Consider the following 210,251-nt stretch of genomic DNA (forward strand, 5'->3'; position numbering starts at 1 on the left):
ATCCCCTTCAAATCGTCCGCTACGCGCGCCGCCGATCTCAACCGATGGCTCGCGTGGTATAACGACCGCAGGCCGCATTCGGCCATCAACCGACGACCGCCCGCTCAGGCGCTCCTCGGAACAACCTGATCAGAAGTGACATCTAGCCCCTCAATGCTACTGGGGACAGATTGCGTCAGTAATTGTCTTCGATAAAGGGTTTGTAACGAAACATGTAGACAGGGGGCGCCCAAGGGACTGCCCCCCATCGGGGAGGAATGACGATTACGCCCCCGTACGGAAGTTGGTATCGCGCCGGCGGAACTAGAACCGTAGGATTGAACTGGAATTGAGCCTGAGTGTTAGCTGCGGGCGATACCCAAAGCGCCAGGATCAACGCGAGAAGTTTCGGGGATTGCATTTCCGCCTCCCATTACTGGGGACCGCCGTTGCATTTGCGATCGGGGATGGCGCGTTATTATGGGGTTGGTCTCTCAAATAAACAGGGATGAGAGGTTCTGTGTCCGACTGCTTAGGTCCGACAAACCAGCGCGGCTTATCGGTGCTCTGACACACGACGAAGCGGTGGGACTTTGACGCCGCTTTGCTCGCAGTCGGAAAGAAAGTGGCGCTGGTCGCCATCCAATAAGGCTTCCGATACCTCAGCAGAAGATCGCTCCCAGCATTGATGGAGCCCTTGGCGCCAGGTAGCCACAGCAGCCTCCCGGCCGGCAGCCTGTCTAATGCGGCAAAATGCGCGATTGCCAAGCTTTACAGTTACTTTATCCTGCGCAAGTCGACCGCAAAAGCGAAACGACACCTCACCCTGAAGGAGGAAAACCAAAAAGGAAGGGGAAAGCCATGAGAACGCAGGACTTTGTCGTCACTGATCAGGCGTGCGTATGGTTGTTCGAGCCCCTTACTGAAGCTGCCCAACGTTTCGTCCGGGAGAAGCTGAACTTCGACGAGTGGCTGTGGCTAGACCGACGCTTTGCCGTGGACTACCTCGCAGCAGGGGCGCTCACTGAAGACCTTCAAGACCAGGGCTTTTTTATCGTGACGAAACACTGAGTCGTTTCGGCTATCGTCGGTAGTGGGCTGCCGACAATGCGAATGCGCCCCACGCCGGGTGAAGGCGCGGGGCGTTTGTGTTTCGGAACCCTGTTGTTCGACCGTTATGGCCGAAAAGGCCTGTCGGTGATGGGATCAATGTCACGGCTCCAGGATGACGGTCGCCCCTATGCTCACCCGATCGAACAGGTCGGAGACGTCCTCGTTGCGCTCCGGATGCAGCCATAAGAGGCGGCCTTCCCAATCGAGGCGCGCATTTCGTTGGTTGTGCCATGAATTGCGACCTGATCGCCGTCAAGCAGCATTGCTCGGGTTCCCATCGGATTGCTAGGCTCGCCGCCGGGAATCATATCAGGCAACTCGGGGTGATCAGCGCGGACCTCGGCCGGGGGCGTCCAGTCGGGATTGATGAACATCTCGCTGATCGAGGTGATGCCGAACCACTCCTTTCCGTGCTTCGGCACAGCGACCGGGTAACTGATCGTGGCGCCGTCAGTCTGTACGAGGAAAAGGCGGCGCTGGGAGACGCTGGCAACGATCGTGCCGGGAGCGACGTTCTCGAAGAGAACCATGCGGTGTGGCTTGGTGTGCTCCGAGGAGATGGCGGCAGAGGCGGGCGTCGTAGAAGCGGCCGCTAGGAGACCCAGGATTACGGCAGCAGCTGCGCCGGTCACGATATTGCGAATGCTCATTGCTCTCTCCCAGGAACCGTGTGTTCGATGAGAGGAAGGTAGCCGGAATCTATCCGGACCGACGTGCGTCGCCGCACGCAGCGGCGACTCATCTCAGAGCGGCGGCGCAACGCTGCACTCCAAACAAGAGCCGCCCCGTCAAGTAGAGCGGCGATCACCGACAGGCGCAGGCTGCCGTCGGGCCCCTTTGACTGCGAAATGCTCAGCTTGCATTTGCGCAAACATGCGACAGTTCAACTGCGACGCGGCCTCAGCTACGGAGAAAAGCGATGAAAGAACTGTTAACGCGCGTCTGCGATGCTACGGGATTGGACGAGACAGCCGCCCTGCCGGCAATCGGACATGTGCTCCAGTTTATACGTGACCACGCGCCCGCAAGCTACGTTGCAGAGCTCACTGACAAAATACCTGACGCCAATCAAGCCATCGCGGCCGCCGCCGCTGCATCCGACGCTGGCGTGACTGCGGCGATTGGGATGGTGAAGGGCTTATTTGGATTCGGCCAGACGGATATGAACATACTCAGCGGAAAATTGGGCAACCTTGGTCTCAGCGAGAAACAAGCGCAAGCGCTTTTGAAGGAAGTTTTTGCTTACGCAGAATCTTTGGTTGGTAAGGAAGGCGTCGCGAAGATGACGGCCGCGATGCCTTACCTGTCGGGGTTCATAGCGAAAATATCAAGCCCCGAGGCGCCCGGCCGCGGGGTCTGAACGTTAAGTCGAGACGTAGCCCGCCGCCGCCTGCGGCCATTCAGAGAATGCAGGAGTTTGCCCCTTATGCCGCCCGGCGGCGTAAGGGGTGTTTTGTTAGCTGATCGGAACTCATTCCTCATTGAGTGACGCGCTGTTTTCGGTCCTCGAAACGCAACTTCTCTGGATCGAGGACTATCAGCGCGCCATCGCCAATCACTGAGATGTCAAACTTGGTCCACTTCCGCTTTGGCGACATTTGGCGCTTTCGGTCGCAGTCACCCCAGATAGCGGCAGCTTTCCTTTTCGGCAACCGGATCGCGAAGCTTTAAGCCCTTCCCGCCCAAAAGCAGTTCTTGAAGCGCTCCAGCGCCGCGTTTAAGGCCACGTTCGCGTCGCTGCCCTCTTTGCAGATGACGAGGGCTTGTCTTCAGCGAGGTGGTCTGTCCCACCCCAATGTGCAGCCATGCGAGCGATGGCTTTGGCGCAAAGGCAAGCAGCGAAGTCGTGCCGCGCTTCCGCTGATCAAGCAGGCTTTTCCGACTTGTTAGGTTCGCCTTGGCAGCATAGGTGTCCATCATCGGCAGCCGGATTGCACGAACCGATAAAAGTTTAAGTGCCGCCTCAATGTTTGCTTGAAACACTCTCGGTAATTTTCGAGATGCCTGCTGATGAGAGGGGTTCCATGATCACAGAGTCGTTAGAACAGGGTCGTTCGCTTGAAAAAGCAGACCTGGGAACCCGTTCAGAGATTCATCCGCCGTCGATCATTATAATTGAAGCAAGAGCGCTAATCCGCGAATGTTTGGCGATTAGCCTGCAACGAAGGCTAACTTATCCAGTCCTTATTTATCCAAATCTGGAGAGTTGGAAAAACGACCGAGCCGAGTCGGTCGGCGGCGTCATCATTCTCGGCAAGCAAAATGTGCGGAATAACAACGATCTGTCCAGGATAGTAAAAGAAACGTGCGAGAACGCCGGAGAAATTCCGGTAATCGTCTTTTCGGATGAGCAGGACGCTGCTCAGATCCTCAATGTTCTGAGCTACGGCGCGAAGGGATATCTCCCGAGCGCTACGCCGCTTGAGCTAGCGACAGAGGCTATCAAGCTTGTTATGGCCGGAGCCTCCTTTATTCCGGCAAATGTCGTCATGACCGAAGCGCGAGATGACGTCGTCTCAGTGACTGACTGCGGCTACGCAGCCACCAAATTCACCGGGCGCGAAGACGACGTCGTGCAAGCGTTGCTGAAGGGCAAATCTAACAAATCAATAGCTCAGGAGCTCAACATTAGCGAAGACTCTGTGAAGGTGCATATCCGCAGTGTCATGCGAAAGCTGGGGGTTCGAAACCGAACCGAGGCAGTGTCCAAGATTTCCGGAATTATTCGAGAGTCGCTATCGTCATGACCCGGGCCCTAACTCTATCAGGGCTGCAAAAACTGCCTGAAACTTCGCATGGGGGACAGGCAAGGACACAGAAGCGCGCCTCGGCGCAAGGCCCCAAAACGGCTAGCTCGTAGAAAAAGGACATAACCTTTCTGGCAACTGTGCTTCCTTCGGTGAAGTATTGATAATAGCCAGGCTTATTTCGGTTTGGAGCGCGTCGGAGCCGACGCAATGAAGCTTCATAGCATAGTCTGTCAAATCAGCGCTGAAAAGGATCGGCGCGAGATTGACCGCCAATGGCGCGCAGCCAAGTGCGCCATTTTAGCTTATTACGTGGGATGCTGGCGCAAGGGGGAGGCGCCCTTGGACGCCCTCGCCCGGGCTTTGAACGTCGCCACCGAGGAAGCTTTGCTTGGTCCAGCCAGTCACGCAGCAAAGCAAGCCGAGCTTGCCCTGCTATTCAAATGCTTGCGCATAGACTGGCAAGAACGACCCGGGCTTGACATCGAGGATAGCGTCGACCTTGTGATTCGGCTCCTGAATGAAAAACTGGCCGTCGTTCCGTCTGAGGTTCGGGCTTTCTTCGGCTCGCCGGTCAAGCTCAAATCAGAGCTGCTAAGCAGCTACTCGCTTCGTGATATTCCAGACGTCGAAACAAAGCATTGATGCGTTCCTCTTGGGCAAGGTTCCACAAGGTCAGAGCAGTTTGACTGCACTCCGAGCGGCCCCTCAATCCCCGAACAAAGCAGAAAACGGATCCAGATATCGTTCGCGCCGGGGCGTGTAGCTCGTATGAAAGAGGTATTTACTGCTCGCGTAGTGACCTGTATGTCCCGGCCTCGAGCCGGTGATCGAAATGCTGGCGCCCTCGGCCTGAACCATGTGGTAGAGCGTCGCCGCATTTCCCGGTGCGAGCCTCACGCAGCCGTGCGAGGCCGGTCGCCCGAGCGATCCGGTCGCGTAAGATCCGTGGATTGCGTATCCGCCATGGAAGAAGATCGAATGCGGCATTGGCGACATGTCGTATTTGCGCGAGTAATGCATCCGCTGCAGCCCCGTCGCGGAGAAATTGCCGCGCGGCGTCACATACCCCGCCCGGGCCGTCGAGACGGGCCAGGTGTAGCTCCCTTCCGCAGACGAGACATACATGGTCTGGGTTGCAAGATCGACGTGGATGTGAACGCGGGCACTGGCGGGCTGGTTCAGCCCGAATGCCGCGAGCAGAATCGCCGGGAAGCTTCTGGTTATATTCATGGTCGCCTCCTACTGCCGCGGCGCGCGGTTTACGACAACAAGCAGGGGGCCGCGTGTGCGGCTCATTCCTACACGCTTGATAATGCGTTAAGGCGCATAGTGTTCCAAGGCGCCACCAGGGAAAACGCGGCGCTGAAACAACATCGACGGCATTTTTGCCTGGCAAGGTTGAGGGCAACGACCGCAAACCTGAGTGGATTTTCTCGCTTCAACGGTCGCTGACGAGCATTCCATCTGACGCTCGTCAACAGGCTACTCCGGAGCTACACGTGCGTCATTCGCCACATCTCGCGCCAGTGTAGGTCTGCCCGGATTAGCCTGTCGAAGCTCACCTCCTCATCCATATACTTATGCTGAACGCTTCCACATGTTCGAATTGCGGCTTCGAATGCGGAGGTCGCAATGTCTCTTAGTATCCCTCGGAAGGTGAGAGCCGACACGTTTATGCGGCTTGACATGAGGCAGCTCTATAAGTGCGGCGCGCTTCGTCCAGAGGCGTTAACGAAGTCAACATGGTTAGGCCGAACTGTCTACTGTTATGCCGACAAGTCAGATAGCCGGGCCGTTGCGGATTCCCTCTGGCTCGTTTTCGACCCGCAGGAGTTCGACGCAGCAGCCAGGTCGGTGAAGATGACGCAAACGTTCCTATCATTCTACGTCACTTCAACTTTGGCGGCTGGTCGCCCTTTTGGGAGTGCCAAGGCTGCAACAAACGCCGATGGGTGCTCTATGGGCCGCTGGACAATTCGTTTCGGTGCTCGAGCTGTCAACCGCTGAGCTACGTCAGCGGCCTAATCTCAAAGCCTAGGCAAGCGGAACGGCGAGTTTCGACGAGGGATCTTACCAATCGGATTTAAACTCCTTCCCAGGTTTCTTCGATGCAAATGGATGGCCTCTTTTTGGCGCCTACGATCCTTACTCTCTAACACATCCAATCACGGCGAAAGCTGGCACATTTCCCCGAGAATGCCAAGATCGGATGAAAGTAGCTGGGATTACGAGTGCTGGTTCGACCTAGGGTCATCTGTGGACGCCCCCCGGAGAAGCAAGGAACGTGCGGCTTCGGGCAGGCGTCGCCACTTTGCCTTGTGTGTGCGGCTGGCATGGGGCAATAGCGGTCCAGCAGCTTAGACAAGGTCGCGAAGAAGCTGCCGTTCAGTTCACACCGATCGTCTTTTATTTGCATATCCGATAGGCAGATCTTTGCCTTCAGCCATCGTCGACGGGAGCGTGCTCGGGCATCTGATCGCTGACGTGACTGGTCTGTTGTGCTCCTGGTCGCCACTGTGCTTCAGCTTGCTCTTCTTGTGTTGGCTCCGCCGCAAGAGTAGAGGCTCGCGCGGCGACCCTATGCGACTTTGCATTTTGACGGCGTCTGCCAAGCGGAGAGCAACCGAATTGCCATCAGGGGGCTTGTCGAAGCTCCATATTGGATCAAGTTTACATCCGAAGCGCTCGCTATCTGGCGGGTGTTCGGCTGGCACCTAATTTCAAGATATCGCGCGACAGCGCCGGATCGATGTTAGCCAACTCAATTTCAGGAAAAAGGCAGTGGAGGGTTGAGATGCTTGTCAAAAATCCACCGGTCATTTTGGCGCTGGGATTGGTCTTGGCCGCGTCGCTTGGCGCGAAGGCCGATATATGCTTTCAGTACAAGACCGGCGGCGCGCCTCTCGTCGCAAAAGGGGCGAAGCTCCCCGCGCCTAACACATGTGTGCCGTTGGCGATCTTCGAGGCTCAGGAGCCCCCGGGGCAACCCCAAGGTCGCCTTGGCGCTGCAAACGCGATGCTCTGCAAAGATAAAGATATCACTCTTCTTTTTCACTACGACTACGATGCCTGTATCGGGCCTGGCAGCTACTCCGAGTCCGCTACCTGCCGTCTCTCGACGCAACTTGGCGACCTCCCGTCCACGGCCAGCACGTGCAATGGACAGTATTTCGTACTGATGCCGAACCAGTCGGGCCCGGCAAAACAGTTCACGGACTTCACCCTGAATGCTTGGTATTGCGACGGGAAGGACGTGCCAATCGATAGTGCGGCGAATTGCCGAGGTGGACTTGGATGGAAGCCGTTTTCGCATCCCGAACTCGGCGAGGGCATGTCGCACGAGGGATCTGAGCCACGAGGTAAAGGGCAATAATAATCGGTCGCCTTTTTTGGCGTTCTTAGGGAGCAGCGGGGCGCCGGCTTCGCTTTTCCTCATGACCAGGTCGAGGCGGTCAAGCCCTTCTGGACTTGTCTTTTCCCTCCACGCGCTTCCGAATGGGACGACCTTAGCTTTGGGCGCGATGGCGCGCCGCGATGCGGCGGCGACCCGTTCCGGTCAGAAAGTAACTGCCCAGATAATCGTTCCAGCGCATCAGATCCGCGAGGAGCGCCCGGTGACGCAGCACCATGGTCATCGGATCCTGCACCTCGGCCGGCGCGATGTCGCCAAGGTCGTCGACCTTGACCAGGGCGTCGACGAGCATCTGTTCCTGTCGATCCATCATCCCGTTCCCCTTCCGGCTGTCGCCCAGGTCTTGCTCTGAGTTCAGCGCTCAAGTGATGGGGCGAGTCGTAGAGATGAGGTTTTCTTGTTTTGCGCCGGTTGAGCGCGTTCCAAGAGGAAAGGAAACCCGTGGCCCGAGGAACTGCATAACCAAAAAGGCCATGTAACCACCGGCGTAACCCTTGTGGGTCTGTCGGTGCATCTGGGGCAGGAGATTCCACGGCACTTCAGGTCGATCGTGATGAACGCCATGCAAATTCCCGTTCAGGACGTAGAGACTGAGCCAATGAGAGGCCCATAAATTATGCGCAGCCGCGCCAGTTTCTCCGGGCGTGCCGTAATGTGCGACGTTGTCCAGCAGCGACGTAATGAGCGCGCGCACGACGATCCCCGTGAGGAGGATAGGCCAGCATGCGCCGTAAAGATAAAACGCTCCGCCGTAGAGCAAGGCGGCAAGCGCCAGATCCAGCCGGCATCTCTGAAGGCTTCGGTCGAGGCTTTGACGTATCGCGCTGACGAGGACCCTGAGGGTGTCGTCAGTCCTCAATGCGCGGTCGGTTAAAAGTTCAATTGCTCTGCGGGGAAGCAGGACTATCGACCCCGCCAGGATCTCACGCACATAGAACCATCCGAGGAGCCCGCAGTAATAATGAAGGCAGGCCACGATGCGCTTCTCGCCGACAGCGATGATATCGGCGCGATCAAAGGCATGTCTGGGAAAGCGGTGATGCGCCGAATGCCCAAAGCGCATCACATCAAAAGCGATGCCGTAGATGATGGCGAGCGCGCGGCCGAGGCGATCGTTCCAGAAGCTCGAGCGTGCGAGGCGGCGATGGATCGCCTCATGGAGGAGCGCACGGCTCATCGGGGCTCCGAAAGAAAGCATTACGACCACAAGGGTCGCGAGCCCAGGCGCCTGCGGCAGAAAGAAGATCGGAACAACGATGATCTGAAAGAATGCTCCTGTCAGTGCTAACGCTGTTAGCCAAACATTGGCGCGATAAGGCGCTTCCTGTCGATTCAGCGCTGCAAGTCCCGGAGCGACCGGGTCAATTTCAACATCAATCCGCACAGCTCGACCTTTAGGTTTCGGAAACATCGCCTCCTTTCATATTGCTTCGTTCCGGGCTCGAAGGACAGTCTCCCGGCGACGAAGTTGAGATGCATTCAGCCGTATGCCCTTCCGGGCTTGTAACCACGCAGCCCCGCTCGCGCTTCATGCTTCGCGCGAATAGCCGCGCCTACGCCTCCCGGTTGCACACCGGTGCATGCCAATGCGCGTCAATATATCGGAAGTTGTGGGAAAAAATGGTACCGCCACCCCGGCTCGAACGGGGGACCCCCAGATCCACAATCTGGTGCTCTAACCAACTGAGCTATGGCGGCCCGACGCGGCGCGAAACTATTCGCAAGCGCTCAGGAATGCAAGCGTCCTGATCAGCCTAGCCGCGCGGCGCGCACAGGCGAAGCGCAGAGGCGTCAGCGGCGCGCCAGCGCCCTTTCGCCGAGCCGGATCAGCGCCGCCCGCAGCGCCGCGTCCTCCACGCCGTCCGTCGCGGATTGCGCCCGCGCCCGGGCGGCGGGATCGGTGGGCGCGCGGCGTGGCGGGCTGGGTCCGGGGGCGGCCGCCAACGCCTGCTGACGCAGCGTCAGACGGGCCACGCAGCGCCAGCCGAGATGCGCGTTCACCCGCTCGAGGATCGCCGGCGCCATGTGCTGAACCTCGAGTCCGAAGCCCGGCTCCACGCGCAAGATGAGCGTCGCGGGCTCCCGGGCGCGGTCCGGCGGGGCGTTTCTGGCGCGGGCCGGCCATTGCAGTCGCTCCGGCGCGCAGACGCCCGCGACGCGCGCGCCGACGATCTCGGGCCATCGCAGCAGCAGCGACGCCTCGCCGAACCCCTGCCGGGCGACCAGCGGGTCGAGCTGCTTCAGCACGATCTCGGCGAGCGGGCGGCCGATGCGTCCTTTTCCACGCGGCGCGACGCTCATGCTCCCCTCTCCCTTGCGCAAGCGCCCGCGCGCCCCCTAATCCTGCCGGGATGATAAAGCCTCCCCGCTCCCCGCGAAAGCGCGCCGCCGCGCTTCTCGCCTGGTACGACGCGAACCGCCGCGACCTTCCCTGGCGCGCGCGGCCGGGAGAGCGGGCCGACCCTTACGCCGTCTGGCTCTCGGAAATCATGCTGCAACAGACGACCGTCGCCGCCGTCAAGGACCGTTTCACGCAGTTCCTCGCCCGTTGGCCGACGGTCGAGGCGCTTGCCGGCGCGCCGTCGACGAGGCGCTCGCCGCCTGGGCCGGGCTCGGCTATTACGCCCGCGCGCGCAATCTGCACGCCTGCGCGGTGCGGGTCGCGGGCGATCACGACGGGCGTTTTCCCGACAGCGAAGAGGCGCTGTTGCGGCTGCCGGGCGTCGGACCCTATACGGCCGCCGCCGTCGCGGCGATCGCCTTCAACCGTCCCTGCGCCGCCGTGGACGGCAATGTCGAGCGCGTGATGACCCGCCTCCACGCCATCGCCGCGCCAGTGCGCGCGGCGAAGCCGCTCATTCGCCGGAAGACCGAGGAGATGCTCCCCGCCGACCGGGCCGGAGATTACGCGCAGGCGCTGATGGATCTCGGCGCGACCGTCTGCACGCCGCGCGCGCCCGCCTGCGGCGCCTGCCCCCTGGCGCAAGACTGCGCCGCCCGCGCCGCGGACGCCGCCGGAGCCTATCCGGTCAAGGAGAAGAAGGCCGCGAAGCCGAAACGCCGCGGCGCCATTTTCATCCTGCGGCGCGGCGAGGCGGCGATGGTGACGCGCCGCCCGCAGAAAGGTCTGTTCGGCGGCATGACGGCCTTTCCGGCGACTCCCCTGACCCGCGACACGGCGCCAGAGGACTGGCTCGATTTCGCGCCCTGCGCGGCCGGCTGGCGCGCCCTGCCCGAACCTGTCGTTCATGTCTTCACCCATTTCGCGCTTCAGGCGACGGTCTTCGTGGCGCGGACCCGGCGGACCGAGCCGACCGGCCCCGATTGCCGCTGGGCGGCGCGCGGCAATCTCGATAAGGAAGGGCTGCCCACGCTTATGCGCAAGGCGGCGGCGCGGGCGGGGCTGATCGAAGGGGATTGAGCGATGGCGCGGCCGAAATTCAAGGTGGAGATGACGGAGGGCGCGATCCGTGTGCGCCACGACGGCCGCACGCTGACCATCCACGCCGAGGCGCCGGACGGCGACTCGGACGAGACCACGGATTTCGTCGTGCGGCTCGACAACCTCGATCACTGGGACGCGCCCGATCAGGACAGGGAAATCGGCATAGACGAGTTGCAGGGCATTCTCGACGCCGTCGAAAAGGAGATGGCGAAGCACGGGCTTTCGGTGGATTTCGACTGAGGGACGCCGCCCGTCCCGCTGCTCAGACGGCCCAGCCGAGCGATTTCCCGACCGCCTTCTCCCATGATGCGATGAGTCTGGCCCGTTCGCGCGCGTCCATGTGGGGCGCGAAGCGGCGCGCCGCGCGCCAATGGGCGGCGATCTCCTCCACGCCCGCAAAGAAACCGACGCCGAGCCCCGCCGCATAGGCGGCGCCGAGCGCCGTCGTTTCGAGATGGCGCGGCCGCACCACCGGCGCGTCGAGAAGATCGGCCTGAAACTGCATCAGCAGATCGTTGGCGGCCATGCCGCCGTCGACCTTCAGCTCGCCGGGGACGGCGCCGCTGTCGGCGGCCATGGCGGCGATGACGTCCCGCGTCTGATAGGCCGCCGCCTCCAGCGCCGCGCGGGCGATATGGCCCTTGTTGGAAAAGCGCGTGAGCCCGGCGATGATCCCGCGTGCGTCGCCCCGCCAGCGCGGCGCGTAAAGGCCCGAGAAGGCCGGAACGAAATAGACGTCGCCATTGTCGGGAACGCTCTGCGCCAGGGCCTCGATGTCGCGGCTCTCCTGGATGATCCCGAGATTGTCCCGCAGCCATTGCACCAGCGCCCCGGCGATGGCGATGGAGCCTTCGAGCGCATAGACCGGCCTTGCGGTCCCGAGCTTGTAGCCCAGCGTCGTCAGCAGGCCGGCGTTCGAGACATGCGGCGTCTCGCCGGTGTTCATCAGCAGGAAGCATCCGGTGCCGTAAGTGTTCTTGACATCGCCCTCGCGCAGGCAGGCCTGGCCGAGCAGCGCCGCATGCTGATCCCCGAGCGCGCCGGCGAGCGGAACCCCGGCGAGCGGATCGACGCAGCGTCCGTACACCTCGCTCGACGAGACGATCTCCGGCAGGCAGGCGCGGGGAACGCCGAAGAGGGCCAGAAGCGCGGGGTCCCAATCGAGCATCCGCAAATTCATGAGCTGGGTCCGGGACGCGTTGGTTGCGTCGGTGACGTGACGCCCGCCGGCGGGACCGCCGGTCAGATTCCAGATCAGCCAGCTATCCATCGTCCCGGCGAGGGCCTCGCCGCGCTCGGCCCTGGCGCGCGCGCCGGGGACGGCGTCGAGCAGCCAGGCGATCTTCAGCGCCGAGAAATAGGCGGCGGGCGGCAGGCCGGTGCGCGCCCGCAGCTCGTCGCCGCGCCCTTCCGCCGCGAGCCGATCGGCTTCCGCCTGGGTGCGCATATCCATCCAGACGATCGCATTGTGGAGCGGCGCGCCGGTGCCGCGGTCCCACAGGACAATGGTTTCGCGCTGATTCGTGACCCCGACGGCCGCGAGATCGGCGGGGGCGAGGCCGGCGCCATGCAGAGCCGCTCCGATCGCGGCGCGCGCATGTCCGAGAATCTCGGCCGCGTCATGCTCCACCCAGCCGGGGCGCGGATAGATCTGCGCGTGCTCTTTCTGTCCGATCGCGTGAATCTCGCCCGCTTCGTCGACGACAATGAAGCGCGTGCTCGTCGTTCCCTGATCGATGGCGCCGATGAATCGCGGCATGACGGCCTTTCCTAGACAGGAGATGAACAACCGCTTCAGGCTCCGTTCAAGGCGGCCGTGTCACTCTCATGATCGCCGGAAAGACGGAGCCCTTCCGGCGAACGGAGAATGCGCCATGAAATCCTCGACCGTCAAAACGCTTGCCGCCCTCATCGCCGCCGGCGGGGCGGTCCTTGCGTTGACCCCGGCCCGCGCCCTGCCCGGCCTCGACCGCCCGGTCGCGGCGAAACAGGCGCAAGCGATTGAAAAGGCCGGCTGCGGCCCCTGGGGCTGCGCCCCCGGCTGGGGCGGCGGCTATGGCGGTTACGGCGGCTATGGCGGCTATGGCGGCTATGGCGGCGGTTATGGCTACGGCTACCGTCCCTATGCGCCGCGTGGCTATGGCTATGGTTATGGCTGGCGCCGGCCCTGGGGCCATCGCCACTCCTGGGGCGGCTGGGGGTCTGGCTGGTGATCAGCGCGGCCGCCGCGGCGCGTTTCGCGTCGCGGCGCTTTTTTGCCCCCGACCAGATTGCCCTGCGTGGAAGAGTTCCAAAATTTCAATCGTCGGCACGCGCCTTGCGTCGAGCTTGTCGGCGCCCGCGCCAGTGTCGGAAAACCGACAGGAGCGGGTTGCAAAAACGAGGAAAGTTTGTAACCTACTGATGTAAAAGGTAGTTTGCAATCTTTCCAAACTAGGCGAAGCGATGATCGTCTGTTCGTGTAACGTCCTCTCCGACCGCGATGTGCGTGAAACGCTCGGCTCGCGGCCCGATCGCCCCTCGGTGGCTTCCGTTTTCCGCAGCATGGGCTGCGAGGCGAAATGCGGCCGCTGCGTGCGCAGCATCGTGGCCATCGTCGATCAGCATCAGGCCCCAAGACTGGACGAATGCGGAGGAACAGGCGAATGTGACAGCTGCCGTTCCGACGGGCTGGCGGCATGATCTCGACGATGGAAAGGAATTGCACATGCGCGGCGACGCGAAAGTCATTGAATATCTCAATCGCGGGCTGCGCGCCGAACTGACGGCGGTCAACCAGTACTGGTTGCATTATCGCATTTTCGACAACTGGGGCTTTCTCGAACTCGCCGAGAAATGGCGCAAGGAATCCATCGAGGAAATGATCCATGCGGATCATTTCACCAAGCGCATCCTTTTCCTCGAAGGCTTCCCCAACATGCAGGTGCTCGATCCGCTGCGCATCGGCCAGACGGTCGAGGAGATCATCGCCTGCGACCTCTCCACCGAGATCGACGCCCGCAACATGTATATCGAGGCGGCGGTCTATTGCGACTCGGTCAACGACCGCGTGTCGATGGAGCTCTTCGAAAGCATCATCAAGAGCGAGGAAGGCCATATCGACTTCCTCGAGACTCAGCAGGAGCTGATCAAGCAGCTTGGCGTGCAGCTCTACGCCCAGAAGCACATGGGCGGGCTGTCCTGAGCCTCGCATAGGCGCAAGCCCGGCACTCAGGCTCCGGTTTTCGCGGCGCGGCTCCCCTCGAGGGGAGCCCGCCAGCCTACTCCATCACCGCCGCCTTGAGCATGCAGATCATCGTCGCCTGCGCCTGCGCCTTGCCGCAATTGCGGATCGTGTGCGGCCGGTCGCAGCGATAGCGCAGCGTCTCGCCGGCCTTCACCGTCTCCTTGACGCCCGCGACCTCCACCTCCAGCTCCCCCTCGCGCACCGACAGGCTCTCGACCGAGCCGCGCTGATGCGCTTCCGACTCCAGAACGCCCCCGGGATCGGCCGAGAGCTCATAGGCCTGAAGCCATTCCACGGTCTTGATCCAGCCGATGATGGCGAGCCGGCATTTGCCGTCGTCCGACAGAAGAATCGGCGTGTCGGCCTTGCTCGTCTTCTCCAGGAACGACTCGTCCTCGGTCGTCTGCAACACGCGCTCGATGGAGACGTCGAGCGCCTGAGCGAGGCGCCAGATGGTGGCGAGCGTCGGATTGGTCTCGTTGCGCTCGATCTGGCTGATGATCGACTTGGCGACGCCCGATTGCAGCGAGAGTTCCGAGAGCGACAGATTATAGGCCTTGCGCAACCGCTGGATGGTCGCGCCGAGCTGCCCCGACAGCGCAAGCGCGCCGGCCTCCAGAATCTTGTGCTTTTCCTTGCCCTCGACGCCCATTCAGCCCGCGCCCGAACCGGCGCCCTTCCCTGTCGTTTCGAAAGATTCGGGCGGAACACTATCCGATTTCGTTCGAAATATCGAACGTCCAGAATGGGCGCCCGTCGCTGTCATGCGTCTGTGACCTGCGTCTGGTGAAACAGGCCGGACACAGAGAGACGCACAGGGCGAGAGGCGATGAGGGTCATGGCCGAAGAGAAGCTTGCCAATTTCCACAGCCCCCTGGCTCCGGAGCCGGAGCCGCGACGCTACCGCACGCTGTTCCTGTCCGATCTTCATCTCGGGGCCAAGGCGGCGCAGGCGCATCTCCTCCTTGATTTCCTCCGGCACAATGACGCGGACACGATCTATCTCGTCGGCGACATCGTCGATGGCTGGAAGCTGCGCAAGGGCTGGCACTGGCCGCAGGCGCACAATGACGTCGTGCAGAAGCTTCTGCGCAAGGCCCGCAAGGGCGCGCGCGTGATCTACGTGCCCGGCAACCACGACGAATTCGCCCGCGACTATACGGACCTGACCTTCGGCGGCATCGAAGTCGTCGAACACGCGGTGCATGAGACCGCCGACGGCAGGAAAATGCTGGTCATCCACGGCGACCAGTTCGACATTGTGGTGCGCAACGCGCGCTGGCTCGCCCATCTCGGCGACTGGGCCTATGACGTCGCCATCGCCGCCAACACCCTGGTCAATCGGGTGCGCCGCCTGTTCGGCGTGGGCTATTGGTCGCTGTCGGCCTGGGCCAAATACAAGGTCAAGAACGCGGTGAACTTCATCGGCGATTTCGAGACGACTCTCGCCGCCGAGGCGCAGCGGCGCGGCGTCGACGGCGTCGTCTGCGGCCACATCCACCACGCCACGATCCGCACCATCGACGGCGTGCTGTACGTCAACACCGGCGATTTCGTCGAAAGCTGCACGGCGGTCGTCGAGCATGAGGACGGCGCTTTTGAAGTTCTGCACTGGCGCACCACCGCGGCCGAGCGCGAGGCCATGGGCGCCGAGGTGAAGGCGCTGCCCGCGCCGAGAGCCGCGGCCGCCTGAACATGCGCATTCTCGTCGCGACGGACGCATGGCGTCCGCAGGTCAATGGCGTCGTGCGCTCGCTCGAGTCGGTGGCGCAGGCCGCGCGTCCGCTCGGCGCGGACATTGATTTCCTCACGCCCAAGGACTTCTGCTGTTTCCCGATGCCCACCTATCGGGAAATCTCGCTCGCGCTCGCCACCCCGCGCGCCGTGCGCCGCCGGCTGGCGCAGGGCTACGACCATGTGCACATCGCCACGGAAGGCCCCATCGGCCTCGCTGCGCGCGCGGTCTGCCTGCGCGCCGGCCGCGCCTTCACCACGAGCTTTCACACGCGCTTTCCCGAATATATCCACGCGCGCACAGGGCTGCCGGTGGATTGGTCCTACGCCGCGCTGCGCCGCTTCCACAATGCCGGCGCCGGGGTGATGGTGGCGACGCCCAGCCTCGCCCGCGAGCTTGACGCCCGCGGCTTCCGCCGCCTGCTGCGCTGGTCGCGCGGCGTCGACCACGACGTTTTCTCGCCGGCCGCCAGAATCGACCTCGATTTTCCCCGGCCGATCTTCCTTTACGCCGGACGGCTCGCCGTCGAGAAGAACATCGAGGCCTTTCTCGCCCTCGATCTTCCCGGAACCAAGCTGGTCGCGGGCGACGGCCCCGCGCGCGCGGCGCTGGAGGCGCGTTTTCCGCAAGCGCGCTTTCTGGGCTACAAGACGCCGGCGCAACTCGCCGCGATTTACGCCGCCTCGGACGTGTTCGTCTTTCCCAGCCGCACCGACACCTTCGGCGTTGTCCTGCTGGAGGCCCTCGCCTGCGGTCTGCCCGTGGCGGCCTATCCGGTGACCGGGCCGCTCGACGTCATCGGATCGAGCGGCGCCGGGGCCTTGAGCGAGGATCTGCGCGCGGCCGCGCTGATGGCGCTAGACATCCCGCGTGAGGCGGCGCGCGCCCACGCCCTGACCTTCACCTGGGAGAATTGCGCGCGTCAGTTTCTCGACAACATCGCTTATGCGCGCGGCGCGGCGTCGCTCGGCGGCGTCGGCGTCGCGGCGCTGCGCGCGTCAGGCGAAAATCGCGAGTCGATCGGCAAGGGGCAGATCATCCAGCCATGACAGCGCCGCGAGGCGCGGATCGTCCGGCGGGAGAGGCTCCTCGTCGGGCGACACGCCCGCCTCCGCCGGATCGACGGGCGCCCATTCGAGCGCGCGCGCCAGCCCCTCGATTCGCTCGCAGAGACCCTCCGCCCCGCGCCCGCGCTCGCGCAACGCCCAGGACAGATCGAGGAGACGCGCCGCGACGGCGGCGGCCTCCTCCGCGATCGAGGGACGCGCGGGGACGCGGCTACCGGACAGGCGCTCGATGTCCGCCAGAATGCGGGCGCGCTCGGCGCAGAGCGTGCGCCGCGCGCATTCGGCGAGAAACTGGCGTCCGCGCGCCGTCTCCGTCAGCGCCGCTTCGATGCGGTCGAATTCGTCCGGCTGGAGGCCGGACGGCGCAGCCGCTATGGTCATCTGAACAAGCCGCCTTCTGATCGGTCAACGACGACAGAATGGTCAAGCTTACGGCCAAAGCAAGCGCCGCATGCGCAGTGGAGACGCCATGAGCCTCTCGCCCGAGGAGATCGAACGCTACGCCCGCCATCTCGTGCTGCGCGAGATCGGCGGACCGGGACAGCAAAAACTCAAGGCGGCGCGCGTGCTTGTGATCGGAGCCGGCGGGCTCGGCGCGCCGCTCCTGCACTATCTGGCGGCCGCCGGCGTCGGCGCGCTCGGCATTGTGGATAACGACGCCGTGTCGCTGTCGAACCTCCAGCGTCAGGTGATTCACGGGAGCGGGGACGTTGGACGGCTCAAGGTCGAGAGCGCCGGCGACGCCATCGGCCGACTCAATCCCCATGTGCAGGTGGAGCCGCATGCGCTGCGGTTGACGGCGGAGAACGCGGCCGAACTCGTCGCGGGCTATCACGTCGTGGCGGACGGCTCGGACAATTTCGCGACGCGTTATCTGGTCTCCGACGCCTGCTTTCATGCCGGCAAGCCGCTCGTGACCGCGGCGGTTGGCGGTTTCGACGCCTCGCTGACGACGCTGCGGCCGTTCGAGACCGGTCCCGACGGACAGCCGAATCCCACCTACCGCTGCCTCTTCCCCGAGCCCCCGCCGCCCGGAACCGTGCCGAGCTGCGAGGAGGCGGGCGTTCTGGGAGCGCTGACGGGGATCGCCGGCGCGATGATGGCGCTGGAAGTGATCCGCGAGATTGTCGGGTTCGGCGAGGGCCTCGTCGGCCGTCTGCTGCTCGTCGACACGCTGACGATGCGCTTCGAGACGCTCCGCTACGCCTGGGACCCCGACAATCCGCTCAATGGCGCTACTTCGCGGCGATGACCGCGATTTCGACCTTGTAGTCCGGCGTGACGAGTTTCGCCTCGACCGTGGCGCGGGCGGGGGGATTGGCCTTGTCGACCCACACGTCCCAGACGCTGTTCATCTCGGCGAAGGTCGCGATGTCGGAAAGATAGATCGTGGCCGAGAGAATCTTGGCCTTCTCCGTGCCGGCCTCCGCCAGCAGCTCGTCGATGAGGCCGAGAATTTCGCGCGTCTGGTCGGCGACCGAGCCGCCCTTGGTCGTCTCGGCGACCTGGCCGGCCGTATAGACGGCGTTGCCGCGCACGACGGCCTTGCTCATGCGCGGACCCGCGCCAATTCGCCTGATATCGCTCATTTCGCCTCCGTTTTCCGGAGGAGGGTTTAGGCGAAGCGGCCCCTCGCGACAAGGGCGCGAAAAATATGACGAGACGGCTGGACAAGAGGCCGAGGCCTTTCTATAAGCCCCTCCACGCGCTGCGCGCGGGCCCAGGTAGCTCAGTTGGTAGAGCATGCGACTGAAAATCGCAGTGTCGGTGGTTCGATTCCGCCCCTGGGCACCATAAAGCCAGCCAAATCCATCCATCGCGAACGCTCCTGCGATCTGGTCGCTGACGTTTTCCAGGCTGCCGGAAAACGGCGCTTCCGGACGACTGAAAATCCGCGCCACGAGAGAGCGAAAACACACGCTTGCCTTGGTCGTCGAGCGCGGCGCTGGGAGAAGAGCCGTCCGAACGCCGCTGCTTGCGGGCCGCGCGCGTCGGGAAGCGGCAATTCGTCTCCCGGCGGGAATTTGCGTGCGAAGGATCGTCGTTCGAGCCGGTTGTCAGCCGGGCGCTCCTCTCGCGCGGAAGTGACGGCGCCGAGCGTCAGAACAGTCGGAAACCGCGCCTGACCGCGCTGGCGCGCGCGTTCCGATGAGGCGGCGACGAACCAATGCCCCCATTCTCAACAAGCGCGGGATGCCTCTCCACGTCGCGGAGGTGGCGAAGGTGGCGATCGCCTCCATTTTTCCGCTCGTCCAACTTTTCCGCTCGTCGAACGCAGGGAGCATGTCGCTCGCTGGCGGCATGAGACGTGGACCGCGGCGAGACCCGCTCTCCCTGTGTTTGGCGCAGGCTCCCGTCTGCGCGGCCGCCCCAGCGCAGACGATCTGGCTTTGAGGCGCGCTGCGCGAGCGCCGTGCGGGACGCTGATGCGAGCACTCCCTCACCTGCGACTGTGACAGCGCAGTTGGGTTGTCGAGCGGAGGATGAGCGCGATGCCGTCCTGTCGCGGCGTCACAGGGCGACGTGCGCGCTCTGTATGCGCGAGCCCACGCGGACGCAAAACAGGTCGCAAGGACTCTGCTGAAATGACCAAAAAGGTAGGGACGATAATGGAGGGAGCCAAAATGACGGCGACGCCCGCGAGCTGGTCGGAGAAGACCATTCTTGCCGGGCGTCGCCGCATGTTTCTAAAAGGGAGCGCCGTTACGCCGATGCAGCGAAACAGCGCCCCGCGTTCGGATCAGTGACCGAGCTTGTTGCCGTTGGCCGTGACGGCCAGGGCGCCCGACTCGTCGAACGCAACGGCGTTGCCGTTGAAGGAGTCGTTGATCTTGGTCACGTCGACGTTGGTGAAGGAGAGCGAATTGTGCGAATCCTTGACCAGCGTGCCGCCCGCAACGCCGCCCTTGTCGGCGACATTGACGGTCGAGCCGATCTCGATCTTGGAGACCGAGGTGTTGTCGATGCGGGTGTTGTTCGAGCCGATCGTGACGATGAACGCCGCGCCATTGCCGCCATTGGCGTCGATGCGGTTGCCGACGCCGTCCTGAACGGCGCCCGCGCCGGTGAAGGACTTCTGCGAGGCGAGGTTCGCCTGCACCGCGCCGACCTTCGCGCCAGCCTCGGCCTCGTTGCGGCCGACGCCCACGCCGACGTTGACCGGGATCAGGTTGACGTCCGCGTCCTGGGCGGCGACGCCCTGACCGGCAAGCGCCACCGGAATGGCGGCGGCGACGGCGAGGCCGCGCTGGTCGACGTCATTGCGGGACAGAGCCACGGCCGCGTTCACGGCGATCACGTGAACGTCGCCGCCATTGCCGCCGTTGCCGGAGCCCACGAGGCTGCCGATGGTGAAGGCGCCCGGATCGATGTCGACGCGCGCATGCTCCTGATTGATGGCTTCGTGGTCGAGGTGGACGACGCCGCCGTTAACGAAGCCGGCGTTCTGCACGACCGCGCCGAGGTTGTTCACGCCGATGTTGGTGACGCTGCCGACGTTCACGCCGTTGGCGGACGAAACGCTCGGGCCAATCTGGACGCCGACGTCGCCGGCGAAGGCCGGGGAAGCGAGGACGGTGACAATCGCAACAAGAGAGAGCTTTTTCATGACAGGATCCCTTAGAGACCTTATTTCGCTGGAGCGAGCGATGGCCATTTGCGCCGACCATCTGCTTCAATTAGAACGACCGCCCGACGCCGGGTCTAGCTACAAAAGGTTTCGATAACGATATTCGGTAAAACATGTGGCAGATTTGTCACGACTATTGTTACACTTAGCGCGGCCCCCGCCCGGCTTCTTTCGTTTCACAGCGGAATGTTTTCATAGGCTTGTCTCGCTCATCGCGCGGCGGGCGCCGATTGCAGCCAAGCGCGACCACGGAGTCGCTGTGAGGTCGTGGAGTCTGGCTTCAAGCGCCCCGCGAAGGGAGCTGACCCAGCTCGTTGCCCCCGAATCGCAACGCTGTCTTTGCGCCGCACCCCGGCCGGCGGAACGACAAGGAAAAATTGTAACGACTTCGCGGCCGCATGGCGGGCGCGGCGGCGAGATCGATCGACCGATCGAAGGCCTTGCTCTCGGCCCATTCGGACGCAGGTCGCCGGAAAAACAAAGACCCACCTCCTGCGCCGGGAGGCGGGTCTTTGAGGCCGTCCAAGCTGACGCACGAACGGACCGTGGAGGGAGCGGCGAGGGGAGCGCCTGCGGGCGCAGAGGAAGAAGCCCAACCGGCGCCGCCGTTCCGATCAATAGATTACATTATCAGTAGAGTATGTCAACATTGATCGTTGGCTCCCCCCGGTCAGAGCCGCTTGATCGTGGCGCGCCGATACGTTACATGTTGTTCCGCATCGGATTCCCTGAGAAGTTTCTGTGCTCGCGGGTGGGGTCGTCTTGCCGATCGCTCCACCCGCTTCCCGGATTGATCCGCAGATCACTCTTCCCTCGCACTGTTGCGACAGATCGCTTGATGTCTGTTGCACGTTGTTACAGACCCAAGGTCGTGACAATTCGCGGATCGGGGATCTCAGCCAAAACGCGGCGTCTCCATCTGCTCGCCGGCAGCGCCAGCCAAGGGCGGCGCGGCGCTCCTAGGGCTGCATGATCACGGTGGTCCCGACGCCCACGCGCTCATAGAGATCGGCGACGTCCTCGTTCAGCATGCGAATGCATCCATAAGAGGCGGCGCTGCCGATCGAGGCGCGCATTCGGGCGGTCGTGCCGTGGATCGCGACCTGATCTCCGTCGAGCAGCATGGCGCGCGACCCCATCGGGTTGCGCGGAGAGCCGCCCGGAATCACATCCGGCAGGTCGGGGTGGTCCGCCCTGACGTCGGCCGGCGGAGTCCAGTCGGGATTTTCATACTTCGCCTGAATGGACTTCACGCCCGACCATTCCTTCCCGTGCTTCGGCACGGCGACCGGATAGCTGATCGCCCTGCCCTCGCCGACGACATAGAAGAGACGGCGCTGGCTGGCGCTAATGACGATCGTGCCGGGCTGCGCGTCCGATGCGAAGTCGATGACCCCGCGGCCGACGGCGACGCGCTGCGCGGCTGAAACATGCGCCGCCGCAGGCGCCGCGGTGACAAGCGCGCCAAGAGCCATCGAGAGAGCCGTCGCGGCGATCCTGCCTGAACCGATCATTGTCTCCTCCACGAAACCGTTCGTTCGTTGAGGATAAATGATCCGAAAATGCGCCATCCGCCTGTGCGCGCTCGCACGCGCCGGCGCTTCGCGCGTTCCTGTCAGCCGCGACGGGGAAGATCGCAGCCGCGCGGCGTCAGGGCGACCCGAAAACCGGCTCGGCGCGCCGCGTGTGGCGGGACCGGGTCTTCTCCGAGAAACCCGGGCGCGTCCGCGCCGGCAGGCCGGCCTTGGCCGCGCCGGCCGCGTCGAGCCGCGGCGCGAGGCTCATGATGAATTCCTTGATCGGGTCCCGGTTATGCTGAGACTTTCTCATCGTCCATCTCCTGCAGCCTTCCCTCAGGGAGAAGACGCATCCAACTTGACGATAAGGGTCGTTCCGTCCCTGTCCCAAATCAAGAGATCAGATATGCATCCAAGTCTATTTTTTGGCCATGTTGCTTAATTACAGCACTATATTTGTTGCATTGCCGTCATTTACTTCGCGCTTGCGAAGAGCCGGCGTCGCCCGACCGGGCGGCCAACTTCCTCTCGCAGGCAAGGCGCTCTATCTTGTCGAAGACGCGCCTCTTCGCGGACCGGTTCGGGACAAGCAGCCATGAGCGACGCCTGGAAACACCAGCTTCGACTTTATCTCGACTCGGACGACGCCGAGATCGCGCGCGAGCATCCCGACAGCGAGCGCCTGGCGCCGCTCAACGACATTCTCACAAAGCATCGCGCGACGCTGAGCAATCAGTTGCAGGCCTTCGAAGACTATGTGGCCGAAGCGGAGAAGACGGGCGTGGAGTCCTTTCCGCTCTACAAATGGACAAGGATGACCATCGAGGACCCGGAGAAGCGCGCGAAGCATCTCAAGGCCTTCGCCATTCAGCTTTCGGGAGAAATCGTCTACGACAAGGCCGCCGCCGACGCGCTCGAGGCCGATCTCGCGCCGCTGGTGGGAAAGGGCCTGGTGACGCGGCTCTCCCGGCACGACACCAATCCCGCAAACAACATCCGCCCGCCGGCCGATCTCGTCTGATCAAGGCGAGGTTTGATGAAGCAGCCTGCGCACGCGGCGTTGCTGAGCCGCCGCCCGTGGCCTATTCTTGATATCGGACGAAAACCGTCCAGGCCATAACAGAAACATTGTTCCAAAGAGATTGCCGGATGTCCTTTCTCGCCAGCAGCCGCAGCGGCGTGTCCGCGCCCCGAATTCCCGCGCCGGAGCGCGGCGCGATGGCAAAGATTCCCGGCTCGAATGGCTGGCCGATCGTGGGCAATACACTCGAGATTCTCGCCGATCCGAAAGGCGTGACGGAACGTTCGGCCCGCCAGTACGGCCGCGTTTATCGCGCCTATACGCTCGGCGCCCACACGGTCACGCTGTTGGGGCCGGAGGCGAATGAATTCGTGTTTCTGGACGAAGCGAAAGTGTTCTCGTCGGCGCTCGGCTGGGGGATCATTCTGGAGCGTCTTTTCCCCGGCGGCCTGATGCTGCTCGACTTCGACGAACATCGCCTGCATCGCAAGGCGCTGTCGGTCGCCTTCAAGGCCGGACCGATGAAAGCCTATCTCGCCAGCCTCAACGCAGGCGTCGCCGGGAACGTCGTGAAGCTGCGCGCGACGAGAGGCTTGCGCTTTTACCCGACGATCAAGGCGATGACGCTCGATCTCGCGGCGACGTCCTTCCTCGGCGCCGAGATCGGCCCCGATCTGGATCGCATCAAGCAGGCCTATATCGAGATGGTCGCCGCGACGGTCAGCGTTGTGCGGCGTCCGATCCCCGGCACGCAGATGTATCGCGGCGTGAAGGCGCGCGCCGCCATGGTCGCGTATTTTCAAAAGGAGATCGGACGGCGCCGCGCGAGTGCGGGAACCGATCTCTTCACCGAATTGTGCAAGGCGACGATGGAGGACGGCGCGCTGCTCTCGGCGCAGGAAGTCGCCGATCACATGAATTTCCTGATGATGGCGGCGCACGACACGCTGGCGTCGTCGCTCACCTCCTTCGTCTATTTCCTCGCCGTGAACACACAATGGCAGGAGCGGCTGCGCGACGAAATTCTCGGGCTGGGTCTCGCCAGGGGAGAGCCGCTTCCTTACGAGCGCCTGCGCGATCTGCCGCTTGTCGAAATGGCGTTCAATGAATGCCTGCGCCTCATTCCGCCGGCGCCGTCGGTCTTGCGCTGCGCGCTGCGCGACGTGGAGTTCGGCGGACATTGCATTCCCGCCGGCGCCTGCGTCGCCGTCAGTCCGCTCTATACGCACCACATGCCGGAGCACTGGCCGCAGCCCGAGACATTCGACCCGCTCCGCTTCACGCCGGAAGCTTCGCGCGACCGGCACAAATATGCGTTCACGCCGTTCGGCGGCGGCGCGCATATGTGTCTCGGCCTGCATTTCGCCTATATGCAGGCGAAATGTTTCGCTTATCACCTGCTCTCGACGACGCGTCTGGTCGTCCCGCCAGATTACCGGCCGGGCTGGAAATTCTGGCCGATCCCGCAGCCGCGCGACGGCCTGCGCGTGTCGCTGGAGCCGCTCTAGAGCATTTCCCGGTCTGATTGAATCAGACCGGGGCTCTGGTTTGTTGTTTTGTCGCGCTTTCTTTCGCCGAACCGGTTTCCACTTCGGCGGAAAGCGCTCTAACCGGCGCGCGCGCGAAAGGCCGCGCCCAGCGCATCGGCGGCGAATATCGCGTCCATGACCGTCTCGGCGGTGACCACGAAGGGCTCGTTATGCGCGCTCTCGCCGGGCGCGACCGCGCGTTCCGCGATGGCGCGCGCCATTTGCGGAGTCAGACTTGCGAGACCAAGCTCGGCGAGCGTGAGCGGCAGGCCGACGGCGGCGCAAAAGCCCATCACCTCATCGATGAGCGCGCGCGGGCGCCCTTCGAGAACGAGCTGCGTGAGCGTGCCGAAGGCGACTTTCTCGCCGTGCAGGAACGCGTGCGTCTCGGACGCCGCCGTCAATCCATTGTGCACGGAATGCGCGACCGCGAGGCCCGCCGATTCGAAGCCGAGGCCAGAGAGCAGCGTATTGGCTTCGATGATGCGTTCGAGCGCCGGCGTCACCGCTTTCGCCCGCGTCGCCGCGATCGCCGCGACGCCATCTTCGAGCAGCGTGTGGTAACATAATTTCGCGATGGCCGCGGCGGCGAGCGTCGCCGCTCCGCCGACGACATTCTGACGATGCGCGCCAATGGCCGCTTCCGCCTCGAAACAGGTGGCGAGCGCATCGCCCATGCCGGCGACCAGAAGCCGGACGGGCGCATGCGCGATCACCGTGCTGTCGACGAGCACCAGATCGGGGTTGCGCTTGTAGAACTGAATTTTTTCAAACACCCCCTCCTGCGTGTAAATGACGGACAGCGCGCTGCAGGGGGCGTCGCTCGACGCCGTCGTCGGGCAGCAGGCGACGGGAAGATCGAGTTCGCTCGCCACGGCGCGCGCCATGTCCAGCGCCTTGCCGCCGCCGACGCCGATGACGACGTCAGCCGACAGCCGCTGCGCCGCCGCCTTGCCGCGCGCGATCTCGGCAAGCGAGCATTCTCCGCCGAAATCGAACATCTCCAGGCTGAATCCGGCGGCGGGGAAGGTTTCGCGCCAGATGTCGCTCAGGAGCGCGCGCGGCGTGCGGCTGGAGATGACGAGCGCCTTGCCGGACAGGCCGAGCCGTTTCAACTCCGCGGCAAGCGCGCGCGTCGCGTCGCGGCCCTGAACATAACGCGCGGGAGCGCAGAAAACATTGAGCATCGTGGTCCTCTCGCGGATGTGCGACATGCAGGCTTCAGGGTGGAGGAGAAAGTCATTTGCGAGCTTGGCGGTTGCGCTGTCCCATCATATGGTTGTTCCTGACGTAACCTGGGACCGCTCATGTCAGACACCGATCTCGCCGCCCTATGGGACGAACATTGCCGCTATGAATTCGAGACGCGCGACGTCGACGCCACAATGGCGACGATGGTGGCGTCTCCCTATGTGAATCATATTCCCACCATGACCGGCGGCGTCGGGCATGATCAGTTGAAGCGATTTTACAAATATCATTTCATCGGCGCCAATCCGCCGGACACGACACTCGCCACTGTCAGCCGCACCGTCGGCAAGGACAGTGTGGTCGATGAAATGCTGTTCAGCTTCACGCACACGCATGAGATCGACTGGATGTTGCCGGGCGTAGCGCCGACGGGGCGCAAGGTCGAAATTCCGCTCGTCGCCATCGCGCAGTTTCGCGACGGCAAGCTCGCGCATGAGCACATCTACTGGGATCAGGCCTCGGTGCTGGTGCAGATCGGCCTGCTTGAGCCGGGCGATCTGCCGGTGACCGGCGTCGCCCAGGCGCGCAAGCTCACCGACAACAGTCTGCCCAGCAACGACCTCATGACGAATTGGCCGACGAGCGCGAACAAGCCGATCTGACCGCGAGGTCCGGAAGGCGGCGGCCTACGCCGCCTTGTCGATGCCCCGGCGCGTGAACAGGAGTTCAGGCAGTTCGCCGATCTCCAGCGCGATGCGCCGGAAGGCGAGATAGGGAACCAGCACCAGAAACATCAGGATCGCCATGGCGAACACCTGCGACAGCGATCCGCCGGCGAGTCCGGCCAGCGCCTCCTTCGGATGGTGACCGTGGAAATATCCCACGACGACTTCCTCGATCACCGACATCACGATCAACGCCACCGTGAAAAGAAGCGCGCGGGTCACGATCTGCACGATGAGGAGGGCGTTGCGGCCGTGTCTCTCGCCGAGCCGCACGGTTTCCAGGACGATGATGAACTTCGCCAGGATCAGCGATTTGATCACGGCGGCGACGCCGAACGGCGCCAGATCCACGCCGACGCCTTTCAGCACGGTCGACTTGTAGAACAGCACCGCCGAGAACCAGACCATCAGATAGGCGGAGATGGCCGCATAGGCGATCAGCTCGTGACGGGCGCGCTGCAACAGCGACTTGCGTGCGGGAGCGGGCGCTGATTTCTCGTTGACGACGACGCTCTCGGCCGGCCCGAAACGCAGCGCGAACGGCTCCGCGGGCGTCCCGATGGGCGCAAACTGCGACAATGTCCGGCCGTCGACCCAATCGGGCATTCCCGGCGACCAGACGAGCTGCGCCTGATCCCCCGCGCGGGCGACCACCCGCGCCACGACATCGGCCGCAACCGGCCCGACGCTCTCGCCGTCTTCGGCGTAATACCATTCGTCCATCTGAAAGCCCTACCGGTTGCAACGCCTATGTAACGCAAATACGCGCAAATCGGTTTCTCGTATAGCCCTGGCCGGGGACGGTCCGGCTCACAGCGCGGCGGCCGCCCTAATCCGCGCCCCCAGAGCCCGCGGCCGGCGGCGGGAAATCAAGAATGTCGCTCGTGTAACGTTCATGCACTTCGGAAAAGGGCTTCTGGCCGGCGTCATAGAGAATGGCCTTGTGCTCGAAGATTTCGTGGGGGACCGCGAGCGCGCCGGATGCGCCCGGCGGCTGCGCAAGCGACAGCTCCCAGCCCTCCGGCAGCGGCGACCAGCGCATGGTCATCTCGATGGTCCGGCGGAACGGCTGGAGCGGCGCGACCGCCTTTCCGAAGGGCGTGTCGGTCGTGTCCAGCGCGCGATTCATCTCCTCCGTCAGACGCCCCGGCACATACCAGTTGTCGGCTTCCGACAGGACGCGCCCGCCGCAGGTCAGCGCCACCCGCCGGTATCGCACCGCCTCGCCGGGCTCGACGCCCAGACGCTTGCGGGTTTCCGCGCTCGGGGCCTGCTCGGGGCCTTGGACCCGCCGCGCGACGATCTTCGGCTCCGCCGCCATTTTGTGATCGGCGCACCACTTCTCGAGCGTGGCCGTGGCGCTGCGGCTGGCCAGCAGCGAGGCGTTGAGCGTCTGGATCAGCGCGAGAATCTCGACGCGGGACAGGAACGTCGGCGGCCAGGGATGAGGCTCCGCCCGCGCGCCCGCCGCCGCTGTCAGCGCCGCCATTGAAAAGGCGACGCCGTGAAAGACCGCCCGAGTCATCCGTCCTGCCTCCGTCGCGGGCCTTGCCGCCGCGTCAGCGGGACTCTAGCGCCGAACTCCGGCAGTTTGTATCGGCGCGGCGGGCGGATGCGGGCTTATCCGCAGAAGTTACATCGTCATCCACGAATTATAGGAAGCGACGTGATGCATGGCGCTCAGCGTCATGACGACGCTCATGATTTCCGTGAGCACGGCGATGGCGACTGCTCCGAAGAGACCTGTGGCGACGACGGCTTTCATCTGCTCTCTCCTTCCCGTTAACCCTTTGTTAACGAGTCGGCCGGCGGTGCGATGTGCGCGAGCGCACCCGCGCGGATGGGACAGCTATTTGCGGCGCGCAGAAACGCGGGCAAGCGAAGCGGCGCGCCTTCAGACCGTGGGCGCTGGCGCCCCGAGCGCGTCGGCGATTTCGTGCAGCGTCGCCTTTTCCTTCTCGCTCATGCGAATGCCGCCGAAGCCGAGAAACGTGTCTTCGAGACCCGCGTCGGCGACCTTGCGCGCGAGTTCGAGCAGCCACGCCTTGAAGGGGCCCGCATGCTCCTTGGCCCTGGCGTCGAGAATGGCGGCGGTCTCTCTCAGCCCGTCGAGAGCGCGTTGCTTGATCTCGTCGAGGCCGGCGCCCTGGATGATGCTGCGCACGCCCTCGCGCGCGTCGGCGCGCCCGCCGGAGGCGCAGAGGGCTTCGGAAACGCTCCTGATCAGCTCGTCGCCGGCCTGCTTGCGGGCCTCGGCGACGGCGCGCGCCGCGGCGAATCCTTCCTGCAACAGGCCGATGAATCCGCTCGGATCGGCGGCGCTCACGGCGTAGCCCGCGAGCAGGGGAGACTGGATCACCTTGCGCCATTCGACAGGCGTAAAATCAGGCTTGCTGGTCATCGGACTTGCTCCGCCCCACGCCTCCTCCAGATAGAACGCCATATCAGCCGCGGAAAGGCCGGCGACGAGCGCGGGCGTCCACACCGACCCGCAGCGCAACGCGCCCCCGACGCCGCTGGCCTCGAAAGGAGGCAATCATGCGCAAGCTTGCAATCGCGATTCTCGTCCTCCCGCTGCTCGCGGGACCGTCGATGGCCGATCAGGGCGATCTCGGAGACATCCAGCGCTATGGCGGGCACTGGCGTTATCAGCACCGCGACTGGAGCTGGCTCCACGGCCACCCGACGCCGGGCGTCTGCTGGACGTGGGATGACGAGAGAGCGGCGTGGATCTGGACCTGCTGAGCTACTCGCTGCGCGCCTGCCAGATGATTCGCGCGCGCAGGTCGCAGCTTTGAACAGCGGCGGCCACGTGGCGCAGCGCCGGCCCGCCCACAGCCAGGAGCGTCGCCCCGCCCGCGAGCGACGCGAACAGGATCGACACGAGAACGGCGTTGGCGATCTGGGGGCGGATCATGCCGCAGACTCGGGCGCCGCGACGCGATATTCAATCCACCACTTTGCCGCACCCGCGAAAAAGGCCCACGACCATGCTCTCCACCGTCCTGATCGTTTTGCTCATCCTGCTCCTGATCGGCTCGCTGCCGACATGGCCCTACAGCACCGAATGGGGCTATGGGCCCGGCGGCGCCGTCGGCGCCATTCTGGCGATCGTGCTCGTCCTCGCCTTGCTCGGCCGACTCTGAGGGCGTCCCAATCCGGCTGGCGCCACCATCCCTGACGCCTGTGGTCCTTTCCCGAGCCGCCGCCAAGCCCGGACAATGCGCCGCGTCTGGCACAAAATACGCAAGGGCGTCAGCGAGTAGCCACGGCGACCGGGAGGAGCGATGATCAACGACCGCAGGACGGAGAAGGCCCTCGCGACGCCCCGCAATCCGCAGCTGGATGCGGGCGCCGCTCGCAACCTTCGGGAAACGAAGCCCTTTGTGGTTTCCGCCTATGGGCTGGAGCGGCGCGCCGGCTGGGCCGTGCGACGCGGCGCGGGACGCCCCATCGATCTGGAGCGCCGCGCCCGTTTCGCCCGCTTCGACGGCGTCTGACCGCGCGAGGGCGGCGCGCGTCCAAAGAGCAGGCGGATCCGCCTATTTTTCGAAATAACGCCAGGTCCCGTCCCAGCCCTCGCGGGCCGGGGCCGCCTCCAATTCATCGAGACGGCGCAGGAAGACGCGCGTCGGCCCGTCGTCGGGCGCCGCCGCGAGGGCGGTGGAAAAGGCCGAGCGCGCCGCGGTCCAGTCCCCCGCCCTGTAGAAGGCGAGCCCTTCCCCAAAGGCTTCGCAGAGCGCCCGCCGCGCGCCGGAGAGTTCGCCTTTGCGGCCCATGATCTCGAAGACGCGCTCCGTTCGTTCCTGTCCCGCCAGCGCGACGATGTCGATCTCCCGCGTCTCCACCACATCCGCCGCGCCGCGCGCCGTCGCTTCCGAGATCAGCGCGCGCACGCCATAATGTTTGCAGGCGCCTTCGAGTCGTGACGCGAAATTCACCGTTTCGCCGATCACCGTGTAATTCATCATCTGCTCGGAGCCGATGCTGCCCACCAGCGCTTCGCCGGTCGCAATTCCGACGCGCAGGTCGAAGGAGATGGGCGCGGCGCGCACGCCGATCAGCTCCGGAAAGCTCGCGCGCAGATCGTCGAGACGCTCCAGCATGGCGACCGCCGTGAGACAGGCGAGCCGCGTCTGCTCCGCCGCGTCGTTGAAGGGCGGGCCCCAATAGGCCATGATCGCGTCGCCGATATATTTGTCGATGATCCCGTCATTCTCGCGAATTGGCGCCGACATGGTGGAAAAATAGCTGTTGAGGATTTTCACCAGTCCCTGCGGCGTCATGCGCTCGCTTGCGCCGGTAAATCCCGCCACGTCGCAGAACAGGATGGTCATGACGCGGCGCTGACCGTCGACGGCGAGCGACGGCTTGTCGATCAGCCCTTGCACGACGCGCGGGTCCACGTAATGGCCGAAGGTGTCGAGGATGCGCTCCTTCAGGCGCAACTGCTCGACCATGCGGTTGAAGGCTTGCGTCAGATGGCCGATCTCGTCCTGCGTCGTCACCGCGATCTCGTGATCGAGCCGTCCCGCCTCGACCGCCCGCGCCCCTTCGAGCAGGCGGCGCACCGGGCTGGTCACGCCGTCGCTCACGAGCGTGGAGAAGACGACGCCGAGCGCCGCCGCCAGCAAAGTGAGAATCACGGCGATCGCCATCACATGCTGCTGCGTCTCCATCGTCGCCACGCTGTCGGCGCGCAGCAGCGCGAGCATGTCGGCGCGAATGGCCTCGAACTGGTCATTGATCTCGTCCCGCAAACGGTCCACGCGCGGCAAAGCCGACGCGACGCCGGCGGGGTTTTTCGCATCCAGCGCCGCGAGCAACAGGGTGACTTCTTCATTGTAAAAGCGGCGCGGACCCGTCATGAGCGCTTCGAGACGGCTGTCGAGTCGCACGAACGCCTTCTGGTCCTCGAAACGGTTGGCGCCGCCGATCAGGCCGGCCATGGCCGCGCGCGACGCCGCGACTTCGCTCTCGACCTCACGCCCCTTGGCGACGAAGCGGTTTTTCATCTCCTCGTATTTCGCGCCTTCGAAACCGGGCCTGAGCGCCTCGATGATCATGCGGCGCAGCGCCAGCGCGCGTTCGAGCGAGCGGATATGCGCGCGCCCCAGACTGCCATAGGCGGGGACATGATTGGCCGCCAGCTCGTCGAAGCGTTCGCCCACCTGCCGCACCATGACGAGGGAGAGAACGGAGGTGACGGCCATCAGGACGATCAGGGCCAGGGCGATGCCCATGATCTTGCGTTTGATCGAATTCGAAAACATGCTTTGCTTCCCGGTCTGCTGTTGAGCTTAAACCGGGCTGGCCATTTCGCGAAACCGGGAAGGTTGACGGCTGTCCTAAAGATCGAGGTCTCGGTAGACGGCGATTTCCCGCTCGCGGGCGACGCGCGCGTCCTCGCCCGCACGCACGCCGCGCCAGACGTCGAAGATCATCACCAGCGTCGTGAACAGCCCCGTCACCTTCGCCATGATGAAGCCGAGGGGAAAGATGATCCGCTCCGGCGCAAGGATGAACTGGGCGCCAATGAAGATCGACGCCGCGTCCAGAAAATAGGCCGGCCGGTAGAGCGACTTTTCCTTCCAGGCGCTGCGGGCGTAGTGGCGCGAACTCTTCTTCACCGCGCGATTATAGTCCGGGTTGGGCAACATGCCGAAGAAGCGCCGCTTGGGCGGCAGGGCGTTGGGACCGGCGATGAGCGCCCGCACCAGGGCGCGCATCTCGAAATGCGCGACGACGGCGAGCAGCAGATTGATCGCGACCAGCCCAAGCTTGAGCTGAGGCGCCGACACATAGAACTGCGCCGCCATGTCCACGAAGAAAAGCTGCGTCGCCGCGTTGAGCGCAAAGGCGGAGCGGTGGAAGGCGGCGCGGTTGACGCTCTGAATCTTCTCATCGAAAAACGCGAGGCCGGGCTTGCCGCGCACCAGAATGTGCAGCGTGAGCCGCTCGTCCTCGTCGAGCCCCCATCGTCTCGCCACGTCGTCGACGGTCTCGCCGGGGGTCGCGCCCTTGGGGATCTTGAAGGTGACGCGGGCCAGGAAGGCCGACAGACGCGACAAGAACCCCCGCGCCGCCGTATAATGCGAGGTCACCGCGCCAAGAAGCTTTTCGGGTTCGGCCATGTCGCCCCTTCCAGCGCCGCCGCGCCGGCCTTCCGGCCGGCGCGCGACTCGCTGGAAATTATGCGGCTTTGCGCGCTCTTCGCAAGTGCGGCAAAAGCCTCAATGCCCTCCGGAGTCGGCGGCGCGCGCGGCCTCGAACAGGAACCAGGTGCGTTTCTCCGTCTCGTCGAGATATTGCTCGATCAGGCTCGCCGTGGCGACGTCGTCCCAATCGTCGCAAATCCCGTGCGCCTCGCGCATGGATTTGGCGATGGCGACATTGTCGTTCATCAGCTCCACGAGCATGTCGTAGGGCGAGACGAACTCCTGCTCGTTCTCGCGCAGCGCGGCGAGCCTGAGGATTTCGGCCAGCGAATGCAGCGTCGGCTGGCCGAGCTTGCGCGCACGCTCGGCGAGCGGGTCGATCGACTCGAGGATCTGCTGGCTCTGGTCGTCCAGCATCTCGTGGAAGTCACGGAAGTTCGGGCCGCTCACGTGCCAGTGAAAATTCTTCGTCTTGAGGTAGAGAACATAGGCGTCGGCCACGAGACGATTGATGCGCTCGGCCACCAGCGCCGTCGCTTCGTCGGACAGATCGCTCGGCGTGTTGAGCGACGCGCGCTCCGTATCGCGGCTTTCGGAAACATTGAGGGCCATCTTCGCCTCCTTCGGCCTCCAGCGTTACGCGACAACGCGCATTCGCCCGGGTTGTTCCGGATGGCGGCGGCCGGACGGCGCGTTGGCGCCGTCCCGCTCAGTTCAGGCGACGCGCGACGCCTTGCGTTCGAAGAACAGCGCCTGCGAAATCGTCGCCTTCACAGTGTCCACCTTGTAGGGCTTGCTGATCAGGAAGGCCGGCTCCGGCCGTTCGCCGGTCAGGAGCCGCTCCGGGAAGGCGGTGATGAAGATCACCGGGCAGTCGAAGCTCTGCAACAGTTCGTTGACGGCGTTGAGGCCGGAACTGCCGTCCGCGAGCTGGATGTCGGCGAGGATGAGTCCCGGATGGCGGCCGCTGGCGAGCTCGACGGCCTCCTTGTGGGTGCGGGCGATGCCGATGACATTGTGGCCGAGATCACGGGCGATGAACTCGATGTCCTGGGCGATGAGCGCCTCGTCCTCGATGATGAGCACGTCGGTCGCCACCCGCTCCGCGATCTCGCGGCCGGCCTGCGCGATGAGCGACTCCACCTCCTGCGGCGAGACGGAGAGAATCGCGGCCACGTCCTCGACCGAGAACCCTTCGACCGTGCGCAGCAGAAAGGCCTGGCGCGAGCGGGGCGTCAACAGGCTGACGTTGCGCTGCGCGGGCGAGGAGTCGTCGTCGTCCTCCGGCCGCTCGTCGACATTGAGCGTGATCGACGACCAGCTTCGCATGAACAAATGGTAAAGCCCAACCTTCGCCGACATGTTGGGCGGAAAGGCGTCTATATCCGCGATCAGCGCCTCGAGCGTGGCGACGACATAGGCGTCGCCGCTCTTTTGCGAGCCGCACAGGGCGCGCGCGAAGCGGCGGAGATAGGGGAGATGCGGAGCGATCTCGCGTGAGATGTTCATGACGACACCCTGCGGTCTTGTGGAAGGCGGCCGACGCGGTTGAGCATACTGCGTCGTCGGGTTAGAAATCCAATTTTTCCGACTGGAACGATTGAGCCTTCCCCGGGTTGCCTATTCAGGCGACTGGAGCGAGGGCGCTCTGATAGGACATCTCCCGGACGGGCGAGCGTTCTCGAGGTTGTATATGACGCAGGGAAACGAGCACGAACAGGAAAAGGCGCCGCCGCCGCGGGACAATGGCGACATGCGGCCGGACGACGGCCACGCCGACGCGATCGACGGCGCCGATGGGGTGTTTCTGGAGCCGCATATCCAGGAACAGTTGGGGCGTGTGCTGCGATCATTCTGCGACGACCTTGTTCAACAGCCGATACCGGACAAATTCGTCGTGCTGCTCGCCCAGCTCGAAGCCAAACAGCGCGAGAAGAAATGACTGACGCTTCCTTCGGAGAGCAGATGGTGGCGCAGATTCCCTATTTGCGCGCCTTCGCGATCTCCCTCTCGGGCTCATATAGCGTGGCGGACGACCTCGTCCAAGACACGCTGGTGAAGGCCTGGTCGCACGCTGACAGCTTCGAGCCCGGCACCAATTTCCGCGCCTGGCTGGTCACCATCCTGCGCAACACCTATTTCTCCCAGTATCGCAAGCGCTCGCGCGAGGTGCAGGACAGCGACAATGTTCTGGCCGAACAGATCCCGGTGAAGGGCGGACAGGAGTCCAACGTCACCATGCAGGATGTGCAGAAGGCTTTGAACAAGCTCGCGCCCGAGCATCGCGAAATCCTGCTCATGATCGGCATCACCGAACTCTCTTATGAAGAAGCCGCGCAGGTCTGCAACATCGCGGTCGGCACCGTGAAAAGCCGCCTCAACCGCGCCCGCGCCAAGCTCGCCGAACATCTTGGCCTGAGCGGCGCCCATGAGATCGACTACGATCCGACCATCACCGGCCTCGCCGCCCGCAAGAGCACCAAGGCGCTCTAAACCCGGTTCAAAATCTTTTTCTTTCGCGCCGCAACGCGCGGGAACTCTGTGAAGGCCTCGCTGGTTCAGCGAGACAGGGGCGCTCTGCCCAAACAGGATGCGGAGGTCGATTGGCCGGGCGGCGCGCGCGTGGCCAGGCGGACCCATGCGCGGAGTCGGCTGGTGGCGGGACCGAGGCGGACCTTGGAATTTCTGGTTTCAGGCATCATGGTCCTGTCGTTCGGCGTGGCCTGCGCGGCGGCCGCGACGCCGGAGCCCGCTGCGGGGTTTGCGGACGTCGCGGCGATCTCGCTGGCCATGGCGCTGGGCGCGACGGTCCTATCCCTCTTCCGTCTGGACGCGGCGCGACGCCAGAACGCGGCGGCCGCCCACAAGCTCGCCGAACTCGCGCATCGGCTGAAGGCCGGCGAGCCCCCGGACTGGACGGCGACCGGGGTCGCCGACATCGACGACATCGCCCATACTCTGGAAGAGTTCGGCCAGCGTCTGCGGCGCAAGCGCGCCCTGCTCACGCGCCTCAACGAAGAGCTCATCCGCAGCAGCGGCGCGGCCGGCGGCTCGAATGGCTTCAACAATCAGTTGCGCGCCATCATCGACGCGCTGCCGGTCGGCGTGCTGGTCGCGGAAGCGCCGAGCGGCCGCGTTCTCGAAGGCAACAAGGCGCTCGAAAGCATCTTGCGCGGGCCGATCATCTATTCGGAAAACCTCGAAAACTACAGTCACTGGACCGCCGTGCACGAAAGCGGCGAGCCGGTCGCCCCGCAGGAATATCCGCTCGCCCGGGCGCTCGCCGGCGAGGAGCGGCCGACGCTGGAGTGCCGCTATCAGCGCGCGGACGGCGTCTGGGGCTGGATCAGCATCGTTGGTTCGCCCATTCGCAATGAAAGAGGCGACATCATCGCCGCCATCATCGCCGTGACCGACATCGACGAACTCAAGACCGCCGAGGAGCACCGGCGCATGATGAACATGGAGCTGCATCATCGCGTGAATAACTCGCTGGCGATGATTCAGGGCATCGCCAACATCACCGCGCGCACGGCGACGGATTTCGCGGGCTTCAGAAGCAGCTTCTCCGACCGCATTCAGTGCCTCAGCCGCCTCTCGACCCTGCTCGTGAAGAAATCATGGACCGAGACGCCCATGAACGAGCTCGTCGCCACAGCGCTCGCGACCGACAGCGTCGCCCTGCGCGACCGCATCGTCATCTCGGGCGAGGACGTGGAGCTGCGCTCGGAAGTGGCGTTGGCGCTCGGCATGGCGCTGCATGAGCTGCTGTCGAACGCCGAACGCCATGGCGCGCTCTCGACCGAGGACGGACGCGTCGCCGTCGATTGGCGCGTGGCGGACAGCGAGGGACGCCGCCTTCAGATCGACTGGAAGGAGCATGGCGGTCCGCCGGTCCAGACGCCAAGCCGCACCGGGGTCGGGCAATATCTCATGAAAAGCGTGCTGACCCGCCAGTTCGGCGGCGACATCGACATTGTCTACGACCCCGACGGCGTGCGCGCGACGCTGACGGCGGAAATCTAAAGACGCGCCGCTCACCCCGCCGCGACATCCTGCGGCGTGACGCGCAGCGCTGTGACGCGGTTGCGGATCTTGCGCATCACCTCGAAGCGGAAGCCGTGATAGGTGAACACCTGCCCCGCTTCCGGGATGGCGCCGGCCTCGTGAATAACGAGGCCCGCGATGGTCGTCGCCTCCTCGTCCGGCAGGCTCCAGGCCATGACGCGGTTGAGGTCGCGCACCGGCACCGCGCCGTCGACGAGGACCGAGCCGTCGGGCTGCGGCCGCACGCCCTGCACCGCGAGGTCGTGTTCGTCGCGAATGTCGCCGACGATCTCCTCCAGAATATCCTCGAGCGTGACGAGACCCATCACCTCGCCATATTCGTCGACGACCAGCGCGAAATGCGTCTTGCGCTTGAGAAAGGCTTCGAGCTGATCCTCGAGCGTCGTCGCCTCGGGCACGAACCAGGGCGGCAGCATCACGTCGTCGATGCTGATCTTGGCGGCGTCGCCCCCGGCGGCGTCCAGCGCGCGCAACAGATCCTTGGAATGCAGCACGCCGACGAAATTGTCGGGCCGCGCGCGCCACAGCGGCATGCGCGTGAAGGGCGAGGAGAGAACCTCGCGCACGATCTGCTGCGGCGGCAGATCGGCGTCGATGGTGCGCATCTTGGTGCGATGGATCATCACATCCGCGACATGCATCACCTGGAGGTCGAGCACGCCGCCGAACATGTCGCGCGCGGCGCGCTCGACATTGCCTTCCTCATGCAGAATGTCGACCGCGCCCTTCAGCTCCTCATAGGGCGAGAGCATGGTGCGTCCATGGCCCAGCTCGACGCCCACGAGGCCGAGCACCGAGCGCACGATCCATTCCACCGCCGCCAGCAGAGGGCCGAACACCAGCACGAAGGGCGTGATGAAGCGCACGACGCGCAGCGACATGGCGTCGGGGTAATTGATGGCGAGCGTCTTGGGCAGCACCTCGGCGAAGACGAGGAGCAGGACGGTCATCAGGATGGTGGCGTAGACCGCGCCATTCTCTCCGGCGACGGTGGTCAACACGCTGGTCGTGAAGGCGGAGCCGCCGATATTCACGAGCGTGCTGCCGAGCAGCAGCGCCGCGATCATGCGATTGCGCTGCCGCAACAGCCGGTTCACCGCGCCGGCGCGGCGGTCGCCTTCCTTTTCGAGCGTATGCATGCGCGCATGGGACGCGGCGGTCAGCGCCGTCTCGGACCCCGAGAAGAAGGCCGACAGCAGCACGCAGAGAAAGACGATGAGCACATCCGCCCATTCGAATTGCGCGCCGCCGGCGCCCCCAAGCCCATGCATGTCGTTACGCCCGCCCGCGTTCGTCGTTGAGGAAGGCCAGAACCTCGACCGGCTCGACGGATTTCGCGATGAAGGCTTCGCCGACGCCGCGCATCAGGATGAAGGTGAGCGCCCCGCCCTCGACCTTCTTGTCCTGATACATGGCGGTGAGGATCGCCTGGGCGTCAGCGTCGAATCCGGGGATCTGGTGGATTTCCGTGGGCAGGCCGACGCTGGCGAGATGTTTCGCGACGCGCTCGGCGTCCTGCGCCGAACACAGACCGAGCCGCGCCGAAAAGCGCGCGGCGCAGGCCATGCCGATGGCGACGCCCTCCCCATGCACCAGCCGGTCGCTGTCGTAACTTGTCAGAAGCTCGAATGCGTGTCCGAAGGTGTGTCCGAGATTGAGCAGCGCGCGATCGCCCTGTTCGGTCTCGTCGCGCGCGACGATGGTCGCCTTGGTTTCGCAGCTCACGGCGACCGCGCAAATCTGTTCGGCCCGGCTGTGAAACACAGCCTCGGCGTCCGCCTCCAGCCACTCGAAGAACCGCCTGTCGCCGATCAGCCCATATTTCACGACCTCGGCGTAGCCGGCGCGGAACTCGCGCAACGACAGCGTGCGCAACACGTCGACGTCCGCGAGCACGAGCGACGGCTGATGAAAGGCGCCGATGAGATTCTTGCCATATGCGGAATTGATCCCGGTCTTGCCGCCGACGGAGCTGTCGACCTGGGACAGCAGCGTCGTCGGGATCTGCACGAAGCGCGAGCCGCGTCGCACGCTGGCGGCGACATAACCGGCGAGATCCCCCACGACCCCGCCCCCGAAGGCGACAATGAGATCGCGCCGCTCGATCCGGGCGGCGAGAACCTCGTCGCAGACGCGCCCGAAGGTCGCCAGCGATTTCGAGCCCTCGCCGGGCGAGACGACGATCGTCGTGTAGCGAATCCCTGCGTCCGTCAGGCTCTTTTCCAGCGTGGCGAGATGAAGCCGGGCGACATTCTCGTCGGTGACGATGGCGCAGGCGGCGCCCGGCGCGATGCGGCCGATATGGGCGCCCGCCTCCTCGACGAGACCCGCGCCAATGAGGATGTCATAGGAGCGTCCGCCGAGCGCGACGTGGATCGTCTCCCGATGCGCCGCGCCCTGATCGGTTTGAACGCGCTCCAGATGCAGATGGGTCATGGCCTTGGCGAAGTCCTTCTTTTGCGCCTTTCGTGCGGCGTCGATGCGCGGCAGTTGCGCGACCAGCGCGGCGAGCGTTTCCTCCACCATGACGTCCTGCGGTTCGTCACGGGATTCGACGCGAATGTCGGCCAGCTCATACAGCGGCCGGCGCGCCTCGAGCAGGCGGCGCAACGTTTCCTCGGGGTCGTCCGTATGCAGCAGCGGCCGGTCGTTCTTGCGCCGCACGCGCTTCATCAATGTCTTGAGATCGGCGTCGAGCCAGATCGAGACGCCGCGCTCGCTGACGCGTTCGCGCGTGCGCGGGTCCATGAAGGCGCCGCCGCCCGTGGCGAGCACCATCTCGCCGCCGTTCAGCAGACGCATGATCACCCGGCGCTCGCCGTCGCGGAAATAACGCTCGCCATATTTGGCGAAAATCTCGGGGATGGTCATGCCCGCGGCGGCCGCGACGATCTCGGCGTCGGCGTCGACGAAGGGGAGGCCCAGGCGGGCCGCGAGGCGCTGGCCGATGGCGCTCTTTCCCGAGCCCATCATGCCGACGAAGACGAGGGCGCGGCCGGCGAGCGCCGCGCGGATCGCGGCGGCGCGTTCGTCCACGGCGCCGGGCGGAGGCGCCGGCGTCGCGCCAAGGGTTTGCGGTCGTATCATGGCCGGCAATCTATACCGGGCGCGCCAGAAATTCAGCCCGTCTCGACGACGCGGGCGAGAAAGGCGGTCATGAAGGCGGGCAGGCGCGGGTCCTCGTGGCGGCCGGCCGCCATCATGTGCACGTCGCTGAGCTCCGGGGCCGCCTCGGCCTCCAGATGGCGTCGCACCCTCGCGCGAATCGCCTCGGCCGGCTCCGGCCAGTCGATGCGCTTGATGCAGGCGACGCGCTGGCGGTCGAAAATGACCGTCCAGTCGGCGGCGGCGGCGCCCTCGGCGGCGGCCAGTCCGGTCTCCTCGCCGAGTTCGCGCGCGAGACTGCCGGCGAGGTCGACGACGCCGTCGTCAAGAACGTCGTCGGGGTCCGGCGTGCCGCCCGGGAAAAAACGCTGGCCGGCGGCGGAATGCTGCGACCCCATCTCGCCGACGAGCCAGGCGCCGTCGCTGGAGCGCACGGCGGGCATGGCGAAGCAATTGAAGACGCTTTGATCCGGCCAGCCGAAGTCGCGCCAGGCCAGAAAGCGCGAGAAGCGCGTTTCGAAGGCTTCGAGCCGCAGCACGCGCAGGCCGCCGTCGGTCTCGATCGCGGCGCGGCGGGCGAGCAGCACCGGCCCGTCGTACATCTCCGGCGTGCGGGCGAGGCGCTCCGCCCAGTGGCGGTCGATCCGCGCCGCCTCGGCCTCGGCGAAGTCCCAGCGGTGCGCGACGAGACGGCAATCGAGCCGGTCGACCCGGTCGAAACGGGGTTCCATGGTCTAGATCCTCAGCCTTCCCTCGCCGACGCGCACGGCCTGTCCGCCGATCGCGACGCCGGCCAGAGCGCCCTCGGCGATCCACAGGCGCAGGGTGATCCGCGACGGCCGGCCCATGGCGTGCCCCTGCTCGATGAAGAGCTCATGTTCGCCCTCCTCGGGTCTCTCGAACGCCTGCGCCACGGCGGCGAAGGCCACGGCCGCCGCGCCCGTGGCGGGATCTTCCTCGAATCCGAGGCCATGCGCAAACATGCGGGCATGGATGGCGGCGGCGGGATCGATCGTCTCCGGCGTATAGAGATAGGCTCCCGGGAGCGCGCCGAGGACGGCGCCGAACGCTCCCGCGACCGGGCGCGCCCGATCGAGAGCGGCGCGCGAGGCGACGGGAACGAACACGAAGGCTGGCCCCGCCGCGTAAACGCTGGGGACATGGGCGCCGCAATCGGCCTCGAAGCCAATATCCGCCGGCGCAAGCGTCAAGGCCGCCGCGAGCGCCTCTCGCGAGGGCGTGGGACCCAGCGGTCGCGGCGTCCCGGGGAACCGAAGCTCGGCGTAGGTCACGCCGCTGCGTCCGCGCAGGGCGTCGCAGCGCAAGGCGCCGACGTCGCTCTCCAGCGCGACGACCAGGCCGTTTCGCGTCAGAGCGTCGAGACCGCGGGTCTCGGCGAGAAGCGCGGCCGCGCCAATCGTCGGATGGCCGGCGAAGGGCAGCTCTTGCGTGGGCGTGAAAATGCGGATGCGGGCCGTCATCACGGGGTCGCGCGGCGCGAGCAGAAAAACAGTCTCGCTGAGATTGAACTCGCGGGCCACGGCCTGAAGCGTCGACGCGTCGACGCCGTCGGCGTCCTCGACCACGGCGAGCGGATTGCCGCTGAAGCGCCGGTCGGTGAAGACATCCAGCAGGTGATAGGCAAGGCTGCGGCTCACGGCCCTGGATCAGCCCTGCATCTGCAACAGCGCGACATTGTCGCGGAATTCGACCAGCTCGACGATCAACCCCTTCTCGAAGCGCACGAAATCGGCGAGCTCCACGATGCCGGCGCGGCTCGTCCCGCGATGGCGCCACTCGACCGTGCGCCGGGCGGCGACCCCGCCGCCGTCGATGACCATCTGCGGGGTCGTGCTGCCCACCTGCTCGAAGTCGATGTTGATCGCGCCGATGATATTGACCAGAGCGTCAATGCCGCCGTGGCGACCGGCGTAGAAGAGCGCGGCGCGGTCGCCCACGAATTCGCTGACGACGTCGGGGGCGCAATAGCGTTTGAAAAGGCCGATGTCCGGCCCGGAACGCGAGAAACTGCCGAGCTCCGTGACGCGCCGCGCCATTTCGTCGCGGGAGAGTCCCGGCCCCGGCGGGTCCGTCATGTCCTCCAACGCTTTCGGCGGCGCAACGGCCGCGCGGGAGACGGCATGGTCGTCGACGAATTCGTCGAGGCTCGCGATCCGGTCCTGTCGCCAGCGGATGAAATGCGCGACGTCCATGACATGGACGCGCCCATTGGCGCGGCGGCGGAAGCTCGCCGTCCAGCGCACCGCCGTGCGGTCGCCCTCCGCGAAGACATCCTTCACCTCGGCCTCGAGCGGCTCGTAATCAATGTCCGCGCGCCGCAGATAATCGCGCAACGCCTGACGGCCCTGCCAGCCCCCGGCAGGAAAAAAGCCAAGCCTCGAGCCAGTGTAACGAAGCTCCACGTCCTCCGTGAAGGAGTCGAGCAGCGCGTCGACGTCCCCGGCCATTCGCAAGCGAATCAGCTCATGGACTCGGCGACGCGTCACGCTCTCGGCGACCCATGCGGATCGTCCGCCCAATCCCTGCATTTCGCTCAAATCGCCCGCTGGCGATCCCCCGTGCGCAATTGTGATGCTACAGCTGTGAAGATGAACAATTACTGTCCATTATGCTTGGATCGCGCCGGTTGTCGACACTCTGTTCAAGGGACAGGAACAGCCAGGCGCCGGCGGGGCTCAGTCCTGCATGCGCAGCAGCGAAACCGTGTCGCGGAATTCGATGAGCTCCGTGATCAAACCATTGTCGAACCGGACAAACTCGGCAAGTTCCGAAACGCCGGAGCGGCCGGTTCCACGGTGGCGCCATTCGACATGGCGCCAGCAGGCCGCGCGCTCGTCCTCGACGAGAATGTCGGAGATCGCCAGCGGGCGCTGCTCGAATTCCACATGAATGGCGCGGATGATTCCCAGCAGCGTTTCAAGTCCGGCGTGACGCCCGGCGTAAGGGGTGCGGAGGCGGTCGCCGGTGAATTCGCAGATCACGTCCGGCGAGAACCATTTGTGCAGCAAGGCCGCATCCGGCCCTCCGGCCTCGAAATCGAGCAGCAGCCGCGCCCGGCGCCGCATTTCGTCCGCCGAGACGCCAGCGGGCCGGGGGGTGAGGATGGCCTCGAAGCCCGGCGTGCAGGCGCAATTGGGAGTCGAGGGGCAATGGGCGTCGAAGAATTCATGCAGCTCGACGACGCGGCCATTTTCCCAGCGCAGGAAATGGGCGGCGTCATTGGTGTAGACGCGCCCGGTCCCGTGACGCCGCCAGTCGCCGCGCCAGCGCACCGCCGCGCTGTCCCCGTCGACGATGACGTCGAGAATCTCATGCTCGCAGGGCAGGTAATTCTCGTCCGTGCGGATGAAAAGCGTGCGCAAGGCCTCGGCGCCGGACCAGACGCTCGGGCCCAGCACCCCTTCCCGCCAGCTATGACAATGCAGAACGACCGCCGGGTCCACCAGGGACAAAAAGCGATCGTATTGCCGCCGCATGCGGCTTTCGAGCAGCTCCGCGACGATGAAACGGATGTCCGGGGCGCCGAGGCTGATGGCGCGGCTCTTCTCGTCCGGCATCATGCTCCCCCGAGCTCAAGCCAGCGATATGGCTGGCGCGCGCGGACCCTACCCCTCCACGCGCGCCAGAAGTCCTGTCTTAGTTCCGATCCTTGTCGACCAGCTTGTTCTTGCCGATCCAGGGCATCATGGCGCGAAGACGCGCGCCGACCTCTTCGATCGGATGCGCGGCGTTGCGCGCGCGCGTCGCCTTGAAGGAGGTCTGGCTGACCTTGTTCTCCAGCATCCAGTCGCGCGTGAACTTGCCGGACTGGATGTCCTCGAGGACGCGCTTCATCTCGGCCTTGGTGGCCGGGGTAACGATGCGCGGACCGGTGACATATTCGCCGTATTCCGCCGTGTTGGAGACGGAATAGTTCATGTTGGCGATGCCGCCCTCATAGATGAGGTCGACAATGAGCTTCACTTCGTGGAGGCACTCGAAATAGGCCATTTCCGGCGCGTAGCCCGCTTCCACCAGCGTCTCGAAGCCGTTGCGGATGAGCTCGACCAGACCGCCGCAGAGCACGACCTGCTCGCCGAAGAGATCGGTTTCGCATTCCTCGCGGAAGGTCGTCTCGATGATGCCGGCCTTGCCGCCGCCGATCGCCGAGGCGTAGGAGAGCGCGATGTCCTTGGCGTTGCCCGAGGCGTCCTGATGGACCGCGACGAGGCAGGGCACGCCGCCGCCCTTGAGATATTCGCCGCGCACCGTGTGGCCGGGACCCTTGGGCGCGATCATCATCACATCGAGGTCCTTGCGCGGCTCGATGAGATTGAAGTGGATGTTGAGGCCATGCGCGAAGAGGAGCGCCGCGCCCTGCTTGAGATTGGGGGCGAGTTCATTGGCGTAGATCTCGCCCTGCAGCTCGTCCGGCGTCAGCATCATGACGACGTCGGCCCATTTGGCGGCCTCCGGCACGGGCATGACCTTGAGGCCGGCGCCCTCGGCCTTGGCGGCGGAGGAGGAGCCGGGACGCAGGCCGATCGCGATCTCCGGAACGCCGCTTTCCTTGAGATTGAGGGCGTGGGCGAAGCCCTGGCTGCCGTAGCCGATGATGGCGACCTTCTTGCCCTTGATCAGATTGATGTCGGCGTCCCGATCGTAATAAACGCGCATGTCCTGTCGTTCCTCTAGGTCTCTGGTGTCTGGCGGATGACGGGACCGCCCTGGCTCGCGTCATGAATTTCGCGCGCCCTTTTACGCGGCGACGCCCTGAAGGTCAAAGGCCGCGCGCGGCGTCCCGCCAACAAACTTGGGCGCGAGCTGACGTCCCGCCCCTCCGGCAAGGGGCCGGTTGACAGGGGCCGGCGGTTTCACGCTAAATTCCGCCCCGGCGATGGAGTTCGCCTTGTAACCGCCCTCGGGGCCGATGACTCCTGCATGCGACCGCTCGCCGGGAGTTTACGTCTTGTTCCCATCCGTCCGCCCGGCGCCCCGAACGTCGCCAACGACCCGAACGGCGCCAATGAGGAGGCGCGCCTGATGCCGTCCGCCGAAGACAGACTGACCGGCTGGCGATTCCTGCTGTTCACCGCGGCGCTGGCCGTCGGCAATGTGGTCGCCCTCTCCAACGTGCCGGGCTACACGGTGCTCGCGCCCTATGCCGCGGGCAGCCTGCAGGGGGTGAACCCGAGTTTCGGCACCTGGGCGACGACCGACCACATGATGGGCATCGTGCTCGGCCTGCCGCTGGCGCGCTGGCTCTCCGGGCGCTACGGCGACGCCCGTGTCTACGCCTCGGCTTTTGTGGCCTATGCGCTGTTCTCGCTCGCCTGCGCCATGAGCGAAACCATCTGGTTCTTCGTGCCGATGCGATTCCTGCTCGGGCTCGCGGGCGGCGTCCTTTTGCCGCTGGGGCAGGCGCTCGCGCTCAACGAGATCCCGGAGAACCGCCGCGTCTTTGGCGTCGCCTGGTGGGGCGTGCTGAGCATGGCGCCCTTCACGCTCGGCGTTTTCATGGGCGGTTTCTGGGCGGAATATGTCAATTGGCGGATGCTGTTCTATTCCAACATCATCCTCGGCCTGCCGATCGCCGGCCTCGTCGTCGCGCTGCTCTACGGGCGCCCGCACCGGCGCCGGATCGTGCGGTTTGACGCAATCGGATTCCTGCTCATTTGCGTCACCCTCGTCGGCGTGCAGACCATTCTCAATCAGGGCAACGACTTCGACTGGTTCGGCGCGCCGATCCTCGCGGCCCTTCTGGTCGCCGTGATCATCGCCTTGCCGGCCTTTGTCGTCTGGGAGCTTGGCGAGCGCACGCCCGCGCTCGACCTGAGGCTTTTCCGCCATCGCAATTACGCCGTCGGCGTCTTCTGCTCGGTTGCGGGCTTTCTGGTCATCCAGGGCACGCTGTCGGTGTTCGTGGGCCAGTTGCAAACGCTGCTCGGCTATCCGTCCTCGCTCGCGGGCGTTGTCTACCTCTCCATGGCGATCTGCGCCGCGCCGCTGGTCTCGATCATGCATCTCATCGTGCGCCGCGTCGACCTGCGCTATTTCGCGAGCCTGAATTTCATCGGCTTCGCCGTGACGCTCACCTGGCTCGGCGAATATGACAAGGTCGCCTCCTTCGATCAGATCACGACGCCGATGATCTTCTTCGGCCTTTTTCTCGCGACCTTCTTCGCGCCGCCGGCGGCGATCGCCGTGCAGGGCCTCTCGGGCCAGAAGCTCATCCGCGCGGCGGAGGAGCTCGCCATGTTGCGCACGGCCTTCGGCGCCTATGGCATCACCTCGCAGGCCGTGGTGCAGTTCCGCCGCGCGCCGGTTCATCAGCTCGGCATGGCCGATCATCTGGGTGGACGCGAATATCCCTCTCTCGACGCGCTCGGCGCGCTGACGAGGAAGCTCCAGGACCTCGGTCTGAGCGAAGCCGTGACCAATGTGCAGATTTCCCGGCTGATGCGCCAGCAGGCGCTGCTGCTCGGCCTCGACGACGCCTTTTATTTCGGCGCGATGGTGTTCCTGTGTCTGGCCGCGATTATCTGGCTTGCGCGCCCGGCCCCCGCCGCGAAGCCCGAGCCGAAGCCGTCGCTGGCGGATTTCGAGGCGGAAGAGTTGATGGAGTAGGGCGCGCCCTTGCCGCCCCCTCCCCACAACCCCTCGCCGGAGGGACAGGCGAGAGGGCGCCGCGGTTACGCTGAACCCGGCTTCACGACCTCACATCCGACGTCTCCAAAGCCTTCTCCACCCGGGCTTCCCGCTCTTCTTCCGCCTCGTCGCGCGGCAGCAGATGGCGCGGCAGATAGGAGCGGTTGGCGATCAGCGTCGGAATCACCGCCGTGCCGATGATCGCCGCGACCAGCGTCGAATATTGCGCCTGATCGATGATCTTGTTGGAGAGCCCGAACAGCGCCGAGATCGTGCCGAAAGTCAGCCCAGAGGCCATCAGCAGCGTCGTATACATGGCGTCCTTGTGCGGGGCGCCGAAGCGGCGGGCCACCGGATAGACGCTTCCAACCTTGCTGGCCATTTCGATCGCCAGAAAGACCACGACGCCGAGCGGCGCGGCCAGCACCGCCGGCAATGAGACGAAGTAGCCGGCGCGGATGAAGTAGAAGGGCGTCAGCAGGCCGATAGTGATGGTGCGCAGCCGCCGGATCAGCGCGGCGTCGCGGCCGACGCTTCCCGCGAGCGCCATGCCGATGAGATAGGCGGGCAGAACCGCTTCGCTCCCCGCCCATGTGGCGAGCCCCCCGAGCCCCATCAGCGTGAACAGCAGGAATTTGGCCTCGAACTCCGACGGCCGGCCGCCAAACAGCGCGAAGGCGCGCGGCGTGATCTTCGGCAGATAGATGAAGGCCGAGATCAGCGCGGCGGCGAACAGCAGCGTCTTCCAGGTGAAGGGCGCGAAGACGAGGCCGAGCGTCACCACCGTGCCGAGATCGGTGATGAAACAGGCGGCGAGAATGGTCTTGCCATATTCGGTGCGGTTGAAGCCATATTCCATCATCACCGTATAGACGACGGCGACGGAAGTCGCGGCGAGCGCGATGCCGGCGAGCAGCGCGGGGGAGCTTTCCCACCCGAGCAGGTAATACGCGCCGGCCCAGCAGGCGATCGACGGAACGAGGAAGCTCGCCGCGCCAATGGCGGCGGCCTCCTTCCATTGGCGCTTGAACACGTCGGGATCGAGTTCGGCGCCGGCGAGAAAGGTCAGGAGGATCGCGCCGATTCCCGCCAGGGTTTTGACCCAGGGCTCCTGGACGGCGAAAATCCATTCATAGCCGACGAGACCCAGCGCCGCCTGCGCGGCGAGCCCGACCAGAATCTCGACCAGCGCCGTCGAGAGGCGGAAACGGCTGGCGATCAGACCCGCGATCAGCGCCAGACCAAAAACCAGCGCCGCCTGCGCCCAGATTGGCGTCATGCCCTTCCCCTCCCTCACGCCTCGTGATCATCGCGAGCAGGCGAAGCCCGCCGAACGCCGTCGAGAGACGGGCTCGGGCTTCGCTCCGCGCGCCTTACTTCACGCCGAGCAGTTCGACATCGAAGATGAGCCAGGAATTGGCCGGAATGGCGTTGCCCATGGCGCGGGCGCCATAGCCGAGCTCCGGCGGGATGATCAGCGTGCGCTTGCCGCCGACCTTCATCGTCTCGACGCCTTCGTCCCAGCCCTTGATCACCTGGCCCATGCCGAGGGGAAATTCGAAGGGCTCGCCGCGATCGCGCGAGCTGTCGAACTTCTTGCCCTTGCCGCCATTGACGTACAGCCAGCCCGTATAATGCACGGTGACCGTCTGGCCGACCTTCGGCGAGGCGCCCGCGCCCGGCTTCACGTCGATATATTTGAGACCGTCCGCCGTGAGCGTGGTCTCGGGCTCGGCGCGCAGCGCCGTGGGCGCGATGGCGAGGGCCGCCGTGGCGAGAAGGGCGGCGGCGAGCGTCTTTTTCACGATGCGCATGGTTTTGCTCCGTTTTGAATCAGACTGTTTGAATCAGACGGGAAGCCCGTTGTCGCGGGCGAGTTGCAGCAGGTCCTTCTGCGGCCGGGCGCCGACATGCGAGATGATTTCAGCGGCCGCCAGCGCGCCCAGAGCCGCGCTCGTTTCATGCGGCAGACCCTTGGCGTAACCCGCGAGGAAACCCGCCGCGAAGAGATCGCCGGCGCCGGTCGTGTCGACGACCTGATCGACCGGGAAGGCGGGCGCGGCGACGAGGCTCTCGCCGCTCGCGACGACGCAGCCCTTCTCCGAGCGCGTCACCACGCCGAGAAGACCGTCTTCGGCGCGCAGCGCGGCGACCGCCGTGTCGAAATCGGCGGTCTCGTAGAGCGCATGCAATTCGCTCTCATTGGCGAACAGAATGTCGACCACGCGGTCGCGAATGAGCGACAGGAATTCCTCCCGGTAGCGGACGACGCAGAAGCTGTCGGAGAGCGTCAGCGCCACCTTGCGGCCATTCGCCCGCGAGATTTTGGCCGCGCGCAAAAAGGCCTCCTTGGCGCCCGGCGGGTCCCACAGATAGCCTTCCATGTACAGGATTTTCGCCGAGGCGACGGCGGCCTCGTCGATATCCGCCGGCCCCAGCGCCTGACAGGCGCCCAGAAAAGTGTTCATGGTGCGCTGGCCGTCCGGCGTCACGAAGATCAGGCAGCGGGCGGTGGCGGCGCCATCGGTCGCGGCGGGCGTGTCGAACGCGACGCCGGCCTTGCGAATGTCGTGGGTGAACTCCTTGCCGGCGGCGTCCGCCTTCACCTTGCCGACGAAGCCGGCCCTGGCGCCGAGGCTGGCGACGCCCGCCATGGTGTTGGCCGCCGAGCCGCCGGAGATGACCGTCGTCGGCCCCATCAGCTCGTAGAGCTGATCGGCGCGGGCTTCGTCGACCAGCGCCATCGACCCCTTGACTAGGCCGGCGGCGACGAGAACGTCGTCCTCGGCGCGGGAAAGGGTGTCGACGATGGCGTTGCCAATGCCGAGGACATCCAGGGAAGCTGACATTTCGAATCTACCCGCGCTGAAGGGCCGCGCCCGAGCGTCGCGGCCAGAAGATGAAGCGCGGGCTTCCTAGCACCCTGGCTGGCAAATAGACAGGGGCGCCCCTTTCGGCGTCGGCGGATCTGCCGGTCTAATTCGTGGTCACGCGGACGCCGACCCTGACCTCGTGCGAGGTGATGTCCTTGGAGACCGGAGCGACGGAGGAACCCCAGGAGGCGAGGCCCGTGTATTTGCCCGCGTTGAGGAACCGGTAGCCGAGGTCCACCTTCAGATTTTCGGCGACATCATAGCTCACGCCCGCCATGACGTTCCAGGCGAAGCGCCAGGCGGATCGCGTCTGCCAGGTGCTCCAGTTGGTGGGGCCGAAGGGAATCTGAACCGGATAGGTCGCGCCGTTCACATAAATCCACTGGGGAACCTGTCCGCTCGGCAGGGTGAGGTCCGGCCCCCACAGGGCGCCGTCCGAATTGCGGAAATAGGAGATGCTCGACGAGGAGGAATTATAGGTCATGCCGACGCCGGCCCCGACATAGGGCGTGAACCCCCAGAAATGGCCGAGGTCGACATAGGCGTTGGCGAGAAGGCTCGTGCGCACCAGCGTGGCGGTGGCGGCGCGCGAGCAGGTGTCGTTCGGATTGGCGAACACGCCGACCGGAACGGAGGCGCCGGTTGCGTCGGTACGGTAGAGACCGACCGCCTGATAGGGGCACCAGATCTGGCCGATGGTCCCGCTGCGGCGGAAGACGCTGCGGTCCACGGTGACGTCCGCGCGCACCCAGTCATTGAATTGATAGCCGGCGCCGAGCCCGCCCGAGGCGATGTCCGCCGTGTTCAGCATCGACGCGAAATCGCCGCTGAAGGCCGGGGCGTCGACATGTTGCCAGCCGATGTCGCCGCGCAGATACCAGTTCGAGCCCCACTCCACCGGCTCCTCCGGAAGAGCCGGCGCGTCCGGCAGGCCGAACAGATCGGCGGCCTGCGCCGCCGACCCGAGGCCCAGGCCGAGCAGCGCGGAGAGGATCGTCGCGCGGGCGCGCAAAAACGGGCGGGGCATCGCTGTCTTCCTTGACTGGGCGCCGGCGGCGCGATGGCGCGCCCCGGATGTCAAAGGAAGGGTGAGGGAATATGCTTAATTTGATGTTAAGGCACTGAAAAGCTTTGGATTCAGACGCTGACGCCCACCCCCTGGGCGCCAGCTAAGCTCAAGTCAGCTCTTGTAAAATTGGAGCGTCAGAATTTGATCGCCGCGAGGAAGACGTCGATCAGCAGCACATAGAGCGCGGCCGTCACGAAGGCGGGAATCGGCCGCAGCGACACATGACGCAGCAGGAATGCGTACATGAAGGCGGTCCAGACGATGATGGGGAACAGAAGGAAGCGGGCGAGACGCTCGGTCGGCAGCGGCGGCGGCAGCGCGACGCCGACGATGAGGTGCAGGATGATATAGGCGAGCGCGGCGACCGCGCCCATGACCGCCATCGCCGTCAGCGTCTTGACGAATTTCTGCTCCTGATTGAGGTAGCGGAGCAGCGAGCGGGTCGCCGCGAACAGCACGACGCCGCTGGAGACGCCGTAGAACAGGCTGACGACCAGGCTGTGGGAGAAGAGTTGCGCGCCGGCCTGCAGGACGACATAGGCGGCGAGCGCCCCCTTCATCAGATCCTGCGATTCGGGAAGGGAGAGCTGCGACGCCTCCAGATTGAGCATCTTCAGGAAAGTCCGGGGCGTTGCATCGTTCAGAAGCGGGATGTTGAGCGCCATGTGAATATGTCCCCTGAGGCGGCGCGCGCGGCGTCCGCAAAACAAGCGAAAAGCCGCGCGGAAGCCCAGAAGGCGAAGGGCGCGCGCGACCGATTGTCGCCTCTCTAACACGCTTTGGCCCGGTTGCGAAACAAGGCGCCGCGGCTTTGGTCAGTCGAGGCGGGTCAGCCAGTCTTCCCGCGCGATGAGGTCGACGATGCGGCGGGCGGCGTCCGCCCAGGCGACGTTGAGCGCCTGTCGCGGATCGCTGGTCAGCTTGCCGGCAAGGACATCCTCGATCGCCCCGGCGAGCGCCGCCGGGTCGTTGACCGGGACATAGACGGCCCCCTCGCGGCCGACCTCGCGGAAAACCGGAATGTCGCTGCAGATCACGATGCGTCCGCGCCGCGCCGCCTCCACGATGGGAAGCCCGAAGCCTTCGGCGTAGGAAGGCAGGATCAGGGCGCGCGCGCGTTCGTAGAGAAACGCCAGCTCGCTGTCGTCGGCGTCGCTGAACCAGAACAGCCGCCGCCCCTTCTCCCCGTGGCGCTCGATCGAGGCGACGAGCGCCTCCTCCAGCCAGCCGCGCCGGCCGACGATCACCAGCCGCGCGTCGACGCCCCTGGCCCAGAGCGCCTCGAAGGCGTCGAGCGCCACGCGATGGCCCTTGCGGGGCTCGATGGTCCCGACCATCAGGAAGGCTGGCGCATCCCCCGAGACGGCGGCGGCGATCGCCTCGCGCGGGTGGATGGCCGGCGGCGTCGCGAGGTCGGCCCCGAGATGGAACCAGCCGATCTTGAGTCCGGGCCGGTGCGGCAGCCGTTTCGCGGCGACATGGTCGGCGAGCTCCTCCGCGACCGTGCGGGAGATCGCCAGAAAGGCGTCGCTTTCGACGAGCGCCCGGCGCAGCCAGGCGCGATAGCGCGGCGGCGTCGATTCATGGCAGGCGTAAGGGTGAAGCTCCGGGATCAGATCGAAGACGCAGGTGACGATCTCTCCGCCCCCGGCGCGAACGCGATCGAAGACGGGGGCGAGCTCGTCGAAGGCGTTCCAACTGTCCGCGAGGGTGAGAAACCTGTCGCCCGGCGCAATGGCGATCTCGGCGTCATCGGCGGCCGGCGCGCCCGTCAGCCGCGCGACAAAGGCGTTCGCGGCGAAGACGCGGCCGCCGTCGCAGCGCGCCGCAACGACGGGAATATCAAAGTCGTGGCCGTCGTGGCAGGCTCGCGCCACCTCTTTCACGACGCGCTGAATGCCGGTGCCGGCGTCCATCCTGGCCGTGGCGGTGACGTCGATCAGCAGACGGCGCGCCGGGACCGGGGCGACAGCCGGCGCGGCGGCGGCGGCGGCGGCGGGAGGCGAGGGCGCGGCCGGCGCGGGCGCCGTGCGAAACCGGGCGAGCAAGGCGGCCCCGGCGTCGGCGATACGGCGTTCGATCGGACGCAGAAAATCGTAGAGGCGCCCCGACGCCGAATAGATCAGCCGGTAGCGCTCATGGGTGAGATGCAGGGTTTCGCGCCGCAGATGTTCGAGCTGGGCCTCGAGCAGCCGGATGCGGGCGCGCCGCGCCGCCTCTTCCGCGTCTCGGGCCGGGCGGTCGCCGGTCACGGCGACCCTCCCGCATATTCCGCCCGCCACTGATCGAGCAGCGCGCCAAGCATGTCGGTCATGGTGAAGCGCGGCCGCCAGCCGGTCGCGGCGCGCAGCCGGGAGGCGTCGCAACGGACGCAGGCGATGTCGGTCCCGGCGGGCCGCAGCCGCTCCGGGTCGACGACGACGTCGAAGTCGCGCCGCGCCAGTCCGCGCAGAAGATCGAGCAGTTCGGCGATGCTGTGCGCCTCTCCCGAGCCGATGTTGAAGACGCCGCGCGCCGGCAGCGCGTCCGCCTGCGCGATCAGCCGCATATAGGCGTCCACCACGTCACGCACGTCGAGGAAGTCGCGGAGCCTGGAGAGATCGCCGACCTCGAGGCGCGGCGGGGCCTGTCCGGCCTCGATCGCCGCGATCTGCGCCGCGAAGGACGCCAGGACGAAATTGCGGCTGCGCTGGCCGGGACCCGAATGATTGACCGGGCGGGCGACGATGAGCCGCGCGCGCGGGCCGAGAACATCCGACAGGGCGGCCTCCGCCGCGACCTTGGAGCGGCTGTAGACGTCGAGCGGCCGCAAGGGCGTGTCCTCGTTCGCCGCCCCGTTGAGGAAACTCGCGCCATAGGCGGCGGCGGTCGAGGAAAACAACACGACCGCCTCCGGCGCGTGTCGGCCCAGCGCCGCGCCAAGCCCGAAGGCGCCGTGGAAATTGGCCCGCCAGGTCGCCTCCGGCGCGCCGGCCGATTGCCCGACGGAGGCCTGTCCGGCGAGGTGGACGACGAGATCCGGGACGAGATCGGCGACGAGCCGGTCGATCGCCGCCTCGTCGAGAAGGTCCACGGCCGTGGCGGAGAAGGCGGGATGCGCGCCCTTCTCCTCCGGCCGCATCAACATGACGCGGAAGGCGTCGGGATAGGCCTCGCTCAAGGCGCCCGCGACATGGGAGCCGACGAAGCCGCCGCCCCCCGTCAGGAGAATTCGCTGATAGGCCGGCATGTCCGCGCCCTTCCGTCCGGTCAGGCTTCGCGCTTCAGCCTCTCGAGATCCGCGTCGACCATTTCGCGGATCATCTGGTCGAGGGTGATTTCGGGCTTCCAGCCCAGCGTCTTGCGCGCCTTGCTCGAATCGCCGAGCAGCACGTCGACCTCCGCCGGGCGGAAAAAGGCCGGGTCGATCACCAGATGCCTGTCCATGTCGAGCCCGGCGTGATCGAAGGCGATGCGGCACATGTCGCGCACTGTGGTGGTCACGCCGGTCGCCACGACATAGTCGTCGGGCGTCTCCTGCTGCAGCATCATCCACATGGCGCGGACATAATCGCGCGCATGGCCCCAGTCGCGCTTGGCGTCGATATTGCCGAGCCGCAATTCGCTGGCGCGGCCGAGCTTGATCTGCGCCACGCCCTGCGTGACCTTGCGCGTCACGAACTCCACGCCGCGCAACGGGCTCTCGTGATTGAAGAGGATTCCCGAGGAGGCGTGCAGGCCGAAGCTCTCGCGGTAGTTGACCGTGATCCAGTGCCCGTAGAGCTTGGCCACGGCGTAGGGCGAGCGCGGATAGAAGGGGGTCTTCTCGCTCTGCATGGGCTCCTGGATGAGCCCGTACATCTCCGAGGAGGAAGCCTGGTAGAAGCGCGCGCCCGGCGCGGCCAGCCGCATGGCCTCGAGCACATTGGTCACGCCGACGGCGGTCACATTGGCCGTCAGCACCGGCTGGCGCCAGGAGGAGGCGACATAGGACTGCGCCGCGAGATTGTAGATCTCGTCCGGCCGGACGTCCTGCACCGTCCTCACGAGACTCGACAGATCGATGAGGTCGGCGTCATGCAGATGCACCTTGCCGCTGATCCCGAGCCAGCGCAGCCGGTGATCCTCGACGCCCCGATGCGACGAGCGGCGCACGACGCCATGCACTTCATAGCCCTTCTCGAGCAGAAACTGCGAGAGATAGGCGCCATCCTGGCCGGTAACGCCTGTCACGAGCGCGCGTTTTGTCATCAAAGATCCTTGTCGAACGGTTTGGTTGAAGCCTCTACTGAATTGGTCCCGCCGAGGCAAGCCGGCGCGTCCGGCCGCCGCCGCGAAGGCGCGACCCCAAATGCGAAAACCGCCGGAGACGATCCGGCGGCTCGAGAAGTTCTAAAGCAAATGCGGGATTTCGCCTATTTCTTTTCCTCGGGCAGCTTGCCCTGGGGGGTCGCCTTGTCGATCGCGACCGGGAGATATTCCGCGAGCAGGTCGCGCGCCTTGTTGACGTCCACGCCGGCCGACTCGGCCAGTTTTTTCAACTTTTCGATGCCGACGGCCTGGCCGACCTCGATGCCGCTGATCGCCTCATTGGCGCCGGTGGACACCCAGGAGTCGACCTTTTTCTTGAAGCCGCCGGTCTGGAAGTCCTTCACCACGGCGTCGAGGCCGCCCTGCTTCTCGATATAGTCCTTGATCAGGGTGAGCGCTTCCGCGCCGATCGCGCCGCCGACGATTGCCTTGAGCCAGCTCATGTCCAACACTCCTCGTCAAATAGGCCGCGGTGTGCCGCGACCTATCCCAGATAGGGGCGAGGGCTTGACCTTCCAATAAGCCCCACAAGAGTTTTTTGCCGCCGGCCGCCGTTCAGAAGAGCGGGTCGCCGGCCTTTTCCCGCCAGCGGAGAATGCCCTCCCAGATGTCGCGGGCGGTCTCGGCGTACCAGAAAAGCGCGCGGTCCTCCGGGGCGATCACGCCCTCCTCGACCAGAAAATCCGGGTCGAAGACGCGCCGCCAATAGGCCTCGCCGACGAGCACGATCGGCAGGGGCTTCAGCACGCGGGTCTGGGCGAGGGTGAGGGTCTCGAACAGTTCGTCGAGCGTGCCGTAGCCGCCGGGAAAGGCGACGAGCGCCCGCGCCCGCAGCACGAAATGCAGCTTGCGAATGGCGAAGTAATGGAAGCGGAAGCAGAGCTCCGGCGTGAGATAGGGGTTTGGGTACTGCTCGTGCGGCAGGGAAATATTGAGGCCCACGGTTTCGGCGCCGGCGTCGAAGGCCCCGCGGTTGGCGGCCTCCATGACGCCCGGCCCGCCGCCGGTGACGATGGCCAGGCGGCGCCCGCCCGGCAATGGGCCGGCGGCGCCGACGATGCGGCCGAATTCGCGCGCGATCTCGTAGAAACGCGCCTTGTCGGCGATGCGCCCGGCGACGCGGGCGCGGCGGGCGGCTTCGGCGTCCCCGGGATGGGCGGCGGCGAGCGCCCGCGCCTGCGCCAGCCGGGCCTGCGCGGTCGCCGGCTCGACGATGCGGGTGGACCCGAAGACGACGATGGCGTCGGTGACGCCGTGCTGGCGCAGCAGCAGCTCGGCCTTCAGATAGTCGAGTTCGAGGCGCGGTCCGCGCGCTTCGGCGCCGTTGAGGAAGTCGGTGTCCGAATTCGCCTCGCGATAGGCCGGGCTCGCCAGGAGGGCGGCGACGCGCTGCGCCGCGCCCGAATCTTCCCACAGGGGTTTGGGGCGTTCGTCGGGAAGCGGCTCGTGGCGGCGCGGCGGCGGCGGCGGTTCTTCGCCGGGCGGCGGCGGCTCTTCGGGGCTCATCATGCGCCTTTCTTTATTTCCGTGGCGGCGGAGGGTATAGACGGCGCGAGCGCCGACGGGCGAATTTCAGAAGGACCAAAAGGGCAAGCGACGATGGCGGGGCACAGTCAGTTCAAGAACATCATGCACAAGAAGGGCAAGCAGGACGCGATCCGCTCCAAGCTCTTCTCCAAGCTTGCCCGCGAAATCACCGTCGCCGCCAAGGCCGGCCTGCCCGATCCGAACATGAACGCGCGCCTTCGCGCGGCGGTTCTCGCCGCAAAGGCCGAGAACATGCCCAAGGACAATATCGAGCGGGCCATCAAGAAGGCCTCGGGCGCCGACGCGGAGAATTACGACGAGGTGCGCTACGAGGGCTATGCGCCGGGCGGCGTCGCCGTGATCATCGAGGCGCTGACCGACAACCGCAACCGCACGGCGGGCGAGGTGCGCTCCTATTTCACCAAGGCAGGCGGCGCGCTGGCCGAAACCGGCGCCGTCTCCTTCATGTTCGACCGCGTCGGGCTGGTCGCCTTCGACAGCAAGGTCGCCTCCGAGGACGCCATGATGGAGGCCGCGATCGAGGCCGGCGCCGACGACGTGTCCTCCTCCGAGGAAGGCCATGAGGTGATCACCTCGGTCGAAAGCCTCCGCGACGTGGCCAAGACGCTGGAAGAAAAATTCGGCGACTCGAAGAAGGCGGCGCTGATCTGGCGGCCGCAGAACACCATCAAGGTCGATGACGAGGCCGGCGAGAAGATCCTGAAGCTCGTCGGCACGCTGGAAGACAATGACGACGTTCAGAACGTCTACGCCAACTTCGAGATTTCCGACGCGCTGATGGCGAAGCTGGCGGGGTGAGTCGGGGGGACCCCCACCCCAACCCTCCCCCTTAAGGGGCGGGAGCGATGGCGCCGCCGATTCCCTCCCCCTGCAAGGGGGAGGGTCAGGGAGGGGGTCCCGCCCATCCTGCAAAGGGTCAGGGCGAACGGATGCACGTCAAGCGCGGCTATCATCACGGTTCGCTGAAACAGGCGCTGGTCGAGGCGGGAATCGAGCTTCTGGCCGAGGGCGGCCCTTCCGCTCTCACGCTGACGGAAGCCGCGCGCCGCGCCGGCGTCACGCCCGCGGCCCCCTATCGTCACTTCTCCGGACGCGACGCGCTGCTCGCGGAGATCGCCCGGCAGGGCTTCGAGACCTTCGGCGCGCGGATCGAAGCCGCCTGGGACGAGGGCCGGCCCGACGCGCAATCGGCCATGCGCGCCATGTGCGCCGCCTATCTGACGTTCGCCCGCGAGGAGACCGGGCTTTACGCCGCCATGTTCGGGCAGGCGGCCACGCTCGCCGATCCGCAGGCCGGCGGCGCGGCCGATCATGCGCTGGAGATTTTGTGGCGGGCGGTCGTGGCCTGGCTTCAGGCGGCCGGCGCGCCCGCGCAGGGCGCGCGCCATGTGGCGCTGCAAGTCTGGGCCATCGCCCATGGCGTCGCCATGCTGACGATTTCGGGCCATTTCGACGCGGCGAAGACCGCCGATCCGGCGGCGGTGCTCGACGGGGCGGTCGCCGGCGTGATGGCGGCGGCGGTGGAGAAAGACAAGGGGTGACGGACCGGTCCCGCCCTATGTGGCATGGGACTTACGCCAATGAGGGAGCCCCGCCATGCTCACGCTCTATTACCATCCCGGCGCCTGCTCGCTCGCCGCCCATATCGCCCTCGAATGGATCGGCGCGCCCTACAAGGCGATCGAAGTCGAATTCGGCGACAAGGACTATCTCAAGATCAACCCGGCGGGGGCGGTGCCGGCGCTCGACGACGGCGCCGGCTGGATTCTCACCCAGGACGCGGCCATTCTCCGCCATCTCGCCCGGCGCCATCCGGAGGCCGGGCTCGCCGTCGACGGCGACGAGAAGACGCAGGCGGAGGCCGACCGCTGGAGCTTCTTCATCACCGGCGATCTGCACCCCGCCTTTTTCCCGCTCTTCGTGCCCAACCGCTACACACGGGCGCGGGAGAAGGAGGCCTTCGACGACATCCGGGCCGCCGCCAAGGCGCTGGCGCACAAGAAGTTCGCTCTCGTCGACGCCCATCTGACCGGCCGTCGATTCTTCCTCGGAGAGGCGCGCAGCTATCTCGACGCCTATGTCTTCCCCATGGAGCGCTGGGCGCAGACCCTTCTCGACGACGGCCTCTCCCAATTCCCCGCGGTGCGCGCCCATCACGACATGATGGCGGCGGACCCGGCGGTGCGGAACGTGCTGGCGGCGGAAGGGGCGTGACCCCCGCCCGCCCATTCGTGGCGAGACGATGACGATCGGCGCTTGATTCTGCGCCCCGGCTCCCGTAACGTTGACGCATCAAGGATAAGCGGGGGCGCAATGCGCGGTCTTCTCGTCGTAGATGGGGCGCCGGAGACGGAGCGGGGCTAGGCCCCGATGGCCGCCGACGGCGCTTGACGCAAGGCCCCGAGCGGGCCTTTTTTGTTGCCCGGAAATCCTCAGAGGGTTTCGCCCAGCCGCGAGAGTTGAAACGGAAAAACACCATGTCGAAGGAAATGACCGGCGCAGAAATGGTTGTCGAAGCCCTGAAGGATCAGGGCGTCGAGATTCTTTTCGGCTATCCGGGCGGCGCGGTCCTTCCGATCTATGACGTGCTCTTCCATCAGGAGCATGTGAAGCACATTCTCGTGCGCCACGAGCAGGGCGCGGCCCATGCCGCCGAGGGCTATGCGCGCTCCTCCGGGAAGGTGGGCGTGCTGCTGGTCACCTCCGGCCCCGGCGCCACCAACACGATCACCGGCCTCACCGACGCGCTGATGGATTCGATTCCGCTCGTCTGCATCACCGGACAGGTGCCGACGCATCTCATCGGCTCCGACGCCTTTCAGGAATGCGACACGGTCGGCATCACGCGCCACTGCACGAAGCACAATTATCTCGTCAAGAACATCGCCGATCTGCCGCGCGTGCTGCACGAGGCGTTTTATGTCGCGACCTCCGGCCGGCCCGGCCCGGTGGTCATCGACATCCCCAAGGACGTGCAATTCGCGCGCGGGGTCTATACGCCGCCGCGCGGGGCGCCGCACAAGACCTATCAGCCCAGGCTCGACGCCGACATGGAGCAGATCCGCGAGGCGGTGAAGCTGATGGCGGCGGCGAAGCGCCCGATCTTCTACACCGGCGGCGGCGTGATCAATTCCGGCCCCGCCGCGTCGGCGCTGCTGCGCGAGCTCGTGAGCCTCACCGGCTTTCCCATCACCTCGACGCTGATGGGGCTCGGCGCCTATCCGGGCTCCGGCCCCAACTGGCTGGGCATGCTCGGCATGCACGGCACCTATGAGGCCAACAACGCGATGCACGACTGCGATCTGATGATCGCCGTCGGCGCGCGGTTCGACGACCGCATCACGGGGCGCCTCGACGCCTTCTCGCCGGGCTCGAAGAAGATTCACATCGACATCGACCGCTCCTCGATCAACAAGAACGTCAAGGTCGATCTCCCCATCGTCGGCGACTGCGGCCATGTGCTGGAGGCGCTGGTGCGCACCTGGCGCGCCGAGGCCATGCACGCCGAAAAGCAGCCGCTCGACAAATGGTGGGCGCAGATCGACGAATGGCGCGCGAAGAAGTCGCTCGCCTACCGGACCTCCGAAACCACCATCAAGCCGCAATACGCCGTGCAGCGCCTCTATGCGCTGACCAAGGATCGCGACGTCTACATCACCACCGAGGTCGGCCAGCATCAGATGTGGGCTGCGCAGCATTACCACTTCGAGGAGCCCAACCGCTGGATGACCTCGGGCGGGCTCGGCACCATGGGCTACGGCCTGCCCGCCGCGATCGGGGCGCAGCTCGCCCATCCGGGCGCGCTCGTCGTCGACATCGCCGGCGAGGCGTCGATCCTCATGAACATCCAGGAGATGTCGACGGCCATCCAGTATCTGCTGCCGGTGAAAGTCTTCATCCTCAACAATGAATACATGGGCATGGTGCGCCAGTGGCAGGAACTGCTGCACGGCGGGCGCTATTCGCACAGCTATTCCGAGGCGCTGCCGGATTTCGTGAAGCTCGCGGAAGCCTTCGGCGGCAAGGGCATTCGCTGCTCCGACCCCAGGCTGCTCGACGCCGCCATTCAGGAGATGATCGACTATGACGGTCCGGTGATCTTCGACTGCGTCGTCGACAAGGTCGAGAACTGCTTCCCGATGATCCCCTCCGGCAAGGCCCACAACGACATGCTGCTGGCCGATCTCTCGGACGACGCGGGCGTCGACATTGGCGCGGTCATCGACGAAAAAGGCAAGATGCTGGTTTAGTCCCCGCTCCCCGCTCGCGGGGATGAGGAGAGACGAAGTCCCGAGAGAGAAGACGTCCCGAAGGAACAGAATGAACGCTCCAGCTTCTCCGCCGTCGCCCTATTCCGCGTCGACGAGCAATTCGAAAGTCGAATCGCATACGCTCTCCGTGCTCGTCGACAACGAGCCCGGCGTGCTCGCGCGCGTCGTCGGGCTCTTTTCCGGCCGCGGTTACAATATCGAGAGCCTCACCGTCGCCGAAGTGACTCATGCCGAGCACCGCTCGCGCATCACCATCGTCACCTCCGGCGCGCCGGAGACGATCGAGCAGATTCATCACCAGCTCGAGCGCATCGTGCCGGTGCGGCAGGTGACCGACCTGACCGTCTCCAAGCGCTCGCTCGAACGCGAACTGGCCATGGTCAAGGTGCGCAGCCGCGGCGACGACCGCAATGACGCCTTGCAGCTCGCCAGCGCCTTCCGCGCCCGCATCGTCGACGCGACGACCGAGAGCTTCATCTTCGAACTCACCGGAAAGCCGGAAAAGATCGACGAATTCGTCGATCTGCTGCGCCCGATCGGCCTCGTCGAGGTGTCGCGCACGGGCGTCGCCGCGATTTCGCGCGGCCCCGAGCCGATCTGACGCCGGGAGGGGCGCCAGCGGCCGCTCCGGCCGCCTGTTCGCCGGTGCGACAGTCTCTCTCGCAGCAAGACCTTTCCGGATGACGGAGAAGGGTCCATCATTGCTGTTGCGACGACTTCTCCCGATCATCGGCTTTGCATGACAAGACCCAGTTGGCGCGCCCATCCCGAAGACATTGCGGCGATCCTCGCGGCCCGTCACCCGGATCCATTCGGCCTGCTCGGCCTGCATGAGACGGAGGCGGGCGTCGTGATCCGGGCCGTCGTCCCCGGCGCCGCGACGCTGGCGGCCGAGACGCCGGAGGGCGTCGAGATCGGCGTTCTCGAGCGCGTCCATGCGGACGGTTTCTTCGAAGGGCTGACCGCGCTCCCGGCGCGCGCGCCCTACCGCCTCGCGGCGGCGAATGGCGAGAACGCCTGGCGCTTCGACGACCCCTACGGCTTCCCCCCCTACCTCGGCCCGCTCGACGATCATCTGCTGGTCGAAGGCGCGCATCGCAGGCTCTACGAGCGCCTCGGCGCGCAGCGCGTGACGCATGAAGGCGTCGAGGGAACCAATTTCGCCGTCTGGGCGCCCAACGCCCGGCGCGTGTCCGTCGTCGGCGACTTCAACCAGTGGGACGGCCGCCGGGCGCAAATGCGCAAGCGCGTGGACAGCGGCGTCTGGGAAATCTTCCTGCCGGGCGTGGGCGCGGGCGCCGTCTACAAATATGAAATCCTCGGGCGGGACGGCGACCTGCTGCCGCTGAAGGCCGATCCGCTCGGCTTCGCGGCGGAGCTGCGGCCCTCCACGGCCTCGGTCGTCATCGAGAACGCGCCGTGCCAATGGGGCGACGCCATCCATATGGCGGAGCGCGTCAGACACGACCCGCGCCGCGCGCCCATGTCGATCTATGAGGTTCACCTGCCCTCCTGGCGCAGGGGCGCGGACGGGCGCTTTCTGACCTGGGACGAGATCGCCGACGCGCTCGTGCCCTATGTCGTCGACATGGGCTTCACCCATATCGAGTTGCTGCCGATCAACGAACATCCGCTCGACGCCTCCTGGGGCTATCAGCCGATCGGCCTCTTCGCGCCGACGCGGCGGCATGGCGATCCGGAGGGTTTCCGCCGCCTCGTCGACCGCGCCCATCAGGCGGGGCTTTCCGTCATTCTCGACTGGGTTCCGGCGCATTTCCCGACGGATGAACATGGGCTCGCGCGTTTCGACGGCGGGGCGCTCTACGAACATCCCGACCCGCGTCGCGGCTTTCATCCCGACTGGAGCACGGCGATCTATGATTTCGGGCGCCGCGAAGTGGCAAATTTTCTTCTCGCCAACGCGCTCTACTGGCTCGACCGCTTCCATATCGACGGACTGCGCGTCGACGCCGTCGCCTCCATGCTCTACCTCGATTATTCGCGCAAGGCCGGAGAATGGGCGCCCAATCCCGATGGCTCCAACGACAATCGCGACGCCGTCGCCTTTCTCCAAACGTTCAACGAGCTGGTCTACGGACTCTTTCCGGGCGTCGTGACCCTCGCCGAGGAGTCGACCGCCTGGGCCGGCGTGACAAAGCCCACATTCGCAGGCGGGCTCGGCTTCGGCTTCAAGTGGAACATGGGCTGGATGAACGACACGCTGCGCTACATGTCCTGCGATCCGGTCTATCGAAAATGGCGCCACAACGAGCTGACCTTCGGCCTGCTCTACGCCTTCGAGGAGAATTTCGTGCTGCCGCTCTCGCATGACGAGGTCGTTCACGGCAAGGGCTCGATCGTCGCAAAAATGCCCGGCGACGACTGGCGCCGCTTCGCCGGAACGCGCGCCTATTATGGCTTCATGTGGGGGCATCCGGGCAAGAAGCTTCTGTTCATGGGGCAGGAGTTCGGGCAGACGGGCGAGTGGAATTTCGCGGCAGGGCTCGACTGGGGCCTGCTCGACTTTGCGCCGCACAGCGGCCTGAAGGACTTCGTGCGCGATCTCAACCGCCTTTATCGCGGCCGCGCGGCGCTGCATGCGCGCGATTGCGAAAGCGACGGCTTTGAATGGGTGGTGGTCGACGACGCGGAAAGTTCCGTCTTCGCCTTCCTGCGTTACGGCCCCGACCGCAGCCGGCCGGTCCTCGTCGTTGCGAATTTCACGCCCGTGCCGCGTCACGCCTATCGGCTCGGCCTGCCGCGCGCGGGGCTCTGGCGCGAGATCCTCAATTCGGACGCGACGCTCTACGGCGGCTCCGGCGTCGGCAATCTCGGCGCCGTCGAGGCGCGCGCGGAGGGCTTCGCGGGCTTCCCCGCCTGCGCCGACATCGAAATCCCGCCGCTCGCCACATTGTACTTCGAACCGGCTGACGTTGGGCTAGAATGACAGCCGAATCGCGACAGGATGTGACCGATGGCCAGTTTCGACAATGCGCCGCTCGCGCGTCACGCCATGGCCTATGTTCTCGCCGGCGGCCGTGGCTCGCGGCTGATGGAGCTGACCGACCGGCGCGCCAAGCCCGCCGTCTATTTCGGCGGCAAGTCGCGCATCATCGACTTCGCCCTGTCCAACGCGCTCAATTCCGGCATTCGCCGCATCGCCGTCGCCACGCAATACAAGGCGCACAGTCTCATCCGCCATTTGCAGCGCGGCTGGAGCTTCTTTCGCACCGAGCGCAATGAAAGCTTCGACATTCTGCCGGCGAGCCAGCGCGTCTCGGAGGACCACTGGTATCTCGGCACGGCCGACGCGGTTTACCAGAACATCGACATCGTCGAGAGCTACGACCCGCGATACATCGTGCTGCTCGCGGGCGATCACGTCTACAAGATGGATTACGAGCACATGCTCCAACAGCATGTGGAGCAGGGTGCGGACGTCACCGTCGGCTGTCTGGACGTGCCTCGATCCGAGGCGTCGGGCTTCGGCGTGATGCATGTCGACCATGCGGACCGCATCGTCGCCTTCTACGAAAAGCCCGCCGATCCGCCGGCCATGCCCGGTCACCCCGAGCGCTCGCTCGTGAGCATGGGCATCTATGTCTTCGAGGCCAAGTTCCTTTACGACCAGTTGCGCCGCGACGCGGAGGACCCCAATTCGTCGCATGATTTCGGCAAGGACATCATTCCGCACATCGTAAAGCACGGCAAGGCGGTGGCGCATCACTTCTCGCGCTCCTGCGTGCGCGCGGCGAGCGAGCGGCACGCCTATTGGCGCGACGTCGGCACGGTGGACGCCTATTGGGCCGCCAACATCGATCTGACCGATTTCGTCCCGCAGCTCGATCTCTACGACCGCAACTGGCCGATCTGGACCTATGCGGAGATCACGCCGCCGGCGAAATTCGTTCACGATCAGGTGGGGCGGCGCGGACAGGCGCTGTCCTCTCTCGTGTCCGGCGGCTGCATCGTCTCGGGCTCGACGCTGCGGCGTTCGCTGCTGTTTACGGGCGTTCGCGTCAATTCCTACGCCACGGTGGAAAACGCGGTCATCCTCCCTTATGTCGACGTCGGCCGCTCGTCGCGGCTGACGAATGTCGTCGTCGATCGCGGCGTGCGCATTCCGCAGGGGCTCGTGGTCGGCGAAGACCCGGATTTCGACGCCGCGCGCTTCCGCCGCACCGAACAGGGCGTTTGCCTCATCACCCAGCCGATGATCGACAGGCTTGCGACATGACGCTGCGCGTTCTCGCCGTCGCCTCGGAGATGAGCCCACTGGTGAAGACCGGCGGGCTCGCCGATGTCGTCGGCGCCCTGCCCGCGGCGCTCGCGCCCGAAGGCGTCGAGACGCGGACGCTGCTTCCCGGCTACCCGGCCGTGATGGCGGCGCTGGGCCACGGCGAGACCGTTCTCACCGACGACGATCTCTTCGGCGGCCCCGCCTGGGTGCAGCACAGCCGCGTCGGCGACGCCAGCGTTTACGCGCTCGTCGCGCCGCATCTTTATGCGCGCGAGGGCGGACTTTACACCGACGCCGATGGCGTCGATTATCAGGACAACGCCTTTCGCTTCGGCGCGCTCGCCTGGGTCGGCGCGCGGATCGCGCAGGGCGCGCTCGATGATTTCGCGCCCGACGCGCTGCACGCGCATGACTGGCAGGCCGCGCTCGCGCCCGCCTATCTGCATTACAGCGACCGAGCGCGTCCCGCGACCATCGTGACGGTGCACAACATCGCCTTTCAGGGGCAGTTCGCGCGCGACCTGCTCGCGTCCCTGCGCCTGCCGCCCGAGTCCTTCCACATGGACGGCGTCGAATATTACGGCGCCATCGGCTTTCTGAAAGCCGGCCTGCAACTCAGCGACCGCATCACCACCGTCTCGCCGAGCTACGCGCTGGAAATCGAAACCAGCGACTTCGGCATGGGACTGGACGGCCTGTTGCGCGCGCGCGCCGCCGTCGTGAGCGGCATTCTCAACGGCGTCGATGAAAGCGTGTGGAGCCCCGCGACGGACGCCCTGATCGAGGCGCGCTACGACGCCTCGACGCTCGATGCGCGCGCGCAGAACCGGCTGGCGCTGCAAAGGCGCCTGCGTCTCGATGGCGATCCTGAAGCGTTTCTGCTTGGCGTCGTCAGCCGCCTGTCCTGGCAGAAAGGCCATGACATGCTGCTCGCCAATCTGCCGGCGCTGATGGCGCGCAACATCCAGCTCGCCGTTCTCGGCGCGGGCGAGAAACATCTGGAGGAGAGCTTTCTCGCCGCGCAGGACGCCTATCCCGGCCGCGTCGGCGTGAAGATCGGCTACAGCGAGGAACTCGCCCATCTCATTCAGGCGGGCGTCGACGCCTTTCTGGTTCCGTCGCGATTCGAACCCTGCGGCCTGACGCAGCTCTACGCCTTGCGCTACGGCGCCACGCCCATCGTCGCGCGCGTCGGAGGTCTGAAGGACACGATCATCGACGCCAATGAAATGGCGGTGCAGGCGGGCGTGGCGACCGGCGTGCAGTTCTCGCCGCCGACGGCGGAAGCGTTCGCGCTGGCGCTGCGGCATGCGGAGACGCTTTTCAGGGACAAGGCGACATGGCGCAGCTTGCAGGCGAACGGCATGCGGACGGATGTCTCCTGGCGTCATCCCGCGCGACATTACGCGGCGCTCTATCGCGAGGCCGTCGCGGCGCGCGGATGATTGCGCCGTCCCCTCTCCCGCGCAAGACGTTTGGGGAGGGGGCATGAACCGCGTCACGACAGGCCACGCCGAACCGCTCGGCGTCACGCTCGACGAGACCGGCGCCAATGTCGCGGTCTTCTCGGCGCATGCGGATGAAATCCACCTCTGCCTCTTCGACGAAAGCGATCGCGAAACGGACAGAATATGTCTTGCGCGGGATGGCGACGTCTTTCACGCTCATGTCGAAGGATTGACCGAAGGCGCCCGCTACGGCTTTCGCGCCTGGGGTCCCGACGCGCCAGGCCATCGCTTCAACGGCGCGAAACTTCTCGTCGACCCTTATGCGCTGGCGCTGGACCGGCCGCTCCGCCTGCATCCCAGTCAATTCGCCCATGGCGAAACCGCCGGCGCGGACAGCGCGCCCTTTGTCGCCAAATCGGTGATGACGCGCCCGGCGACGGCGGCGTCCCGCCGCCCGCGCATCCCCTGGGCCGACACGGTTATCTATGAACTTCACGTGAAGGGGTTCACCGCGACGCATCCGGATGCGCCGCCGCAGGCGCGCGGAACATTCCGGGGCCTCGCGCATGAAGCGCCCCTCGCGCATCTGAAACGGCTCGGCGTGACCACGATCGAGCTTCTGCCCTGCGCCGCCTGGATCGACGAGCGCCATCTGCCGCCGCTGGGTCTCACCAATTACTGGGGCTACAACCCGATCGCGCCGATGGCGCCCGATCCGCGTCTGGCGCCGGGCGGCTGGCGGGAGGTGCGCGACGCCGTCGCCGCGCTGCACGACGCCGGGCTCGAAGTCATTCTCGACGTCGTCTTCAACCACACTGGCGAGAGCGACGAATTCGGACCGACGCTTTCGCTGCGCGGCCTCGACAACGCGAGCTATTACCGTCTTGCGGACGACCCCGCGCGCTATGTGAACGACGCGGGCTGCGGCAATACGCTTGCGCTCGACCGCGCCCCCGCCCTGCGGCTCGCGACCGACGCGCTGCGCGCCTGGGCGCTTTACGGCGGCGTCGACGGCTTTCGCTTCGATCTGGCGACGACGCTGGCGCGCCGCTCCCGCGGCTTCGATCCCGACGCGCCGTTCCTCGCGGCGCTGCGGCAGGACCCCGTGCTGCGTGACTTGAAACTCATCGCCGAGCCTTGGGACCTCGGCCCCGGCGGCTATCAGCTCGGCCGATTTCCTTCGCCCTTCGCCGAATGGAACGACCGCTATCGCGACAGCGTCCGTCGCTTCTGGCGCGGCGACGCGGCGGGCGTTTCGGAGCTGGCGACGCGCGTCGCCGGCTCACAGGATGTCTTCGCCCGGCGCGCGCCGTCAAAAAGCGTCAATTTCGTCGTCGCGCATGACGGCTTCACCCTGCGCGATCTCGTCTCCTGCGAACGCAAACACAATGAGGCGAATGGCGAGGACAATCGCGACGGGACGAGCGACAATCTGTCCTGGAACAACGGCGTCGAAGGCGAGACCGATAATCCGACGGTCCGCGCCGCCCGCGCGCGCGACCAGCGCAATCTCCTCGCCACGCTGTTCTTCTCGCGCGGCACGCCCATGCTGGCGATGGGCGCCGAACTCGGCCACACGCAGAAGGGCAACAACAACGCCTATGCGCAGGACAATGAAACGGGCTGGCTCGACTGGGCCAGCGCCGACCTCTCGCTGATCGAGACCTGCGCGCAAGCGATCGCGCTGCGCCGCGCGCATGGCGCCTTGCGGGACGACCGTTTTCTCGACGGCGAGGCGCATGACGACGCGCTCATCCCCGACGTGCAATGGCTGCGTCCCGATGGCGCGCCGATGCGGGAAGAGGAGTGGCGCCAGGGCGGCGCGACGACGCTGATCGCGGCGCTTCATGCGCAGGGGGAGCGCGTTCTCCTCATCCTGCATCGTGGAGAGAACCCGCAACTGGTCGCGCCGCCCGCGCGTGAGGGGTTTGCATGGCGCCTCGCCTTCGACGCTTCGCAGGGAGAGGCGCGGCGTGACGGCGCATGGATCGTCGTTCCGCCGAGAAGCGTGTTGCTCCTCGTCGAAGAGACGCGCGCCGGTTCCTCTGCGTCGCCCGCCGTCGACGACGCGCTGCTCGCGCAACTGGCGGAGGGCGCCGGCGTCGCGACCCAGTGGCGCGATGTGGACGGCGCGGACCATCAGGTTCCGCGCGACACGCTGATCGGCCTTCTCACGGGGCTTGGCCTTGCGGCGCAGACGCGCGCGGACGCCCGCGACAGTCTCGCCGCGCTCGTGGCGGCCCGCGACCACCGGGCGCTCCCGCAATACGTCGTCACGGCGGAGCATGAGGCGGCGACACTGCGTCTCCCTGCGAAGGACGGGCGCGCCCCGACGCGCCTGTTTCTGACCGATGAAGCGGGGCGCGAGAGCGTGATCGCCCTGGGCTTGCAGCCCTGCGGCTGGCGCGGCGTAGATGGGCGCGTCGCTCGCGGCTGGCGCGCGCAACTGCCGCCGCTTGCAAGCGGACGCTACCGCCTGCGGGCGGAGACCGGCGAAACCGGCGCGCTCGTCGTCGCCCCACGGCGATGTTGGGACGCCGGCCAGGGCAGGGCCTTCGGTCTCGCCGCGCAACTCTATGCGCTGCGCCGCGACGGCGATCAGGGGATCGGCGACTTCACCACCCTCGCGCGGCTCGCGCGCCAGAGCGCGGAGGCCGGCGCGGCGCTTCTCGCCATCAATCCGCTGCATGCGCTTTTCCCGCAGGATCGCACGCGGGCGAGCCCCTATTATCCCTCCGACCGGCGCTTTCTCGACCCGCTCTATCTCGACCTCTCGGACCTCCCCGGCGCGCCCGTCGACGAAGCGGCGGCGCGTATGCTGCGTGAGGCCCCGGCGGTCGATTACCCGGCCGTGCAGGCGCTGAAGGGAGTGGCCTTCGAAACGGCTTTCGCAGCTTTCGACGATCTCGCCCGGCGCCAGCCGGACGCGACGCCGGTCGTCGCCTTCGAGGATTTTTGCGAAAGCGGCGGCGAGGCGCTGCACCGCTTCGCGCTGTTCGAGACGATCAGCGAAAAACGGCGCGGCGCGCGCTGGCGCGACTGGCCGCCAGCCCTGCGCGACGCCGAGCCCGGGGCGCTCGCCTGTTTCGCCCGCGCCCATGAGACGCGGCTGCGCTTCCATCAGTTCCTGCAATGGCAGGCGGAGCGGCAGCTCCACGCGGCCGCGACGGCGGGATGCGCCATCTGCCGCGATCTCGCCGTGGGCGCCGCGCCCGACGGCGCCGAGAGCTGGCGCATGGCGGGGGATCTGATCGGCGGCTTCTCCATCGGCGCGCCGCCCGACGCCTTCAGCCGCGACGGGCAGAACTGGGGCCTGCCCGCCCCCAATCCGCTGGCGGTCGAAGCCGACGGCGGCGGCGGCTTCGCGGAGCTCCTGCGCGCGAACATGCGCCACGCCGGCGCCTTGCGCATCGATCACGTGATGGGGCTCGCGCGGCTCTTCCTCGTCCCGCAGGGCGAGCCGGCCTCGGCCGGCGCTTATGTCTCCTATCCGCTCGACCTCATGCTCGCCAATCTGACGCTCGAAAGCGCGCGCGCCGGCTGCATGGTCGTGGGCGAGGATCTCGGCACCCTGCCCTGGGGCTTTCGCGACCGGCTCGCCGCCGCCAATGTGCTCAGCTATCGGGTGCTGTGGTTCGAGCGCGCGGGCCAGGGCTTCGTCCGCCCCGACGATTATCCGTCCGGCGCCATGGCCTGCGTCTCCACTCATGATCTCCCCACGCTCGCCGGCTGGTGGGAGGCGGCGGACGTCGCCGAAAAGGTGGCGCTCGGCCTTCTCACGCCCGAAAGCGGCGCCGTCGAGCGCGTGGCGCGCGAGGCCGACAAGCGGGCTCTGCTGGACGCGCTGCGTCGCGAAGGGCTGATCGGCGCGGCGGAGCCGGCCGACCCCTTCGACGACGCGCTGGCGCTGGCGCTGCACGCCTTCGTGGCGCGAACGCCCTCCGCCCTCGCCATGGCGCAGCTCGACGACCTCGCCGGAGAGACGGCGGCGGTCAATCTCCCCGGCACCGACCGCGAGCGCGACAACTGGCGCCGCAAGCTCGCCGTCCCGGTCGAGACCCTGTTCGAGGCGCCCCGCGCGCGGGCGATCCTCGCTGGCCTTCGCCGCATTCTGGACGAGATTCAGGCGGCATATTTCAAGCTCGCGCAGAAGGACAAAGGCTTCGGATGAGAGCGGCGGCGGAGCGTTTCCGGGCAAGCGACGGGCGAAAACGCGCCATTGGCTGGCTCGCCGTCGCGTCGACGCTCGCCGCGGCGTCGGTGACGCGGGCCGAGGAAAAGCCGGCGACCCCGCCCGAGCCGAACGATCTGTCGATCAAGCGGCTGGAATTGCGCGGCGTCGAGGACGTCATCGGCGAGACGGCGGCCCGCCGGCGACGGCTCGAAAACGAGATGGCCAATCACGCCGCCATCCGCGAGACTCTCAACCGGACGCTGATCGACGCGACCGGCCGGCTGCAGGACACGGAAGCGCGCACGGCCGCCATCGAGGCCCGGCTGGCGACGCTCACGGCGGACGAGAAGAAAATCACCGATTCCCTGGAGAGCCGACGCGCGCTGATCGTCGAGGTGCTGATGGTTCTCCAGCGCATGGGCCGCCGTCCGCCGCCGGCGCTCCTGGCTCGGCCGCAGGATATTCTCGAGGCCCTGCGCGCCTCGCTGGCGCTTGGCGACCTGCTCCCGCAGATGCGGGTCGAAGTGCAGACGCTGCAACGCGATCTCGCCGAACTCGTGCGGCTCCGGGAGGGCGCGCGCGACGAGCAGGCGCGGCTGGTCAAGGAAAAAGCCGCGCTCGCCGAGCAGCGCGACCGGCTGGGTGAGCTCATCGCCTCCCGCCAGCAGGCCCTCGCCGAGGCGCAGAGCGCCTTGCAGGCGGAAACGGAACACGCCGAAAGACTCGCCCGCCAGGCGACGAGCCTGAAGGAGCTGGTCTCACGCATGGAGGCGGAGAGCGAAGCGGCCAGCAAGGCCGCCGCCGCCGCCCGCAAGGCCGACGAGGACCGCGTCGCGGCGCAGGCCAGGCTGGACGAGGCCGATCGTCAGAAGGCGCTGGCCGCCCCCTTCCGGGACGCCGCCCGCCTCGCGCCGGCCGTCTCCTTCGCCGATCTCAAGGGCAAGCTGAATTTTCCGGTGGCGGGCGAGGTGCTCAGGCGCTACGGCGCGCCGGATGGCTTCGGCGGCGCCGAAAAGGCCTATTTCATCGGCGCGCGCGACAAGGGCGTCGTGGTCGCGCCCTGCGACGGATGGATCGCCTTTTCAGGACCTTACAGAAGCTTCGGACAACTCTTGATCATTAACGCGGGCGGCGGTTATTATGTGGTCCTGGCCGGCATGAACCGCTCCAATGTGAACGTCGGACAATTCGTCCTGGCGGGAGAGCCGGTGGCCAGCATGGGAGACGGGCCCGCGCAAACGGCGGCGGCCATCGCGATCGGCGCGAAGCAACCCATTTTATATGTCGAGTTCCGCAAGGACGGAGCCTCGATCGACTCGGGCCCATGGTGGGCAAGGTCAGACAGTCGGAAGGTCGGCGGATGATTCGCAAAACTGCACTACTCGCTACCGGCATCGCCATCGGAGCCGGTTGCGCGACGCTTGGCCAGCAGGCGCGCGCCCTGATCGGCACGCCCGCGGCCGCGGCCACCGCCGACACCTACAAGTTCCTCAGCCTGTTCGGCGACGTCTTCGACAAGGTCCGCGCCGACTATGTCGAGAAGCCGGACGAGCAGAAGCTCGTCGAAAACGCCATCAACGGCATGCTGACCTCGCTGGACCCGCATTCCAGCTACCTCGACGCCAAGGGCTTCAAGGACATGCGGACCCAGACCGAGGGCAAGTTCGGCGGGCTGGGCATCGAGGTCACGCAGGAAGACGGCCTCGTGAAGGTCGTCACCCCCATCGACGACACGCCCGCCTCGCGCGCCGGCGTCATGTCGGGCGATCTCATCGGCGCGATCGACGACGAGAGCGTGCAGGGCATGACGCTCAATCAGGCCGTCGACAAGATGCGCGGCGCCATCAACACGCCGGTCAAGCTGACCATCTATCGCGGCAAGGACAAGGACAAGATCGAGGTCAAGCTGACCCGCGCCGAGATCCACATCAAGTCGGTGCGCTCGCGCAAGCAGGACGACGACATCGCCTATGTCCGCATCTCCCAGTTCAACGAGGAGACGGCGGACGGCCTGCGCAACGCGATGGCGAAGCTCACCCAGGAAATCCCGGCCGACAAGTTCAAGGGCTACATCATCGACCTGCGCAACAATCCGGGCGGCCTGCTCGACCAGTCGATCCAGGTGGTCAACGCCTTCGTCGACAAGGGCGAGATCGTGTCGACGCGCGGCCGCAACGCGGACGAGACGCAGCGCTACAACGCCCGTCCGGGCGATCTCTCGAAGGGCAAGCCGGTCGTCGTGCTGATCAATGGCGGCTCGGCCTCGGCCTCCGAGATCGTCGCCGGCGCGCTGCAGGACCACAAGCGCGCGACGCTCATCGGCACGCGCTCCTTCGGCAAGGGCTCGGTGCAGACCATCATTCCGCTCGGCGGCGCCAGCGGCGCGCTGCGCCTCACCACCGCGCGCTACTACACCCCCTCGGGCCGCTCGATTCAGGCCAAGGGCATCGACCCCGACATGATCATCCTTCAGGACGTTCCGGACGAGCTGAAGGGCAAGGACGACACCAAGGGCGAGGCCTCGCTGAAGGGTCACCTCAAGAACGGCGAGGACGAGAAGAGCGGTTCGCAGGCTTACGTGCCGCCGGACGAGAAGAAGGACAAGCAGCTCATCGCCGCCGTCGACCTTCTCCACGGCAAGCCGAAGGCCCAGATCATCGCCGAGCAGTCCAAGGACGTCGCCAAGGACGCGACGAAGCCCGCGACCAAGGCCAACTGAGAACGCCGATCGTGAGCTCATCCCTCCCCTTTACGGGGAGGGTGGCCCCGCCTGAAGGGCGGGGTCGGGTGGGGTAGAGCCGCAAAGACGCTATAGCGGCGCGGACCCCCACCCGGCGGTCTTCGACCGCCGGCTTCCCTGCACAAGGGGGAGGGTTGAGCGGCTCGCGCCAATGGCGCAAATGGCTTTCACGGGCGCCGCTTTCAGCGGCGTCCGTTTTCGTTTATCAGGTCCAAGATGCCGAATATCCTCGACTACGCCAATCCGACGCGCTTTCTCACCTTCGCGCGCATCGTCCTGCCCTGGCTTTCGGGACTGACGCTCGCGCTGCTGGCGGTTGGGCTCTATGGCGCCTTCACCGCGCCGCCCGACTATCAGCAGGGCGAGACGGTGCGGATCATGTACATCCATGTGCCCTCGGCCTGGCTCGCCATCTTCGCCTATGTGGCGATGACCTCCGCGTCGCTCGGCGTGCTGGTGTGGAAACATCCGCTGGCCGACGCGGCGCAGAAGACCGCCGCCTCGCTCGGCGCCGCCTTCACCTTCGTCTGTCTCGTCACCGGCTCGCTATGGGGCAAGCCGATGTGGGGAACCTATTGGGTCTGGGACGCGCGCCTCACCTCCATGCTGGTGCTGTTCCTGCTCTATCTCGGCCTCATCGCCGTGCGGCAGACGATGGACGACACGCCGCGCGGCGCGCGCGTCGCCTCGATCATGACCCTCGTGGGCGCGATCGACATTCCGATCATCAAATATTCGGTCGACTGGTGGAACACGCTGCATCAGCCGGCCTCGGTGTTCCGCATCGGCGGCCCGACGATTTCGGGCTCCATGCTGTGGCCGCTGCTGGTCATGGCGCTGGCGGCGACGCTGCTGTTCCTGACCCTGCATATCATGGCCATCCGCAATGAAATCCTGCGCCGCCGCCTGGCGCGCCTGACGCTTCAGGCGCTTCACGACGACGCGCGGGACAAAGGCCCCTCGCCCTCCAGCTTCGAGGCCGCGCAATGACGTCCCACGCCAGCTTCGTCGCGCTCGCCTACGCCATCGCCTTTCTCACCATCGGCGGCGTCGCGGCGCGCATCCTTCTCGATTACCGCCGCCTGCGGGCGGAACTGGCGCGCTTCGGCGGCAAGGGCCAGGATGGCGGAGGCGCCGCGTGAGCGAAGTGTCCGAGCCGCGGCGCTCGCCGCTGCGTTTTCTGCCGCTCGTCGTCTTCGGCCTGCTCGCGGCGGTGTTTCTGGCGCGCCTCTTCGGCGGCGACGCCTCGCGCATCCCCTCGGCGCTCATTGGCAAGCCGGCGCCGGACTTCGACCTGCCGCCGCTCGCCGGGCTCGGGGCGCAGGGGATGTCGACCGCCGATCTGCGCAAGGGCCATGTCAGCGTGATCAATATTTTCGCGAGCTGGTGCGCCCCCTGCCGGCAGGAGCATCCGGTGCTGATGTCGCTTGCGAAGGACGAGGCGCTGAAAGGGCTCGGCGTGGAGCTCTATGGCCTCTCCTACAAGGACGAGGCGGCCAATGCGCTCAATTTCCTGCAAGGGGAGGGCAACCCCTTCCAGCGCGTCGGCGTCGATCCGGCCGGCCAAACCGCCATCGACTTCGGCGTCTATGGCGTGCCCGAGACCTTCGTGGTGAAGGGCGACGGGACCATCGCCTATAAATTCATCGGTCCGCTCACGCCCTCGGCCGCGGCGACGACGCTCGTCCCCGAGATCAGGAAGGCGATGGGCCGGTAAGTGCGAGACAGGCGCGGGCCAGTCTCCGCGTCATCCGGCCTTCAAAAACAGCCCGACCGTCAGCGCCGAGCCGACGGCGATGATGAAGAGGCGCAGCAGCTTCTCGTCGATGACGTGAATGAGACGCGCGCCGATCACGCCGCCCAGGGTCGCCCCGGCGCCCGAGACCAGCGCCTGCGGCCAATGCAGATCCGGCGAAAACAGGAAGATCGCCACGGCGGAGGCGTTCATCACCCCGGCCAGCAGGTTTTTGGTGTTGCTGGCGACGCGCACCGCCTGACCCGCCATGGTGAGCGCGGCGACCATGAGAAAGCCCGCGCCGCCGCCGAAATAGCCGCCATAGACAGCAATGCCGAACTGAGTGGCGCCGACGCCCCTCGGGCTCAGATGGCCGTGCGTCCCGCCCGGTTTGCGGAAAAAGCTCCCCCAGGCGAACAGGCCGGTGGCGAACAGCACCAGCCAGGGCACGAGATGCGCGAAGAGTCCGCGCGGCGTGGCGAGCAGGATCACCGCGCCGATGGCGCCGCCGATGACGCTGATGACGAACAGCCAGCGCAGCGTCACCCCGCCCACGCCCGCCGCATGCCGCCGGCCGGTCCAGCCGGTCGCGATCTGGGCGGGAAACAGCGCCACGCAGGAGGTCACATTGGCGGCGAGGGCGTCCATGCCGGTGACCATCAGGGTGGGCAGGGTGAGAAACGAGCCGCCGCCGGCGAGCGCGTTCTGGACGCCGGCCCACAGGGAGACGGCGAATAGCAGAAGGTAAGCCATGCGCGCCTATCTCAGGTCGCGCCGGGATTGGCAAGCGCCGGCGTCAGTGCGCCGCCGCCCGCGTCTCCTTTTCGAGCCCCGCCGCAATCAGCCGCACCAGCGTGTCGAGTTCGGCGTCGAGCGTCTCGGGCGGCGTCGCGGCGATCTTCTGCTCCAGGCCGAGAGCGACGACGCCATGCACCGCCGAGAACAGCGTGCGGGCCAGCCGCGCCCGGGCCGCGGCGTCACGATCGGGCATGAGGCTCCCGAGCGGCCCCTCGAGGCGGGAGAAAAGCTGGTTGCGCGCGTCGGCGTACCATTCCGGCACAGGCGCGCCGCCGGAGAGGCGATGCTCGAACAGCGCCCGCCAGCTCGGCTCGTCCCGCCGTGCGAAATTCAGATAGGCGCGGGCGAGCGCCTGCAGCGCCTGCGCCGGCGGCGCGGCGGTGACCGCCGTGTCCAGCGCGTCCCCGAGCCTTTGCAAGGTCGAGAGATTGACCCGCAGGATCAGCTCGTCGAGGTCGTCGAAGGCCGTGTAGATCGCCCCAAGGGCGCATCCCGCTTCCGAGGCCAGATCGCGCGCCTTCAGACCCGACAGGCCCCGGGCGGCGATCGAGTGGCGCGCGACGTCGAGCAGACGCTCACGCAGTTTCGTCCGGCGTTGCGCGCCGGCCTCCGTCCTGGTCTCGCTCACCGCATCATCCTCAAAGACGCGCGCGAGGACGCCGGGGCGCCCATCGCGGGTCGTGACGTCCGTTCATCCGACAAACCGCTCAGGAGCCGCGACGGTTCCCGTTTCCGCCCGGCGGTAAAGCATGGACTAGAACGCTGTTCAAGTTCCATGTTGAACTTTGTTCAAAATGGGCCTAGAGACAGAAGCGTGCTGAACATTGTTCAGAGACTTGCACGCGGGAGGAGCCAATGCTGAAAACCATCGTCACGCTCGTTCGGGGGCGGGTCTTCGAGGCGCAGGAGCGCCTCGTCGACCAGAGCGCCCTGACCCTTCTCGATCAACAGATGCGGGACTCGGCGGTCGCCGTGGCGCGGGCCAAGAAGGCGCTCGCGCGCGCCTTCGCGCAGGATCAGGCGGAAGGGCGCAAGCTGTCCGCCGCCCGCGCCGAAATCGCCGCGCTCGAAGGGCGCGCGGTCGAGGCGCTCAGGGCGGGCCGGGCCGATCTCGCCGAAAGGGCCGCCGAAACCATCGCCGCCCACGAAGCGGAGGCGCTGTCCGAAGCCGAGGCGACGCTCGCGCGGCTGCGCGAAAAACAGGTGGAAGCCTGCGCGGCGGAAGCGGCCCTCGACGCCCTTGACGCCGAGACCGCGCCGGAGAGCCTCAACGACATGCTCGCGGCGGCCGGCTTCGGCCCGCCGCTCAAGCCGCGCGCCGCCGACGTGCTGGCGCGGCTGAAGGAAAAGGCCGGCGCGCCGGCCTGATCACGGCCTCTCCTCCCAAACCTCGAAAGGAACCGACACATGTCCGCTCAGCCGATCAAGCATTCGCCTGCATTCGTGACCTTCTCCTATGTCTCCTTCGGGATTGCGGCCACGATGGTGGCGGGGGGCGTCTTCGTCATGCCCATCGATTTCTGGATGAAGGGTTTCCTGCTCATGGGCATGGTCATGCTGATCCAGTCCTGCATCATCCTGACCAAGACCATCCGCGACAATGTCGAAGCCGAAAAGCTTCTGAACCGGATCGAGGACGCCCGCGCCGAGCGGCTTCTGATGGACGTCGCGAAATCCGGCGCCTGAGTCCATTCCTTGCCACGGGCCGGCGTTTTGACCCATCCTTAATCAACTCTGGCCGACTCTCGCCGGCCCGCCCGATTCGGAAAACACCCGTCATGTCGCAGTCGCTTCTGACCACGCGCCGTTTCGCGCCCCTGTTCTGGCGCCAGTTCTTCGCGGCCTTCAACGACAATTTCCTCAAGAACGCGCTAGTGTTGCTGATCCTCGCGCGGATCGGCGGCGCCGAGGGCGCCTCGCTGGTCACGCTCGCGGGCGCCATCTTCATCGCGCCCTTCTTCCTGCTTTCGGGACTGGCGGGCGAGATGGCCGACAAATTCGACAAGGCGGCGGTCGCCCGCGGGCTGAGCGTCGCGGAAATCGGCGTCGCCGGCCTCTCGGCCGCGGGCTTCTATTTTGAAAATATCCCGACCCTCTTCGCGGCGCTGGCCTTGTTCGGCGTGACGGGCGCGCTGTTCGGCCCCGTCAAATACGGCATTCTGCCGGATCATCTGACGCGCGAGGAGCTTCCTGCCGGCAACGCTCTTGTCGAAAGCGCGACCTTCTTCGCCATTCTCTCCGGCACCATCGCCGGCGGTTTCGCCATGCAGACGCATGACCTGACGCTGGGCGCCCTCGCCTTCGTCGGCGGGATCATGACGGTGGCGCTCGCAAGCTGCGCCGCCGCCTGGCTGATTCCCGCGACGCCCCGCGCCGCGCCCGATCTGCGCGTCGACCCCAACATCCTGCGCTCGACCTTCAAGCTGCTGAAGGCGCTGCGCGCGGCGCCGGCGCTGCGGCGGCTCACTGCTGTGACGAGCCTGTTCTGGCTCTACGGCTCCATCGCCATGTCGCTGATGCCGCCGCTCGTCACCCACTCCCTGCATGGCGCGGAAAGCGTCGTCACGCTGCATCTGGCGATCTTCGCCGTCGCCATCGGCGCGGGCTCGGGTCTGGCCGCCTTTCTGCTGAAAGGCCGCATCGTCCTGCTGCCGGCGGCCGTCGGCGCCCTGCTCGTCGCCGCCGCCGCCGTGGACCTCGGCCTTGCGGAGCTGTGGCGCCCGGCGGGGGAGAGCGCCGGCCATCTCGACATCGCCGCCTATTTCGCCGAGCCCGGCGCGCTGCGCGCCGCGATCGACCTCGCGATCCTCGCGCTGGCGGGCGGACTGATGATCGTGCCCTCTTTCGCCGCCATTCAGGCGCAAAGCCCCGCCGATCAGCGCGCCCGCACCGTGGCGGCGGTCAATGTGCACAATTCCGCCTTCATGGCGCTCGGCGGCGCCGGCGTCGCCTTCCTGCAGAGCAAGGGCGTGACGCTCGCCGAGCTTTTCCTCGGCATGGGCGCGGTCGCCTTTCTGTCGGCGATCTGGATTCGCGCCGCCGTGGTGACCAATCCGCTGCTCGACCTCCTCTCCATCTTCTTTCGCGCCTTTTACCGGCTCGACGTGAAGGGCCTCGAAAACTTCGAGCGCGCGGGCCCGAACCCCATCGTCGCGCTCAACCATGTCAGCTTCCTCGACGCCGCGCTCATCCTGTCGGTCCTGCCGAGGGAGCCGGTCTTCGCCATCGATTCGGGGATTTCCAAACGGTGGTGGGTGAAGCCTTTCCTGCGCTTCACCCGCGCCATCCCGCTCGATCCGACGAAGCCCATGGGCACGCGCACGCTGGTCAACGCCGTGAAGGCGGGCGACCCGCTGGTGATCTTCCCCGAGGGGCGCCTCACCGTCACCGGAAGCCTGATGAAGGTCTATGACGGCGCCGGGTTGATCGCGGAGAAATCCGGCGCGCTCGTCGTTCCGGTCAAGATCGACGGCCCCGAGTCGACCATGTTCTCGCGCCTCACCCGCGACCAGGCGCGCCGCCGCTGGTTTCCCAAATTCACGCTCACGATTCAGGAGCCGACGCGCCTCGTGGTCGACGACGCGCTGAAAGGCAAGGCGCGGCGCATGGCGGCGGGCGCGGCGCTCTATCAGATCATGTCCGATCTCATCTTCCGCACCACGCCGACGGACGAGACCATCTTCGAGGCGGTCGTGCGCGCCGCCGAGAAGCACGGGCTGTCGCGGGTCGCGCTCGAAGATCCGCTTTCGGGGCCCCTCGCCTATCGCCGCCTCCTTATCGGCGCCCGCGCGCTGGCCGAAAAGATCGCGAAAACGGGCGCGCCGGGCGAGATCGTCGGCGTGATGCTGCCCAACGCCAATGTCGCCGGCGTGACCTTCCTCGCCGCCATCTCGGCCGGGCGCGTGCCCGCGATGATCAATTTCACCGCCGGCGCCACGAATATTCTCTCGGGCTGCGAGGCCGCGCGCATCACGACGATCCTGACCTCGAGAAGCTTCATCGAGAAAGGCAAGCTCGACAAGCTCGCCGCCGCCCTGGGCGAGCGGACGACCCTCGTCTATCTCGAAGACATGCGCGCCAGCGTCGGCTTTTTCGACAGGCTGCGCGCCGCGCGCGCCTTCAGGAGAGCCGTCGCGCCCCGCAAGCCGGACGACATGGCGGCCATCCTGTTCACCTCCGGCTCGGAAGGCGCGCCCAAGGGCGTCGCGCTGTCGCACCGGAACATGCTCGCCAACGCCGCCCAGGCGGCGGCGCGCATCGACTTCGGCCGCGCCGACAAGGTTTTCAACGTGCTGCCGGTGTTCCACAGCTTCGGGCTGACCATCGGCTTCATGCTGCCGCTGATCTCCGGCGTGCCGGTCTATTTCTATCCCTCGCCGCTGCATTACCGGATCGTGCCGGAGCTCATCTACGGGACGAACGCCACCATCTTCTTCGGCACCGACACATTTCTGGCGGGCTATGCGCGCAGCGCCCACGCCTACGACTTCCGCTCGATCCGCTATGTCGTGGCGGGCGCGGAGCCGGTGAAACAGGCGACCCGCGAAATCTGGTGCGAGAAGTTCGGCGTTCGCGTTCTCGAAGGCTATGGCGTCACCGAGACGGCGCCGGTGCTGGCGCTCAACACGCCCATGTTCAACAAGTTCGGCACGGTCGGCCGGCTCATGCCGGGCGTCGAGCACAAGCTCGAACACGTTCCGGGCGTCGAGGAGGGCGGCCGGCTTCTGGTGCGGGGGCCGAATGTGATGATGGGCTATCTCAAGGCCGATCGCCCCGGCGAGCTTCAGCCGCCGCCGGACGGTTGGTACGACACCGGCGACATCGTCACGATCGACGCCGAAGGCTTCGTCACCATCAAGGGCCGCGCCAAGCGCTTCGCCAAGGTCGGCGGCGAGATGGTCTCGCTCGCGGCGGTGGAGCAGCTCGCGGCAGAGCTCTGGCCGAACGCCCTGTCGGCCGCCGCGACGGAAGTCGATCCGCGCAAGGGCGAGCGGATCGTGCTCGTCACGCAGCAGAAGAACGCAACGCGCGCGGAGTTCATGGCCTATGCGAAATCGAAGGGCGCCTCCGATCTGTCGATTCCGGCGGAAGTGCTCTACGTCGAACGCGTGCCGCTGCTGGGCTCGGGCAAAATCGACTTCGGCGCGGTGACGAGACTGGTGCGGGAGCGCAACCGCTATCTCGGCGGCGGGCCCCGCCTGCCGAACGGCGTGCTGGGGCGGATCGACGGGAGCGCGACGCCGATTTCGGGATGAGCCGCTTCCGCGGCTGTGGCAAACCTTGGCGACGCAGCAAGTATCCGGACCGTGGATTGCGACAGGCGCGGATCAGCGGGGGGAGACGCTGATCGAGCTCGTCTGATCGCCTATTTCCAGAACGGCTTCAGCTTCTTCAGCCTTTTCTCGCTCTTTCGCGCATGGTCGATCGCGTCCTGCGCCGCATGCGCGAACCAGCCGCGCACGAAGCCCGAGGCGCGCAGGGTTGCGCCGCCATCGCCGTCAATCTCGTCGAGCAGGCGCTGCGCCGTCGCCATGTCGTTGAAGGCGCCGAGGCCGTCCTGCATCCGCGCGAGCGTCGCCGTGTAATCGGCGGCGTCGTCCGCATCGAAAAGGGTCTCGAAGAACTCCGCGCCATAGCGGGCTTTCTTGAGGGCGATGCGCGCCTGATGGCGCTCCTCCGGCGTGCGCTCGGCGAGGTTCTTCGATTTTCTCCGCACGCGCTTGCGCAAGCGGCCCAACGCCGCGCGGGCGAAGTCCATCGCCGCGCCTTCGTCGGCCGCGCCCGGCGCGGGCTCCCAGTCGCGCCCGGCGATGGCCTTGCGGAACTCGGCCAGAAAGACGTCCGTCTCCTCGCCCTCCAGCGCCGCCCGCGCCGCGTGATAGGCGCCGGCCCGGCGGCCGTCGAGGTCCCGGAGCAGCGCATGGAAGCTCGGGTCGTCTCCAAGCGCGGCGCCGGGGCCCTCGTCCAGCATCTCGCGAAACACGTCCCAGTTTCGGGCGGCGCCGAGCGTCGCGCCGAGGCGTTTCGCTCGCGCCTTCGCCGCGTCGAGCCTTTCGCCTTCGAGCGCCTTGCCGAACAGCCCCATCGCGGCGCGCAGCCGCCGCAGCGCCACCCGCATCTGATGCACGCTTTCGACGGACTGCCCGGCGAGGAAACACGCGATATTCGCCTCGAAATGGTCGAGAGCGGCCGAAAAGACGCAGACCGCGGCGTCCTCGACCGAATCGCTCTCCAGAAGCTTGACCGGCTTCGCCTTTTGCGCGGCCGCCACAGCGGAGGGCTCCGGCCGCGCGGCCAGGTCGCCATCCTTCGAACGATTCATGGCCGTCTCCCTGCTTGCAGCGGATTCTGGCGGCCGCCCCGCCCGGGTCAAGCGCGGCGGCCCAGAACGTTGCGGACTTGATTAAGACGCCCGCCCCTGCTTTATCGCGGCGCAACAATCCCGAAAACTCGCAGGAGACCCGCGCCCATGTCCGTCTGGCCCGTCTATGGCAAAATCACCGGCCCGATCGTTCTGATCGGCTTCGGCTCCATCGGGCGCGGCATCCTGCCCCTGATCGAGCGCCATTTCGAGTTCGACAAATCCCAGTTCACCGTCATCGACCCGGTTGACGCGCATCGCCGGCTGCTCGACGAGCGCGGGATCGCCTTTCTGCAGGAAAAGCTGACGCCGCAGAATTACCGCGAGATTCTCACCCCCCTGCTCACGAAGGGCGGCGGACAGGGGTTCGTCGTCAATCTCTCGGTGGACGTCTCCTCGCTCGCCATCATGCAGCTCGCCCGCGAGCTGAAGGCGCTCTACGTCGATACGGTCGTGGAGCCCTGGCCGGGCTTCTATTTCGACAAGAGCAAGGGCAACGAGGCCCGCACCAACTACGCCCTGCGCGAGACGATCCTCGACGAGCGCCGCAAAAATCCGGGCGGAACGACGGCCGTCTCCTGCGTCGGCGCCAATCCGGGCATGGTGTCGTGGTTCGTCAAGCAGGCGCTGGTGAACATCGCCAAAGACACCGGCGTTTTCGACCGGGAGCCCGCGACGCGCGCCGAATGGGGCGCGCTGGCGCAGAAGCTGGGCGTCAAGGGCGTCCATATCGCCGAGCGCGACACCCAGCGCGCCCGCGACCCCAAGCCGCTCAATGTCTTCGTCAACACCTGGTCGGTCGAGGGCTTCGTCTCCGAAGGCATGCAGCCGGCGGAGCTCGGCTGGGGCACGCATGAGAAGGCCCTGCCCGACATCGGCCGCGCCCATTCGACGGGCTGCGGCGCGGCGGTCTATCTGCTCTCGCCCGGCGCCAATACGCGCGTGCGGAGCTGGTGCCCGACGCCCGGCGCGCAATACGGCTTCCTCGTCACCCACAATGAGTCGATCTCGATCGCCGATTATTTCACCGTGCGGGACGCTTCGGGCAAGGCGGTCTACCGGCCGACCTGCCATTACGCCTATCACCCGGCCAATGACGCCGTGCTGAGCCTGCACGAGATCTTCGGCGCCGCCGGCCGCATGCAGCCGGAATGGAAGATCCTCGACGAGCACGAAATCATCGACGGAATCGACGAACTCGGCGTCCTGCTCTACGGCCACGCCAAGAACGCCTATTGGTACGGCTCGCAGCTCTCCATCGAGGAGACGCGCGACCTCGCCCCCTACCAGAACGCCACCGGCCTTCAGGTGTCTTCGGCGGCGCTCGCGGGCATGGTCTGGGCGCTGGAGAATCCCGAGGCCGGCATCGTCGAGGCCGATGAGGTCGACTACAAGCGCTGCCTCGAGGTGCAGCTTCCCTATCTCGGGCCGGTGAAGGGCTATTACACCGACTGGACGCCGCTGGAGGGCCGCCCGGGGCTCTTCCCCGAGGACATCGACGAGAGCGATCCCTGGCAGTTCAGGAACATTCTCGTGCGCTGACGCAAGCGCCGTTCAACGTCTCGTCTCGACCCCCCGCGCCCCGCGCGGGGGGTTGATTTTTGCCCGGCGCTCTCTTTCTCGCGCCTGCCGTTTGCAAGAAACCAACCTGCGCGAAACCAACTTGCGCGGAACCGATTTGTTCTTTATATGTTCCTTATTCGCGTTATGTTCCGTCGCGGCGGGTCGAGCCGGGGCGGGGCATGAAGTCCCCAAAGTCGCGATGACGGGAGGTCGGCGCTCCGCCGGCCTCCCGTCGAAGACGTCAGGTGAGCTCATGGGTCGGCCCGCGCCAATTTCACCGGAACCACAGACCGCCGGCGTCGAAACCGCCGGCGTCCTGGTCGACGCCGAGCGCCGGCGCGGTCGCGGGGCGCTGACGAAACGCAGCGGCCGTTACGAAACCGAACGACGCGAGGAGACCGACGACGGCTGGGGGTCGCTCGAAAGCCTCGAGGCGCTGAAGACGACCATTCACGTCGAAAAGCCGCGCTCGATCATCACCCGAAACGACTCGCCGGACATTTCCTTCGACCGCTCGATCAATCCCTACCGCGGCTGCGAACATGGCTGCGTCTATTGTTTCGCGCGGCCCACGCACGCCTATATGGGCTTTTCGCCGGGGCTCGATTTCGAGACCGAGATTTTCGTCAAGGAAGGCGCCGCCCAGCTTCTCGAGCGCGAGCTCTCGGCGCAAAATTACACGCCGAAAGTCATTGCGATCGGCACGAACACCGATCCCTATCAGCCCTCCGAGAAGCGCCATCGGGTGATGCGATCGGTGCTCGAAACGCTGGCGCGGGCGAAACATCCGGTGGCGATCGTGACGAAATCCGCGCTCGTCCTGCGCGATCTCGATCTTCTCTCCGACATGGCCCGGCAGGGCCTCGCCAAGGTGGCCTTTTCGGTGACGACGCTCGATCCGAGGCTCGCCCGCATCATGGAGCCGCGCGCGGCGACGCCGGCGCGCCGCCTCGACGCGATGGAGGCGCTCGCCGCCGCCGGCGTGCCGGTCGCCGTGATGGCGGCGCCGATCATTCCGACGATCAATGACGATGAGATCGAGGCGATTCTCGCCCGCGCCCATGCGGCGGGCGCGCGCGAGGCGGGCTACATCCTGCTGCGCCTGCCGCTCGAGGTGCGCGATCTCTTCAGCGAATGGCTCGTTCAGCATTTCCCGGACAAGGCGCGCCACGCGCTGTCGCTCGTGCGCTCGACGCGCGGCGGCAAAACCTATGACGCGACCTTCGGCAAGCGCATGACGGGCGAGGGACCCTACGCCTGGATGATCGGCCGCCGGTTCGAGGTGGCGGCGAAGCGCCTCGGCTTTTCCCAGACCACGGCGAAACTGCGCACCGATCTCTTCGAGCCCCCGCGTCGCGGGCCGCAGCAGCTCGCGCTCTTCTAGATGGCTTTCCGCCCGGTTCGGCTGAAGTCGCACGCGGCGGGTCGCAGGAATGAAAAGCTGAGACCGCAAGGAGAGGTTCCGCGCCGTCCATGAAATCGGACGCACGGAAAGCAGCCTCGCGCAATCTCCACGGGCGCTCCGTAATGTATTTCAACTTTTAATAAGGTATTGGCTTACTAAAAACTCCATCACTGATTGTATTTAACGCCGATGTTTATATTTGAGTCGCCCGATCAACCCAGCCGTGTTTAAGTAAAACGGTAGGTTTTCGCCGTCTGGGAGACGGAACACGAGGCGCCGATGCAAAATGTGGATGAGGCTGTTGATGCTCTCGCGCGGAAGAGCAACCTGCCGACGCTCAAGCTCAACGACGCCGGAGTCGCCGAAGTCGTCGTCGGGGAAAATCTTTCGGTTCTCCTGATCAAGAGGGGTCAAACCGAACTCGAATTCGCGACCTATCTCGAGGCGCGGCAGGACCGGAATGAGTCGGTCCTGGCCAGGCTGCTGCAGGCGAACCATCTGGGCGACGCTGTCGGGGCCGGTCGGATCGCGCTCGATCCGGACACGGACAGGCTCCTTCTCTGCGAGCGTGTCGACGCCGCGATGGTCGACGAACACAGTCTCGAACGGCGGCTGCTGGAGTTCATCAAATACGCCGCCTTCTGGCAGTCGGAGGAGGCGCAGGCGCTTCTTGGAGATGAAACCAGCGTTTCCCCCGGCCTGTCCGAGGGGATGTTCCGCATTTAGCATTTAGCGTCCCCAGAGGGAGCCTTGATCATGTCGCACATCGAAGGCCGCCGCGGAACAACCGCCCTGCTGCTCACCGAAACCGTTCAGACTCAGGCCGGCGCGATCGGGGGCGCCCATGTGGCCGTTGGTCCCGCCGTCCATCGGCCGCCGTTGCACACGCGCGCCTTCAGGTCCGTCCAGTCATTCGGTCGATCCGCTGGGGGCGTGATCGCCAGCGGCTATCGCTCCCTGCGCGACGCGGTCGGCGCCCGCGTCGGCGGGCATCATGCCAACAATCACATCTATATCGAGACCCCGGTCGTTCCCGAAATCTTGCGGACTCCTGCCGAAGTCCGCGCCGCGCTGTCCGCACAACTGCCCCCAACCGTCACTGTCAGCGAGACCGGCGAAATCTCCGGGAAGTGGGAAACAAACGGCCTCGCCAAGGGGTCCCCGCTGGCGCAAGAGAAATCGAAAAGCTTTGCCGAAGTGCTGCTCGCAAACCCGCCGAAGAACGAAAAAGCTTATGGGGACATCAAGATTTCGGGCCAGGCGCAGTCTGATTTTTACCGAATGAATTACACAATTCGTAATGGTGAGAAGACCTTCAACTCCATCCGCGACCTAGAGGGAAAAACCGATCAGGCCGAGAGAAACGAGTCTGTCGCAAACCACCTGCATGGGTTGACCCAGAATCGCGAGGCGACATTCGTCCTGTCGAACATCCTGACTCAGCAACTTGGTTCATTTATAAGTTATGGCTATGAGGACAATAATAAAAATGCAGTCAATTTCTCGCCTTTAGGGCAAGGGCAAGGGAAAACAGGCATCGATCTTTTCTTTCGCCAACCCGGCGGCGAAGAAATCGCTGTCGCCCCAAAGGCCATGGGCGGCATGGAATTTAATATTTTCAAGGAAGGAGATGATTTCAAGGTCGACGTCGACTGGGAATATTTCGCCTCGAAAGCGGGCATGGAGGATCTCGAGGGAATGGACGGCTCCCTCTTGAAGATAAACGCGCATATGACCATGACAATTGACGGACTGAGCGCGAACCAAGGCGTCCTTGCCTTCAAGGAAGAGCCAAGAGCGACGATGGATTTCCACGGCCAGATGGCGACGCAATACTCCAGCTAGACCCACGAGAGCCGATCGTGAAGCCGCGCCACCGTTGCGCGGAAAGTGCGCCGCCGCGTTTTGGCGTCCGCGCAGTTTTCTGTTGCCAGAAGCGCGCGCCGGCGCTTTCTTCCCGACATGCGCGCCGCCAAAACCGACAGGGCTCCGACCCGCTCTCCCACGGTCCCCTCATGAGCGCCGGACCCGATTTCCGTCTGGAAGGCCGGCTGTTCCGGCAGGGCGTCTGGCCTGTCGCGGGCGTCGATGAGGTGGGACGCGGGCCGCTCGCCGGCCCGGTCGCCGCGGCGGCGGTCATCCTTGATCCCAAACGCCTGCCGCGCGGCCTCGACGACTCCAAGGCGCTCACACAGAAGGCGCGCGAGGACGCCTTCGAGCGGATCATGGCCCAAGCGCTGGCGGTCAGCGTCGCCTTCGTCACCCCAGCCGAGATCGACGCGATGAATATCCGGCAGGCCTCGCTCGCCGCAATGGCGCGCGCCGTGGCCGGTCTCTCCCGCGCGCCCGCCTATGTGCTGGTCGACGGATCGGATCCGCCTGCACTCGGCTGTCCCTGCCGCGCCATCGTCAAGGGAGACGCCTCGACGCTGTCCATCTCCGCCGCGTCGATTGTCGCCAAGGTCGCGCGCGACGCCATGATGCGGCGACTTGCCGCGCGGTTTCCCCATTATGGTTTCGAGACCAATGTCGGCTACGCCGCCCGGCGCCATCTGGAGGCCCTGCGCGATCACGGCCCAACGCCCGCGCACCGTTTGAGTTTTTCGCCCCTCCGCGAGGACCGTTAATTTTCCCCTTATTGCTAAGCTTGTTATTCCATTAACAAAATCGTCCGAAAAAGGGACGGCTCCGCTTCCGTTCGCTATACGCGGCCTTTACCTCGTTCCGGCATCATCCTGCGTGTTGGTAGCGTATGTGGTGTTGCGTAGATGAGTAGCGCGCGCGTCGGGGCGGCCCGCCTCACAACCCGGATCAAGGTATCGCGTACCGGGGGTTCCAGGGGAGGGCCGCGCCGCGCCGCGCCGGCGCCGCGCAATGTCATCTTGCAGGGCGACTGCGCCTCGCTCATGGGCGGACTCGAGGCGGAAAGCGTCGATCTCGTCTTCGCCGACCCGCCCTATAATCTCCAGCTCGCAAACAAGCTGACGCGGCCCGACCAGAGCCTCGTCGACGCCGTCGACGACGACTGGGACAAATTCGCCGATTTCGCGACCTATGACGCCTTCACCCGCGAATGGCTTGCCGCCGCGCGGCGCGTGATGAAGCCGACGGGGACGATCTTCGTCATCGGCTCCTATCACAACATCTTCCGCGTCGGCGCCATCATGCAGGATCTCGGATTCTGGATCCTCAACGACATCGTCTGGCGCAAGAACAATCCGATGCCGAATTTCCGCGGGCGCCGGTTCACCAATGCGCATGAAACGATGATCTGGGCCTCGCGCGACGCCTCGGCGAAGAACTACACCTTCAATTACGAGGCGCTTAAGGCCGGCAATGAAGATTGCCAGATGCGCTCGGACTGGCTCCTGCCGATCTGCACCGGCGCTGAGCGCCTGAAGGACGCGCAGGGCCGCAAGACCCATCCGACGCAAAAACCCGAAACGCTTCTGGCGCGCGTCATTCTTTCGGCGTCCAACGCCGGCGACGTCGTGCTCGATCCCTTCTTCGGCTCCGGCACCACCGGGGCGGTCGCCAAACGCTTGCGCCGGGATTTCATCGGCATCGAGCGCGACCCCGTCTACGCCGAGGCCGCCGCCGCGCGCATTCTCGCGGTGGAGCCCCTCCCGGCCGAGGCGGTGGCCATCGCGCCGTCGAAACGCAGCGAGCCGCGCGTGGCCTTTTCGAGCCTCGTCGAAGCGGGCCTGCTGGCGCCGGGCGCGGTTCTGACGGACGCCAAGAGGCGTCACACCGCCATCGTGCGCGCGGATGGCGCGGTAGCGCTCTCGGGTTTCATCGGCTCGATCCACAAGACCGGCGCGCTGGCGCAGGGGCTCCCGGCCTGCAACGGCTGGACCTTCTGGCATTATGAAGAGAACGGCCGCCTCGCGCCCATCGACGCCCTGCGCGCGCAAATCCGCGAAAGCCTGCGGGCGGCGGAATAGAAAAAGCGGGTCTGCTCAAAAGGGCGCTAGCCCACCGCGCCCCGCCTGGCAGGGCCGCGCTCCCGCGAAGGGAGCGACCGCGCCGGCAATTGAGAGACTGTTCCGCTGAGAGACTGTTCCGCGCGCCGCCTCCCGCGAGGCGCGCAACACGCGCACCCCTCGGGGCGGCGCCTGAAACGCGCCTCAGCTCAACATGCCCGCGTAAAAGCCGACCAGCAGCACGAAGCCGATGAAGCCACGGTAGGCGACGAAGGGCCAGGCCGAGAAACGCTCGAGGATGCGCAACAGGCCCCAGATCGCGACAAAGGCCGAGAGCGAGGCGACGATCAGACCGACGGACAGAACCGACCAGCCGTGCAGATCGAGATGCGCCTTGTGCAGCTCCCAAAGCTCCTTGAGTCCGGCGAGGGCGATCGCCGGCAGCCCGAGCAGGAAGGAGAAGCGCGCCGCTTCCTCCCGCTTGAGATCGAGAAACAGCGCCGCCGTCAGCGTCGAGCCGGACCGCGAGACGCCGGGGATGAGCGCGCCAACCTGGGCGAGGCCGACGATCATCGCATCCTTCAGGCTCACATGATCGAGCGTGCGCTGATGGTTGCAGTACATCTCGGCGATGGCGAGCAGCGCCGCCATGACGATGCAGGACACGCCGATGACGGGAAGGGTGCGCAGCGGCGAGCCGCAGACGTTGAGCGTATGCGACAGCAGAAGACCCGCCAGACCGATGGGAATGGTGGCGAAACCGATCCACATCACGAAGCGGAAGCTCCAGTCGTTGAAGTCGCGCCGGCGCAGGGCGGCGACCGAGCCGACCGCCAGCGTGCGGATGTCGTCCCAGAAATAGCTCACGACCGCGGCGAGCGCCGCGAGCTGCATGGCGGCGGAAAAGGCTGAGCCGGGGTCCTTCCAGCCGAGCAGCGCCGGGACGATGCGCATATGGGCGGTGGAGGAAATCGGCAGAAGCTCGGTGATCCCCTGCACGACGCCGAGCGCCGCCACTTTCATATAGCCGAGGTCCACGAAACCCGTGTCGAGACCATTGGTGCACGCCGTCGCCATTTTCTCTCCCGCTGGAAGCGGCGCATCCCAAACACGCCGGGGCTTACGGAAATTCGACTGTGCCCATATTTGGTTAATGGAGAGAAAACATGGCGGGCGCAGGCTTTTTTCGCCCGCGCTGGAGGTTGAGGGCGCCGCTCCTCAGTGGAACAGCGCCAGCGCCTTCAGCACAGTCATCGACACGCCCCAGGCGAGCGGAATCCCGACCGCCGCCCAGGCCAGCAGCAACACCGGCGAAATCGCGCCGTTGCCGCGCGACCGGATCGCCGCGACGGGCTCCGTCGGCGGCTCCAGTTCGTCCTCAATATAATCCTCGAAGTCGGCGTGCGGCTCTTTCTCTTCCTCGCGCACGGCCGCGACGCTCGTCTTCTTGGCGGCGGCGACCTCCTCGTCCGTCATATAGTATTTCTCATTCACGGGACGGACCAGCAGATTGCAGACGAGGCCGAGAAGCAGCAGGCCCGCCAGCACATACATGGTCTGATTATAGGCCGCCTCGCGGGGCACGCCGATCGAGAGCTGATATTCGCGAATGTAATTGACCAGCACCGGCCCGAGCACGCCCGCCGTCGACCAGGCGGTGAGCAGCCGCCCGTGGATGGCGCCGACATAATGGGTGCCGAAAATATCCGCCAGATAGGCGGGAATGGTCGCGAAGCCGCCGCCATACATGGTGATGATCACCGCGAAGAGCAGCACGAACAGGAAGACGACGCCGCCCTTCGCCGCGAAGGGCACGGCTCCGTAGAGCAGGAGCCCGGCGACGAAGAAGATGGCGTAGGTCCCCTTGCGCCCGAAGGCGTCCGAGGCCGAGGCCCAGCCGATGCGCCCGCCGATGTTGCACAGGCTCAAAAGGCCCGTGAAGCCCGCCGCAATGGCGGCGATCTGCTTCTTCTGGTCGGGCGAGAGCTGGTCGAAGCCGACGTCGAGGCCGATCAGCCGGCCGCCGAACACCTCCTGCAACATGGGCGAGGCCATGCCGAGCACGCCAATGCCGGCCGAGACATTGAGGCAGAGCACGCCCCACAGCAGCCAGAATTGCGGGGTCTTCCAGGCGACGTCGAGATGCACATGGCGATGGGTGACGAGCGCATTGGCGGCCGGCGCGGGCGGAGTCCAGCCCTTGGGAGCCCAGCCCTCCGGCGGCACGCGATAGCCCAGCGCGCCCGACACCATGAAGACGAAATAGATGGCGGCGAGCGCCACGAAGGTCTGCCAGACGCCGGGCGACGTCGGAGTCGCGAAAACGCCCATCAGCTTGTCGGCGAGCGGCGCGCCGATCATCGCGCCGCCGCCGAAGCCCATGATGGCGAGACCGGTGGCGAGGCCGCGACGATCGGGAAACCATTTGATCAGCGTCGAGACGGGCGAGATATAGCCGAGACCGAGGCCGATCCCGCCGATGACGCCGGAGCCGAACCAGAGCATCCAGATCTGGTGCAGGGAGACGCCGAGCGCCGAAATCAGCAGGCCGCCGCACCAGCAGAAGGCGGCGGCGAGGCCCGCCTTGCGCGGCCCGGCGGTCTCCAGCCAGTGGCCGAAGATCGCCGCCGAGGAGCCGAGCAGCACGAAGAACAGCGTGAAGGTCCAGCCGAGCCAACTGATCTTCCAGTCGCAGTCTGTCGCGACGATGGTTGAAAGGAAGCTCATGTCGGCCGGGCAGTCCTTAGGCGCCGCGCCGCCCACGACGCGCGACAGCGGCAGCCAGAAGACCGAGAATCCATAGGCCATGCCGATGCACAGATGGATAGCCAGCGCCGCCGGCGGCACGAGCCAGCGATTGAAGGCAGGTGAGGCGACGGTCCGTTCGCGGGACAGAAAACTCGGTGGCGGCGCAACGGCGACGCCCATCACAAACCCTTTCCGGCGCGTGAAAAGCGCGCCGATCTGACGCTGATGTAAAAAGCGGAACGCTTCAACCTCATGAATATCGCGCTGCGGGAGATTGAGCAATAAATGGCGGCGCTTTGCCCCCTCCCTGTCCCTCCCCCGCTTCGCGGGAGAGGGGACACTCACGATCAGCGCTCTCAGTGAAGCCCGGCTCTGCTCCCGCTCCCGCCATAGCCCCGTCTCTCAAGACGCGCTATGGCGGGGGAGGGGGCGATGCAGCCCGCCCAACCCGCTCAGTTCACGCTTTTCTCAATGATCTGCGCGAGATCCGTCATGATGACGTTGAGGTCGTAGTTCTTCGGCGTATAGACCGCCGCGACGCCCGCATCGAGCAACAGCTTCTCATCCACCGGCGGGATGATGCCGCCGACGACGAGCGGGGCGGAGACGCCCTCCTCCTTCATCAGCCGCATGACCTCGTGCGCCAGCGTGACATGCGAGCCGGAGAGGATGGAGAGGCCGATGCAATGCGCGCCCTCCTTCTTCGCGGTCTCGACCAGTTCGGCCGGGGTGGAGCGGATGCCGGCGTAGATCACGTCGAAACCCGCGTCTCGCGCGCGCACGGCGATCTGCTCGGCGCCGTTGGAATGGCCGTCGAGGCCCGGCTTGCCGACGAGGAATTTGGCGCGCCGGCCGATCTTTTGCGAGACGCGCTCCACCTCGCCGCGCACCTTGTCGAGCTGGCCGCCGACCTGACGCGCTGTCGAGGAGACGCCCGTCGGCGCGCGATATTCGCCGAAGATGCCGCGCAGCACCGCACCCCATTCGCCGGTGGTGACGCCCGCCCTGGCGGCGGCGATCGACGGCTCGACCATGTTGCGTCCCTCACGGGCGGCGCGGGCGAGCTCATCGATGGCGGCCTGCGCGGCCTTCTGGTCGCGGCTCTCGCGCCAGACTTTCAGCCGCGCGATCTGATCAGCCTCGACGCCTTCCGGCACGACCATGATGGCGTCCTCGCCCGAGGCGAGCGGCGAGGGCTCGCTGGAGGTGAACTGATTGACGCCGACGACGACCTGCTCGCCGGCCTCGATCGCTTCGAGGCGCGCGGTGTTGGATTCGACGAGCTTCGACTTCATGTAGCCGAGCTCCACCGCCTTGGCCGCTCCGCCCATTTCGTCGATCTTCCTGAGCTCGGCCTTCGCCTCTTCCTTCAGTTCGGCGACCTTGCGGGCGATCACCGGATTGCCGTCGAAGATGTCGCCATATTCGAGCAGATCGGTCTCATAGGCCATGATCTGCTGCATGCGCAGCGACCACTGCTGATCGAAGGGACGCGGCAGGCCCAGCGCCTCGTTCCAGGCCGGAAGCTGCACGGCGCGGGCGCGGGCGTTCCTGGAGAGCACCACCGCCAGCATTTCAATGAGAATGCGATAGACGTTGTTTTCCGGCTGCTGCTCGGTCAGGCCAAGCGAATTGACCTGCACGCCATAGCGGAAGCGGCGCAGTTTCTCGTCCTTCACGCCATAGCGGTCGCGGGTGATCTCGTCCCACAGCTCCGTGAAGGCGCGCATCTTGGAGAGCTCGGTGACGAAGCGCATGCCGGCGTTGACGAAGAAGGAGATGCGCCCGACGACCTGGGCGAAATCCGCCTCCGACATGCCGGCGGCCTTGACGCCGTCGAGGATCGCGACCGCCGTGGCGAGGGCATAGGCGAGTTCCTGCGCCGGCGTCGCGCCCGCTTCCTGCAAGTGATAGGAGCAAACGTTCATCGGGTTGAACTTGGGGCATTCCTTCGTGGTGAAGAGAATGAGATCCTGCGTGAGGCGCAGCGACTGCGCCGGCGGAAACACATAGGAGCCCCGCGACAGATATTCCTTGATGATGTCGTTCTGCGTCGTGCCCTGAAGCTTTGCACGGGGGGCGCCTTGCTCTTCCGCGGCGGCGATATAGAGCGCCATCAGCCACACGGCGGTGGCGTTGATGGTCATGGAGGTGTTCATCTCGGCGAGCGGAATGCCGTCGAAGAGCGTGCGCATGTCGCCCAGATGCGACACCGGCACGCCGACCTTGCCGACCTCGCCGCGCGAGAGGATGTGATCGCTGTCGTAGCCGGTCTGGGTCGGCAGATCGAAGGCGATGGAGAGACCCGTCTGGCCCTTGGCGAGATTGGAGCGATAGAGCCGGTTGGACGCCTCGGCGGTCGAGTGACCGGCGTAGGTGCGGAACATCCAGGGCTTGTCGCGGCGCGGGGCGGTCGTGTCGGTCATCTCGGTCCTCCTCGCCGCTGCGATAGCATGGGCGAGACGCAGGCGGAAGCGGGCGCGACGCCGCGTTTGTGCGAGTGATGAGCAACCCCCACCCCACCCCTCCCCCGCTTCGCGGGAGAGGGAGCACATCCGGGCCTTCATCAAGAAAGTCGATCGTGAGGGTCCCCTCTCCTGCGAAGCGGGGGAGGGACAGGGAGGGGGCCTGGCGGCATGAATAGACTAAATCGTTTCACTCCCCCGCCCGCGCCTGCGCGAGGCTTTGCGCCGCCTCCGGCCACAGCGCGCGCAGCGGCAGCGGCAGACTGGCCACCACCTTGGCGATCTCGTTGAAATCCAGCCGGCGCCACATCAGCGCGAAGACCGCCCGCGCCGTCGCTTCCGGGTCCATGCGGAAGCCCTGAAACAGCTCCCGCGCGATGCGCGCCTCGAAATCATCGAGCCGCCGCGTCACATCCGGCGTCCCGGCCGGGCGCCAGCCGGCGTAATAGATGCCGCGCACCAGCAGCGGAAGCTGCGCCCCGAGATGCACCGCCTGCTCGGGCTCCAGCCGGTCGCGCAGGGCGTGCAGCACGGCGCGCAGCGCGCTATAGGCGTGGGGGCGGTCGCCGAGATCGTGCTCTTCCGCCAGTTCCTTCAGCCAGACATTGGTTTCCTGAACCGTGTGATCGAGCGCCGTCACCTGCGTTTCGCTCATGGCTCGTCTCCCAAAGACCCGCCAGCCGCCGATGCTCGCCAGATAGACGGCGGCCGGGCGCGAACAAGCCGGGCGGCGCGCTCCGCCCGGCGCCCAGCCGTCAGACGGCGCCTTCCCGCAGCGGCTTCACCCGCCGCGCCTGCGGCCCCTTGGCTCCCTCCTCCTCGAAAAACGCCACACGTTCGCCAAGCTTCAGGCTGTCGAAGCCGGGCGCGCCCACGCTGTTGCGATGGAAGTAGATTTCACGCCCGTCGGCGCTCTCGAGCAGGCCGAAGCCGTCCGCCGGGGAGAGGCTTTTCACCACCCCCGTCGGCATGGCCTCGTGATGTTTCACGTCGCCACGAATTTCGCGGACCGCGTCCTCCAGCTGCCGGTCGGCCCGTTTGAACGCGTCGCCCAGCGCGAACCAGACGTCCTGGAAGCGCTCGTCAGGGTCCGGCGTGCGCGTGACGGCGACCTCGCGCCCATCGGGCAGCGCGATGCGGATGTTGAACTCGTAATGGCCGCCGGTCCTGTGATGCGCGCCCGGCCCCCTGGCCACGACCCGGCAGGCCGTCATCCGCCCGTAAAGCTTTTCGAGATGGGCGATCTTTTCCTCAATTCTGGCGCGCAGATCGTCCCGCGGCTCCATCCCCTGAAAATCGATCTCCGGCGAAGTTTGCATGGCCGTCACCCCGCGATGGCGTTCGGCCCCCCTCGACAACATATCGCGCCGCCCGTCGCTCAGGGAGTCGCGGCCATCGGCGAAACCTGCGCAACCCATCGATATTTTCTCCCTATGCCGGGCGTCGCGCGACCATTATAAGCTCGCCGGATATTTCAACGCGCCGAAACCTGTTCCGAGTGGAGGGAGCCTGACCTTGAGCGAGAAGAAAGACCTTTACGAGTTGGGCGAAATCCCGCCGCTCGGCCATGTTCCCAAGAACATGGACGCCTGGGCGATCCGGAAGGAGCGCCATGGGCCGCCGGAGACGGCGATGCAGCTCGAGGTTCTCCCGACCTGGGAGCTCGACAGCCACGACGTGCTCGTCCTCGTAATGGCCGCCGGCGTCAACTACAACGGCGTCTGGGCCTCGCTCGGCGAACCGATCTCGCCGCTCGACGGACACAAGAATCCCTATCACATCGCCGGCTCCGACGCCTCCGGCATCGTCTGGGCGGTGGGCTCCAAGGTGAAGCGCTGGAAGGTGGGCGACGAAGTCATCATCCACTGCAACCAGGACGACGGCGACGACGAGGAGTGCAACGGCGGCGACCCGATGTTCTCGCCCTCGCAGCGCATCTGGGGCTATGAGACGCCGGACGGCTCCTTCGCCCAGTTCTGCCGCGCGCAGGACCGCCAGCTCATGCCGCGCCCGAAGCACCTCTCCTGGGAGGAGTCGGCCTGCTACACGCTGACGCTGGCCACCGCCTATCGCATGCTCTTCGGCCATGAGCCGCATGAGCTGAAGCCCGGCCACAATGTGCTGGTCTGGGGCGCCTCCGGCGGCCTCGGCGTCTTCGCCGTGCAGCTCTGCGCGGCCTCCGGCGCCAACGCCATCGGCGTGATCTCCGACGAGTCCAAGCGCGATTACGTCATGTCGCTCGGCGCCAAGGGCGTGATCAACCGCAAGGACTTCAAGTGCTGGGGCCAGCTCCCCAAGGTCAATTCGCCCGAATATGTCGAATGGACCAAGGAAGCGCGCAAGTTCGGCAAGGCGATCTGGGACATCACCGGCAAGAAGGACGTCGACATCGTCTTCGAGCATCCGGGCGAAGCGACCTTCCCGGTCTCCTGCCTCGTCGCCAAGCGCGGCGGCATGGTGGTGTTCTGCGCCGGCACCTCGGGCTTCAACATCACCTTCGACGCCCGCTACGTCTGGATGCGCCAGAAGCGCATTCAGGGCTCGCATTTCGCGCATCTGAAACAGGCGGCGGCCGCGAACCAGTTCGTCATCGACCGCCGCATCGACCCCTGCATGTCGGAGGTCTTCGCCTGGGACAAGATCCCGCTCGCCCATATGAAGATGTGGAAGAACGAGCACGCCCCCGGCAATATGGCGGTGCTGGTGAATGCGCCCGCGCCCGGCCTGCATACGGTCGAGGACGTGGTCGAGGCCTATAACAACAAGAAGAAGTAAGCGGCCTTCGCTGTATCATCGAGACGGCGCGCCGGGCGACTGGCGCGCCGTTTTTTTGCGCTCAACAGCAGCGAAACGCCCGCTCCCCGCCGCCGCCGAAGCGCGCGTTCTCGCGCGCGCGGAAGAATTCCGCCCGCGTCATGACGGGCCGGCCCGCGTGCGTCGCGCGCATATGCGCGACATAGGCGTCGTAATCCCCCTGCCCCACCATGAGCCGCGCGCCGTCGCGCAGCTTCGTGGCGAGACGCGCGAGATCAAGCCCCGGCAGGCTGCAACATCTCATCCGAGGTCTCCCGTGTCGTGACAGCATCCGACGCCCGCGCCCCCTTGATGGCCTTGAGCGCGAAGCCGAGGATCGACAGCACCAGCACGATGTAGATCGCGCAGAGGCTGGCGTCGACGTAATCGTTGAAGATCACGCGGCGCATCTCCTCGACGGTTTTCGCCGGCGCGAGCAACTGGCCCTTGTCGAGCGCCGCGGAAAATTTCGTCGCATGGGCCAGAAAGCCGATGCGCGGATCCGCGTGGAAAATCTTCTCCAGCCCCGCCGTCATGGTGCAGATGTAGAGCCAGGCCGTGGGAATGACGGCGACGAAGGCGTAACGCTCGCGCTTCATGCGGAAGAGCACCACGACGCAGAGGGTCAGCGCCATGGCGGCGAGCATCTGATTGGCGATGCCGAAGAGCGGCCACAGCGTATTGATGCCGCCGAGCGGGTCGATGACGCCCTGATAGAGGAAATAGCCCCAACCGGTGACCGCGACGCCCGTCGCCGCGAGATTCGGCCCCCAGGCGTTGGTCTGCCGGAATGCGGGAATGAATGTGCCGATGAGGTCCTGAATCATGAATCGCGCCACGCGCGTGCCGGCGTCGATGGTGGTCAGGATGAACAGCGCCTCGAAGAGAATCGCGAAGTGATACCAGAAGGACTTCGCCGCCGCGCCGCCGATGACCGACGAGAGGATATGCGCCATGCCGACGGCGAGCGTCGGGGCGCCGCCGGTGCGCGACAGAATGCTCTTCTCGCCGACGTCCTGCGCCACGCCCGTGAGCGTCTCCGGCGTGACGGCGAAGCCCCAGGCGGAAATGGCGTGCGCCGCCGCCTCGGGCGTCGCCCCGATGACGCCGGGCGCGCTGTTCATGGCGAAATAGACGCCGGGCTCGAGCACGGTGGCGGCGATCAGCGCCATGATGGCGACGAAGCTCTCCATCAGCATGGCGCCATAGCCGATGAAGCGCGTCTGCGTTTCGTCGGCGATCATCTTGGGCGTGGTGCCCGACGACACCAGCGCGTGAAAGCCCGACACCGCGCCGCAGGCGATGGTGATGAACAGGAAGGGGAAGACGCTGCCCGCGAAGACCGGCCCCGTGCCGTCGATGAAGCGGCTCACGGCGGGCATTTGCAGATCGGGCCAGACGATGAAGATGCCGAGCGCCAGCGACGCGATGGTGCCGATCTTGAGGAAGGTCGAGAGATAGTCGCGCGGCGCCAGCAGCAGCCACACCGGCAGCACCGAGGCGACGAAGCCATAGGCGATGAGCATGAAGGCGAGCGTCTCGCCCTTGTAGGAAAACAGCGGCGCGAGCGTCGCGCTCTCCGCGACAGTGCGGCCGAAGGCGATGCTGGCGATGAGCAGCACGAAGCCGATGAGCGACATCTCGCCGATACGGCCCGGCCGGATGTAGCGCCCATAGACGCCCATCAGCACCGCGATCGGCAAAGTGGCGAAGACCGTGAAGGCGCCCCATGGGCTGTCGGCCAGCGCCTTGACGACGACGAGCGCCAGCACGGCCAGCAGAATGATCATGATCGAGAGGATGCCGACCATGGCGATCACGCCGGGGACATGGCCCATCTCCGTCTTGATGAGATCGCCGAGCGAACGCCCGTCGCGGCGCGTGGAGATGAAGAGGACGAGAAAATCCTGCACCGCGCCGGCGAAAATCACGCCGGTGAGCAGCCAGAGCGTGCCGGGCAGATACCCCATCTGCGCCGCGAGCACGGGGCCCACCAGCGGGCCGGCCCCGGCGATGGCCGCGAAATGATGGCCGAACAGCACCCATTTGTCGGTCGGCACGTAATCGAGCCCGTCATTGCGTCGATGCGCGGGCGTGCGCCGCCGGGCGTCGAGGCCGAGCACGCTGTCGGCGATGAAGCGCGAATAGAAGCGATAGCCGATGGCGTAGACGCTGATCGCCGCGGTGACGAGCCACATGGCGTTGACCGGCTCGCCGCGCGCCGTGGCGAGCGTATGGAGCGCGTAGAGCGCAAGCGCGAAGACGAGCGCCCAGGGCGCAAGGGAAAGGAGATTCTGACGGGCCGGACGTGCGGACATGAGCGCGCTCTGAATGCGTTTGGGGGAGAAGGTCTTGGGTGAAAATACCGAGCGTTGGAAAGTGCGTCTACGGCTCGGCCTTGAAAAAACCCCGGCGGCCACGAACGGCTAGCCCCTCACCCCAACCCTCTCCCCGCTTGCGGGGAGAGGTTGGGTGAGGGCAAGGGGATGGGTGCAATCCTTGCCTTACCCCGCGGGCTCCAGCGCCGCCGGTTCGTAATTGAGGATCGGCGCCAGCCAGCGCTCCACTTCGCGCACCGACATGCCCTTGCGCCGCGCGTAATCCTCGACCTGATCGCGCTCGACCTTGGCGACGCCGAAATAATGCGCCTGCGGATGGCCGATGTAGAGGCCGCTCACCGAGGCCGCCGGCGTCATGGCGAAGCTCTCGGTGAGCTTCACGCCAGTGCGCTTTTCGACCTCCAGCAGGCGGAACAGCGTTTCCTTCTCCGTATGGTCGGGCTGCGCCGGATATCCGGGCGCCGGGCGGATGCCCGCGTAGGGTTCGACGATCAGCTCTTCCGGCCGGAAGGATTCATCCTTCGCATGGCCCCAGAATTCGCGGCGCACGCGCTCATGCATGCGCTCCGCAAACGCTTCAGCGATGCGGTCGGCGAGCGCCTTCACCATGATCGAGCCATAGTCGTCGTTGGCCCGTGCGTAACGCGCGGCGATCTTTTCTTCCTCCGCCCCGGCGGTGACGACGAAGGCGCCGACATAATCCGCCTTGCCGCTCTCCTTCGGCGCGACGAAATCCGCCAATGCGAGATTCGCCTTGCCGTCGCGCTTGCCGAGCTGCTGGCGCAACGTGAAGAAGGTCGCGAGCGGCTCATTGCGCGACTCGCCCGTATAGAGCGCGATGTCGTCGCCCTCGCTGTTCGCCGGCCAGAAACCGATGACGGCCTTGGGCGTGAACCAGCGCTCCTCGACGATGCGCTTCAGCATGGCCTGCGCGTCCTCGAAGAGACGGCGCGCCGCCTCGCCGCGTTCGGGATCATCCAACAGCGCGGGATAACGTCCCTTGAACTCCCATGTCTGGAAGAAGGGCGTCCAGTCGATATAGGGAACCAGCTCCGCGACGTCATAGCTCGCGAAGACGCGCGCGCCGAGGAACGACGGCTTCACCGGCGCATAGGCCGCCCAGTCGATCCTGTAGGGATTGGCGCGGGCCTGCGCGAGGCTGATGCGCTGCTTCTCGGCCTGCGCCTTCGCATGCGCCTCCGCCACGCGCTCATATTCCGCGCGGGTCCCGGCCATGTAATCGGCGCGCGTCTTGTCGGAAACGAGCGCCTGCGCCACGCCCACGGCGCGGCTCGCGTCGGTCACATAGACCGCCTGACCGCGCCGATAATTGGGATTGATCTTCACCGCCGTATGCACGCGGCTCGTCGTCGCGCCGCCGATGAGCAACGGCACGTCGAGCCCTTCGCGCTCCAGCTCGGAGGCGACGAAGCACATTTCATCGAGCGACGGCGTGATGAGGCCGGAGAGGCCGATGAGATCGACCTTCTCCCTTTTCGCCGTTTCGAGGATCTTCGCGGCGGGCGTCATCACGCCGAGATCGATCACCTCGAAATTGTTGCAGCCGAGCACGACGCCGACGATGTTCTTGCCGATGTCGTGCACGTCGCCCTTGACGGTGGCGAGCAGGATCTTGCCGGCGGTGGAGCGCTCGCTCTTGTCGGCTTCCATGAAGGGCATGAGATAGGCGACCGCCTGTTTCATCACGCGCGCGGATTTGACGACCTGCGGCAGGAACATCTTGCCCTGTCCGAAGAGATCGCCCACCACATTCATGCCGGCCATCAGCGGGCCTTCGATCACGTCGAGCGGACGCGTGGAGCGCTGGCGCGCTTCCTCGACGTCGGTCTCGATATAGTCGGTGACGCCGTTGACCAACGCATATTCGAGTCGCTTCTCGACGCTGTGTTCGCGCCAGGCGGCGTCCTTCTCGGCGGATTTGGCGCCGGCGCCCTTGAACTTCTCCGCCGCCTCGACGAGACGCTCGGTCGCGTCCTTGCGTCGGTTGAGCACGACGTCCTCGCACAGGTCGCGCAGCTCGGGGTCGATCTCGGCGTAGACCGCGAGCTGGCCGGCGTTGACGATGCCCATGTCCATGCCCGCCTGAATGGCGTGATAGAGAAACACGGAATGCATCGCCTCGCGCACCGGCTCATTGCCGCGGAAGGAGAAGGAGAGGTTCGACACGCCGCCCGAGACATGAACAAAAGGCAGATCGCGCTTGATGATCCGCGTCGCCTCGATGAAGTCGACGCCGTAATTCTCATGTTCCTCGATGCCGGTCGCCACCGCGAAGATGTTGGGATCGAAGATGATGTCCTGTGGCGGGAAGCCGACCTGCTGCGTGAGGATCCTGTAGGCGCGCGCGCAGATCTCGGTCTTGCGGGAAAGCGTGTCCGCCTGACCGGTTTCATCGAAGGCCATGACGACGACCGCCGCGCCGTAGCGGCGCACTTTCCGGGCGTCCTCGATGAACTTCTCTTCGCCTTCCTTCAGGGAGATGGAGTTCACCACGCCCTTGCCCTGCAGGCATTTCAGGCCCGCCTCGATCACCTCGAACTTGGAGCTGTCGACCATTACCGGCACGCGGGCGATGTCGGGCTCCGCCGCGAGCAGATTGAGGAAGTCGATCATCGCCTGCTGCGAGTCGAGCAGACCCTCGTCCATGTTGACGTCGATGACCTGCGCGCCATTGGCCACCTGATCGCGCGCCACGTCGAGCGCCGCCGTGTAGTCGCCATTGGTGATGAGCTTGCGGAACTTCGCCGAGCCGGTGACATTGGTGCGCTCGCCGACGTTCACGAAGGGAATGTCCTTCGTCAGCGTGAAGGGCTCGAGGCCCGACAGCCGCAGCATCGGCTCGATCTTCGGGACGGCGCGCGGCGCCATGCCCTTCACCTTTTCCGCGATGGCGCGGATATGGTCCGGCGTCGTGCCGCAGCAGCCGCCGAGCACGTTCACGAGACCGGCCGAGGCGAATTCGCCGACGAGCTCGGCCATATACTCCGGGCTCTCGTCGTAAAGGCCGAATTCGTTCGGCAGGCCGGCGTTGGGGAACGCGCAGACGCGCGCATCGGCGACGCGGCCGATCTCGGCGATATGCTGACGCATCTCGCGCGCGCCCAGCGCGCAGTTGAAGCCGATGGAGAATGGCTTCGCGTGCGAAAGCGAATTCCAGAAGGCGATGGCCGTCTGGCCGGACAGCGTGCGCCCGGAGAGATCGGTGATGGTGCCCGAGATCATGATCGGGAAACGCGTGCCGACCTGGTCGAAGGCGTCTTCGAGCGCATAGATCGCCGCCTTGGCGTTCAGCGTGTCGAAGACGGTCTCGACGAGCATGATGTCGGCGCCGCCTTCGATCAGGCCGAGCGCGGCTTCCCTGTAGGCGGCGCGCAGCTCGTCGAAGGTGACGCCGCGAAAGCCGGGATTGGACACATCCGGAGAAATCGACGCGGTGCGGTTCGTCGGTCCGATGGAGCCGGCCACGAAGCGGCGCACGCCGGTTTTCGCCGCCACTTCGTCGGCGGCGTCGCGCGCGAGCCGCGCGCCCTCGCGATTGAGCTCGAAGGCGAGATGCTCCATGCCGTAGTCGGCCTGCGCGATCGTCGTCGAGGAGAATGTGTTGGTCTCGATGATGTCCGCGCCCGCCTCGAGATAGGCGACGTGGATGGTCCTGATCGCCGCCGGCTGGGTGAGGATCAGCAGGTCGTTGTTGCCGCGCAGATCCTTTGGATGATCCTTGAAGCGCCCGCCGCGAAAATCCGCCTCCTCGAAGGCGTGGCGCTGGATCATCGTCCCCATGGCGCCGTCGAGAATGAGGATGCGGCGCGACGCCGCCTCTTCCAGCGCCTTGAGGATGTTCGGGCCGTGCACGTTGTCGAAGATCATGCGTCTGCTTTCTCGCGAAGGGGACGAACGCCGAGGAGATGACAAATGGCGAAAACCATGTCGGCGCGATTGTTGGTGTAGAAATGGAACTCATCGACGCCGGCGCGGGCGAGGCCCATCACCTGTTCGACGGCGGTTGTGGCGGCGACCAGCGCCCGGGTCTCGGGGTCGTCGTCGAGTCCCTCGAAACGCTCCGCGATCCAGCGCGGCACGCTCGCCCCTGCCTTGGTCGCGAAATTGGCGACCTGGCGGAAATTGCGGATGGGCATGACGCCCGGCACGATCGGGATCGCAATGCCCCTGGCGCGGGCCTTGTCGAGAAAGCGGAAGTAGATGTCGTTGTCGAAGAAGAACTGCGTGATGGCGCGCGTCGCGCCCGCGTCGATCTTCGCCTGAAGCGCGTCGAGATCCTGCTCCACGGAGGCGCTTTCGGGGTGGCCTTCGGGATAGGTCGAAACGGAAATCTCGAAATCATGCAGGCGGCGAATGCCGCGCACGAGATCGCAGGAGCGCGCATAGCCATCCGGATTGGGCGTGAACGCCGTGCCGACGCCCGTCGGCGGATCGCCGCGCAGCGCCACGATGTGACGCACGCCCGCGTCCCAATAGCCGTGCAGAATGTCGTCGATCTCCGGGACGGAAGACGACACGCAGGTCAGATGCGCGGCGGGTTTCATATGCGTCTCGCGGGCGATGCGCGAGACGATCGCGTGGGTGTGCTCGCGAGTCGAGCCGCCGGCGCCGTATGTGACGGAGACGAAATGCGGCTTCAGGGCTTCGAGACGCTTGACCGTCTCCCAGAGCTGCGTCTCCATTTCCGGCGTCTTGGGAGGAAAGAATTCATAGGAGATGTTGAACCGCCTGCCGGAAGCGGTCGGGTGAAGCGCATTGAACATCAGACGGTCTCATAGGAAGAAGCGGGAATCTTGTCGGCGATAACGCGCGGATCCTGCGCGAGCCATAAGGAGACGGTGAGCTTGGCGCCTTCCCTGTCGTCCGGGGCGAGTTCACGATGCAGAATCGTCTCCAGCCCCGCCTGGGCGAGAAGGTTCGCAATCTCCGTCTGCGAAAAGCCGAGGCGGCGATGGGCGTGCTTGTCGCGCAACGCCTCCTCCTGATGGGGGGCGAAATCGACCACGAGCAGCCGCCCGCCCGGCGCCAGCACGCGCGCGGCCTCCCGCAACGCGCGCGCCGGATCGTCGAGATAATGCAGCACCTGATGCATGATCGCGAGATCGACGGAGTTGCGCTCGACTGGAAGCGCGTAAATGTCGCCCTGGCGCAATTGAACGTTGCGCAGGCCGGTCTCCTCCATGCGCCCGCGCGCGACGGCCAGCATGGCGGTGGAGAGATCGACGCCGACCGCCTGCTGGGCGAGCGGCGCGAAAAGTTCGAGCATGCGGCCCGCGCCGGCGCCGAGGTCGAGCACGCTGCGCACCGGCCTGTCGCCGACGGCCTCGCGCATCGCCGCCTCCACCAGCGCCTCGGGCGCATGCAGCGAGCGAATGTCGTCCCATTCGGCCGCATGGGCGGCGAAATAGCGGGCGGCGTTGTCGGCCCGCGTCTGGCGGACTTCGGTCAGACGGGCCTGATCCTCGGCGAGAACCGGATCGGCGGCGTCGAGCCAGTCGGCGAGCTGGCGCGCCATCGCCCCGGCCTCGCCCGCGGGCGCGAGGCGGAAGAACGCCCAGGCCCCTTCGCGGCGCCGCTCGACGAGTCCGGCCTCGACCAGAAGCCGTAAATGGCGGGAGACGCGCGGCTGCGACTGGCCGAGAATGGCGACCACCTCGCTCACCGTCAGCTCCGACTGGGCGAGCAGCGCGAGAAGCCGCAGGCGCGTCTCCTCCGCCGCCGCGTTGAGCGCCGCGAGCGCCGGCTCCATTCTGAGCTTGAGACTGTGCGGGGCGACCATCGGCTCTCTCGGACAAGATATAAAGATATCTATATGCGTTGATTGTCATAGAGGCAAGCGCGGCCCCGCGAAAACGCAGTTCCGACAACTTGGCGCTTGACGAGAATCGGAACCGGGAGCATCCTTTCTCCATATCGCACCCGTCTCCAACAGATTGCGAGGCGGGACCGCTCGGGCGGGACCTCGAGTCGGCGGCGATATCAGGACGCGCCGACGGACTCCCCTGTCGTCGGCGAAGCCGAAGCGACGTTGTTGCGAGAGGAGCCTGACGCCACCGGGTCAGATGGTTTGACCGGCGTTCCGTTCCGGTCACTCGGTTTGTCAGGATAAGCGCTGCCTGACGCCGAATCCTCCATATCAATGCATCCTGATCGTGGATGGCCCGCCGCAATGGCCAAGAGGCGGGCAATCCTTTCCCTGACTGGACAATCCCAGACGCTTCTCACTTGAGGAAGCATAGGCCCCGTGCGCACAGGCGACGGGGCCTTTCGCATGCGGTCACTGCAAAAGCCGCGACGGGCGGGCGCAGCGCGGGCCGCCGGCGCATTGCGCCAGCGGCGGGGCTTAGAAAACTTGACCCGCGGCGATTTCCGCGCGACCTAGGGCGCGAGAACACCCAACGGAGCCGCGACGAGAGCCATGACCGACGCCGCCGAAACCCGTCTGCCCGACCCGATTTCCGCAGAGCCCGCAGAGCGCAGGTCAACCTGCGCCGTCCGCATCGGCGCGGGAGCGGGCGCCGTCACCGTCGGCGGCGGCGCGCCGATCGTCGTGCAGTCCATGACCAACACCGACACCGCCGACGTCGACTCGACGGTGGCGCAGGTCACGGCGCTGGCGCAGGCGGGCTCCGAGCTCGTGCGCATCACCGTCGACCGCGACGAGGCGGCGGCCGCCGTTCCGCACATCCGCGAGAAGCTCGACAGAAAGGGAATCACCGTCCCTCTGGTCGGCGACTTCCATTACATCGGCCACAAGCTGCTCGCCGATCATCCGGCCTGCGGCGAGGCTCTGGCCAAATACCGAATCAATCCCGGCAATGTCGGCTTCAAGGACAAGAAGGATCGTCAGTTCGCGGCCATCGTCGAACTGGCCGCGAAGCACGACAAGGCGGTGCGCATCGGCGCCAATTGGGGCTCGCTCGATCAGGAGCTGCTCACCCATCTCATGGACATCAACGCGGCCTCCGACCGCCCCATCGACGCGCGCGCGGTGACGCGCGAGGCGCTGGCGCGCTCGGCCCTGATGTCGGCGCAGCGCGCCGAGGAGATCGGCCTCCCCCGGAACCGCATCGTCATTTCGGCCAAGGTCTCCGCCGTGCAGGACCTGATCGCCGTCTACCGCATGCTTGCCGCGCGCAGCGATTACGCGCTGCATCTGGGCCTCACCGAGGCCGGCATGGGCTCCAAGGGCATTGTCGCCTCCGCCGCGGCGCTGGGCGTGCTGCTTCAGGACGGCATTGGCGACACGATTCGCGTCTCGCTGACGCCCGAGCCGGGCGGCGACCGCTCGCTCGAGGTGAAGGTGGCGCAGGAAATCCTCCAGACCATGGGGTTCCGCACCTTCGTGCCGCTCGTCGCCGCCTGTCCCGGCTGCGGGCGCACCACCTCGACCGTGTTTCAGGAGCTCGCGCGCGACATTCAGGCGCATATCCGCGAGCGCATGCCGATCTGGCGGGCGCAATATCCGGGCGTCGAGACGCTGAACGTCGCGGTGATGGGCTGCATCGTGAACGGCCCCGGCGAATCGAAACACGCCGACATCGGCATTTCATTGCCCGGCACCGGCGAGACGCCCGCCGCGCCGGTCTTCATCGACGGCAAGAAGGCCATGACGCTGCGCGGCGAGGGCATCGCCGAGGAGTTCACCCGAATCGTCGACGATTATATCGCGCGGCGCTACGGCGGCGCGAAGGAAGGCGCGGCGGCGGAGTAAGGGGGCCGTCGCCCCTCTTCCCGGCCTCATTCTTCAAGAGCGGCGGCGGCGGCGCGCAGATCGCGCCACGCCGCCGGCTTCAGCGACCAGCTTCCGAGAATTGCGTCCAGACTGTTGAACACGAAGCCCTGCGCGACATGGTCGCCGCAGCGGATCTCGAATCGCCGGCCGCGCAGTTTTCCGAGCGGCTCGCCCGACTCCAGCAGCATGCGCGCCGGCGCCTCGCCGAACAGCAACACCGCCTTTGGCCGCGCCAGCTCGACGCGACGTCGCGCGAAGGGGGCGAAGACGGCGATCTCCGGCTGGGTCAGAGTGCGGTCCCCCGGCGGGCGCCAGGGCGCGGCATAGGCGAGACAGGCGCTCTCGCGGCTGCGGCCGATGGCGGCCAGCATATTGTCGAGAAGCCGTGCGGACGGCCCGCTGAAGGCCTCGCCTCCCGCCTCCTCCACATCGCCCGGCGCCTCGTCAAAAACCATCAGCGGCGCCGTCGCGCATCCGGCTCCGAACAGAAAATGCTGCGCCATGTCGCGAAAGGGCGCGTGCGGAAATTGCGCCAGGGCCTCGGCGAGCGCGTCGAGGCTGGGCGCGGCGACGGCCGCGGCGGCGGCGGCGCGGGCGGCTTCATCCGGCGGCGCGACGGCCGGCGCCGGGCGTGGCTGCGTCAGAGCCTGGCCTTTCGGCGGCTCGGGCGCCCGCAACGGCGCGGCGGGGGGGGCGATGACAGAGGCTGCGGCGCGGGCGCTGTCCGCGTAGCGATCGTGCGGCGCCTCGTCGAGCGCGACGTCCACCCCGCTTTCGACATACCAGTCGAGAAGCGCGAGAAGCGCGCCGCGCGTGTCAGGGGTGGGAGCGAGGGCCATGAGCGACCTTACCGCGTTCGGCCCGCCCCGTCATGACCAGGCGACCGACCGGCGCGGCGGCGCATCGATCCTTTTTCCACACAGGCAAAAAGAAAGCCCGGCCGCAGTGCGGCCGGGCCGACCCTTGCGGGCCATTTGTCGTTCGGATGTTGCGCCCTATTAGAAAGGCAGGATCTTCGGCACGCCCCAGTCGGCGCCGAAACGATAGGTCAGACCGCCCGAAATCACGACCGGATTGATCTTCACGGCCAGGTTGAGCGGGACGTTGACCGGGCCGACGTTGACCGGCGTCGTATTGGCGACGGCCCAAACGTGAGCGTTCGGCTCCATCATGATGTATTTCACGTCGACGTTCACGCCCCAGTGGTCGTTGAACATATAGTCGACGCCGGCCTGGCCGACGACGCCCCAAGACGGGGTGATGCTCGCCGAAGTGGCGGTCGCCCACGCATTGAAGGGGTTCAGGGCGCCGCCGCCGAAGGCGGCGATATTCGGGTTCAGGGCCTGGAACGTCGCCGTCTGATTGCCGGCGCGGGTGCCCCAGAAGGCAGTGAAGTTCACGCCGACGCCGAGGTAGGGCTGGAAGGCGCCGAAATTGGTGAAGTGATACTGCAGCATCAGGGACGGCGGGAACACCCAGGTCTTGATGACGCTGGCGCCCTGGATCGGGCCGACGCCCGTCACGTGATGCGGGGTGACGCAGCAGATCGCCTCGATCGCCCAGTTCTTGGTGAGGAAGTAGGCGACGTCGATCATCGGGATGACGGCGGACGAAATATTCGTGCTGGAGCCGAAGAACTGGGTGCCGGGGCCGGCGCTATAGCCAAGGGCGTTCAGCGCGGTCACGGGATAATTGTAGCCCGTGACCGCCGCGATGGTCGCGCCGCTCAGATAGCTGCCGTTGCCGCGGTCGGTGATATAGGCCGAGCCGTCCGTCGGGATGACGCCGCCGACCTTGAGGCGAACCTGGAAGGGATGGAAGGGCTCGATAACCGGCGGCGGCGGCGGCGGCGCCTTGATGCTCGGCAGATCAGCCGCGTGAGCGGAAACCGCAGCGGCTCCCAAACCTATGGCGGCAACAGCGCCGCGAACAAAATCCCTCATCGGAACCCCCGTAGAATATCTTTGGCAGACGGATCGACGCCGTCGCGCCGAGTCGGGCTGAAGGTTGCCCCTTTTCAGGCATTTGACAATTGACAACTGTCAAGAAAAACGCTGTGGACTATTCATTCTTCCCCATTGTGTCACTTGCGCAACAGATTGGCGCGGTTGCCTTGAGGGGCGGCGGGCGCTAATCGAGACGGCGAGAAGCGTTCGAGAACATCGAGCAAAACCGGCGCATTCCGCGCCGCTGCGGCGCCCAGAAAAGCGTCGCCCTCTGCTTAAGGTCCGACCCATTGACCGCCACCGCCTCTGCAGCCGAACCGAAGGTCGACGCCGCGCTCGCCGCCGCGCACGGCCTCAAGCCCGACGAATACGAGCGGATCCTCAAACTGATCGGGAGAACGCCAAGCTTCACCGAGCTCGGCATTTTTTCGGCCATGTGGAACGAGCATTGCTCGTACAAGTCGTCTCGCGTTCATTTGCGCAAGCTGCCGACCAGGGCCCCCTGGGTGATTCGCGGACCCGGCGAGAACGCCGGCGTCATTGATATTGGCGACGGCGACGCCTGCGTCTTCAAGATGGAGAGCCACAACCACCCGTCCTTCATCGAGCCCTATCAAGGCGCGGCGACCGGGGTCGGCGGCATTCTGCGCGACGTCTTCACCATGGGCGCGCGGCCGATCGCCTGTCTGAACCTGCTGCGGTTCGGCCGCCCCGCGCACGGCAAGACGCGCCATCTCGTCGCGGGCGTGGTCGCGGGCGTTGGCGGCTACGGCAACAGTTTCGGCGTGCCGACGGTGGGCGGCTCGACCGAATTCGACGCCTCCTACGACGGCAATATCCTCGTCAACGCCATGGCGGTGGGCCTCGCGCGCACGGATTCCATCTTCTATTCCGCCGCCGCCGGCGTCGGAAACCCGATCGTCTATCTCGGCTCCAAGACCGGCCGCGACGGCATTCACGGCGCCACCATGGCGTCAGCCTCCTTCGAGGCGGACGCCGAGGAGAAGCGTCCGACGGTGCAGGTGGGCGACCCCTTTTCGGAAAAGCTTCTGCTCGAGGCCTGCCTGGAGCTGATGGCGTCGGGCGCGGTCATCGCCATTCAGGACATGGGCGCGGCCGGGCTCACCTCCTCGGCGGTGGAAATGGGCGCCAAGGGCAATCTCGGCATCGAGCTCGATCTCGACGCCGTGCCCTGCCGGGAAGAGGGCATGACCGCCTATGAGATGATGCTCTCGGAGAGCCAGGAGCGCATGCTCATGGTTCTCAAGCCCGAGCTCGAGGAGCAGGGCGAGGGCATCTTCCGCAAATGGGGCCTCGACTTCGCCATCGTCGGCAAGACCACCGACACGCTGCGCTTCGTCGTCCGGCACAAGGGCGAGACAAAGGCCGATCTCCCCATCAAGGAGCTTGGCGACGAGGCCCCGGTCTATGACCGGCCATGGGTGGCGACGCCCAAAAAACCGGTGATCGACCCGGCCTCGGCGCCGCCGCCGCTCTCCAATCGGGACGCGCTTCTGAAGCTGCTGTCGACTCCCAATCTCTGCTCCAAGCGCTGGGTGTGGGAGCAGTACGACCATCTGATTCTCGGCAACAGCGTGCGCCAGCCGGGCGGAGACGCGGCGGTGATTCGGGTCAAGGACGGGCCGAAGGGTCTGGCGCTGACCACCGACGTGACCGCGCGCTATTGCGCCGCCGACCCTGTCGAGGGCGGCAAGCAGGCGGTGGCGGAAGCCTGGCGCAACATCACCGTGCGCGGGGCGACGCCGCTGGCGCTCACCGACAATCTGAATTTCGGCAATCCCGAGCGGCCCGAATATATGGGCCAGTTCGTCGGCTGCCTGCAGGGCATTGGCGAAGCCGCCGCCGCGCTCGATTTCCCGATCGTGTCGGGGAATGTCTCGCTCTATAACGAGACCCAGGGCGCGGGCATCCTGCCCACCCCGGCGATTGGCGGCGTCGGCGTGATCGCCGATGTGACGCAATCGGCCCCGACCGGCTTCACGCAGGCGGGCGAGACCATCCTTCTCGTCGGCGCGACCGCAGGCTGGCTCGGCCAGTCGGCCTGGCTCGCCGATGTGTGCGGGCGCCGCGACGGCGCGCCGCCGCCGGTGGACCTCGCCGCCGAACGGCGCAACGGCGATTTCGTGCGCGAGCAGATTCTCGCTGGCCGGGTCTCCGCGGCGCATGACCTTGCCGATGGCGGCCTCGCGGTCGCCCTGGCCGAGATGGCGCTGGCGGGCCGCATGGGCGCGACGCTCGACTCCCTGCCCGGGGGCGCGCCCCACGCGGTTCTCTTCGGCGAGGATCAGGGGCGTTACCTGCTGACCGCCTCCGCCCCGAACGCCGCGGCGATCCTGGCGGCCGCGGCTGCGGCGGGCGCGCCGATCCTGACGCTCGGCGTCACCGGGGGCGACGCGTTGAAACTGCCGGGCGAGGCGCCGATATTGCTCTCGGACCTGCGCGCCGCGCATGAGTCGCCGCTTCCGGCCTATATGGCCGGGGACGACGGAGCCTTTTCCGACATTTCATGACGCAAAGAGGACAAGAGACATGCCCATGCCCGCCTCGGAGATCGAAAAGATCATCAAGGCCGCCCTGCCCGACGCGACGATCGAACTGACCGCGCTCGCCGACGACAATGACCATTGGGCCGCGACCGTGACCTGCGAATCGTTCAGGGGCCTCACGCGCGTGCGCCAGCATCAGCTCGTCAACGCCGCTTTTGGCCCGAGGCTCGGCACGGAGCTGCACGCGCTGGCGCTCACCACCCGCGCGCCGTAACAATTCTCACCGGCGGCGCCTTGAACGCCGCATGAAAGGAAGAAAGCCAGATGTCCGACATCAACAGCCGCATCAAGAGCGAGATCGAATCCTCCGACGTGGTGCTTTTCATGAAAGGCACGCCGCAGGCCCCGCAATGCGGTTTCTCCATGCAGGTGGTGCAGATCCTCAACCATCTCGGCGTGCCCTACAAGGCGATCAACGTGCTGGCCGACGGCGAGATTCGCGAGGGGATCAAGACCTTTTCGAACTGGCCGACGATTCCCCAGCTCTATGTGAAGAATGAATTCATCGGCGGCTGCGACATCACCCGTGAGATGTTCCAGTCGGGCGAATTGACCGCGCTCTTCGACAAGGAAGGCGTGCCGCACGCGCAGGCCGGCAAGGCGTGAGCGCTTTTTGGAGGTTTCCGGCGCGCTGCGGCAATCGCCGCGCGCCGGAGGTTGTCAACCGATTTTCATTCTCCTTTCAGATTATGCGTCGCCCGGCGGCCATCGGGACATTTTGAGAGCGACATGGCGCAGCGCCAGTTGGAAACGCAGATCGACATCGACGCGCCCGCCGCCCGCATATGGGCGCTGCTGACGGATTTCGAGCGCATGCCGGCGTGGAATCCCTTCATCACGGGGATTTCCGGCCGGCTCGCGCAAGGGGAAAGGCTCTCGGTTCAGATCGCGCCCCCCGGCAAGACAGCCATGCGGTTCAGGCCCGTGATCCTCACGCTGCGGCCGCAACAGGAGTTGCGCTGGCGCGGGAGCGTGCTGATTCGCGGGCTCTTCGACGGCGAACATTATTTTCTGCTCGAACCGCTCGACGACCGGCGCACGCGTCTCACGCATGGCGAGCGTTTTTCGGGTCTCCTCGTGTCGCTGCTGAGCGGCATGCTGCCGGCGACCCGCCAGGGGTTCGAGGCGATGAATCTCGCGCTGAAGGAGCAGGCGGAGGCGCCGGCTGTTTGATTTCGCGGGCCGCATCGGCAAATGTCGGCGCATGACGAAATCCGCAACGCGCCGCGCCCGGGCGGCCCCCTCGCCATGACTCTTCCCCTTGCGCTGACGCAGGGCGATCCCTCCGGCATCGGGCCGGAGCTGACGCTCAAGGCCCATGCGGCGCGCGACGCCGCCGCTCTGCCGCCCTTCTTCGCCGTCGCTGATCCGGCCCATCTCGCCCGCGTCGCGCAGGCGCTCGGCCTCGACGTTCCGATCGTGGAAACCGTTCCCGCCGGGGCGGAGAAGGTTTTCGCGCGCGCCTTGCCGGTCGTTCCCCTGGGCGTCCCCGTGCGCGGGGACTTCGGCGCGCCGCAAGCGGAAGACGCGCCAGCGACCGTACGCTCGATCGAACTGGCGGTGGAGCGCGTCGTCGACGGCGCCGCGCGCGCGGTGGTCACCAACCCAATCGCGAAATCGGTGCTCTACGCGGCCGGCTTCGCCCATCCGGGCCATACCGAGTTTCTGGGCGAACTGGCGGCGCGCCATTACGGCGGGACCTACCGGCCGGTGATGATGCTCTGGGCCGAGGAGCTCGCGGTCGTCCCGATCACCATTCATATTCCGCTCGCCGAGGCGCCGCGCCGTCTCACCCGCGCGCTCATCGTCGAGACCGGAGAGATTGTCGCCCGCGATCTGACGCGGCGCTTTCATCTGACGCGGCCCCGCCTCGCCTTTTCCGGCCTGAATCCGCATGCGGGCGAGGACGGCGCGCTGGGGCGAGAGGAAATCGACGTGATCGCGCCCGCCCTTGCGGATCTGCGCGCCAGGGGGATCGACGCCGTCGGCCCCCTGCCCGCCGACACGATGTTTCACAGCGCCGCGCGCGCGACATATGACGTCGCCCTCTGTCCGACGCATGATCAGGCCCTGATTCCCATCAAGACGCTCGCCTTCGACCGCGGCGTGAACGTCACGCTCGGCCTCCCCTTCGTGCGCACGTCTCCCGACCATGGCACGGCCTTCGACATCGCCGGAAAGGGCGTCGCCGATCCGACGAGCCTCATCGAAGCCATCAAACTCGCCGCACGGATGACCGCGTGATCGACGATCTGCCGCCGCTGCGCGAGGTCGTGGCGCGCCACGGGCTCGACGCCAAAAAAACGCTCGGGCAGAATTTTCTGTTCGACCTCAATCTCACCAGCCGCATCGCGCGGGCGGCGGGACCGTTCGACGGGACGGTCGTGGTCGAAATCGGCCCCGGCCCGGGCGGGCTCACGCGCGCGCTCCTGGCGCAGGGCGCGAAGGTCGTCGCCATCGAGCGCGACGCGCGCTGCCTGCCGGCGCTCGCCGAAATTGCGGCGCGTTACCCCGGCCGTCTCACTGTCGTCGAGGGCGACGCGCTGGAGATCGACGTCGCGGAACTGGCGCGCGCCCATGGCGCCGCGGGCAAGGCGCGCATCTGCGCCAATCTGCCCTATAATGTCGCGACCGCCCTGCTCACCCGCTGGATCGAGGCGGAGCCCTGGCCCTCGGTCTTCGACCGTTATGTGCTGATGTTCCAGAAAGAGGTGGCGCTGCGCATCGTCGCGACGCCGCAAAACCGCGCCGACTACGGACGGCTCGCGGTGCTCTGCGGCTGGCGCACGAAAGCGCGCATTCTTTTCGACGTGTCCCCCTCGGCCTTCACGCCGCCGCCCAAAGTGACGTCTTCCGTCGTCGAGCTGGTTCCCAACCGCACGCCCCTGCCCTGCGATCCGGCGGCGCTGTCCCGCGTGACGCAGGCGGCCTTCGGCCAGCGCCGCAAGATGCTGCGCCAAAGCCTGAAATCATTGGGCGTCGATGCGGCCGCGCTGCTGGCGCGGGCGGGGATCGAGGAGACGCGGCGCGCCGAAGAGATCGACGTGGCGGGCTTCGTCGCCCTCACCCATGCGCTCGCCGCTCAATGAGCCGGGCGCAAAACGTCCTTCAGCGCGACGGCGTTGTTCCTCTCCTCGTCATGGGCGGCGAAGAGCAGGGTGACGCGGCCTTCGCGCAGGAAGCGGCGAATGGCGGCAAGCTCCTCCTGCGCCTCGGGCGCGCCGAGCTCCTCGCGATAGCGTGTCACGAATTCTTCCCAGCGCTCGGGACGATGCGCGAACCAGCGCCGCAACTCATCGCTCGGCGCCACGGCTTTGGCCCAGTGATCGAGGGCGGCTTTTTCCTTCGACAGGCCGCGCGGCCACAGGCGGTCGACGAGGACGCGCGTCCCGTCGCTCTCGTCGGGCGGCTCGTAGACGCGTTTGAGGCGAAGCGCATGCATGTGGAGGACTTAGAGCGCTTTCCGCCAAAGTGGGAACCGGTTCGGCGAAAGAAAGCGCGATATACAAAAACGACGAGAGCCCCGGTCAGACTCGATCAGGCCGGGACATGCTCTGGCGCGGTGGTCCGGCGCGTCTACTCGCTCAACAGCTTCTCGACGAATTCCGCGACGCCGCGCTCGCGGCGCGGGCGGCGCTGCCGCTCGGCGCGCAAAATGGCGATCAGATCGTCGAAGGAGCGCTGGAGATCGTCATTGACGATCACGTAATCATAATCCTTCCAGCGGGCGATTTCCTTGCGGGCGTTCTGAAGCCGCCGCTCGATCACCTCCGCCGCGTCCTCGGCCCGGCGCTCGAGCCTGGCGCGCAGCTCCTTCATCGAGGGCGGCAGGATGAAGACCGTCACCGTGTCCGATCCCATCTTCTCGCGCACCTGGCGCGTCCCCTGATAGTCGATGTCGAAAAGACAGTCGCGGCCCTGCGCCAGCACGGCCTCGACCGGCGCGCGCGGCGTGCCGTAGAAATTGCCGTGCACCTCCGCCCATTCCAGCAGTTCGCCGGCGTCGCGCATGGAGAGGAACTGGCGCTCGTTGATGAAACGGTAGTGAATCCCGTCGACTTCGCTCGAGCGGCGCGCCCGCGTCGTCACCGAAATGGAGAGGGTGAGATCGAGGTCGCGGTCCTGCAGAAGCATCCGCGTCAGCGTGGTCTTGCCGGCGCCGGAGGGCGAAGAAAGGATAAGGACGACGCCGCGGCGCGGCGGGAGTGAATGATCCATGACAACGGGTCTTGAGTGCGGGAGTCCGCCAATAGGGAATTAGGGCGGTTCCTGCAACCGTCGCCCTCCCCGGTTCTGCGCCTATTCGATGTTTTGCACCTGCTCGCGCAACTGCTCCACCTCGATCTTGAGCTCCAGCCCGATCGCCGTCAGCGCCGGATCGTTGGATTTGGCGCAGAGCGTGTTGGTCTCCCGCGACAGTTCCTGGGCGAGAAAATCGAGGCGGCGTCCGATGGAGCCGCCCTGCGCCAGCAGCTTCCGGCCGGCCAGGACATGAGCGGTCAGCCGGTCCAGCTCCTCGCGCACATCCGCCTTGACGGCGAGCAGAACGGCCTCCTGATGCAGGCGGGCGGGGTCGAGCCCTTCCGCGCTTTCGAGCAGCCGCGCGACCTGTTGCGCAAGCCGCTGGCGGACGGCCTCGGGCTGGCGCCCAGGCAGGGCGTCGGCTTCGGCGGCGAGCGTCCCGATGCGTTCGAGCCTTGCGCCGAGCACGGCGGCAAGGGCGAAGCCCTCGGCCTCGCGCGCCGCGACGAGCGACTCCAGCGCCGCGACGAGCGCGGCGAGGATGCTGGCGTCCAGCGCCGCCCGCGCGGTCTCGTCGTCTTCCGGTTCGCTGACCTCGACGACGCCTTTCACCGCCAGCAGGCCGTCGAGCGAGGCGGGCCGGAGATTGGCGTGCAGGGGCACGTCGTCGAGGGCGGCGAGCAGCTTGTCGAGCGCGGCGCGATTGACGCGCGCGATCCCCTCCGCCTCGGCGCGCCTGGCCGTGAGATTGGCGAAGACCGAGCCCCGGGCCAGCCGCCCCGAGAGCGCCGCGCGCGCCTTGACCTCCACCGAGTCGAAGCCGGGCGGAACCTTCAGCCGCAGATCCAGGCCCTTGGCGTTGACGCTCTTGATCTCCCAGGCGTAGCTCCACGACCCGAGACTGCCCCGGGCGCGGGCGAAACCGGTCATGCTGGCGACGGTCGTGCTGGAGGGGGGCATGTTGACGCTCATGTTGGCGACGCTCATGGGCGTGAGCCCTCGCGAGACCGGGGTCGAGCCGCTCAGCGAAGGCTTGCGGTGGGCGGAACGGTTTTGGCGGAGGTCAAATCCCAGCTCCTGTCGCGCAGCGGATCGAGCGCCGTGCCTTCGGAGGCGTCGAAGGCGCGCGGCCGCATGCGCTGAGGCGCGGCCGGCGCGAGCGCGAGCGCCGCTTCGGGCGCGGGACGGCCGTTCGCCGCCGCCTCGTCCGCAGAGACCTTTTCGCCGAGCGCATCGGCGGGGAGCTCGTCCGAGCCGGAGGAGAGCCCGAGCCGCGCCGCCCGCGCCTTGAGCTCCGCCCGCCGGGCCGGCGACACGGGATAGGCGGCGATGTCCTGGGTCACGCCCGGCCCCGCGTCGGGCAGGGCTTTGCCGTCGGCGCTTTCCCGCGCCAGCATGTCCGGGCCGACGCCGCCGTCCTCGCCTTCGGCGTCGGGCGCCGCGCCGCGCGCCGCGAGCAGGCTCGGGTCGAAGCCGGAGGCGGGCGCCCGGAGCCGGGCCGCGTCCTGGGTGAAATAGGGGCGGGCGACGCGCAGCCGGGCGAGATGCCGGGCGGCGTCGGCCGTCGGATCCTCGAAGCCGCCGAGTTCGAAGGCGGCGCCGGCGGGGCCGAATGCGCCGAGCCGATGGGTCGCGCCGTCGTCGGCAGCCATGTCGCGGGGGGACGGCGGGGGGTAGTCCTCATGGCGGGCGTCGAGCCGCACCAACCGTCCCATCGGCGCCTCGGTGCGCTTCTCGCTTTTCGGCGCCGCCGGCGGCGCCGCCGCGGGGACGGCCTGATCGGGCTGGTCGGGCTGCTCGCCGGTCTTCGCCTTTTGCTCCTGCTCGATCCGGCGCCAGGTCTGGACGTTGCGCGAATGCTGATCGAGCGACTCCGCGAAGACATGCCCGCCCGTGCCGTCGGCGACGAAATAGAGGTCCTTCGTATGCGCCGGATTGGCGACGGCCTCCATCGCGGCCTTGCCCGGATTGGCGATGGGGCCGGGCGGCAGGCCGTCGATGGCGTAGGTGTTGTAGGGCGTCCATTTCTCGATTTCGGACCGCAGGATGCCGCGTCCGAGCGTCGCCTTGCCGCCGACGAGGCCGTAGACGATGGTCGGGTCGGACTGCAGCCGCATGCCCTTGCGCAGGCGGTTCATGAACACCGCCGCGACGCGCGGGCGCTCCTCCGCCTTGCCGGTTTCCTTCTCGACGATGGACGCGAGGGTCACGAGCTCATAGGGCGAGCGCAGGGGCAGGTCCTTCGCCCGTTTCGCCCAGATCTGCTCGACGAGCTTGCGCTGGTCCTCCTGCATCTTGGAGAGCAGCTTGCTGCGCGGAAAGCCGCGCGGAAACTTGTAGGTCTCCGGCAGCAGCGCGCCTTCCTTGGGGGCCTCCAGAATGTCGCCGACGAGGAGATCGGACTCACGCAGGCGCTCGGCGATCTGTTCGCTGGTCAACCCCTCGGGAACGGTGAAACTGTGCAGCACCTGCCGGCCGGCGACCATTTCGTCGATCACCTCCCGCAGGCTGACGTTCTTGCGGAAGAGATATTCGCCCGGCTTCACCTTGCCGCGCGCGTTCTGGATCAGTAGCGCGAAATTCATCAGCCCGGGGCTGTCAATGACCCCTTCGCTCCTGAGCTGCGCGAGCATTTCGGGCACGTCGCTGCGCGGCGGCAGATAGACGACCTTGTCGGCGCCGAGCGGCCCCGGATCCTTCAGCTTGTGGAGCACGGCGACAATGCCGAAGGCACCCGCGACCAGCGCCACGAGCATGAAGCTGAGAAAGCCGCTCATGGCCGAAAGCGTGCCCTCGCGGCGCTTTTTCTTGCGCTTCGGCGGCGGGGCGGGCGGCGCCTCGGGCGAGGCCGTCTGCTGCACGCTCTGCGGCGTCGCGCGGCGGCCGAAGATTGACGCCCCCCCCTTGGAGGCGGGCGCGGGAGCTGCGGCCACGGGCGCCGCCGGCCGGGCCGGGCCGGACTCGTCTTTCGCCATCGCGGGGGCCGGCGACCCGGCGGGAGGGGATGCAGTGGTTTCCGCTTTTTCCGCCTGAGGCTTTTCCGGCTCGGGCTTTTCGGACACGGGATTTTTTGCGCCGGGCTCCTGGGCCTGCGGCGGCTTCTCCGCCTCGGCGCGGGGTGCGGTCGTCGCCTCCGTTTTCACGCTTTGCGAGGGCTCAGCGGCGTCCTTCGGCGCGTCCGGCGCCTCAGGCTCTTGTTGCCCTTGCGGCCCTTGCGACTCCTGAGGCTTCCCGGGCGCCGCGTCGCTCTTTGCGTCGACGGGCGCGGGCGCCGTCTGCGTCGGCTCTGGAGCCGGGGCTTTCGCCGCCTCGTCTGGGGTCGTCGGCTTGTCGCCCGTCTCGTCGCTCATCATCTCACCACGCCAACCGGTTCGACCCGGCGCCATTGGTCGCAGCAGCCGGGATCAACAGGGACTGTTCGCCAATCGGCCCACACTAGGGCTCATTGTGGCGAATTCAGGAACGCGGCCGAACTTCTCCGGGGGAGCCTCCCCCCGGACCTGGCGCGCCGATGACCCGATGCTGCCGGCTCAGGGAAGCTTGCGGAACAGCAGCGAGGCGTTGGTGCCGCCGAAGCCGAAGGAGTTCGACAGCGCGACGTTGATCTCGCGCGGGCGCGCAACCTTCGGCACAAGGTCGATCGCCGTCTCGACGGACGGATTGTCGAGATTGCGCGTCGGCGGCGCGGCGTTGTTGGCCATGGCGAGAATGGTGAAGACCGCCTCCACCGCCCCGGCGCCGCCGAGCAGATGGCCCACGGCGGATTTGGTCGAGGACATGGAGAGGCGCGGCTCGACATTGCCGATCAGTCGCTCCACGGCCTTCAGCTCGATCTCGTCGCCGAGCGGCGTCGAGGTGCCATGCGCGTTCACGTAATCGATCTCGGACACCGGGAGCTGCGAGCGCTTCAGCGCCATCTTCATGCAGCGATAGGCGCCGTCGCCCTCGGGAGAGGGGGCGGTGATGTGATGGGCGTCGCCCGACATGCCGTAGCCGATGAGTTCGCCGTAGATTTTCGCGCCGCGGGCCTTTGCGTGCTCATACGCCTCGAGCACGACGCAGCCCGCGCCTTCGCCGAGCACGAAGCCGTCGCGGTCCTTGTCATAAGGGCGCGACGCCTCGGCCGGGCGGTCGTTGAAGCCCGTGGAGAGCGCGCGGCAGGCGGCGAAGCCCGCGACGCCGATGCGGTTCACCGGCGATTCGGCGCCGCCCGCGACCATCACGTCGGCGTCGCCCATGGCGATGATGCGCGCGGCGTCGCCGATCGCGTGCGTGCCGGTCGCGCAGGCCGTCACCACCGCATGGTTCGGACCTTTCAGATTGTGCATGATCGAGACATAGCCGGCGACGAGATTGATGATGCGTCCCGACACGAAGAAGGGCGACACGCGGCGCGGGCCCTTTTCCTTCAGGGTGAGCGAGGTCTCGTAAATGCCGCCGAGGCCGCCGATGCCGGAGCCGATCAGAACGCCGGTCGCCTCCGCCTTCTCTTCCGTATCGGCCTTCCAGCCGGCGTCGGCGAGCGCCTGGGTCGCGGCGGCCGCGCCATAGATGATGAAGTCGTCGACCTTGCGCTGCTCCTTGGGGTCGAACCAGTCGTCGGCGTTGAAGGAGCCGTTGGAGCCGTCGCCGCGCGGGATGATGGCCGCGATCTGGCAGGCGAGGTCGTCGACCTCGAACATGTCGATGCGGCGGAATCCGTGCTCGCCGGCAACCAGCCGCCGCCAATTCGTTTCGACGCCGCAGCCCAGAGGCGACACGATTCCGAGCCCGGTGACGACCACCCTGCGCATGGCTTGCTCTCTTCTCTTCGTTATGTCTCGCGCCGCCCCGCTTGCGGGCGGCAATGACGCAAAAAGCGCGCGGCGTCTCCGCCGGCGCGCTTTTCAACCGATGATTTCCGAAATCAGGCGGCCTTGGCCTTTTCCAGGAACTTCACGGCGTCGCCGACCGTCACGATGGTCTCGGCCGCGTCGTCCGGAATCTCGACGCCGAACTCTTCCTCGAAGGCCATGACCAGCTCGACCGTGTCGAGCGAGTCCGCGCCCAGATCGTCGATGAAGTTCGCCTTGTCGACGACCTTCTCAGGCTCCACGCCGAGGTGTTCGACAACGATCTTTTTCACGCGCTCGGCGACATCGCTCATTGATTTCGTCCCTAGTTGCTATGGTGCACGCACCGATTTCGGCGTCGCAGGCTCCGCCCGCTCGCCGTTTCCTCCAAAGATTTCCGCGCGCCGGCCACGTCCGAAGGCGGCGCGGCAAAACTGCGCTCTGGCCTTTTTGTCCCGGAAATTGGACGGCGCCGCCCCTCTCGCGGCGTGGGTCTGGTAACATACTTCCTTCAGGTTGGCGAGAGGGCGGAACCGAAGCGGCAATGCGAAAAAGCGCCGCTTTCCGCCCCCCGCCCGGGGGCAAAAAGCCGCACCTCGCCAAAGGGCCGCAGACGCGGTGTCGACCGCGCGCCCGCGCCCGTCAGATCATCGCCATGCCGCCGTTCACATGCAGCGTCTGGCCGGTGACATAGCCCGCCTCGGCGCTCGCCAGATAGACGACGGCGGCTCCGATGTCGCCTCCGGTTCCAAGGCGCCCGGCCGGCACGCGCGCGAGGATCGCCTGTTTCTGGGCGTCCGTCAGGGCGTCGGTCATGGGGCTCTCGATGAAGCCCGGCGCGATGCAGTTGACCGTCACGCCGCGCGAGGCGACTTCCGCCGCGAGCGATTTCGACATGCCGATCATGCCCGCCTTGGCGGCGGCGTAATTGCCCTGGCCGGGATTGCCGGTGACCCCGACCACGGAGGTGATCCCGATGATGCGGCCGAAGCGCTTCTTCATCATGCCGCGCAGCACGGCGCGGGACAGGCGGAAGGCTGAGGTCAGATTGATCTCGAGGACGGCGTCCCAGTCCTCGTCCTTCAGCCGCATGAACAGCATGTCGCGGGTGACGCCGGCGTTGTTGACCAGAATGTCGACGCCGCCCATCGCCGCCTCGGCGGCGGGAATGAGTTTCTCGGTCTCGGCGCGATCGGCGAGATTGCAGGGCAGGAGGCAGGTGGTTCCGCCGAGCTCCGCCTGAAGCGCCTCGAGCGCCTCGCGGCGCGTGCCGGAGAGCGCCACCGTCGCGCCCGCCCCGATCAGCGCGCGGGCGATGTCCTTGCCGATGCCCCCGCTGGCACCGGTCACGAGCGCCGTCTTGCCTGTCAGATCGAACATCAAAAATTTCTCCCCTCGTTGCCGTCGCGGCTCGGGCCGCTTCCCGGCTTGCTTTCCCCTTAGCCGGAAATTCGAAAATTGCGAGACACAAATCAGTCGCGGTGAGATTCGGGCGGAGATGGCGCAAAGGCGCCGGCGCAAGCGCGGCATTTTTAGGTAATTCTACCTAACCCCATATTTTTCAAGGCGTAAGGTTCGTTACAAAAGTACAACAGCGCGTGTCGTTTCATGTGCCGGGCGGGCCTTTTTCCTGCGGCCAAGTTTGCTTTGAACGCGGCTTCGCGGACAGATGGCGAAGGCTTGGGGCCCGCATCCGTTCACACTGCAGCCGGGAAGATGCGGTCGGCTGACTTTCAAACGAGGGTTTCACAATATGAAAACGACAGCTCTGTCCGCCATCGCTCTGGCGGCCGTGTTCGCGGCGGGCGCGGCGCAGGCCGCGGATCTGCCGATGCGCAAGGCCCCGCCGCCCGCTTACGTTCCGCCGCCGCCGGTCATGACCTGGACGGGCTTCTACGCGGGCCTCAACCTCGGCGGCGGCTGGCAGGACGCCTCCTCGTCGAATGTGTGGAATCCGGCCTGGTTCGCCACATCCAATCCGCATTTTGACCATGGCCTGGGCTGGGGTCCCGGCTTGGGCTGGAACAACGGCAATGGCGGCGGCTCCGGCGGCGTCGTCGGCGGCGGCCAGATCGGCTACAATTACCAGTTTTCGCCCTGGCTGGTGGTCGGCGTCGAAACCGATTTCCAGGGCACGAGCATCGGCTCCAACGGCGGCTCCAATGCTTGGGCGGTGGCCTGGCAGGGCTGGGGCGGCGGCGTCGACACCGCCCGAATCAACTGGTTCGGCACGGTGCGCGGTCGTCTCGGGATCACCTTCCCGGGAATGTCCAATTTCCTGATCTACGGCACGGGCGGTTTCGCCTATGGCGACGTCCAGCGCAATCTCTGGTGGAACAACAACAGCGTCGTGCAGACCGGCTGGACCGCGGGCGGCGGCGCGGAATGGATGTTCCTGCCGAACTGGTCGGTCAAGGGCGAATATCTCTACACGCAGATCAGCGGCAACCAGCAGAACGCCTTCTTCAATCCGGGCTTCTCGCTCAACAACATCAACAACCGCACCCGCTTCCACACGGTGCGGGCGGGCGTGAACTATCACTTCAACTTCGGCGCCGCCGCGCCGATCGCCCCCGTCGCCGCGTCCTACTGACCGGCGCGAACAGACGACAGGGAGCCCGGCCGCAATGCGGCCGGGCGGCCGTCACTGGCGGGACTGTTTCTCTGCCTGCATCCTGGGGGCATGATCGGCGCGCGTCGCGCAATCTCGGAGGACGCCGAGGGCGAAACCGCAGGGCTGCTTTCCGAACGCCTCTTTGGATCCGCCGCGCCTATTGCCCCAGCATGCGACAAACGGCGTCGAGCTGGTCGAGCGATTCATAGCGAATTCTGATTTCCCCCCGCTCGCCCTGACCCTTGATCTCCACGGTCAGGCCCAGCGCGTCACACAGCGTCTTTTCCAGCGCGCGCGTATTGGGGTCTTTCTCGGCCTTCGGCTTCTTGCCGGCGGATACGCCCCTCGCTCCGCCTTCTCCCTGCTGGGCCTGCGCCAACGCCTCGACGTCGCGGACCGTCAGTCCTTCTTCGACGATGCGGCGCGCCACCGCCTCCGGATTGTCGACGGCGAGCAGCGCGCGCGCGTGTCCCGCCGAAATCGCCCCGTCGCGCACCAGCGCCTTGGCGCCCTCCGGCAGATTGAGCAGGCGCAGCGTATTGGCGACATGCGAGCGGCTCTTGCCGATGATTTTCGCAATGTCGCCTTGCGAATAGCCGAATTCGCCGCCGAGGCGCTCATAGCCTCTGGCCTCTTCGATCGCATTGAGATCGGCGCGCTGCACATTCTCGATGATGGCGATTTCCAGCGCCTCCTTGTCGTCCGCCTCATGGATGACGACCGGCACATCGGCGACGCCCGCCGCCTGGGCGGCGCGCCAGCGCCGTTCTCCGGCGATGATCTCATAGGCGTCGGCGACGCCGGCGATGGCGCGCACCACGATCGGCTGGATGATGCCCTTTTCGCGGATGGAATTGGTCAGATCGGCGAGATCGTCCTCGCGGAACTGGCTGCGCGGATTGCGTGGATTGGGACGCAGAAATTCAATCGGCACCTTGCGCTGTCCGCGCGGGCGCTCGGCAGGGAGGTCATCGCCGGCGTCCCCCAGAAGCGCGGCAAGGCCGCGGCCCAGCCGCCGGCGCGGTTCTTCAGCCATAAACTCACTCCTTGACGGCTCAGGCCGCGCGCAGGCGCTTCTCGCGTTGGATCACTTCCGAGGCGAGTTTCAGATAGGCCTGACTGCCGGAGCATTTCAGGTCGTACAACAGCACCGGCTTGCCATGCGACGGCGCCTCGGACACGCGGACGTTGCGCGGGATCATCGTGTCATAGACCTTGTCGCCCATGAAGCGGCGCACGTCGGCCGCGACCTGATTGGCCAGATTGTTGCGCGGGTCGAACATGGTCAGCACCACGCCATGAATGGAGAGTCGTGGATTGAGCGTGCGCGTCACCTGCTCCACGGTGGAGAGCAATTGCGACAGACCTTCCAGCGCGAAGAACTCGCATTGAAGCGGGACCAGCACGGCGTCGGCGCTGGCCAGCGCATTGATGGTCAGAAGATTGAGCGAGGGTGGGCAGTCGATCAGAATGTAACCATAACGCCGGCCGTCGAGATGATCCGCCGCGGCCACGAGCTCCGCCACCGCGCGCTTCATCCGGAAGGCGCGGTCCTTGTCCCCGGCGATTTCCAGTTCGACGCCCAGAAGATCAAGGGTCGAAGGGGCGATCGAGAGGCGCGGCACCGCCGTCTGGATCGTCGCGTCGGCGAGGCTCGATTCGCCGAGCAGCACGTCATAGGTCGAGACCTTGCGGCTTTTACGTTCGACCCCGAGCCCGGTCGAGGCGTTGCCCTGCGGATCGAGGTCGATGACCAGCACCTCCTCGCCGACAGCCGCGAGCGCGGTGCCGAGATTGATCGCCGTGGTTGTCTTGCCGACGCCGCCCTTCTGATTGGCGAGGACGAGCACGCGCGGGCTATTCTGTCCGGTCAAAATCTGCCTCTGGCGGTAAATCGACGACGATGATTCTGGCGCGCGGATGGGTGCGGCTCGCAATTGTCTCGAATCTGAAACTACCGGCGGCGCTGGCGGCGGTCAATTCGTCGCGCCACTCCGCGCCCTTCAAAAACACGGCTTTTACCCCCTTTTTTAAGGGTTCCTTCACCATGCCGACAAGCCGATCGAGTGGGGCGAGGGCGCGCGCGCTGATCGCGTCAATCTCTCCGGCGAGCGGCGGCAGAGCCTTTTCCAGCCGCTCCGCATGGATGGTGACAGGCGCGCCTGTTTCACGTGAAACAGCGCGCAGAAAGGCGGCCTTGCGCTGGTCGCTCTCGATCAGATGAACCATGGCGTCCGGATGGCCCTTCACCAGAAGCGCGGTGACGAGACCCGGGAAACCGGCGCCAGAGCCAATATCGGCCCAACGCGTGGCTCCGGGCAGGGCAGCCGCGACCTGAGCCGAATCGGCGAAATGGCGCAGCCAGACTTCGGTGAGTGTGTTGGGCGCGACCAGATTGATCTTGGCCTGCCAACGGCGCAGCAAATCGTCATAGATCGCGAGTTCCCGCTCGATCGGCCGAAGGGCGGGGAACTGCTCCAGCGCCGCCGCGCGCGGATCGTTCATGCCCGTCGCGCCCGAGCGGCGAGAAGGGTGAGGGCGGAGGGCGTCATGCCGTCGATCCGTTGCGCCTGCCCAAGCGTACGCGGCTTCAGCATGGCCAGCTTGCCGCGAAGCTCCGCCGACAGGCCGGCAATGCCGTCGTAGTCGAGCGTCTCTGGCAAGGCCAATTGTTCATCGCGGCGAAACGCGTCAATGTCCGCCTGTTGGCGATCCAGATAGACGGCGTAGCGGGCGTCCGTCTCGATCCGCTCCGCCGTCCCCGCGTCGATCTCGCCCAGCTCGGGCCAAATCTCGGCCAATCGACCCACGCTGACCGACGGCAGCGACAAGAGGGCGAAGCCGCTGCGGCGCTGGCCGTCCTGATTGACCGGCAATCCCTGCTTCAGCGCCCCGGAAGAGGTGAGAGAGACGCTCTCCAGCAGGGCGCGCGCGCGGGCGAGTTTCGCGGCGCGCGCGTCGAACAGGGCGCGTCGCTCGGCGCCCACGCAGCCCAGCGCGATCCCCTTCGGCGTCAGTCGCTCATCGGCGTTGTCGGCGCGCAGGCACAGGCGGTATTCCGCCCGCGAGGTGAACATGCGATAGGGTTCGCTGACGCCGCGCGTCACCAGATCGTCAATCATGACGCCCAGATAGGCCTCGGCCCGATCGAACGTCACGGGAGATTGGCCGGCGACGGCGCGCGCGGCGTTCAGACCGGCCACAAGCCCCTGGGCCGCCGCCTCCTCATAGCCCGTCGTGCCATTGATCTGGCCCGCGAGGAAAAGCCCGCGCAGGCGCTTGGTTTCCAGAGCCGGCGTCAGTTCGCGCGGGTCCACGTAATCATACTCAATGGCGTAGCCGGGCCGCAGAATCCGCGCCGTTTCGAGACCCGGAATGGCGCGGATGAAGGCTTCCTGCGTGGCCAGGGGCAGGGAGGTCGAAATGCCGTTTGGATAGACCGTATCGTCGTCCAAACCCTCGGGCTCCAGAAAGATCTGGTGGCCGTCGCGGTCGCCGAAGCGCGTGACCTTGTCTTCAATGGAGGGACAATAGCGCGGGCCGGGGCCGGAAATCGCGCCGGTTTTCAGGGGCGAGCGATGCAGATCGGCGCGGATGACGTCATGCGCGCGCGCCGTCGTGCGGGTGATGGCGCAGGCGATCTGGGGATTTTGGATGCGTCCGGTCAGGGTCGAAAACGGCTCGGGGGTCTCGTCGCCATATTGCTTTTCGAGGCCCTCCCACTGGATCGTCCGGCCGTCGAGGCGCGGCGGCGTGCCTGTCTTGAGCCGCGCGACGGCAAATCCCATGGCGCGCAAGCGGCGGGATAGACCAAGCGCCGGCGGATCGCCCATGCGGCCGGCAGGCGTCCGCTCGTCGCCAATGTGAATGACGCCGCCGAGGAAGGTGCCGGTGGTGATAACCACCGCGCCAGCGCGAATGTCACTGCCATCGGACAAGCGCAGCCCGCGCACATGATCGCCCTCTATCAGCAGATCCTCGGCAGAGGCCTCGATAATCTCCAGAGATTCGACCCGCCCCATCGCGGCCAGCATCGCCATGCGATAGAGCTTCCTGTCCGCCTGGGCGCGCGGTCCACGCACGGCCGGTCCCTTGGAGCGGTTGAGCATGCGGAACTGAATGCCGCCAAGATCCGCCACCCGCCCCATCAAGCCGTCCAGCGCGTCAATCTCACGAACGAGCTGGCCCTTTCCAAGGCCCCCGATCGCCGGATTGCAGGACATCGCCCCGATCGTGGCGCACGAATGGGTGACGAGGGCCGTGCGGGCGCCCAAGCGCGCCGCCGCGGCGGCCGCCTCACAACCGGCGTGGCCGCCGCCGATCACGATCACGTCGAAAGCCGTCACGGCGATCCCTTTGCCCTTGCCTGCGTCGATGACTCACGCGCAGACTGTTTCACGTGAAACAGCCTGCCTATTTGCCGATGCAAAAGCGGGAGAAGACGGCGTCGAGCACATGCTCGACATCCACGGCGCCGACAATGCGCCCCAACGCCCGCGCGGCCGAACGTAAATCTTCCGCCGTAAATTCCAAGTCCTTTTCGCCGGCGCGCGCCTCTTCGAGCGCCGCAAGCGCCGCTGTGAGAGCGCGCCGATGCCGTTCGCGACTCACCAACGCGGACCCCCCGTCGCCCAATCGCGTCTTCGCGCGCCTGGCGACCTCATCGAGCAGGGCCGGGAGGCCCGCGCCATTCGCGGCGGAAACGCCAAGCCAGCCTTCGGGCGGCGGCGACAGGTCGGCCTTCGTGGAGACCTTCAGCGTTTCAACCCCATCCGGAACCGCGTCCGGCATGGCTTCGCCGCCCGCCGAGAGCCACAGGGCCAGATCGGCGGTCTCCACGCGCGCGAGCACCCGGTCCACGCCGATCTTCTCGATTTCATCCGCGGCTTCGCGGAGCCCGGCGGTGTCGGCAAAGGTGATCGGAAGCCCGCCATGATCGAGATGCGCCTCGATCATGTCGCGGGTGGTGCCGGGCGTCGGGGAGACAATGGCAAGGTCGCGCCGCGCCAAGGCGTTGAGCAGGGTGGATTTTCCGGCATTGGGCGGTCCCATGATCATGACGAGGAAGCCCTCGCGCAAGCGCTCGGAGGCCGGCGCCTCCCGCAGCGCGGCGCGCAGTTCTGCGCAAAGAGGGGCGAGAACAGCATGCAGCCGGCCGCGATCAAAGCCGCCGACATCCGCCTCGTCGCTGAAATCGAGTTCGGCCTCCACCAGGGCGCAAGCCTCGATGACGGAGGCGCGCCAGCCCTCGACCCGGCGTCGCAGCGCTCCGCCGGCAATGCGCAGGGCCTGGCGGCGTTGCGCCTCGGTCTCGGCGTCGATCAGATCAGCGAGCCCCTCCGCCTGTGACAGATCGAGCTTTCCATTGACGAAGCCGCGCCGGGCGAACTCTCCCGGCTCCGCCGCGCGCAGACCGGGAAAACGCGCGAGGGTCGTTAAGACTCCGTTCACCACAGCCTGACCGCCGTGAATGTGCAATTCGGCGTAATCCTCGCCCGTCGGCGACTGCGGAGAGGGGAAGAACAGCACCAGCCCCTGATCCAGCGTCTCACCCGCACCGGGTTCGCGCAATGTGACGTAGCGGGCGACGCGCGGCGCGGGCAGGGCGCCTGTCAGCGCGACGAGCAGGCCTTGGACAGCCGGGCCAGAAAGGCGAATGACGGCGATCGCCGCGCGGCCGGCGCCTGTGCCCGGCGCAAAGATCGTCTCCATGCTCACGTCTCCGGGATGGGGCGCGCGTCGCCGCCGAGGAGTCTTTGCCGATAGAGCCGCCGAAACGCCAGAGTCGGCGCGTCCGTGCGCACGGAAACCTCGCCGCCGGACAGCGGAATGTCCGGGGGCAGGGATGATTCGACGATCGCCTTGTCTTCGGCGGCGATGCGCGCGTTCATCCAGCGGAACAGCGGATCGAGCAGCGGCGCGCGGGCGAAATCGCGCAGGGTGAGCAGCAGCAACCGCGTGCTGGCGTCCTCCTGCGGGATGGAGGCGACCATCAGGCGAAGCCGCCGGCCCGGCGGATCGATGAAAAGCTCCATCATGTTCGGGAAACGGTAATCGAGCACGCCCGGCCGCGCGACGCCATCGACGGCGCTGGAGAGGCGCAGGCCGTAGGGCCGCTCTTCGACAGTGATATCCATGCGCGCCCCCAAAACCGTGCGGCTGAGCGCCTTGCCAATGGTGCGACGGTGCACGAAGGGCAGATGCGGCATGTCGAGCATGTTCTCCATCACCCGCGTCCAATGGACGTTCCAAACGACCGACTGGGCGCAGAGGGTCATTTTGGGCAGCGAGAAGCTTTCCGAAATCTCGGGTTCGGTCTCGGGCGCGACCCCGGTATGGAGCCACAGCAGGCCGGCGGTCTCACGCAGGGGCAGGGCAGTGGCGCCGAGTTGGTCGCGTTTCGCGTCCGGATTCCAGGGCACGCCGCAATTGGCCCCCGTGCGGTCGAAGCGCCAGCCATGGAAGGGACATTCGATCTGGCCGTTGACGACCTTGCCGAGCGACAGCGCCACGCCGCGATGCGGGCATCGGTCGATCAGCGCGCCGGGTTGGCCCGCCGCGTCACGAAAAAGAACAACGCGCTCGCCGGCGATTTTCAGCCCGAGCGGGCGACCGGGCTTCAGATCGCGCGAGAGGCTGAGAGGGGTCCAGACATTAGCGAAATTTGTGAACATTTTTCTGCTTGACCCTGTCAGCCCTTGAAGACGTTGTTTCGATGCCACGCCAGAAATTGCGGGTGAGGCCGCAAGTCGGGCCTGTCTGGAACCAGCAGGCGCTCGTTCCCGCCGAGGAACCTGTCGATCGAATCTGGAAGCCGGTCTTTCGCAAGCAACAGCTTGTAGTCGTCGTCCACCGAGATCAGACCTCTGTCGAACATCCAGTGAAAGGTGCCCGAAAGCGCGACGCCATTGCGGACGCTATCAGGCCCACGGTGCTCAACGGGTCGGATATGCGCGGCCTGAACTTCCGACCGACCGCCGCCATTGATGATCTTGACCCCAGACATGGCGCAGGTGTCGAGGTAGGCGTCTTTGACGGCTGCGGCGAAGGCTCGATCTCTGAAGGGCCGCGACGTCAGTTGCTCGATGATTCGGCGGTCCTGCTCAAAGGGCTCGTCGAAGATAAACTCGGACGATTCTTCGGCGAAACCGGAAACTGGCGGCATTGGCGCTTCCGGAACATCTGGCGCGGGTCGCATGCGGGGCTCGGAGCCGATCACGTGGCCGAAGCCCGCAGCCCAGATCAGATCGAACTCGGGGTTGCTCAAATTTCGCACGGCGCGGCCAAATGCGCCCTTGTTCGTCGATCCATCCGATTTCTCAAGGGCGGATTCATAGTAATGGCTCCCCTCCTTAAACGGCACCGGGCGCGTAAAGGGAAGATAGTGATCAACCTCAGCGTAGAAATGATCCGGGAGCACAGGATCAGGGACGATTTTCAGTAACCGCGCTATTGCAAAATAGACTTGGGCGCCGCCACGCCGCGGCTCATAATAGACGATCCAGTCGCCGACAGCTTTCTCGACCTGATTTCGATAAGTCCTGGGAAAATGATAGCGCACCTCAGGCAGGTCGTCATAGGACGACGCGCTCTTCGTAGTGAACACCGCCTTCGTCATGTCTTGCCCGACGCGTCGAAGTCTCTTCGAATTTGCGCGACCAGCCTATCACTTCCCGCGGCGCGCCAGAACGCCAGCGCGCCGGGTCTTGTCTTGAGACGTCACGTATTCATCGAATCGAAGAACGCCTGATTGCCCTTCGGGGTCTCGCGCAGCTTGCCGAGCAGGAATTCGATGGCGTCCACCGTGCCCATCGGATTGAGGATGCGGCGCAGCACATACATCTTCTTGAGGATGTCGGGCGCGACCAGCAGATCTTCCTTGCGGGTGCCGGAACGGGTGATGTCCAGCGCCGGGAAGACGCGCTTGTCGGCCACCTTGCGGTCGAGAATGATCTCGCTGTTGCCGGTGCCCTTGAACTCTTCGAAGATCACTTCGTCCATGCGCGAGCCAGTGTCGATCAGCGCCGTGGCGATGATCGTCAGCGAGCCGCCTTCCTCGATGTTGCGCGCCGCGCCGAAGAAGCGCTTGGGGCGTTGCAGGGCGTTGGCGTCGACGCCGCCCGTCAGAACCTTGCCGGAAGACGGAACGACCGTGTTGTAGGCGCGGCCCAGACGCGTGATCGAATCGAGCAGGATCACCACGTCGCGGCGATGCTCGACCAGGCGCTTGGCCTTTTCGATCACCATTTCCGCCACCTGCACATGGCGCACCGCCGGCTCGTCGAAGGTCGAGGACACGACCTCGCCGCGCACCGAGCGCTGCATGTCGGTCACTTCCTCGGGGCGCTCGTCGATGAGCAGCACGATCAGATAGCATTCGGGATGATTGGTCGTGATCGACTGCGCGATATTCTGCAGCAGCACGGTCTTGCCGGTGCGCGGCGGCGCGACGACCAGCGCGCGCTGGCCCTTGCCGATCGGGGCGACGAGATCGATGACGCGCGAGGACAGATCCTTTTTCGTCGGATCGTCGATTTCCAGCTTCAGCCGCTCATCCGGATAGAGCGGGGTCAGATTGTCGAAGGGCACCTTGTGGCGCACCTTCTCCGGGTCCTCGAAATTGATGGTGTTGACCTTGAGGAGCGCGAAATAGCGCTCGCCCTCTTTCGGGCTGCGAATGATGCCCTCGACCGTGTCGCCGGTGCGCAGGCCGAACTTGCGGATCTGCGAGGGCGAGACATAGATGTCGTCGGGACCCGCGAGATAATTGGCGTCCGGCGAGCGCAGGAAGCCGAAGCCGTCCTGCAGCACCTCCACCACGCCCTCGCCGACGATCTCGACGTCACGGCTGGCGAATTGCTTCAAGATGGCGAACAGCAGCTCCTGCTTGCGCAGCAGCGAGGCGTTTTCGACTTCATGTTCCTCGGCGAACGCGAGCAGCTCGGCGGCGGACTTCGCCTTCAGGTCCGATAGTTTGATTTCCCGCATGTGGGCCTTCGAAGAGACGTGCGTTGGGAGTGGGCAGGGGAACGGGCGTGCTTTCCGCGCGCCGATGTATCGATCGGCGGTCGACAATACGACTGTCTGCCAGAGGTGAGGATGATTTCATAAAGGTTTTTTGGCCCGCGCGCAAGCGCCCTCAGAACGGCTTCACGATCACCATGATCACGATGGCGATCATGAGCAGGGTCGGAATCTCGTTGATGATGCGAAAATAGCGCGCCGGATGGACGTTTGCGTCGCCCGCGAAGGCGCGCAGCAGCCGTCCGTCGTGGAGATGGGCGGCGGTGAGCAGAACGACCAGCGTCGCCTTGACGTGAAACCAGGGGGCGACAAACCAGCCGGCGTCGGCCGCGAGGAAGAGGCCGGTCGCCCAGGCGACGACCATCGCCGGGGTCATGATGTAGCGATAGAGCCGGCGCTCCATGATCTTGAAGGTCTGCGACTGCGCGCCCGCCCCGACATCGGCGTGATAGACGAAGAGCCGCGGCAGATAGAGAAGGCCCGCCATCCAGGAAATGATGGCGACGACGTGAAGCGCCTTGATCCAGAGATACATGCCCAAATCCTTTGGCGCCGCTTCGCCGGGCCCCCACCCGGCGATCTCCGACTGCCGGCCTCCCCGCAAGCGCGAGGTAAGAAACCCCGAGACGCCGCCAGCTTACCCGCGCCGCACCCGCGCCACCAGCCGCTCGACATTCTCGATCGGCGTCTGCGGCAGGATGCCATGGCCAAGGTTGAAGATATGCGGCCGGCCCCGGAACGTCTCCAGAATAGCGTCGGTCTCGCGGTCAAGCGCCTCGCCCCCGGCGATCAGCGCCAGCGGATCGAGATTGCCCTGAAGGCAGACATTCGCCGCCGTCTCCGCGACCGCCCAGCCCGGATCGAGCGCCGTATCGAGCCCATAGCCGTCGGCCCCGAGGCGGCGCGTCAGCCCCGGCAGCTGGGCGTCCGCACCGCGAACAAAGGCGATGACCGGGGTCTGCGGGCGCTTCTCCTTCAGGAGCGCGATCATGCGGGCGATGGGCCTGGCGCACCAGGCCTCGAATTCATGCGCCGGCAGAACGCCAGCCCAACTGTCGAAAATCTGCACCGTCTCGACGCCCGCGTCGATCTGGCGCAGCAGATAGTCCACCGAGGCCTCCACGAGCCGGTCGATGAGCTGCTGGAAAGCGGCCGGATGCCGGAAGGCGAAGAGCCGCGCCGGCGCCTGATCCGGCGTGCCCTTGCCGGCGATCATATAGCTCGCCACCGTCCACGGCGCGCCGCAGAAACCGATGAAAGCCACGTCGGAGGGGAGCGCGGACTTCACCCGGTCGATGGTCTCGAACACGGGGGAAAGCTTTTCGACGTCGAAGGCGCCCAGACGCGCGACGCCCTCCGGCGTCTCGATGGGATCGAGCCTCGGGCCTTCCCCGGTCTCGAAGGAAACCGTCTGGCCCATGGCGTCGGGCACGACGAGAATGTCGGAAAACAGGATGGCCGCGTCGAAATGGAAGCGGCGGATCGGCTGCAGCGTCACTTCCGCCGCCGAGGCGGGCGTGTAGCAGAACTCGAGGAAGCTTTTCGCCTGCGCGCGCAGCGCCCGGTATTCCGGCAGATAACGGCCCGCCTGGCGCATGAGCCAAAGGGGCGGAACATCCTGCGCGACGCCGCGCAAGGCCGATATCAGGCGTTTGTCGTCAGTCAAGGCATCTCTCCGCTTGCCGGCCCGAAGACGCCGGGGCTCGCCAGTGGAGGTAGCGCGAAAGCGCAAAAATTAAAAATCCCTTTAAAAGGATCTGAATTTACTTTTTCTTAACCATCGGAACGCAGTGGTTAATATCCGTTAACCTTTTGTCCACACGGCGGGCGGCGGGGGATGATTTCCACGCCCTTGCGGGGGAAAGTCTGGAAAACGCTGAAGGTTCATATTTTTCAGTTACTTGCTGAGCATTATCCACAGGGACGGATCGTCGCCTTTCTGTTTATGAGTCTTGAGTCTGCGATTCACGGCTCCGCCTGCGACAGTGGTTTCCCTGTTGAAAGCTTCGATGGGATATGCCCAGTTCTCGACAGGGGCGGGCGCTCGGCCCGAAAACCATCCCCACTGTTCCAACTTGTCCACCCCGGTTGTGGGAAATTCCGAACCCGTGAGCGAAGCCCATTCTTCTTCTTTCTGGCGCGCCGGCGCGCCGCTGATTCTCGCCTCGAAGAGCGCCGGGCGGCGGCAGGCGCTGGCGCAGGCGGGCGTGCCGTTCGAGAGTTTGCCGGCGGATGTCGACGAGCGGGCGATCGAATCGCGCATGGGCGACGTTGGGGCGGACGCCATCGCGGCGGCGCTCGCCCGCGCCAAGACGCTGGCCGTCGGCGCGGCGGCGCCCGGGCGGCTGGTGCTGGGCGCCGATCAGGCGGCGAGCTGCGGCGAGCGGATCTTCGGCAAGCCGGAAACGATGGAAAATGCCGCCGGGCTGCTGCGCTTTCTGTCCGGCCGGCGCCATCGGCTGCATTCGGCGATCGCGCTCTCGCGCGACGGCGTGATTCTGTATGAAACGGTCGCGCACGCCGATCTGACCCTGCGCCCCCTCAGCGACGCCTTCATCGACGCCTATCTGGAGGCGATGGGCGAAACGGCGCTGACCTCGGCCGGCGCCTATCAGGTCGAGGGGCTGGGCGCGCATCTTTTCGACTCCGTCGCGGGCGATCACTGGACCATCATGGGCCTGCCGATGCTGCCGTTGCTCGACGCCCTGCGCCGGCTCGGCGCGCTGATGGCGTGAGCGGCCGATGATCAAGATCGGCCTGACCGGCTCCATCGGCATGGGCAAATCGACCACCGCGCAAATGTTCCGCGACGCCGGGATCGCGGTGCTCGATTCGGACCGGATCGTCCATGATCTCTATCGCGGCGCGGCGGCGGCGCCGATCGAAGCGGCGTTCCCGGGCGTGGTGGTCGACGGCGTCGTCGACCGCGCCAGGCTGGCCCAGCGCGTGCTGGGCGACGCCGGGGCGCTGAAGCGGCTCGAGGCCATCGTGCATCCGCTGGTCTGGGCCGCTCGCGACGAATTCCTGAAAACCCAGGAAGCTGAGGGCGCGAAGATCGTCGTCTATGACGTGCCGCTTCTCTTCGAGACTGGCGCCGAGACGAGCGTCGACGTCATCGTCGTCGTTTCGGCGCCGGAAGATGTGCAAAAGGCGCGGGTTCTGGCGCGTCCGGGCATGACGGAGGAGAAATTCGCCGCCATTCTGCAAAAGCAGGTCCCCGACAGCGAAAAACGCGCCCGCGCGGATTTCGTGGTCCATACCGGGGCGGGACTCGAGGCGGCCCGCGCCGACGTCGCGGCGATCTTGCGATCGCTCGAACGGAGAGGGTGAGCGGCCGTCGCGGCGGCGTCCGTCACGGGGAGCGGGACGGGTGAGGACGCGCCCGGTCGGGTGCGTATGAAGGATCGACGGAACCATATGCGCGAAATCGTTTTCGACACCGAAACCACCGGGCTCGATCCGAAAGACGGCCATCGCGTCGTCGAAATCGGCGCGGTCGAGATTTCCAATCTCATCCCCACCGGCCGCGTCTTCCACGTCTATATCGATCCCGAACGCGACGTGCCGGAGGAGGCGTTCCGCGTGCACGGCCTCTCGCGCGACTTTCTTTCGCAGCACCGGAAGTTTCGCGAGATCGCGCGGGAATTCGTCGATTTCCTCGAAGACTCGCCGATGGTCGCGCATAACGCCGACTTCGACGTGCGCTTTCTCAACGCCGAATTCGCCGTGCTGAAATTGCCGCCGCTGGCGCCCGCGCGCATTGTCGATACGCTCGCCATGGCCCGGAGGCTTCATCCCGGCAGCCCCGCCTCGCTCGACGCGCTCTGTCAGCGCTATGGCGTGGATCTGTCGCGCCGCGACAAGCATGGCGCGCTCCTCGACGCCGGTCTTCTCGCGGAAGTCTATGCGGAATTGCGGGGCGGCCGGCAGGCCGCGCTGTCGCTCGCGTCGGTCGGCGCCGTGCGCCGTGCGTCGCAGACGGGCGACTTGATACGCGCGCGGCCGGCGCCGCTGGCGAGCCGTCTGACCGCGCAGGAGGAGACCGCCCACCGGCGGTTCGTCGCGACGATGAAAACGCCGGTCTGGGACAAATATCTGCCCGAGGACAGCAGCGGAGAGCGGCCGCCCTCCGCCGCCTGATCGGATCAGGCCTGGGCCATGGGCTGGTTGGCCTGGGCGGCCTTCTGCTGGTAGAGCGCGACGAAATCGATCGGGTCGATATAGAGCGGCGGGAAGCCGCCGTTGCGGGTGGCGTCGGCCACGATCTGGCGCACGAAGGGAAAGAGCAGACGCGGGCATTCGATCATCACGATCGGATGCACCTGCTCCTCCGGAATGTTGATGAGGCGGAAGACGCCGCCATATTCGAGGTCGAGCTTGAACAGCAGGCCGGGACCGTCGCCGGCCTTGGCGTCGAGCGTCAGCGACACTTCGAAATCGGTGGGGGCGAGCTGGCGGGCGTTGACATTGACCTGAATGGAAATGTCCGGCGCCTTTTCCTGCGGCCCCAGCGAATTGGGGGCGTTGGGGTTCTCGAAGGAGAAGTCCTTCAGATATTGGACGAGCGCATTGAGGGCCGGCGCGCCCCCGGCCGCGGGATTGGCGCCGTTTCCATTGGTGTCGGTCATGTCGGGAATCTCCAGCCCTGCGGCGATGGTGAAATCGGCGCCCGGGTAACACGTCTGTCCGGCCGGAACAAGGCGCGGGGGGTTCAGGGAGCCGGCGAGACTCCGCCGCTCTTGCGCCGCTTGCGCTGGGGCCGGCCGCTCTTGGTGAGATGTTTCCACTCATGCGGCTCGAGATCGATGGTCTGCGGCCCGCTCGCGGCGCGCGCCGCGCCATTGCGGTCCCGCAGCCCGGCCAGCACCGCGGCCCGCACCGAGGGCGATTTGAGCGCGAGGCCCGCCACATCGGAGGCGAAGCCGGGCAGGATCAGCAGCAGCGAGGCGAGCGCCTGCAAGGCTCCATCGATCATCGCGCCCTCGGCGCGCAGCCGGCCGCGCTCCCGCCAGACGGAAAGCAGGCGCTTCACGTCCGACAGTCCGATCGCGGTCGTGGCCATCCCGAGCGCGATCGCCGCCAGAAGCCCGACGGCGCGCAGCACGAAAGCGAAAGCGACAATCTCCAGCGCGAGCCAGAGGCACAGCCCCAGGCCGACGAGCTTGGTTCTCTGATTCACGGCCGTCAAAGCTCTCCCGCGCGTTGGCGTCGCGCATGATGTGCGCCGGTCCGGCGCCTGTTCGGCGCAAGGCGCAAGCGCCTGGCCGCACACGGGCCGCGGCGATGCGCGCGGCCCTTGATTCGTGACATGCGAGCCGCGACATGGTAGCCGAGAAAAGCTCGATCCGGGAGATATCAATGTCGCCGACCGGCGAACCCTTCGACCCGTCGCTCATCGTTTTTGCGGCACTCGCCATCTTCGTCGTCTGGAAGCTTCGCTCCGTGCTCGGCGTGCGCGTCGACCGCGAGGAAGCCCCGCCGGCGCAGTTCCAGACGCGCGCGCCGCTGCGCCGCGCGCCGCTGCCCGGCGCGCCGCCGGCGCAGGACCTGCCCGCGTCCCGTCCCGAGGACCGCTGGAGCGGCGTCGTCGAAAAAGGCGCCGACGCCGCGCCCGCGCTCGACGCCATCGCCGCCGCAGATCCGCGTTTCGACGGCCACGCCTTTCTCGACGGCGCGCGACGCGCCTACGAGATCATCGTGACCGCCTTCGCCAAGGGCGATCGCGACACGCTGCGGCCGCTTCTCTCCAAGGATGTCTTCGACGGCTTCGGCGGCGAGATCGCGCGCCGCGAGCAGGCGGGCGAAACCGTGGAGACGGCGATCGTCGCGATCGATTCGGCCCTGATCGATTCGGCGCGCGTGGCCTCGCGCCTCAATGAGATCACCGTGCGCTTCGCCGTGCGGCTGATGACCGTCCGCAAGGACAAGGCGGGCGAGACCATCGAGGGCGGCCACACCGCGCCGGTCGATGAGCTGTGGACCTTCGCGCGCGATCCCCGCGCGGCGGATCCCAACTGGAAGCTCGTCGGCACCCGCGCCGCCTAGCCCTTGCGCGCGCCGGGGGACCTCGCGCCGGTCGCCTTCGAGGCGGTTCCCGGTTTCGATGAGGACGACCTCGACGCCGCTTTCGCGGTCTTTCGCCGCTCCGCCGCGCGCCTTCTGGGCGGGGAGGCGGAGCAGCGTCCGGCTTGTCCTCCTCCGGCGGGCCTGATCGACGCCGCCCGCGCCGCGCTTCGGGCGGATTGCCGCGGCGGCGATTTTTTCCGGCGCTGGTTCGCGCCCTGGCGGCTGCCCCAGCCGGGTTTCGTCACCGCCTATTACGAGCCTGAGATCGAGGCGCGGCTCGCGCCGGAACCCGGCTTCGAAACACCGGCGCTGTCCCGCCCCCCGGATCTCGTCACCCTCAACGACGCGCCGCTGCGTCTCGCCTCCGGCGAGGCGCTCGCTGGCGCGCGGCGTCTGCCGGGAGGCGCGTTGGCGCCTTACCCCGACCGGCGCGCCATCGAGACGCGGGACGCAGCCACGGGGGCCGTTCCGCTCGCCTGGCTGCGCGATCCCGTGGAGCTGTTTTTCATTCAGGTGCAGGGCTCCGCGCGGCTGCGTCTCGACGACGGGACGACGCTGGCGCTGACCTATGACGGCCGCAACGGCTGGCCGTACACGTCCATCGGGCGGCTCGCCATCGAGCGTGGACTCATCCCCGAGCCGGAAATGTCGCTCGTAAGGCTGAAGCGCCAATTGCGCGACATGGGCCTCGCGCCCGACGCGCCCGGTCGGAGGCTGATGCATGAAAATCATTCTTATGTATTCTTCCGTATTGACGACTCGGAAGACCGGCGCCTGGGGCCGATCGGCGGTGAAGGCTGCGCGCTGACGCCGCTGCGCGCCATCGCCGTGGACCGGTCGATCTGGTGCTATGGGCTTCCCTTCTGGATCGCGACGCGCGTTCCCTGGGAGAGCGAGGCGGAAACGGGGTTGAATCGGCTGATGATCGCGCAGGACACGGGATCGGCGATTTTGGGCGCGGCGCGGGCCGATCTGTTTTTCGGCTCCGGCGCCCGCGCGGGCGCGCTCGCCGGCCGCGTCCGGCACGCGGCTGAGTTCACCGTTCTGCTCCCGCGCGCGGGGACCCCGTGAGCGACAAGCCCCGTTACGTGCGCCGCCTCACCCATGCCGAGGCCGAGCTGTGGGAGATCGTGACGGCGAGCGTCACGCCGTTCCGGACGCGACCCCCGACGCCCGCCATCGAGCCGGCGCCCGCGCCCAAACCGCCCGCGCCCCTGCGCGAGGCGGGGCAGAAGCCGGCCCCGGTCCCGCATCGCGACCGCCCGGCGCCGGCCCCGTCGCCCACGCCACTGACCGAGATCGACCATCGCACCCGGGTCAAGATCAAGCGCGGGCGGCTGGAGGTCGACGCCAAGCTCGATCTTCACGGCTTGCGGCAGGACGAGGCGCAGCGCGCGCTCGGCTCCTTCCTGCGGCGGGCGCAGGCGGATGGGGCCAAGGTCGCGATCGTGGTGACGGGCAAGGGCCTATCGCGCGAGGAAGGCGGGGTGCTGCGGCGCGTCGTGCCCATGTGGCTGCAGGCGCCGCATCTGCGCGACGTGGTCGTCGGCTTCGGAGAAGCCGCGCGCCATCACGGGGGCGAGGGCGCGCTTTATGTGCGCATCCGCCGCGCGGAGCGGGCGCGCGGCCGATAGAGCCCGTTCGTTTGTCCGAACGGGGCTCCGCTGCGACAGCGCCCTACGGCTGCGCCGGCGCCTCCAGCGCCGGGCGCTCCTCCGGCCGCGACAGGAAGGCGGTCGGGATATTCGGGCGGCCTTCCTCGGTCAGATGATGCGCCGAATGCGGCGGCGTCTTCCATTCGAAGGCATCGAGGCGTCCGCTGACGGGCGAAATCGGCAGCCAATGCCGGGAGACGACGCCATCGGCGATCCAGACCGGGTCGCGCGGCGCGCGCGAGCCGCGGGCGAGCCACTCGCGCACCGGCCCGGAGGGGCCGTTTTCCGCATCCTCAATCTCGGCCATCAGCAGGCAGGTGTGCGCGGTCGGGTGCTGGCCGTCGGCGACGAGCGGCGTCAGCGCCTCGCGCGCCTTGGCGAAGTCGCGGGCGGCCAGCGCCGCTTCCGCCAGCGCATGACGCCCGGCCGGCGCCGACCAGGCGAGCCGCGCGAGCTTTTCGACCCCCGCGACGCGCTGGCTGTTCGCCTCGCGCGGCAGGGCTTCGAGATAAACCTCGACGAGATCCGGGTGCGGATTGGCGGCGAAGACCGACTCGAGGAGCTTCATCGCCTGCTTCTGGTCGCCGTGGCGGATCAGCACCCGCGCCGCCGTCGCGGCGGCGGGAACGAAATTTGGCCGGCGCTTGAGCGCCTGGCGGGCGAGATGCAGCGCGTCATGCGGCTCGTTGCGTTCGCGCTGAATGGCCATGGCGGTCTCGATGACCGCCCGCAGCTTCTGCGCCTCGGCGAGGTCGAGGGCCTTGGCGGAGACGCTTTTTTCCAGCGCCTCGCGCGCCTTCTCCCAATCGCCGGCGGCGGCGAGATGCTGAAGCACGGCCGCGCCGGCCCAGGGCAGGGGCGCAATGTCCTGTGCCTTGGACGCGAAATGATGCGCCGCCTCCGCGTCCTCGCGGCGCTTCGCCTCGACATGCAAGCCGCGCAGGCCCAGCAGCTTGGTCTCGGGCTTCAGCGTCATCTTGTGAAAGGCCTTGGCGGCGGCTGTGTTGTCGCCCGAAAGTTGCGCCGCCTGCGCGACCAGAAGCTGCGTCAGCGGCTCGTCGGGGAGCAGTTTCTCGGCGAGCTGGGCGGCCTTTTTGGCCCGGGCGAGGTCGCCGGCGCCGACGGCGACGAGACCCTGCGACAGCACGTCGAGCCCCTTCGCCTTGCGCCGCTCGCGCGAGCCGCCGGCGACGCGTCCCGGCAGCCGCACCAGAGCGACGAAAATCGCCCAGGCGAGAATGACCGCCGCGATGAGCAGCAAAAGCCCGCCGATGGCGACCGGAATCGAGGTCTCGATGTGCTGACCGGCGAATTCGAGCGTCAGCGATCCGGGCTGGTCGGCCAGCCAGACGATCCCATAAGCGGCGACGGAGAGCGCAACCAGAAAGAAGAACAGGAAAAGCATGGCGGTTGAGCTCCGCTTATTTCTTGCCAAGCGCGGCGATGGAGCCGCTGAGCAGATCGTCGGCGGCCTTCGCCGCCTCCTGGCGCTGGCGCAGGCGCGCGCCGAAGTCCGCGGCCTCCGACCGCGCCTCTTCAGGCAGGCTGTCGAAGAAGCCTGTCGCCGCGCCGAAGTCATTATGAGCGAGCGCCGCCTCCAGCCGGTCGAGCTTGCCCTCAAGCGTCTCGGCCTGCGGCTCGCCGGTCGGCCGCACCTTCACGAGCTTGCTCGCGCCCTGAAGAAGATGATCGGTCAGGGCGCCCGAGTCGGCGTGCGCTTCCTGCGCCCGCAGCTTCTTGGCGATGGGCAGGAAGGCGTCGCGCAGCGCCGGACCCGTCGGCGCGCCCTTCTCGGCGACGTCGATCAGGACGGGCGCGGGGGCGGGCTCCGTCCCGAGGCGGGAGAAGGCGGCGATTTCCGCGGCGAAGGGCCGGCCCGCCTCCAGCTCGCGCTGAAGCGCGAAGGCCAGAACCACGGCGGCGGCGGCGCCGTCTGAGGTTGCGGCGGGCCGCTGCACTTCGGCCTCCGTGGCCGCGCGAGACTCGTTTTTCGGCGCGTCCAGTCTTTCGCGCAGGGCGCGCGTTTCCTCGCTCAGCGCGTCGATGCGGCCCTCGAGCGCGGAGATCAGGTCGCGATCGGTAAATCCGTCGGCGTCGCGGCTCTCCGTCCGGGCGGCGGGCGCGGGGGCCGCCGCGATGGCGGCCGCGGGGGCGCTTTCCGGCTTCGGCGCCGCAGGGGCGGCGTCGGCCGCCTTCGTTTCGACAGGCTTTTCGACCGGGAGGGCGTCCGGCTTGCTCTCCGCCGCCGCCTTGTCCTCCACGGGCTTTCCTTCCACCGGCTTGTCTTCCGCAGACTTGGCGGGGGCCTCGGGAGCGGCGCCTTGCTCCGCCGGGGGCGGCGGCGTCTCGATGGCCTTTTCGGCGTCGGCCGTCGCATCCCCTTGAGCGGGAGCCGCCGCAAGCGGAGCCTTGTCGAGGGAGGGGCGTGCGATCGTGCGCTGGGCGTCGGGTTTCGGCGCCTCGCCGGTCAGGCCGGCGATCAGGCCGCGCGCCTCGACGAGCCCGCGATCCACATAATCGGCGGCGGCGCCGACGCGCGGGTCGGTCTCCCGCAATTGCAGCGCGCCATAGCCGGCGACGCCGGCAAGCGCGAGGAGGACGGCGGCGGAGAGCAGCAGCCGCGAGGCGAGTTTCCCCGAGCGACGCGCCGGCGCTGCGGCCTTCGCGCTCCCGGCGCCCGCGACGGCGGGCGCAGGGGCCCCGCCGGCGGTTTGGCTTTGGACCTTGGAGGCCTGATCGCTCTTCTCGGGTTGAGGCGCCGCCATGCTTGCCGTCCTTGCTTTCGTTTCACCCTCGCAAGTCAGGTATAGAATAGGCCGCCTGCCCGCGAAACAGGCTTTCGCGCGCTTTGTCGACGATCAGCCGGCGGCTTCCATCAGCGCCAGCGTGCGCCGCGCGATATCGAGATGCAGGCGCTCCACCATCTTGCCGTCGATCTGCACCACGCCCTTCTCGAGATTTTCGGGCTCGTCGAAGATCGCGATGATCCTGCGGGCGAAGGCGACCTCGTCGGCCGAGGGCGCGAAGATTTCGTTCACCGGGCCGATCTGGCTGGGGTGGATGAGCATCTTGCCGTCGAAGCCCATGTCGCGGCCCTGCTCGGCCTCGCGGCGCAGCCCGGCGTCGTCGGTGAAGTCGTTGTAGATGCCGTCGATGATCTCGATGTCATGCACGCGCGCGGCGAGGACGCCGGCCGAGAGCCAGGGCGTGAGCGCCGGCCGGCCGGGGGTGAGGCGGGCGCGGGTGGATTTGGCGATGTCATTGGGGCCGAGCACCAGAACTTCCAGCCGCGAGGCCGGATCGTCGGCGGCGCTCGCGATCTTCTCGATGTCGAAGATCGCCCGCGGCGTCTCGATCATCGCCCACAGGCGGGTCCCGAGCGGCGCGCCGGCGGCGACGATGTCGGCGGCGGCCTTGAGAATGTCGTCGCGCGAATTGACCTTGGGGATCACGATGGCGTCGGGGCCGGTCGGGGCGACGGCCGCCACATCCGCCTTGTACCATTCGGAGCCGCGCGCATTGACGCGCACGACGATCTGCCGCGCGCCATAGCCGCCGTTGCGCACCGCCTCGGCGACCTGCGCCCGCGCCGTCTCCTTGGCGGCCTCGGCGACGCCGTCCTCGAGCTCGAACATCAGAACGTCGGCGGGCAGGCTCTTGCCCTTTTCCAGCGCGCGGGCGTTCGAGCCCGGCATGGCCAGCACGCTACGTTTCAGTTTCGAAATCATCTCTCAAGCTCGCTCGAATCATCGTCCGTCGCCAAAGCGCGACGCATTTCACTTGCCGCGCCGGCTCTCCTACACAATAAGAGGCGTCTCCGCCATCCGCCTTCGCGGGGCCCTCCCGCGTGCATCCATTTCGAACGGCCAAACATGCAAGCTGACGACAGCCAGGCGCCCGACGCCCTCCCGTCTCACCTCGTCGACGGCTACAAGGTGTTTCTCTCCGGCCGTTTCCGCGCCGAGCAGGCCCGATTCCGGACGCTCGCCCTCAAGGGCCAGCGGCCGACGACCATGGTGATCGGCTGCTGCGACTCGCGCGTCGCGCCCGAGGCGATCTTCGACGCCGGCCCCGGCGAGCTCTTCGTTCTGCGCAATGTCGCGGCGCTGGTTCCCCCTTACGAGCCGGACGACCATTTCCACGGCGCCTCCGCCGCGCTCGAATATGCGATCATGGCGCTGGAGGTGCAGCATATCGTCGTGCTGGGCCACGCCCAATGCGGCGGCGTGCGCGCCTTTGCCGACATCACCGCCAATCCCGAGACGCCCCGCCTCTCCCACAGCGACTTCATCGGCGACTGGATCAAGATGCTCGCCCCCGCCGTCGAGGCGCTCGGCGTCGCCCCCGATCCCGAAAGCCCGGCCTATCTCCAGAAGCTCGAATTTGAGGCCATCAAGCTCACCCTGTCCCATCTGCGCAGCTTCCCGATGGTGCAGGTGCTCGAGCGGCGCGGCTATCTCCATCTCCACGCCGCCTATTTCGGCGTCGCCGACGGCCGCCTGCTGGCGCTCGACGAAGCGACGGGCGATTTCGTCCCCGTGGCCGAGAGCGCCCACGCCGCCGCTTTCGAGGAGGCGCGTTTTTGATCGACGTCGCGAGCGAGGTCCCCGAGATCGCCGGTCTGCATGAGCTCTCCGGCCGCTATGACGCCATCCTGTGCGACGTCTGGGGGGTGCTCATCGACGGCAAGCGGCATTTCCCGCAAGCCGCCGCGGCGCTGAAGACCTTCCGCGACCGGGGCGGGCGGGTGGTGCTCGTCACCAACGCCTCGCGGCCGGACGACGAAGTGCGCCGCCAGCTCCTGGGGATCGGCTTGCCGCAGGACGCTTTCGACGATCTCGTCTCGGCGGGCGAACTGACGCTTCTGGACATGATCGCCCGCAAGGGGCAGGCCTGCTACCACCTCGGCCCGCCGCGCGACAATGGTCTGTTCGAGGAGGCGGGCCGGCGCCTCGGCGCGCCGCTGCGCAAGGTCGGTCCCGACGAGGCGGAGTACGTCGTCTGCACCGGCCTCTTCGAGGAGCGCGCGGAGATCCCGCAGGATTACGACGAGCGGCTGGCGGCTCTGAAGGCGCGCGATCTCACCATGCTCTGCGCCAATCCGGACATTGTCGTCGCCATTGGCGACGACGTGGTCTATTGCGCCGGGGCGCTCGCCGAGCGCTACGCCGCCATGGGCGGCAGGGTCCTGATGTTCGGCAAGCCGCATCCGCCCATCTACGCCGCCGCCCGCGAGCGGCTGGCGCGCCTGAACGGCGCGCCGGTCGACGGGTCCCGAATCGTCGCCATCGGCGATGGCGCGCTGACCGATCTCGCCGGCGCCGGCCGGGCCGGGCTCGACTGCGTCTTCATCACCGACGGGGTGCATGGCGAGGAGCTGCGTCCGGGCGGCGCGGCCGTCGATCCGGCCGCGCTGGCGCGGCTGATCGACGCCGCCGGCGCCAGGCCCGTGGCTTTGGCCCGCGCAATTTTCTGGTAATAAGGGGCCAACGGGCTTAAACGCCCCTTAACCTCTCCCACTCGCAACGTTCCGGTGACCCCCATGTCGACGCCCTTCAAAATCTATTATTTCGAAGATCTGAGCGTCGGCATGCGCGAGACGCTGATGAAGGCGGTGATGGACGACGACGTCATCGCTTTCGCCGATCTCTCCGGCGACCGCAATCCCATCCATCTCTCCGACCATTTCGCGTCCAAGACGCGCTTCGGCGAGCGCATCGTGCACGGCCTCTACACGGCCTCGCTGATCTCGACCGTCATCGGCATGTATCTGCCCGGCCCGGGCGCCGTCTATCTGTCGCAGACCCTGAATTTCCGCGCTCCCGTCAAGATCGGCGACGTCATCACCGTGGTCGTCGAAGTGGTGGAGCTCGTCGAGAAGGGCCGCCGGGCCAAGCTGAAATGCGAATGTCTCGTCGACGGCAAGGTGGTGCTCGACGGGGAGGCGCTGGTGATGGTGCCCTCGCGCGAACAGGCCGCGCGCGCCGCCGCGCCGGTGGAGAAACCGGCGACCGCCTGACGGCGTCGGCTCCTTGATCGTGGCCCCCTCCTTCATCGTCGCCCGCGATCCGCTCACGCCGCCGCAGGGGCTTGAGGGCGCGGTCGTGGCCATCGGCAATTTCGACGGCCTGCATCGCGGCCATCGCGGCGTCGTGGCGCGCGCCCAGGCGTTGGCGAAAAAGCTCGGCAAGCCCTGCGCGCTGCTGACCTTCGAGCCGCATCCGGCGGATGTGTTCGCCGGCAGGCCCGTGATCTTCCGCCTCACCCCGCCCGCCGCCAAGGCCGCGCAGGCCGCTCGCCTCGGGCTCGACGGCATGATCGTGCTCTCCTTCAACCGGGAGTTCGCCGCGCAGCCGGCCTCGGTCTTCACCGAGGGCGTCCTCGCCGGGCGCCTTGGCGTCTCGGCGGCGGTCGCGGGCTATGATTTCCGCTTCGGCGCCGGCCGCGCGGGCGACGCCGATTTCCTGCGCGCGGAAGGCGCGCGGCTGGGCTTTTCGGTCGAGATCGTCGACCGCATCACCAGCGACGGGGAGGGCAGTCTCGACGCCGTCTCCTCGACCGCGACGCGCGAGGCGCTGGAGAAGGGCGACGTGGCGCTGGCCCAGCGCCTTCTCGGCCATCCCTATTTCGTGCGCGGCGTCGTGCGCCATGGCGACAAGCGCGGCCGTCTCCTCGGCTTCCCCACCGCCAATCTCGCGCTCGATCCCTCGAACCGGCTGCGGCACGGCATCTACGCGGTGACGCTGGAGGCCGACGGCGTCGTGCGCAAGGGCGTCGCCAATTTCGGCCGCCGCCCGACCTTCGACAATGGTCCGCCGCTGCTCGAGGTCTTCGTCTTCGACTTCGAGGGCGATCTTTACGGCAAGGACGTCGAGGTCGCCTTTTACGGCTTCATCCGCGGCGAGGAGAAATTCGACAGCGTCGAGGCGCTCATCGCCCAGATGGAGGACGACAGCGCAAAGGCGCGCGGGATGCTGAAGAGCCGATAGGCGCTTCCGATTGACCTCGCAAGGTGGGCGCATCCCTCCCCTTCACGGGGAGGGTGGTCCCGAAGGGACCGGGTGGGGTCAAGGCCTCACCATGGCTGTCGCGGCTCGAACCCCACCCGGCGGTCTGCGACCGCCGACCTCCCCGTGAAGGGGAGGTATGGGGATCAGGTCGTAAAATTGGCGATGAACTCAACAAAACGGCTGATCGAGTGCGCTTCGCAAGGAGGGTATGGCGCCCCCATGACGGCGTCGCGCCTGCTTTCCAGCAAAACATCCTCCCGCCGCGCTTGGTCCGTCGCCACGCGGCCCTAGCCTTTCTTGCAGGGGCTGACAACTCTCCTTACCGGAGGATTGTCATGAGCGGCGTCATGCGGTTTATCCTCGCCTTTCTGACCCTTACGCTCGGTTTCGGCGCGACCTTCGAGGCCGCGCAGGCGCGGCATCTCAAACGCGTTCTGATCTTCGGCGACAGCCTGACCTCCGGCTTCAACCTCCCCGAAGAAGCGAGCTTTCCCGAGGCGCTGCGCCGGCGTCTCGCCCAGCGCGGACGCGGCGACGCGCTGATCATGAACAGCTCGCGCGCGGGCGACACGACGGACGTCGGCGTCGACCGCATCCCGCTGGCCTTCAGCGGCGGCGCGGATGTGGTGATCGTCGAATTGGGCGGCAACGACATGCTGGGCGACGCCGATCCGGGCGCCGTCTACCGCAACCTTCAGACGATCGTCCATCACAGCAAGCGCGTCGGGGCGCGGGTGATCCTGACCGGGATGGTCTCGCTGCCCAAGCGCGATCCGTCCTACAAGCGGCGCTTCGACGCGGTCTATCCGACTTTGGCGGCGCGCGAGGGGGTGGCCTATTATCCCTTCTTCCTCGACGGCGTCTTCGGCAATCCGGGCCGCATGCTCAGCGACGGCGAACATCCCAACGCCGCCGGCTCCGATTACATCGCCGCGCGCATGGCGCCGATGGTCGCGCGCGAGCTCGACGCCGTCGACCGCCGCGATCACGGCCGTTATGGTTACGCCGGCCGGTGAGGCGAACGACTCGCCGCGTTGCAGGGCGCGCGGCGAGCGCCTATCTTCGTTGCCTGACACGAGGGAGTCCGCGTCATGAACGAGGAACGCAGGGGCGACATCGAGATCATCCCGCCGGGCAAGGAGCGCGAAGACGATTTCGCCGCCTCCCGCATCTGGGTCTCGTCGGGCTCTGGCGAGGTCAGGCTCATCCGGCTCGGACCGTTCCAGAGCATGCTGCTCGGGCTCGGGCTGATGACGCTCGTCGGGCTCGGGCTGTTTTTCCTGTCCGGCCTGTTTCTCATCCTCGTCCCGGCGGCGGCCCTGCTCGGCGCCGGCGCATGGGTCGCCAACAGGCTCGGCCTCGGCCCCTTCCGCCGCTTGCGCTAGCTCGATTGGCTTTCGCCGCCCCGCTTGCTAAAGGGGGGCATGCTGACTGTCCGGCCAAGGCGAATTACCGGCCCGGTCCGCGCTTGAGCAGAGCTCGCGCGGAGCCCGGGTTATCAGCGCGTTGGCGCTTCCTTGCCAAATCCTTTATGTCACGCGGACTTGCCGGCGATCCCGGCCCCGACCCCGGTTTATCGAGCCATGAACGACGAAGCGCCCAAAGGGCCGGACTATTCGACGAGCCTTTATCTGCCGCAGACCGACTTTCCGATGCGCGCGGGCCTGCCCCAGCGCGAGCCGGAATTCCTGAAGCGCTGGGCGGAGATCGGCCTCAACGAAAAAATGCGCGAGGCCGCGGCCGGGCGGCCGAAATTCACGTTGCATGACGGGCCGCCCTATGCGAACGGCAACATCCACATCGGCCATGCGCTGAACAAGATTCTCAAGGACATCGTCACGCGCAGCCAGCGCATGACCGGCAAGGACTGCGTCTATGTGCCGGGCTGGGACTGCCATGGCCTGCCGATCGAGTGGAAGATCGAGGAAGAGAATTACCGCGCTTTAGGCAAGAAGAAGCCGGACTTCTCGCGTCCCGACGAGATGATCGCCTTCCGCCGCGAGTGCCGCGCCTATGCGGAGCGCTGGCTTTCGGTTCAGCGCGAGGAGTTCAAGCGGCTCGGCGTCGCCGGCGAGTGGGACACGCCCTACGCCACCATGGCCTATCCGGCCGAAGCGATCATTGCCCGCGAAATCCTGAAATTCGCCGAGAACGGCCTGCTCTATCGCGGCTCCAAGCCGGTGATGTGGAGCGTCGTCGAAAAGACCGCGCTGGCGGAGGCGGAAGTCGAATATGAGGACCACACCTCGGATACGGTGTGGGTCGCCTTCCCGATCCCGAAGGGCGCGCCCGACGATCTCGCCGACGCGCGCGTGGTGATCTGGACCACGACGCCCTGGACGTTGCCGGGCAATCGCGCGATTTCCTATTCGTCGAAGATCGCCTACGGCCTCTATCGGGTGACCGAGGCCCCGGACAACAACTGGGCCTTCCCGGGCGCGAAATTCATTCTCGCCGACAAGCTTGCGGGCGACGTGTTCAAGGCGGCGAAGGTCGAGGGCTTCGAGCGGCTGCGCGACGTGCGCGCCGAGGAACTGGGCGATCTCATCTGCGCCCATCCCCTCGCGCATCTGGGCTACGCTTTCGACGTGCCGCTGTTCGACGGCGATCATGTGACGGACGACACGGGCACGGGCTTCGTGCATACGGCGCCGGGCCATGGCCGCGAGGATTTCGACATCTGGATGGCGAACGGCCGCCGCCTCGCGGAGAGCGGCGTCGACACGCGCATTCCCTATACGGTCGATGAGGACGGATTTTATACGCAGGAAGCGCCGGGCTTTCCGGGCAAGCGCGTGCTCACCGAAAAGGGCGAGAAGGGCGACGCCAACGAGGCCGTGATGGCCGAACTGGTCAAGGCCGGCAATCTCATCGCGCGCGGGCGCCTGAAGCATCAATATCCGCATTCCTGGCGTTCCAAGAAACCGGTGATCTTCCGCAACACCCCGCAATGGTTCATCGCGATGGACAAGCCGATGGCGGGCGCGGGCGCGAACGCTCCCACGCTGCGCGGCGTGGCGCTCGAAGAAATCTCCCGTACGCAATGGACGCCGGCGGCGGGCGAGAACCGCATTCGCGGCATGATCGCCAATCGTCCCGACTGGGTCGTTTCGCGCCAGCGCGCCTGGGGCGTGCCGATCGCCGTCTTTGTGAAGAAGGGCGGGCATGACATCCTCGTGGACTCGCGTGTAAATGCCCGCATCGTCGAGGCCTTCGAAAAGGAGGGCGCCGACGCCTGGTACGAGGCGCGCGCCGCCGAGCGCTTCCTCGCGCCGGATTACGACCCCAACGACTACGAGAAAGTCGCCGACGTTCTCGACGTGTGGTTCGACTCAGGCTCGACCCACGCCTTCGTGCTGGATGATCCCGAACACTTCCCCGCGCTCGCCGGCATTCACAGGAAGCGCGACGGCGGCGACGACGAGGTGATGTATCTCGAAGGGTCGGATCAGCATCGCGGCTGGTTCCATTCCTCGCTTCTCGAAAGCTGCGGCACGCGGGGCCGCGCGCCGTACGACGCCGTGCTGACGCATGGCTTCGTGCTGGACGAGAAGGGCCGCAAGATGTCGAAGTCGCTCGGCAATGTCGTCGCGCCGCAGAAGGTCATCGCCGACTCGGGCGCGGACATCCTGCGCCTCTGGGTCGCGGCCTCGGATTATGCGGACGATCTGCGTGTCGGCCCCGAGATTCTCAAGACCTTCGTCGATCTCTATCGCAAATTGCGCAACACGCTGCGCTGGATGATCGGCGCGCTCGCCCATTACGGCGCCGACGACGAAGCGGCGCTCGAACACGCCGGCGAACTGGAGCGGCTCATGCTGCATCGCCTCGTCGAGATGGACGCCGCCATCCGCGCCGCTTACGCGGCCTATGACTACAAGAAGGTCGTGGCGCTGCTCACGCCCTTCATGACCAGCGATCTGTCGGCCTTCTATTTCGACATTCGCAAGGACGCGCTCTATTGCGAGCCGCCGTCGAGCGCAAAGCGCAGGGCGTCGCTCGCCGTGATCGAGCACATCTTCCGCTGCGTGACGACCTGGCTCGCGCCGATCCTCGTCTTCACGGCGGAGGAAGCGTGGCTTGCCCGCTATCCGCAGGCCGTCTCCGTACATGTCGAGAGCTTCCCGGACATTCCCTCGCATTGGCGCGACGAGGCGCTGGCGAAGAAATGGGAGAGCGTGCGCGCCATCCGGTCGGTGGTGACCGGCGCGCTGGAAATCGAACGCGCGCAAAAGCGCGTCGGCTCGTCGCTCGAGGCGGCGCCCGCCGTGTTCATCGCCGACGGCCATCTCCGCGCGGCGCTCGACGGCGTGGATTTCGCGGAAATCTGCATCGTGTCGGATCTGTCGATCGAGACCGGCGAGGGACCCGCCGACGCGTTCCGTCTGCCGGAGGTCGCGGGCGTGGCCGTGGTCCCGAGCCGGGCGCCGGGCGTCAAATGCGCCCGCTCCTGGAAATATTTCGACCCGTCGACGGCGGACGCCGAATATCCCGACGTGACCCCGCGCGACGCGCAGGCGCTGCGCGAGTTGGCGGCGCTCGGGCGCTGGAGCGCGTGACGGGTAGGATGAAAATGGTGGGGGCCCCCTCCCCGACCCTCCCCCGCTTCGCGGGAGAGGGAGCCAGGCCGTGGCCTTCGCCGGCGATGCGGATCGCGAGCGTCCCCTCTCCCGCGAAGCGGGGGAGAGACAGGGAGGGGGTCTTTCTCCCGTGAGCGTCCTTCTCGCCTTCCTCGCCAACACCATCACCAATTTCATCATCGGCCTGCTGGTGGCGAAGTTCCTCGGCCCGGAGGAATATGGGCGCTTCGCGCTCGCCTTTTCCATCGCCGTGGTGGTGCAGACGGCGCTCTACGACTGGCTGCGGCTCTCCGCCACGCGCTTCTATTCGCGGCGCACCCGCGAGAGCGAACCGATCATCCGCTCGACGCTCGGCGCGTCCTTCCTCCTCGTCACCGCCTTTCTCTTCGTGACGACGCTGGTCTATGCGCTGATCGGCCCGACGCTCGACTTCGACAGCGAGCTCATTCTGCTCGCCCTGCTCACCGCCACGGCGAACGGGCTGTTCGATTATTCCACCGCGCTCGCCCGCGCGCGGTTCGAGGACGCCGCCTATGGCCGCCTCGTCCTCGTGAAGAATATGCTGGCGTTTGTCCTCATCGGCGGCGGGGCCTATGTCTTCCGCTCGGCGGGCGTGGCGCTGGCGGGCGGCGTCGCCAGCCTCTTCGGCACGGTGCTCATCAGCCGCCCGGCGCTGCACGACCCCGGCGTGCGCTATCGCGACGCCGAGATCGACACGGTGCGGCTGCTCGCCGCCTACAGCGCCCCCATCGTGGCCGCCCATCTGCTCTATCAGACCATGCCGCTCGCGGCCCGCGCCATCGTCGCCAGCGTCTATGATTTCGCCGAAACCGGGCAATTCGCGCTCGCCTATGACCTCGGCGTGCGGGCCGTGTCGGCCTTCGGCTCGGCGCTCGACGTGCTGCTGTTCCAGATCGCCGTCGCCGCCCATGAGAAGCATGGCGAGGATCGCGGGCTCGCGCAGGTCGCCGCCAATATGGGCGTCGTCTTCGCCTTTCTGCTGCCGGCCTGCGTCGGGCTGTGGCTGGTCATGCCGTCGGTGCAGGCGCTGATCGTGCCGGGGCAGTATCGCGGCCCCTTCGGCCATTATCTCGGCCTGCTGCTGCCGGGGCTCTTCGCCATGGGCATGATCAACTTCGGGGTGAACCCCATCTTCCAGATCGCCAAGCGCACGGCGCCGCTCGTCCTGGCCGCCGCCGCCGCCGCCGCCGCCTCGCTGCTCCTGCTGTTCGCCCTGCCCTGGGGGCGCGACGCCTCCAATCTCGCCGTCGCCCAGGCGGGCGGCTATGTCGCCGCGCTCGCCGCCACCATCTATTTCGCGCTGCGGGCGCAGCCGGTCTGGCCCTCCTTCTGGGATCTGTACGCGGCGGTGGTGGGGACGGGGGTGATGTTCGTCGCGCTGCTGCCGATGCGCGGCATGGCGCCGGGCTTCGCCACGCTGGTCGTGCAGGTCGTCGCCGGGGCGGCCATCTACGGGGCGATGGTGCTGGTCTTCGACATCGCCGGGCTGCGCGGCCACGCCTGCGCCTGGCTGCGCGCGCGCAGGTGACAAGCTGGCCGGCGCTCTTATGTTAAAGGCTCGGGCCAGAATTCCCCTGAAACGAGGTTTGACGCCATGGTGATGCCGCTCTACGACGACGCGCCCCTGCGCCATCTCAAGCGGCCGGTGGTCAATCATGCGCTGATCGCGATCAATGTGCTGGTGTTCCTCGTCGTCTATAGCGAGGCGCTGGGCGATCCGCTGACCATCATGCGCGGCTTCGCGGTCATTCCGCGCGTGCTGTTCGGCGAGGCCAATCTGGCCGACTGGGTGGTGGGGCCGCCGGCCCCGGCGACGCTGATCACGGCGCTCTTCTTCCACTCCTCGCTGCTGCATCTCCTGAGCAACATGCTGTTCCTCTACGTCTTCGGCGACAATGTCGAGGACGCGATGGGGTCGCTGCACTACCTGCTGTTCTATCTCTCCTGCGGCGTCGTCGCGGGCGTCTTCTACGTTTACGCGACGCCCCAGTCCTTCACCCCGCTGGTGGGGGCGTCGAGCGCCATTTCCGGGGTCTGCGCCGCCTTTCTGCTGCTCTATCCGCGCGCGACCGTCACGGGGTTCTTTCCGCCGCTGACCTTCGTCATGCTGCCCTACTGGGTCATCACCCTGGCCGATGGATCGCGTGCGCCGACGCGGCGGCTGTTTGGGCTCAAGCCGCCGCTGTTCTCCTTCCACGCCTCGGGCTTCCTGTTCATCGGCGCCTGGATCCTGCTGCAACTCGTGAATGCGAGCTGGGGCGGCGGCGAAAGCCATGTCGCCTGGATGGCCCATGTCGGCGGCATCGTTGCTGGGCTCGCGCTGACCCCGATCTTCAAGCGCCGTAGCCACCCGCTCTTCGATCGCGGCCCGTCGAGCCGGCCGCCCGCCGCGTCGCAACCGGCGCCGCCGGAGGGAAGCGAGGGCTGACACATCCGCCGAACGGGCCGCGCGCGCCAGGCGGACGGCCGTTCCGGCCTCCCCGTTTGACTTGCGCGCGCGCCCCCGTTACCAGACCGCCACAGTTTTTCGAGGCAAGGGCGCGGCAAGCGCTAAGCCGCCATCTCCAGAGGTCGCGCGATGAAGATTCTCGTGCCCGTCAAGCGGGTCGTCGACTACAATGTGAAAATCCGGGTCAAGCCGGACGGTTCGGGCGTCGACCTCGCCAATGTGAAGATGTCCATGAACCCCTTCGACGAGATCGCCGTCGAAGAGGCGCTGCGCCTGAAGGAAGCCGGCAAGGCGACGGAAGTCGTTGTCGTCTCCATCGGCCCGGCCAAGGCTGACGAGACCCTGCGCACCGCGCTGGCCATGGGCGCCGATCGCGGCATTCTGGTCAAGACCGACGAAACCGTCGAGCCGCTCGCGGTGGCCAAGATCCTCGCCAAGATCGCCGCCGAAGAGCAGCCGGGCCTGATCGTGCTCGGCAAGCAGGCGATCGACGACGACAGCAACCAGACCGGCCAGATGCTCGCCGCCCTGCTCGGCTGGGGCCAGGGCACCTTCGCCTCGAAGGTCGTGATCGCCGACGGCGCGGTGGACGTGACCCGCGAGATCGACGGCGGCCTCCAGACGGTGAGCCTCAAGCTCCCGGCGGTGGTGACGACCGATCTGCGCCTCAACGAGCCGCGCTACGCCAGCCTGCCCAACATCATCAAGGCGAAGAAGAAGGAGGTCGCCGTCAAGGCGCCCGCCGACTATGGCGTCGACATCGCGCCGCGCCTCGAAGTGCTGAAGACCGCCGAACCCGCGACCCGCTCGGCGGGCGTCAAGGTCGGCTCGGTCGCCGAACTCGTCTCGAAGCTCAAGGAAGCGGGAGTTCTCTGACATGGCCATTCTGCTTCTCGCCGAAACCGCCAATGGCGCGCTCGCGCCCGCGACCGCCAAGGCCGTGACCGCCGCCCAGCAGATTGGCGGCCCGATCCATGTTCTCGTCGTCGGCCCGGGCCTCAAGGGCGCCGCCGAGCAGGCCGCCAAGATCGCGGGCGTGGAGAAGGCGCTTTACGCCGAGGACGCCGCGCTCGACCATCTGCTCGCCGAGCCGGTCGCCGCGCTGATCCTTCAGCTCGCGCCCGCCTATGACGTGATCATCGCCCCCTCGACCAGCGCGACCAAGAACGTGCTGCCGCGCGTCGCGGCGCTGCTCGACGTGGCGCAGGTCTCCGACATCATCAAGGTCGTCTCGCCCGACACCTTCGAGCGTCCGATCTACGCCGGCAACGCCATCCAGACCGTGCGCGCGAAGGACGCCAAAAAGGTCATCACGGTGCGCACCACGGCCTTCGCCGCCGCGCCCGAGGGGGGCTCGGCGCCGGTCGAGTCGATCGGCGCGGGGGCCAATCCGGGCGTCTCGTCCTTCAAGAGCGAGGAGCTTGCGAAGTCCGAGCGCCCCGAGCTGACCTCGGCCCGCATCATCATCTCGGGCGGCCGCGCCCTCGGCTCCGCCGAGAACTTCCACAAGGTGCTCGATCCGGTGGCGAACCGCCTCAACGCGGCGATCGGCGCCTCGCGCGCCGCCGTCGACGCCGGCTATGCGCCCAACGACCTCCAGGTCGGCCAGACCGGCAAGGCGGTCGCGCCCGAGCTTTACGTCGCGGTCGGCATTTCCGGCGCGATCCAGCATCTCGCCGGCATGAAGGACTCGAAGATCATCGTCGCCATCAACAAGGACGAAGAGGCGCCGATCTTCCAGGTCGCCGACTACGGGCTGGTGGCGGACCTCTTCCAGGCTATCCCGGAGCTCGACGCGGAGCTGGCGAAGCTCGGCAAATAAGCGGGGGGCTGAAAGGCCCCCTCCCCAACCCGCCGTCGCCCGTCGCAAGGCGGGCGTCGGTTCAGACGCCCTTTGACGCGCGAGGCAGGGAGAGGGCGCCGGGGCTTGGCGGCCAACGAGCCACTCTTCACCAATTCAGACTTTTTGAAGCTTGCCGGTTTCCATTCGACACGAACGCGCGTTATATTGCACTGCAACGTGGCCGCAATTGCATCGCAGCCGTCCGCCCGGAGAGGGGCGGTTCACTCGCCAGGTGTTCGAAAATGAGCTTCGAAATTCGCAAAGTGGGCGTCATCGGCGCGGGTCAGATGGGCAAGGGCATTGCGCATGTCTGCGCGCTGTCGGGGCTGGACGTCGCGATCAATGACGTGACGCCGGAGCGCATCGAGGCGGGCATCGCGGACATCGGCGTCCAGATGAGGAAGGCGGTCGAGCGCGGTTTTCTGGCGGCGGAGGCCGTCGACGCCGCATTGCCGCATGTCTCCGCCGCGCCCGCGATTCAGGATTTCCGCGACTGCGACATCGTCATCGAGGCCGCGACCGAGAACGAAGAGGTCAAGCGCAAGATCCTCGCCGACGTCGCGCTGGTGGTGAAGCCCGAGGGCATCATCGCCTCGAACACCTCCTCCATCTCCATCACGCGGCTGGCCTCGATCACCGGCCGGCCGGAGCGCTTCATCGGCATTCATTTCATGAACCCGGTGCCGCGCATGCAGCTCGTCGAGCTCATTCGCGGCATCGCGACCGACGACGTCACTTTCGAAGAGGCCAGAGCCTTCTGCGCGAAGCTCGGCAAGACGGTGACGGTGGCCGAGGATTTCCCGGCCTTCATAGTCAACCGCATTCTGCTGCCGATGATCAATGAGGCGATCTACACGCTCTACGAAGGCGTGGGCTCCGTCGAGGCGATCGACACGGCGATGCGGCTCGGCGCGAACCATCCCATGGGTCCGCTCCAGCTTGCCGACTTCATCGGCCTCGACACCTGCCTTTCGGTGATGCAGGTGCTGCACGAAGGGCTCGCCGACACCAAATACCGCCCCTGCCCGCTGCTGGTGAAATATGTCGAGGCCGGCTGGCTCGGCAAGAAGACCCAGCGCGGCTTCTACGATTATCGCAGCGGCACGCCGACGCCGACGCGGTAAGCGCGGCCGATCGGAGTCGCCGGCGGGCGGCGGGGCGTCGTCCGCTCCCGCAACTTCCCCTTTGCGCCTTCCCTCGGCGGGTCCTTCGCACTAGCTTCGCATCAACTGCGAAGGACGTGATTCCATGGCCGCCATCGACGCTGTTCTCGACACGATCGACGCCAATCTCCCGGCGTCGACGGACCGCCTCTTCGAGCTTCTGAGCATCCCCTCCGTCTCCACCGATCCGGCCTACACGCAGCATTGCCTGCGCGCCGCCGATTGGCTGGCCGGGCAGTTGAAGGGCCTGGGCTATACGGCCGAGGTGCGCGAGACGCCGGGCCACCCGATCGTCGTCGGCCACGCCAGCGCCAGGCGCAAGGACGCGCCGCATGTGCTGTTCTACGGCCATTACGACGTGCAGCCGCCGGACCCGCTGGAGCTCTGGGAGACCGACCCCTTCGCGCCCCGTCTGACCGAGGGCCGCAACGGTCGGGACATCGTCGCCCGCGGCGCGTCGGACGACAAGGGCCAGCTCATGACCTTCGTCGAGGCCTGCCGCGCCTTCGAGGCCAATGGCGGCCTGCCCTGCCATGTCACCTTCCTCTTCGAGGGCGAGGAGGAGACCGGCTCGCCGTCGCTGCCGGAGTTCCTCGCCAGGCACCAGAAGGAGCTGTCGGAGCCGGGCATCGCGCTCGTCTGTGACACCAGCATGTGGAACCCGACGACCCCGGCGATCACCGTCATGCTGCGCGGCCTCGCGCAGGAGGAAGTGATCATCCGCATCGCCAGCCACGATCTGCATTCCGGCATGTTCGGCGGTCCCGTGAACAACCCCGTCCATGTGCTGGCGAAAATCATCGCCGATCTGCACGACGCCGAGGGCCGGGTGACCCTGCCGGGCTTCTACGACGGCGTGCCGGACATTCCCGAGGACATCGCTGAGCAGTGGCGCACGCTCGAATTCGACCAGGCGCAGTGGCTCTCGGAGGTGGGGTTGACCCGCATCGGCGGCGAGCCGGGGCGCGGGATCATGGAGCAGATCTGGGCGCGCCCGACCTGCGACGTGAACGGGATCGTGGGCGGCTATACGGGCAAGGGCGCCAAGACCGTGCTGCCGGCGCAGGCCTCCGCCAAGGTCTCCTTCCGCCTCGTCGGCCAGCAGGACGCGAAGGCGGTGCTGGAGAGCTTCCGGGCCTTCGTGCGCGAGCGGCTGCCGGCAGACGCCAAGGTCGAATTCATCAACCATGGGGCCTCCAACGCGCTGCAATTGCCCTTTGGCTCGGAGGCGTTGAGCCGCGCGCGGCGGGCGCTGGCGGCGGAATGGGGCAAGGAGGCGGCGCTCGCCGGCTGCGGCGGCTCCATCCCGATTGTCGGCGCCTTCAAGCGCGATCTCGGCATGGACGCGCTGATGATCGGCTTCGCGCTCGACGACGACCGCATCCACTCGCCCAACGAGAAATACAGCTACACGTCCTTCCACAAGGGGGCGCGGAGCTGGGCGCGGATTCTGGACGCGCTGGCGGGGTGACGCGGGATTTACACATCGGCAGTCAAGAAACCGGATTCGCGGGCGGCCGCGGGCGGGCGCCGCAAGCCTCGCAAAAGCCGGTTGGGGCCAGGAGGGGAGAGCCTTGTCGTCATTTCCCGTCCTCAAAATTCCGGCTTCGGGTCTTCTCGAAATGTCGTGAGCTGGCGAGCCGATAGGCGCAGGCGGCGGTCACTCTCCCGCTGAGCGCGGTCGTCCGTGGCGCCATCAAACGGACGCCCGGCGGACATGGCGTCGTGGCCCAAGACTCTGCTACCACGCGGCAATCCGCCACTCGCAATCCCGCCCAGGATCGGCTATGTAAGAAATCGTCCAAACTGGCGGGCAGGCGGGACGGGGCCGCTCTCCAGATGTGATGGGCGTCAAGATCGAGGGTCTGCAATGGTCTACCGGCGATATTTCGAGGCGGCCGTCTCCCGTCTGAAGGACGAGCGCCGTTACCGGGTCTTCGTGCATCTGGAGCGCGACGTCGACAGCTTTCCCCTCGCGCGCTGGCACAGGGACGACGGGTCGATCGAAGACGTCACCGTCTGGTGCTCCAACGACTATCTCGGCATGGGCCAGCACCCCGAAGCGATCTCGGCGATGATCGAGACAGCCGGCAAGGTCGGCGCCGGGGCGGGCGGCACCCGCAATATTTCCGGCACGAGTCACGCCATCGTCGAGCTCGAGCGCGAACTCGCCGATCTGCATGGCAAGGAGGCGGCGCTCGTCTTCACCTCGGGCTGGATTTCCAATCTCGCGGCGATTTCCACCATCGCCGATCTTCTGCCCAACTGCCTCATCCTGTCCGACGCGTCGAATCACAATTCGATGATCGAGGGCGTGAAGCGGTCGCGCGCGGAAAGGAAGATTTTCCGCCACAACGACCTCGCCCATCTTGAAGAGCTGCTGATCGAGGCCGGCGACCGGCCGAAGCTCATCGTCTTCGAGAGCCTCTATTCGATGAACGGCAACATCGCGCCGGTCGAAAAGATCGCTTCTCTCGCCGAGCGCTATGGCGCGATGACCTATGTCGACGAGGTCCATGCGGTCGGCATGTATGGCGCGCGCGGCGGCGGCATCTGCGAGCGTGACGGCGTGATGGGCCGCATCGACGTGATCGAGGGCACGCTCGCCAAGGGCTTCGGCGCCATGGGCGGCTATGTCGCGGGCGACGCCGCCGTCATCGACGCGATCCGCTCCTACGCCGGCGCCTTCATCTTCTCGACCGCCCTGCCGCCGCCGGTGGCCGCCGCCGCCTGCGCCGCCGTGCGCCTGCTCAAGCGCCGCCCGGACCTGCGCGCCGCGCATCAGCGGGCCGCCTATATCACGCGGCACGCGCTCGCCGCCGCCGGTCTGCCAGTGCTCGAAAACGGCTCGCATATCGTGCCGGTGATGGTGCGCGACGCGGAGCTGTGCAAGGCCGCGAGCGATCTGCTGCTCACGCGCCACAGCATCTACATCCAGCCGATCAATTATCCGACGGTCGCCAAGGGCTCGGAGCGGCTGCGCATCACGCCGACGCCCCGGCATACGCAGGAGCATATCGCGCACCTCGTCGAATCGGTCGTCGATGTCTGGCAGACGCTCGGCATTCCCTTCGTCGAGCCGCCGTCGCATCTGCATGTCGACGAAAAGAGCAAGGAGCATTGCTCCTACGCGGAAATCAAACTCGCGGCGCAGTAAGACACGTTCTCCCGATCGGGTTTGCAAAATGGCCGGGCGTTCCCCGGCCATTTTTCTTTGGCGCGGCCCCCGAGGCCGGGACGCGCGCGGCGCGCGCCTCCCGACACACGGCGGCCGGTGGCGCTCAGGCCGCGCGGCCGATCTGCGACGCCTTGGAAACTTCCACGAGCTTGCCGCTCTTCACGTCGTAGATATAGCCGTAGATCGGGATGTTCTTGGGCACGAGCGGATGCGAGCGGATGCGGGCGACGTCCTGCGCGACGCTGTCTTCCTGATTGCTGATCGTGTGCCATTTGATGAAATGGCCGGCCGAGCAGCCGCCGCCATGCTGCGGGTTCGACCATTTCAGGGTCGACATGTCGAGCGCGGCCGTGGAGAGATTGTCCTCGAGCAGATCGCCCATCACCTCGTCGCAGAACAGCTCCATGCCGCAATTGGTGTGGTGGATGACGAACCACTCCTTCGTGCCGAGCAGCTTGTGCGAGATCACGAGCGAGCGGATGGCGTCATCGGAGGCGCGGCCGCCGGCGTTGCGAATGACATGGGCGTCGCCTTCCGAGAGGCCGGCGTATTTCGCCGGATCGAGACGCGCGTCCATGCAGGTGAGAATGGCGAAGCCGCGCGCCGGGGGCAGCGCGAGATCGCCCTTCGACCCGAAGGTCGCGGCATAGTTCGCGTTCGCCGCCAAAACTTCATCGAGAATCTTGCTCATTTTGTTTTCCTCCCGCCGGGCTGTGACGCTTCGACGCGTCTATCAAGCAAGCGAACGCGATATTTTCAGTGACAATGTCGCTTTGCGGGGCGAGGAGAAATGAGGTCCGATGGCGGGATGGCCGCCATCGCCTCTGCTCCCGGCTTTCTTTTCGAGGCGCAGGAAAGGGTTTCGCCGCATATGCGTGAACGCGCCGAGCTTTCCCCTGTGTTCGCGGCGCGGGGCCGCCGCTGATGCCGCGCGGCGTCGCCCTCGCAGAGGCGCTGGCCGGCAAGACGGTCGCCGTGGCGCTGGGCGGCGGCGGCGCGCGCGGTCTCGCCCATATCAGCGTGTTACAGGCGCTCGACGACATGGGCGTGCGTCCGGTCGCGCTGGCGGGCACCTCGATCGGCGCGATCATCGGCGCGGCCTATGCGGCGGGGTTCTCGGGCGCCGATCTGCGCGCCCATACGGAAGCGGTGCTGCGCAACCGCTTCCGCCTCGCGCGTCGGCTGTTTCATGCGCGGGCGCGCGGGCGCAAACGCCTGTTCAAGGGCGTCGGCCATCCGCTGCTGATCGACGGCGAGAGATTTCTCGACGCCTTCTGGCCGATGGGCGTGCCGGAGCGTTTCGAGGATCTGGCCATCCCGCTCACCGTCGTGGCGACGGATTTCCGCCGCCGCTGCGAGGTGGTGTTTTCGAATGGCCTGCTGCGCCCGGCCGTCGCCGGCTCCATGTCGGTTCCCGGAGTGGTGCGCGCGACAAAGGGCGAGCACGGCTATCTCGTAGACGGCGGGCTGGTGAATCCGCTTCCCTACGCCCATCTCGCGGGCAAGGCGGACATCATCATCGCGGTGAACGTCTCGGGCAACAGCGGCGCCGAGAGCGAGACGCGCGCGCCCACGGCCTTTCAGACCATGATCGTCGCGACGCAGATTCTCATGAATTCGCTCAGCGCCCGCATGCTGGAGGACGATCCGCCCGACGTCCTCGTCGTCCCGGCCGTCCACCAGTATCTCGCCCTCGACGTGTTCAAGGCCTCGCGCATCTTCGACGCGGGCGATTCCTGCCGCGATCTGCTGCGCGAGGGGTTGTTGCGCGCCGCCGCGCGGCGGGAGACTCAGCGTCTCGACTGAAAGAAGTCGCGCAGCAGGCGCGCCGCCTCGCTCTCGCGAATGCCGCCGTACACCTCCGGCGCGTGATGGCAGGTCGGCTGGGAGAAGAAGCGCGGCCCGTGCTCGACCGCGCCGCCCTTGGGATCGCCGGCCGCGAAATACAGCCGGCGGATGCGCGCGAAGGAGATCGCCGCCGCGCACATGGCGCAGGGCTCCAGCGTCACGTAGAGATCGCACGCGTTGAGCCGCTCGTTGCCGAGCGCGCGGGCCGCGTCGCGAATCGCGACCATTTCGGCGTGGGCGGTGGGGTCCTTGTCGCGCAGGGTGCGATTCGCGCCCGTGGCGATGACGGCCCCGTCGCGCAGGATGGCGGCGCCGACCGGCACTTCTCCGGCCGCCGCCGCGGCGCCCGCCGCCTCGAAGGCGGCGGCGAAGGGATCGGGTTTCATCACGCTCATGTCTTCTCCCGCGCGCGCCGGCGCAAGAGGCGCGCTGATCGCGCTTCAAAGCCGCCGCTTCGCCTGCTATCAAAGATCATGGCCGACAAGAAACCCAGCAAGCGCTCCGGCGCGCCCGGCGGCGACCGTCCGATGCGCCGCCGCGACTCCCATTCCGAGGCGCGCCCCGACGCGCGCGGCAAGAAAGCCGCCGGCGCCTCTTTCGATGCATCAAAAGCCGGGAAGGGCGGCAAGCGGCCTTCGGACAAGCGCCCCGACGCGAAACCCGCCAGAACCGGCAAGTCCGCCAAATCCCTGCCCGCGCCGCCGGAAAAGACCAGCTCTTTCGAAGGAGAGCGCATCGCCAAGGCGATGGCGCGCGCCGGCGTCTGCTCGCGCCGCGACGCGGAGGACTGGATCGCGGCGGGCCGCGTCGCCGTCAACGGCCGGACGCTGAGGACCCCCGCCGTCAATGTCACCGACGCCGACAGCGTCACCATCGACGGGGCCCCCATGCAGGCGCGCGAGCGCACGCGGCTGTTCCTGTTCCACAAGCCGGCGGGCTATGTCACCACCGCGCATGATCCGGAAGGGCGCGCGACGGTCTTTTCCTTCCTCGAGGAGCGCCATCCCGATCTGCCGCGCCTCGTCAGCGTCGGGCGGCTCGACATCAACACCGAAGGGCTGCTGCTGCTGACCAATGACGGCGGCCTCGCCCGCACGCTCGAACTGCCCGCGACCGGCTGGACGCGCCGCTATCGCGTGCGCGTCCATGGCGAGGTCGACCAGGGGCAACTCGACGCGCTGCGCGCCGGCGTGACCATCGACGACGTCGTCTATGCGCCGATCGAGGCGCGGCTGGAGCGCGTGCAGGGCGCGAACGCGTGGATCGCGGTTGCGCTCACCGAAGGCAAGAACCGCGAAATCAAGCGCGTGATGGAGCATCTCGGCCTTGCGGTGACCCGGCTCATCCGGATCTCCTACGGCCCGTTCCAGCTCGGCGATATGGCCGAGGGCGCCGCCGAGGAAGTGAAGCTCAAAGTCCTGCGCGATCAGCTCGGGAAGAGTCTCGCCGAATTCGCGGGCGTCGATTTCGCCTCGCCGCTGCGCGAGGCGACGCCCGCCGAGGCGCAGGAGAAGCGCGAGCGGACCGAGAAACGCCCACGCAAACATGTCTCCGTTTTGCGCCGACAGCGCGAGGAGGAGAGCGAGACGGGTCCGCGCGCGCGCATCGAGCGCGGCGCCACCGCCGACCGCAAGGGTCGCGCCGTGGTGGTCGAGCGCGTGACGCCGACGCGCCGCAAGGCGGCGTCCGACGAGGGCAAAGACTCCCGCAACGCCCGGCGTTTCGAGGCGATGCGCGGCGGTCCGCGCAAGCCGCGCGCCGACGAGGCCGGCTTCGAGCGCCCCGCGCGTGGGCGCGGCCCGGCGGGGCGTCCCGAGGGCGAGGGATTCGAAAAGCGGCGTGCGCGGGCGGGCGAAGGCGCCGAGCGGCGCGCCCATGGCGACGTGAAAACCTCGCGCGACCACGCCCGCAGCCGGCCGCAGGACAGCGACGGCCGGTTCGAGCGTCGCCCGCCCCGGCGTGACGACGCCGGTCCCCGGGACGACCGCGCCCCGCGCCGGCCCCGCGAGGGCGGCGAGCGGACGGAAAGAGTCGAGGGCGCCGGACGCCCGCGCGCCTTTGGCGCCGGGCCCCGCCGGTCGGGTGAGGCCGGCGCGCGGGACGACCGCGCTGCGCGGCGTCCGCGGGAGGGCGGCGATCGCCCGGAAAGATTTGACCGTCCCCCCCGGGCGCGGAGCTTCGGCGCCGAAGCCGGCGACCGGCCACGGCGAGACAGGGCCGGAGCCCCCGAGGGCGGCCATCGAGGCGCGCGCGGCGGCGCCGGAACGCCGGGCGAGGACCGCGCCCCGCGCGGCGCGCCTCGCAAAGGGCCATCTCGCGACGCCGCCAAGGGCCCAGCCGGCCCCGCCGGCCGGGGCGGTCCCGGCGCCGGACCCAGAGGTCCCGGCAGAGGGCCTGGCAAGGATTTCGGCAAGGGGGGGGCTGGCAGAGGCCCCGGCAAGGGGTCTGGCAAGGGACTTGGCAAGGGACTTGGCAAGGGGCCTGGCGGCGCTCCGGGGAAGGGGCCGCGCAAACCGCGCGGGTAAGCCATGCGCATTGTCGGCGGCGCCCTGCGCGGGCGCGCGCTCTCCGCGCCCCGCTCGCAGTCGATCCGGCCGACGTCGGACCGGCTGCGCGAGTCCGTCTTCGACATTCTCGCCCATCGCTTCGATGATCCCGTCGCTGGCGCGGCGGTGATAGATCTTTTCGCCGGCACGGGCGCGCTTGGGCTCGAGGCGCTGTCGCGCGGCGCGGCCCGCGCGCTGTTCGTCGACGACGGCGCCGAGGCGCGCGCGCTGCTGCGCGCCAATGTCGAGGCGCTCGGGCTTGGCGGCGTCACCCGCGTCTTCCGCCGCGACGCGACGAGGCTCGGCGCGGCGCCCCCGGGCGAACGCTTCTCGCTCGCCTTTCTGGACCCGCCCTATGGCAAAAGCCTTGCAGAACCCGCGCTCGCGGCCCTGATTGACGGCGGCTGGCTTACCGCCGGCGCGCTCGTGGTCGTCGAGGAGGCGGCCGGGGCGGCCATCGAGCTGCCTCCCGCCCTGGCGCCGGAAGACGCGCGCCGTTACGGCGACACGCAGTTCGTCTTCGCCCGCTATCGCGGCTGACGCCCGGAGCGGCGCGGCGCGGCGGGGAGGATGAGTGTCGCGCCGGGAACGAGCCGGCGCTTGCCGGCATTGGCGGCGGCGATGTCGCGCCAGCGGCCGGCGTCGCCATAAAGCTTGCGGGCGATCCCTTCCAGCGTGTCGCCGCGCCGCACGACATAGGTGGAGGGCGAAACCGGGCGGATCGGCTCAGGCGACGCCTCGGGTGGCGGCGCGGTGGGCGTCGGCTGTGAGGCTGGGGCGGGAGCAGGGGCTGGGGCGGCCGGGTCGATCACCACGAACTCGCCCCGGATCATGCCCATCCAGCAGCTCCAGGGAATGATCCCGCTCTGCGTCGGGGTGAAGTCGATGGTCTGCCGGCCGGGCTTGAGGTCGAAGGCGAGCCCTAGGGCGGGAACGACGATGCGGTTGTTGCAGCTCGTCAGCTCGGTGGCGTTAATCACCCATTTGACCGGCGCGCCCTTCACCAGCGTGAAGCGCGCGGGCGCATAACCCAGGGCGTTGGCCTCCATCTCGATCACCTGCACGGCGGGAGCGGCCGGCGCGGCCGGCGGGAGCGGCTCGCGAAGCCGCGACACCACCGAGACGAGATCGGCGCCGGAGCCGGTGAGGATGAGCCCGCGATTGATCATCACCGCGCCGAGCGCCACGACGATCACGCCCGAGGCGCGCAGCAGCCGGTGGGTGAGCGCGCTCGACAGCAGCGAGGCGACGGCGCCGAAGGCGAGCATCACTGGCAGCGTGCCGAGCCCGAAGGCGAAGAGCATCCTGGCGCCCTCGATCGCGCTCCCCGTCCCGGCGGCCATCACATACATGGCCTGCAGGGGACCGCAGGCGATTATCAGCCCGTTGAGGAGGCCGATCGCGAAAGGCCGATGCGGCGCCTGCGCCTCGCGGAACACCCAGCGCTGAAGCGGCCCCGGCAGGCCGAGCCGGAAGCGCCGCAACGGCTTGAACAGCCCCAGCATGTTGAGGCCGAAGACGATGAGGAAAAGCCCCGCCGCGACGCCGGCGGCGCCGCGCAGCGCCGGCGTGAAGGCGACAATCGCCCCCAGCGCGCCGAACAGCGCGCCAATCGCCGTATAGGACAGCGTCTTGGCGGCGGCGAAGGACAGATGCGCGACGAGGGCGGAGCGGCCGGCCTCGGCTTGCGCCGTCGCATAGCTCACGACAAATCCGCCGCACATGCCCACGCAGTGAAAGCCGGTGACGAGGCCGAGCAGAAAGATGAGCCAGAGGCTCATATGCCGCGAAATGTCCGGCGCGCCGCTTGCGCTGATCCAGCGTGCATCAACGAGAATGAGGCCAGCAAGACCCGCCAAGGCAAGCGCGATCAGGGCGAGCCGCTGAAGAAAGGGCTTGGGCGGGCGCTCCCGCTCCTCCACGCGATAGCCGAGCGCCGCGACCGCCGCATGAATGGCGCCGAGAGTCGCCGTCGAGGGATCGTAAGAGACGACGACCGTCTCGGTGGGGTAGCTGGCGTCCACGCGATGGACGCCCGCAAGCCTGCGGCCTCGATCACATGCTCGCAGCCATGGCAGTGCATGCCATGCGCCTTGAAGGTCGTGCGGACATAGGGTTCGTTTCGATCAAGTGAGAAGGCCATCTCGTGTACAACGGTCACGTTTGTCGCACTTTTGAGAGGCGCGGAGAGCCTAGTTCATTTCGGCTCTCAGCCTGTTCGCCACCGCTCCATATCCATCAGGAGAAAGGTGGGGCCCGGTTCTTGCGTATGCTGACTCGCCCAGGAGAGCCAGATCAAGAGTTAAGTCGACGAACCTCGCACCACGCGACTCGACATATTGTCTCAGACCGGAAGCGTAGGAACGAGCCCTTGAATCCGGACGCCAGTAATCGCTGTTGGGGATGTAGAGAAAAAGCGGGTGGCATCCTCCAGTTTTGCAGGTCGTCAGTGCGATATCGATTGCGAGGCGGGAACTGTAGGGCAATTGAGTCCCCGTTGCGCCTTGGTAAATGGATAACAAGCCCTGTCTGATGTTGTTCAGAAACAAATTTGGATATTTGTTTTTCTCCTCGATCGCCTTGATCTTCCGGTCAATTTCAATGGTTGGGTCCACGTGAGCCTGGCGAGCAATGTAGGAATCGATTTCACGTTCGGAAGCAGCGTACAGCTTCTTCACGTTTTCGGACAAGGTAATCCTTGATTGGGCATCTGAGCTATCTTGAAAGTATAACGCATCTCTTTCGATGAAAAACTTATTAAAAATAGTATATTCTTCATTTTCAATGTTGTCATTCGCATAAAACAAGACGATGAGGTGCTTAAATTTTATCTTCTGCCCAAACACCCGTAGAATAGACGCATAATGTATCGGGTTGTTACCGATTGAGCTCAGATTGATAACTCTTGTTTCGTGCTGAGCGAGTCTCCCGACAATGCTTTGTTCGAAGCCAACACAAGCGCCCTGTCCAAAAGAGTCTCCGACAAGAACGCCATCGACACTCTCTTGATCCCACAAGGCGTCTTCGTTGCGGAATCCAAATCTATCCGAATGGTATTTTATCAGCCCGTAACCTTCATTACAAAAATACAAGTCCGTATCTGGTTGGGCGGCCAGCGGGGCTATGCCATGGGTTTTGGCCAAATCAGTCCATCCCTCACGGTCGTAGAGGGTTGGAAATAGCATTGGTTTGTAGCCTTCTGCTTTGGCTTGGCTGATAAACCGCGCGTCTTCCGAGATTTCCCGCTGGAACTCGGCCTGCTGCGATTTCCTGTACTTGCTCAAACTGCTGATCAGTTGTTGATCAGAAACGACCCCAATCATGTAGTCCGCAACTACAGCGCAAAAATAAACGAACAGGATGATCGACGCCCATCCCGCGACAACGACGCTTTTGCGACCAGGACCATCCATTTCCTTGCCCCGTTCCGCCCTTTCCCCCCAAATCAGGTTGGGTCCAGCGAATGACATTGTCACGATCGGGCCTTAAATTGTTACTCGCTGGTGAGCACATTGAAGCAAGCTTTTTCTGGTCGCAAGGCTGTCAAGGGCAATCCGCGCCGACGAATTAGTGACTTTTCCCCGAGACGGTCGGGCAAGGCTTCAAGGCAAATGAGCGCCGGCGAAGAGGCGCAGAGAAATTTCTCTGGCGCTCCGTATGAAGCCTGACATGACGATAGCCCGGCGGCGTCCTGGCGAACCGCGTTCGCGTGTTACATGTAACATTTCATCACGCATCGTTGCGTGAAACTGTTTACAGCCGGCGCCTTTGCGCTTAAACGTATGATCAGCCTACGGCTTTTTAACCACCCCAAACGTCGTCGCGTCGATTGATCTGTTGCAAAGGGCGCATCCGGGCTCATGTACGGCATCGTGAACAAGGTTATCAGCGACTACATCACCGCCCGATACGGTGCCGAGATGTGGGACAACATCCAGAAAGACGCCGGCGTCGATGTCTCCGTGTTCGTGCTGAACGAAACCTATCCGGACGACATGACCGAGCAGCTTCTCAATTCGGCGTCGAAGCGTCTCGGCAAGAGTCTGCGCGATCTGAAGCTGATGCTGGGCGAGCACTGGGTCGAGAACACGGGCCTGGTCAACGCGCCGCTCTACATGCTCTCCGCGGCGGATGATCTGAAAACCTTCCTGCTGCGTCTGCCCGAACTGCATTCCAGGGTGATGCTGTTCTATCCCAAGGCGCTGGCGCCGGATTTCGATTGCTCGGATGTGACCGACAGTTCGCTCACCCTGCATTATTATTCGAAGCGCGCCGGACTGACGGATTATGTCGAGGGCCTGCTGCTGGGGCTTGGAAAGCACTATGGCGTCGACGTGCATGTGACGCTGCTGGCGACGGACGTCTGCAGGGATCGCGCCGACATGAGCCGGCACGCCGCCTTTCGCGTCGCCTGGCGATGATCTTGCGGGCCTGCGTCTTTCGGCGCGGCGGAGCCATGGCTGGCCCCGCCGCCTGATTTCGCTACTTGCCGAGCGTGTTGACGCCGAGAAGCCTGTAGGCGGGGCAGAAATTGACGACGGCCGTCAGGAGCGGCACGAGACCGATCAGGCCCCAATAGGTCTTCGGACCAACGAAGACGAGGCTCAGCAGCAGAAGACCCGCCACGATGCGGATCATTCGGTCGGTTTGACCAACATTGGCTTCCATATCGTCCCTCCCACGTGTTGATGTTCGCAGAGATGCGCCCGCGCCGGGGCCGCCGCCATGACTAAGTCACCAAGCAACGCGCGTCGCTTCGTCGCGGTTTACTTGCGGCGCTCGTCGTCGTCGTCGTCGAGCTCCAGCCACATGGCGTTGAGGATGCCGAAGGCGCAGGCCAGCCCGAGGCCGAGAATCCAGGAAAAATACCACATGGTCGCGTCTCCCGGTCAGTAGTAGTGATCGTCGCCGCGCTCGATCGCGGCCGCCGTAACGGGCCCGCGCAGCACGTAATAGACCCATGACGTGTAGGCGAGGATGATCGGCAGGAAGAAGACCGCCGCCGCCAGCATCAGCCCGAGCGTCGAACGGCTCGACGAGGCGTCCCAGATCGTCAGGCTCTGGTCGGGATGGGTGGAGGACGGCAGCAGGAAGGGAAAGAGGCTGAATCCCGCCGTCGTCACCACGCCCGCCGTGGCGACGCTCGAGGCCAGCAGCGCGGCGCGGTTGAGGCCCGCCGCCAGCGTCACGGCCGCGAGCAGCGCGCCGACGAGGCCGGCCGCCGGGGCGAAGGCGCTCACCGGATGGCGCGCGTAAGTGAGCAGCCAATCGCCGACGGCGCGCGTCACATGTTTGCCGAAGGGATTGGACGGGCCGGAGGGATCAATGGCCGACTCGATCCGGTAGCCTTCGACTCCGACAGCGATCCACAGGCCCGCCGCCAGAAACAGCAGGACGAGCGTCAGCGCCGCCAGCGCGCCGATCCGCCCGGCCCTGGCGGCGACGGCGCCCTCGCTCTTGCCGGCGAGCCAGGCCGATCCCTGCATCAGCAGCATGGCGACGCTGATCGCGCCGGCCAGCAGCGGGAACGGCCGCAAGAGGCCGATCAGATCGCCCTCATAGGCGAAGCGCAGGCCCTCGCCGAAATGAAATGGGACGCCAAGCAGCAGATTGCCGAAGGCGACGCCGAACAGCAGCGACGGCAGCAGGCCGGAGACGAAGAAAATCCAGTCCCACGCCGCCCGCCACAGCGGCGTCTCGCCCTTGCCGCGGAAGGCGATGGCGACCGGCCGCAGGATGAAGCCGATCAGCACCAGCAGCATGGCGAGATAGAAGCCGGAAAAGCTCGCCGAATAGAGCGGCGGCCAGGCGGCGAAGATGGCGCCGCCGCCGAGAATGAACCAGACCTGATTGCCTTCCCACACCGGGCCGATGGCGTTGATCACCATGCGGCGCTCGACATCCTTCCTCGCCACGAAGGGATGCAGCATGGCCGCGCCGAGATCGAAGCCGTCGAAGATCGCGAAGCCGACGAGCAGGAGGCCGAGCAGCGCCCACCAGATGAGGCGCAGGGTTCCATAGTCCAACATGCATCTCTCCTATTGGCGTTTTCCGCCAGAGCGCCCGGGGCCGGAAACAGGCGTAACGCAGTGGAACGTGCTTGCGGCCTTGCCCCTCACCCGACCTTTCCCCGCAAGCGGGGAGAGGAGCGCCAGCCCCCTCGCCCCGCTTGCGGGGAGAGGGTTGGGGTGAGGGGCAAGGCCCACAAGTCAGCGGGAAACGTCATAGGCCGGCTGCGCCTCGGGCAGCGGCCCGGCCAGCGGCTCGTGCGCGTCGGCTCCCTTCGGCCCCTTGCGAATGTATTTGACGAGCAGCGCGACATCGACGACGGCGAGCGCCGTGTAGAAGATCACGAAGGCCGCGAGGCTCGCCGCGACATTGGAGGCGGGCACGCCGGAGACGCCGAGGAAGGTCGGCATCACGCCGTCGATGATCCAGGGCTGGCGTCCATATTCCGCGACGATCCAGCCGAGCTCCGCCGCGATCCAGGGCAGCGGCAGGCTGAACATGCACAGCCGCAGGAACCACGGCCGCCCGCATTTGCGCCGGCTCGAGAGATAGAAGGCGACCGCGAAGAGCGCGATGAAATAGAAGCCCAGCGCCACCATGATGCGGAAGCTCCAGAACAGCACGGGCACGTCGGGGATGGTGGAATGAGCGGCCGCGCTGATTTCGGCGGGGCTCGCGTTCTCGATGTCCGGACGCACGCGCTTCAGGAGCAGCGCGTAGCCCAGATCCTTCATCGAGCGGTCGAGTTCGGCGGGTACGGCCGCATTGGGTTTGCCGCCCTGTTCGGAGATCCATTTATAGGCCGGCAGGCCGGCGCGGATGCGCTCCTCGTTGCGCAGCACCAGCGGCTTGATGCCCTCCACCGGCTTGTCGAGCGAACGCGTCGCGATGAGGCCGAGCACGTAGGGAACGGTGATCTCGTACTCCGTCGTCTTTGTCTTCATGTTCGGAAAACCGAACAGGGTGAAGGACGCGGGCGCGGGCTCCGTCTCCCACATGGCCTCGATGGCGGCGATCTTCATCTTCTGGTTTTCGCCCGCCGTATAGCCGCTCTCGTCGCCGAGCACGACCACGGAGAGCGCCGACGCCAGGCCGAAGCTCGCCGCGACGGTGAGCGACCGGCGGGCGATGTCGACATGGCGCTGACGCAGGATGTACCAGGCGCCGATCGACATCATGAAGATGGAGCCGGTCACATAGCCGGCGCTGACCGTGTGCACGAATTTTGATTGCGCCACCGGATTGAACAGCACCTCCATGAAGGAGGACAGCTCCATGCGCATGGTTTGCGGATTGAAGGTCGCGCCGACCGGATTGCTCATCCAGGCGTTGGCGACGAGAATCCAGAGCGCCGAGAAATTGGAGCCGAGCGCCACGCACCAGGTGACGATGAGATGCTGCACCTTCGTGAGCCGGTTCCAGCCGAAGAAGAACAGGCCGACGAACGTCGCTTCGAGAAAGAAGGCCATCAGCCCTTCGATGGCCAGCGGCACGCCGAAAATGTCGCCGACATAATGCGAGTAATAGGCCCAGTTGGTTCCGAACTGGAACTCCATGGTGACGCCGGTGGCGACGCCCATGACGAAATTGATGCCGAACAACGTTCCCCAGAATTTCACGGCGTCGCGCCACACCTCGCGCCCGGTCATGACATAGACGCTCTCCATGATGGCGAGGAGCAGCGCGAGTCCCAGGGTCAGCGGCACGAAGAGGAAGTGATAGAGCGCCGTCAGCGCGAATTGCAGGCGCGACAGCGTGACGACGTCGAGATGATCCAGCATCGGGGCGATGTCCTCAACGAGAGCCTGTCGGGAACGGGCTCCCCAACAGAGGGGCGGGATGAGCTCACGATCAGCGGTTCCCGCTGACCTCATGCGAAGGCGCGCGCGAGGCCAGCGCCGCCGTCATGTCTTCGGGCGACACATGGATTCGATGCGCCGGGCTGAAGAACCAGAACCAAAGCAAGAAGATTGCCACGATCTTGAAGAGGATCGCCAGAGTCAGTTCGCGCCGCAGCGATGTCCACGCCATTCCACGATCCTGTCCGTTCGACGGGGCGCCCGGGCGACTTTGCGCCGCGGGCCGGGCGCCCCGCAAGACCCCGATCGTCTATTTCAGCACGTTGCGCAAGCGCTCGATGCCGAGCAGCTTCATGATGTAGCGCTCGTAGACCGGCTCGCTCTGGCCCTTGCGCACCTTGCGCAGGAAGTATTTCTCATAGGCGATCTTGGCGAGATGCACCCAGCGGCCCTCGCTCGACCAGTTGACGTTGCGGGGCGGAATCTGCGGTTGCGCCACGAAGGCGACGCCGCGATCGCCGAAGTCGGCGAGGCAGACCGCGTTCCAGGTGCCCTCTTCCTTCGCCTCCTTGCCGTCGATGACCGCCGCGATGTTGTGGGCGGTCGCCGTGACCATGGATTCGATCATGTAGCCGGTCTTCGGCATGCCGGTGGCCACGGGCGTCGGCTCGGCCGGGGGAATGGCGACGCAGACGCCGACTCCGAAGACATTCGGGAAGGTCGGGTTGCGCTGGTTCTTGTCGATCAGCACGAAGCCGCGCGGATTGACGAGGCCCTCGACCCCCATCAGCGCGTCGATCCCCGTGAAGGCCGGCATCATCATGGCGAATTTGAAGGGGAGCGCATGCGCCTTCTTCACCGAGCCGTCGTCGTTCAATTCATCGCATTTCAGCACGCCGGGCTCGACGGCGGTCGTCCTGGCGTTGGTGATCCATTTGATGTCGCGGTCGCGGAAGGCCGATTCGAGCATGCCCTTGGTGTCGCCCACGCCGCCGAGGCCGAGGTGGCCGATATAGGGTTCGGCGGTCACGAAGGTCATCGGCACCTTGTGACGGATGCCGCGCCTGCGCAGATCGGTCGACACGATCATGGCGTATTCATAGGCCGGTCCGAAGCAGGAGACCGCCGGAGCCGCGCCGATGACGATCGGGCCGGGGTCCTGGCAGAACGCCTCCCACGCCTTCGATGCGAGCTCCGCGTGCTGAAGCGTGCAGATGGAATGGGTGTGGCCGCCATGCGGGCCGAGGCCCGGAATTTCGCTGAAGGCGAGCTTGGGACCCGTCGCGATGACGAGGTAATCATAGCTCAGGCTCTCGCCATTGTTCAGCTCGATGCGGTTCTCTTTCGGGTGCACCCGCTTCGCGCCGACGTCCGTGAAGCCGATGTTCTTCTTTTTGAAGACCGGGGCGAGCGGAACCTTGAGCTCGTCGGGCTTGCGCCAGTTGACGGCGAGCCAGGGATTGGAGGGCGTGAACTGGAAATTCGGCAGGTCGGAGACGACCGTCACCTGATGGGCTTTCTTCAGCGCCTCCCGCGCCTCGATCGCCGCGGCGACGCCGCCGATGCCGGCGCCGAGAATAACCACATGAGCCATTGAAAACCTCCCTCAGTCGCGGAGCCGCGACCCTTTGTATATTCAATTTAGCTAAATTAGAAGAATATAACTGCGACTTAGTCACGCTCGGCGTCGCAAAGCGCCCGCAGCGCGCCGGAATTGGTGATCTCCGCGCCGCCGCGCGACAATTTGACCCAGCCGGAGCGCTCGAAGCTCTTCAGCGTGCGGCCCACGACTTCCCGCGCTGTGCCGAGATCGGCGGCGAGCGCCTGCTGGGTGACGTTGATACGGTTGTCGGCGCCCTTCAGCGCCAGAAGCCGTTCCGCGAGGCGCACATTGATGCGCGTGCAGACGATCTCCTCGATGCGCGACATGAGCGTGGCGATGCGCTTGCTGTAGCCGTCGAAGACGAGGGCGCGGAAGCCGGCGGAGACGTTCATCAGCGCGGCGAAACGCTCGGCCGGAACGATATAGGCGGTGACGTCGGTCTCCGCGACACCTTCCGCCGAATAGGCGTCGTCCGACAGCAGCGACGCGGTGGTCAGAATGCAGGTCTCATTGTTGGAGACGCGGTAGAGCACGATCTCCCGGCCGGACTCGGTGACGCGCTGGACGCGGACCGTGCCGGCGGAAATCAGCGGAAAATGCACGCATTGGTCGCCGGGCCGGAACAGCACGGCGCCGCGCGGAATCTGCTTGCGGATCGCGGCGTCTCGCAGCAGCGACTTCGTTGCGTCGTCCAGCCGGCTGAGCAGCGGAACGTCTTCGATCCAATCCGGCGCCATGTGTGAGGTCTCTGAAAGTGGCGGGTCTCTAGAACGCCGCGCCCGGCTTGACGCCGAAATGCTTGAGGATCATCGCCAGCGGGCACAGACCTGTAAAGGCCGCCTGAAACAGATTGAGGCCGACGAACCCCGCCAGCAACATCCACCAGGGAGAAAACAGCGCGGCCAGCGCGACGCTCAGAAGCACCATGGCGCCGGCGAAGGCCATAACGATGCGATCAATGCTCATGGGTCTTGTCCTCTTTGACTCCGGCGCGCTTGCTGGCGGTCGCCGGGGCGATCCCGCATTCCGACGCGCAGAAGATTTCATACAAAAGCGCGATGAAACGGGAGACGTTCTCATCGGCGAGCGAATAGAAGATCGTCTGCGACTCGCGCCGCGTCTTAACGAGCCTGTCCTCCCGCAGCCGCGCGAGATGCTGCGACAGGGACGACTGGCTCAATCCGATCGCCTCCTGCAACTTCGTCACCGAATGCTCGCCCTTGTGCAACTCGCACAGCACCATCAGCCGATGGCGGTTGGCCAGGGCCTTGAGGAAGCTCTCGGCCTGGGCCGCCTTCGGCGCGAGGTCCACAGGATTTATATTCATAGCTTCTAATTTAAGTTCTGTGAATATGATGTCAAGCGCGCGTCTGCCGCGCTGGCGGCTCGTTTTGTCGCACCCTGCGTCCCTGCCGCGCCCGCCCTTGGTTCCTTTTGTCACATGTCCAGCGCAAGCCCGGCGGCACTATATTAGATAAAACGAATTTAATGGCGGTGGGAGAGAAAAGATGAGCGGTTGCAATCGTGGGTCCCGCGGGCGCCGGGGCGCCCTGAAGCTTTTCGGCGCCATGGCGGCGGCCGGCCTTGGCGCGGCGTTCGGCGCGGCGCCGGCGCCGGCGCAGGCCAAGACCAGCCAGGCGGCGGCCGCCTATCGCAATTCCCCCAAAGGGCGCCAGAGCTGCGCCAATTGCTCCTGGTTCGAAGCGCCCTCCGGATGCGGGGTCGTGAAGGGTCCGGTGAGCGCGCGCGGCTGGTGTGCGCTCTGGGGCTGATCCGGACCTTTGTGCGCCCTCGTCTCGAAGGCGCGACGGCCTTTCCGACTGTCGCCGCCCGCGCGGGCGAGGGTTAACCCTTTGGCGCTTTGGCGCTCGCCCTTTGGGCGCCGCAGGCCTCTAATGACCCTGACGGCGTCCGGCCTTTAAATTCGCACTTGCTAATTTACGTTTTTCGAATATAAAGTCGGACGACCCGAATGGAGATTTCATGGGCCTCTTTCGTCTGCCTCTTCTCGTCGCCGTTCTGGCGGCGCCGCTCGCCGCCCAGGGCGCGGAAGTCACCGTGCATGTCGCGCCCATCGACGACATGAAGGCTGTGGTCGCCTCGGTCGAGCCGGCGCACCAGCTCGTCGCCCGCGCCCGCATCGGCGGGACGGTGACGACGCTCAAGGCCAGGGAGGGCGACACCGTCGCCGCCGGAGCCGAACTCGCCGTCGTCGCCGACCAGAAGCTCTTCCTGCAGATGCAGGCGATCGACCAGCGCATCCGCTCGCAGCAGGCGCAGCGCGACAAGGCGAAGGCCGATTACGATCGCGCGCAGGAACTGTTGCGCCGCGGCGTCTCCACCAAGGTCATGGCCGATCAGGCCAAGACCGCGCTCGACGTGGCGGAGCGCAATCTCTCGGCGATCCAGTCCGACCGCAGCGTCATCGAGCAGCAGGCGGCCGAAGGCTCGGTGAAGGCGCCGGGGCCGGGCCGTATTCTCACCGTGCCGGTCTCGATCGGCCGCGTGGTGATGCCGGGCGAGACCATCGCGACGCTGGCCGAGGACAATTACATCCTGCGGCTTCAATTGCCCGAGCGTCACGCGCGCTTCATGCGCGCCGGCGACCGCGTCGAACTCGCCGAGCGCGGCGCCAATACGGGGGCGGGCGCCGGCAAGGAAGGCAAGGTGCGTATCGTCTATCCCGAGATTCAGGGCGGCCGCGTGATCGCCGACGTCGATGTCAAAGGGCTCGACAATTACTTCGTCGGCGAGCGGGCGCGCGTTTATGTCTCCACCGGCAAGCGCAACGCCATTCTCGCGCCGAAGGCCGCCGTCTATCGGCGCGCGGGCGTCGATTTCGTGAAGCTCGCCGATGGCGCGGAGGTCGTGGTGCAGACCGGCGACGCCCATGGCGACGCCGTCGAAATCCTTTCCGGCCTCCATGACGGCGACGTGGTGACGACGCCATGAGCGACGCAAAGGACTTCCACCCCGGCATTTCCGGAACGCTCACGCGCGTCTTCATCAATTCGCCGCTGACGCCGCTCCTGCTGCTCGCCTCCATTCTCGTCGGGCTCATTGCGCTTCAGGCGCTGCCGCGCGAGGAGGAGCCGCAGATTTCCGTGCCCATGGTCGACATCATGGTGCAGGCGAACGGCTACAAGGCCGAGGACGCCATCGAACTCATCACCCGCCCGCTCGAGGACATCATCAAGGGGGTGAACGGCGTCGAGCATGTCTATTCGCAGACGCGCGACGACACTGTGATGGTGACGGCGCGCTTCTTCGTCGGCACGCCGCAGGACAACGCCGTGCTGCGCGTGCACGACAAGATTCGCGCCAATATCGGCGGCCTGCCCAAGGGCATCCCCGAACCGGTGATCATCGGGCGCGGCATCGACGATGTGGCGATCGTCGTCCTGACTCTCTCCGCCAAACCCGAGCGCGCCAACAACTGGACCGACAATGGCGTCTATCAGGTCGCCGAAGAGCTCCAGCACGATCTCACCAAGGTCGAGAATGTCGGCCTGAGCTACATTGTCGGCGGCAGCCCCAACCAGATTCGCGTCGAACCCGATCCCGAGCGCCTCTCGCAATATGGCGTGACGCTCAATCAGCTCATCGACAAGCTGACCAACGCCAACCGCTCCTTTCAGGTCGGCGCCTTCCGCGAGGGCAATCGCTCCGTTCCCGTCGTCGCCGGGCAGACGTTGCAGGGCGTGCCGGACATCGGCCTGCTGCTGCTCACCACGCGCGACGGGCGCCCTGTCTATGTGAAGGATGTGGCCGAGGTGATCGTCGGCGCCGCCGAGCCCGACCGCCGCAGCTGGACCATGACGCGCGACAAGGACGGCGCTCTGGAAAAGCGCGCCGCCGTCAGCATCGCCATCGCCAAGCGCAAGGGCGCCAACGCGGTCATTGTCGCCGAGGATCTGCTGAAGCGGCTCGAAAGCGTGAAGGGCCGCATCGTCCCCGCGGACCTCGAAATCACGGTGACGCGCAATTACGGCGAGACCGCCACGGAGAAGGCGAACGAACTCCTCTTCCATCTCGCGCTCGCCACCGTCTCCATCGTGATGCTGATCGTGGCGATGGTGGGCTGGCGCGAGGGCGTCGTGGTCTTCGTCATCATTCCGACGACGATCCTCCTGACCCTCTTCGCCTCCTGGCTGATGGGTTACACGATCAACCGCGTCAGCCTCTTCGCGCTCATTTTCTCCATCGGCATTCTCGTCGACGACGCCATCGTCGTCGTCGAGAACATCGTGCGCCACTGGCAGATGCGCGGCGATCGCGGCCTGATCGACACGGCGGTCGAGGCCGTGGCGGAAGTCGGCAATCCCACCATCGTCGCGACCATGACCATCATCGCCGCGCTTCTGCCGATGATGTTCGTCTCCGGTTTGATGGGACCCTATATGAGCCCCATACCGGCGAACGCCTCGCTGGCGATGGTGTTCTCCTTCTTCGTGGCCATGACGATCACGCCCTGGCTGCTGCTGAAGATCGCCGGCAAGCGCTTCGAGCGGGAAGGCGGCGCGGGTCATGATCATGCGCACGAACGCGGCGCCATGGGCGATTTCTACGCCCGCATCGCGGCGCCGCTGCTTCAGGGCCGCAGCGGCTCGCAGCGGTTCCTCATCGCCGTGGGCGTGGCCACGCTGCTCTCTATGGCGCTCTTCGTGACCAAGAGCGTGCGCGTCAAACTTCTGCCCTTCGACAACAAGTCGGAGATCGCCGTCGTCGTCGATCTGCCGCGCGGCGCCTCTCTGGAGGAGACCGACCGTGTGCTGACGGCGGCGGCGGAGCGGCTCAAGGACATTCCCGAGCTGACCTCCATCCAGTCCTACGCCGGCACGGCGGCGCCCTTCAACTTCAACGGGCTGGTGCGCCACTATTATGTGCGCATGGCGCCGGAGATGGGCGACCTCGCCATCAATCTCGAACCGAAGGACGAACGCAAGCGCGCCAGCCACGCCATCGCGCTGGAGATCCGCGAGAAGCTGAAAGGTCTGCCCGCGCCCGAGCATACGGCCGTCAAGGTCGTCGAAGTGCCGCCGGGTCCGCCCGTGCTGTCGACGCTGCTGGCCGAAGTCTATGGGCCGGACGCCGAGACGCGCCGCGCGCTCGCCGCCAAGCTGCGCAAGGCGTTCGAGGCGGTGGATTTCGTGGTGGACGTCGACGACAGCTACGGCCAGCGCGCGGAGCGTCTGCGCTTCGCGATCGATCAGGAGGCGCTGGAATATCACGGCGTCGAGGAGCGCGCGGTCTATGACACGATCGGCGCGCTGGTCGGCGGCGTGAAGATCGGCTTCTCGCAGCGCGGCGGCGGCGCCAAGCCCATCGACGTCACGGTCGCGTTGCCGCGGTCGCAGATGACCAGCGGCGAGCGCATCCTCTCGACACCGCTTCCCGCCGGCGGCACGCCGCGTCAGGGCGCCAATGTGGAGCTCGGCGACGTGGTGAAGGCGACCCGCGAACTGGGCTCCTATCCGATCTTCCGCCACAACGGCCGCTTCGCCGAAATGGTGAGCGCGGAGGTCGCCGGGCGCTTCGAGGCGCCGATCTACGGCATGTTCGCCGTCGAGGACGAGATTGCGAAAATCGACTGGGGTCCGAATGGCCAGCCGGTGGTCAAATATCATGGCCAGCCGCTCGACGACGCGCAGCCGACCTTCCTGTGGGACGGCGAATGGGAAGTGACCTATGTCACCTTCCGCGACATGGGCGCGGCCTTCATGGTGGCGCTGCTCGGCATCTATCTGCTGGTGGTCGCGCAGTTCGGCTCGTTTAAGCTGCCGCTCGTCATTCTGGCGCCCGTGCCGCTGACCCTGCCCGGCATCGTGCTGGGCCATCTCCTGTTCAACGCCGCCTTCACGGCGACCTCGATGATCGGCTTCATCGCGCTCGCGGGCATTGTCGTGCGCAATTCGATCCTGCTCGTCGATTTCATCCGCCACCTGCGCGAGAAGGGCATGCCGCTGCGCGCGGCGCTGGTCGAGGCGGGCGCGGTGCGCTTCAAGCCGATCTTCCTGACCGCGGCGGCGGCGATCATCGGCGCGGCCTTCATTCTGACCGATCCGATCTTCCAGGGCCTCGCCATTTCGCTGGTCTTCGGCCTCGCGTCGTCGACGGCCCTGACCATCCTCGTCATTCCGGCGATCTATGTGGTGTTGCGCGACGACGAGCGTCCGCCGCCAGCGCCAGGCGCGCCTGCGGCGCCGGATCGCATGCGCCGCGCGCTTCACGCGCTCTGGCGCCGGACAGGTTTGGAACAGCGCTTCAGGAGGCTTGCATGACAAACGACTGGCCCGAACTCGTCAGGGCGCTCAACGCCGACATTCGCAATCTGCGCGTCGGCACGCCCGAGGTGATGAAAGCGTTTTCCGGCATGGCGTCGAGCGCCGGCGCGCCGGGCGCGCTCGACGCCAAGACGAAGGAATTGATCGCCCTCGCGGTGAGCGTCGCGGTGCGTTGCGACGACTGCATCGCCTTCCACGCCAAGGCCGCCGCCGCGCGCGGGGCGACGCGCGAGGAAGTGATGGAGACGCTCGGCATGGCGATCTACATGGGCGCCGGACCCTCCGTGATGTATGCGAGCCACGCGCTCGCCGCCTTCACGCAGTTCGACGCCGAAAAAGCCGCTCAGCCGGCAGCGGACTGACGCGACAGGAAAGGAAGAAGGCATGTTCTCAGGTCTGATGTCGAAACTCTCGGGCGGCGGCGCCGCGCTGCCGACGATCGAGCACGAGGAGTTCGCGCGCCTCGTGAAGGAGCGCTCCTGCGCCATCGTCGATGTGCGCGAGCCGCATGAATTCGCCGCCGGCCATGTGCCGGGCGCGACGAATCTGCCACTGTCGCAGTTCGATCCGGCGAAACTGCCGAAGGGCGACTGCGTGATCATCTGCCAGGCCGGCGGCCGTTCGGCGAAGGCGTTGACGCAGGCGATCCAGGCGGGCCACGCCAATGCGCGCCATTATGCGCCCGGCACCGGCGGCTGGCGCGCGCGCGGCGGCGCGGTGTCGGCGTAACACGCACCGGCCGGCGTCCGTCTGTCGATAATGAAAAACCCCCTCGCGCTGGCGGCGCGAGGGGGTTTTTCGTTGCGTGGGCCTCTTTGGCCGGGGCGCCGATCAGGCCGGCGTCTTTTCGTCCTCGGCGGCGACGACCTGCAGGAAGGTCTCGGCCGCCTCGCGGCGCTCGAAGACATGCGGCTGCAGACCGCGCTTGGCCATCGCCTCCTTCATCTTCATACGGGCGAAGGCCGAGGTCGCATAGCGCGTTGTCGTCAGATAGTAGTGCTGGCTCAGATATTCGATCATCTCGGCGTAGTCGTCGTAGAGCGCCTCGGCGATCCGCGCGCCGTCGTGATTGACGACGGAATTGACGCGCTTGCCGACCTTCTGGCAGGCGGCGACGAGCGCATTGCGCATCTCGTCGATGTCCTTCTTGGTGCGCGCGTTCCAGCCTTCCAGATTGAGGAAGAGAATATTGCGCGCCGCATCATAGCTGATGCGCTGGTCGAGGTTGAGATTGAGCAGATCGTTGATCAGGCCCATGGGCTCGTCGATGAAGATGCGACGATCCATCAGCGCCGGCTCGTTGACGATCGGCTTGAAGTCCATGAAGGGCAGGATGTGCTTGTCGATGTCGATCCCCGGCGCGACCTCGATGAGCTCCAGACCATTCTCCTTGAGCTGGAACACGCAGCGCTCGGTCACATAATAGACCGGCTGCTTGCGCTTCTGGGCGAATTTGCCGGAGAAGGTCGTCTGCTCGACGGAGTTGAGGAACTTCTTGTTGCGGCCTTCCTGAACGATATTCACCTTGCCGTCGGCCACCTCGACCCGCAGGCCGCCATTGGTGAAGGTGCCGGCGAAGACGACGAGACGCGCGTTCTGGCTGATGTTGATGAAGCCGCCGCAGCCATTCAGGCGCCCGCCGAATTTCGAGGTGTTGACGTTGCCCTGGAGGTCGCATTCGGCCATGCCGAGGCAGGTCATGTCGAGACCGCCGCCGTCATAGAAGTCGAACTGCTGGTTCTGCTGGATGATGCTGTCGGCGTTGGTCGCCGCGCCGAAGCTCGAGCCGGAGGCGAGCACGCCGCCGATGGCGCCGGCTTCCGTGGTCAGCGTGATGTAGGGCGTGAGCTTTTCTTCATTGGCGACGGCGGCGATGCCCTCCGGCGCGCCCACGCCGAGATTGACGACGCCATTCGGCGGCAGCTCGAAGGAGGCGCGCCGCGCAATGACCTTGCGCTCGTCGAGCGGCATCTTGGCGAACTTCTCGACCGGCACGCGGACTTCGCCGGCCAGCGCCGCGTTGTACATCACGCCATAATTCATGCGGTGCATTTCGGGCTGGTCGGCGACGACGACGGCCGAGACCAGAATGCCCGGCACGTGAACGTCCTTCGGCTTGATCGAGCCCTGTTCGACGATGCGCTCCACCTGGGCGATGACGAGGCCGCCATTGTTGTGGGCGGCCATGGCCTGGGCGAGATTGTCGAGAACCAGCGCCTCCTTCTCCATCGAGATATTGCCCGACGGATCGGCCGAGGTGCCGCGGATGAAGGCGACGTCGATCTTGGTGGCGATGTAGAACAGCCACTCCTCGCCCTGGATGTTGTGATATTTGACGATGTCCTCGGTCGTGACCTCGTTCACCTTGCCGCCGCCGAAGCGCGGATCGACGTAAGTGTAGAGGCCAACCTTGGAAAAGAGGCCCGGCTGGCCCGAGGCGCAGGCGCGGTAAAGCTGGGAGATGACGCCCTGCGGCAGATTGTAGCCGAGGATCTTGTTCTCCTGCGCCGCCTGGGCGACCTTCGGCATGCGGCCGAAATTGGCGGCGATGACGCGCTTCAGCAGGCCCTCGTGATGGAAGCGGCCGGTGCCGAGACCCTTGGAGTCGCCGGCGCCGGCGGTCATGATCAGGGTGAGGTCGCGGGGATGCTGGGATTCCACGAAGCGCTTCTCGAGCGCGGCGTGCAGCGCCTCAGGAATGCAGCTCTGCACAAAGCCGGTCGTGGTCACGACGTCATTGTCGCGGATGAGCGCAATCGCCTCGTCGGCGCTGATCACTTTGTTATTCGCCATGTCCGTACAAGTTTCCCCTCGAGTCCGCTTCTGTCGCGCGGGCGCCCGGGCGCGCCGCTTTGGCGGGCTTTACGCTGAATTGATGGGCGCAAGCGTAGAGACCGCGCCTCGAAACCGCAATAGCGACGATGCCGCAGGATGGCCAGGGCGCTTTCCGCCGAAGCGGGGCCAATCCGGCCGGGACGAACTCTAGTCGCCCCGGTAGACGCAGCCCTCGAAACAGCTGTCGCGGAAAACCCCCACCTCGCAGATGGCCGGGAGGTCGGGGGCGAGCGCGCGCCAGATATAGAGACAGAGATTTTCGAGCGTCGGCTTGCCCAGGCCTTCGAGATCATTGAGGAAGGAATGGTCGAGCGTCTCGCGCAGCGCCGCCAGCCGGCGGCCAAGCTTGCCGAGGTCGATCACCCATTGTTCCTCCAGGCGCCGTTCGCCGCGCAGGGTGACGCGCACGCGGAAGGAATGCCCGTGCAGGTTGCGGTATTTGCCGCCGTCCGTCGCCTCGGGGTCGTAGAGGGCGTGCGCCGCCTCAAAGTAGAATTCGCGGTAGACCTCGAAACTCGCCACTTCCCTTATCCTTTCCCCCGCCCGCGTCGCGGCCGGTGGGTCCCTCGCCTCGGCCCGGCGTCGCCTGCGCGCCTGGAGCCAACGCCCTTTCCGGCGGGCGAACCGGGACCAGCTCTATTTCACCCCGATCATCTTGTGGGTCTGCAGCGACAGGCGCCAGCGCGGATGGGCGAGGCAGTAGTCGACCGCGGCCCTCGTATTGCGCAGAATCTCCGGCCCGTCCATGGGCTGGAGCAGGAAATGGCGAAAGTCGAGCCCTTCATAGAGGGATGGATCGGCCCCTTCCTGCGGATAGACGAGCTTCAGCTCGTCGCCGCGCGTCTGCCGCAGCGCCGTTCCGGCCTTGGGCGAAACGCAGATCCAGTCGATCCCCGGCGCGGCCGCGAGCGTGCCATTGGTCTCGACGGCGATCTCGAAACCTGCCGCATGCAGGGCGTCGATCAGGGCCGCGTCGATCTGAAGCATGGGCTCGCCCCCGGTGAGGACCGCGAAACGCCCCTCGCGGTCCTCGCCCCAGAGCCGCGCCAGATGCGCCGCCAGCGCGTCGGCGTCCGCGAAGCGGCCGCCGCCCTCGGCGTCGGTTCCTACGAAATCCGTATCGCAGAAACGGCACTCCGCCCCGGCGCGGTCGGCCTCGCGCCCGCTCCACAGATTGCAGCCGGCGAAACGGCAGAACACGGCGGCGCGGCCGGCGTGCCGGCCCTCGCCCTGAAGGGTCTTGAAGGCTTCCTTGACTGAATAGGCCATCGTTACCGTTACCCGGCGCCTCCAGCGCCGCCGCGCGCGACTTCAGGAGATGACGGCTCCCGCACGAGTCTCACATTCCTCGACGAAGACTCCTCCCTTTTCCCGCTTTCGGGGAGAGGAGGGCAAGGGCAGGCCGCGGGCGCGTCTGGTGAGCCCTCACCCCTTCTTCGGCTGTTCATCGTCCTTGCCATCCGGCTCGCCCTTCGGCTGCGGACGCGAATCGAGACTGCGAATATAGGTCGTGATGTCGTCGATTTCCTTGCGCGAGAGATGCATGTCCGGCATCGGGGGGTGCGGGTCCATCAGGAAATTGCCGATCTGCTTCTTGTCCGTGCGGCGCTGGGCGATGTCGAAGAAGGACGGGGCGTCGGCGCTGGCCGAGATCTGATCCCTGGCCACGACATGGCAGCTCGCGCACCAGCGCTTGGCGATGACCGCGCCCTTTTGCGCATCCGCCGCGACGGCCGGAGCGGCGATGGACGCGGCGGCGCCGGCGAAGCAGAGAAGGAGCAGGGCGCGAGCGGAAAAAGCCATTCGGTGAGGTCCTTTTGTTGCAGGCGCCCGGAAGCGATTCGGAGCCTGCGGCGGCGGTGGGATCAAAGCACAACTCCCTGCCGTTAGGAACGGTCCGCGACGCTTGCGACAAAGTAACCTTTCGGCAAGGAATCGCCTCGAAGCGGCCGTCTTCTTCGCACTTGCAACAAGCCGGGTAGTGTAATTTTGCAACAGTGGTTGTGCTCTTGTTGCAACAGTCGAAAACATAACATTCGGCCCTGATCCTGCCGGCTCAAGAGCCCCTTTTCAGCCATAAAAGCTGGGGTAAGGTCCATCCTGTCACTTGCTCATCCAAGGCGCGGGAAGACACCCCGGCGGCGCTACGTCGTACGGGACGGGTTTTCTGTTCTCCGGACATGGGCGGATGCAGGTTGGCGCCCATATCGGTTGCGTAGGACGCCTGATGTCGCGGGCGTCCAGGTCAGGGAAGTCGGGTCACAGATGGTTGGATGTGCGCACTGGGACGTTGCCGCCGCCGCATCGCAGAAGCTGAAGCGCGCGGCGCTGCCGGCCAGTCTCTTCGCGGCGAGTTTCGTCATGCTCGTGACCGCTTTCGTCGACCCGGCCCCGGCGCTCGACGCGCCGCCCGCGCGCGCGCCGGAAACGACGCCGCTTCCCATGTTCAAGAACCCCCGCGCCGCGCTGCGCGCCGGTCTTGAGAGCTATCACGCGGGCGACGCGGCGACCTCCGTTGCTGCGCTGCGTTACGCCGCCGAGGGCGGCGAGCCGCTCGCGCAATGGAAGCTCGGGCGCATGTACGCCGACGGCGACGGCGTCACCCGCGACGACGCCAAGGCTTTCGATTATTTTTCCCGCCTCGTCGATCATTTCGCCGAGGAGGACCCGGACCCGCGCGAGCGTTCGCTCGCGGCCAACGCCTTCGTGGCGGTCGGCGTCTATCTGCGCGACGGCCTGTCGGCCGCGAAGATCGAACCGGACCTCGGTCGCGCCTTCGATCTCTTCCGCTATGCGGCGACCTATTTCCGCAACGCCGACGCGCAATATCATCTCGCGCGCATGTATCTCGACGGCGTCGGGGTGAAGAGGGATCTGCGCCAGAGCGTCAATTGGCTGGAGCTCGCCGCGCGCAAGGGCCATCCGCAGGCGCAGGCCGTGCTCGGCGGGCTGATGTTCTCCGGCGAGGCCGGCGGCGGCGCGACGCAGAAGGCGCGCGGCCTGATGTATCTGACGCTGGCGCGCGACGCCGTCGCCGGCGGCGGCGCCAATGACCAATGGATCATCGACGCCCACGCCAAGGCGCTGTCCGCCGCCAGGGAAGAAGACCGCAAGGCCGCGGTCGCCCTCCTCGAGGATTATCTGCGCGCCCGCAATTAGAGCATTGCCCGGTCTGATGGACTCGGACCGGGCTCTCGTTTTTTCCTGTGTCGCGTATTCTGCGGCGCGCTTTAGCTGGCGGGTGCGGCGTCGCCCCTGAATGTCACCGGGATCAGCAGACGGCGCAGGCCGTCGGGACCCGGCGGCGGGAAGCGCCCGGCGCGGATATTCACCTGTATCGACGGCAGCAGCAGATGCGGCGCGGCAAGCGCCCTGTCGCGGCTCTGGCGCGAGGCGACGAACTCCGCCTCGCTGATCCCGTCGCGGATCTGGACGTTTTTCGCCCGCTGTTCGGCGACGGTCGTCTCCCAGAGATAGACGTCGCGGCCGGGCGCCTTGTAGTCGTGGCACATGAACAGGCGGGTTTCCGGCGGCAGCGCCAGCAGGCGGCGGATGGACTGATAGAGCGCGGCCGCGTCGCCGCCGGGGAAGTCGGCGCGGGCCACGCCATAATCCGGCATGAAGATCGTATCGCCGACGAAGACCGCGTCGCCGATCCTGTAGGAGACGCAGGCCGGCGTATGTCCGGGTGTATACAGCACCTCCACAGTGAGGTCGCCCAGCGGGAAGCGCTCGCCGTCGCGGAACAGGCCGTCGAAGTCGCGGCCTTCGGGGAGAAGGTCCGTCGCCTCGAAGACAGGGCGGAAGATGTCCTGAACTTTGGTGATGTGCGCGCCAATGCCGACCTTGGCGCCCGTCTTCGCCTTCACCACCTGCGCGGCCGAGAGATGGTCGGCGTGGGCGTGGGTCTCCAGCACCCAGTCGATGGCGAGCCCCTCCGCCTTCGTCTCCGCCAGAATCGCGTCGATCGAGCGCGAGTCGGCGACGCCGCCGCCGGGCTCGTAATCGAGCACCGGATCGATGATCGCCGCCTTCCGCGTCGCCGGGTCGATGACGAGATAGGTGATCGTGAAGGTGGGCTCGTCGAAAAAGGCCCGGATATCCGCCTGCGGCACGTCGGTTGTCCTCTCCTGTCTTGACCCTTGCGGCCAATTTATATTCGGTTTATCTAAATAAGCAATATCTAATACATACTCCCCCCATGGAGCGCGGATGCTGCTCACCCCTCTTGCCCTCAAACTCGCCGCCGGAGCGGTTTCGGGCGTCTTCGTCGGTTTCACTCTCGGCCTTGTGGGCGGGGGCGGCTCGGTTCTGGCCGTGCCGCTGCTCGTCTATTTCGTGGGCGTTCCCGACCCGCATGTGGCGATCGGCACCAGCGCGATGGCGGTCGCCGCCAATGCGGTGGCGAGCCTCGCCCATCACGCGCGGTCGCGGACCATCAAATGGCGCTGCGCCGCGGTCTTCGCCAGCTTCGGCGCGCTGGGCGCGCTGCTCGGCTCGACGCTCGGAAAGCGCATCAACGGCGAGGAACTGCTCGCCTTCTTCGGCCTGCTGATGCTCGTCGTCGGCGTGCTGATGTTTAAAAACAGGGGCGGAACGGGCTATCCGCAAGTGCGTCTCAATCGCGAGAATTTCCCCCGTCTCGCCCTGACCGGCGCCGCGACCGGGACGCTCTCGGGTTTCTTCGGGATCGGCGGCGGCTTTCTGATCGTGCCGGGGCTGATGTTCGCGGCCGATCTGCCGATCATCAACGCCATCGGCTCATCGCTCGTCTCGGTCACGGCCTTCGGCGTCACCACGGCGGGGAATTACGCGCTCTCCGGCCTTGTCGACTGGGCGCTGGCGGGGGTCATCCTCGCCGGCGGCGTGCTTGGCGGCCGCCTCGGCTCCAGGACCGCGCGGCGCCTCGCCGCCGAACGCGGCGCGCTGGCGGCGATCTTCTCGGGGGTCATTGTCGCGGTCGCGATCTATGTGATCTGGCGGTCGATCGGCGCGCTCGTCGCCTGATCAGCCGAGGTCGACCATGATCGGCACATGGTCCGAGGGCTTGTCGCCGGCGCGCAGGGCCTTCGCGATCTCGACCCGCTTCAGCCGGTCGGCGGCCTGCGGCGAGAGCAGCAGATGGTCGATGCGGATGCCCCTGTTCTTCTGCCAGGCGCCCGCCTGATAGTCCCAGAAGGTGTAAAGCCCCGCGTCGTCGGTCGCCGCGCGCAGCGCGTCCGTGTAGCCGAGGTTCGTGAGGCGCCGCCAGGCGGCGCGGCTTTGCGGCAGAAACAGCGCGTCGCCCGCCCAGGCGGCGGGGTCATGAACGTCGCGATCTTCCGGGATGATATTGTAGTCGCCGGCGAGAATGGTCGGCTCCTCCAGACGCAGCAGCGCCTGCGCATGCTCCGTGAGCGCCGCCATGAAGGCGAGCTTATAGGCGTATTTGGGCGTCTCCGGCGGATTGCCGTTCGGCGCGTAGATGGAGGCGACGCGCAGGACGCCGCCCGCTCCGTCCGAAATCACCGCCTCGATGTAGCGCGACTGGCCTTCCCCATTGAAGCCGGGAAGGCCGACGATGGTCTCCCCGATCGGTTGTCTGGCGAGAATGGCGACGCCGTTAAAGGTCTTCTGCCCGTGCAGGACGACATTATAGCCGGCGTCCTCCACCTCGAGGCGCGGGAAGGCCGCTTCCTCGCATTTCAGCTCCTGAAGGCAGAGGACGTCGGGCGCGGCGTCTTTGAGAAAGGCGAGGAGCGGCGCGAGCCGCTGCCGCACGGAATTCACGTTCCAGGTGGCGATGCGCAAAAGGGGCTCCCGGCTCGGCAGGCGTTTTTCAAAACGCCTGCCTCCATCTCCCATTGGCGAGGTTCGATCAACGCGCGGCGGGCGGGCCGGCCCCTTGCGGCGTCAGTCCAGCCGATAGGCGGCGTGACAGGCGTTGCAGGCTTGCACGACCTGGCCGAGTTCGGCAAGCGCCGGGCGCAGATCGCCGCCCTGTTTCACCTTCGCCGCCTCCTCCGCGAATTTCGAGGCCTGCGCATGCATGTTCATGCCGAGCGCGCGCATCTCGTCGGGCATGTGGCTCGCCATCATTTTGGGCATGTCGCCCAGTTCGCCGCTCTTCGCATCGGGCTTGCAGGCGGCGGAGCCGGGAGAGCCCATGCCGAGCCGGGTCTCGGCGATCTTCGCCGCCGCCTCGCCGTCGCCCTTGCCGAGCGCCGTGAGGATATCGGCGATCGCCTGCTGATGGCCGCGCATGTTGGACAGCATCATCGCCTTCATGGGTCCGGGAATGTCGACCTCGATGCGCGCGTCCTTCTGCATCCTGGACATCATCTGCATGTGGTCGTGCTGGTCCTCCGCGATGGCGGCCGCGCCCGTGAGGGCGAGACCGGCGACCGCGAGGGCGAGAAACATTCTTTGCATCGCCGCGACTCCTTCTCCTGACGGCGCGAAGTCTATCCGGCCGGCGCGCGGATGGCGCGACGGCGAATCGTCACGGCGAGGGGCCGAGGCGCGTCAGAAGGCGCGGTAGGCGTCGAGGTCGCCCGGACCGCCGACGGAAATGGCGGTCGTCCCCGGCGCGATGCGCTTGAGCAGGCCGGCCAGCACCTTGCCGGAGCCGCATTCGACGAATTGGACGACGCCCTGGCCGGCGATATAGGCCATGCATTCGCGCCAGCGCACGGCGCCGGTCACCTGCTCGACGAGCAGCTTGCGGATGGTCTCGGGATCGCGCGCCGGCGCCGCCGTGACATTGGCCACGACCGGGACGCAAGGGGCGGAAATGGCGGCGCCCGCGAGCGCCCGCGCCATGGCGTCGGCCGCGGGCTGCATCAGCGCGCAATGGAAGGGCGCGGACACGGGCAGCAGCACGGCGCGCTTGATCCCCTTCTCCTTCGCGATGTCCATCGCCTTTTCGACCGCCGTCCTGGCGCCGGAGATCACCACCTGCCCGCCGCCATTGTCATTGGCGACCTGGCAGACGGCGGATTGCGCGGCGGCCGCCTCGGAAGCGATCTCGCGGGCCTGATCGAGTTCGGCGCCGAGCAGCGCCGCCATGGCGCCCTCGCCGACCGGCACGGCCTTCTGCATGGCGTCGCCGCGAATGCGCAGCAGCTTCGCCGTGTCGGAGACCGTGAGCGCCCCGGCGGCGGCGAGCGCCGAATATTCGCCGAGCGAATGTCCCGCGACAAAGGCGGCGTCGCGGGCGAGGTCCAGTCCGCATTCCGCCTCAAGCACCCGGATCGCGGCGAGCGAAACCGCCATCAGCGCCGGCTGGGCGTTGGCGGTGAGCGTCAGCTCCGCTTCCGGGCCCTCGAACATGAGCTGCGAGAGCTTCTGGGAAAGGGCGGCGTCGACCTCCTCGAACACCGCGCGGGCGGGCGCGAAATTGTCCGCGAGCGCCTTGCCCATGCCCACCGCCTGCGAGCCCTGACCGGGAAAAATGAACGCCTTCGACATGCGCTGCCGCCCTCTGCTGATTGAATCTGCGCCGCGAGTGGCATTGGCGGCCATCGCATGTCAAGCTGGCGGAAGGCTCGATCGCCGGGCGACCGCCATTCCGGCAGGCGCCCCTCTCATACCTCCCCCTCGCGGGGAGGTCGGCGGCCGAAGGCCGCCGGGTGGGGGGCTTGCCCGCGACCATGTCTCGTGCGGCGCGCGCCGGCGTCCGCTTTCGGGAGCTGATGATGGCGGTGGACTGTTGCGGCTGCGGCCGGCATTGGAACCGGCGCGAGACGCTGGCGGCTCTGGCCTGCGTCGGGGTCGGCGCCGCGCTGCCGCCGGCCGCGCGCGCGGAGGCCTCGCTGGCCCCGGCGCAAGCGGTGGACGAAGGCTTCATGCGCCTTGCGCTCGCGGAGGCGGCGAGGGGCGATTTTCCCTTCGGCGCGGTCATCGTGCGCGACGGCAGGGTGGTGGCGCGCGGGCGCAACATGGGGGTTAGGACCAATGATCCGACCGCCCATGGCGAGATGGTCGCGATCCGCCATTTTCTCTCCCGCCATCCGGCGCGCGCCCTGAAGGGCGCGACGCTCTACACGACCGGCGAGCCCTGCCCCATGTGCATGGGCGCGATCCTCTGGTGCGGCTTCGGGCGCCTCGTCTACGCGGCCTCGATTCACGCGCTCTCCGCGCGCATCGGCCAGATCATGGCGACGAGCGAACAGCTCGCCAGGGACGCGCCCTTCGCCAAGATCGAGATCACCGGCGGCGTGCTGGAGAAAGAGGCGCTGGCGCTGTTCCGGTGAGACCTCGCCGTCATCCCGCCTGGGCGCCGGGCCGGTTCTTTACCAGCTCCTCCACCACGCCCGGATCGGCCAGCGTCGACGTATCCCCCAGCGCGCCGAATTCGCCTTCGGCGATCTTGCGCAGGATGCGCCGCATGATCTTGCCGGAGCGCGTCTTGGGCAGGCCGGGGGCGAACTGGATCACGTCGGGCGTCGCGATGGGGCCGATCTCCTCGCGCACCCATTTGACCAGCTCCTTGCGCAGATGCTCGGTCGCATGCACGCCGTCCATCAGCGTCACATAGGCGTAGATGCCCTGACCCTTGAGATCGTGCGGATAGCCGACCACCGCCGCCTCCGAGACCTTGTCGTGCCCGACCAGCGCGCTCTCGATTTCCGCCGTGCCGAGGCGATGGCCCGAGACGTTGATGACGTCGTCGACGCGGCCGGTGATCCAGTAATAGCCGTCGGCGTCGCGCCGGGCGCCGTCGCCGGTGAAATATTTGCCGGGATAGGCGGAGAAATAGGTCTGCGCGAAGCGCTCATGGTCGCCGAACACCGTGCGCGCCTGTCCGGGCCATGAATCGAGAATGACCAGATTGCCCTCGCAGGCGCCTTCGAGCGCCACGCCGGCGCTGTCCACGATTTCGGGAAAGACGCCGAACAGTGGCCGCGTCGCGGAGCCGGGCTTGAGGTCCGTCGCGCCGGGCAGCGGCGAGATCAGAATGCCGCCGGTCTCCGTCTGCCACCAGGTGTCGACGATGGGGCAGCGCCCCTCGCCGACGACGCGGTGATACCATTCCCAGGCTTCCGGATTGATCGGCTCGCCGACCGAGCCCAGCAGGCGCAGCGACTTGCGGCTCGATTTCTTCACCGGCTCCTCGCCGGCGGCCATCAGCGCGCGAATGGCGGTCGGCGCCGTGTAGAAGATGTTCACGCCATGCTTGTCGATCACGTCCCAGAAGCGCGAGACGTTTGGATAGTTCGGCACGCCCTCGAACATCAGCGTGGTCGCGCCATTGGCGAGCGGGCCGTAGAGAATATAGCTGTGGCCCGTCACCCAGCCGACGTCGGCCGTGCACCAGTAGACGTCGCCGTCGCGATAATCGAAGACGGCTTCATGGGTGAGGGCGCAATAGACGAGATAGCCGCCCGTCGTATGCACGACGCCCTTGGGCTTCCCGGTCGAGCCCGAGGTGTAGAGGATGAACAGCGGGTCTTCCGCGTTCATTTCGGCGTAGGGGCAGTCGGGATGGACCGTCGCCGCCTCTTCCTCGTAGCGGACATCGCGGCCCGGAACCATGTCGACCGCCGCGCCGGTGCGGGTGACGACGATCACCGATCTGACCCCGTCCACCTTCTCCAGCGCCTCGTCGACATTGCTCTTCAGCGGCACGCGGCGGCCGCCGCGCAGGCCCTCGTCCGCGGTGACGACCACTTCCGAGGCCGCGTCCTCGATGCGGCCCGCGAGCGCCTCTGGCGAGAAGCCGCCGAAGACCACGGAATGCACGGCGCCGATGCGCGCGCAGGCGAGCATGGCGAAGGCGGCTTCGGGGATCATCGGCAGGTAGATCGTGACGCGGTCGCCCTTCCGGACGCCGTGCTTCCTGAGCACATTGGCGAAGCGGCAGACCTGCTCGTGCAATTCGCAATAGGTGATGTGCCGCGACACGGCGGGATCGTCGCCTTCCCAGATGATCGCGGTCTGATGGGAGCGGGCGGGCAAATGCCGGTCGATGCAGTTCATCGCGACATTGGTGGCGCCGTCCTCGAACCAGCGGATCGACACATTATGCGTGTCGAAGCTCGTATGCTTCACCGTCGTGAAGGGCGTGATCCAGTCGATGCGCTGCGCCTGCTCGGCCCAGAACCCTTGCGGATCCTCGAGCGAGCGCCGATAGAGCGCCTGATAGGCCGCGTCGTCGATGCGGGCCTTCTTCTTCCAGCCCTCGGGGACCGGGTGACGTTTCTCGGACATCGGCTGCTCCAGGCGTTTCCAGTCTTGTTTGGCGCCATCCCGTCACGGCGTCCGGCAAATTGCAAGGCGCCGGCGCCGGGCGCCTCGCTCGCCGTTCAGGAGGCGGACGCCGGCGCGGTCGGCGGCGCGACGGCGCGAGCATGCTCGACATTCTGCTGCATGCGCCGCATCATCAGTTTCATCAGATAGAAGCCGAACTGCGGGTTTTGCGCCGCGAGCTCCAGAAGCTCGTCGTAGCGCACGCACAGCAGATCGACGTCGGAGATCGCGACCGCCGAGGCGGTGCGGCGGTTCTCCTCGGTGAAGAGGCCCATCTCGCCGAAGAAGGCGCCCGCCTTGAGCGTCACCTGCGGCTCGATCAGGAAAATCTCGCCATGCACGAGGAAGAAGGCGTCCTCGGACAAATCGCCCTTGCGATAGAGCGTGAAGCCTTCGGAGAGCTGGACCGGCTTCATGAAGGGGCGCAGCCATTCATAGTCGAATTCGCCGTCATTGGCCGCCTGCGTCGCCTGCCGCACGTCCTGGATGAGGCGGCGCATCTGGCGCAGGCGGAAGACGTTGATCGGCGCCATGCAGGCGTTGAGCGCGAAGAGCGGGAGATAGCCCTTCAGATAGAAGTAAGCGGCGAAGAGGGCGTTGGCCGTGATGGCCGCGAGGCGCAGCGGAATCATCGTATTGGAGACGAAGACGAAGACGTTCGCCGCCGCCGCGCAATAGCCGATCGCCTCGATGAGCCAGGCCTGGGGGATCATGGACAGTCCGAAATGCGCCGTGAGGACGCCTTCTTAGCGCGCTTTGCCGGCGCATGGAATGCGGACGGCGGCGAAAATCGGGCGCTCGCCCGGGCGGGAGGCCGCAGCTTGCCCGTGGCAAACGCGCCAGAATGGGCGGGCGTTTCCGCGCCGCCCCTTTGCGTGGGCCTGTCAATTTGCTAAAGGGCGCGTCACCTCCACAAAACGCGCCAGGCCGAAAATGGACAAGTTTACGACGCTGACAGGGGTCGCCGCGCCGCTGCCGATCATGAACGTCGACACGGACATGATCATTCCCAAGCAATATCTGAAGACGATTGCGCGCACCGGTCTCGGCAAGGGCCTGTTTTCCGAGATGCGCTATCGCGAGGACGGCTCGGAAAACCCCGATTTCGTCCTCAACCAGCCCGCCTACCGGCAGGCGCGCATTCTCATCGCGGGCGACAATTTCGGCTGCGGCTCGTCGCGCGAGCACGCGCCCTGGGCGCTGCTCGACTACGGCCTGCGCTGCGTCATCTCGACGAGCTTCGCAGACATTTTCTACAACAATTGCTTCAAGAACGGCATTCTGCCGATCAAGGTGACGCAGGCCGAGCTCGACAAGCTCATGGACGACGCCAGCCGGGGGGCCAACGCCACCCTGACGATCGACCTCGCCGCGCAGGAGATTCGGGGACCGGACGGCGGCGTCGTGACATTCGACGTCGATCCCTTCCGCAAGCACTGCCTGCTCAACGGCCTCGACGACATCGGCCTGACCCTTCAGAAGGCCGACAGGATCGACGCCTTCGAGAAGGTCGCCGCGCAGTCCCGCCCCTGGGCGTGATCTTGCGGGCCTGCGTCCGGGGCGCGACGGCGCGCCCACTGGCGATGGGCGACGGCCTGGGTTAGGAAGCATCGACGCCGCCCGGCGGGAAGAACGGGCGGTGGGGCGGCGGGGGTCTTGCGCTCTTCCTGAAGTTTTGCCGCGCTTTCCGACGCCGACCGGTCCCCGCTTCGGCGGAAAGCGCTTTAGCGACGGACGCCCATTGAGCATTTTCGCCGCCCTTTCGGCCCGCCTTCGCGCCGCCGCGCAGTCCCTTCCCGGGGCGCTCGGCGCGATTCGCGCGCGCCTGCGTCCGGCGGCGTCCTCGCACAAGCAGGATAATCTGGCCGAAGCCGACTGGCGCGGCGACGCGGGCGCCGAAAATTCAGGCTCCATCCCGGAGGACGCGCCGCGCTGGGCGCAAGCCAGAACGGCCGAGGGAGCCGAGGCCGCCAGCCCCGAGGGCCAGGGCGCCGGCGGGCAAAACGGCGGGAGAGACTTCGCGGCGGGCGCCTATCTCGAAGAGCCGGGCTATGACGGGCGGGGCCTGCTCTCCGTCCATAATCTCGCCAAGTCCTACAAGGCGCGCCGGGTCGTGGAGGATGTCAGCCTTCATGTGCGGCGCGGCGAGGCGGTGGGCCTGCTCGGCCCCAATGGCGCCGGCAAGACGACCGTCTTCTACATGATCACCGGGCTGGTGAAGCCCGACCGGGGCGTCATTTCGCTCGACGGCTACGACGTCACCCCCTTGCCCATGTATCGCCGCGCGCGGCTCGGCATCGGCTATCTACCGCAGGAAGCCTCCGTCTTCAGGGGGCTTTCGGTGGAGGACAACATCCGCGCCGTGCTGGAGATCACCCAGCCGGACGAGAAGAAGCGCCGGGACGAGCTCGAAGGGCTTCTGGAGGAATTCCGCCTCACCCGCATGCGCCACACGCCGGCGGTGGCGCTTTCTGGCGGCGAGCGGCGGCGCTGCGAGATCGCCCGCGCGCTGGCGGGGCATCCGTCCTTCATGCTGCTCGACGAGCCTTTCGCCGGCATCGACCCGATCGCCGTCGGCGGCATTCAGGATCTCGTGCGGCATCTGAAGGCGCGCGGCATCGGCGTGCTCATCACCGACCACAGCGTGCGCGAGACGCTGGGACTGACCGACCGCGCCTATATCATCTACAACGGCCATGTGCTCACCGAAGGCCCGCCCGAGGCCATCGTCGCCAACCCGGACGTGCGCCGCATCTATCTCGGCGAAGATTTCCGCATGTAGGGCCGCGCTTTAGACGCCCTTCTCAAAATGAGCGGCCGCATCGTGGGCCGTTGATTAACCCTTGAGCGTTTCTATGATCAGGGCGCCGACTCTTTGGTCCTGCCCCGCTGTCCCCGCCATGCTATAAGCAAGAAACAGGCCGCCGGGACGGCCATGTGGCAAGCGTGCGGGTGCGCAGATGGCGATTTCGACCAAGCTGATGATGCGCCAGGGCCAGACCCTGGTGATGACCCCCCAGCTCCTGCAGGCGATCAAGCTCCTGCAATTTTCCAATCTCGAACTTTCCGCCTTTCTCCACGAGGAGCTGGAGCGCAATCCCCTGCTCGAGACGCAGGAGGGCGACGACGCCCCGGCGCGGGAGCAGCAGACCGCCGAGGCCTTCGCCGCCGAGTTCGACGCTGGCGCCGGCGACGACTTTTCAGGTGAGCCGCATGAGGGCGACTGGGCGCGGGAAACGCTCGCGGTCGACGCCGCCACCCTCTCCTCCGATCTCGGCGCCGACATGAGCAACGCCTTTCAGCCGGAGGGTCCGGCGGTCAGCGCCGAGGCGCCGCGCGAGGCGCTGGAAGGCGCCGGCCTGTCGGCGACCTCCTGGACGGGCGCCGGCGGCGGCGGCGAGGATGGCGAGGCGCCCAATCTCGAGGCCTATGTCGCCGCGCGCCCCAGCCTGCACGACCATCTCGCCGATCAATTGGCGCTCGCCTGCCCCGACCCGCGCCGGCGGCTCATTGGCCAGGCGATCATCGACGGGATCGACGAGACCGGCTATCTGCGCGAAAGCCTGCCGGAGATCGCCGCGCGCCTCGACGCCGATCCGGCCGAGACCGACGCGGTCCTGGCGCTGATCCAGAGCTTCGAGCCCTCGGGCGTCGGCGCGCGGGACCTCGCCGAATGCCTCGCCATTCAGCTCAGGGAGCGCGACCGCTTCGATCCGGCGATGCAGATCTTCGTCGCCAATCTGCCGCTCGTCGCACGGCGCGATTTCGCACAGCTCGCGAAACTGTGCGGCGTCGACGCGGAGGACGTCGCCGACATGGCGGCGGAGCTGCGCGCGCTCGACCCCAAGCCCGGCCGCGCCTTTGGCGACGCGCCCGTTCAGCCGCTCGTCGCGGACGTCATCGTTCGTCCCGCCTCCGACGGCTCCTGGCATGTGGAGCTGAATTCCGACGCCCTGCCGCGCGTTCTCGTCAACCACAGCTACGCGGCCAGGGTGAGCGCCACGGCGCGCGACGCCGACAAGAGCTTCATCTCCAACTGCCTGCAAAACGCCAATTGGCTCACCAAGAGCCTGGAGCAGCGCAGCCGCACGATTCTCAAGGTCGCCTCCGAGATCGTGCGGCTTCAGGACGCCTTCCTCGCCAAGGGCGTGGAGCATTTGCGCCCGCTCAATCTGCGCACCATCGCCGACGCCATCGGCATGCATGAATCGACGGTCTCGCGCGTCACCTCCAACAAATACATGATGACCCCGCGCGGCATCTTCGAACTCAAATATTTCTTCTCCGCCTCCATCGCGACGACGAGCGGCGGCGCGGCGCATTCGGCCGAATCGGTGCGGTTCCGCATCAAGCAGATGATCGACCGCGAGGCGCCCGACGACGTGCTCTCCGACGACGCCATCGTCGCCCGGCTCAAGGCGGCGGACATCGACATTGCGCGGCGCACGGTGGCCAAATATCGGGACAGTCTGAAAATCCCGTCCTCCGTCGACCGCCGCCGCGCCAAGATGGCGTTGACCCGGGAACAGGCGCAGGCCGCCCATTGAGGCGCTGAGCCGCTCGCGCGCGATCCGGGACCGATGCGGCTGCGGGGCGAACCCGCCCCGCGTCCCATGCGTTCTGCCTCCATGTCCGAATTCCTGACCCTCGCGGCGCTCGGCGCCGAGGAAGAAATCTGCACCCGCTGCCCGCTCTACCGGAACGCCACCCAGGCCGTGCCGGGGGAGGGGCCGCGCGGCGCGCGCGTCATGCTGGTCGGCGAGCAGCCGGGCGACGCGGAAGACCTGTCCGGCCGGCCCTTCGTCGGACCGGCCGGGCGGCTCCTCGACAAGGCCCTCGCCAGGGTCGGCCTGCCCCGGGAGGAATGTTTCGTCACCAATGCGGTGAAGCACTTCAAATTCGAGCCGCGCGGCAAGCGCCGTCTGCACAGGAAACCCGACGCCGGCGAGATCGACGCCTGCCGCTGGTGGCTGGATCACGAGCGGATGCTGGTGCGGCCGGGCCTCATCGTGGCCCTCGGCGCATCGGCCATTCGCGGCGTGCTCGGCCGCTCGGGGGCGGTCGCGCGCCTGCGCGGGAAACTCGTCGACCTCGACGCGCAGACGACGTTCCTCGCCACCATCCATCCCTCTTTTCTGCTGCGGCTCACCGAAGAAGCGGATAAGCGGGAGCAATGGGCGCGCTTCATCGGCGATCTCGGCATCGCCGCCGAATGGGCGCGGGCGGGGGATATTGTGCATGCGGAAGCGGATCATCTGGCTCTGCGCGGCGCCGGCGGCCTTGGCCCCGGCCTCGGCTGAGGTCGTCAGCTTCCAGGAAAAGGACGGTCTGGCGCGCGCCTCCCTCATGATCGACGGAAAGCCTTACGCGCTTGACCTGCGTCTGATGCGCCCCGGAACATCCGCGCCAAACGCGGCGCTCCTGGTCGACGCCGCCCCGGACGACGGCCTTGCCGCCTTCGCCGTGGCGCGCGGCATGACCGTCGCGGCGGTCGATCTGCAAAAGCTTCCGGCGCCGGCGCGCGCCACGGCGCTGACCGATCTTTCTCCCCGCCTGCGCGTCGCGGCGGGCGCCAAACGGCTTCTGGGCCGGGGCAGGGGCGAGAGCGGCGCGGCGCTCGCCGCCGCCGCCGCCTTCGACGGACTGCTCTTGCAGGACGCGCCAGAGGCCGCGAAGACGCGGCGCGTCATCGAGACATGGGGGGCCGACGCCTATTGGCGCGCACCGCCGCGACCCGCCACGGATCCCGAGACGGAGACCCGCCGCAGCTATTTCCTCGCCGGGACGGCGGAGGCGGCCACTGCGGCCAATTGCGCCGCGCCCGTCAGTGAGCGCTCCGGCGCCCCGGCGCTTCGCGCCCTGCTGGTCGTGCTCGACGACTGGACGAAAGGGGTCAAACCCCCGGCCTCGCGGGTCCCCGCCGAGGCTGATCTCGTCGCGGCGGAGACGCTCCGCTGGCCGAAGACGCCCGGATGGCCATCGCCGCCGCCGGGCGAGCGCAAGGTTCCCAGGATCGACGCGGACGGCAATGAAACCTCCGGGCTGCGCCTGCCGGATCAGGCGCTGCCGATTGCGACCTTCACGGGGTTCAATGCGCGAAAGGACAGCAAGGGTCCGCCCTGCGCCGCCGGCGCCGCGATCCCCTTCTCTCCCACCAAAGCGGAGAGGGAGAAATCGGGCGATCCGCGCCTTTCGCTGACCGAGCGCTATGGGTCGCGGGCCTATTTCGTCGCAACCATGCGGGTCGTGGCCGACAAGCTGGTCAGGGAGCGGCTGTTGCTGAAGGAAGACGCCGACGCTTATGTCGCGGCGGCGCGGCAGGCGCCGTTCTAATCTAATGCGGCAGCGCCACTCTCATGGTTCGACCTCTCCTTCCGATCAGGTCGCCGGCATGTTTTTAAGGCCGAGCGTCCTGCGACCATCTTAACTCGCCGCACATCGTCGCTCTGGGTCGGCCGGGAGCGAATCGCATCGCTTTGACGAGGTTCAAGGATCGCGCGCGCCGCTGCGGGCGTCACAGCCAGCCAGGAATCCGGGGCGCGTTTGATAGAGCGCTATTGACAAGCTACAGCTTTGTGCACTATTTGTTCCTTTATGGCCGCAGTTGAGCCTTGGCAGAAAGGGTGGGGCTCAATGTATGTGGTCTAAGTTAAGATCATTACGGCGAGGCACAATCATGAATATTTATGAAGTTGTATTCTCATTCCTCGATCCCTCGAGAGCAATGCATCAAGTCATAGCCGATTCTCCCGAAGAAGCAGTCGAGAAAATAAAGGCAGACATTGATGATAACCTTTCACATATCGGGGACATCACCGTGGAGTCTGTCACGGAAATACTCAATCATCCGATGGAAGCGAAAGATATCTCCAGTGATCGCAGCCTGAATTGATTTTTACAAAATTTTTCCAAGGATCCGATCGTGCTTCAAGAAAAAGAAGCCCCAATCCTCAAAGAGCAAATATTAAAAGCTCTATCGCACGATAGCTTGAATGGCGGAGACATGAGTTTTCTTGATAGCATATTTGAAAAGCTAGAAAAATACGGCGAGGATACAACTTTGTCAGATAGCCAGCGAAATTGGCTTAATGACATCTTTGCAAAAACCGACGTCCACCGCGACCACCGCAAACGGCCGTAAGACACTCCAACGTAGCTGCTTTTTTGAAAACTCTGCACGAAGCTTGAGAGCGCGGTCACTAGGAACATACCATTTCCGTTGTCCCCAACTGAGACGGCAACTGTCCTAGCTGCCGCCCATGCCGGCCCGTGCCTCGCAAAGGGGGGCGCGGGATAGTGATTTCATGGCGACTTTGGTGAAAGCCGGGCCGGCGGAACGGGCCGCTCGGAAAAAGATAATAGCCACTTGGGCGGCCGAGAACCCCGAAGTTGCTCAGACGCTCCTCGCTCGCGTCGAAGCGGGCGACATAACCGATGATGAACTTTGGCAATACATTGCTGACCGACGTGCACGTAAAAAGGCGCTGGAAACGTGGATAGCTAAGAATCCTGAGGAGTGCCGGCCCCTCCTCGCCCGGTTGGAAACGGGCGAGATAACCGAAGAAGAGCTTTGGGAGCACGCTAAAAGACATGCTAAACGGGTCGCCCGTGTGAATCGCATTGGGGCATGGATAGAGAAGAACCAAGGTGACCTGGAGGCTGAGCGAGTTCTTTCAGCCTTAATGACGCAACTCGACGACGGGGAAATAACCGAGGAAGACTTCTGGTGGTTACTGGGGAGCAAGGGCTAGAAGCCGTTCAGCGCCCAGATCCCGGCGTTCAGATAGGTCGCGAAGGCGACCCATAGCGCATAAGGGATGAGACAGGCGCCCGCGAGCCGGTCGAGCCGCCGGAAGGCGAGGAGCGTCGCGAGGATCAGCGCCTCCAGCGGCAGGATGACCGCAAGCCCGAACAGCGGCCACTGCGCCGCGAAAAAGGCGACGGACCAGCCGGCGTTGAGAACGAGCTGCGCCGCAAACAGCGCGATGGCCGGGGACCGCCCCGGTGTCGCCGGATCGAGCCGCAGGATGCGATAGAAGGCGATCCCCATCAGCACATAGAGAGTCGTCCAGGCGGGGCCGAAGACCCAGCTGGGCGGCGTCAGCGGCGGCTTGGCGAGGGCCGCATACCAGGGCGCGATATTGGGCGTGGTCGCGGCGCCGCCGAGCAGCGCCGCCAGGACAATCGGGCCGGCGGAAAGCGCGGCGGCCGCGAGGCGCCCGCTCCATCCGTCGGGCGGCGACGCCCCGGTCATCGGGCCGGCGGCAGGATGTGGCCGCCGCTTTCCACCGTATGGCCCGCCTCGTCTCCGATGGCGTCGAAGCGCTCGCTCAAATTCTCGCGCGTGCGCGGGTCGATGATGGCGAAGGGCGCCGCCACCGCCACGCCGGCCGCCGCGCCCACGGTCGACGCCGCCCCGGCGGCGACGAGGCCCAGCTTCTCGCCGACGCCCGCCTGACCGTCATTGAGCGGCTGGCCGGTCGCGAGCCGCGCCCCGATCGCGCGGACCACCTGCGGCGCCTCGGCGAATTTGGTGTGGCCGATGCTGTCCGGAGAGGAGATCTTGGTCAGATCGACGGCCGTGATGTTGTTGCGCTCCAGCACGCTCCGATAGGGCTCCGCCTCCGGATCGATGGCGCCGACCCGGGGCTCGTCGCCCCAGACGCGGCGCGAGACGGCGAGCGCCTCGTCGTCCCGCGAAACGAAGATGGTGAAGAGGGAGGGCCGGACCTCCATCGCCAGAACCTGGCGGCGGAACACGTCGAAATCGACGTCGGGGGCCGCCAGCATCACATTGGCGATCTTCTTCGGCAGGCCATGGTCGCGGATCGCCATCTGGCGCAACGCTTCCAGCGTCACCCAATTGCCCATGGAGTGGGCGAGGATGGAAATTTCACCGACGTTTCTGTCGTTCACGAGATATTGCAGCAGCTTCTCCAGCGCGTCGCGGGAGTAATTCGCGCTCTCGCGATCGTAGCCATATTGCAGCAGCCGGCCGCGCGAGGGCCAGGTGAACAGCACCGGCATGACCGAGGCGTCCGAGTCGTGGATGATCTGCGCGAAGCGATAGACCGCTTCCGCGAAACGCGTATTGTAGCCGTGAATGAAAACCAGCGCCTGCCGCCTCGGGGTCTTGGCGATGCGCGTGTCGAAGGCCGCGATCGCCGCATCCTTGCTCAGCACGGTCGCCTCCACGGTCGTGAAGTCGCGCATGGGATCGGGCGTCTCGCCCTGCGGCCATTGCACCTCGCCGACGGTGCGGTAGGCGTCCGGCGGAAGGGAGACGACGATGTCGGCGAAGGAGAAGCCGGCCCCGCGCTCGCCGGAGAACATTTCCCCCGGCTGTGTTTCATCCGGCGCGCGGGTCGTCGCCACCAGCATGTCGACGAGGCTCACGCCCGGCGCCGCCTGATGGGTGGCGACCAGAACGCCATGCGGACGGCCGCTGCAGGCGGCGACGCCGAGCAGGAGAAGGACGGCGAGACCGCCGCGAAACACGCGCTGATGAAGAGACATCGTCAAAGAACCACTGGCCAGCCGCCGATAACGCACAGCTTGCGCAAACTCTCGTGTCACCTTTGTGGCGCGCGCGCCTTGCGTGGCGCGCGCGTCTTGCGGCGTCCGCCCCCCTCGCGGGGGACGACCGCGTCAGTCATTGGGCGCCAGCATCTTCTCCGGCCGCACGATCGCGTCGAACTCGGCCTCGGTCACCTTGCCCGAGGCCAGCGCCTCCTCCTTGAGGCTGGTGCCGTTCTTGTGCGCGGCGCGGGCGATCTTGGAGGCGGCGTCATAGCCGATTGTGGGCGCGAGCGCGGTGACCAGCATCAGTGACCGGTCGAGGAAGCGCTTCAGATTGGCCTCGTCGGCCTCGATGCCGTCCACGCAGCGGGTGATGAAGCTGTCGATCCCCGTCGCCATCAAATCGATGGATTCGAGCATGGAGAAGGCGATCACCGGCTTCATCACATTGAGTTCGAGATGGCCCTGCGAGGCGGCGAAGGTGATCGTCTGCTGATTGCCGAAGACGCGCGCGCAGACCATGGTGATCGCCTCGACCTGCGTCGGATTGACCTTGCCCGGCATGATCGAGGAGCCGGGCTCGTTTTCCGGCAGGCGCAGTTCGGCGAGGCCGGCGCGCGGACCCGCGCCCAGAAGGCGGATGTCGCAGGCGATCTTGTAGAGGCCGGCGGCGAGCGCATTGATCGCGCCATGCGAGAAGGCGATGGCGTCATGCGCGGCGAGCGCCTCGAACTTGTTGGGCGCGGTCACGAAGGGCAGGCCGGTCTGGCTGGCGAGATTGGCGGCGACCTCCTCGGCGAAGCCCTTCGCCGTATTGACGCCGGTGCCCACCGCCGTGCCGCCCTGCGCCAGAGCGAAGAGATCCGGAAGCGTCGCGCGAATGCGCGCGGCGCCATATTTCGCCTGCGCCGCATAGCCCGAAAACTCCTGCCCCAGCGTCACCGGCGTGGCGTCCTGCAGATGGGTGCGGCCGATCTTCACGAGATGGGCGAATTGCGACGACTTGCGCTCGAAGGCCGCGTGCAGGCGCTCCACCGCCGGCAGCAGCTTGCCGGAAATCTCCAGCGCGCAGGCCACGTGAATGGCGGTGGGGAAGCTGTCGTTGGAGGACTGGCCGCAATTGACGTGATCATTGGGGTGCACGGGCGCCTTGGCGCCGCGGCCCGCTCCCAGCCGCTCGTTGGCGACATTGGCGATCACCTCGTTGACGTTCATGTTCGATTGCGTGCCGGAGCCGGTCTGCCAGACGACGAGCGGAAAATGCTCGTCGAGCGTGCCGTCGATGATGTCCTGCGCCGCCGCGACGATCGCCTCGGCGATCTCCGGCGTGATGAGGCCCTTGGACGCGTTGACCCGCGCCGCGGCGAGCTTCACGCGCGCCAGGGCGTGGACGACCTCGATCGGCATGCGCTGGCCGCCGATCGGGAAATTCTCGCGCGACCGCTGGGTCTGGGCGCCCCAATAGGCCCAAGCGGGAACGGCGATGTCCCCGAAGGAATCACGTTCGATGCGGCTGTCGTCAGTCATGTGTCTCGCTCGCAGGGAGAGGCGCCGCGCAGGACAGGCGGCGCGCAAAGGTGGGGCGAAAAGGGTCTGACGCCCCTATGCGGCATTTCTCGTCCGCGTTCAATCTCGGCTGGCGGGGGTCAGGGCGACGGCGGGCCGCGCCTCGGCGCTCTCGCGTCCGGGCCGGGCGGGGAGCGACATGAGCTCATTGAGCCGGTTGCGGGCGCGGTTGACCCGGCTCTTCATCGTGCCCGGCGCGCAGCCGCAGATGTCCGCCGCCTCCTCATAGGACATGCCCGACGCCGCGACGAGGATCAGCGCCTCGCGCTGGTCGAGGGGGAGTTTCTGGAGCGCCTCGCGGAAATCGAGGAAATCCATATGGGCGTGCTGGCTGTCGGGCGCGACGAGCCGCGCCGCGATGGCCCCGTCGGGATCAGGGGCCTCGCGCCGCCGCTTGCGAAATTCGCTGTAGTAGATGTTGCGGAGAATGGTGAAGAGCCAGGCGGTGAGATTGGTGCCTTCGGCGAAGGAGCCGAGGCTCCCCCACGCCTTGACCAGCGTCTCCTGGACGAGATCGTCGGCGCGGTCGGGATTGCCGCAGATGGAGACGGCGAAGGCGCGCAGGCTCGGGATCGACGCGATGAGGTCCCGCTTCAGGCTCTGGCCATCGCCAGGTTCAAGCCCCTCTTCGCTCACTCTCTCTCCCCGGGCGCGCCTACCGACCGGCCCGAGGATACCATATTCTTTTCCAGCTGGTTCAAGAGATTCAGAAAGCGGTCCGGAACCGGTTGCGCCACGAGATCGTCGTAGAGGTTCTGGAGCTCCTTGCCGATCACGTCTCCAATGTCCTGATGCCGCATTTGCTCCGGGTTACCTCTCTGTTTCCTGAGTTTCAGGCCATTGACGCCCGCTGAGGCTTCCGCTTCCGGGACGCGGGCGGCGCCCACGCCCAGCCCGGCCGCCACCGCCGCCAGGCTTCTGGGGAGCGGTGCCGGAAAACGGCGCCCGTCGGAGCACGCCTTGTCCTCGTCGGACTGCGCGCGCGCAACGGCGTTCTCCGGACTGTTTTTCACCATGGAGCCCCCATTCTGCAAAGTCATGATTTGTGTGGCGGACCCGTTCCGCCGCGATATAGTGCGCTGCACGGTTAGCAAAACGCCGCGCTCATGGATTGGTTCCTTAATTTTTGCGCGCCGATTTGCCGCAACCGCCGGGCTCCGGGGTCCTTTCGTTTCGCGGCCGTTTTCGCGAGGTGCGCTTGAGATGTCTGTTTCGAAAGAACTTTATGCCCATCTCCCCTATCTCCGCCGCTTCGCCAGAGCCCTTGTCGGGACCCGTGAAGGCGGGGACGCCCATGTGCTCGCCACGCTCGAAACCATCGTCGCCGACCCGCGAAAACTCGAGGCGAACGAGGACCTTCGGATTTCTCTCTACAAGCAGTTCGTCGCCGTCTGGGCGTCGGGCGCGATCGCCCAGCCGGATCCGGCGTTCGCCGACGACGAGGCGCGCCGCCGTCTCGACGCCATTGCCCTGAAGCCGCGCGTCGCCTTTCTTCTTCACGCCCTCGAAGGGTTCGATCTCGAACAGGTGGGCGACACGCTCGGCGTTTCGGAACGCGCCGCCGCGGATTTCATCGACGTCGCAAATGCGGAAATCGCCCGGCAGATCGCCACCGAGGTGCTCATCATCGAGGACGAGCCCCTGATCGCGCATGATTTGCGCAGCATTGTCGAGGAACTCGGACACAGCGTCGTCGGCATGGCGCGCACGCGCCGCGAAGCGGTGTCCGCGATGGCGAACGCCCGGCCCGGATTGATTCTCGCGGATATTCAGCTCGCCGACGGCAGTTCGGGGCTCGACGCCGTCAACGACATTCTCGACGCTTTCGCCACGCCGGTGATTTTCGTCACCGCCTATCCCGAACGTTTTCTGACCGGGGCGCCGCCGGAGCCGGCCTTTCTCGTCACCAAGCCGTTCAGCGTCGACAGCCTCAAGGCGGTGATCAGCCAGGCGCTTTTTTTCAATCGCCGCTCTCATCGAAGGGGCGCCTGAACCCAACCGCCTGATTTTTGGTAAGTACAAGCCGCAGTATCTTTCGCGGCCTGCGCAAGCTTGGCTACGTATTATCCACTATTGCGGAAACCTTGGCCGATTCGGCAAGTTATAGGCGTGGCGCTGGGGGCAGGAGGCGACCATGCAGGAAGTAGTGAAGAAGTCCAATCGCGGCTTTGCTTCGATGGACCCTGAGAAGCAGCGCGCAATTGCGCGAAAAGGCGGGCAGAGCGTCCCGGATGAAAAGCGCAGCTTCTCACAGAACCCTGAGCTTGCGGCGCGCGCCGGTCGCAAGGGTGGGCAGAGCGTCAATCCGGCGAAGCGCAGCTTCTCTCGCGACCACAATCTCGCGTCGGAAGCTGGCCGTAAGGGCGGTCACGCCTCTCACGGCGGCGGGCAGAAGCGGGCGTCTGTTTAAGACGCCCGCAATCCAGAGCGTTACGCGGCGTGTGGTTTAGACCGCTGCGCGATTAATGAGTAGAGTGCGTCATGGTCTCGCGTGGCGCGGATGGTTGCGACCAGGCCAGGGTCGCGGAGCATCCGCGCCGCGCAGGCGAGGGCCTTGAGATGATCGGCCCCCGATGTTTCGGGCGCGATCAGCAAGAAGACCAGATCAACCGGCGCGCCGTCGAGCGCCTCATATTCCACCGGCCGATCGAGGCGGGCGAAAATCCCGAAAATCGACTTCACTTTCGCGAGCTTGCCATGCGGAATGGCGATGCCCTCGCCAATGCCGGTCGAGCCGAGGCGCTCGCGGTGCAGCAGCGCGTCGAATATCTCCCGCGCCGAGAGACCCGAGAGCTTCGCCGCGCGCTCGCTCAGTTCCTGAAGGAGCTGCTTTTTCGTCGTCGCCCGCAAATTGGCGATGACTGCCTCCGGCGTGACAAGATCCGTGAGCCGCATTCGACGCCCTATCTCTCAAGCGTTGGAAAAGCCTTCATGCTGCGCGCCAGCGCCCGTGAAGGAAATCGCAAGATACATGCCGAGAAAGCCGAGAAGATGACCTTCCAGCGGATTTCTCCCTTCCCGCACGGCGCCTTCGGGAAAGGCGCCTATTCGCCGGCGGGCGTATCGATCCAACCGATATTGTTGTCGCTCCGGCGGTAGACAATATTCACGCGGCCGGTATTTGCATGGCGGAACACCAGAACCGGGGCGCCGGTGATGTCGAGGTCGAGCACGGCGGCCGAGACCGACAGGCGGCGCAGCCTGGTCGTCGTCTCGGCGACCACGGCCGGGCTGAACTCGGGCGTCGGGACGCTTTCCTCATCCGGGGCCTCGAGCACCTGATAGGGCACCACTTCGGGCGCCTCTTGGGCATGGCCGTCATGGTGGGCCTTCAGCCGCTCCTTGTAGCGGCGCAGCCGCTTTTCCAGGCGATCGGCCGCCTGGTCGAAGGTGGCGTAGGGCTCCTGCGCGCGGCCGTCGGCCTGCAGCACGATCCCCGAGGTCAGATGCAGGCTGCAATCGGCGCGATAGCCCGACCCTTCGGGCGCGATCGTGACATGACCGCTGACGCCGCCGTCGAAATATTTGGACGCCGCCTGCTCCAGGCGCTGCGTGATATGGGTGCGCAGCGCTTCGCCGATGTTGATGTTCTTGCCTGAAACTCTCAGGGACATATGCTCTGCCTTTCCGGGAAGCGGCGGGTCGCCGGGGCCGGGTGACGACACGGCTCCTGCCGATTGCGGATTTTCTTTGCTGCCTGACGCGCGCCCCAATGGCGTCTGCGGTTCCCCAACCAGCAGCGCGCCGGCCTCATTTTGGCGCAGCGTTAGAAGGGTGCGCGTGCGAAGTCAATGGGCGCCGAAGCGCCCCTGCGCGGCGATCCCGCCAAAAGCCCGCGGGGGCGGTTCGCCCCTCGGCCAGGCCCTCCGCCCGAGGCGCACCTAAAGCTTTGCGACAAAATGCGCGAAGGCGAGCGAGCCCTCGGGCCAGGGGCCGTGGCCGCTGTCGGCGTTGATATGGCCGGCGGCGCCGGCGTCGATGAACCGCGCCCCGATGTCCTCGGCGAGCCGGCGGGCGAAGGAGGGGGCGGCGTAAGGGTCGTTGTCGCTTCCCACCACCACGGCGGGGAAGGGAAGGCGCGCGCGGGGGATCGGCAGAAAGGTCGAATCCACCGCCGGCATCTCCCGAATCACCGCATCCGAGGGCGGCGCCACCAGAAAGGCGCCGGCGATCCTGTCGCCCAATTGCTGGGCGGCGTGCAGCGCCGCGATCACGCCCAGCGAATGGGCGACCAGCACGGACGGCTTGGCCGAGGCGAGAATCTCGCGGCGGATGGTCTCCGTCCATTCGGCGCGGTCCGGGCGGGCGAAGTCGCGCTGCGCCACGCGGCGCGCGGTCGACAGCTTCTTCTCCCAGCGGCTCTGCCAGTGGTCCGGGCCGGAGTCGAGATAACCCGGAATGATGAGGATATTGGCTTCCGCTGCGCGCATCAGGCGGGCGCGTCGGCAAAGGCGCCGGCGAGGGCGTCGGCGATGAGCTGGCGCGTCTCCGCCACGCCATAAAGCGCGATGAAGGAGCCGAAGCGCGGCCCTTTCTTCTCGCCGAGCAGCACCTCGTACAGCATGTTGAAGAAGTCGTTCGAGACCCCCGGCCGCTCCGGCGTCGCGCCCTTGGCCGCGAAGTCCTGATAGCGCGGGACGGCGCGGCCGACGTCGTAAAGCGCCGCCTGAATCTCTTCCGCCGTCGCGCCCGCCGGCAGGGCGCCGAGCGTCGCGTCGATCTTTTGCAGCACCTCGCGCTCGACCTCGTCGGCGGCGCGATAGACCTTCGCCGGCTTCACGAAATCGCGGAAATAGGCGACCGCATAGCCGACCAGCCGGTCGAGGCGCGGATGATTCTGCGGGCTCGCGCTCGGCGCGTAGCGGCGCAGGAAGCCCCAGAGCACGGCCGGGTCCTCGGCGTTGGCGACGGCGGCGAGATTGAGCAGCATGGAGAAGGAGACGCTCGTCCCCTTGGCCTCGCCCGCGTGCTCCAGCGTCTCGGACGGCGGCGGATTGCCCGCATGAATGTGCCAGACCGGATTGCCGAGCCGCTGCTTCCAGTCCTGACGCGGATAGGCGTCGAGGAAATTCAGATAGTCGTCCACCGCGCGCGGGATCACGTCGAACGAGAGACGCTTCGCGGCGGTGGGCTTCTGGAACATGAACTGGGCGAGGCTTTCGGGGGTGGCGTAGGTCAGCCATTCCTCGATGGTGAGGCCGTTGCCCTTCGATTTCGAGATCTTCTGGCCCTTCTCGTCGAGGAAGAGCTCGTAGTTGAAGCCTTCCGGAGCGACGCCGCCGAGCGCGCGGCAGATTTCGCCGGACAATTTGACAGAATCGATCAGGTCCTTGCCCGCCATTTCGTAGTCGACGCCGAGCGCGACCCACCGCATTGCCCAATCCGGCTTCCATTGCAGCTTGCAGCCGCCGCCGGTGACCGGTGTCGTCACCGGCATTTGGGTGTCGGGATCCTTGTAAGTAATGGTGCCGGCCTTTGCATCATGCCCGGTCACCGGCACCTGCAAAACGATGCCGGTTTTCGTATCGATCGGCAGGAACGGCGAATAGGTCGCGGCGCGCTCTTCGCGTAGTGACGGCAGCATGATTGCCATCACCTCGTCGAAGCGCGCCAATACCTTGAGTAACGCCTGATCGAACCGGCCGGACTTGTAGCACTCGGTCGACGACATGAATTCGTATTCGAAACCGAAGTGGTCAAGGAACGCACGCAGACGCGCATTGTTATGCTCGCCGAAGCTCGGATGAGTGCCAAACGGATCCGGCACCTGGGTCAATGGCTTGCCGAGATGCTTCTCCAGCATGTCCTTGTTCGGGACATTGTCCGGCACCTTGCGCAGGCCATCCATGTCATCGGAAAAGGCGATCAGGTGCGTCTTTATCTTGTCATCGGTCAGCACGCGAAAGGCGTGCTGCACCATGGTCGTACGGGCAACTTCGCCGAAGGTGCCAATGTGCGGCAGGCCC

207 protein-coding genes, 2 tRNA genes and 1 riboswitch are annotated in these 210,251 nt (G+C 66.4%); of the genes, 99 read left to right on the forward strand and 110 right to left on the reverse strand.

Going from position 1 to position 210,251, the window contains the following annotated elements; genetic code table 11:
• Both ACR652_RS12505 and ACR652_RS12510 read left to right on the forward strand, forming a co-directional pair.
• Entirely contained in the window at nt 1–129 is a 129-nt protein-coding gene (locus tag ACR652_RS12505) for an integrase core domain-containing protein (RefSeq protein WP_434507019.1), read from the forward strand.
• Between the two features lie 711 nt (nt 130–840).
• Nucleotides 841–1,050, forward strand: a complete 210-nt coding sequence (locus ACR652_RS12510; protein WP_434506816.1) for a hypothetical protein — start codon at nt 841–843, stop codon at nt 1,048–1,050.
• Nucleotides 1,051–1,223: 173 nt separating this feature from the next.
• Here ACR652_RS12510 and ACR652_RS12515 read toward each other — a convergent pair whose 3' ends face one another.
• Entirely contained in the window at nt 1,224–1,742 is a 519-nt protein-coding gene (locus ACR652_RS12515) for a L,D-transpeptidase (protein ID WP_434506817.1), read from the reverse strand.
• A 269-nt stretch (nt 1,743–2,011) separates the two neighbouring features.
• Here ACR652_RS12515 and ACR652_RS12520 point away from each other — a divergent pair, with 269 nt between their 5' ends.
• Nucleotides 2,012–2,452, forward strand: coding sequence for a hypothetical protein (locus tag ACR652_RS12520; protein WP_434506818.1), 441 nt, complete (start codon nt 2,012–2,014; stop codon nt 2,450–2,452).
• 257 nt (nt 2,453–2,709) lie between these two features.
• Here the strand turns inward: ACR652_RS12520 and ACR652_RS12525 are convergent, their stop codons facing one another.
• Nucleotides 2,710–3,075, reverse strand: coding sequence for a hypothetical protein (locus tag ACR652_RS12525; protein WP_434506819.1), 366 nt, complete (start codon nt 3,073–3,075; stop codon nt 2,710–2,712).
• 41 nt (nt 3,076–3,116) lie between these two features.
• On the opposite strand from ACR652_RS12525, the gene ACR652_RS12530 reads away from it, so the two are divergent.
• Together ACR652_RS12530 and ACR652_RS12535 are read left to right on the forward strand one after the other, a co-directional pair.
• Nucleotides 3,117–3,839, forward strand: coding sequence for a LuxR C-terminal-related transcriptional regulator (locus tag ACR652_RS12530; RefSeq protein WP_434506820.1), 723 nt, complete (start codon nt 3,117–3,119; stop codon nt 3,837–3,839).
• A gap of 210 nt (nt 3,840–4,049) precedes the next feature.
• Nucleotides 4,050–4,484 carry a hypothetical protein gene (locus ACR652_RS12535; protein ID WP_434506821.1) on the forward strand — a complete coding sequence of 145 codons (435 nt, stop codon included), beginning with the start codon at nt 4,050–4,052 and terminating at the stop codon, nt 4,482–4,484.
• A gap of 63 nt (nt 4,485–4,547) precedes the next feature.
• Here the strand turns inward: ACR652_RS12535 and ACR652_RS12540 are convergent, their stop codons facing one another.
• Entirely contained in the window at nt 4,548–5,072 is a 525-nt protein-coding gene (locus ACR652_RS12540) for a L,D-transpeptidase (protein WP_434506822.1), read from the reverse strand.
• A gap of 1,564 nt (nt 5,073–6,636) precedes the next feature.
• Here ACR652_RS12540 and ACR652_RS12545 point away from each other — a divergent pair.
• Nucleotides 6,637–7,215, forward strand: a complete 579-nt coding sequence (locus ACR652_RS12545; protein ID WP_434506823.1) for a hypothetical protein — start codon at nt 6,637–6,639, stop codon at nt 7,213–7,215.
• Between the two features lie 133 nt (nt 7,216–7,348).
• On the opposite strand, the gene ACR652_RS12550 is transcribed toward ACR652_RS12545, so the two are convergent.
• The 4 genes from ACR652_RS12550 to ACR652_RS12565 form a co-directional block, all read right to left on the reverse strand.
• Nucleotides 7,349–7,567: a hypothetical protein gene (locus tag ACR652_RS12550; RefSeq protein WP_434506824.1), complete on the reverse strand. Its 219-nt coding sequence runs from the start codon at nt 7,565–7,567 to the stop codon at nt 7,349–7,351.
• A 48-nt stretch (nt 7,568–7,615) separates the two neighbouring features.
• The gene (locus tag ACR652_RS12555) at nt 7,616–8,665 is read right to left on the reverse strand and encodes a fatty acid desaturase family protein (RefSeq protein ID WP_434506825.1); all 1,050 of its coding nucleotides are present in this window, start codon (nt 8,663–8,665) and stop codon (nt 7,616–7,618) included.
• 210 nt (nt 8,666–8,875) lie between these two features.
• Nucleotides 8,876–8,952: transfer RNA gene (locus tag ACR652_RS12560), tRNA-His, on the reverse strand.
• A 93-nt stretch (nt 8,953–9,045) separates the two neighbouring features.
• On the reverse strand, nt 9,046–9,555 hold the full coding sequence (locus ACR652_RS12565) for a DUF721 domain-containing protein (protein ID WP_434506826.1): 510 nt from the start codon (nt 9,553–9,555) through the stop codon (nt 9,046–9,048).
• 247 nt (nt 9,556–9,802) lie between these two features.
• Here ACR652_RS12565 and ACR652_RS12570 point away from each other — a divergent pair, with 247 nt between their 5' ends.
• Nucleotides 9,803–10,675 (forward strand): A/G-specific adenine glycosylase, encoded by an 873-nt coding sequence (locus tag ACR652_RS12570; RefSeq protein WP_434506827.1) that lies wholly within the window; start codon nt 9,803–9,805, stop codon nt 10,673–10,675.
• Nucleotides 10,676–10,678: 3 nt separating this feature from the next.
• Complete coding sequence (locus ACR652_RS12575) at nt 10,679–10,939, forward strand: Imm74 family immunity protein (protein WP_434506828.1); 261 nt, start codon at nt 10,679–10,681, stop codon at nt 10,937–10,939.
• Between the two features lie 22 nt (nt 10,940–10,961).
• On the opposite strand, the gene glpK is transcribed toward ACR652_RS12575, so the two are convergent.
• Nucleotides 10,962–12,458: a glycerol kinase GlpK gene (gene glpK, locus ACR652_RS12580; protein WP_434506829.1), complete on the reverse strand. Its 1,497-nt coding sequence runs from the start codon at nt 12,456–12,458 to the stop codon at nt 10,962–10,964.
• 115 nt (nt 12,459–12,573) lie between these two features.
• Between glpK and ACR652_RS12585 the strand changes: the two genes are divergently transcribed.
• The 3 genes from ACR652_RS12585 (at nt 12,574) to bfr (ending at nt 13,883) form a co-directional block, all read left to right on the forward strand.
• The gene (locus tag ACR652_RS12585; RefSeq protein WP_434506830.1) at nt 12,574–12,912 is read left to right on the forward strand and encodes a hypothetical protein; all 339 of its coding nucleotides are present in this window, start codon (nt 12,574–12,576) and stop codon (nt 12,910–12,912) included.
• 232 nt (nt 12,913–13,144) lie between these two features.
• Nucleotides 13,145–13,381: a (2Fe-2S)-binding protein gene (locus ACR652_RS12590; protein WP_434506831.1), complete on the forward strand. Its 237-nt coding sequence runs from the start codon at nt 13,145–13,147 to the stop codon at nt 13,379–13,381.
• Between the two features lie 25 nt (nt 13,382–13,406).
• Nucleotides 13,407–13,883 (forward strand): bacterioferritin, encoded by a 477-nt coding sequence (gene bfr / locus ACR652_RS12595; RefSeq protein ID WP_434507020.1) that lies wholly within the window; start codon nt 13,407–13,409, stop codon nt 13,881–13,883.
• 76 nt (nt 13,884–13,959) lie between these two features.
• Here the strand turns inward: bfr and ACR652_RS12600 are convergent, their stop codons facing one another.
• Nucleotides 13,960–14,577 (reverse strand): helix-turn-helix domain-containing protein, encoded by a 618-nt coding sequence (locus tag ACR652_RS12600; protein WP_434506832.1) that lies wholly within the window; start codon nt 14,575–14,577, stop codon nt 13,960–13,962.
• 186 nt (nt 14,578–14,763) lie between these two features.
• On the opposite strand from ACR652_RS12600, the gene ACR652_RS12605 reads away from it, so the two are divergent.
• Together ACR652_RS12605 and ACR652_RS12610 are read left to right on the forward strand one after the other, a co-directional pair.
• Nucleotides 14,764–15,618 (forward strand): UDP-2,3-diacylglucosamine diphosphatase, encoded by an 855-nt coding sequence (locus ACR652_RS12605; RefSeq protein ID WP_434506833.1) that lies wholly within the window; start codon nt 14,764–14,766, stop codon nt 15,616–15,618.
• 2 nt (nt 15,619–15,620) lie between these two features.
• Nucleotides 15,621–16,709 carry a glycosyltransferase family 4 protein gene (locus ACR652_RS12610; RefSeq protein WP_434506834.1) on the forward strand — a complete coding sequence of 363 codons (1,089 nt, stop codon included), beginning with the start codon at nt 15,621–15,623 and terminating at the stop codon, nt 16,707–16,709.
• Here ACR652_RS12610 and ACR652_RS12615 read toward each other — a convergent pair.
• The gene (locus ACR652_RS12615) at nt 16,659–17,108 is read right to left on the reverse strand and encodes a hypothetical protein (RefSeq protein WP_434506835.1); all 450 of its coding nucleotides are present in this window, start codon (nt 17,106–17,108) and stop codon (nt 16,659–16,661) included. The genes ACR652_RS12610 and ACR652_RS12615 overlap by 51 nt on opposite strands.
• Nucleotides 17,109–17,196: 88 nt before the next feature.
• On the opposite strand from ACR652_RS12615, the gene ACR652_RS12620 reads away from it, so the two are divergent.
• Nucleotides 17,197–17,979, forward strand: coding sequence for a HesA/MoeB/ThiF family protein (locus tag ACR652_RS12620; protein ID WP_434506836.1), 783 nt, complete (start codon nt 17,197–17,199; stop codon nt 17,977–17,979).
• On the opposite strand, the gene ACR652_RS12625 is transcribed toward ACR652_RS12620, so the two are convergent.
• On the reverse strand, nt 17,963–18,316 hold the full coding sequence (locus ACR652_RS12625; RefSeq protein WP_434506837.1) for a RidA family protein: 354 nt from the start codon (nt 18,314–18,316) through the stop codon (nt 17,963–17,965). The genes ACR652_RS12620 and ACR652_RS12625 overlap by 17 nt on opposite strands.
• A gap of 129 nt (nt 18,317–18,445) precedes the next feature.
• Between ACR652_RS12625 and ACR652_RS12630 the strand changes: the two genes are divergently transcribed.
• Nucleotides 18,446–18,521: transfer RNA gene (locus ACR652_RS12630), tRNA-Phe, on the forward strand.
• A gap of 946 nt (nt 18,522–19,467) precedes the next feature.
• Here the strand turns inward: ACR652_RS12630 and ACR652_RS12635 are convergent.
• The 3 genes from ACR652_RS12635 to ACR652_RS12645 form a co-directional block, all read right to left on the reverse strand.
• Nucleotides 19,468–20,334 (reverse strand): hypothetical protein, encoded by an 867-nt coding sequence (locus ACR652_RS12635; protein ID WP_434506838.1) that lies wholly within the window; start codon nt 20,332–20,334, stop codon nt 19,468–19,470.
• A 980-nt stretch (nt 20,335–21,314) separates the two neighbouring features.
• Complete coding sequence (locus tag ACR652_RS12640; protein WP_434506839.1) at nt 21,315–21,869, reverse strand: L,D-transpeptidase; 555 nt, start codon at nt 21,867–21,869, stop codon at nt 21,315–21,317.
• Nucleotides 21,870–22,005: 136 nt separating this feature from the next.
• Entirely contained in the window at nt 22,006–22,185 is a 180-nt protein-coding gene (locus tag ACR652_RS12645) for a hypothetical protein (RefSeq protein WP_434506840.1), read from the reverse strand.
• A gap of 282 nt (nt 22,186–22,467) precedes the next feature.
• Between ACR652_RS12645 and ACR652_RS12650 the strand changes: the two genes are divergently transcribed.
• Nucleotides 22,468–22,893 (forward strand): hypothetical protein, encoded by a 426-nt coding sequence (locus ACR652_RS12650; protein WP_434506841.1) that lies wholly within the window; start codon nt 22,468–22,470, stop codon nt 22,891–22,893.
• A 128-nt stretch (nt 22,894–23,021) separates the two neighbouring features.
• On the forward strand, nt 23,022–24,401 hold the full coding sequence (locus tag ACR652_RS12655) for a cytochrome P450 (protein WP_434506842.1): 1,380 nt from the start codon (nt 23,022–23,024) through the stop codon (nt 24,399–24,401).
• A 98-nt stretch (nt 24,402–24,499) separates the two neighbouring features.
• Here the strand turns inward: ACR652_RS12655 and ACR652_RS12660 are convergent, their stop codons facing one another.
• Entirely contained in the window at nt 24,500–25,636 is a 1,137-nt protein-coding gene (locus ACR652_RS12660) for a glycerol dehydrogenase (protein ID WP_434506843.1), read from the reverse strand.
• A 93-nt stretch (nt 25,637–25,729) separates the two neighbouring features.
• Between ACR652_RS12660 and ACR652_RS12665 the strand changes: the two genes are divergently transcribed.
• Nucleotides 25,730–26,275 carry an ester cyclase gene (locus ACR652_RS12665; protein WP_434506844.1) on the forward strand — a complete coding sequence of 182 codons (546 nt, stop codon included), beginning with the start codon at nt 25,730–25,732 and terminating at the stop codon, nt 26,273–26,275.
• A gap of 24 nt (nt 26,276–26,299) precedes the next feature.
• On the opposite strand, the gene ACR652_RS12670 is transcribed toward ACR652_RS12665, so the two are convergent.
• The 4 genes from ACR652_RS12670 to ACR652_RS12685 all read right to left on the reverse strand — a co-directional run bounded on the left by ACR652_RS12670 (nt 26,300) and on the right by ACR652_RS12685 (nt 28,874).
• A complete protein-coding gene (locus ACR652_RS12670; RefSeq protein WP_434506845.1) occupies nt 26,300–27,061 on the reverse strand; it encodes a GYF domain-containing protein in 762 nt (253 codons plus the stop codon).
• A gap of 106 nt (nt 27,062–27,167) precedes the next feature.
• Complete coding sequence (locus ACR652_RS12675; RefSeq protein ID WP_434506846.1) at nt 27,168–27,863, reverse strand: hypothetical protein; 696 nt, start codon at nt 27,861–27,863, stop codon at nt 27,168–27,170.
• A 108-nt stretch (nt 27,864–27,971) separates the two neighbouring features.
• Nucleotides 27,972–28,103, reverse strand: a complete 132-nt coding sequence (locus ACR652_RS12680; protein ID WP_434506847.1) for a hypothetical protein — start codon at nt 28,101–28,103, stop codon at nt 27,972–27,974.
• A gap of 129 nt (nt 28,104–28,232) precedes the next feature.
• The gene (locus tag ACR652_RS12685) at nt 28,233–28,874 is read right to left on the reverse strand and encodes a hypothetical protein (RefSeq protein WP_434506848.1); all 642 of its coding nucleotides are present in this window, start codon (nt 28,872–28,874) and stop codon (nt 28,233–28,235) included.
• 2 nt (nt 28,875–28,876) lie between these two features.
• Here ACR652_RS12685 and ACR652_RS12690 point away from each other — a divergent pair, with 2 nt between their 5' ends.
• Nucleotides 28,877–29,083 (forward strand): hypothetical protein, encoded by a 207-nt coding sequence (locus ACR652_RS12690; protein WP_434506849.1) that lies wholly within the window; start codon nt 28,877–28,879, stop codon nt 29,081–29,083.
• A gap of 1 nt (nt 29,084) precedes the next feature.
• Here ACR652_RS12690 and ACR652_RS12695 read toward each other — a convergent pair whose 3' ends face one another.
• Entirely contained in the window at nt 29,085–29,255 is a 171-nt protein-coding gene (locus ACR652_RS12695) for a hypothetical protein (protein ID WP_434506850.1), read from the reverse strand.
• A gap of 73 nt (nt 29,256–29,328) precedes the next feature.
• On the opposite strand from ACR652_RS12695, the gene ACR652_RS12700 reads away from it, so the two are divergent.
• Together ACR652_RS12700 and ACR652_RS12705 are read left to right on the forward strand one after the other, a co-directional pair.
• A complete protein-coding gene (locus ACR652_RS12700; protein ID WP_434506851.1) occupies nt 29,329–29,484 on the forward strand; it encodes a DUF3309 family protein in 156 nt (51 codons plus the stop codon).
• A gap of 141 nt (nt 29,485–29,625) precedes the next feature.
• The gene (locus ACR652_RS12705; RefSeq protein ID WP_434506852.1) at nt 29,626–29,838 is read left to right on the forward strand and encodes a hypothetical protein; all 213 of its coding nucleotides are present in this window, start codon (nt 29,626–29,628) and stop codon (nt 29,836–29,838) included.
• Between the two features lie 42 nt (nt 29,839–29,880).
• On the opposite strand, the gene ACR652_RS12710 is transcribed toward ACR652_RS12705, so the two are convergent.
• The 4 genes from ACR652_RS12710 to ACR652_RS12725 all read right to left on the reverse strand — a co-directional run bounded on the left by ACR652_RS12710 (nt 29,881) and on the right by ACR652_RS12725 (nt 34,005).
• On the reverse strand, nt 29,881–31,611 hold the full coding sequence (locus ACR652_RS12710) for an adenylate/guanylate cyclase domain-containing protein (protein WP_434506853.1): 1,731 nt from the start codon (nt 31,609–31,611) through the stop codon (nt 29,881–29,883).
• Between the two features lie 75 nt (nt 31,612–31,686).
• Nucleotides 31,687–32,472 (reverse strand): hypothetical protein, encoded by a 786-nt coding sequence (locus tag ACR652_RS12715; RefSeq protein WP_434506854.1) that lies wholly within the window; start codon nt 32,470–32,472, stop codon nt 31,687–31,689.
• Between the two features lie 99 nt (nt 32,473–32,571).
• Nucleotides 32,572–33,108: a Dps family protein gene (locus tag ACR652_RS12720; RefSeq protein WP_434506855.1), complete on the reverse strand. Its 537-nt coding sequence runs from the start codon at nt 33,106–33,108 to the stop codon at nt 32,572–32,574.
• 102 nt (nt 33,109–33,210) lie between these two features.
• The gene (locus ACR652_RS12725) at nt 33,211–34,005 is read right to left on the reverse strand and encodes a response regulator (protein WP_434506856.1); all 795 of its coding nucleotides are present in this window, start codon (nt 34,003–34,005) and stop codon (nt 33,211–33,213) included.
• A gap of 184 nt (nt 34,006–34,189) precedes the next feature.
• Between ACR652_RS12725 and ACR652_RS12730 the strand changes: the two genes are divergently transcribed.
• From ACR652_RS12730 to ACR652_RS12740, 3 genes are all read left to right on the forward strand, one after another.
• The gene (locus ACR652_RS12730) at nt 34,190–34,438 is read left to right on the forward strand and encodes a NepR family anti-sigma factor (protein WP_434506857.1); all 249 of its coding nucleotides are present in this window, start codon (nt 34,190–34,192) and stop codon (nt 34,436–34,438) included.
• Nucleotides 34,435–34,989 carry a sigma-70 family RNA polymerase sigma factor gene (locus ACR652_RS12735; protein ID WP_434506858.1) on the forward strand — a complete coding sequence of 185 codons (555 nt, stop codon included), beginning with the start codon at nt 34,435–34,437 and terminating at the stop codon, nt 34,987–34,989. The genes ACR652_RS12730 and ACR652_RS12735 overlap by 4 nt, the downstream gene beginning before the upstream one ends.
• A 183-nt stretch (nt 34,990–35,172) precedes the next feature.
• Nucleotides 35,173–36,522: an HWE histidine kinase domain-containing protein gene (locus tag ACR652_RS12740; protein WP_434506859.1), complete on the forward strand. Its 1,350-nt coding sequence runs from the start codon at nt 35,173–35,175 to the stop codon at nt 36,520–36,522.
• Nucleotides 36,523–36,533: 11 nt separating this feature from the next.
• On the opposite strand, the gene ACR652_RS12745 is transcribed toward ACR652_RS12740, so the two are convergent.
• The 7 genes from ACR652_RS12745 to ilvC all read right to left on the reverse strand — a co-directional run bounded on the left by ACR652_RS12745 (nt 36,534) and on the right by ilvC (nt 44,346).
• Nucleotides 36,534–37,835, reverse strand: a complete 1,302-nt coding sequence (locus ACR652_RS12745; RefSeq protein WP_434506860.1) for an HlyC/CorC family transporter — start codon at nt 37,833–37,835, stop codon at nt 36,534–36,536.
• A gap of 4 nt (nt 37,836–37,839) precedes the next feature.
• Nucleotides 37,840–39,651 (reverse strand): 3-dehydroquinate synthase, encoded by a 1,812-nt coding sequence (gene aroB / locus ACR652_RS12750; RefSeq protein WP_434506861.1) that lies wholly within the window; start codon nt 39,649–39,651, stop codon nt 37,840–37,842.
• Nucleotides 39,652–39,683: 32 nt separating this feature from the next.
• Nucleotides 39,684–40,400, reverse strand: coding sequence for an NUDIX hydrolase (locus ACR652_RS12755; RefSeq protein ID WP_434506862.1), 717 nt, complete (start codon nt 40,398–40,400; stop codon nt 39,684–39,686).
• A gap of 3 nt (nt 40,401–40,403) precedes the next feature.
• Nucleotides 40,404–41,327: a PhzF family phenazine biosynthesis protein gene (locus tag ACR652_RS12760; RefSeq protein WP_434506863.1), complete on the reverse strand. Its 924-nt coding sequence runs from the start codon at nt 41,325–41,327 to the stop codon at nt 40,404–40,406.
• A 9-nt stretch (nt 41,328–41,336) separates the two neighbouring features.
• On the reverse strand, nt 41,337–42,218 hold the full coding sequence (locus ACR652_RS12765; protein WP_434506864.1) for a nuclear transport factor 2 family protein: 882 nt from the start codon (nt 42,216–42,218) through the stop codon (nt 41,337–41,339).
• A 147-nt stretch (nt 42,219–42,365) separates the two neighbouring features.
• On the reverse strand, nt 42,366–43,250 hold the full coding sequence (locus tag ACR652_RS12770; protein ID WP_434506865.1) for a nuclear transport factor 2 family protein: 885 nt from the start codon (nt 43,248–43,250) through the stop codon (nt 42,366–42,368).
• Nucleotides 43,251–43,326: 76 nt separating this feature from the next.
• The gene (gene ilvC, locus ACR652_RS12775; RefSeq protein ID WP_434506866.1) at nt 43,327–44,346 is read right to left on the reverse strand and encodes a ketol-acid reductoisomerase; all 1,020 of its coding nucleotides are present in this window, start codon (nt 44,344–44,346) and stop codon (nt 43,327–43,329) included.
• 207 nt (nt 44,347–44,553) lie between these two features.
• A riboswitch (Fluoride riboswitch) is annotated at nt 44,554–44,616 on the forward strand.
• On the opposite strand from ilvC, the gene ACR652_RS12780 reads away from it, so the two are divergent.
• The gene (locus ACR652_RS12780; RefSeq protein ID WP_434506867.1) at nt 44,611–46,296 is read left to right on the forward strand and encodes an MFS transporter; all 1,686 of its coding nucleotides are present in this window, start codon (nt 44,611–44,613) and stop codon (nt 46,294–46,296) included. It overlaps the preceding riboswitch by 6 nt.
• An 82-nt stretch (nt 46,297–46,378) precedes the next feature.
• On the opposite strand, the gene ACR652_RS12785 is transcribed toward ACR652_RS12780, so the two are convergent.
• The 10 genes from ACR652_RS12785 to ACR652_RS12830 all read right to left on the reverse strand — a co-directional run bounded on the left by ACR652_RS12785 (nt 46,379) and on the right by ACR652_RS12830 (nt 56,058).
• Nucleotides 46,379–47,596, reverse strand: a complete 1,218-nt coding sequence (locus ACR652_RS12785) for a cation:proton antiporter (protein WP_434506868.1) — start codon at nt 47,594–47,596, stop codon at nt 46,379–46,381.
• A gap of 94 nt (nt 47,597–47,690) precedes the next feature.
• A complete protein-coding gene (locus ACR652_RS12790) occupies nt 47,691–48,131 on the reverse strand; it encodes an FKBP-type peptidyl-prolyl cis-trans isomerase (RefSeq protein ID WP_434506869.1) in 441 nt (146 codons plus the stop codon).
• Nucleotides 48,132–48,164: 33 nt separating this feature from the next.
• Nucleotides 48,165–49,166: an adenosine kinase gene (locus tag ACR652_RS12795; protein ID WP_434506870.1), complete on the reverse strand. Its 1,002-nt coding sequence runs from the start codon at nt 49,164–49,166 to the stop codon at nt 48,165–48,167.
• A 127-nt stretch (nt 49,167–49,293) separates the two neighbouring features.
• Entirely contained in the window at nt 49,294–50,217 is a 924-nt protein-coding gene (locus tag ACR652_RS12800) for an outer membrane protein (protein WP_434506871.1), read from the reverse strand.
• Between the two features lie 176 nt (nt 50,218–50,393).
• Entirely contained in the window at nt 50,394–50,924 is a 531-nt protein-coding gene (locus ACR652_RS12805; RefSeq protein WP_434506872.1) for a hypothetical protein, read from the reverse strand.
• Between the two features lie 150 nt (nt 50,925–51,074).
• Nucleotides 51,075–52,511 carry a glycosyltransferase family 4 protein gene (locus ACR652_RS12810; protein ID WP_434506873.1) on the reverse strand — a complete coding sequence of 479 codons (1,437 nt, stop codon included), beginning with the start codon at nt 52,509–52,511 and terminating at the stop codon, nt 51,075–51,077.
• A complete protein-coding gene (locus ACR652_RS12815; RefSeq protein WP_434506874.1) occupies nt 52,508–53,488 on the reverse strand; it encodes an NAD-dependent epimerase/dehydratase family protein in 981 nt (326 codons plus the stop codon). Before ACR652_RS12815 ends, ACR652_RS12810 begins: the two co-directional genes overlap by 4 nt.
• A gap of 20 nt (nt 53,489–53,508) precedes the next feature.
• On the reverse strand, nt 53,509–54,489 hold the full coding sequence (gmd, locus tag ACR652_RS12820; protein ID WP_434506875.1) for a GDP-mannose 4,6-dehydratase: 981 nt from the start codon (nt 54,487–54,489) through the stop codon (nt 53,509–53,511).
• A gap of 164 nt (nt 54,490–54,653) precedes the next feature.
• Complete coding sequence (locus ACR652_RS12825; RefSeq protein ID WP_434506876.1) at nt 54,654–54,992, reverse strand: YidB family protein; 339 nt, start codon at nt 54,990–54,992, stop codon at nt 54,654–54,656.
• 112 nt (nt 54,993–55,104) lie between these two features.
• Complete coding sequence (locus ACR652_RS12830) at nt 55,105–56,058, reverse strand: TIGR00730 family Rossman fold protein (protein ID WP_434506877.1); 954 nt, start codon at nt 56,056–56,058, stop codon at nt 55,105–55,107.
• Between the two features lie 90 nt (nt 56,059–56,148).
• On the opposite strand from ACR652_RS12830, the gene ACR652_RS12835 reads away from it, so the two are divergent.
• The 14 genes from ACR652_RS12835 (at nt 56,149) to ACR652_RS12900 (ending at nt 74,687) form a co-directional block, all read left to right on the forward strand.
• Nucleotides 56,149–56,895, forward strand: coding sequence for a YebC/PmpR family DNA-binding transcriptional regulator (locus ACR652_RS12835; protein ID WP_434506878.1), 747 nt, complete (start codon nt 56,149–56,151; stop codon nt 56,893–56,895).
• Nucleotides 56,896–57,026: 131 nt separating this feature from the next.
• Nucleotides 57,027–57,638 carry a TetR/AcrR family transcriptional regulator gene (locus ACR652_RS12840; RefSeq protein ID WP_434506879.1) on the forward strand — a complete coding sequence of 204 codons (612 nt, stop codon included), beginning with the start codon at nt 57,027–57,029 and terminating at the stop codon, nt 57,636–57,638.
• A gap of 55 nt (nt 57,639–57,693) precedes the next feature.
• Complete coding sequence (locus ACR652_RS12845; protein WP_434506880.1) at nt 57,694–58,311, forward strand: glutathione S-transferase family protein; 618 nt, start codon at nt 57,694–57,696, stop codon at nt 58,309–58,311.
• 263 nt (nt 58,312–58,574) lie between these two features.
• Nucleotides 58,575–60,347: an acetolactate synthase 3 large subunit gene (locus ACR652_RS12850; protein WP_434506881.1), complete on the forward strand. Its 1,773-nt coding sequence runs from the start codon at nt 58,575–58,577 to the stop codon at nt 60,345–60,347.
• A 70-nt stretch (nt 60,348–60,417) separates the two neighbouring features.
• Nucleotides 60,418–60,969 (forward strand): acetolactate synthase small subunit, encoded by a 552-nt coding sequence (gene ilvN / locus ACR652_RS12855; protein WP_434506882.1) that lies wholly within the window; start codon nt 60,418–60,420, stop codon nt 60,967–60,969.
• Between the two features lie 138 nt (nt 60,970–61,107).
• A complete protein-coding gene (glgB, locus tag ACR652_RS12860; RefSeq protein WP_434506883.1) occupies nt 61,108–63,315 on the forward strand; it encodes a 1,4-alpha-glucan branching protein GlgB in 2,208 nt (735 codons plus the stop codon).
• A 27-nt stretch (nt 63,316–63,342) separates the two neighbouring features.
• Nucleotides 63,343–64,605: a glucose-1-phosphate adenylyltransferase gene (gene glgC, locus ACR652_RS12865; RefSeq protein WP_434506884.1), complete on the forward strand. Its 1,263-nt coding sequence runs from the start codon at nt 63,343–63,345 to the stop codon at nt 64,603–64,605.
• Nucleotides 64,602–66,053 (forward strand): glycogen synthase GlgA, encoded by a 1,452-nt coding sequence (glgA, locus tag ACR652_RS12870; protein ID WP_434506885.1) that lies wholly within the window; start codon nt 64,602–64,604, stop codon nt 66,051–66,053. The genes glgC and glgA overlap by 4 nt, the downstream gene beginning before the upstream one ends.
• A gap of 43 nt (nt 66,054–66,096) precedes the next feature.
• Complete coding sequence (glgX, locus tag ACR652_RS12875; protein ID WP_434506886.1) at nt 66,097–70,227, forward strand: glycogen debranching protein GlgX; 4,131 nt, start codon at nt 66,097–66,099, stop codon at nt 70,225–70,227.
• Nucleotides 70,224–71,594: a murein hydrolase activator EnvC family protein gene (locus ACR652_RS12880; RefSeq protein WP_434506887.1), complete on the forward strand. Its 1,371-nt coding sequence runs from the start codon at nt 70,224–70,226 to the stop codon at nt 71,592–71,594. The genes glgX and ACR652_RS12880 overlap by 4 nt, the downstream gene beginning before the upstream one ends.
• Nucleotides 71,591–72,949, forward strand: coding sequence for a S41 family peptidase (locus ACR652_RS12885; protein ID WP_434506888.1), 1,359 nt, complete (start codon nt 71,591–71,593; stop codon nt 72,947–72,949). The genes ACR652_RS12880 and ACR652_RS12885 overlap by 4 nt, the downstream gene beginning before the upstream one ends.
• 237 nt (nt 72,950–73,186) lie before the next feature.
• On the forward strand, nt 73,187–73,960 hold the full coding sequence (locus ACR652_RS12890; protein ID WP_434506889.1) for a heme ABC transporter permease: 774 nt from the start codon (nt 73,187–73,189) through the stop codon (nt 73,958–73,960).
• The gene (gene ccmD / locus ACR652_RS12895) at nt 73,957–74,112 is read left to right on the forward strand and encodes a heme exporter protein CcmD (protein WP_434506890.1); all 156 of its coding nucleotides are present in this window, start codon (nt 73,957–73,959) and stop codon (nt 74,110–74,112) included. Before ACR652_RS12890 ends, ccmD begins: the two co-directional genes overlap by 4 nt.
• Entirely contained in the window at nt 74,109–74,687 is a 579-nt protein-coding gene (locus ACR652_RS12900; RefSeq protein ID WP_434506891.1) for a DsbE family thiol:disulfide interchange protein, read from the forward strand. The genes ccmD and ACR652_RS12900 overlap by 4 nt, the downstream gene beginning before the upstream one ends.
• Nucleotides 74,688–74,717: 30 nt before the next feature.
• On the opposite strand, the gene ACR652_RS12905 is transcribed toward ACR652_RS12900, so the two are convergent.
• The gene (locus ACR652_RS12905; protein WP_434506892.1) at nt 74,718–75,458 is read right to left on the reverse strand and encodes a sulfite exporter TauE/SafE family protein; all 741 of its coding nucleotides are present in this window, start codon (nt 75,456–75,458) and stop codon (nt 74,718–74,720) included.
• Nucleotides 75,459–75,501: 43 nt separating this feature from the next.
• Nucleotides 75,502–76,131 carry a TetR/AcrR family transcriptional regulator gene (locus tag ACR652_RS12910; protein ID WP_434506893.1) on the reverse strand — a complete coding sequence of 210 codons (630 nt, stop codon included), beginning with the start codon at nt 76,129–76,131 and terminating at the stop codon, nt 75,502–75,504.
• Between the two features lie 227 nt (nt 76,132–76,358).
• Between ACR652_RS12910 and ACR652_RS12915 the strand changes: the two genes are divergently transcribed.
• The 3 genes from ACR652_RS12915 (at nt 76,359) to ACR652_RS12925 (ending at nt 80,758) form a co-directional block, all read left to right on the forward strand.
• Nucleotides 76,359–76,871, forward strand: a complete 513-nt coding sequence (locus ACR652_RS12915; RefSeq protein WP_434506894.1) for a PspA/IM30 family protein — start codon at nt 76,359–76,361, stop codon at nt 76,869–76,871.
• A 39-nt stretch (nt 76,872–76,910) separates the two neighbouring features.
• Nucleotides 76,911–77,189 (forward strand): YiaA/YiaB family inner membrane protein, encoded by a 279-nt coding sequence (locus tag ACR652_RS12920; RefSeq protein ID WP_434506895.1) that lies wholly within the window; start codon nt 76,911–76,913, stop codon nt 77,187–77,189.
• A gap of 92 nt (nt 77,190–77,281) precedes the next feature.
• Nucleotides 77,282–80,758: an acyl-[ACP]--phospholipid O-acyltransferase gene (locus ACR652_RS12925; protein ID WP_434506896.1), complete on the forward strand. Its 3,477-nt coding sequence runs from the start codon at nt 77,282–77,284 to the stop codon at nt 80,756–80,758.
• Between the two features lie 110 nt (nt 80,759–80,868).
• Here ACR652_RS12925 and ACR652_RS12930 read toward each other — a convergent pair whose 3' ends face one another.
• The gene (locus ACR652_RS12930) at nt 80,869–81,825 is read right to left on the reverse strand and encodes a CHAD domain-containing protein (protein ID WP_434506897.1); all 957 of its coding nucleotides are present in this window, start codon (nt 81,823–81,825) and stop codon (nt 80,869–80,871) included.
• Between the two features lie 147 nt (nt 81,826–81,972).
• On the opposite strand from ACR652_RS12930, the gene ACR652_RS12935 reads away from it, so the two are divergent.
• The 6 genes from ACR652_RS12935 to ACR652_RS12960 all read left to right on the forward strand — a co-directional run bounded on the left by ACR652_RS12935 (nt 81,973) and on the right by ACR652_RS12960 (nt 88,776).
• Entirely contained in the window at nt 81,973–83,406 is a 1,434-nt protein-coding gene (locus tag ACR652_RS12935) for a homospermidine synthase (RefSeq protein WP_434506898.1), read from the forward strand.
• Nucleotides 83,407–83,680: 274 nt separating this feature from the next.
• On the forward strand, nt 83,681–84,811 hold the full coding sequence (locus ACR652_RS12940) for a PA0069 family radical SAM protein (RefSeq protein ID WP_434506899.1): 1,131 nt from the start codon (nt 83,681–83,683) through the stop codon (nt 84,809–84,811).
• 300 nt (nt 84,812–85,111) lie between these two features.
• Nucleotides 85,112–85,558, forward strand: a complete 447-nt coding sequence (locus tag ACR652_RS12945) for a type III secretion system chaperone (RefSeq protein ID WP_434506900.1) — start codon at nt 85,112–85,114, stop codon at nt 85,556–85,558.
• A gap of 30 nt (nt 85,559–85,588) precedes the next feature.
• Nucleotides 85,589–86,677 (forward strand): hypothetical protein, encoded by a 1,089-nt coding sequence (locus ACR652_RS12950; RefSeq protein WP_434506901.1) that lies wholly within the window; start codon nt 85,589–85,591, stop codon nt 86,675–86,677.
• A gap of 170 nt (nt 86,678–86,847) precedes the next feature.
• Nucleotides 86,848–87,459 carry a ribonuclease HII gene (locus ACR652_RS12955; protein WP_434506902.1) on the forward strand — a complete coding sequence of 204 codons (612 nt, stop codon included), beginning with the start codon at nt 86,848–86,850 and terminating at the stop codon, nt 87,457–87,459.
• Between the two features lie 141 nt (nt 87,460–87,600).
• On the forward strand, nt 87,601–88,776 hold the full coding sequence (locus tag ACR652_RS12960; RefSeq protein WP_434506903.1) for a site-specific DNA-methyltransferase: 1,176 nt from the start codon (nt 87,601–87,603) through the stop codon (nt 88,774–88,776).
• A gap of 183 nt (nt 88,777–88,959) precedes the next feature.
• Here ACR652_RS12960 and uppP read toward each other — a convergent pair whose 3' ends face one another.
• The 5 genes from uppP to ACR652_RS12985 form a co-directional block, all read right to left on the reverse strand.
• Entirely contained in the window at nt 88,960–89,832 is an 873-nt protein-coding gene (gene uppP, locus ACR652_RS12965) for an undecaprenyl-diphosphatase UppP (protein WP_434506904.1), read from the reverse strand.
• A 141-nt stretch (nt 89,833–89,973) separates the two neighbouring features.
• On the reverse strand, nt 89,974–91,683 hold the full coding sequence (locus ACR652_RS12970; protein ID WP_434506905.1) for an OFA family MFS transporter: 1,710 nt from the start codon (nt 91,681–91,683) through the stop codon (nt 89,974–89,976).
• Nucleotides 91,684–91,955: 272 nt separating this feature from the next.
• The gene (locus ACR652_RS12975; protein WP_434506906.1) at nt 91,956–93,929 is read right to left on the reverse strand and encodes a methylmalonyl-CoA mutase family protein; all 1,974 of its coding nucleotides are present in this window, start codon (nt 93,927–93,929) and stop codon (nt 91,956–91,958) included.
• A 229-nt stretch (nt 93,930–94,158) separates the two neighbouring features.
• A complete protein-coding gene (locus ACR652_RS12980; RefSeq protein WP_434506907.1) occupies nt 94,159–94,623 on the reverse strand; it encodes a DUF2267 domain-containing protein in 465 nt (154 codons plus the stop codon).
• A 100-nt stretch (nt 94,624–94,723) separates the two neighbouring features.
• Entirely contained in the window at nt 94,724–95,287 is a 564-nt protein-coding gene (locus ACR652_RS12985) for a cold shock domain-containing protein (protein WP_434506908.1), read from the reverse strand.
• 196 nt (nt 95,288–95,483) lie between these two features.
• Between ACR652_RS12985 and ccrA the strand changes: the two genes are divergently transcribed.
• Nucleotides 95,484–96,743: a crotonyl-CoA carboxylase/reductase gene (gene ccrA, locus ACR652_RS12990; protein WP_434506909.1), complete on the forward strand. Its 1,260-nt coding sequence runs from the start codon at nt 95,484–95,486 to the stop codon at nt 96,741–96,743.
• A 61-nt stretch (nt 96,744–96,804) separates the two neighbouring features.
• On the opposite strand, the gene ACR652_RS12995 is transcribed toward ccrA, so the two are convergent.
• The 5 genes from ACR652_RS12995 to ACR652_RS13015 form a co-directional block, all read right to left on the reverse strand.
• A complete protein-coding gene (locus tag ACR652_RS12995) occupies nt 96,805–97,026 on the reverse strand; it encodes a YbdD/YjiX family protein (protein WP_434506910.1) in 222 nt (73 codons plus the stop codon).
• A complete protein-coding gene (locus ACR652_RS13000; RefSeq protein WP_434506911.1) occupies nt 96,998–99,079 on the reverse strand; it encodes a carbon starvation CstA family protein in 2,082 nt (693 codons plus the stop codon). The genes ACR652_RS12995 and ACR652_RS13000 overlap by 29 nt, the downstream gene beginning before the upstream one ends.
• 186 nt (nt 99,080–99,265) lie before the next feature.
• Complete coding sequence (gene metH, locus ACR652_RS13005) at nt 99,266–102,988, reverse strand: methionine synthase (protein ID WP_434506912.1); 3,723 nt, start codon at nt 102,986–102,988, stop codon at nt 99,266–99,268.
• Nucleotides 102,985–103,884: a methylenetetrahydrofolate reductase [NAD(P)H] gene (metF, locus tag ACR652_RS13010; RefSeq protein ID WP_434506913.1), complete on the reverse strand. Its 900-nt coding sequence runs from the start codon at nt 103,882–103,884 to the stop codon at nt 102,985–102,987. Before metF ends, metH begins: the two co-directional genes overlap by 4 nt.
• Nucleotides 103,884–104,900 (reverse strand): ArsR/SmtB family transcription factor, encoded by a 1,017-nt coding sequence (locus tag ACR652_RS13015; RefSeq protein ID WP_434506914.1) that lies wholly within the window; start codon nt 104,898–104,900, stop codon nt 103,884–103,886. The genes metF and ACR652_RS13015 overlap by 1 nt, the downstream gene beginning before the upstream one ends.
• 639 nt (nt 104,901–105,539) lie before the next feature.
• Between ACR652_RS13015 and ispG the strand changes: the two genes are divergently transcribed.
• Nucleotides 105,540–106,835 (forward strand): flavodoxin-dependent (E)-4-hydroxy-3-methylbut-2-enyl-diphosphate synthase, encoded by a 1,296-nt coding sequence (gene ispG, locus ACR652_RS13020; protein WP_434506915.1) that lies wholly within the window; start codon nt 105,540–105,542, stop codon nt 106,833–106,835.
• A 26-nt stretch (nt 106,836–106,861) separates the two neighbouring features.
• Here the strand turns inward: ispG and ACR652_RS13025 are convergent, their stop codons facing one another.
• Together ACR652_RS13025 and ACR652_RS13030 are read right to left on the reverse strand one after the other, a co-directional pair.
• Nucleotides 106,862–107,695: a uracil-DNA glycosylase gene (locus ACR652_RS13025; RefSeq protein WP_434506916.1), complete on the reverse strand. Its 834-nt coding sequence runs from the start codon at nt 107,693–107,695 to the stop codon at nt 106,862–106,864.
• A 159-nt stretch (nt 107,696–107,854) separates the two neighbouring features.
• Nucleotides 107,855–108,799, reverse strand: coding sequence for an OmpW/AlkL family protein (locus ACR652_RS13030; RefSeq protein ID WP_434506917.1), 945 nt, complete (start codon nt 108,797–108,799; stop codon nt 107,855–107,857).
• A gap of 293 nt (nt 108,800–109,092) precedes the next feature.
• Here ACR652_RS13030 and purL point away from each other — a divergent pair, with 293 nt between their 5' ends.
• From purL to rsmA, 6 genes are all read left to right on the forward strand, one after another.
• The gene (purL, locus tag ACR652_RS13035) at nt 109,093–111,333 is read left to right on the forward strand and encodes a phosphoribosylformylglycinamidine synthase subunit PurL (RefSeq protein WP_434506918.1); all 2,241 of its coding nucleotides are present in this window, start codon (nt 109,093–109,095) and stop codon (nt 111,331–111,333) included.
• Between the two features lie 19 nt (nt 111,334–111,352).
• Nucleotides 111,353–111,583 carry a BolA/IbaG family iron-sulfur metabolism protein gene (locus tag ACR652_RS13040; RefSeq protein WP_434506919.1) on the forward strand — a complete coding sequence of 77 codons (231 nt, stop codon included), beginning with the start codon at nt 111,353–111,355 and terminating at the stop codon, nt 111,581–111,583.
• A 50-nt stretch (nt 111,584–111,633) separates the two neighbouring features.
• On the forward strand, nt 111,634–111,975 hold the full coding sequence (gene grxD, locus ACR652_RS13045) for a Grx4 family monothiol glutaredoxin (RefSeq protein ID WP_434506920.1): 342 nt from the start codon (nt 111,634–111,636) through the stop codon (nt 111,973–111,975).
• A gap of 123 nt (nt 111,976–112,098) precedes the next feature.
• Complete coding sequence (locus ACR652_RS13050) at nt 112,099–112,542, forward strand: SRPBCC family protein (RefSeq protein WP_434506921.1); 444 nt, start codon at nt 112,099–112,101, stop codon at nt 112,540–112,542.
• A gap of 75 nt (nt 112,543–112,617) precedes the next feature.
• Nucleotides 112,618–113,613, forward strand: a complete 996-nt coding sequence (gene pdxA, locus ACR652_RS13055; protein WP_434506922.1) for a 4-hydroxythreonine-4-phosphate dehydrogenase PdxA — start codon at nt 112,618–112,620, stop codon at nt 113,611–113,613.
• The gene (gene rsmA, locus ACR652_RS13060) at nt 113,610–114,458 is read left to right on the forward strand and encodes a 16S rRNA (adenine(1518)-N(6)/adenine(1519)-N(6))-dimethyltransferase RsmA (RefSeq protein ID WP_434506923.1); all 849 of its coding nucleotides are present in this window, start codon (nt 113,610–113,612) and stop codon (nt 114,456–114,458) included. The genes pdxA and rsmA overlap by 4 nt, the downstream gene beginning before the upstream one ends.
• Here rsmA and ACR652_RS13065 read toward each other — a convergent pair.
• From ACR652_RS13065 to fabG, 7 genes are all read right to left on the reverse strand, one after another.
• Nucleotides 114,452–114,811: a DUF488 domain-containing protein gene (locus ACR652_RS13065; RefSeq protein WP_434506924.1), complete on the reverse strand. Its 360-nt coding sequence runs from the start codon at nt 114,809–114,811 to the stop codon at nt 114,452–114,454. The two genes, rsmA and ACR652_RS13065, sit on opposite strands and share 7 nt — an antisense overlap.
• 134 nt (nt 114,812–114,945) lie before the next feature.
• The gene (gmk, locus tag ACR652_RS13070) at nt 114,946–115,587 is read right to left on the reverse strand and encodes a guanylate kinase (protein WP_434506925.1); all 642 of its coding nucleotides are present in this window, start codon (nt 115,585–115,587) and stop codon (nt 114,946–114,948) included.
• An 81-nt stretch (nt 115,588–115,668) separates the two neighbouring features.
• Nucleotides 115,669–116,598 (reverse strand): YicC/YloC family endoribonuclease, encoded by a 930-nt coding sequence (locus ACR652_RS13075; protein WP_434506926.1) that lies wholly within the window; start codon nt 116,596–116,598, stop codon nt 115,669–115,671.
• Between the two features lie 35 nt (nt 116,599–116,633).
• Nucleotides 116,634–118,964 (reverse strand): endolytic transglycosylase MltG, encoded by a 2,331-nt coding sequence (mltG, locus tag ACR652_RS13080; protein WP_434506927.1) that lies wholly within the window; start codon nt 118,962–118,964, stop codon nt 116,634–116,636.
• A 177-nt stretch (nt 118,965–119,141) separates the two neighbouring features.
• Complete coding sequence (gene fabF, locus ACR652_RS13085) at nt 119,142–120,404, reverse strand: beta-ketoacyl-ACP synthase II (protein ID WP_434506928.1); 1,263 nt, start codon at nt 120,402–120,404, stop codon at nt 119,142–119,144.
• Nucleotides 120,405–120,517: 113 nt separating this feature from the next.
• On the reverse strand, nt 120,518–120,757 hold the full coding sequence (locus ACR652_RS13090) for an acyl carrier protein (protein WP_281799750.1): 240 nt from the start codon (nt 120,755–120,757) through the stop codon (nt 120,518–120,520).
• Nucleotides 120,758–121,085: 328 nt separating this feature from the next.
• Nucleotides 121,086–121,823 carry a 3-oxoacyl-[acyl-carrier-protein] reductase gene (fabG, locus tag ACR652_RS13095; protein WP_434506929.1) on the reverse strand — a complete coding sequence of 246 codons (738 nt, stop codon included), beginning with the start codon at nt 121,821–121,823 and terminating at the stop codon, nt 121,086–121,088.
• 373 nt (nt 121,824–122,196) lie between these two features.
• Here fabG and ACR652_RS13100 point away from each other — a divergent pair, with 373 nt between their 5' ends.
• Nucleotides 122,197–123,036, forward strand: a complete 840-nt coding sequence (locus ACR652_RS13100) for an outer membrane protein (protein ID WP_434506930.1) — start codon at nt 122,197–122,199, stop codon at nt 123,034–123,036.
• Between the two features lie 178 nt (nt 123,037–123,214).
• Here ACR652_RS13100 and ACR652_RS13105 read toward each other — a convergent pair whose 3' ends face one another.
• The 10 genes from ACR652_RS13105 to hemE all read right to left on the reverse strand — a co-directional run bounded on the left by ACR652_RS13105 (nt 123,215) and on the right by hemE (nt 133,747).
• Entirely contained in the window at nt 123,215–124,093 is an 879-nt protein-coding gene (locus tag ACR652_RS13105) for a ParB/RepB/Spo0J family partition protein (protein WP_434506931.1), read from the reverse strand.
• A 19-nt stretch (nt 124,094–124,112) separates the two neighbouring features.
• Entirely contained in the window at nt 124,113–124,931 is an 819-nt protein-coding gene (locus ACR652_RS13110) for a ParA family protein (protein ID WP_434506932.1), read from the reverse strand.
• Nucleotides 124,915–125,562, reverse strand: a complete 648-nt coding sequence (gene rsmG, locus ACR652_RS13115) for a 16S rRNA (guanine(527)-N(7))-methyltransferase RsmG (protein WP_434506933.1) — start codon at nt 125,560–125,562, stop codon at nt 124,915–124,917. Before rsmG ends, ACR652_RS13110 begins: the two co-directional genes overlap by 17 nt.
• The gene (gene mnmG, locus ACR652_RS13120) at nt 125,559–127,403 is read right to left on the reverse strand and encodes a tRNA uridine-5-carboxymethylaminomethyl(34) synthesis enzyme MnmG (RefSeq protein WP_434506934.1); all 1,845 of its coding nucleotides are present in this window, start codon (nt 127,401–127,403) and stop codon (nt 125,559–125,561) included. The genes rsmG and mnmG overlap by 4 nt, the downstream gene beginning before the upstream one ends.
• A 67-nt stretch (nt 127,404–127,470) precedes the next feature.
• Entirely contained in the window at nt 127,471–128,769 is a 1,299-nt protein-coding gene (gene mnmE / locus ACR652_RS13125; protein WP_434506935.1) for a tRNA uridine-5-carboxymethylaminomethyl(34) synthesis GTPase MnmE, read from the reverse strand.
• A gap of 2 nt (nt 128,770–128,771) precedes the next feature.
• Complete coding sequence (locus ACR652_RS13130) at nt 128,772–129,731, reverse strand: Rieske 2Fe-2S domain-containing protein (protein WP_434506936.1); 960 nt, start codon at nt 129,729–129,731, stop codon at nt 128,772–128,774.
• 17 nt (nt 129,732–129,748) lie between these two features.
• Nucleotides 129,749–130,675, reverse strand: a complete 927-nt coding sequence (locus ACR652_RS13135) for an HNH endonuclease (protein ID WP_434506937.1) — start codon at nt 130,673–130,675, stop codon at nt 129,749–129,751.
• Between the two features lie 101 nt (nt 130,676–130,776).
• Complete coding sequence (gene rho, locus ACR652_RS13140) at nt 130,777–132,045, reverse strand: transcription termination factor Rho (RefSeq protein WP_434506938.1); 1,269 nt, start codon at nt 132,043–132,045, stop codon at nt 130,777–130,779.
• Nucleotides 132,046–132,196: 151 nt separating this feature from the next.
• Nucleotides 132,197–132,616, reverse strand: a complete 420-nt coding sequence (hemJ, locus tag ACR652_RS13145; protein WP_434506939.1) for a protoporphyrinogen oxidase HemJ — start codon at nt 132,614–132,616, stop codon at nt 132,197–132,199.
• 102 nt (nt 132,617–132,718) lie between these two features.
• On the reverse strand, nt 132,719–133,747 hold the full coding sequence (gene hemE / locus ACR652_RS13150) for a uroporphyrinogen decarboxylase (protein ID WP_434506940.1): 1,029 nt from the start codon (nt 133,745–133,747) through the stop codon (nt 132,719–132,721).
• Nucleotides 133,748–134,189: 442 nt separating this feature from the next.
• Between hemE and ACR652_RS13155 the strand changes: the two genes are divergently transcribed.
• From ACR652_RS13155 to dnaQ, 3 genes are all read left to right on the forward strand, one after another.
• A complete protein-coding gene (locus ACR652_RS13155) occupies nt 134,190–134,816 on the forward strand; it encodes a Maf family protein (protein WP_434506941.1) in 627 nt (208 codons plus the stop codon).
• A 7-nt stretch (nt 134,817–134,823) separates the two neighbouring features.
• Nucleotides 134,824–135,411 carry a dephospho-CoA kinase gene (gene coaE / locus ACR652_RS13160; protein WP_434506942.1) on the forward strand — a complete coding sequence of 196 codons (588 nt, stop codon included), beginning with the start codon at nt 134,824–134,826 and terminating at the stop codon, nt 135,409–135,411.
• 87 nt (nt 135,412–135,498) lie between these two features.
• Entirely contained in the window at nt 135,499–136,221 is a 723-nt protein-coding gene (dnaQ, locus tag ACR652_RS13165; RefSeq protein WP_434506943.1) for a DNA polymerase III subunit epsilon, read from the forward strand.
• Between the two features lie 5 nt (nt 136,222–136,226).
• Here dnaQ and secB read toward each other — a convergent pair whose 3' ends face one another.
• Together secB and ACR652_RS13175 are read right to left on the reverse strand one after the other, a co-directional pair.
• On the reverse strand, nt 136,227–136,709 hold the full coding sequence (gene secB / locus ACR652_RS13170; RefSeq protein ID WP_434506944.1) for a protein-export chaperone SecB: 483 nt from the start codon (nt 136,707–136,709) through the stop codon (nt 136,227–136,229).
• Nucleotides 136,710–136,792: 83 nt separating this feature from the next.
• Nucleotides 136,793–137,260 carry an FxsA family protein gene (locus ACR652_RS13175; RefSeq protein ID WP_434506945.1) on the reverse strand — a complete coding sequence of 156 codons (468 nt, stop codon included), beginning with the start codon at nt 137,258–137,260 and terminating at the stop codon, nt 136,793–136,795.
• A 179-nt stretch (nt 137,261–137,439) separates the two neighbouring features.
• Between ACR652_RS13175 and ACR652_RS13180 the strand changes: the two genes are divergently transcribed.
• From ACR652_RS13180 to ACR652_RS13190, 3 genes are read left to right on the forward strand one after another with little or no spacing between them, the layout of a single operon-like run.
• Nucleotides 137,440–138,126 carry a Tim44/TimA family putative adaptor protein gene (locus ACR652_RS13180; RefSeq protein ID WP_434506946.1) on the forward strand — a complete coding sequence of 229 codons (687 nt, stop codon included), beginning with the start codon at nt 137,440–137,442 and terminating at the stop codon, nt 138,124–138,126.
• A gap of 3 nt (nt 138,127–138,129) precedes the next feature.
• A complete protein-coding gene (gene mltA / locus ACR652_RS13185; RefSeq protein ID WP_434506947.1) occupies nt 138,130–139,218 on the forward strand; it encodes a murein transglycosylase A in 1,089 nt (362 codons plus the stop codon).
• A complete protein-coding gene (locus tag ACR652_RS13190; protein WP_434506948.1) occupies nt 139,215–139,781 on the forward strand; it encodes a Smr/MutS family protein in 567 nt (188 codons plus the stop codon). Before mltA ends, ACR652_RS13190 begins: the two co-directional genes overlap by 4 nt.
• A 43-nt stretch (nt 139,782–139,824) precedes the next feature.
• Here ACR652_RS13190 and ACR652_RS13195 read toward each other — a convergent pair whose 3' ends face one another.
• The 3 genes from ACR652_RS13195 to ACR652_RS13205 all read right to left on the reverse strand — a co-directional run bounded on the left by ACR652_RS13195 (nt 139,825) and on the right by ACR652_RS13205 (nt 143,530).
• On the reverse strand, nt 139,825–141,207 hold the full coding sequence (locus ACR652_RS13195) for a heme biosynthesis protein HemY (protein ID WP_434506949.1): 1,383 nt from the start codon (nt 141,205–141,207) through the stop codon (nt 139,825–139,827).
• A 16-nt stretch (nt 141,208–141,223) separates the two neighbouring features.
• Complete coding sequence (locus tag ACR652_RS13200) at nt 141,224–142,567, reverse strand: COG4223 family protein (RefSeq protein ID WP_434506950.1); 1,344 nt, start codon at nt 142,565–142,567, stop codon at nt 141,224–141,226.
• A 93-nt stretch (nt 142,568–142,660) separates the two neighbouring features.
• Entirely contained in the window at nt 142,661–143,530 is an 870-nt protein-coding gene (locus tag ACR652_RS13205) for an HpcH/HpaI aldolase/citrate lyase family protein (RefSeq protein WP_434506951.1), read from the reverse strand.
• A gap of 144 nt (nt 143,531–143,674) precedes the next feature.
• Between ACR652_RS13205 and ACR652_RS13210 the strand changes: the two genes are divergently transcribed.
• The 14 genes from ACR652_RS13210 to hemA all read left to right on the forward strand — a co-directional run bounded on the left by ACR652_RS13210 (nt 143,675) and on the right by hemA (nt 160,025).
• Nucleotides 143,675–144,388, forward strand: a complete 714-nt coding sequence (locus ACR652_RS13210) for a carbonic anhydrase (protein ID WP_434506952.1) — start codon at nt 143,675–143,677, stop codon at nt 144,386–144,388.
• Nucleotides 144,385–145,281 carry a TIGR01459 family HAD-type hydrolase gene (locus ACR652_RS13215; RefSeq protein ID WP_434506953.1) on the forward strand — a complete coding sequence of 299 codons (897 nt, stop codon included), beginning with the start codon at nt 144,385–144,387 and terminating at the stop codon, nt 145,279–145,281. The genes ACR652_RS13210 and ACR652_RS13215 overlap by 4 nt, the downstream gene beginning before the upstream one ends.
• A 63-nt stretch (nt 145,282–145,344) precedes the next feature.
• A complete protein-coding gene (locus tag ACR652_RS13220; RefSeq protein ID WP_434506954.1) occupies nt 145,345–145,821 on the forward strand; it encodes a MaoC family dehydratase in 477 nt (158 codons plus the stop codon).
• Between the two features lie 19 nt (nt 145,822–145,840).
• Entirely contained in the window at nt 145,841–146,791 is a 951-nt protein-coding gene (locus ACR652_RS13225; protein ID WP_434507021.1) for a bifunctional riboflavin kinase/FAD synthetase, read from the forward strand.
• 356 nt (nt 146,792–147,147) lie between these two features.
• Nucleotides 147,148–147,828: an arylesterase gene (locus ACR652_RS13230; protein WP_434506955.1), complete on the forward strand. Its 681-nt coding sequence runs from the start codon at nt 147,148–147,150 to the stop codon at nt 147,826–147,828.
• Between the two features lie 75 nt (nt 147,829–147,903).
• Nucleotides 147,904–148,197 carry a hypothetical protein gene (locus ACR652_RS13235; protein WP_434506956.1) on the forward strand — a complete coding sequence of 98 codons (294 nt, stop codon included), beginning with the start codon at nt 147,904–147,906 and terminating at the stop codon, nt 148,195–148,197.
• Between the two features lie 198 nt (nt 148,198–148,395).
• On the forward strand, nt 148,396–151,371 hold the full coding sequence (gene ileS, locus ACR652_RS13240; RefSeq protein ID WP_434506957.1) for an isoleucine--tRNA ligase: 2,976 nt from the start codon (nt 148,396–148,398) through the stop codon (nt 151,369–151,371).
• Nucleotides 151,372–151,522: 151 nt separating this feature from the next.
• Nucleotides 151,523–152,941 carry a lipopolysaccharide biosynthesis protein gene (locus tag ACR652_RS13245; protein ID WP_434506958.1) on the forward strand — a complete coding sequence of 473 codons (1,419 nt, stop codon included), beginning with the start codon at nt 151,523–151,525 and terminating at the stop codon, nt 152,939–152,941.
• A gap of 66 nt (nt 152,942–153,007) precedes the next feature.
• The gene (locus ACR652_RS13250; protein ID WP_434506959.1) at nt 153,008–153,841 is read left to right on the forward strand and encodes a rhomboid family intramembrane serine protease; all 834 of its coding nucleotides are present in this window, start codon (nt 153,008–153,010) and stop codon (nt 153,839–153,841) included.
• Between the two features lie 150 nt (nt 153,842–153,991).
• Entirely contained in the window at nt 153,992–154,738 is a 747-nt protein-coding gene (locus tag ACR652_RS13255; RefSeq protein ID WP_434506960.1) for an electron transfer flavoprotein subunit beta/FixA family protein, read from the forward strand.
• 1 nt (nt 154,739) lies between these two features.
• The gene (locus ACR652_RS13260) at nt 154,740–155,684 is read left to right on the forward strand and encodes an electron transfer flavoprotein subunit alpha/FixB family protein (protein WP_434506961.1); all 945 of its coding nucleotides are present in this window, start codon (nt 154,740–154,742) and stop codon (nt 155,682–155,684) included.
• A gap of 263 nt (nt 155,685–155,947) precedes the next feature.
• Nucleotides 155,948–156,829: a 3-hydroxybutyryl-CoA dehydrogenase gene (locus tag ACR652_RS13265; RefSeq protein WP_434506962.1), complete on the forward strand. Its 882-nt coding sequence runs from the start codon at nt 155,948–155,950 to the stop codon at nt 156,827–156,829.
• Between the two features lie 124 nt (nt 156,830–156,953).
• Nucleotides 156,954–158,339 (forward strand): M20/M25/M40 family metallo-hydrolase, encoded by a 1,386-nt coding sequence (locus ACR652_RS13270; protein ID WP_434506963.1) that lies wholly within the window; start codon nt 156,954–156,956, stop codon nt 158,337–158,339.
• A gap of 399 nt (nt 158,340–158,738) precedes the next feature.
• Entirely contained in the window at nt 158,739–160,025 is a 1,287-nt protein-coding gene (gene hemA, locus ACR652_RS13275) for a 5-aminolevulinate synthase (RefSeq protein WP_434506964.1), read from the forward strand.
• A 124-nt stretch (nt 160,026–160,149) separates the two neighbouring features.
• Here the strand turns inward: hemA and ACR652_RS13280 are convergent, their stop codons facing one another.
• On the reverse strand, nt 160,150–160,737 hold the full coding sequence (locus ACR652_RS13280; RefSeq protein WP_434506965.1) for a beta-class carbonic anhydrase: 588 nt from the start codon (nt 160,735–160,737) through the stop codon (nt 160,150–160,152).
• A gap of 233 nt (nt 160,738–160,970) precedes the next feature.
• On the opposite strand from ACR652_RS13280, the gene ACR652_RS13285 reads away from it, so the two are divergent.
• Entirely contained in the window at nt 160,971–161,852 is an 882-nt protein-coding gene (locus ACR652_RS13285) for a patatin-like phospholipase family protein (RefSeq protein WP_434506966.1), read from the forward strand.
• Here the strand turns inward: ACR652_RS13285 and ACR652_RS13290 are convergent.
• Nucleotides 161,837–162,289: a nucleoside deaminase gene (locus tag ACR652_RS13290; RefSeq protein WP_434506967.1), complete on the reverse strand. Its 453-nt coding sequence runs from the start codon at nt 162,287–162,289 to the stop codon at nt 161,837–161,839. The two genes, ACR652_RS13285 and ACR652_RS13290, sit on opposite strands and share 16 nt — an antisense overlap.
• Nucleotides 162,290–162,367: 78 nt before the next feature.
• On the opposite strand from ACR652_RS13290, the gene ACR652_RS13295 reads away from it, so the two are divergent.
• Both ACR652_RS13295 and rsmD read left to right on the forward strand, forming a co-directional pair.
• Nucleotides 162,368–164,419, forward strand: a complete 2,052-nt coding sequence (locus ACR652_RS13295; RefSeq protein ID WP_434506968.1) for a pseudouridine synthase — start codon at nt 162,368–162,370, stop codon at nt 164,417–164,419.
• 3 nt (nt 164,420–164,422) lie between these two features.
• A complete protein-coding gene (gene rsmD, locus ACR652_RS13300; RefSeq protein WP_434506969.1) occupies nt 164,423–164,980 on the forward strand; it encodes a 16S rRNA (guanine(966)-N(2))-methyltransferase RsmD in 558 nt (185 codons plus the stop codon).
• Here the strand turns inward: rsmD and ACR652_RS13305 are convergent.
• Both ACR652_RS13305 and ACR652_RS13310 read right to left on the reverse strand, forming a co-directional pair.
• On the reverse strand, nt 164,968–166,464 hold the full coding sequence (locus tag ACR652_RS13305) for an urease accessory protein UreH domain-containing protein (protein ID WP_434506970.1): 1,497 nt from the start codon (nt 166,462–166,464) through the stop codon (nt 164,968–164,970). The genes rsmD and ACR652_RS13305 overlap by 13 nt on opposite strands.
• Before the next feature lie 168 nt (nt 166,465–166,632).
• Nucleotides 166,633–167,910, reverse strand: coding sequence for a hypothetical protein (locus ACR652_RS13310; protein ID WP_434506971.1), 1,278 nt, complete (start codon nt 167,908–167,910; stop codon nt 166,633–166,635).
• A 390-nt stretch (nt 167,911–168,300) separates the two neighbouring features.
• On the opposite strand from ACR652_RS13310, the gene ACR652_RS13315 reads away from it, so the two are divergent.
• Complete coding sequence (locus tag ACR652_RS13315) at nt 168,301–168,861, forward strand: heme NO-binding domain-containing protein (protein WP_434506972.1); 561 nt, start codon at nt 168,301–168,303, stop codon at nt 168,859–168,861.
• Nucleotides 168,862–168,922: 61 nt separating this feature from the next.
• Here the strand turns inward: ACR652_RS13315 and ACR652_RS13320 are convergent, their stop codons facing one another.
• The 9 genes from ACR652_RS13320 to ACR652_RS13360 all read right to left on the reverse strand — a co-directional run bounded on the left by ACR652_RS13320 (nt 168,923) and on the right by ACR652_RS13360 (nt 175,178).
• Nucleotides 168,923–169,108, reverse strand: coding sequence for a YgaP family membrane protein (locus ACR652_RS13320; RefSeq protein ID WP_434506973.1), 186 nt, complete (start codon nt 169,106–169,108; stop codon nt 168,923–168,925).
• Between the two features lie 98 nt (nt 169,109–169,206).
• Nucleotides 169,207–169,314 carry a cytochrome bd-I oxidase subunit CydX gene (gene cydX / locus ACR652_RS13325; RefSeq protein WP_434506974.1) on the reverse strand — a complete coding sequence of 36 codons (108 nt, stop codon included), beginning with the start codon at nt 169,312–169,314 and terminating at the stop codon, nt 169,207–169,209.
• A gap of 15 nt (nt 169,315–169,329) precedes the next feature.
• Nucleotides 169,330–170,469 (reverse strand): cytochrome d ubiquinol oxidase subunit II, encoded by a 1,140-nt coding sequence (cydB, locus tag ACR652_RS13330; RefSeq protein WP_434506975.1) that lies wholly within the window; start codon nt 170,467–170,469, stop codon nt 169,330–169,332.
• Nucleotides 170,470–170,649: 180 nt separating this feature from the next.
• Nucleotides 170,650–172,230: a cytochrome ubiquinol oxidase subunit I gene (locus ACR652_RS13335; protein WP_434506976.1), complete on the reverse strand. Its 1,581-nt coding sequence runs from the start codon at nt 172,228–172,230 to the stop codon at nt 170,650–170,652.
• 70 nt (nt 172,231–172,300) lie between these two features.
• Entirely contained in the window at nt 172,301–172,480 is a 180-nt protein-coding gene (cydP, locus tag ACR652_RS13340; RefSeq protein WP_434506977.1) for a cytochrome oxidase putative small subunit CydP, read from the reverse strand.
• A 78-nt stretch (nt 172,481–172,558) separates the two neighbouring features.
• Nucleotides 172,559–173,842 (reverse strand): NAD(P)/FAD-dependent oxidoreductase, encoded by a 1,284-nt coding sequence (locus tag ACR652_RS13345; RefSeq protein WP_434506978.1) that lies wholly within the window; start codon nt 173,840–173,842, stop codon nt 172,559–172,561.
• Between the two features lie 77 nt (nt 173,843–173,919).
• Complete coding sequence (locus ACR652_RS13350; RefSeq protein WP_434506979.1) at nt 173,920–174,588, reverse strand: Crp/Fnr family transcriptional regulator; 669 nt, start codon at nt 174,586–174,588, stop codon at nt 173,920–173,922.
• A gap of 28 nt (nt 174,589–174,616) precedes the next feature.
• A complete protein-coding gene (locus ACR652_RS13355; protein WP_434506980.1) occupies nt 174,617–174,817 on the reverse strand; it encodes a YgaP family membrane protein in 201 nt (66 codons plus the stop codon).
• The gene (locus ACR652_RS13360) at nt 174,807–175,178 is read right to left on the reverse strand and encodes an ArsR/SmtB family transcription factor (protein ID WP_434506981.1); all 372 of its coding nucleotides are present in this window, start codon (nt 175,176–175,178) and stop codon (nt 174,807–174,809) included. The genes ACR652_RS13355 and ACR652_RS13360 overlap by 11 nt, the downstream gene beginning before the upstream one ends.
• 181 nt (nt 175,179–175,359) lie before the next feature.
• On the opposite strand from ACR652_RS13360, the gene ACR652_RS13365 reads away from it, so the two are divergent.
• The 5 genes from ACR652_RS13365 (at nt 175,360) to ACR652_RS13385 (ending at nt 180,864) form a co-directional block, all read left to right on the forward strand.
• Nucleotides 175,360–175,623: a high-potential iron-sulfur protein gene (locus ACR652_RS13365; protein WP_434506982.1), complete on the forward strand. Its 264-nt coding sequence runs from the start codon at nt 175,360–175,362 to the stop codon at nt 175,621–175,623.
• Nucleotides 175,624–175,834: 211 nt separating this feature from the next.
• Nucleotides 175,835–176,803 carry an efflux RND transporter periplasmic adaptor subunit gene (locus ACR652_RS13370; RefSeq protein ID WP_434506983.1) on the forward strand — a complete coding sequence of 323 codons (969 nt, stop codon included), beginning with the start codon at nt 175,835–175,837 and terminating at the stop codon, nt 176,801–176,803.
• The gene (locus tag ACR652_RS13375) at nt 176,800–180,132 is read left to right on the forward strand and encodes an efflux RND transporter permease subunit (protein WP_434506984.1); all 3,333 of its coding nucleotides are present in this window, start codon (nt 176,800–176,802) and stop codon (nt 180,130–180,132) included. Before ACR652_RS13370 ends, ACR652_RS13375 begins: the two co-directional genes overlap by 4 nt.
• Nucleotides 180,129–180,497: a carboxymuconolactone decarboxylase family protein gene (locus ACR652_RS13380; RefSeq protein WP_434506985.1), complete on the forward strand. Its 369-nt coding sequence runs from the start codon at nt 180,129–180,131 to the stop codon at nt 180,495–180,497. Before ACR652_RS13375 ends, ACR652_RS13380 begins: the two co-directional genes overlap by 4 nt.
• A 22-nt stretch (nt 180,498–180,519) precedes the next feature.
• A complete protein-coding gene (locus ACR652_RS13385) occupies nt 180,520–180,864 on the forward strand; it encodes a rhodanese-like domain-containing protein (protein ID WP_434506986.1) in 345 nt (114 codons plus the stop codon).
• A gap of 102 nt (nt 180,865–180,966) precedes the next feature.
• Here ACR652_RS13385 and ACR652_RS13390 read toward each other — a convergent pair whose 3' ends face one another.
• From ACR652_RS13390 to ACR652_RS13405, 4 genes are all read right to left on the reverse strand, one after another.
• A complete protein-coding gene (locus tag ACR652_RS13390) occupies nt 180,967–182,928 on the reverse strand; it encodes an acyl CoA:acetate/3-ketoacid CoA transferase (RefSeq protein WP_434506987.1) in 1,962 nt (653 codons plus the stop codon).
• 189 nt (nt 182,929–183,117) lie between these two features.
• The gene (locus ACR652_RS13395; protein WP_434506988.1) at nt 183,118–183,492 is read right to left on the reverse strand and encodes a 6-pyruvoyl trahydropterin synthase family protein; all 375 of its coding nucleotides are present in this window, start codon (nt 183,490–183,492) and stop codon (nt 183,118–183,120) included.
• A 114-nt stretch (nt 183,493–183,606) separates the two neighbouring features.
• Nucleotides 183,607–184,239 (reverse strand): 7-carboxy-7-deazaguanine synthase, encoded by a 633-nt coding sequence (queE, locus tag ACR652_RS13400; RefSeq protein ID WP_434506989.1) that lies wholly within the window; start codon nt 184,237–184,239, stop codon nt 183,607–183,609.
• Nucleotides 184,240–184,395: 156 nt separating this feature from the next.
• Nucleotides 184,396–184,773 (reverse strand): c-type cytochrome, encoded by a 378-nt coding sequence (locus ACR652_RS13405; RefSeq protein ID WP_434506990.1) that lies wholly within the window; start codon nt 184,771–184,773, stop codon nt 184,396–184,398.
• A 462-nt stretch (nt 184,774–185,235) separates the two neighbouring features.
• On the opposite strand from ACR652_RS13405, the gene ACR652_RS13410 reads away from it, so the two are divergent.
• Nucleotides 185,236–186,129, forward strand: a complete 894-nt coding sequence (locus ACR652_RS13410) for a tetratricopeptide repeat protein (RefSeq protein WP_434506991.1) — start codon at nt 185,236–185,238, stop codon at nt 186,127–186,129.
• A 71-nt stretch (nt 186,130–186,200) separates the two neighbouring features.
• Here the strand turns inward: ACR652_RS13410 and ACR652_RS13415 are convergent, their stop codons facing one another.
• Nucleotides 186,201–187,085 (reverse strand): MBL fold metallo-hydrolase, encoded by an 885-nt coding sequence (locus tag ACR652_RS13415; RefSeq protein ID WP_434506992.1) that lies wholly within the window; start codon nt 187,083–187,085, stop codon nt 186,201–186,203.
• A 97-nt stretch (nt 187,086–187,182) separates the two neighbouring features.
• On the opposite strand from ACR652_RS13415, the gene ACR652_RS13420 reads away from it, so the two are divergent.
• Nucleotides 187,183–187,977 (forward strand): sulfite exporter TauE/SafE family protein, encoded by a 795-nt coding sequence (locus ACR652_RS13420; RefSeq protein WP_434506993.1) that lies wholly within the window; start codon nt 187,183–187,185, stop codon nt 187,975–187,977.
• Here ACR652_RS13420 and xth read toward each other — a convergent pair whose 3' ends face one another.
• The 3 genes from xth to fabD form a co-directional block, all read right to left on the reverse strand.
• The gene (gene xth / locus ACR652_RS13425; protein ID WP_434506994.1) at nt 187,978–188,760 is read right to left on the reverse strand and encodes an exodeoxyribonuclease III; all 783 of its coding nucleotides are present in this window, start codon (nt 188,758–188,760) and stop codon (nt 187,978–187,980) included. It lies immediately after the preceding gene.
• A gap of 102 nt (nt 188,761–188,862) precedes the next feature.
• The gene (locus ACR652_RS13430) at nt 188,863–189,381 is read right to left on the reverse strand and encodes a hypothetical protein (protein ID WP_434506995.1); all 519 of its coding nucleotides are present in this window, start codon (nt 189,379–189,381) and stop codon (nt 188,863–188,865) included.
• A gap of 93 nt (nt 189,382–189,474) precedes the next feature.
• The gene (gene fabD, locus ACR652_RS13435; RefSeq protein WP_434506996.1) at nt 189,475–190,419 is read right to left on the reverse strand and encodes an ACP S-malonyltransferase; all 945 of its coding nucleotides are present in this window, start codon (nt 190,417–190,419) and stop codon (nt 189,475–189,477) included.
• A 182-nt stretch (nt 190,420–190,601) separates the two neighbouring features.
• On the opposite strand from fabD, the gene ACR652_RS13440 reads away from it, so the two are divergent.
• Nucleotides 190,602–191,204 (forward strand): nucleoside deaminase, encoded by a 603-nt coding sequence (locus tag ACR652_RS13440; RefSeq protein WP_434506997.1) that lies wholly within the window; start codon nt 190,602–190,604, stop codon nt 191,202–191,204.
• Between the two features lie 10 nt (nt 191,205–191,214).
• Here the strand turns inward: ACR652_RS13440 and acs are convergent, their stop codons facing one another.
• Together acs and ACR652_RS13450 are read right to left on the reverse strand one after the other, a co-directional pair.
• Entirely contained in the window at nt 191,215–193,161 is a 1,947-nt protein-coding gene (gene acs, locus ACR652_RS13445) for an acetate--CoA ligase (protein ID WP_434506998.1), read from the reverse strand.
• A 95-nt stretch (nt 193,162–193,256) separates the two neighbouring features.
• Nucleotides 193,257–193,913 carry a Crp/Fnr family transcriptional regulator gene (locus tag ACR652_RS13450; protein WP_434506999.1) on the reverse strand — a complete coding sequence of 219 codons (657 nt, stop codon included), beginning with the start codon at nt 193,911–193,913 and terminating at the stop codon, nt 193,257–193,259.
• A gap of 220 nt (nt 193,914–194,133) precedes the next feature.
• On the opposite strand from ACR652_RS13450, the gene leuD reads away from it, so the two are divergent.
• The 8 genes from leuD to ACR652_RS13490 all read left to right on the forward strand — a co-directional run bounded on the left by leuD (nt 194,134) and on the right by ACR652_RS13490 (nt 200,951).
• Nucleotides 194,134–194,739 carry a 3-isopropylmalate dehydratase small subunit gene (gene leuD, locus ACR652_RS13455; RefSeq protein ID WP_434507000.1) on the forward strand — a complete coding sequence of 202 codons (606 nt, stop codon included), beginning with the start codon at nt 194,134–194,136 and terminating at the stop codon, nt 194,737–194,739.
• A 202-nt stretch (nt 194,740–194,941) separates the two neighbouring features.
• A complete protein-coding gene (gene lptB / locus ACR652_RS13460) occupies nt 194,942–195,982 on the forward strand; it encodes an LPS export ABC transporter ATP-binding protein (RefSeq protein WP_434507001.1) in 1,041 nt (346 codons plus the stop codon).
• Between the two features lie 178 nt (nt 195,983–196,160).
• Complete coding sequence (rpoN, locus tag ACR652_RS13465; RefSeq protein ID WP_434507002.1) at nt 196,161–197,747, forward strand: RNA polymerase factor sigma-54; 1,587 nt, start codon at nt 196,161–196,163, stop codon at nt 197,745–197,747.
• An 81-nt stretch (nt 197,748–197,828) separates the two neighbouring features.
• On the forward strand, nt 197,829–198,500 hold the full coding sequence (locus tag ACR652_RS13470) for a UdgX family uracil-DNA binding protein (RefSeq protein ID WP_434507003.1): 672 nt from the start codon (nt 197,829–197,831) through the stop codon (nt 198,498–198,500).
• Nucleotides 198,439–199,533 (forward strand): alpha/beta hydrolase domain-containing protein, encoded by a 1,095-nt coding sequence (locus tag ACR652_RS13475; RefSeq protein ID WP_434507004.1) that lies wholly within the window; start codon nt 198,439–198,441, stop codon nt 199,531–199,533. Before ACR652_RS13470 ends, ACR652_RS13475 begins: the two co-directional genes overlap by 62 nt.
• Nucleotides 199,534–199,876: 343 nt before the next feature.
• Nucleotides 199,877–200,092, forward strand: a complete 216-nt coding sequence (locus tag ACR652_RS13480; RefSeq protein WP_434507005.1) for a hypothetical protein — start codon at nt 199,877–199,879, stop codon at nt 200,090–200,092.
• Between the two features lie 30 nt (nt 200,093–200,122).
• Nucleotides 200,123–200,341, forward strand: coding sequence for a hypothetical protein (locus ACR652_RS13485; RefSeq protein ID WP_434507006.1), 219 nt, complete (start codon nt 200,123–200,125; stop codon nt 200,339–200,341).
• A gap of 163 nt (nt 200,342–200,504) precedes the next feature.
• Nucleotides 200,505–200,951, forward strand: coding sequence for a hypothetical protein (locus ACR652_RS13490; RefSeq protein ID WP_434507007.1), 447 nt, complete (start codon nt 200,505–200,507; stop codon nt 200,949–200,951).
• Here the strand turns inward: ACR652_RS13490 and ACR652_RS13495 are convergent.
• The 5 genes from ACR652_RS13495 to ACR652_RS13515 form a co-directional block, all read right to left on the reverse strand.
• Nucleotides 200,948–201,454, reverse strand: a complete 507-nt coding sequence (locus ACR652_RS13495; RefSeq protein ID WP_434507008.1) for a TspO/MBR family protein — start codon at nt 201,452–201,454, stop codon at nt 200,948–200,950. The genes ACR652_RS13490 and ACR652_RS13495 overlap by 4 nt on opposite strands.
• Nucleotides 201,451–202,716 carry an alpha/beta hydrolase gene (locus ACR652_RS13500; protein ID WP_434507009.1) on the reverse strand — a complete coding sequence of 422 codons (1,266 nt, stop codon included), beginning with the start codon at nt 202,714–202,716 and terminating at the stop codon, nt 201,451–201,453. Before ACR652_RS13500 ends, ACR652_RS13495 begins: the two co-directional genes overlap by 4 nt.
• Before the next feature lie 132 nt (nt 202,717–202,848).
• Nucleotides 202,849–204,246, reverse strand: a complete 1,398-nt coding sequence (gene fumC / locus ACR652_RS13505) for a class II fumarate hydratase (protein ID WP_434507010.1) — start codon at nt 204,244–204,246, stop codon at nt 202,849–202,851.
• 99 nt (nt 204,247–204,345) lie between these two features.
• Complete coding sequence (locus ACR652_RS13510) at nt 204,346–204,921, reverse strand: sigma-70 family RNA polymerase sigma factor (RefSeq protein WP_434507011.1); 576 nt, start codon at nt 204,919–204,921, stop codon at nt 204,346–204,348.
• Nucleotides 204,918–205,301, reverse strand: coding sequence for a NepR family anti-sigma factor (locus ACR652_RS13515; RefSeq protein WP_434507012.1), 384 nt, complete (start codon nt 205,299–205,301; stop codon nt 204,918–204,920). Before ACR652_RS13515 ends, ACR652_RS13510 begins: the two co-directional genes overlap by 4 nt.
• A 187-nt stretch (nt 205,302–205,488) precedes the next feature.
• Between ACR652_RS13515 and ACR652_RS13520 the strand changes: the two genes are divergently transcribed.
• Both ACR652_RS13520 and ACR652_RS13525 read left to right on the forward strand, forming a co-directional pair.
• The gene (locus ACR652_RS13520; protein WP_434507013.1) at nt 205,489–206,277 is read left to right on the forward strand and encodes a response regulator; all 789 of its coding nucleotides are present in this window, start codon (nt 205,489–205,491) and stop codon (nt 206,275–206,277) included.
• Nucleotides 206,278–206,419: 142 nt separating this feature from the next.
• Entirely contained in the window at nt 206,420–206,695 is a 276-nt protein-coding gene (locus ACR652_RS13525; RefSeq protein ID WP_434507014.1) for a KGG domain-containing protein, read from the forward strand.
• Between the two features lie 20 nt (nt 206,696–206,715).
• Here ACR652_RS13525 and ptsN read toward each other — a convergent pair whose 3' ends face one another.
• From ptsN to ACR652_RS13545, 4 genes are all read right to left on the reverse strand, one after another.
• Nucleotides 206,716–207,180: a PTS IIA-like nitrogen regulatory protein PtsN gene (gene ptsN, locus ACR652_RS13530; RefSeq protein WP_434507015.1), complete on the reverse strand. Its 465-nt coding sequence runs from the start codon at nt 207,178–207,180 to the stop codon at nt 206,716–206,718.
• Between the two features lie 149 nt (nt 207,181–207,329).
• A complete protein-coding gene (gene hpf / locus ACR652_RS13535) occupies nt 207,330–207,899 on the reverse strand; it encodes a ribosome hibernation-promoting factor, HPF/YfiA family (RefSeq protein ID WP_434507016.1) in 570 nt (189 codons plus the stop codon).
• 267 nt (nt 207,900–208,166) lie between these two features.
• Entirely contained in the window at nt 208,167–208,715 is a 549-nt protein-coding gene (locus ACR652_RS13540) for an RBBP9/YdeN family alpha/beta hydrolase (protein ID WP_434507017.1), read from the reverse strand.
• Nucleotides 208,715–210,251, reverse strand: a 1,537-nt coding sequence (locus tag ACR652_RS13545; protein ID WP_434507018.1) for a lysine--tRNA ligase, incomplete at its 5' end; no start/stop codon positions are given. The genes ACR652_RS13540 and ACR652_RS13545, both read right to left, overlap by 1 nt.

It is taken from the genome of Methylocystis sp., assembly GCF_051061225.1.
Taxonomy (GTDB): Bacteria; Pseudomonadota; Alphaproteobacteria; order Rhizobiales; family Beijerinckiaceae; genus Methylocystis.

What these genes read in the sequence shown, in the direction of transcription:
- ACR652_RS12925 (WP_434506896.1), top strand. Translation starts at nt 77,282, where the DNA reads ATGTCGCAGTCGCTTCTGACCACGCGCCGTTTCGCGCCCCTGTTCTGG.
- ACR652_RS12815 (WP_434506874.1), bottom strand. Translation starts at nt 53,488, where the DNA reads ATGCCGGCCTATCAGCGAATTCTCCTGACGGGGGGCGGCGGCTTCGTC.
- gmk (WP_434506925.1), bottom strand. Translation starts at nt 115,587, where the DNA reads ATGGATCATTCACTCCCGCCGCGCCGCGGCGTCGTCCTTATCCTTTCT.
- ACR652_RS13475 (WP_434507004.1), top strand. Translation starts at nt 198,439, where the DNA reads ATGCGGAAGCGGATCATCTGGCTCTGCGCGGCGCCGGCGGCCTTGGCC.
- ACR652_RS12655 (WP_434506842.1), top strand. Translation starts at nt 23,022, where the DNA reads ATGTCCTTTCTCGCCAGCAGCCGCAGCGGCGTGTCCGCGCCCCGAATT.
- glgA (WP_434506885.1), top strand. Translation starts at nt 64,602, where the DNA reads ATGACGCTGCGCGTTCTCGCCGTCGCCTCGGAGATGAGCCCACTGGTG.
- ACR652_RS12520 (WP_434506818.1), top strand. Translation starts at nt 2,012, where the DNA reads ATGAAAGAACTGTTAACGCGCGTCTGCGATGCTACGGGATTGGACGAG.
- ACR652_RS12575 (WP_434506828.1), top strand. Translation starts at nt 10,679, where the DNA reads ATGGCGCGGCCGAAATTCAAGGTGGAGATGACGGAGGGCGCGATCCGT.
- ACR652_RS12675 (WP_434506846.1), bottom strand. Translation starts at nt 27,863, where the DNA reads ATGACTCGGGCGGTCTTTCACGGCGTCGCCTTTTCAATGGCGGCGCTG.
- ACR652_RS12665 (WP_434506844.1), top strand. Translation starts at nt 25,730, where the DNA reads ATGTCAGACACCGATCTCGCCGCCCTATGGGACGAACATTGCCGCTAT.
- metH (WP_434506912.1), bottom strand. Translation starts at nt 102,988, where the DNA reads ATGATCTTCGACAACGTGCACGGCCCGAACATCCTCAAGGCGCTGGAA.
- ilvN (WP_434506882.1), top strand. Translation starts at nt 60,418, where the DNA reads ATGAACGCTCCAGCTTCTCCGCCGTCGCCCTATTCCGCGTCGACGAGC.
- ACR652_RS13370 (WP_434506983.1), top strand. Translation starts at nt 175,835, where the DNA reads ATGGGCCTCTTTCGTCTGCCTCTTCTCGTCGCCGTTCTGGCGGCGCCG.
- ACR652_RS13375 (WP_434506984.1), top strand. Translation starts at nt 176,800, where the DNA reads ATGAGCGACGCAAAGGACTTCCACCCCGGCATTTCCGGAACGCTCACG.
- mnmE (WP_434506935.1), bottom strand. Translation starts at nt 128,769, where the DNA reads ATGGAGACGATCTTTGCGCCGGGCACAGGCGCCGGCCGCGCGGCGATC.
- ACR652_RS12660 (WP_434506843.1), bottom strand. Translation starts at nt 25,636, where the DNA reads ATGTCGCACATCCGCGAGAGGACCACGATGCTCAATGTTTTCTGCGCT.
- ACR652_RS12955 (WP_434506902.1), top strand. Translation starts at nt 86,848, where the DNA reads ATGAGCGCCGGACCCGATTTCCGTCTGGAAGGCCGGCTGTTCCGGCAG.
- ACR652_RS13515 (WP_434507012.1), bottom strand. Translation starts at nt 205,301, where the DNA reads ATGGTGAAAAACAGTCCGGAGAACGCCGTTGCGCGCGCGCAGTCCGAC.
- ACR652_RS12545 (WP_434506823.1), top strand. Translation starts at nt 6,637, where the DNA reads ATGCTTGTCAAAAATCCACCGGTCATTTTGGCGCTGGGATTGGTCTTG.
- ACR652_RS13470 (WP_434507003.1), top strand. Translation starts at nt 197,829, where the DNA reads ATGTCCGAATTCCTGACCCTCGCGGCGCTCGGCGCCGAGGAAGAAATC.
- ACR652_RS12555 (WP_434506825.1), bottom strand. Translation starts at nt 8,665, where the DNA reads ATGTTTCCGAAACCTAAAGGTCGAGCTGTGCGGATTGATGTTGAAATT.
- ACR652_RS13390 (WP_434506987.1), bottom strand. Translation starts at nt 182,928, where the DNA reads ATGGCGAATAACAAAGTGATCAGCGCCGACGAGGCGATTGCGCTCATC.
- ACR652_RS12970 (WP_434506905.1), bottom strand. Translation starts at nt 91,683, where the DNA reads ATGGGCGTCGCCGTTGCGCCGCCACCGAGTTTTCTGTCCCGCGAACGG.
- ACR652_RS13210 (WP_434506952.1), top strand. Translation starts at nt 143,675, where the DNA reads ATGCAAGCTGACGACAGCCAGGCGCCCGACGCCCTCCCGTCTCACCTC.
- hemA (WP_434506964.1), top strand. Translation starts at nt 158,739, where the DNA reads ATGGTCTACCGGCGATATTTCGAGGCGGCCGTCTCCCGTCTGAAGGAC.
- ACR652_RS12615 (WP_434506835.1), bottom strand. Translation starts at nt 17,108, where the DNA reads ATGACCATAGCGGCTGCGCCGTCCGGCCTCCAGCCGGACGAATTCGAC.
- ACR652_RS12540 (WP_434506822.1), bottom strand. Translation starts at nt 5,072, where the DNA reads ATGAATATAACCAGAAGCTTCCCGGCGATTCTGCTCGCGGCATTCGGG.
- queE (WP_434506989.1), bottom strand. Translation starts at nt 184,239, where the DNA reads ATGGCCTATTCAGTCAAGGAAGCCTTCAAGACCCTTCAGGGCGAGGGC.
- ACR652_RS12535 (WP_434506821.1), top strand. Translation starts at nt 4,050, where the DNA reads ATGAAGCTTCATAGCATAGTCTGTCAAATCAGCGCTGAAAAGGATCGG.
- hemJ (WP_434506939.1), bottom strand. Translation starts at nt 132,616, where the DNA reads ATGTATCTCTGGATCAAGGCGCTTCACGTCGTCGCCATCATTTCCTGG.
- ACR652_RS12780 (WP_434506867.1), top strand. Translation starts at nt 44,611, where the DNA reads ATGCGACCGCTCGCCGGGAGTTTACGTCTTGTTCCCATCCGTCCGCCC.
- ACR652_RS13090 (WP_281799750.1), bottom strand. Translation starts at nt 120,757, where the DNA reads ATGAGCGATGTCGCCGAGCGCGTGAAAAAGATCGTTGTCGAACACCTC.
- ACR652_RS13205 (WP_434506951.1), bottom strand. Translation starts at nt 143,530, where the DNA reads ATGATTTCGAAACTGAAACGTAGCGTGCTGGCCATGCCGGGCTCGAAC.
- ACR652_RS12690 (WP_434506849.1), top strand. Translation starts at nt 28,877, where the DNA reads ATGCGCAAGCTTGCAATCGCGATTCTCGTCCTCCCGCTGCTCGCGGGA.
- ACR652_RS13025 (WP_434506916.1), bottom strand. Translation starts at nt 107,695, where the DNA reads ATGGCCCTCGCTCCCACCCCTGACACGCGCGGCGCGCTTCTCGCGCTT.
- ACR652_RS13345 (WP_434506978.1), bottom strand. Translation starts at nt 173,842, where the DNA reads ATGGCTCATGTGGTTATTCTCGGCGCCGGCATCGGCGGCGTCGCCGCG.
- ACR652_RS12735 (WP_434506858.1), top strand. Translation starts at nt 34,435, where the DNA reads ATGACTGACGCTTCCTTCGGAGAGCAGATGGTGGCGCAGATTCCCTAT.
- ACR652_RS13430 (WP_434506995.1), bottom strand. Translation starts at nt 189,381, where the DNA reads ATGCAAAGAATGTTTCTCGCCCTCGCGGTCGCCGGTCTCGCCCTCACG.
- ACR652_RS12920 (WP_434506895.1), top strand. Translation starts at nt 76,911, where the DNA reads ATGTCCGCTCAGCCGATCAAGCATTCGCCTGCATTCGTGACCTTCTCC.
- ACR652_RS13000 (WP_434506911.1), bottom strand. Translation starts at nt 99,079, where the DNA reads ATGTCCGCACGTCCGGCCCGTCAGAATCTCCTTTCCCTTGCGCCCTGG.
- ACR652_RS12830 (WP_434506877.1), bottom strand. Translation starts at nt 56,058, where the DNA reads ATGATGAGCCCCGAAGAGCCGCCGCCGCCCGGCGAAGAACCGCCGCCG.
- ACR652_RS13525 (WP_434507014.1), top strand. Translation starts at nt 206,420, where the DNA reads ATGCAGGAAGTAGTGAAGAAGTCCAATCGCGGCTTTGCTTCGATGGAC.
- metF (WP_434506913.1), bottom strand. Translation starts at nt 103,884, where the DNA reads ATGTTCAATGCGCTTCACCCGACCGCTTCCGGCAGGCGGTTCAACATC.
- ACR652_RS13540 (WP_434507017.1), bottom strand. Translation starts at nt 208,715, where the DNA reads ATGCGCGCAGCGGAAGCCAATATCCTCATCATTCCGGGTTATCTCGAC.
- ACR652_RS13480 (WP_434507005.1), top strand. Translation starts at nt 199,877, where the DNA reads ATGAATATTTATGAAGTTGTATTCTCATTCCTCGATCCCTCGAGAGCA.
- ACR652_RS13280 (WP_434506965.1), bottom strand. Translation starts at nt 160,737, where the DNA reads ATGAGCAAGATTCTCGATGAAGTTTTGGCGGCGAACGCGAACTATGCC.
- ACR652_RS13220 (WP_434506954.1), top strand. Translation starts at nt 145,345, where the DNA reads ATGTCGACGCCCTTCAAAATCTATTATTTCGAAGATCTGAGCGTCGGC.
- fabD (WP_434506996.1), bottom strand. Translation starts at nt 190,419, where the DNA reads ATGTCGAAGGCGTTCATTTTTCCCGGTCAGGGCTCGCAGGCGGTGGGC.
- cydX (WP_434506974.1), bottom strand. Translation starts at nt 169,314, where the DNA reads ATGTGGTATTTTTCCTGGATTCTCGGCCTCGGGCTGGCCTGCGCCTTC.
- ACR652_RS12610 (WP_434506834.1), top strand. Translation starts at nt 15,621, where the DNA reads ATGCGCATTCTCGTCGCGACGGACGCATGGCGTCCGCAGGTCAATGGC.
- grxD (WP_434506920.1), top strand. Translation starts at nt 111,634, where the DNA reads ATGTCCGACATCAACAGCCGCATCAAGAGCGAGATCGAATCCTCCGAC.
- ACR652_RS12625 (WP_434506837.1), bottom strand. Translation starts at nt 18,316, where the DNA reads ATGAGCGATATCAGGCGAATTGGCGCGGGTCCGCGCATGAGCAAGGCC.
- ACR652_RS12825 (WP_434506876.1), bottom strand. Translation starts at nt 54,992, where the DNA reads ATGAGCTGGCTCAAGGCAATCGTCGGCGGCGCGATCGGCGCGGAAGCG.
- ileS (WP_434506957.1), top strand. Translation starts at nt 148,396, where the DNA reads ATGAACGACGAAGCGCCCAAAGGGCCGGACTATTCGACGAGCCTTTAT.
- ACR652_RS13075 (WP_434506926.1), bottom strand. Translation starts at nt 116,598, where the DNA reads ATGAGCGTCGCCAACATGAGCGTCAACATGCCCCCCTCCAGCACGACC.
- ACR652_RS12730 (WP_434506857.1), top strand. Translation starts at nt 34,190, where the DNA reads ATGACGCAGGGAAACGAGCACGAACAGGAAAAGGCGCCGCCGCCGCGG.
- ACR652_RS12620 (WP_434506836.1), top strand. Translation starts at nt 17,197, where the DNA reads ATGAGCCTCTCGCCCGAGGAGATCGAACGCTACGCCCGCCATCTCGTG.
- ACR652_RS12720 (WP_434506855.1), bottom strand. Translation starts at nt 33,108, where the DNA reads ATGGCCCTCAATGTTTCCGAAAGCCGCGATACGGAGCGCGCGTCGCTC.
- ACR652_RS13310 (WP_434506971.1), bottom strand. Translation starts at nt 167,910, where the DNA reads ATGTCATTCGCTGGACCCAACCTGATTTGGGGGGAAAGGGCGGAACGG.
- ACR652_RS13315 (WP_434506972.1), top strand. Translation starts at nt 168,301, where the DNA reads ATGTACGGCATCGTGAACAAGGTTATCAGCGACTACATCACCGCCCGA.
- ACR652_RS12705 (WP_434506852.1), top strand. Translation starts at nt 29,626, where the DNA reads ATGATCAACGACCGCAGGACGGAGAAGGCCCTCGCGACGCCCCGCAAT.
- glpK (WP_434506829.1), bottom strand. Translation starts at nt 12,458, where the DNA reads ATGCCGCGATTCATCGGCGCCATCGATCAGGGAACGACGAGCACGCGC.
- ACR652_RS13350 (WP_434506979.1), bottom strand. Translation starts at nt 174,588, where the DNA reads ATGGCGCCGGATTGGATCGAAGACGTTCCGCTGCTCAGCCGGCTGGAC.
- glgB (WP_434506883.1), top strand. Translation starts at nt 61,108, where the DNA reads ATGACAAGACCCAGTTGGCGCGCCCATCCCGAAGACATTGCGGCGATC.
- ACR652_RS12980 (WP_434506907.1), bottom strand. Translation starts at nt 94,623, where the DNA reads ATGAGCGAAACGCAGGTGACGGCGCTCGATCACACGGTTCAGGAAACC.
- ACR652_RS13380 (WP_434506985.1), top strand. Translation starts at nt 180,129, where the DNA reads ATGACAAACGACTGGCCCGAACTCGTCAGGGCGCTCAACGCCGACATT.
- ACR652_RS13360 (WP_434506981.1), bottom strand. Translation starts at nt 175,178, where the DNA reads ATGAATATAAATCCTGTGGACCTCGCGCCGAAGGCGGCCCAGGCCGAG.
- ACR652_RS12725 (WP_434506856.1), bottom strand. Translation starts at nt 34,005, where the DNA reads ATGAACATCTCACGCGAGATCGCTCCGCATCTCCCCTATCTCCGCCGC.
- ACR652_RS13365 (WP_434506982.1), top strand. Translation starts at nt 175,360, where the DNA reads ATGAGCGGTTGCAATCGTGGGTCCCGCGGGCGCCGGGGCGCCCTGAAG.
- ACR652_RS12845 (WP_434506880.1), top strand. Translation starts at nt 57,694, where the DNA reads ATGCTCACGCTCTATTACCATCCCGGCGCCTGCTCGCTCGCCGCCCAT.
- ACR652_RS12710 (WP_434506853.1), bottom strand. Translation starts at nt 31,611, where the DNA reads ATGTTTTCGAATTCGATCAAACGCAAGATCATGGGCATCGCCCTGGCC.
- mltG (WP_434506927.1), bottom strand. Translation starts at nt 118,964, where the DNA reads ATGATGAGCGACGAGACGGGCGACAAGCCGACGACCCCAGACGAGGCG.
- ACR652_RS13290 (WP_434506967.1), bottom strand. Translation starts at nt 162,289, where the DNA reads ATGAGCGTGATGAAACCCGATCCCTTCGCCGCCGCCTTCGAGGCGGCG.
- ACR652_RS13040 (WP_434506919.1), top strand. Translation starts at nt 111,353, where the DNA reads ATGCCCATGCCCGCCTCGGAGATCGAAAAGATCATCAAGGCCGCCCTG.
- bfr (WP_434507020.1), top strand. Translation starts at nt 13,407, where the DNA reads ATGCGCGGCGACGCGAAAGTCATTGAATATCTCAATCGCGGGCTGCGC.
- leuD (WP_434507000.1), top strand. Translation starts at nt 194,134, where the DNA reads ATGGACAAGTTTACGACGCTGACAGGGGTCGCCGCGCCGCTGCCGATC.
- gmd (WP_434506875.1), bottom strand. Translation starts at nt 54,489, where the DNA reads ATGACAAAACGCGCGCTCGTGACAGGCGTTACCGGCCAGGATGGCGCC.
- ACR652_RS12945 (WP_434506900.1), top strand. Translation starts at nt 85,112, where the DNA reads ATGCAAAATGTGGATGAGGCTGTTGATGCTCTCGCGCGGAAGAGCAAC.
- glgC (WP_434506884.1), top strand. Translation starts at nt 63,343, where the DNA reads ATGGCCAGTTTCGACAATGCGCCGCTCGCGCGTCACGCCATGGCCTAT.
- ACR652_RS13065 (WP_434506924.1), bottom strand. Translation starts at nt 114,811, where the DNA reads ATGCATGCGCTTCGCCTCAAACGCGTCTACGAGCCGCCCGACGAGAGC.
- ACR652_RS13180 (WP_434506946.1), top strand. Translation starts at nt 137,440, where the DNA reads ATGTCGCCGACCGGCGAACCCTTCGACCCGTCGCTCATCGTTTTTGCG.
- ACR652_RS12515 (WP_434506817.1), bottom strand. Translation starts at nt 1,742, where the DNA reads ATGAGCATTCGCAATATCGTGACCGGCGCAGCTGCTGCCGTAATCCTG.
- rho (WP_434506938.1), bottom strand. Translation starts at nt 132,045, where the DNA reads ATGCGGGAAATCAAACTATCGGACCTGAAGGCGAAGTCCGCCGCCGAG.
- ACR652_RS12605 (WP_434506833.1), top strand. Translation starts at nt 14,764, where the DNA reads ATGGCCGAAGAGAAGCTTGCCAATTTCCACAGCCCCCTGGCTCCGGAG.
- ACR652_RS13100 (WP_434506930.1), top strand. Translation starts at nt 122,197, where the DNA reads ATGAAAACGACAGCTCTGTCCGCCATCGCTCTGGCGGCCGTGTTCGCG.
- ACR652_RS12510 (WP_434506816.1), top strand. Translation starts at nt 841, where the DNA reads ATGAGAACGCAGGACTTTGTCGTCACTGATCAGGCGTGCGTATGGTTG.
- cydP (WP_434506977.1), bottom strand. Translation starts at nt 172,480, where the DNA reads ATGGCGTGGACATCGCTGCGGCGCGAACTGACTCTGGCGATCCTCTTC.
- ACR652_RS13335 (WP_434506976.1), bottom strand. Translation starts at nt 172,230, where the DNA reads ATGCTGGATCATCTCGACGTCGTCACGCTGTCGCGCCTGCAATTCGCG.
- ACR652_RS13500 (WP_434507009.1), bottom strand. Translation starts at nt 202,716, where the DNA reads ATGTCTCTTCATCAGCGCGTGTTTCGCGGCGGTCTCGCCGTCCTTCTC.
- ACR652_RS12640 (WP_434506839.1), bottom strand. Translation starts at nt 21,869, where the DNA reads ATGATCGGTTCAGGCAGGATCGCCGCGACGGCTCTCTCGATGGCTCTT.
- ACR652_RS12940 (WP_434506899.1), top strand. Translation starts at nt 83,681, where the DNA reads ATGGGTCGGCCCGCGCCAATTTCACCGGAACCACAGACCGCCGGCGTC.
- ACR652_RS13285 (WP_434506966.1), top strand. Translation starts at nt 160,971, where the DNA reads ATGCCGCGCGGCGTCGCCCTCGCAGAGGCGCTGGCCGGCAAGACGGTC.
- ACR652_RS13135 (WP_434506937.1), bottom strand. Translation starts at nt 130,675, where the DNA reads ATGACGAAGGCGGTGTTCACTACGAAGAGCGCGTCGTCCTATGACGAC.
- ACR652_RS13230 (WP_434506955.1), top strand. Translation starts at nt 147,148, where the DNA reads ATGAGCGGCGTCATGCGGTTTATCCTCGCCTTTCTGACCCTTACGCTC.
- uppP (WP_434506904.1), bottom strand. Translation starts at nt 89,832, where the DNA reads ATGGCGACGGCGTGCACCAATGGTCTCGACACGGGTTTCGTGGACCTC.
- ACR652_RS12785 (WP_434506868.1), bottom strand. Translation starts at nt 47,596, where the DNA reads ATGACGCCAATCTGGGCGCAGGCGGCGCTGGTTTTTGGTCTGGCGCTG.
- ACR652_RS12755 (WP_434506862.1), bottom strand. Translation starts at nt 40,400, where the DNA reads ATGGAACCCCGTTTCGACCGGGTCGACCGGCTCGATTGCCGTCTCGTC.
- ACR652_RS12585 (WP_434506830.1), top strand. Translation starts at nt 12,574, where the DNA reads ATGAAATCCTCGACCGTCAAAACGCTTGCCGCCCTCATCGCCGCCGGC.
- ACR652_RS12835 (WP_434506878.1), top strand. Translation starts at nt 56,149, where the DNA reads ATGGCGGGGCACAGTCAGTTCAAGAACATCATGCACAAGAAGGGCAAG.
- ACR652_RS12880 (WP_434506887.1), top strand. Translation starts at nt 70,224, where the DNA reads ATGAGAGCGGCGGCGGAGCGTTTCCGGGCAAGCGACGGGCGAAAACGC.
- ACR652_RS13235 (WP_434506956.1), top strand. Translation starts at nt 147,904, where the DNA reads ATGAACGAGGAACGCAGGGGCGACATCGAGATCATCCCGCCGGGCAAG.
- ACR652_RS12930 (WP_434506897.1), bottom strand. Translation starts at nt 81,825, where the DNA reads ATGAATCGTTCGAAGGATGGCGACCTGGCCGCGCGGCCGGAGCCCTCC.
- ACR652_RS12950 (WP_434506901.1), top strand. Translation starts at nt 85,589, where the DNA reads ATGTCGCACATCGAAGGCCGCCGCGGAACAACCGCCCTGCTGCTCACC.
- ispG (WP_434506915.1), top strand. Translation starts at nt 105,540, where the DNA reads ATGACCGACGCCGCCGAAACCCGTCTGCCCGACCCGATTTCCGCAGAG.
- dnaQ (WP_434506943.1), top strand. Translation starts at nt 135,499, where the DNA reads ATGCGCGAAATCGTTTTCGACACCGAAACCACCGGGCTCGATCCGAAA.
- ACR652_RS12960 (WP_434506903.1), top strand. Translation starts at nt 87,601, where the DNA reads ATGAGTAGCGCGCGCGTCGGGGCGGCCCGCCTCACAACCCGGATCAAG.
- ACR652_RS12680 (WP_434506847.1), bottom strand. Translation starts at nt 28,103, where the DNA reads ATGAAAGCCGTCGTCGCCACAGGTCTCTTCGGAGCAGTCGCCATCGCC.
- ACR652_RS13260 (WP_434506961.1), top strand. Translation starts at nt 154,740, where the DNA reads ATGGCCATTCTGCTTCTCGCCGAAACCGCCAATGGCGCGCTCGCGCCC.
- ACR652_RS12885 (WP_434506888.1), top strand. Translation starts at nt 71,591, where the DNA reads ATGATTCGCAAAACTGCACTACTCGCTACCGGCATCGCCATCGGAGCC.
- coaE (WP_434506942.1), top strand. Translation starts at nt 134,824, where the DNA reads ATGATCAAGATCGGCCTGACCGGCTCCATCGGCATGGGCAAATCGACC.
- ACR652_RS12745 (WP_434506860.1), bottom strand. Translation starts at nt 37,835, where the DNA reads ATGCATGGGCTTGGGGGCGCCGGCGGCGCGCAATTCGAATGGGCGGAT.
- ACR652_RS12645 (WP_434506840.1), bottom strand. Translation starts at nt 22,185, where the DNA reads ATGAGAAAGTCTCAGCATAACCGGGACCCGATCAAGGAATTCATCATG.
- ACR652_RS13255 (WP_434506960.1), top strand. Translation starts at nt 153,992, where the DNA reads ATGAAGATTCTCGTGCCCGTCAAGCGGGTCGTCGACTACAATGTGAAA.
- ACR652_RS13490 (WP_434507007.1), top strand. Translation starts at nt 200,505, where the DNA reads ATGGCGACTTTGGTGAAAGCCGGGCCGGCGGAACGGGCCGCTCGGAAA.
- ACR652_RS13195 (WP_434506949.1), bottom strand. Translation starts at nt 141,207, where the DNA reads ATGCTTTTCCTGTTCTTCTTTCTGGTTGCGCTCTCCGTCGCCGCTTAT.
- ACR652_RS12565 (WP_434506826.1), bottom strand. Translation starts at nt 9,555, where the DNA reads ATGAGCGTCGCGCCGCGTGGAAAAGGACGCATCGGCCGCCCGCTCGCC.
- acs (WP_434506998.1), bottom strand. Translation starts at nt 193,161, where the DNA reads ATGTCCGAGAAACGTCACCCGGTCCCCGAGGGCTGGAAGAAGAAGGCC.
- ACR652_RS13200 (WP_434506950.1), bottom strand. Translation starts at nt 142,567, where the DNA reads ATGGCGGCGCCTCAACCCGAGAAGAGCGATCAGGCCTCCAAGGTCCAA.
- ACR652_RS12550 (WP_434506824.1), bottom strand. Translation starts at nt 7,567, where the DNA reads ATGATGGATCGACAGGAACAGATGCTCGTCGACGCCCTGGTCAAGGTC.
- ACR652_RS13295 (WP_434506968.1), top strand. Translation starts at nt 162,368, where the DNA reads ATGGCCGACAAGAAACCCAGCAAGCGCTCCGGCGCGCCCGGCGGCGAC.
- ccmD (WP_434506890.1), top strand. Translation starts at nt 73,957, where the DNA reads ATGACGTCCCACGCCAGCTTCGTCGCGCTCGCCTACGCCATCGCCTTT.
- ACR652_RS13015 (WP_434506914.1), bottom strand. Translation starts at nt 104,900, where the DNA reads ATGGTCGCCCCGCACAGTCTCAAGCTCAGAATGGAGCCGGCGCTCGCG.
- ACR652_RS13105 (WP_434506931.1), bottom strand. Translation starts at nt 124,093, where the DNA reads ATGGCTGAAGAACCGCGCCGGCGGCTGGGCCGCGGCCTTGCCGCGCTT.
- ACR652_RS13030 (WP_434506917.1), bottom strand. Translation starts at nt 108,799, where the DNA reads ATGAGGGATTTTGTTCGCGGCGCTGTTGCCGCCATAGGTTTGGGAGCC.
- ACR652_RS13410 (WP_434506991.1), top strand. Translation starts at nt 185,236, where the DNA reads ATGGTTGGATGTGCGCACTGGGACGTTGCCGCCGCCGCATCGCAGAAG.
- ACR652_RS12800 (WP_434506871.1), bottom strand. Translation starts at nt 50,217, where the DNA reads ATGCCCCGCCCGTTTTTGCGCGCCCGCGCGACGATCCTCTCCGCGCTG.
- fabF (WP_434506928.1), bottom strand. Translation starts at nt 120,404, where the DNA reads ATGCGCAGGGTGGTCGTCACCGGGCTCGGAATCGTGTCGCCTCTGGGC.
- ACR652_RS12635 (WP_434506838.1), bottom strand. Translation starts at nt 20,334, where the DNA reads ATGAAAAAGCTCTCTCTTGTTGCGATTGTCACCGTCCTCGCTTCCCCG.
- ACR652_RS13320 (WP_434506973.1), bottom strand. Translation starts at nt 169,108, where the DNA reads ATGGAAGCCAATGTTGGTCAAACCGACCGAATGATCCGCATCGTGGCG.
- ACR652_RS12670 (WP_434506845.1), bottom strand. Translation starts at nt 27,061, where the DNA reads ATGGACGAATGGTATTACGCCGAAGACGGCGAGAGCGTCGGGCCGGTT.
- ptsN (WP_434507015.1), bottom strand. Translation starts at nt 207,180, where the DNA reads ATGCGGCTCACGGATCTTGTCACGCCGGAGGCAGTCATCGCCAATTTG.
- ACR652_RS13270 (WP_434506963.1), top strand. Translation starts at nt 156,954, where the DNA reads ATGGCCGCCATCGACGCTGTTCTCGACACGATCGACGCCAATCTCCCG.
- ACR652_RS12795 (WP_434506870.1), bottom strand. Translation starts at nt 49,166, where the DNA reads ATGTCAGCTTCCCTGGATGTCCTCGGCATTGGCAACGCCATCGTCGAC.
- ACR652_RS12530 (WP_434506820.1), top strand. Translation starts at nt 3,117, where the DNA reads ATGATCACAGAGTCGTTAGAACAGGGTCGTTCGCTTGAAAAAGCAGAC.
- fumC (WP_434507010.1), bottom strand. Translation starts at nt 204,246, where the DNA reads ATGACTGACGACAGCCGCATCGAACGTGATTCCTTCGGGGACATCGCC.
- ACR652_RS13405 (WP_434506990.1), bottom strand. Translation starts at nt 184,773, where the DNA reads ATGGCTTTTTCCGCTCGCGCCCTGCTCCTTCTCTGCTTCGCCGGCGCC.
- ACR652_RS13130 (WP_434506936.1), bottom strand. Translation starts at nt 129,731, where the DNA reads ATGTTCACAAATTTCGCTAATGTCTGGACCCCTCTCAGCCTCTCGCGC.
- secB (WP_434506944.1), bottom strand. Translation starts at nt 136,709, where the DNA reads ATGACCGACACCAATGGAAACGGCGCCAATCCCGCGGCCGGGGGCGCG.
- ACR652_RS12995 (WP_434506910.1), bottom strand. Translation starts at nt 97,026, where the DNA reads ATGAGATGTTGCAGCCTGCCGGGGCTTGATCTCGCGCGTCTCGCCACG.
- rsmG (WP_434506933.1), bottom strand. Translation starts at nt 125,562, where the DNA reads ATGAACGATCCGCGCGCGGCGGCGCTGGAGCAGTTCCCCGCCCTTCGG.
- ACR652_RS13050 (WP_434506921.1), top strand. Translation starts at nt 112,099, where the DNA reads ATGGCGCAGCGCCAGTTGGAAACGCAGATCGACATCGACGCGCCCGCC.
- ACR652_RS12905 (WP_434506892.1), bottom strand. Translation starts at nt 75,458, where the DNA reads ATGGCTTACCTTCTGCTATTCGCCGTCTCCCTGTGGGCCGGCGTCCAG.
- ACR652_RS13355 (WP_434506980.1), bottom strand. Translation starts at nt 174,817, where the DNA reads ATGAGCATTGATCGCATCGTTATGGCCTTCGCCGGCGCCATGGTGCTT.
- ACR652_RS13495 (WP_434507008.1), bottom strand. Translation starts at nt 201,454, where the DNA reads ATGACCGGGGCGTCGCCGCCCGACGGATGGAGCGGGCGCCTCGCGGCC.
- ACR652_RS12975 (WP_434506906.1), bottom strand. Translation starts at nt 93,929, where the DNA reads ATGACCGACACGACCGCCCCGCGCCGCGACAAGCCCTGGATGTTCCGC.
- ACR652_RS12590 (WP_434506831.1), top strand. Translation starts at nt 13,145, where the DNA reads ATGATCGTCTGTTCGTGTAACGTCCTCTCCGACCGCGATGTGCGTGAA.
- rsmD (WP_434506969.1), top strand. Translation starts at nt 164,423, where the DNA reads ATGCGCATTGTCGGCGGCGCCCTGCGCGGGCGCGCGCTCTCCGCGCCC.
- ilvC (WP_434506866.1), bottom strand. Translation starts at nt 44,346, where the DNA reads ATGCGCGTTTATTACGATCGGGACGCCGACATCAATCTGATCAAGGGC.
- ACR652_RS13450 (WP_434506999.1), bottom strand. Translation starts at nt 193,913, where the DNA reads ATGATCCCCCAGGCCTGGCTCATCGAGGCGATCGGCTATTGCGCGGCG.
- ACR652_RS12770 (WP_434506865.1), bottom strand. Translation starts at nt 43,250, where the DNA reads ATGATGCCGGACGAGAAGAGCCGCGCCATCAGCCTCGGCGCCCCGGAC.
- ACR652_RS12840 (WP_434506879.1), top strand. Translation starts at nt 57,027, where the DNA reads ATGCACGTCAAGCGCGGCTATCATCACGGTTCGCTGAAACAGGCGCTG.
- ACR652_RS12935 (WP_434506898.1), top strand. Translation starts at nt 81,973, where the DNA reads ATGTCCGTCTGGCCCGTCTATGGCAAAATCACCGGCCCGATCGTTCTG.
- glgX (WP_434506886.1), top strand. Translation starts at nt 66,097, where the DNA reads ATGAACCGCGTCACGACAGGCCACGCCGAACCGCTCGGCGTCACGCTC.
- pdxA (WP_434506922.1), top strand. Translation starts at nt 112,618, where the DNA reads ATGACTCTTCCCCTTGCGCTGACGCAGGGCGATCCCTCCGGCATCGGG.
- ACR652_RS13385 (WP_434506986.1), top strand. Translation starts at nt 180,520, where the DNA reads ATGTTCTCAGGTCTGATGTCGAAACTCTCGGGCGGCGGCGCCGCGCTG.
- ACR652_RS12765 (WP_434506864.1), bottom strand. Translation starts at nt 42,218, where the DNA reads ATGCAGGGATTGGGCGGACGATCCGCATGGGTCGCCGAGAGCGTGACG.
- aroB (WP_434506861.1), bottom strand. Translation starts at nt 39,651, where the DNA reads ATGATACGACCGCAAACCCTTGGCGCGACGCCGGCGCCTCCGCCCGGC.
- ACR652_RS13440 (WP_434506997.1), top strand. Translation starts at nt 190,602, where the DNA reads ATGTCTCGTGCGGCGCGCGCCGGCGTCCGCTTTCGGGAGCTGATGATG.
- ACR652_RS12650 (WP_434506841.1), top strand. Translation starts at nt 22,468, where the DNA reads ATGAGCGACGCCTGGAAACACCAGCTTCGACTTTATCTCGACTCGGAC.
- ACR652_RS12695 (WP_434506850.1), bottom strand. Translation starts at nt 29,255, where the DNA reads ATGATCCGCCCCCAGATCGCCAACGCCGTTCTCGTGTCGATCCTGTTC.
- ACR652_RS13250 (WP_434506959.1), top strand. Translation starts at nt 153,008, where the DNA reads ATGGTGATGCCGCTCTACGACGACGCGCCCCTGCGCCATCTCAAGCGG.
- ACR652_RS12790 (WP_434506869.1), bottom strand. Translation starts at nt 48,131, where the DNA reads ATGCGCATCGTGAAAAAGACGCTCGCCGCCGCCCTTCTCGCCACGGCG.
- ACR652_RS13520 (WP_434507013.1), top strand. Translation starts at nt 205,489, where the DNA reads ATGTCTGTTTCGAAAGAACTTTATGCCCATCTCCCCTATCTCCGCCGC.
- fabG (WP_434506929.1), bottom strand. Translation starts at nt 121,823, where the DNA reads ATGTTCGATCTGACAGGCAAGACGGCGCTCGTGACCGGTGCCAGCGGG.
- hpf (WP_434507016.1), bottom strand. Translation starts at nt 207,899, where the DNA reads ATGTCCCTGAGAGTTTCAGGCAAGAACATCAACATCGGCGAAGCGCTG.
- ACR652_RS12805 (WP_434506872.1), bottom strand. Translation starts at nt 50,924, where the DNA reads ATGGCGCTCAACATCCCGCTTCTGAACGATGCAACGCCCCGGACTTTC.
- ACR652_RS12915 (WP_434506894.1), top strand. Translation starts at nt 76,359, where the DNA reads ATGCTGAAAACCATCGTCACGCTCGTTCGGGGGCGGGTCTTCGAGGCG.
- ACR652_RS12600 (WP_434506832.1), bottom strand. Translation starts at nt 14,577, where the DNA reads ATGGGCGTCGAGGGCAAGGAAAAGCACAAGATTCTGGAGGCCGGCGCG.
- cydB (WP_434506975.1), bottom strand. Translation starts at nt 170,469, where the DNA reads ATGTTGGACTATGGAACCCTGCGCCTCATCTGGTGGGCGCTGCTCGGC.
- ACR652_RS12850 (WP_434506881.1), top strand. Translation starts at nt 58,575, where the DNA reads ATGTCGAAGGAAATGACCGGCGCAGAAATGGTTGTCGAAGCCCTGAAG.
- ACR652_RS12985 (WP_434506908.1), bottom strand. Translation starts at nt 95,287, where the DNA reads ATGCAAACTTCGCCGGAGATCGATTTTCAGGGGATGGAGCCGCGGGAC.
- ACR652_RS13265 (WP_434506962.1), top strand. Translation starts at nt 155,948, where the DNA reads ATGAGCTTCGAAATTCGCAAAGTGGGCGTCATCGGCGCGGGTCAGATG.
- rpoN (WP_434507002.1), top strand. Translation starts at nt 196,161, where the DNA reads ATGGCGATTTCGACCAAGCTGATGATGCGCCAGGGCCAGACCCTGGTG.
- ACR652_RS12715 (WP_434506854.1), bottom strand. Translation starts at nt 32,472, where the DNA reads ATGGCCGAACCCGAAAAGCTTCTTGGCGCGGTGACCTCGCATTATACG.
- ACR652_RS12700 (WP_434506851.1), top strand. Translation starts at nt 29,329, where the DNA reads ATGCTCTCCACCGTCCTGATCGTTTTGCTCATCCTGCTCCTGATCGGC.
- ACR652_RS13420 (WP_434506993.1), top strand. Translation starts at nt 187,183, where the DNA reads ATGCTGCTCACCCCTCTTGCCCTCAAACTCGCCGCCGGAGCGGTTTCG.
- ACR652_RS12890 (WP_434506889.1), top strand. Translation starts at nt 73,187, where the DNA reads ATGCCGAATATCCTCGACTACGCCAATCCGACGCGCTTTCTCACCTTC.